We start from the raw sequence: 225,845 nt of genomic DNA, 5'->3' as shown, positions 1-225,845 counted from the left end.
CGCCCCTTCACGATCATCGACCTGCCGCAGAGCAACCTCGTCGAGGTCGACGGCAAGGAGACCGAGGTCGGCTACCTGAACTTCTACATCGCCAACGGCGGAGTCGTCGTCCCGGTCGCCGGCACCTCCGAGGACGAGGGCGCGCTCGCCGTCATCGCGGCCGCCCTGCCCGGCCGCAAGGTCGTCGGAGTCCGCTCGCGCGTGATCGCGTACGGCGGTGGCGGCGTGCACTGCATCACCCAGCAGATCCCCGCGGCCGACCGCACCGCCTGACCGGCTCGCCCCCTTCGCCGTGCCCGGGCCGGCGGCCCGTTCCCGAGCCCCGAGCCTCCCTCCTCGCCCCGCTCGCCGCCTGCCCGTACCTCCCCGCCCCGCATGGAAGAGAGAGCACCGATGCCCAGATCCCTTCCCTGGTCCAGAGCCGCCAGGTCCTCCGGTCACGCCCCGGACGGCGACGGCTCCACCGGTCGCCCGTCCGCCGTCCGCCCCGCCGCCGTCCGCCCCGCCGCCGCCCGCCGGTACGCACTGCCCGTCGCCGCACTGGCCGCCATCGGCCTGGTCGCCGCCTGTTCCGGCCCGCCCAAGGGGGACGGGAGCCAGAAGGGCGCGTCCTTCAAGCTGTCCGCCGGCACCCCCGCCGCCGCGGGTGAGCTCGACTCGTTCACCTGGGCCGTGTACGCGGAACCGCCGACGCTGGACTACATCTCGGCCTTCGACTACCCGGCGAACACGATCCTGTCGAACGTCTGCGAAAGCCTGATGCGGTGGACCCCGCAGCTCACGACGGCTCCGGGGCTTGCCGAGAAGGCCACCAACCCCAATGACCTGACCTGGGTCTACGACCTGCGCGCGGGCGTGCGCTTCCACGACGGCGGCACGATGACCGCCGACGACGTGGTCCACAGCCTGGGCCGTCAGATGGACCCGCAGAACGGGGCCGCCTGGAACAGCAACTTCTCCAACGTCGAGGCGATCACCAAGACCGGCCCGCTCCAGGTGACGGTCAAGCTGAAGCAGCCCGACTCGCAGTTCCCCCAGTACATGGCGACCGCGGCCGGCGCCGTGTCCTCCAAGGCCGGGGTGGAGAAGGCGGGCGAGGACTACGGCACCACCGGCAGCCTGGACTGCACCGGCCCCTTCAAGCTCGGCACCTGGAACAAGGGCCAGTCGATCGAGCTCCAGCGCTTCGACGGCTACTGGGGCGCCAAGGCCAAGTCCGCGAAGGCCGTCTTCACCTTCCTCACCGACCCCAACGCCCGGACGAACGCCCTGCTGAGCGGCGAGGCCGACGGCGGCTACCTGATCCCCACCGAGAGCTACGACCGGCTGCGCGCGAGCGGCGCCGGCACGCTCTACTTCGGCGAGGGCCTCAGCACCGTCAACGTCAACGTCACGAGCATGAAGGGCGCGCTCGGCGACGTCCGCGTCCGCCGGGCCCTGTCCCTGGCCTTGGACCGCCGCGGCTTCGTCAAGGCGGGCCTGGGCGGCGCGGGCACGGTCACCAGCTCGCTCACGACCAAGGCGGTCTGGGCCGGCGCCCCCGCCGCGGTCCGCGCGTCCGCCTTCGACAACCTGCCCTCCCCCGAGCAGAACATCGAGGCGGCCAAGCGGATGGTCGAGGAGGCCGGCGCCACCGGCAAGACGCTGACCATGGCCACCAGCTCGATCGGCCAGGACGTCTCGGTGCTGGCCACCGCGGTCCAGGACGCCGGCACCAGGATCGGCCTGAAGATCGAGCTGAAGACCATCGCCCCGAACGCGTTCACCGCGCTGTTCACCGACCCCGCGGCGCGCGAGGGCATCGACATGTTCCCGGAGACGTACTACGACTCCATCACCGACCCGATGGACCTGCTGAGCAACTTCCAGACCGGGGCCTACCAGAACTACGCCGGCTACAGCGACGAGTCCTACGACGCGCTGACCGACAAGGCCCGCTCCGCGTACGACCCGGCCAAGCGCTTCTCGGCGGCCGCCGAACTCCAGAGGAAGGCCTCCGACCAGGTCCTGTGGATCCCGGTCGCCGAGTGGCCGACCGCGGTCTTCCTGAACAAGCGGATCACCGGCGCCCCGACCACCATCTCCTACCTCTACTCCCCGTGGGCCGCCGGCGTCGGGGCGGCCGCGCGATGACTTTCCTGCGCTTCGCCGTACGGCGGCTGGCCGAGATGGCCGCCACCCTGCTCGGCGCCTCTTTCGTGATCTTCGGCGCTCTGTACCTGGCTCCGGGCAACCCGGCGAGCTTCCTCCTGGGCGGCCGCTCGGCCTCCCCGGAGGCACTGCAGGCGATCAACGAGCACTACCACCTGGACGACCCCTTCGCGGTGCGCTACCTGAACTGGCTCGGCCAGGTGCTGCAAGGGGACTTCGGCCGCTCGATCACGTACCGCACCGACGTGTCGCGGCTCCTCGCGGACCGGCTGCCCAACACCCTGATGCTGATCTCGATGGCGCTCGTACTGGTCCTCGTGTTCGGGCTGCTCCTGGGCTGGATCGGCGCCGTCCGCGGCGGGGCCGCCGACTCCGCGATCCTGGTGACGACCACCGTCGCCATCGGCACCCCCTCGTTCGTCGCGGCGGTCCTGCTACAGGGCCTGTTCGCGGTCAAGCTGGGCTGGTTCCCCACCGGCGGGGCCGGCGACGGGTTCGGGCAGATGCTGTGGCACCTGACCCTGCCCGCCATCGCCCTGGCGCTCTACCTGATCGGCATGCTCGCCCGGGTCACCCGGGCCGCGATGCTCGAAGTCCTCGGCCAGGAGCACGTCACGGTCGCCCGCAGCCGGGGCGTGTCCGCGAGCCAGGTCATCCGGCGGCACGTCTTCCGCAACGCACTGGGCACCGTGCTCACCACCGGCGGGCTCATCGTCTCCACACTGCTGGTCTGCACCATCCTGGTGGAGTCGGCGTTCAGTGTGGGCGGCATCGGCCAGCTCCTCGAACTGTCCACCACCACCAAGGACTTCCCCACCGTGCAGGCCATCTCCCTCATCATGGTCGCGCTGTTCATGACGGTGAACCTCGTCGTCGACCTGCTGCATCCGCTGGTCGATCCCCGGGTCACCCTCAGCCCCGCGAAGAAGGCCTCGTGAGCTCCGTCCTGGTGCGCCGGCCGGGCCTCGCCCGGCTCCGGACCTCCCGCGCCCCCCTCTCCCTGTTCTGTACGGGCTTCGTCGCCCTCGTCGTCCTCGTCGCGGTGTTCGCCCCCTGGATCGCGCCCTACGATCCCAACGCCGTCGACCTGGGGAACGCCCTCGCGGGCCCTTCGGCCGATCACCTCCTGGGCGTCGACGCCTCCGGGCGCGACACTTTCTCCCGGCTGGTCCTGGGCGCCCGCACCTCGCTCCTCGGCCCGCTCGGCGTGGTCACCTTCTCCACCGTGGCCGGCGTGGCGATCGGCACCGCCGCCGCCTGGCGGGGCGGCTGGCTGGACTCGGTGCTCTCCCGCAGCACCGAGCTGGTCTTCACCTTCCCCGGCATGCTGCTGGCGATCCTGATCGTGTCGGTCTACGGCGAGGGCCTGCTCGCCCCCGTCATCGCCCTGGCGATCGCCTACCTGCCCTACGTCAGCCGGCTGACCCGTTCCCTCGTCCTGGCCGAGCGCGCCCGCCCCTACGTGGAGGCGTACCGGGTGCAAGGACACTCGGGGACGCAGATCTGCCTGCGCCACGTGGTCCCCGCCGTCATGCCCGTCGTCCTCGCGCAGTCCGCGATCAACTTCGGCTACGCCCTGATCGACCTGGCCGGCCTCGCCTTCCTCGGGCTGGGCGTACCGGCCCTGACCCCCGACTGGGGCCGCATGGTCTTCGACGGCAACGCCGCCATCCAGGCCGGCTACCCGCTCGCGTCGATCGTGCCGTGTGCGGCCATCGTGCTGACTGTGGTCGCCTTCAACGTCGTCGGCGAGGCCTGGGCCGACAAGGTCGCAAGGAGAGCCCGATGACCGCGCTGAACACCCTTGAGATCGAGGGCCTGCGGCTGCACCTGCCGGGCACCGTACGGCCCGTCCTCGACGGCGTCGGGCTCACCGTCGGCCCCCGGGAGACCGTGGCCCTGGTCGGCGAGTCCGGTTCGGGCAAGAGCCTGACCTCGCGCAGCGTGCTGCGGCTGCTCCCCGAGGGGGCCCGGACGGAGGGCGAGGTCCGGGTGGCCGGAGACGACGTACTCACCATGTCTCCGGGACGGTTGAAGGTGCTGCGCACCAGCACGGCGGCCATGATCTTCCAGGACCCCCGGGCGGCGGTCAATCCGATGCGCCGCGTCGGAGACTTCCTCACCGAGAGCCTGCGGCTGAACGCCGGGGCGACCAAGGCGGTCGCCGAGGACCGGGCCGTGGCGATGCTGGAGGCCGTCGGCCTCACGGCGGGCGCCCTGCGCAAGTACCCCGGGCAGATGTCCGGGGGCATGCTGCAACGGGTCGTGATCGCCGCGGCGCTGATGGGCGATCCGGCCCTGATCCTCGCCGACGAACCCACCACGGCACTGGACGTCACCACGCAGGCCGAGGTGATCGGTCTCCTCGGCGATCTGCGCGAACGCTTCGGAACGGGGCTGCTGTTCGTCACGCACGACCTCGGCCTCGCCGCCGCGATCAGCGACCGGGTGTACGTGATGTACGCGGGCCGGATCGTGGAAACGGGCCCGGCCGCCGAGCTGTTCGACCGGCCCCGCCACCCGTACACGGCGGCCCTGCTGAACTCCACCCCGCGCCTGGACGCGCCCCGCGGGCGGCTCGCCGCGATCGAGGGCCGGCCGCCGAGCCTGCGGGAGGAACTGAGCGGATGCCCCTTCGCCGCGCGCTGCGCGCTCGCGACCGACGTGTGCACGCGTGAGGCGCCGGCCTTGCTCCCGGTCGCCGGGCAGCCGCACCGGCTCGCCTCCTGCCACCACGGCGAGCTGATCGCCGAGCAGGAGCAGGAGCGGGACCGGGAGCCGGAACGGGCGGGGACGGAACGGAAGGAACTCCACCCATGAGAAACCCCACTGGCACGAGCGCCGACACCGCAGCGGGCACGACCGGCACGACCGGCACGAGGAAGACCGTCCTGGAGGCCCTGGGCCTGCACCGGACCTACGGGAGCGTCCGGGCCGTGGACGACGTGTCGTTCCGGCTGGCCGAGGGCGGCTCCCTGGGCATCGTCGGCGAGTCCGGTTCGGGCAAGACGACCACGGCCCGCATCGTCGTGGGCCTGGAATACGCGGACGAGGGCCGGGTGCTGATCCACGGCCGCGACCGGGGCGAGCACGCGCGCGGCAAGGCGCGCCGCCTCGCACGGGCCCGTGAGGTCCAGATGGTCTTCCAGGACCCCTTCCTGTCCCTGGACCCGCGCACCACCGTGGGCGCGGCCCTGCGGGAGACCCTCGCCCTGCACTTTCCCGGCACCGACCACACGCGCCGGATCACCGAACTGCTCGACCAGGTCGGCCTCGGCTCCCGCGAGGCGGACGCGCTGCCCCGGCAGCTGTCGGGAGGACAGCGCCAGCGCGTCGCGATCGCCCGCGCGCTGGCGGTCGAGCCGGCCGTCCTCGTCCTCGACGAGGCGGTGGCCGCCCTGGACGTCTCGGTGCAGGCGCAGATCCTGAACCTGCTCTTCGACATCCGCGAACAGACCGGCATCGGCTACCTCTTCATCACCCATGACCTCGGAGTCGTGCGCTGCGTGACCGATGACGTGATCGTCATGCGGAGCGGCCGGATCGTCGAGTCGGGCCCGACGGCGCGGGTACTCGCCGACCCCCAACACCCCTACACGCGCCTGCTCCTGGAATCCGTACCCCGTCCGGGGTGGGACCCGAGGAGCATCGCCGCCGCGCGTCGCGCCCTGTGAGGGGGCCGTGGGCGCGGCGGCGCCCACGGCCCATCGGTTCACCACTGCACGCATTCGCGCATGACTGATCGGAGATCAGAGATGAACGAGCACGTCGTACGGCCGCTGGACAGACGGGGTTTCCTGGCGGCGGCGGGCCTCACCGCCGCCGGAGCCGCCCTGGCATCGGTCGGCGGGCAGGCCTTCGCGGCCGTCCGCCCGGCGGCCGCGGCCGCCGGGGGCTTCGTCGTACCGTGTGAGACCGTCCGGCACACCCGGACCTGGATGGCGTGGCCGGACAGCTCCGCCATCTGGGGCAACAAGCTCTCGGGTGTCCAGGCGAACATAGGGCTCATCGCGAAGACCATCGCGAAGTACGAGCCGGTCGTGATGTGCGCCAACCCCGCGAGCGTCTCGAAGGCCAAGAGCGCCTGCGGGTCGGCGGTGACCGTCATCAGCACAATCCCCGTCGACGACTGCTGGTTCCGTGACAGCGGCCCGGTGTTCCGTACCAACGGGGCGGGCGGCCTGGACGCGATCGGCACCAACTTCAACGGCTGGGGCAACAAGCAGACCCACGCCAGGGACACCCTGGTGGCCGGCCGCGTCGCGGCCTATGCCGGGGTCGCGTTCAGCACCACCGGGTTCGTCGGCGAGGGCGGCTCGGTGGAGACGGACGGCGCCGGCACGCTCATGGCGACGCGCAGTTCCCTCATCAACTCCAACCGCAACCCCAACATGAGCCAGGCGCAGCTGGAAGCGGCCATGTGCGCCGCCTACGGCGCGTCCAAGGTCATCTGGTTCAAGGGCATCTCCGGCCAGGACATCACCGACGACCACGTCGACGCCACGTCCCGGTTCCTCGAGGACGGCAAGGCCCTGGTGCAGATGCCGCTCGCGAGCGACAACGACATCTGGGCGAAGGACGCGCGCGAGCAGTACCAGATCCTGTCCACCGCCACCGACGCCCAGGGCCGCCCCATCGCGGTCACCAAGCTCCAGGGCCCCGACTACGACAAGATCCGGTCCACGAACCCCGACTTCGTGGGCTCCTACGCCAACTACTACGTGTGCAACGGCGCGGTCATCTCCGCGCAGTTCGGCGACACCAGGGCCGACACCGCGGCCAAGGCCACCCTCCAGCGGCTGTTCCCCGGCCGGGTCGTCGTGCAGCTCAACATCGACAGCCTCGGCGCGGGCGGTGGCGGCATCCACTGCGTGACCCAGCAGCAGCCGGTCGCGTAACCGCTCGCCCACCCGTCCGGTCCCCCGCTGCCCGCGGGGGACCGGATCGGTCTGCGGGGCCGCGGCCCTGCTGCCCTGCTGCCCTATTGCCCCCCACTGGCCTACGGGGCGACGTCGTCCCAGGCCATCGCGCTCATCCGCCAGCCCTCGGGCGTCCGGACGTACTGGGTGGTCTTGTGGCCCGTGCCCTCGAACCACGTTCCGTCGAGGTACCCGGACTTGCGGTACTCGCTGAACCGGTGCGCGACCGAGCCGAAGACCTCGGTCCGCTCGGCGACCTCCCATTCGCGGAACTCCGTCAGCGTCCCGTCGGTGAGGATCTTCTCCCGCGGCTCGATGAAGCCGTCGAGGTCGTAGATCACGGGCTCGGCGCCGACGTTCTTGATGATCATCCCCTGCGGGATGAACACCTCACGGACGGCGCCCAGATCCGGCCGCCCGCCCCCGGCGTTGGTGAACGCCCCGAGGAAGATGCTCATCAACCGGTCCAGCTCGGCCTTGACTTCGGACACGCGTACCCTCCCAAGAGCGAAGATTCCCGGCCGATCTTCGCCTACCCCCGGCACCAGGGCAATGGTCCGGGCGGTCGAGCCCAGGGGCCGTCGCCACCCGGTGGACTCGCGGCCCATGCGGCCGGCCGCGTCCGGCGCGGACCGCCCGGAGGGAGACGCCGCCGGCCTGGACGTCTGCGTGACCGTCACCCACCTGGACGGGCTGGTCCTGGGCCGGTCCGCCTTCCGGCACTCCGTGAACCACCGCTCCGTCGTGGCCCACGGCGTCGCGCACCGGATCGGAGATCCCGAGGAGAAGGGCCGGGCGCTGAGGGCGATCGTGGAGCACGTGGTCCCCGGGCGGTCCTCGGACACCCGCCCGCCGAGCGCGGAGGAACTCGACGACGTCGCCGTCCTGCGCCTCGACCTGAACGAGGTCTCCGCGAAGTCCCGCGTCGGCGGCCCCAACGACGAACCCCGGGACGACGGCCTCCCCCACTGGTCGGGTCAGCTCCCGCTGCTGCGCACCTACGGCACGCCCGTCCCCGCCGAGGACATCACCCCCGGAGTGGAGCTTCCCGGGTACCTGAGGCTCCTGGTCCACCCCGCCGGCCCCGCCACCGACTGAGCGGTCCGGGTACGACGAAAGAGCCGGCCAAAGCGACGTGTTGTCACTTTGACCGGCTCTGTCTGGTCGATCGACCTCTGTGTCCGAGGGGGGACTTGAACCCCCACGCCCGATAAAGGGCACTAGCACCTCAAGCTAGCGCGTCTGCCATTCCGCCACCCGGACTAGGTGGTCGGCCCCGGTTTCCCGCGGCGACATGGACAACAATAGCAAAGGTTCGGCGGGGTTCCGACCAGATATTTCGCCCGGCCCGAGTCCGACGCGCCGCGCTGACCTGCGGGCATGCCCGGGGAGTGGGCCCGCCGGTTGGGCGAGACGCGATGTCTCGCCGCCCTAGGACTCCCGGTTCTCGCGCTCTCCCGCCACCAGGTCTTCCCGGTGCTGCCAGGCGTAGAGGGTGTCCCCGTCCATGGAGCCGAAGTACGTGGCGCAGTGCAGGCCCACCTTGCCCCGGGCGTCCTTCGGGAACCAGTCCGCCTGGAGCTGGATCTCCTTGGCCTCGGACGCGGGGGCCGGGGTGCATCGGGCCGGGGGCTTGGCGCCCGGGAGGGTCGCCTTCAGCAGGCGCTCCCCGCCCGTGGTCTTCATCGAGTACCGGACCGACCGGGCGTCGTCCGGCAGCCAGCGCGGGACGGAAGGACGCTTCGACTTCGCCTCGGCGCCGGTCGCGTACGAGCTCGTCTCCTGGTGCCGGTTCTCGAGCCAGCCGTTCGCCGCCGGCACGGCGATCGCGGTGGCGACCCCGAGGGTGGCGACGACTCCGGCGGTGATCAGGACGACCTTTTTGCGGCTCATGCTGCGTTTTCTCCCGTGGTTCTCCGTTTGCGTCGTTCCATCCTCCGGCGCTCCGGCCGCGGATCCATCAGCCCACCGGGCGGGATCGGCCTACCCCTCAGGTCGCGCGGCAGGGCGCCGGGGGGCTCCCGGATGCTGATACCGGCTGGACACGGGCGGCGGGGTCGCCTTCGTGCTCGGCTACCTGGTCGGCGTGATCACCCACAGCTCGCTGTACAGCCAGGCCCACGGGCGCGGGGTGTTGTGGTTCGCGCTGCCGAACGCGCTGTCCGCACTGTCGGTGACGGCCGCCGGGCTGTTCGACGGGGCGGCGGCCCTCGGGCTGTGGGGGCTGGCGCTGCTGTTCCAGTTCGTCACGCCCGCCATCTCGCGGCGGGCAGCGGCCTCCGGGCCCGACGCGGCCGCGGGGGCGACGGTGGAGGACCAGCTCGGCGGGATCGGCGCCGCGCACTTCGTGGAACGGCACGGGCTGCTGCTGATCATCGTGTTCGGTGAGTCGGTCATCGCGGTCGGCATCGGCGTGGGCTCGCTGCCGCTGACCTTCGGGATCATCGTCGGCGCGTTCCTGACACTGGCCGTCGGGGCCGCGCTGTGGTGGATGTACTTCGTACGCGACGAGGGGCGCGCCGAGCACGTCTTCGCCGACTGTCCCCCGGACCGGCGTTTCAAGCTGGCGCTGCGCGCGTACTACTACTGCTTCATCCCGATGCTGCTGGGCATCGCGGCCTTCTCGGCGGGCGTGAAGAAGAGCATCGGGCACCTGGGCGAGCAGCTGCCGGCCGGGCCCGCCCTCGCGCTCGCGGGCGGGGTCGCCTGCTATCTGGCCGGGGACGTCGCCTTCCGGCTGGTGCTGGGGATCCGGCCGGTACGGTTCCGCGCGCTCGCGGTGGTGCCCGTACTGGCCACGGCCGCGGCGGGCACGCGGATCGGCGCGGCCTGGCAGCTGACCGCGCTGGTCCTGGTGCTCGTGGGCGCGCTGGCGGCGGAATCCCGCGCCACCGGCCCGGACACGGGCCCGACCGGGGCCGGGCCCACGGACGAACCCGCGGGCGAACCCGGGGCCGAACCTGCGACGGGGACCGCCGCGGGCTCCGGCCCGGGCGTCACGGGCAGCTGATGACCTGGCCCGCGTAGGAGAGGTTTCCGCCGAAGCCGAAGAGGAGGACGGGCGCCCCGGAGGGGATCTCGCCGCGCTCGACCAGCTTGGACAGGGCCATCGGGATGGAGGCGGCCGAGGTGTTGCCGGAGTCGACCACATCGCGGGCGACGACGGCGTTGACGGCGCCGATCTTCGCGGCGAGCGGCTCGATGATCCGCAGGTTCGCCTGGTGGAGGACGACCGCGGCCAGGTCCTCGGGGGTGATACCGGCCTTCTCGCAGACCTTGCGGGCGAGCGGCGGGAGCTGGCTGGTGGTCCAGCGGTAGACGGACTGGCCCTCCTGGGCGAAGACCGGCGGCGAGCCCTCGATGCGGACCGCGTTGCCCATCGAGGGGACGGAGCCCCACAGGACCGGGCCGATGCCGGGCTCCTCGCAGGCCTCGACCACGGCCGCGCCGGCGCCGTCGCCGGTCAGGACGCAGGTGGTGCGGTCGGTCCAGTCGGTGATCTCGGTCATCTTGTCGGCTCCGATGACCAGTGCCCGGGTGGCGGCGCCGGCCCGGATCGCGTGGTCGGCGGTGGCCAGGGCGTGGGTGAAGCCCGAGCAGACGACGTTGATGTCCATCACGGCGGGGCTGGAGCCCATGCCGAGCTTGGCCGCGACGCGGGCGGCCATGTTCGGGGAACGGTCGATCGCGGTGGAGGTGGCGACGAGGACGAGGTCGATGTCGTCCGGGGTCAGACCGGCGCTCGCGAGTGCCTTGCCTGCGGCCTGGTAGGCCAGCTCGTCGACCGGCTCGTCGGGTCCGGCCATGTGCCGGGTCTTGATCCCGACGCGGGACCGGATCCACTCGTCGTTGGTGTCCACCATGGCGGCGAGGTCCTCGTTGGTGATCACCTTCGAGGGTTGGTAGTGCCCTAGCGCCACCACGCGTGAACCGGTCATGGGCGGGGTCCCCCCTTGTAAGGCAGTCAGGATTTACCAGCTTTGCCTGCTACTGATGGGTACAAGGGCGCGTGACCCGACAGGATTCAGTGCCCGGAATTTGGAGCTTCCCGAGGGTCCTCCAGCCGGGGAAGGTGCCCGGCGCGGATCCTGGAGAATGGATGCTCCCGGCATGGGAAAAGCCGGTCGACGACAGAACGGGTGGACTGATCACATGGGACGGGTCACCGAACGCCGTCGCGTCGTCCGGATCCGGGGCGGCGTGGCAGGGGCCCGGGCGGACACGCTGGTGGCCGAAGAGCCGCTGGAGATACGGCTGAACGGCAAACCGCTGGCCATCACGATGCGCACGCCGGGTGACGATTTCGCGCTGGCCGTGGGTTTCCTGGCCAGCGAGGGAGTGCTCGCCTCGGCCTCGGACGTCCGGGCCGTGACCTACTGCGAGGGCGCCGCCGAGGACGGAACGAACACCTACAACGTGGTGAACGTACAGCTCGCCGCCGGAGTTCCGGTGCCGGACATCACGCTGGAGCGGAACGTCTACACCACCTCCTCGTGCGGCCTGTGCGGGAAGGCCAGCCTGGACGCGGTGCGCACCGCGACCCGGTTCCCGGGGCTCGCGGACGATCCCGTACGGGTGGGCGCGCGGCTCCTCGGGGAGCTGCCGGACCGGCTGCGCGCGGAGCAGAAGGTCTTCGAGCGCACGGGCGCCCTGCACGGCGCCGGGCTGTTCTCGGCGGGGGGCGAGCTGATCGACGTACGGGAGGACGTGGGCCGGCACAACGCGGTGGACAAGATCGTCGGGCGGGCTCTGCAAGCCGGCCGGCTGCCGCTGGCGGGTTCGGTGCTGCTGGTGTCGGGGCGGGCTTCCTTCGAGCTGGCGCAGAAGGCGGTGATGGCGGGCATCCCCGTGCTGGCGGCCGTTTCCGCTCCGTCCTCGCTCGCGGTGGACCTGGCGCTGGAGTCGGGGCTGACGCTGGTCGGGTTCCTGCGGGACGGGGACATGAACATCTACGCGGGCGAGGAACGGATCGACCTGACGGCGTGAGCGGCGGGGGCGGCGCGGCTGCTTCCGCCACCGCCCCCGCCCCCGCACGGGTCACTTGTCCGCCATGACCCCCGCGCCGGTGTGCTCGGTGCCCGCCGGGGCCTCGATGGTCTGGCTGTACGGGTTGTCCTTCGACGCGGGGCGGACCTTCTGGGCGGCCTTGTGCGGGGTGCCCGCCGGGGCTTCGATCGTGTGGCTGTAGGAGGATCCGCCGCCCCCCTTGGCAGCGCCACCGCCGTTGTCCGCGGCGTGGGCGGCCCCGCCGAGGGCCAGCGTGCCGAGCAGGGCGGCGGCGGAGACGGCGGCGATGCGCTTGCTGAGCTTCATGAGGGGCTCCCTGGTGGTTCGCGGGTTTCTTGCTGACACCCAGAACGTAGAAGAAGCGGACATTTCCTCGCCCTAACGCTTTCCGCCCCCGGACCCCCTCCGCCCTTACGGCGCCCCGATCAGCGCTTGCGGCGGCCGCGGCGGGAGGCGGGCTCGGCCGGCTTCGGATCCGGTGGATCGATGCGGTGGAGGTCGAGGGTCGCCGGGAGCGGGGTGACTCCGGGGCCGCCCGCTTCGGCCCAGGCGATGACCTCGTCGGTGGCGGTGTCGTCCAGGGCCCAGCCGAACCAGACCGCGCGGGCGCCCCGGCGGCGGGCCTCCGTGGTGGGCTGGACCACGATCACGTTGGCCTGCGCGCATGGGCCGAGGCAGTCGCTCGTACGGACGGCCAGGCGCCCGCCGGAGGCCACCGCGGCCTCGTTCAGCCGGGCCAGTTGTCCCGCGTGGTCGGTGCCGGGGTTCTTGCGGGGGTCGCCGCAGCAGCAGCCCCGGCAGACCACCAGGGTGCAGGGGCGCGGGGCGTGGGCGGAGAGCGGGCGTATCCAGGTCACCGCCGCACGTTACCGGGCCTGCAGGACCGGGTGTTGGGGGGTGTGCGAGACCTCCGCCACATGCCCGGCGGCGCGTTCGTGCTGTTCCGGGGCCTGCGGGGCTTCCGCGGCCTGCGGGTCCTGGGGGGGCTGCGGGTCGTGAGGGGTCTGCGGGTCGTGGGGAGCCTGCGGGTCCCGCGCGCGGCGGCGGGCCAGTACCGCGCAGACCATCAGCTGCATCTGGTGGAAGAGCATGAGCGGGAGCACGGCGAGGCTCGCCTGGGCGCCGAACAGGACGCTGGCCATGGGGAGTCCGGCGGCCAGGCTCTTCTTCGACCCCGCGAACTGGATGGCGATCCGGTCCTCGCGGGTGAAGCCGAGGCGCTTGGCCCCGTACCAGGTGACCGTCAGCATCACGGCGAGGATGACCGCCTCCACCGCCATCAGCCCGCCGAGGCGCGGGAAGCTGACCTGGCGCCAGATCCCGGCGACCATGCCCGCGCTGAAGGCGGTGTAGACGACGAGCAGGATCGAGCCGCGGTCGACGTAGCCGAGGACCTTCTTGTTGCGGACGAGGAAGCCGCCCACCCAGGAGCGCAGGGCCTGGCCGAGGAGGAAGGGCAGGAGCAGCTGGAGGACGATCTTCACCAGCGAGTCGAGGGAGAAGCCGCCCGCGCTGTTGCCGAGCAGGCCCGCGGCGAGGAGGGGGGTCAGGAAGATGCCGATGAGGCTGGAGAAGGAGCCCGCGCAGATCGCGGCGGGGACGTTGCCGCGGGCGATCGAGGTGAAGGCGATGGAGGACTGGATGGTGGAGGGCACCAGGCAGAGGAAGAGCAGGCCGCTGTAGAGCGGCGGCGTGAGGACGCCGGGGACCAGGGCGTGCGCGGCGAGGCCCAGGAGGGGGAAGAGGAGGAAGGTGGAGGCGAGCACGGTGAGGTGGAGCCGCCAGTGGCGCATTCCGTCGAGGGCCTCGCGGGTGGAGAGCCGGGCGCCGTAGAGGAAGAAGAGCAGGGCCACCGCCGCGGTGGAGGCGGCCTCGGCCACGGAGGCGGCCGCGCCGCGGGCGGGCAGCAGGGCGGCGAGGCCGACGGTGGCGAGCAGACCCATGATGAACGGGTCCACGGGGAGCCGGGCGGGAAGGTGCGGGCGGCGCATGCGGATGCTCACTTGCTGGGGTCGGCGGGAGGGCGGGACGGGGCGGGGCAGGGAAGGGCGGTACGGGACTCGACGGCACTCGACGAGTTCCCCTTCATTTTCATTCTCGGGGGCGACTGGTGATCGGGAAACCCGTACACCGCTCTCACTGTGATCACGGAACGCGATGAGCGGGAGTAGGGTGAGCGGTGTGTACGACCCCGTTCAGCTGCGCACCTTCCTCACCGTCGCCCAGACCCTGAGCTTCACGCAGGCCGCCGCCCGGCTCGGCGTGCGCCAGTCCACGGTCAGCCAGCACGTGCGCCGGCTGGAGGAGGCCACGGGCCGGCCCCTCTTCCTGCGCGACACGCACAGCGTGGAGCTCACCGAGGACGGCGAGGCGCTGCTCGGTTTCGCCCGCTCGATCCTGGAGGCCAACGAGCGCGCGGCGGCCTTCTTCGCGGGGACGCGGATCCGGGGCCGGCTGCGCTTCGGCGCCTCGGAGGACTTCGTGCTGACCCGGCTGCCGGAGATCCTGGAGGCCTTCCGGCACGAGCACCCGGAGGTGGAGCTGGAGCTGTCCGTGGAGCTGTCGGGAACCCTGCACGAGCGGCTGGACGCTGGCCGGCTGGACCTCGTACTCGCCAAGCGGCGCGGGGACGGCGACGAGCGGGGACGGCTGGTGTGGCGGGACCGGATGGTGTGGATCGGGGCGGAGGGGCTGCGGGTGGACCCGGACCGGCCGGTCCCGCTGATCGTCTTCCCGCCGCCGGGGATCACGCGGGCCCGGGCGCTGGACGTGTTGCAGGCCGACGGGCGGCCGTGGCGGATCGCCTGTACGAGCGGCAGCCTGAGCGGCCTGATCGCGGCGGCGCGTGCGGGGCTCGGCGTGATGGCGCATACGCGCGGGCTGATCCCGCCGGGCCTGGTCCGGGTCAACGGCCTGCCGGACCTCGGCACGGTGGAGTTCGCACTCCTGCGCGGCCCCCGCGGCTCGGCCGCCGCGGAAGCCCTGGCCGCAGCCATCCTGTCGGGCGCGGACCGCCTGACCCGAACCGCGTAGGGGGCTCGCGCAGCCTGGGGGCATGGCTTCGCAGCCAGGGCCGCGCGCAAGACGCGGGGAGCCGCACAGGCGGGGCAGGACCACGCCGCCGGAGGCGGGGGCACCCAGCCAAGATCCGGGGCCACGAGCCGGGGCCGGGCAAGGTGCCGAGGCCGGAGGCCGGGGCCGAGGGCCGGGGGCCGGGGGCCGGGGGCCGGGGGCCGGGGGCCGGGGGCCGGGGGCCGGGGGCCGGAGGCCGGGGGCCGGAGGCCGGAGGCCGGGGGCCGGAGGCCGGAGGCCGGAGGCCGGGGGCCGGAGGCCGGGGCCGAGGGCCGGGGCCCCGGGCGGTGTCGCCGGGGGATTTCCAGCCGTCCGGCGATTGAGGACCGGGTCCGGGCGGAGCCCGGGGAACGGTGGAAGGGCGGGTAGGGGACCGGCCCCGCAGGGTACGCGCCCACGCGGGAGCCCCTCGGCCGTGGCGGGCCGGCCCTCGGCGGTCCCTCCGCGGCGCCGCGCCCACCGGGGTGAGCGTCGTCGACGGCCCGGGGCGGGGCGGGGCGCCCGCACGCTGTGGCCGAGCAGCTCGGGGCGATCGGGAACATCGCGGCCGAGGCCGCCCCGCCGCCCCGCCGCCCCGCGGCCCCCTGACCTGGGAATCAGGACGCCCCGGCGGGCCGAATGCGCTGCCGTTCGCGGCGCCGTGCGTTTATGGTCTGCGTACGCCAACCGGTCGCGCTCCGGCGGGAATTCGTACGGCACGACCAGAACGAGCAGGGGGACGCGCATGAAGATCGCGGTACTGGGGACCGGTGAGGTCGGGCAGCGGCTGGCGGGGAAGCTGCTCTCGGTCGGACACCAGGTCACGATGGGGTCCCGCACGGCGGACAACGCCGATGCCGTGCGGTGGGCCGCCGGGACGGGTGGCGCCCACGGAACCTTCGCCGAGGCCGCCACCTCCGCCGAGCTCGTCGTCAACGCCACCGGCGGACTGGTCTCGCTCGCCGTACTGGAGGCCGCCGGGGCCGGCAACCTCCGGGGGAAGACCGTCGTCGACGTCTCCAACGCGCTGGACTTCTCCGAGGGGTTCCCGCCGAAGGTGGTCACCCCGGACGGCCGCAGCGTCGCCGAGCAGCTCCAGAAGGCCTTCCCCGAGGCGCGGATCGTCAAGACGCTCAACACCATGAACAACGCCGTCATGGTCGAGCCCGGCCGGGTGCCCGGCCACCACACCGTGTTCGTGAGCGGCGACGACGCCGGTGCCAAGGCCGAGACCACGGCGCTCCTGCGCTCCTTCGGCTGGGCGCCCGGGCAGATCACCGATCTCGGCGACCTGTCGAGCGCCCGGGCCACCGAAGCTCTGATGGCGCTCTGGCTGCGCCTCTACGGGGTGCTCGGCCCGGTGGACTTCAACCTCTCCGTGGTCACGGCCCAGGGCACGTCCTGAATCGCACCGCCTGAACGCACCGCTGGGGAGGTCTTGTGGAGGTCTCCCTTCCGTGATCACCGGCGGTTGGGCGTGGGATAGCGTCGCCGCGCCGTACGGAGAGGAGCGGGCCTTGCACGAGATCACCGTCCCGCCGGTCGTCACGGGCTCGCCCGTCGGCGGCCTGGCCGACGCCGTCTTCCTGCACGCACGCGAGGACCCCGGCCGGGTCGTGCTCGGCCGCAAGTCGGGCGGGGTCTGGGGGGACGTGACCTCGGGCGAGCTGGCCTCCGAGGTGCTCGGGCTCGCCAAGGGGCTGCTGGCGCAGGGCATCCGCTTCGGGGACCGGGTCGCGATCATGTCCCGTACCCGGTACGAGTGGACGCTCTTCGACTTCGCCCTGTGGGCGATCGGCGCCCAGCCGGTCCCCGTCTACCCCTCGTCCTCCGCCGAGCAGGTGCACTGGATCCTCTACGACTCCGCGTGCACGGCCTGTGTGGTGGAGGACGAGGACCAGGCCATGACCGTCGGGTCGGTGATCGAGCGGCTGCCGATGCTGCGCCGGCTGTGGCAGCTGGACGCGGGCGCCGTGGACGGGCTCGTCCAGGACGGACTGCAGGTCGCCGAGGACGTCGTGCACCGCCACCGGAGCGCCGTGACGCCCGACGCGACGGCCACCGTCATCTACACCTCGGGGACCACCGGACGCCCCAAGGGCTGCGTGCTGACCCACGGCGCCTTCATGTTCGAGGCCGACACGATGGTGACCCGCTGGGAGTCCGTCTTCCAGGCCGGGCCCGGCGAGCAGCCGTCCACCCTGCTGTTCCTGCCGCTCGCCCACGTCTTCGGGCGGATGGTGGAGGTGGCGGCCGTCCGCGCCCGGGTGAAGCTCGGGCACCAGCCGGTGCTGGCGGCGGCCGAACTGCTGCCGGACCTCGCCGCGTTCCGGCCGACGTTCGTGCTCGGGGTGCCGTACGTCTTCGAGAAGGTCTTCGCCGCCGCCCGCCGCAAGGCCGAGACCGAGGGCCGGACGGGGCCCTTCGACCGGGCGGTGGAAACGGCCGTACGGTACGCGGAGGCCCGCGAGCAGAAGGCGTTCGGCGTGGGACCCGGGCCCTCGGCGAAACTGCGCATGGAGCACCAGCTCTTCGAGAAGCTGGTGTACGGGAAGGTCCGCGAGGCGCTGGGCGGCCGGGTGCGGTACGCCATGTCGGGCGGCTCCGCGATGTCGCGCCGGCTGGGGCTGTTCTTCGACGGCGCCGGGGTGACGGTCTTCGAGGGTTACGGGCTCACCGAGTCCTGCGCGGCGGCCACCGCGAACCCGCCCGGGGCCGTCAAGTACGGCACCGTCGGGCAGCCGATCCCCGGCGGTACGGTGCACATCGCCGAGGACGGGGAGATCTGGCTGTACGGCGCCCACGTCTTCTCCGGGTACCTGAACGACCCGCACGCCACGGAGGCCGTCCTGCGGGACGGCTGGCTGGCGACGGGGGACCTGGGGCGTCTCGACGCGGACGGGTACCTCACGATCACGGGGCGCAAGAAGGAGATCCTGGTGACCTCCAACGGCAAGAGCGTGGCCCCGGCCGCCCTGGAGGAGCGGGTCCGCTCGCACCCACTGGTCTCCCAGTGCGTCCTGGTGGGCAACGACCGGCCGTACATCGCGGCCCTGCTCACCCTGGACATGGAGGGGGTCGCGCACTGGCTGGCGATGCGCGGCCGCCCCCGGCTGACGGCGGCGGAGCTGGTGCTCGACCCCGATCTGACGGCGGAGGTGCGCCGGTCGGTGGTGGCGGCCAACACCCTGGTCTCCCAGGCCGAGTCGATCCGCACGTTCCGCGTCCTGGCCGAGCAGTTCACCGAGGAACGGGGGCTGCTCACGCCCTCGCTGAAGCTGAAGCGGCGGGCCATAGAGAAGGCCTACGCCAAGGAGGTGGCGGCCCTCTACCAGTCCTGACGAGCGCACGGCGTGATCACGCCGACGGTCCGAACCGTTACCTGACGGGTCGTCACTTTACTTGTCGTTGATATTGACGATGCGTCAGGTCGCGCACAGAATGCGGGGATTCCGACCGGAGGGGATCCACACATGTTGCGACCGATCCGCACCCTGGCCGCCGCGGCGGCAGCGCTCGCGCTCGTCTCCGCCTGCAACTCCGCCTCCAACGGCGCCTCCACCGACAAGCCGGGAGTAGCCGGCGGCAACTCCCGCGGGGTGACCGCCGATTCGATCAAGGTCGGCGGCATCGTGTCGATGACCAGCGCCAGTGGCTACAGCAAGAAGGCAACCGACCTCGGGGCGAAGGCACGCTACATGAGAGCCAACGCCGAGGGCGGGATCAACGGCCTCAAGATCGACTACATCGGGGCCGAGGACGACGGGCAGGACCCCGCCAAGAACCTGGCCGCGGCCCGCAAACTCGTCCAGCAGGACAAGGTCTTCGCGATCTCCCCCATGAGCTCGGTCACCTTCACCGGCGCCGACTTCCTGGAGCAGGAGAAGGTGCCCACCTTCGGCTGGGGCACCCTGCCCTCCTTCTGCGGGCCCAAGTACATCTACGGGTTCAACGGCTGCCTCGTCCCCACCCCCGGCGGCACCATCAACCAGACCTGGCCCGAGGGCATCGGCCAGATCCTCGGCGGCGCCGCGGGCAAGTCGGTCGCGATCATCGCCAACGACAGCGACGCCGGGAAGTTCGGTGTGCGCACCTTCCAGCAGGGCTTCGCCAGCGCCGGGTTCAAGGTCTCCTACGCCAAGGCCTCGGTGCCCGGCACCGCCGTACCGAGCGACTGGTCGGCGTACGTCAAGGAGATCCTCGAGAGCAACGACGGCAAGGCCCCGGACGCGGTCGTCTCCGTCATGCAGACCCCCAACAACATCGGGCTGTTCACCTCGCTCAAGCGCAGCGGATACAAGGGACTGCTCTCCGACCCGACCGACTACGACCCGGGTCTGCTCGCCAAGGACGCCACAAAGCAGGCCCTCGACGGCGTGCACGTCCTGCTGCAGTTCGAGCCGTTCGAGTCGACGAACCCGAAGATGGCCCAGTTCAAGGCCGACATCAAGGCCGCGTCGGGCGGGCTGGACGTGCCGCTCAACATGCACATGATGACCGGGTACATGTCGGCCGACCTGTTCGTGTCCATCGCGCAGAAGGCGGGCAAGGGCCTGACCGTCGAGTCCTTCCAGGCCGCCGCGCAGGGCTTCTCCGACACCGACACCCTCGTCGGCAACCGCGCGGAACCCAAGGGCCAGAAGGACAGCTTCGGCTGCGGGGCGCTCGTACAGCTGAAGAACGGCGCGTACGAGGTCTCCGTACCGTTCAAGTGCTACGAGTCCATCCCCTTCAAGTAGGGGTGCGGGAAACGGAATGGGAGATCTGCTCGCCTTCGTACTGAGCGGTCTGGTGTCCGGCGCCCTGTACGCACTGCTGGCCACCGGGCTGGTGCTGTCGTACTCGGCGTCCGGGCTGTTCAACTTCGCGCACGGGGCCACCGCCTACCTGTGCGCGCTCACCTTCTACGAACTGCACTCCGGGCTCGGCTGGCCGGCCGTCCCGGCGGCGCTGCTGGTGGTCCTCGTACTGGCACCCGGCCTCGGGTGGGCGCTGGACCGGCTGATGTTCCGCCGGCTCGCCCAGGTCGGCGAGACGGCGCAGATCGTGGCCACCATCGGACTCCTGGTGGCCCTGCCGGCGGCCGGGCTGTGGACGGTGGAGCTCCTGACCGACGCGGGAGCTCCCCTCAAGCCGGCGGAGAACCAGTTCGGACTGCCGGGAGTGGGGCCGAGCCCCGCCACGTCCTGGCAGCTCACCGCCGACGTGGGAATCGACTCCGACCAGCTGATCACCTGGGTGGCCACGGCCCTGGTGGCGGTCGCCCTGTGGGTGCTGATGCGGCACACCCGGCTGGGGCTGCGGCTGCGGGCCGCCGTCGACAACCGCTCGCTGACCGAGCTGCGCGGGATCGACGCCGACCGGCTGTCCTCGGTGGCGTGGATGATCGCGTCGGGGCTGGCCGGGCTCGCGGGGGTACTGGCGACGCCGCTGCTCGGGCTGTCGGCGCACGACTTCACGCTGTTCCTGTTCGTATCGGCCACCGCGGCCGTCATCGGGCGCTTCGCCTCCGTCCCGCTCGCCTTCGCCGGCGGACTGGGGCTCGGGGTCCTGCAGAACCTGGTCGTCGGCTACGCGTCCTTCGCCGACTCCATCACCGGCTTCAGGACGGCCGTGCCCTTCCTGATCCTCTTCGGGGGGCTGCTGGTGCTCACCCGGCGGGCCCGGGCCGCCGGGACCGCCGCCGTGGACGTGGCCTCCCCGGACCATCTGGCCGGCGCCCCGTGGGGGCGGCGCTGGGGCGTGTGGGCCGCGGGCGCGGTACTGCTGGGCACGGCCTTCTACACCGTGACCACCCCCTTCTGGAGCGGGCTCCTCGCGCAAGGGCTCGCGCTGGCCCTGGTGTTCATGTCCTTCACCGTGGTCACCGGGCTCGGCGCGATGGTGTCGCTGGCCCAGGGGACCTTCGTGACCGGGGCCGCGCTGGTGGCCGGACTGCTGATGAGCCGCGGGTGGCCGTTCTTCGCGGCGCTGGCGGTCGGCACGTGCGCGGCCGCCGTCCTGGGAGCGCTGGTCGCACTGCCCGCGCTACGGCTCGGCGGGCGCTCCCTGGCACTGGCGACACTGGCCCTGGCCTTCCTGGCGGACCAGGTGCTCTTCCAGATGCGGTGGCTGCGCAACGGGGACTCCGGGTGGTCGATCCCGCGTCCCGTCATCGGGCCGGTGGACCTCACCGACGACCGGGCGCTGGGGGTGGCGCTGCTCCTCCTGGTCGCGGCGGTCGCCGCCGGGCTGAGCGCGCTGCGGGGCTCCCCTTCGGGCCGGGCGATGCTCGCCGTGCGGTCGGCCCCCGCGGCCGCGATGGCCTCCGGGGTGTCCGTACTGCGGACGAAGCTGCTGCTGTTCACGCTGTCGGCGGGGCTGGCCGGGTTCGGGGGCGTGATGTACGCCTCGTACAACACCCGCATCACCGCTACGGACTTCACGGCGATGACCGGACTGGTGTGGCTGGCGGTGGTCGTCGCGGCGGGCGTCCGCAGGCCGCAGTACGCGGTGGTGGCGGGGCTGGTCTTCGCCGTCGCTCCGCGGGTGATGGCGGACTACGTGACGGAGTCGGCGCACCTGCCGGTGATCCTGTTCGGGCTGGCGGGGTTGGCCCTGGCCAACGATCCCGATGGGTATTGCGCGGCGGTGCCGGTGCGGCTGGCGCGGCGGCGGGCCGTTGCCCTGGCCGGAGCCCACGTCTCGGCCGGGGCCGTGCCCAAGACCGGGGCCGTGCCCAAGACCGGGGCCGGTCCCGAGACCGAGGCCGTGCCCGCGGTCCGGGACGGTGGCGAGGCCGGGGCCGGCGCCGTTCCCGCGGCCCGGGTCGGTGGCGGAGTCGGGGTGGGCCCGGCGGGGCTTTCCCCCACCCCGCCCCTTCCCGAAACCGGGCTCCGCCCGAACCCTTCGGGGGCTCCGCCCCCGGACTCCCGCTCCTCAAACTCCGGAGGGGCTGATCTCGCCGGGGGCCGGGGCGGCGCCCCGGTTTCGGGAAGGGGCGGGGTGGGGGACCTGTCGCCCGCTCTGGAGCTGCGCGGCGTCACCGCCGGGTACGACGGGGGGCTCGTGTTGCACGGGGTGGACCTCGTCGTGCGGCGCGGCGAGATCCTCGCCGTGCTCGGGCCCAACGGGGCCGGGAAGAGCACCGCCTGCCGGGTGGCGGCCGGAGCGCTGGCCGTCGCCGGCGGGACCGTCCACGTGGGCGGGCGGGACGCCACTCGCGACGGCGCCGTGGGCCGCTCCCGGGCGGGGGTGCTGCTCGCACCCGAGGGGCGGGGGATCTTCCCCGCGCTCAGCATCGAGGAGAACCTCTCCCTCTACCTGAGGGACGCGGAGGAACGGGACGCCGTCTACGACCGGTTCCCCCGGCTGCGCGAGCGGCGCACGCTCTCCGCCGGGTCGTTGTCCGGCGGGGAACAGCAAATGCTGGCCCTCGCACCGCTGTTGCAGCGGCCGCCCGGGGTGCTGATCGCGGACGAGCCCTCGCTCGGGCTCGCCCCGCGCGTGGTGGACGAGGTGTACGGGCTGCTCATGGAGCTCCGCACCGCCGGGACCGCGCTGCTGCTGGTGGAGGAGAAGGCGGCCGAGATCCTCGGGATCGCCGACACCGTCGCCTACCTCTCGCAGGGCCGGGTCTCCTGGTGCGGCCCGCGCTCCGAGGTGGAGACGGACCGGCTGACCGAGGCCTACCTGGGGATGGCGACATGAGAGAGGACCCCTATGTACTGGAGGCCCGCGGCGTCAGCGTCCGGTTCGGCGGGGTCAGGGCGCTGACGGGCGTGGACCTCGGGATCCGGGCCGGCGAGGTGTGCGGGCTGATCGGGCCGAACGGGGCCGGGAAGACCACCCTGTTCGACGTGCTGTCCGGGATCCGGCGGCCCGACCAGGGGCGGATGCTGCTCGACGGGGTGGACGTCACCCGGCGCTCCCCCGTCTGGCGGGCCCGGCACGGGATGCGCCGGACCTTCCAGCGCCAGCAGCTGTTCGGGCAGCTCAGCGTGGCCGACAACGTCCTCGTCGCGCAGGAGTGGCGGGGCGGGGGCGGCGGTCTCGCCGCCGACCTGGTCGCCTCGCCCACCCGGCGCCGCCGGGAGCGGGAGCGGCGGGAGCGGGCCGCGCGGGTGCTGGCCGACTGCGGCATCGGCGCGCTCGGGGACTCGTACGCCGGTGGTCTGCCGGTGGGGCGGGCCCGGATGGTGGAGCTCGCCCGCGCGGTGGCCGATCCGCCCCGGGTGCTACTCCTGGACGAGCCCGCGTCGGGCATGTCCGCGCCCGAACGCGAGCAGCTCGCGGCGGTCGTGCGCCGGCTCGCCGAGGAGGAGGGCTGCGCGGTGCTGCTGGTCGAGCACAACGTCGCCTTCGTGATGGACCTCTGCACCCGGGTGGTCGTCCTGGACCTGGGGACCGTCCTCGCCGAGGGCACGGCCGCCGAGGTACGGGCCAACGCTCTGGTCCGGGAGGCGTACCTGGGCGCGTAGGGCGTGACGTGCCCGTTTCCCGCCGTACGGATTCACCCGTACGGCGGGAATAGGCCACGCCGGAGGCCGGTTGTCGCCGGTCGTACGGGCAGGCTCACCGGCGTCCGTACGGCAGTCAGCACCCGCACCAGCGACGACCAGAGGGAACGACCGACGTGAACCAGGTCCCCGGCATCAAGCTCAACAACGGCACGCTCATGCCCCAGCTCGGCTACGGCGTCTGGCAGGTTCCGGACGCCGAGGCGGAGCAGGCCGTCCGGACGGCACTGGAGGCGGGCTACCGCAGCATCGACACGGCCGCCATCTACGGCAACGAGGAGGGCACAGGCAAGGCCATCGCCTCCGCCGGGGTGCCGCGCGAGGAGCTCTTCGTCACCACCAAGCTGTGGAACGGGAAGTCCGAGACCTGGGGCCGGGACAACGTGCTGCGCGAGTTCGACGCCTCGCTCGCCAAGCTGGGCCTCGACGAGATCGACCTGTACCTGATCCACTGGCCGCGCCCGATGCGCGACGACTTCCTGGCCATCTGGAAGACCTTCGAGGAGATCGCGCGGAGCGGCCGCGCCAAGGCCGTCGGCGTGTCCAACTTCCGCCCCGCCGACCTGGAGCGGCTCGGCGGCGAGAGCGCCCTGGTCCCGGCCGTGAACCAGATCGAGCTGCACCCGCTGCTCCCCCAGACCGAGCTGCGCGCCCTGCACGCGCGCCTGGGCATCGCCACCGAGGCCTGGTCCCCGCTCGGTCAGGGCAAGGACCTGCTCACCCTGCCCGCCGTCACCGCGATCGCCGACAAGCACGGCCGCTCGGCCGCGCAGGTGGTGCTGCGCTGGCACCTCCAGCTGGGCAACGTCGTGATCCCGAAGTCCGTGACCCCGGCGCGGATCCGGGAGAACCTCGACGTCTTCGGCTTCGAGCTGGACGCCGGGGACATCGCCGCGCTGGACGCGCTCGGCGCGGGCTCGGCGGGGCGCCGGATCGGTCCCGACCCGGCCGAGTTCGACTACTGAGCCGCCGGTGACAGGGACGGCGCGGACGAACGCGCAGACGAAGGCGCCCGACGGCGTGTACCTGATCCGCAATGCCGGGAGCGGGCTGCTGCTCCAGGTCGAGAGCGGCAACCGGGTCTGTGTCGGGCCGGACGGCGAGCCCGCCGCGGCCCGGCGGTGGGAGATCACCCCGGTGCACAGCGGCGGCGGGATCTTCCACCTGGTCAGCGTCCACAACGGCAAGCGGCTCGATGTCGCGAACGCGTCGACCGAGAGCGGCACCCGGGTCCAGGTGTGGAAGGCGAACGCCTTCGGGGCGCAGGAGTGGGTCGTGGAGGAACACCTCGACGACCCCGGCGTGGTCTCGCTGATCGCGGCCATCAGCGGTCTGCCGCTGGAGGCGGACGCGGAGGGCCGGGCCCGGCAGTGCGAGGACACCGATTCCCCGGCGCAGTGGTGGCGCCTGGAGCCCGCCTGAGGCGGGGCGGAGCAGTGGCAGGAGGCGGGGGGCGGGGGCGGGCGCCGTGGCGGGGCAGTTGGCCCATCGCCCCTGCCCCCGCCCGTCAGGCCCCCGCCCCTCAGCCCCCGCCCCTCAAGGCCCGTACGAAGCCGTGCAGCCGGTACGTCGGCTCCGCGCGCGGGGTGTCCGGCCCGGGCAGGAGTTCCAGCCGGTCCGCGAGCTCGCGCGGGGTGATCCCGCGCGGGTGGACCCGGGAGGCGTACCGCCCGGCGAGCAGGGCTTCGGCCGCCCCGCGCGGGGTGCGGCCCTGGCCGTGGCCGGTGAAGAGGGCTTCGCCGGCGGGGTACAGGCCCACCGAGGCCGCGTGGCCGGTGACGGCCTGGGCGGAGTCGGCGGGGGTGGCGGTGAGGTGCTCGGCGAGCACCGCGTCGATATCGCTGCCCACGTCGTGGGCGGCGTCCTTGTCGACGGTGGTGACGAAGACCCCGCCGGGCCGCAGCACCCGCCCGGCCTCGGCGATCACGGCGGCCACCAGGCCCGGTGAGCGCAGCAGGTGCAGCAGCCAGACCGCGCTGACCGCGTCGAGCGAACCCGAACGGAACGGGAGCCGGGCCCCGGAGGCGAGGACCACCGTGACCTCGCGGGAGCGCGCCATGGCGGCCATCCCGTACGAGGCGTCCGCGCCGAGGACGCGCAGCTCCGGGCGGGCGTCTGCGATGCGGGTGGTGACGATGCCCGTGCCGCAGCCGAGGTCGAGCAGGGTGGCGGTGTCCGGCGGGAGCAGGCCGAGGACCGCCGCGGCTGCGGCCTCGGCGCGCGGGGCCCCGCCGCGGGTGGCGTCGTAGGCCTGGGCTTCGGCGTCGTAGTCGAGGAGCGGTCTCGGTGCGGGCACGGGCATCGGCGGAGCTCCCGGCATCAGGCGGCGCCGTGGGACGGGGCCAGGGATTCGACGCGCTCCGCGAGGGTGAAGTCGGCGTCGGTGACGCGATCGCCGGCGTCGTGCGTGTTCGCGGAGAGGCGGACGGTGTTGTAGCCGAGCGTGAGGTCGGAGTGGTGGTTCAACTCCTCCTGCACGGAGGCGATGTGGCCGACCAGCGCGCTCGCCGCGAAGTGGCTGCCCAGCCGGTAGGTGCGGATGATCCGGTCGTCCTCGAAGGCCCAGCCGGGGAGTTCCCTCAGCCGGTCCTCGATCTCCTTCTGCGAAAGCGGCTCTCTCGACATCCGCAGGCTCCTTCCCCGTACACGGTGTACACGACTGCCCGATTGACCTGACGTGGAGTCAAGGTTCCCACAGCTCAGGCTCCGGGGAAGGTTTCGCGCCATAGTGCGTGCGGGTACTTCCGTGCCTTCCGTGGCCACCGCGCCGCCCCTATGCTCCTGCGCCGGACGTGACTGTTACCGCCGGTAATACCGCCGGGTTCCGACGACATCGAGGGAGCATCACCGTGACGCGCACAGGAAACTCCAGGCGCACGTTCATCGCGGGGGCCGCGGCCACCGCGGGCGGGTTATCGGCTGCCGGGGGCCTCGCGGCCCCGGCCGGCGCCGCCACCGGATCCGCCGCGGCCACCCCACCCGCCGCGGCCGGGCAGGCGCGCCGGGTCGCCGTCCTCGGCGGCGGGGTCGCCGGCCTCACCGCCGCGCACGAACTGGCCGAACGCGGCTACGCCGTCACCGTGTACGAGCGGCGGGCGCTCGGCGGCAAGGCCCGCAGCATGGACGTCCCCGGCAGCGCCCGCGGCGGCCGCCGGCCGCTGCCCGCGGAGCACGGCTTCCGGTTCATCCCGGGGATCTACCACAATCTGCCGGACACGATGCGGCGCATCCCCTTCCCCGGCAACGCGAACGGCGTCTGGGACAACCTGGTCGCCCCGCGCGAGATGATGTTCGCCCGGGCGGCCGGTCGCGAGGACCTGCGCGCGCCCATCCCCTGGCCGGAGCACTCCCCCGCCGAGCTGACCCCCGACGAGCTGCGCCGGGCCCTCACCGGCATCCTCCAGTCGCTGGTCCGCCTCCCGCTCCACGAGACGGCGTACTTCGTCGACCGCGCCCTGGTCTTCCTCACCAGCTGCGACGAGCGGCGCGACGGGCAGTGGGAGCGCACCCCGTGGTGGGAGTTCACCCGGGCCGCGCGGATGTCGAGCGAATACCAGCGGATCCTCGCCATCGGCGTCACCCGCAACATCGTCGCCACCAAGGCCGAGGAGGCCTCGACCCGCACGGTCGGCACGCTCGGCGAGGCCTTCGTCTTCAACCTGCTGGGCCGCGGCGCCGACGGTCCGCCGGACCGGATCCTGAACCTGCCCACCAACGAGGCGTGGATCGACCCGTGGGAGGACCATCTGCGCTCGCTGGGCGTGGAGTTCAACATCGGGTGGACGGTACGCGAGGTCCGGCACGGGGACGGCCGCGTGAGCGGGGTCCTCATCGAGGACCCGGCCGGAGCCGTGCGGACCGTCACCGCCGACCACTACGTCAGCGCGCTGCCCGTCGAACACGCCCGCCGCACCTGGAGCCCGGCGCTGCGCGCGGCCGACCCGATGCTCGGGCGGTGCGACCTGCTGCGGACCGACTGGATGACCGGCATCCAGTTCTACCTCACCGAGCGCGCACCCCTCGTACACGGCCACCTCAACTGCATCGACTCGCCCTGGTCGTTGACGGCGATCCAGCAGGCCGAGCACTGGCCGGCGCGGAACTTCCCCGCCGACTACGGGGACGGAACGGCCGTGGACTGCCTGTCGGTGGACATCTCCGAGTGGGACAAGCCGGGGATCCTCTACGGGAAGACGGCCAAGGAGTGTACCCGCGAGGAGGTCGCCCGCGAGGTGTGGGCGCAGCTGAAGGCCTCCCTCAACGACACCGGGAAGACCCTGCTGTCGGACGGAAAGCTGCACTCGTGGTTCCTGGACCCGGGGGTGGACGGGATCGGCACCCCCCATCCGACCAACCAGGACGAGCTGCTGATCCACCCGGCCGGGACCTTCCACAACCGGCCGAGCGCGGGCACCCGGATCCCGAACTTCTTCCTCAGCGGGGACTACGTCTCCGTCGACATCGACCTGGCGACGATGGAGGGGGCCAACGCATCGGCCCGTGCGGCCGTCAACTCCCTCCTGGACCGGGATGGTTCGACGGCGGCGCGGTGCACGGTGCGGGGGCTCTACCGGGCCCCCGAGGTGGAGTCCGCCAAGCGGCACGACCTGTGGCGCTACCGTCTCGGTCTGCGGAACGTCTTCGACGTGGGGTGAACGCGCGGTCTCCCGGCTGGGCTAACGTCGCCGTATGACGACTGCTGCGCCCTTGACGGTAGGCGCCCTGCTGCGCACCTGGCGGGAGCGGCGCGGGCTCAGTCAGCTGGAGCTGGCGGGCCGCGCCGACTCCTCCTCCCGCCACATCAGCTTCGTGGAGACGGGCCGGTCCCGGCCGAGCGAGGAGATGGTGCTGCGGCTCGCGGACCACCTGGAAGTCCCGGTGCGGGACCGCAACGCCCTGCTGGTGGCCGCGGGTTACGCGCCCCGGTACGCCCACACCCCGCTGGGCGACCCCTCCATGGAGGTGCTGCGCGAGGGGCTGGAGCGGCTGCTGACCGGCTACGAGCCGTATCCGGCGCTGGTGGTGGACGCCACGTACGAGGTGGTGGCCGCCAACCGGGGCATCCTGATGCTGATGGAGGGTCTGCCGGAGCACCTGCTGGCCGGTCCCCTCAACGCGATGCGACTGACCCTGCACCCGGAGGGCCTCGCCCCGCGGATCCGCAACCTGCGCGAGTGGCGCGGGCACCTGCTGGCCCAGATGGAGCGGCAGATCGCCCTGGCCCGCTCGGCGCCGCTGCGCGCGCTGTACGAGGAGGTGGCCGCCTATCCGCTGCCCGCGACGGCGGAGGGGACGGACGGGGCGGACGGGGCGGACTGGCCGTACGGGGACGGGCCGGTCGAGGCCGTCGCGTACCTCGCGCTCCCCCTGCGGATCGAGCACGACGGGCACCTGCTCTCCTTCGTGTCCTCCATCTCCACCTTCAACACCCCCATGGACGTGACGGTCGCCGAGCTGGCCATCGAGACCCTCCTCCCGGCCGACCCGGCGACGGTGAAGTACCTGCGGTCACTGGCGCCCTGAGTCCGCGCGCAGCGCGAGCTGCTGGAAGAGGGCGAAGGAGGCGACGACGAGCGCCTGCGCCACGATCCACACCGCCCCGGCGGTGGTGGGCGCGAACCAGAGCACGAGGGCGACGAGGCTGAGCGCGGCCCAGGCGTAGTTGCCTTCGATGACGATCCTGACGGGGAAGACCGGGGGCTGCGGGCGCGAGGCCAGCAGGCCGACGGCCGCCCCGTAGAACAGCATGAACACCCCGAATCCCAGCAGCACCCCCTGCCCGACGCCGAGCAGCCGGCCGAGGGGCGCGGAGAGGGCGACGTAGGCGAGCCCGTTGCCGGTGCTGACGACGGCGTCGAGGGCGAGGAACCGGCGCAGCGCGGTCCGGGGGACGGTGGTGCGGGCTACGGCGGTGAACAGGGTTGCGGACATGGCGGATCAGCCTCCGTCGAGGGTCGAATGCGCTGATGGGGTACGGATGCCCGGGCCCCGGAGCCGAGTGCGCGGCCCCGGAACCCGATGGCTTCCACTGTGCCGCCGGAGCCCCGGCAGGGTCGATTACCTCCCGGGTAATGGCGTACGGGCGCACGGGGGCTCGGCTGGGCGCCGTCCCCACATTTTTTGAGCTGAGCGGAAAGAAAGGTGGGGGACGGCCCTTTTCCGCCACGGAACCGGGGGTTAGGCTTCACGCAGAGCAACCAGTTCAAGCCATCTCTCTACTGACGGAGAAACACTCGGTGCGAGCCACCGACCGACCCGGCCTCCACGAGGTCCGGGCCCGTGTCGCGGCACTGGCGGAGCGGTGCGGCCAGGACCCGGCGCACGTGCTCGCCGTGGAACGGCTCAGCCTGCTGTCCGGGGTCGAACCGGCTCGAGTGCCCCGGATACTGGACGGCACCGCCACCGAACTGCCGCTGTGCGAGCGGGTGCACCGGCGTTTCCTGCGGCTGCGCGCCACCCGCCGCGACAAGCACGGCCGGGAGTGGTCGCTCGCGGCCATAGCCGAGGACTTCGACGCCCCCGGCGCCTCCCTCGGCCCGCTCAACGCGGGCACCGGACTGCCCCGGCTCGGCCACGCGGCCGGCGTGCAGCGGTTCTTCGGGGTGTACGCCGGCTTCCTGCTCGCCGACAGCAAGAGCGCGGTGGAGCGCGCCCTGGCCACCACCGGCTCCGGGTCCGGACCCGGGCCCGGATCCGGCTCCGGCTCCGGCTCCGGACCGGAGGGTCGGGCGGAGGGCGCCGCGGACGACCTCGAACGCCTCTCGTACCTCACCGGCATCACCCCGCAGGACATCCGGCTCACCCTCGACGGCAACCCGCCCCGGCTCCCGCTGAAGGAGCAGGTGCGCCGCCGCTTCGAGCACCTGCGCCGCACCCGCCCCCGGGAGGACGGACAGGCGCACTCCCTCTCCGCCATCGCCGGCTCCTTCGACGCCTCGGGCCAGTCGCTGACCCGCCTCGCCCAGGGCGAGGGGCTCCCCAACCTCGCGGCGGCCGCCGGGATCCAACGCTTCTACGGGGTCGAGAGCGGCTTCCTGCTGGCCGACGACACCGAGGCGCTGACCGGGGCGCTCACCGGGATCGAGCGCGAACTGCGGTCCTCGCAACGGCACGCCGAGAACCCGATGCTCGCCGTGCTGCGGGCGCACGACGTGCGCAGCATCGTCACCCGGGCCGGCCGGCTCTCGCCGGGCGGCTGGAAGTCGCTGGCGGACTACCTGGACGACCTGCTCGCGCGGGAAGGGCAGTTGGGCCGCCCGCCGGCCCCCAGCCCGCCGGGCGGCGCCGATGGCATCGACCGCAGTGCCGAAGGGGAAGCGCCATGAGGACCACACGGGCCATGCGGAGGCTCGGCGACGATCTGCTGGCGGCGGCGCGCCTGACTCCGGGCACGGACGCCCCCGGCATCATCGGGAGCCTGTGCGCCGCCTACGGGAGCGGCCGCGACCGGCCGGTGCTGTTCCGGTTCGCCACCTTCCCGCCCGACACGGCCAGCGGGCTGTGGCTGGAGATGGAGGACCGCGACCTCCTCGTCATCGAGGAGCGCACCCGGCCCGAGCACCAGCTCGTCATCGCCTGCCACGAGCTGTGGCACCTGGACGAGGGAACCTGCGACCGGCACGGCCAGGGCATGGCGGTGGCGGCCCGGCTGACCGGCCGGGGCGGCCGCCTGACGGAGCTGCTGCACTCCGAGGACGGGCTGCACTCCGAGGACGGGCTGGGCGCCGTGCTGCGGCAGGCGGCCGCCCGGGCCGACCGCAGCGATCCCGCGGAGGTCCGGGCGGAGACCTTCGGCCTGTACCTCGGAAAGATCCTCAAGGCCTTCTTGCCACCGCCCCGGGAGGAGCAGGTACCCGAGGCGATCGAGCGCATCAAGACCTCGTTCGGCTGTGGACGTTGAGCGGGCCCCGGCCCAAGCCCCCGGCGGCTGACCACCGCCTTCCCGCCGACGCACCCATTCCGCCGATGCGCACGCGCACGGCCCTGACAGAGAGCACCACACGATGACCCAGTCCTCCCCACCCCGCCGCGCCGTCGTCATCGGGGGCAGCATGGCCGGCCTCCTGGCGGCCGCCGTCCTCGCCGAGCACGCGACGGTCACCATCATCGACGCCGACATCCTGCCCGAGCTCCCGGAGCCCCGGCGCGGACTGCCGCAGGCCCGCCACGTCCACGTCCTGTGGTCGGGTGGCGCCCGGGCCGTCGAGGACATCCTGCCGGGCATCATGGAGGACTGGACGGCAGCGGGGGCGATCCGCCGCAGCCTGCCCACCGACCTGGTCGCCAAGACCGCCCGGGGCTGGATCCCGCGGTACGGGGAGAAGCAGTTCGGCGTCTCCTGCAGCCGTGACCTCCTCGACTCCGTGGTCCGCGCCCGGGTCATGGCCCTGCACGGGGTCACCACCCTCCAGCGCGGCCGGGTCCGCTCCCTGGAGGGGACCGCGGCGCGGATCACCGGCGTCCGTGTCGACACCCCGAAGGGGGAGGGCCGGCTGATCACCGCCGACTTCGTGGTCGACGCGAGCGGTCGCGGCTCCCGGGCCCGTGCCTGGCTCCGGGCGCTCGGCGTGGACGGCGTCCGGCAGGCGGAGGTCGACTCCGGCCTGGTCTGCGCGACCAGGATCTTCGAGGCCCCCGCCGGAGCCCACGAGGTGGGCTTCCCCATCGTCAACGTCCAGTCCGACCCCCGGGTCCCGGTCCCCGGCCAAACCGCGACGATCGTCCCCATCGAGAACGGCCGGTGGCAGGCCACCCTCTCCGGGACCCGGGGCGGCCGGCCCACCGGCGACCCCGACGCGTTCATCCCGTTCGCCAAGGGCATCCGCGACCCGATCGTCGGCGAGCTCCTCGAGGGCAGGAAGCCGCTGACCGACGTCGCCGTCACCCAGGACACCGCCAATCGCCGGGTCTTCTTCGAGAAGGCCCGGCTCCCCGGCGGTTTCTTCGCCGTCGGCGACTCCGTCGCCGCCTTCAACCCGCTCTACGGCCAGGGCCTGACGGTCGCGGCCAAGGGGCTGCTGGCCGTCCGCGCCCTGCTGCGCGCCAAGAGCCTGGCCCACCCGGCCATCGGCATGGAGGCGCAGCGCGCCCTCGCCCCGCAGGTGGACGCCGCCTGGGAGTTCGCCACCTCGCAGGACATCCTGTACCCGGGCGCCACCGGTACGGAGCCGCGCGCCGGCGCCGGCCTGCTCCACTCCTACGTCTCCCGGCTCGCGACCGGGGCCACCACCCGGGAGGAGCTGACCGCCGCCTACCTGGAGGTCGTCACCATGAGCGGCCCGCCCGCCCACCGGGTCAAGCCGTCGGTGCTCTGGCAGGTCCTGCGCGCCTCGGACCGCGATGCGCTGGGGGCCCCGCCGCTGACCGCCGCCGAGCGGGCCGTCGCGGGACTCGACCAAGAGGCCGACCCCGTCACAGCACTAGGCCCCCGATGACGGACGGGCTCATCCTCTACGTTCCGGGGTTCGTGATCCTCCTGGCTCTGGCCGTCAAGGCTCCGACCCTGCGCCGTGGCCGGGACCAGCCGCTGATGCGTGCCGTGTGCACGCTGCTCGTCGTCGGTTCCCTCGCCATGTTCCTGTCCGCGCCCCCGACGATCGCCGCGGTCAACCGGCTCACCGGCATCGACAACTTCTCCGCCCCCCTGGTCTACAGCACGCTCACCGCGTTCTCCGCGTCGTGCATCGTGCTGGTCCTGCACTGGGGCGGCGGCCCGACGCCGGGGGTCCGCCGGGCCACCCGGATCACGGTGGTCGCGTACGGCGCCGTCGTCGTGACGATCGTCTTCCTGTTCGCTAGGGGGGACGCGCCGGTCGAGCGGCTGCGCGACCTGGACACGTACTACGCCAACACCCCGTGGATGCGCGAGATGATCGCCCTCTACCTGGCCGCGCACGCCGTCGGCAGCACGGCGCTGACCCTGCTGTGCTGGAAGTGGCTGCGGCGTGTGGACCCGGCGCTGCGGGCGCTGCGCACCGGGCTGGCGCTGCTCATGTCCGGCATGGTGCTGGACGTGGGCTATCTCGTCGCGAAGTGGGCGGCGGTCGGCGCCCGCTGGTCCGGCCGGGACTGGGACGGCCTGTCCACCGATCTGGCGCCGCCGCTCGCCTCCGCGGCGGCGTTGCTGGTCGGAACCGGGTTCATCGTGCCCCTGGTCGGCGGATCGGCGGCCTGGCAGGAGCTCAGCCAGTACCGCAGGCTGCGTCCGCTGTGGAAGGCCCTGCACGGGTTCGCCGCGTCCAGTGTGATGACGGTGCCGCTCGCCTGGTGGTCCCCCGTCGGGATCCGGCTGATCCACCGCGAATCGGTGATCGATGACGGGCTGCTGGCGCTCGCCTCCTGGTTCGACCCCGCCGTCCGGAGCGAGGCCTACGAGGCCGCGCTGGCCCAGGGCCGGTGCGAGCGGGGCGCCGCCCTGGTGGCGGACGCGGCCGTACTCGCGGCCGCCTGCCGGCGCCGTGCCGCCTCCGGCCGGGCGGAACCCGGCCCCGGATCCGGTCCCGCCGAGCCCTGCCGCCTCGGCGGCCGGCCGCTGACGGAGCTGGCCCGGGAGTTCCACACCTCGCCCATCGTGGCGGAGGCCCGCCGCCGGGCCACGGCCCCCGCCTGAGACCTGGCCGGTCAGGCCGCCACCGCCACCGTTTCCCGAGCGGCGGCCGCCTCGCCCGTCAGCACCTTGAGCCGCTTGGTGAAGAAGACCATCACCGCGCCCGCCGCGATCACCATGGCGCCCTGCCACAGGAAGTTCCAGCTCTGGCCGATGACCGCGTCGAGCCGGGGCAGCTGCGCGCCGATCGCGTCTCCGGTGGCGGCGGCGAGGAACCAGACGCCCATCATCTGATTGGTGAAGGCCCGCGGAGCGAGCTTCGTGGTGACCGAGAGGCCCACCGGGCTCAGGCACATCTCGCCCATCACCTGGATCACGTACACGCCCACCAGCCACATCAGCGAGACCTTGACCCCGCTGGAGGCGATTGCCGCGGCGCCCGACATGACCACGAAGGAGGCGCCGGTCAGCAGCAGGGCCAGGCCGAACTTGAACGGGGTGCTCATGTGCTTGCCCCGGCGCACCCAGAAGGCGGCGAAGACGGGGGCCAGGATGATCACGAACAGCGAGGGCAGCGACTGGGTCCAGCTCGCCGGGATGTGCCAGCCGAGCAGGGACAGGTCGGTCTTCTGGGCGGCGAACAGGTTCAGCTCGTTGCCCATCTGGTCGTAGACCAGCCAGAACAGCGTGGCGGCCAGGAAGAGCCAGACGTAGGCCCGCAGCCGGGTCTTCTCGACCCGGTCGATCTTCGGGCTGCGGTACATCGAGAGCAGCACGCCCGCCGGGACCACCACGGCGACGATCGTCAGCACGAAGGTGATGTTGTCGATGCTCAGCGCGTGCGAGGCGGCCAGCAGGGTGATCAGTACGGCGGTGAAGACCAGGCCGTACGAGGAGGACTTGCGCACCTTGGCCCGCTCGGCGGGGGTGAGCCGGACCACGGGCTCCGCCCGCAGCTGCTCCGACAGGCGGCGGCCGCCGAGGACGTACTGGACCAGGCCGAGGGCCATGCCGACGGCGGCGGCGCCGAAGCCGAGGTGCCAGTTGACCTCCTCGCCGAGGTAGCCGACGACGAGCGGGGCGATGACGGCGCCCAGGTTGATGCCCATGTAGAAGATCGAGTAGCCGGCGTCGCGCCGCTGGTCGTCGTCGGCGGCGTACAGCCGGCCGACCAGCGCGGAGATGTTCGGCTTGAGCAGGCCGGTGCCGATGACGATGAGGGCCAAACCGGGCCAGACGAAGACCGGGTTCGGGACCGCCATCAGGACGTGCCCCGCCATGATGACCACGCCGCCCCACAGGACCGCCCGCCGGGCGCCGAGGAAGCGGTCGGCGATCCAGCCGCCGGGCAGCGCCAGCAGCGAGATCATGGCCATGTAGACGCCTTCCACGGCCTCCGCGGTGCCCTCGTGGAGTCCCATGCCCCCGTGGCCGCGGGATGCGGCGAGGAAGTGCACGAGGATGGCGACCATGCCGTAGAGGCTGAAACGCTCCCACAGCTCCGCGAGGACGAGGGTGGCGAGCCCGCGCGGGTGGCGCTTCCCGCCCACCGCCGCCGCGTCCGGTGCTGCGTCCGACGCCGGGGGCTTCTGCATATCCATCGAAGGCTTCACATATTCATTGGAGCCCTGTCGCGCCGGACCGGGATCGGTCTTTCGGCCCGTTACCGGAGGAAACGGAACGCCCCGGACCGAAGGGCCCGGGGCGTTCGCCTGCGGCGGGGGGTGCGGACCGGGTCAGAGGTCCGCGAGGGCCAGGCCGGCCTGCGCGGCGGCGGCCTGGACGGTCTGCTCCAGCAGCACCGCGATGGTCATCGGGCCCACGCCGCCCGGTACCGGGGTGATCAGCGAGGCGCGTGCGGCGGCCGACTCGAAGTGGACGTCGCCGACGTTGCCCTCGTTGTAGCCGGCGTCCAGGACCACGGCGCCCGGCTTGATGTCCTCGCCGCGGATGAACTCGGCCTTGCCGACGGCGGCGACCAGCACGTCCGCCTGGCGGACGATGGACGGCAGGTCCACGGTGCGCGAGTGGCAGTAGGTGACCGTGGCGTTCTGCTCCAGCAGCAGCATCCCGGCGGGCTTGCCCAGGATCGCGCTGCGGCCGACGACCACGGCGTGCTTGCCGGTCAGGTCCACGTCGTAGGCCTCCAGCAGGCGCATGATGCCGCCGGGGGTGCAGGAGACGAAGCCCGGCAGTCCGAAGCCCATGGCGGCGAAGGAGTGCATGGTGACCCCGTCGACGTCCTTGCCCGGGGCGATGGCCTCGAAGGCGGCGCGCTCGTCGATGTGGTGCGGGACGGGGTGCTGGAGCAGGATGCCGCTGATCTCCGGGTCCTCGGAGAGCGCGGTCAGGGTGGCGACGAGCTCCTCGGTGGTCGTCGCGGCCGGCAGCTCCACGTGGCGGGAGGTGATCCCGGCCTTGGCGCAACGGTTCTGCTTCATGCGGACGTAGGTGACGGACGCGGGGTCCTCGCCGACGAGCACGGTCGCCAGACAGGGCGCGGTGCCGGTGCGCTCGGTGATCTTCGCGGCGTACTCGGCGGTCCGCTCCGAGATGCGGCGGGCGAGGGCGGTGCCGTCCATCAGCCGGGCGGTCTGTGCCTGCTGAACGGTCTGGGCAGTCGTCTGAGTTGTCATCGGGGCTCCTGAGCGTCGCTGCGGGATCGCGGTTCGCCCAGGCGCGCGGCAGTCGGCGTACGGGATGCGGGAGTACGCCGGGCCGCTCCCCGGTGGTGATCCACCCGAACGCCAGTCACGGCCCGCCGCCCAGTGTAGGCGACCCCCCGGGATGTCCGGCGTGCCCCCGCCATTGGCAATCCGGTGGATGACCGGCGCCGGACCTGGGACGATCGAGACATGACGCGCACTTTCGACCATCTCGTCGCGGAAGCGGAGTCCGTCTCCGTGGACGGCTGGGACTTCTCCTGGCTCGACGGCCGCGCCACCGAGCAGCGCCCCTCCTGGGGCTATCAGGGCCTCCTGGCACGACACCTGGCGCAGGTCGATTCCGCCCTGGACATCCAGACCGGAGGCGGGGAGGTGCTCGCCGGAGCCGGGCCCCTGCCCCGGCTGACGGTGGCCACCGAGTCGTGGCCGCCCAACGTCGACAAGGCGACAAGACTGCTGCACCCGCTCGGCGCGGTCGTGGTGGCGGACTCCGACGAGCCGCCGCTGCCGTTCGGCGACGGGGCCTTCGAGTTCGTCGCCAGCAGGCATCCGGTCACGATCTGGTGGGAGGAGATCACGCGGGTGCTGAAGCCCGGTGGCACGTACCTCTCCCAGCAGGTCGGCCCGGCGAGCGTTTTCGAGCTCGTGGAGTATTTCCTGGGACCGCAGCCGGAGGAGGTCCGGCGGGCCCGGCACCCCGACGACGCGGTCGCCGAGGCCGCGAAGGCGGGGCTGGAGGTGGTCGATCTGCGCTCCGAGCGGCTGCGGACGGAGTTCCACGACATCGGAGCCGTGATCTACTTTCTACGGAAGGTGATCTGGATGGTGCCGGGCTTCACGGTCGGGCAGCATCGGGACCGGTTGCGCGAGCTGCACGAACAGATCGAGCGCGAAGGCCCGTTCGTCGCACACACCGCCCGTTTTCTCATCGAGGCCCGCAAAACGGGCTGACAAAACGGGCGGACGCGACCACCCGCGACCGGCTCCCCGGTCGCAGCGTGGCGCAGGTCACTCAATTCAGCGCGTAACGAATCTACTCGGGCATGCGATGAACCGACAGGTGTCCTCGTGCGGCCCGGAATACAGACCCCCCTCGGGTCTGTTTCCCGAGTTCGCGCGATGATGTCCCGCCACCCCTTATCTGTTCGCAACGAGAGGCTCCTTGTGTCGCTCAGCCCGTCCCGTACGTTCCCCACGGAGATCGCCGAATCCGAGGCCCTGGTCGCGCTTGTCGAGCGTGGCCGCGAGCAGGGTCACATCAACGGTGATGACGTGCGCCAGGCCTTCGAGGCCGGCCGCATCCCGGTGGACCAGTGGAAGCGGGTCCTGCGCAGCCTGAACCAGGTCCTGGACGAGGAGGGCGTCGCGCTGCACGTCAGCGCCGCCCCCGCCACGAAGGCTCCCGCCAAGAAGGCGCGCAAGGCGGCCGCCCCGGCGCGCACCGTCGCCAAGAAGGCCGCCGCCCCGCCGCGCCTCATCGGTGCGCGCAAGACGGCCGCCACGACCCCCGCCGCGGCGATATCCGACCCGTCGGCCTCCGGGACCGAGGAGGAGGTGGCGGCAGATGCCGCCGCCGCGCCGAAGAAGCGCGCGGTCAAGAAGACCGCCGTGAAGAAGACCGCCGTGAAGAAGACGGCCGCCACGAAGAAGACCGCCAAGGACGGCGACGAGGGCGACGCCCCCGTGGCCGAGGGCGAGGACTGGGCGGCCGAGGACCTGGACGAGGGCGACGAGAAGGAGACGCCCAAGACGGGCGGCAGCGCCGGCTTCGTCCTGTCCGACGACGACGAGGACGACGCCCCGGCCCAGACCGTCATGGTCGCCGGCGCCACCGCCGACCCCGTCAAGGACTACCTCAAGCTCATCGGCAAGGTGCCACTGCTCAACGCCGAGCAGGAGGTGGAGCTCGCCAAGCGCATCGAGGCCGGTCTCTTCTCCGAGTACAAGCTCGAAGAGGAGGAGGACCACAAGCCCGCGTTCAAGCGCGAGCTGGAGATCCTCGTCGAGGACGGCCGCCGGGCCAAGAACCACCTGCTGGAGGCCAACCTCCGCCTCGTGGTCTCCCTCGCCAAGCGCTACACCGGCCGCGGCATGCTCTTCCTGGACCTGATCCAGGAGGGCAACGTCGGTCTGATCCGCGCCGTGGAGAAGTTCGACTACACCAAGGGCTTCAAGTTCTCCACGTACGCCACCTGGTGGATCCGGCAGGCGATCACGCGTGCCATGGCCGACCAGTCGCGCACCATCCGCATCCCCGTCCACATGGTCGAGATCATCAACAAGCTGGCCCGTGTCCAGCGCCAGATGCTCCAGGACCTCGGCCGGGAGCCCACTCCGGAGGAGCTGGGCAAGGAACTCGACATGACCCCCGAGAAGGTCATCGAGGTCCAGAAGTACGGCCGCGAGCCGATCTCCCTGCACACCCCGCTGGGTGAGGAGGGCGACAGCGAGTTCGGCGACCTCATCGAGGACTCCGAGGCGGTCGTACCGGCCGACGCGGTGTCCTTCACCTTCCTCCAGGAGCAGCTCCAGTCCATCCTGGGCACGCTCTCGGAGCGCGAGGCGGGCGTGGTCTCCATGCGCTACGGCCTCAACGACGGCCAGCCGAAGACCCTCGACGAGATCGGCCGCGTGTACGGGGTCACCCGTGAGCGCATCCGCCAGATCGAGTCGAAGACCATGTCGAAGCTCCGTCACCCGTCGCGCTCGCAGGTGCTGCGCGACTACCTCGACTAAACCGTCAGGTCAGTCGGAAGACCGGCCCTCGGGGCGTGAACGGCAGGGAGGCACCCTGCGGGATCAGATAGGCGTGCTCGCGCCGGATCCGCAGGGTGTCGCACTCGCCGTCCGTGATCACGAGGACCGGGGCACCGGGTGGGAAGTCCTCCGCCCGGTGCAGCAGGTCGATGCCCGGTTGCAGGACCGTGCCGCCCCGGCCGCGCACCCGGACCCGCCCGGCGATTTCGGTCGGTGGCAGATAGCCCGCGTCGTACGGCGCCGCGTCGCAGAACACGACGCGGGCGGCCGGTACGTCGCGGGCTTCCGCGTACGAGGCGATGGCGCCGAGCGCCTTGCCGAGCAGGGCGGCGTTCATCGATCCCGAGGTGTCGAGGACCACCCCGAACGTGCAGCGGGCGGTCTCCTCGAGCGGGAAGTACCGGCCCGCGCGCGGGATGTCGGGGGTGGAGGCCTGACGGCGGGCCGGGCGGGCGTAGGACCGTACGGCCACGGGCCGGGGCACGTACGCGTCGAACCAGCGGGCGAGCGCCGCGTCCCACGGCACCGGCGGGTGGGCCAGCGCCCGGATCTCCTGGATCAGCCCGGCGGGGAGCAGTCCGCGCTCTCCGTACCCGTGCAGGTCGAAGCCCTGGACCAGGCCGCGCCGGTAGAACTCGTCCAGGTCGGTGTACGGGCAGCTGCCCGGGTGGGGCAGCGGCTCGCCCAGGATGTCCCCGCGGCCCTTGCCGCGCAGGGTGGCGAGGCGGCGCATGCGGCGCAGGTCGGCGGTGATCCGGTCGTAGACCTCCTCGACGGAGAGGTCCCGCAGCTCCGCGTCGTACAGCAGCCCCTCGGGCATCTCGCCGACGTCCATCTCCACGAGCCAGCCGTTGACCACGTAGTCGGCGGCCACGTTGTGCAGGTACGGGTCGCGGGCGCCGCGGCGCTCCCCGTGGCGCAGGGCGGCGTGCAGCATCTCGTGGGCCAGGATGAACCGCCATTCCCCGTCGGTGAAGCTGCGCAGCGGATTGACGTAGATCTCCCCGGCGCTCGCGCTGACGGCGGCGATGTCGATGCCCTGGGCTCGGGCCAGCTCGGCGTCGGCGACGATCTTCAGCCCGGCGGCGAGCCCCCCGAGCAGCGGGTACGAGGAGACGAACCAGTTGAGGGCCCGGTCCCACGGGTGGAGGCGGGATCGCTCGCCGGTGACCCGGTCGCGGCGGCCGCCGGCCACGTCCATGGCGGCCGAGACGCTGCGGGTCAGGGCGTGCGCGAAGGCGGTCTCCCAGTCGGGGACGGTGGTGTTCCACGCCCGCCATGTCACGAGGACCTGGTCGGGGTGGTCTCCGGCGGTGCCGCAGTTCTCGTGGGCCGCGGGGATGCCGTCGCGGCGCCAGCGGGCGGCGAGCAGGTCCTCGTCGCCGCCGGGGTGCTCGGCGGGCAGGCGGTCCGGAGTCCAGCCGGGTGCGAAGCTCGCCAGGAAGCGGTTGACGACGGCGCAGCGGGCGGCCAGGTCGAAGCGGTCGGGCTGGGGGCGGTCCTCGTCCTTGGCGGCGGGGACGTGTCCGAAGCCGAGGTGGAGCAGCGTGTGGGAGAGCGTCCAGGCCCATTCCTCGGCTGTGGCGCGCCGGGTGGGGTGGACGTGGACGGTGCCGTTGGAGTCGACGGCCGCCAGCCCTCCGGCGGGGGTGGCCGGGCACTTCGCCTGGCGGCAGACGCTGGCGGAGACGGCGGCGAGGGCAGGGTTCCGCTTGACCAGGGCGAGGCCCTCGGCGAAGGCCTGGTCGGCGGGGTCGGGCTTGGGGTTGCCGGTCTTCTTGCGGATGCCGCGGGTCACCGGCGGGCCTCGACCAGGCGCGGCATGTCACGGGCCGCTTCGACGAGGAACCAGGCGGGCAGCACGGGCAGGCCGTCGGCGTCGTCGGCGATGACGGTCTGGGCGACCTCGACGGAGATCTCGGCGAGCTGCACGAGGAGGGACTTGGCCCGGCACGCGGTCTGCCGGACGGCGGGCGAGACGTGCTCGCGCCGTGCGGGCAGCTCCTTGACCAGCCGGCCCCGGAAGGCGTCGGCCAGGTAGTAGAGCAGGTCGCGGTCGGCGAGGCGGGTGGGCCAGTTCGCGTCGCCCTTCATGATCGCCTCGATGCCGAAGGAATGGCGGACGATCTTCGCGTAACCGCAGAAGGAGACGGCGTGCGCCGGGGTGAGGGTGCCGTGGGCGATCACCTTCAGGGTCGTTTCGTCCAGGTCCGGGCCGAAGGAGTGCAGGGCGTCGGAGAGCATGTGCCAGGAGCGCGGCGTGGAGAACGGCTCCTCCGTCTTGGGCGGCTGCGACCACAGGTGGTCGGGCCGGTCGGTGAGGTAGTCGGTGACCCACGGGTGGATGCCGTGCTCGCCGGCCCAGACCAGCCAGTCCCCGGCGGAGGCGTTCAGGTGGACGTGGGTGAGCCGGTTGACCAGCGCGGAGGCGATGGGCCGGGCCAGGGCGTTGTCGGTGGCCCGGTTGCCCGCGCCGATGACGATGGAGCCCGCGGGCAGCTCGTAGGAGCCGATCCGACGGTCGAGGATGAGGGAGTAGAAGGCCTTCTGTACGTCGGGGCCCGCGGCGTTGAGCTCGTCGAGGAACAGGCAGTACGGCTCCTCGCGGGCGATGGCCTCGGGCGGGCAGAACACGGAACGCCCGTCACGGATCTGCGGTACGCCGATCAGGTCCTCGGGTGCGAGCTGGGTGCCGAGCAGGCTCACGCACTCCAGCCCCAGCGAGTCGGCGAACTTCCGCACGAGCGAGGACTTGCCGATGCCGGGTGCTCCCCAGAGGAACACGGGCCGCACGGTGGCGAGGCCGAGGAGCAGTTCGGGGAGCTGGGCGGGGGTGACGGTGACGGCAGCCTGCACGGGCGGGGATGTCCTTAAGGGGTACGGGGTACGGGGTACGGGACCGGGTCCCGGTATGCGGTGCGCCCAGTGTGGGCGCACCGCATGTCCCGGAGCATCCGGTTTTTCCCGGGGCGTCCCCGCGGAGCTCAGGCCGCGGAGTGCTCCAGCAGGTGCTTGAGCTTCTCCTCGCTGCGGGGCATCTCCTTGCGGACCATGGGCTTGACCGCGAGCGGGACGAGCGCCCTGCCCAGGCCGTGGCCCTCGAAGTCGACGGCGATGGTCACCCGCGAGCGAGTGCCTCCGTCGAGGGGTTCGATGCGGCCCCGCACGTCCGGGCGGACCGGTCCGTCGACGCCGTGGAAGTGCCAGCTCCTCGGCGGATCCATTTCCACGACCTCCATGGTCGTGGGGATCGCACGGCGGCCTATCTGCCGCGTGACGAGGATCGTCGAACCGACGTGGACGGGAAGATCGCCCATCGGCACGGCCGACACCGCACTGTCCTGCCACTCCGGCAGGTGCGTGGGGTCCGTGATGTACGAGTAGACGTCCTCGGGACTGCGGTCTATGTCGATGCTGTTGCTGATCGCGGACATGGCGACCCCTTGGAGCCCCCCTGATGGACTCTGTTTCCAAAGTACGCCCGGGGTCGGCGGGCGCGCGATGCCTCCGGGCGGAGGCGGATCCGCACGGGGTGCTGACGCGGATCCGCGCGAGGCCCTAGGAGGCGGGCGCCGGGTCCGGGCCCGGGGCGACGGAGACCTCCGGGGGGAGCGGGACCTGGGGTCCGTCCGCCTCGGTGAGCCAGCGGCGCAGGACCTCGTGGACCGCCTCCGCGCCCACCAGCTCCCCGTCTGGGCGGAACACCGGCTCGGAGAGCTCCACCGGCCACATCAGGAACGGGTGGCCCTGCTCCCCGCCCAGGCCGCCGTGCGAGCCGATCTGCTCCTCGAAGGCGTGCACCGCGCCCGTCCGCGGGTCGTAGGCCGAGTTCACCATCACGTCGGCCACGTGCGGGAAGGTGTCGGTCCGCCGGACCGCCTGCGCCGCGCCCGGGCCGAAGGCCGCCAGCAGTTCCTCCGCCGCGCCCGGCTCGTCCAGCCGTGCCTCGGCCCCGCCGGCCGCCAGGACGGTCCCGTCGACGAGCAGGAACCCGACCCCGGGGTGGTTGGCCAGGGTGGCGAGCAGCGCCGGGTGCGCCCGCTCGATCCGCTCCCTCGACGCCCGGCCGGGCAGGTCCGGGAAGGAGATCAGCCCGAGGTTGCCCGAGGCCAGTACCACCGGGTCCGGACCCGCCGCGGGGTGCACCTCCTCGTCGGTCTCCTCCACCGGCCGGTGCAGGGCGGCCCGTACGGCGGCCCGTGCCTCGGCGCCGCTGTGGGTGCGGCCGGCCTTCCGGGACACGGGCAGCCCGCAGCCCGCGCGGACCAGGTCCTTCAGGGTGAGCCCGTAGCGGGCCAGGAAGGTCTCCCCCGGGCTCTGCCCGTGGTCCGAGAGCAGGACGATCCGGTACTCCCGGGGCGCGTGCTCGGCGACCCGGGCGATGAGCGCGAGGCTGCGGTCGAGCCGGGCGAGCACCTGCTCGGTGTCCCGGGAGCGCGGGCCCGAGTGGTGGGCGACCTCGTCGTAGGCGACCAGGTCGGCGTAGACCGCGGCGCGCCCGGCCAGCATGTCGCCGATCACCGCGGCGACCACGACGTCGCGCTCCACCACGGTCGCGAAGGCCCGGATCAGCGGGTACAGCCCGCCGCGCGCGACCCGTGGGCGGTCCCCGCGCAGGCGGCCGCGTACCGACTGGGTGATCTCGCGGGCCACCTCGGCGACGAAGGAGAGCGCCGTGCGGACCGCGTTGGCCGGGTCGGAGAAGTACGCGAAGTAGCCCGCGCGGGAGCGGTTGTGCGGGCTGCGCCGGGCGGAGACGGACAGGACGAGCGCCAGTTGGCCGGCGCCGCCGCTGAAGAGGTTGCCGCGGCTGGCCCCGTCGAGGGTGAGCAGGCCCCCGTCCCCGGTGCGTTCGACGGCCCGCCGCTGGAGCTCGGCGGCGCTGGTGGGCCGGTTGCAGACCACCACCTCGCCGGTGTCCTTCTCGTACCAGCGGAAGGCCGGGACGTCGAAGTTGGAGCCGTGCAGGATGCCGAGCTGGCTGGCGCCGGTCTGGCTGGACCAGTCGGTGCGCCAGGAGGTGACGCGGTGGCTGCGGTCGAGCCATTCGCCCACCGTCGGCATCAGGCCGCTGCCGGCCGCGCGGCGCAGCACCTCGTACCCGACCCCGTCGAGCTGCAGGAACACCACGGCGGGGGCGCGCTCGTCGGCCCCGGGCATGCCCGCGCGGTGCTGGCGGCGACGGCGGCGGTCGGCGAGTCGGTAGAGCCGGCGCCGGTAGGCCTCGTCGTCCCGGACGGCGAGCGCGGTGGAGGTCGCGGAGGCGACGGCGGACATCACGGCGGCGACCACCACCGCCGTCTCGGGGTCCGCCTCGCCGCGGCCGGCCGGGATCAGGCTGAGTGCGATCAGCAGCAGCGAGCCGTTGAGGAAGAAGACGAGCAGGCCGAGGACCAGGGCCGGCACGAGCAGCAGGGCGCGTACGAGGACCGGCCACACCAGCGCGCTGAGCAGACCGAAGGCGCCGGCGCCGAGGGCGGCCGTCAGGCCTATCTGCGTGATGCTGTCGCGGTCGCCGCCCGCGCCCGCCTGGAGCCTGAAGTCGGGGAGGATTCCGGCCAGGACGAGCATGGTGAGGGTGGACACCGCCCAGACGATGACCACCCGCACCAGGGCGCCGCCCGTACTCCGCCACCGGCCTCGCGACACGCCGAACCCGCCTCACCACCGTGGCCCGCACCGCGCCGACGGGCCCCCGTCACCACGGTGTCCAGGCTCGCACAGCGGCGCCCGCCCGGCCGGGTGACACGGGCGGCGGATGTGCGTACGGGGGGGCGCGGCGCAGGCGTCGCCGGAGGCTGCCGGTGGTGCCGGGGGCTGCCGGGGGCTGCCGGGGGGCTACGTGCCGTCGTATCCGGCGGTCGGCATCGAGAGCCGGCGGTGCACCTCGGCCTTCATCGCGGAGGTGTAGCGCGGCTCGTCGAGACCGGCGGTTTCCAGCCGTACGCCGCGCCGTACGCATTCGGCCGTGAACTCTCCCACGGAACGCAGCGCACGGGTCAGCACCCGGTGGTTGGCGGTGACGAACAGGTCGACGCGCCCGGCGTCGATGTCGCTCCACAGCCCGCAGTGGTCGGCGCGCAGCCCGTAGAGGAACAGTTGGCGGGTCACCACGTAGCCCTGATCGGCCGCCCAGCGGACGCACATGGCGTGCTGGCTCCGGGTGTCGACGGCGAAGGGATCCGTGTCCAGATCCTCCAGCGGGGCCAGGCTGGCGATCGCGGCCACGCGCAGCTCATCCATGCCGCCCGACCCTACTCCGATCCGCCGCCGGGGAGGAGGGGGCGTGGAGGCCCGGTTCTCCGGTTCCGGGCGGTTCGGGCGGGCAGCCTTTAGGCTCGGACGGGACCCGGTGGCAAGCGGGACCAGGGAGGGGAGCAGGGGCCGGTGGAGATCACTTGGTGGGGCCACGCGACGTGCACGGTCGAGGACTCCGGTGTCCGGCTGCTCACGGACCCGCTGTTCGCGCGCCGGCTGGCGCACCTGCGGCGCCGTCGCGGGGCGGTGCCCCCGCCGGAGGCCGCGGTCGCCGACGCGGTGCTCGTCTCGCACCTGCACGCCGACCATCTGCACCTGCCCTCGCTGGCGCGCCTCGCGCGCGGGACCCGGCTGCTGGTGCCGCGCGGGGCTCCGGGCGCGGTGCCGGGGCTGGCGCGGATAGCCGGGGTGCGGGGGCTGGAGGTCACGGAGCTGGTGCCCGGCGACAAGGTGACCGTGGGGGACGGCGTACGGGTCCGGGCGGTCGGCGCACGGCACGACGGGCGGCGGCTGCCGTTCGGCCCGCAGGTCGCTCCCGCGCTCGGGTACGTGATCGAGGGCTCCTCGCGGACCTACTTCGCCGGGGACACCGGTCTGTTCGACTCGATGGCCGAGGAGGTCGGACCGCTGGACGTGGCCCTGCTGCCCGTGGGCGGCTGGGGGCCCTACCTGGGTCCCGGGCACCTGGACGCGGCGGGTGCGGCGCGGGCGCTGGCCCTGCTGGCGCCGGCGGCGGCGGTTCCGGTGCACTGGGGTACGTACTGGCCGATCGGGATGGACATGGTGCGGCCGCACGAGTTCCACGCGCCGGGCGAGGAGTTCGTACGGTGCGCCCGGCGGGAGGCGCCGAAGGTGACGGTCCGGGTGCCCGCGCACGGCGAACGGGTGCGGCTGCCGTGAGGGCCCTGTCCCTGCTCGCGGAGGCGGCCGCGCAGGTACCGCCGGAATCCACCCAGCAGGCGATCGGCTACCCGACCCTCTTCGTGCTGGTGGCGCTGGGCGCGCTGGTGCCGGTGATTCCGACGGGCGCGCTGGTCAGTACGGCCGCGGTGGTCGCGTTCCACCAGGACTCCCTGCCCTTCGGGCTGCTGCTGGTGTTCGGGGTGTCCTCGCTGGCCGCCTTCGCCGGGGACCTGGCGCTGTACTGGCTGGGCCGGCGCGGGGTGCACTCGCGGAACGGATCGCGCTGGCTGGAAGCACTGCGCCGGCGGGCGACCCCGGAACGCCTCGCCCAGGCGCAGCGCAAGCTCGACGAGAACGGCGTACTCGTCCTGGTGGTCTCGCGGCTCCTCCCGGGCGGCCGCATCCCGGTGATGCTGGCCTGCCTCCTCGCGGAGCTCCCCCTGCGCCGGTTCGCCCGCGGCGACGGCCCCGCCTGCCTGGCCTGGGCGGCGACCTACGGCCTGATCGGCATCGTGGGCGGCTCCCTCTTCGCGGAACCCTGGAAGGGCGTGGCCGTGGCGGTCGCCCTCACCGTGCTCATCAGCGCGACCCCGGCCGTCTGGCGCCGCATCCGCGGCTGACCCGGCCGGCCCCGGAACCCGCCCCGGGTGCGGCACCGCTGGAGCGGCTGGATTTCGCCGGCGTCAGCCATATCCAGCCCCTCCGGCGTTTGGGGAGCGGGGTCTGGGGCGGAGCCCCAGGGGGTCCGGGGCCGGCCCCGGAGAACGGTGGAAGGGCGGGTAGGGGACAGCCCCGCGGGGGCGCCCGGCCAGCAGCCGCGGCTACAGGGCTCGGGACGCCCCGACCGGGAGGTCCCAGAGGTGCTCCCGGGGCAGCCCGGTACGGGCCCACGCGGCCCGCACCCGCTCCAGCGGCTCCATCACCGGCTCCGAGGACAGCACGAACGTCCCCCAGTGCATGGGAGCCATCCGCCGCGCCCCCACGTCCAGACAGGCCTGCACGGCCTCCTCCGGGTCCGCGTGGACGTCCCGCAGCCACCACCGCGGGGCGTACGCCCCGATCGGGAGCAGCGCGAGGTCGATGCCGGGGTGCCGCCGCCCGATCTCGCCGAACCAGTGCCCGTAGCCGGTGTCACCGGCGAAGTACACCTTGTTCACCGCCCCGGCCCGCCCGTCACCGCCACCGGCGGCACTGAGCATCCAGCCGCCCCACAACGTCCGGCACGCATCGATCAGCGACCGCTTCGACCAGTGGTGCGCCGGCACGAACTCGAACCGTACGCCGCCCAGTTCGGCCGCCTCCCACCAGTCGAGTTCGGTGACCCTGGTGAACCCCCGCCGCCGGCACCAGCGTGCGAGACCGGCCGGGACGAAGAGCGGCGTCGCGCGCGGGAGGCGTTTGAGGGTGGGTGCGTCGAGGTGGTCGTAGTGGTTGTGGCTGATCACCACGGCGTCGACCGGTGGCAGTTCCTCCCACCGCACGCCGACGGGGGTCATCCGGGCCGGGGTGCCGAGGATCCGCCGGGACCAGACGGGGTCGGTCAGGACGGTCAGTCCGCCGATCCGCAGGATCCAGCTGGCGTGTCCGGCCCAGGTGACGGACACCGTCCCGGCGGCCGCGGCGGGCAGCGGGGCGGGCGCGTACGGCAGGTCCGGGATGCCGCGCAGCCCCTCGGGCCCGGGCCGGAAGGCGCCTTCGCGGGCGAGCCGGGCGAGGGCACGCATCCCCGGCAGCGGGGTGGTCAGCCGGTCCGCGAACGAGCGCGGCCACAGCCGGCGTTCGCCCAGCGGCCGCGGCCGCGCGTGCCGGACGCCGGTGGCAGGAGCGGGAGCGGCGGCGGGAGCGGCGGCGCCTGCACCGGCGCCGGCCCGCGTGGCTGCCGGGGGGACGTCCGCGCCGGCCCCGACCTCGACCCCGGCCCCGACCCCGGCCCGGAAGGCCGAGGGGGCGTCCGTCTGATCCCTCATCGAGCAGTCTCCGTTCACCGGCGGCATTCGGGGGTTTCCGGGCGGGGGGGCCTCAGTCGGACAGCCCGGCCAGGACGGACCGCAGCCGGGCCAGGGAGTCCCGTACGTGGGGCAGTGCGAGGGGGTCGGCCGCGGTGAGCGCCGCGAGCTGCTCCTCCGGGGTGGCTCCGAGCAGCGGTCCGGTCGACAGTCGGACCCGCGGGGCGACGGGTTCGTCCGCGAACCGCTGCCCGCCGGGCGTCGGCGCGCCGAGCCGTCCGGCCAGCCAGTCCTCCAGTTCCATCGCGTCGCCGACCCCCTGCCGGGCGAGCCCCGAGCGCAGGGGCGTCAGATCGGCGTAGAGGTGGCGGCCGGCCTGCGGGGGCCGGGTCAGCGCTCCGGCGGCCAGCAGTTCCCGGTGGGCGGCCCGGGCGACGGCGCCGTGCAGGGCGGCGGCCGCGGCGGTGCGTCCCGCGACGGCGGCGGGCTCGTCGAGGGCGTGCGCGGCCGCCCCGGCGACGGGGCCCGCGACGAACCCGCCGGTGGCGGTGAGCACGTCCAGGGTCCGGGCCCGCAGCCAGGTGCCGTGCGGGGTGCCGGGGAAGCGGATGACGGCGGCGGGCCAGCCGGCGGGCAGCAGTGCGCCGGACAGGTCCAGGAGCACCGCGGTGTCGTCCGGAAGCATCTCGGCGGGGCTGAGCACGACGAGCCTGTCGTGGGAGCCCGGGCGTCCGTGGGCCGGCCTGTGGACGGTGTCGCGCCAGGTCTCGTCGCTGACGACGAACAGCCCGGCGGACTCGGCGGCCTCGCAAGCTTCCCGGAGCAGTTCGGGCGGCGGGACGGTCGCGGTCGGGTCGTCGGCCACGGACAGCAGCAGCACCCGCGGGTCGCCGCCCTCGGCGCGTACCCGGCGCACGGTCTCCAGCAGGGCGTACGGGTCGGGTACGCCGCCGCACTCGGCCGGGGTGGGGACGTGGTAGGCCCGCCGTCCCAGCAGTCGGACCTGTGGCGTCCACCAGGCGGGACACGGCCGGGGCAGCATGACGTCGCCGCCGTACGCGCCCAGCAGCGCCAGCAGGAGGGCGGGCGCGCCGGGTCCGGCGGCCACGTGGTCGGGGTCGGTGGGCAGTCCGCGCCGCCCCCAGTGCCGGGCGGCGGCGGCCCGTACGGGCACTCCCCCGCCGGCCGGCTCGGGGGCCGACCGCCAGGCGGCCGCCGCGAGGACGGCCGTGAGCTCGGGCAGGACGGGCAGGCCGGGCTGGGGCGGGGGCGGACCGTAGCGGACCGGGCCCCGGCCCTCGGCCATCGTGCGCTGGATCCCCGACACCGCGCGCCACCTCTCCCTGCCGTTCCGCGCTTCCGATCCATGCCTTTATACGGTTATTCGTCCGCGATCGCCCGTTGTGCGTCAGCCGCTCCTCCCCAGCAGCGCGAGCAGCCGGGTCTGGGCGTTCGCCCCGGCCGGGATCTCCAGCGCAGCCGCGTACATGCCGCTCGCGGCCAGTCCGTCGGCGTAGGGCATGACCTCCTTGATGGAGAACTCGACGAGGCCGTCCGGAAGCCGGTCGTCGGCGCCGATGCCCCGCGCGAGGTCCCAGGTGTGCACGACGCAGTCGGCGGTCAGCTCCGAGCAGTACGCCGACCCGAGCGCGGGCCCGTACGAGAGCCGGACGGTGCGCTCCAGCGCCCCGGGGATCTCGAAGGCGGTGTGCGCGGCGGCCGAGGCCTCGTCCCAGGCGGCGGCGGGATCCGTACCGAGGACATCGCCGTTGAAGGTGCTCCCGATGTCCTCGACGGTGCGGCCGTCGGTGACCAGGGGCGGTATCCAGAGCTGTTCGGCGGTGACGTGGTTGACCAGGTCGCGCACGCTCCATTCGCTACAGGGCGTCGGCGCGTCCCACTGCGCGTCCGAGACCGCGTGGACGTACCGACCGAAGAGCCGCAGCGCCTCGGCGTGCCGTTCGAGCAGGGGGTCCGGCGTGGATGGCATGCGTCTCACCGTCCTTCGTTCTCCCGGATTCACTGTCCTCGCCCGCACCAGGACCTGCCACCCGTTCACCCAAACTCCTTGGTGCGCAAGGGTGGTGTCCACATGTCAAAACGTATATCTCAGATGACGAACTGATCCCTTACGGTGAAACCAACGCCTCGACAGCACTTCGACGACGAAGGAGCCAGGTCCCATGAACGCCACGGAAGCCACTCGCACGGCAGCTGCCACGGAGCCCGCGCACGAGACCGCGGTCTACACCCACGGGCACCACGAGTCGGTGCTGCGCTCGCACCGCTGGCGCACCGCCGAGAACTCCGCCGCGTACCTGATCGGCGAGCTGCGCCCCGGGATGACCGTCCTGGACGTGGGCTGCGGGCCGGGGACGATCACGGCGGACCTGGCGGAGCTGGTGGGGCCGCAGGGCCGGGTCACGGCGGTGGACGCGGCGCGGGACGTGGTCGACCAGGCCGCCGCGTACGCGAAGGAACGCGGCCTGACCGGCATCGAGTTCGCCACCGCCGACGTCCACGCGCTGGACTTCCCCGACGACTCCTTCGACGTGGTCCACGCCCACCAGGTGCTGCAGCACGTGGGCGATCCGGTGCAGGCACTGCGCGAGATGCGCCGGGTGTGCCGGCCCGGCGGGATCGTCGCGGCGCGGGACGCGGACTACGCGGCGATGACCTGGTACCCCGCGACTCCGGGGCTGGAGGAATGGCTGGACCTGTACCGGCGGGTGGCGCGCGCCAACGGCGGCGAGCCGGACGCCGGACGCCGCCTGCGCGCGTGGGCGCGGGCGGCGGGCTTCACGGACGTGACCTGCACGGCGACCTCGTGGTGTTACGCGACCGAGGAGGAGGCCGCCTGGTGGTCCGCGCTGTGGGCGGACCGTACGACGGCCTCGGCCTACGCCGGGATCGCGACCGGCGGCGGACACGCGACGCGGGCCCAGCTGGCGGCCGTCGCGGACGCCTGGCACGCCTGGGGCGCGGAGCCGGACGCCTGGTTCTCGGTGCTGAACGGCGAGATCATCTGCCGCGCCTGACCCCGCGCGCCCGACCCCGCGCGCCCGATCCGCACGCCCGGCTGCCGAGCCGGCCGACGCCCGATCCCCCGGTCCGGCGCCCCGGGTCAGGCAGCCAGGCGTACGGGAAGCAGTTCGGGGCGCTTGGCCGTACGGCCGTCTCCGGAGGAGCGCCCGCGCAGCCGTCGCCCGATCCAGGGCCCGGCGAAGCCGACGGCCCACCGCAGCTCCCCCGCGACGCCCCGCAGCCCCGCCGGGGCGGCGGGCGGCGGGCCGGGCAGCGGGCGGGTCCAGGCGTCGTCGCTGCCGGGCAGTCCCAGGGCCTGCGCGACACCGGCGGCGATCATCGCGTGGCCGGACGGCGCGGCGTGCAGCCGGTCCGCGCTCCACATCCGGGGGTCGGTGGAGGCCTCGTGGCGGGCGAAGTCGGCGACGGCCACCCCGTGCCGCTCCGCCGCCCGCCGTATCCGCTCGTTGAGCGCGGTGACGCGCGGGGCCGCCCCCTTGGCGAGCGGGACGAGCTTCGCGATGTCGGGGAAGGTCACGGTGGCGACGCGGGCGCCCTGCGCGGTGAGCGCGGCGAACATCGCCTCCAGGTGCCCGGCGACCTCGTCGGCGTCGAAACGGGGCCGCAGCACGTCGTTGACCCCGGCGACCACGGTGGCCAGGTCGGGGCGGAGCGCGAGGGCCGGCGCGAGCTGCCCCTCGCGGACGCCCGCCGCGAGGCGGCCCCGTACGGCCAGGTTGGCGTAGAGCACGTCGGGCTCGTGCACCGCGATCAGCTCGGCGAGCCGGTCGGCGCACCCGCGCAGCCCGGTGCGGTCGTCCCCGTCGCCCACGCCCTCGCTCTGGCTGTCGCCGAGCGCCACGTACCGGGTGGGCCGTCGCTGCTCACTGCTCTCCACGGGATGCCCGCCTCTCGTTCAGAATGATCGTGGTGCGCTCGTACCAGGCGCGGTTGGCCCGCTCGAACTCCAAGCCGCGCAGGCAGGTGAGGTAGGGGCCGATCCGTGCGCCGTGGCGCAGGAACTCCTCCTCCGTACGCTCCCCGCGCATCGAGCGGAGCAGCTTCTCGAACAGCTCCGCCTTGGCCGTCGCGAAGGCGGTCCGCTCCGCGAGCTGCGCGATCAGCGCCCCCGTGTCGACGTATTCGGCCGCCTGCACCTTCACGAGCAGGTCGTCGCGGATGACGCAGGGCTTGGTCTCGGCGGCGGTGAAGCGCTCCAGCTCGGCCAGTCCGGCGTCGGTGACCTGGAACAGCCGCTTGTTCGGCCGGGTGTCCTGGACGACCTCGCGGCCCGCGATGAAGCCTTCCCTCTCCAGCCTGGCCAGCTCGGCGTAGAGCTGCTGGGGCAGGGCGTGCCAGAAGTTGGCCACGCCCGTGCCGAAGGCCTTGGCCAGCTGGTAGCCGCTCAACTCCTCGTCGAGCAGCGCCGCCAGTACGGCGTGGCGCAAAGCCATCGGGAGGTCTCCTCGGGTCCGTGTCCGTTCACGGCGCCCCCTTCCTCAGGACGCCCGGGCCATGATAGTCAAGAAACTGACTAATCACATCGGTGACTATCGAGGAGCCCTCTTGAGTACCGACACCAGCACGGCCGACCGCTTCCGCGCCGCCGTGGCAGGCCATGATCTCGCCGCACTGGACGCGCTGTTCACCGACGACGTCCGGCTCAACAGCCCGGTGAAGTCGAAGCCGTTCGAGGGCAAGCCGGCGGTGCTGGCCCTCTTCCGCGTGCTCCTGCGCACGTTCGAGGGCTTCCACTACGTCGGGCACTTCGACGGCAGCGTCCAGTCCGCCGGCGTCCCGTTCGGGGCGGAGGGAGCAGAGGGACCTGCGACCGTGCTGCCGTTCCGGACCAGCGTGGGCGACCGGCAGGTGCACGGCATCGACATGCTGCACCTCACGCCCGAGGGCCTGATCGACGAGATCACCGTGATGATCCGCCCCCAGACGGCGGTCGTGGCGGTCGGCGAGGCGGTCCTGGCCGGCCTGCTCACCGACGGCGTGGTGACCGGCTGACCGGCTGACCGGCTGGCCGGCTGGCCGGCTGACCGGCTGACCGGCTGACCGGCTGACCGGACCTCGGACGGCAGGCCAGTAGACTCGGTGCCCGTGGCGGATACCCAGTACGAAGACCTGTTGAAGCTGGTGCTCACCTCCGGGACGGCGAAGGCCGACCGGACGGGCACCGGCACCCGGAGTGTCTTCGGGCACCAACTGCGTTACGACCTGTCGCAGGGGTTTCCCCTGGTCACCACCAAGAAGGTGCACCTCAAGTCGATCGTGTACGAGCTGCTGTGGTTCCTGCGCGGCGAGTCGAACGTCGGCTGGCTGCGCGAGCACGGCGTCACGATCTGGGACGAGTGGGCCGACGAGAACGGCGACCTCGGCCCGGTCTACGGCGCCCAGTGGCGCTCCTGGCCCACCCCGGACGGCCTGCACATCGACCAGATCACCGAGGTCCTGGACACGCTGCGCCGTGACCCGGACTCCCGCCGGATGATCGTCTCCGCCTGGAACGTCTCCGAGCTGTCCAAGATGGCGCTGGCGCCGTGCCACGCCTTCTTCCAGTTCTACGTGGCCGACGGCAAGCTCTCCTGCCAGCTGTACCAGCGCAGCGCGGACCTGTTCCTCGGCGTGCCGTTCAACATCGCCAGCTACGCCCTGCTCACCCACATGGTGGCGCAGCAGGCAGGCCTGGAGCCGGGCGACTTCATCTGGACCGGCGGTGACTGCCACATCTACGACAACCACGTCGACCAGGTGACCGAGCAGATCTCGCGCACCCCCTTCGAGTTCCCCGAGCTGAAGCTGCACCGGGCCGACTCGCTCTTCGACTACGCCTACGGCGACGTGAAGGTGGCCGGCTACCAGCACCACCCGGCCATCAAGGCTCCGGTCGCGGTATGAACCTCGACACGAACGCCGGCGCCAACGCGGACACCGGCACCGACACGAGCGCCGGCATGAACGTCGGGCTGATCTGGGCGCAGAGCTCCGACGGTGTGATCGGCGCGGACAACGGCATTCCCTGGCGGCTGCCCGAGGACATGGCCCACTTCAAGGCCACCACCCTCGGCCATCCGGTGGTGATGGGCCGCAAGACCTGGGATTCGCTGCCGGCGCGGTTCCGTCCGCTGGCCGGCCGGCGCAACATCGTGGTGACGCGGGATCCGAAGTGGGCCGCCGAGGGCGCGGAGCGCGCCGGGTCCATCCCCGAGGCCCTGGAGATCGCGGCCGGGCAGGCCGGGCAGCCCCGGCCCGCCGACCCCGCCACCGCCTGCTGGGTGATCGGCGGCGGAGAGGTCTACCGTGCCGCGCTGGCCCATGCCGTGATGCTTTCGGTGACCGAGGTCGACACGTTGGTCGTCGGCGACACCCACGCCCCGGAGCTGGAACCGGCGTGGACCGTGGCCGAGGACGGAGGCTGGCAGTCCTCGGTGACCGGCCTGCGCTACCGCATCCGCACGTACGCCCGGTAGGGGCCGGCAGAGGCCCGCCGGGCCGGCAGGGGCCGGCAGAGGCCGGCAGAGGCCGGCCGTCTAGTCGGTGGCGACCGCGCGCAGGATGTCCAGACGCGCCGCGCGCCGCGCCGGGCGCCAGCCCGCGAGGACACCCGCCGCCACGCCCACCAGTGCCACCAGGGTGAGCTGCAGCGGTGGGACGGCGAACGTGAACGCGCTGTCGCTCGCCCCGTCGGAGGCCTTCACCAGGACCCATCCGAGGACGCCGCCCAGCGCCAGACCGCCGGCCGTGCCGAAGGCGGCGACCAGGACCGACTCCCAGCGGACCATGGCCCGCAGCTGTCCCCGGGTCTGGCCGACCGCCCGGAGCAGCCCCAGTTCGCGGGTGCGCTCGTGGACGGCGAGGGTCAGCGTGTTGGCGATGCCCAGCAGGGCGATCAGGACGGCGAGGGCGAGCAGCGCGTAGACGAGCGTGAGCATCATGTCGATGCCGCCCGCCGCCGACCGTGCGTACGCCTCGCGCGTCTGCACCTCGGGGCCGCCGTACAGCGCGGCCGTCTTCTCGACCGCCGCCGTACCGGCCGCGGTCGACACCCCGTCCTTGAAGGTGACGCTCACCAGCGAGTCCGTGTCCTGCGCCCGGTGCGGTGCCCACGCCGCTCGGGTGATGACGTAGTCGCCGGCCAGCTCGGCATGCTCGTACACCGCGCGGATCGTGAACGGCTGCTTCCGCCCGTCGGTGAAGGCCAGTTCGACCGTGCTGCCGGGCCGCCAGCCGCGCCGCGAAGCTTCCTTCTCGGACACCGCGATCCCGTCCGGCCCCAGCGCGTCGAACCCTCCCGACACCGCACCCAGGTCGAGGCCTGCCGCGAGGGCGGCGGGGTCGGTCACGGTCAGCGCCCGCCCCGAGCCGTCGACCTCCGCGACCCCCTTGCCCAGGCCCACCGCGCCCGCCACCTCGGGCAGCGCCGCGACGGCCGGTGCCAGCTTCGGGCTCAGGCCGCTGCCGCCCGCGCCGAAGGACGGGGCGCTGATGGCCACGTCACCGGCGAAGGAACGCGACACGGTCGCGTCCATCGTCGCCTTCAGTGACGCGCCGAAGACGGTGAACAGGGCGACGACGGCGACCCCGATCATCAGCGCGGTCGCCGTGGACGCCGTCCGCTTCGGACTGCGCCGTGCGTTGCGCGCCGCGAGGGCGCCGGTGACCCCGCGCAGCCGTTCCAGCGGACGGCCGAGCATCCGGACGGCGGACGAGGCCGCCACCGGACCCAGTACGACGAACGAGGCCGTGGCCAGCGCCGCACCCGCCCCGGACAGCCACAGCGACGGTACGGCGAGCACCCCGGTCAGGAGCAGGCCGATGGCGGCCGTGCCCAGCGCCGCGCCGGTGACCGTACGGGACCGGGAGGCCCCCGAGTGGTCCACCGCGCTGTCGAGCAGCGCGGCCAGCGGCGCCGTGCGTCCGGCGCGCAGGGCCGGCAGTACGGCCGAGCCGAGGCAGACGAGGACGCCCACGGCGAGGGGAAGCAGCAGCGACGGGCCGCTGACCACCAAGTCCCCTTCGGGGAAGGGGAATCCGATGGCCGGGAAGAGCGCCTGGAGCCCTGCGGCGATGCCGACGCCGCCGAGCAGCCCGGCTGCCGAGGCGGCGAACGCGACGACGGCGGCCTCGGCCAGCGTGCCGGCCACGACCTGGCGCCGGGAGGCGCCCAGGGCGCGGAGCAGGGCGTTCTCGCGGGTGCGCTGGGCGACGACGATCGCGAAGGTGTTGTGGATGCTGAAGGTGGCGACGAGCAGGGCGATGCCCGAGAAGACGAGCAGCATGGTGGTGAAGAGGGTCAGAAACCGCCCGGAGATCATGTCGGTGTTCTCCTGGGCCGACTCCTGCCCGGTGATCGCCTCCACGCCCTGCGGCAGGGCCGCGGTGAGCGCCTCCACCAGCTCGCTCTGGCCGGTTCCCGGGCCGGCGCGCACCTGGATGGACGCCGCCTGACCGGGCGCCGGGGTCAGGTACTTCTCCGCGTCCGCCTGGGTCATCCCCGTGTACGTGACCTGCCCCATGCCGTCCGCGCCGCCGAAGGTGGCCAGGCCGACGACCGTCACCGGGACCGGGTCGGGCGTGCGCAGCACGGTCGTGTCGCCGAGCTCCAGTCCGCCCTTGTCCGCGGTGGCCCGGTTGACGACGACCTCTCCGGTCCGCTCCGGTGCCCGGCCCTCGGCGAGCCGGTACGGGTTGAGGTCCGGGTCCTCGATCCAGTTCCCGGCGAGCGTGGGCGGCCCCTGGCCCCCGATCGGCTTGCCGTCGGAGCCGACGAGCTGCCCCGCGCCCTGGACCGCGGGGGCGGCGGCGGCCACGCCCGGGATGCGCCGGATCTCCTCCACGAGAGCGGTCGGTACGGGCTGCCGGGTGCCCTGGGCCTCGCCCGGGACGGTCACCACACGGGAATTGCGGACCACCGCGTCGGTACCGCTCGCCGCGCCGGCGAACATGCTGTCGAAGCTCGCGCGGAGGGTGTCGCCCATGAGGAGCGTCCCGGTGAGGAAGGCGACGCCGAGCAGCACGGCCGTGAAGGTCCCGGCGAACCGCCGCTTGTGCGCGCGCAGTGAGGCCGCGGCGAGCCGCAGCACGGGGCGGGCGCCGCTCGTACTCATGACTCCTCCCTCGGGGCAGCCGCCGTCAGGGGGCGGGTGTCGAAGGACTTGAGCCGGTCCAGGACGCGGTCCGCGGTGGGACCCGCCATCCGGTCGACCAGCCGCCCGTCGGCGAGGAAGACGACCTCGTCGGCGTGGGCGGCGGCCACCGGGTCATGGGTGACCATGACGACCGTACGGTTCATCGCGCGCACCGCCCTGCCCAGCAGGCCGAGCACCTCCTCACCCGAACGGGAGTCGAGGTTGCCCGTGGGCTCGTCGGCGAAGACGACATCGGGGCTGCCGGCGAGGGCGCGGGCCACGGCGACGCGCTGCTGCTGGCCGCCGGAGAGCTCGGCGGGCCGGTGGTGGAGCCGGTCGCGCAGTCCGACGACGTCGATGAGGCCGTCGAGCCAGGCTCGGTCCGGGCGGCTGCCCGCGAGGTCCTGCGGGAGCGTGATGTTCTCGGCGACGGTGAGGGTGGGAATCAGGTTGAAGGCCTGGAAGACGAAGCCGACGCGCTCGCGGCGCAGCAGGGTGAGCCGGCGGTCGTCGAGCGCGCTGAGATCCGTACCGCCGATGGAAGCGGATCCGGAGGTGAGGGTGTCGAGACCGGCGGCACAGTGCATCAGGGTCGACTTGCCGGAACCGGACGGTCCCATGATCGCGGTGAAGCGTCCGGCCGGGAAGTCGACGCTCACCCCGTCCAGGGCCCGTACCTCGGTGTCGCCCCGGCCGTAGACCTTCACGGCATCGACGACCCGGGCGGCGACGCCTCCGCCGCCGCCCGGCGCGGTGGCGGTCCTCATGCCGCACCGCCCTGGGAGAGGCGGCCGAACTGCTCGTCCAGGACGGACAGCCGCCGCCGGTACTCGTCCTCGTCGATCTCGCCGGAGGCGAAGCGCCGGCCGAGGACGGCGATCGGCGAGTGCTCGCCGTACGCGGCTCCGCCGGCCTGCCACGGGGCCCGGCGGCCGCGCCACACGGTGCGGCGCAGCACGGTGACGGCGCCGATGACCACGGCCGCCCAGATCAGCGGGAAGAACAGGATCCACGGGCCGGGCCCGTCGTACGCGAGGGTGGTGAGGGTGGCGATGTCGTTCATCTCGGTTCAGCTCCTCGGAAGTTCGCAAGTGCGGACGTCTGCGTCACATTCCGAGACTCGCTCCGGGAGGGGGTCCGGGTCGTCGTACGGCCGGCTGCACCGCGCGTACTTCCAGGGGAGTACGGGGGTCCGGCCGGCGGGGAGACGGGAGGGAATCAGCCGAGCCAGCCGGGCCTGACCAGCCCCGACTCGTAGGCCAGGACGACCAGTTGGGCACGGTCGCGGGCGCCGAGCTTCACCATCGTCCGGCTGACGTGGGTCTTCGCGGTGAGCGGGCTGACGACCAGGCGGCGGGCGATCTCCTCGTTGGACAGGCCGAGGCCCACGAGGGCCATCACCTCGCGCTCCCGCTCGGTGAGCCGGTCCAGGCCCAGGGCCGCGCCGTCGGCCGCGGGCTGCTTGGAGCGGGCCGCGAACTCCTCGATCAGGCGGCGCGTGACGCCCGGGGACAGCAGGGCGTCGCCGTCCACCACGGCCCGGACCGCCCGCAGCAGTTCCTCCGGTTCGGTGTCCTTGACCAGGAAGCCCGAGGCTCCGGACCGCAGGGCCTCGAAGACGTACTCGTCGAGTTCGAAGGTGGTGAGCATGACCACCCTGACGCCGGCCAGCGCCGCGTCCCCGGTGATCCGCCGCGTGGCGGCGAGCCCGTCGCACACCGGCATCCGGATGTCCATCAGGACCACGTCCGGGCGCAGCTCGCGCACCAGGCGGACGGCCTCGTCCCCGTCGGCGGCCTCTCCCGCCACCTCGATGTCCGGCTGCGCGTCGAGCAGGGCCCGGAACCCCGCCCGGACGAGGAGCTGGTCGTCGGCGAGCAGAACACGGATCACGGATCCTCCTGGGGCGGGGCGGGCTTCGGGACGGCCTCAGGGGCGGGGTCGGGGTCGGCCTCCGGTTCCGGCGGTGCCGCCTCGGCCTTCAAGGGGAGCCGGGCGACCACGCGGAAGCCGCCGTCGGGGCGTGGGCCGGCCTCGATGGTGCCGCCGAGGGCCGCGGCCCGCTCGCGCATGCCCACGAGGCCGTTGCCGCTGCCGCCCGCCGGGCCGCCCGTGGCCGGCCCGTCGTCGTCCACGCGCAGTTCCAGGACGCGGGGCCGCCAGGAGAGGCGGACGCGGGCGGTGCGCGAACCGGAATGCCGCACGACGTTGGTCAGCGCCTCCTGCACGATGCGGAAGGCGGCGAGGTCCGTCCCGGGCGCCGGCGCCCGCGCGTCCCCGACCGTCGCGATGTCGACGGTCAGCCCGGCCGCGGCGGCCTGCTCGACCAGCTCGGGAAGCCGGTCGAGACCGGGCGCGGGCGCGCGCGGTGCGTCGCCGTCGCCGGGAGCGCGCAGGGTGTCGAGGACCTGCCGGACCTCGCCCAGCGCTTCCTTGCTGGCCGCCTTGATGGTGGTCAGCGCCGAACGGGCCTGCTCGGGATCGGAGTCGAGCAGGGCCAGCCCCACGCCCGCCTGGACGTTGATCACCGAGATGCTGTGGGCGAGGACGTCGTGCAGTTCGCGGGCGATGCGCAGCCGCTCCTCGTTCGCCCGGCGCTTCTCGGCCGCCGACCGCTCGGCCCGGGCGAGGGCCCACTGCTCCCGGCGCATGCGGACGAGCTCGGAGACGGCGAGGATGGCGAGCACCCACGCGGTGACGACCATTTCCTGCGCCCAGGGCGCCGGGCCGTCCCCGGCGGGCGGCAGGTGGTGGTAGAGCAGGTGCCCGATGGCCAGGTGCCCGGCCCAGAGCAGCCCGACGGCCCCCCAGGCGGCTCGGCGGCGTCCGGCGACGACCGCGGCGAAGCAGGCCAGGGCCAGGCTGATGAACACCGGGCCGTACGGGAACCCGGCGCCGATGTACACCAGGGTGACGGCACTGACCCCGTACGCCACGGCCACCGGGTACCGGTGGCGCCACACGAGCAGCAGCGGCCCGAGGAGCAGCAGGAGCCGCCCGAAGCCGTCCAGCGCCACCCGCCCGCTCTGCTGCTGCGCGGCCCACCCCGAGCCCACCTGGGCGAAGACGGCCACGAGCAGCGCGGAGCGCCAGGCCGGGCCCCGCCCGGTCCGCTCCATCCATCGCTGCCACGGAGGAACCCCCGGGCGCTCGCGCTGCTCTGCCATACCGCCCACGCTAGGCCGTACCCGGCCCGGCCCGCGTCACTCCGGCGTAGCGTTTCCGACGTACTCCCCAGGTAGTACGCGGTACTACGCGGTACTACGCGGCGTCCGCACGGCCGCTGCACCCGGAATCGGTGGCTACTTCCCCGGCGGGCGCATCCGGAAGTTGTACGCGGCCGGCAGCGGGCGGTCCGTGAGGGGGGCCCAGACCTCCGAGAGGGTCTCCTCGCCCTCGCGGAGGTCGGGCAGTTCGAAGCCCTCCTCGAAGACCCGCCGGGCCGCGCCCACATGGCCCTCCGCCGCGAGTAGCCGGGCCGCCGACAGCCGGAAGCGGCCCTCCTCGCGCAGGGCGGGGCGCAGCCGGTCCCACACCGAGCGGGCCTCCGGCAGCAGCCCCGCCGCCAGCAGGGACGACAGGGCCTCCCGGCCCAGTGCCGATTCGGCGGCCAGCCAGCCCGTGCCGCCCCGGCTCTCCTGGGTCAGGTCCTCGAAGGCCTCGGCGTACCAGCGGGCCGCCCGGGCCGGGTCGCCGGCCAGGTCGTCGGCGACCGCCAGGCACCTCAGCAGCGGCCAGCGCGAGGGGGCCAGTGCCAGCCCGCGCTCCCAGCTCCGTACCGCCTGGGCGATGTCCCCGGCGTGCCATTGGGCGACCCCGAGGTGGTATTCGGTCAGCGGGTCCGCCGGGGCCGTCTCCAGCATGTCCCGCCAGTGCGGGGCGACCAGGCTCGGGCCGGGCGGGGCCACCCGGCGCGGGGCGGGGAAGACCCCGGTGCGCCACAGCTCGAGCCAGGGGGCCTGGTCCTCGTCGAGGGTGTCCTCCCCGAAGGGGGTGCCGGGCAGTTTGTGGCCCCCGCACAGCACCTCGAGCGCGCCCCATCCGGAGCCGGCCGCCAGCCGCTCCCCCGGTTCGGTGTCGGCGCACCCGCGCCACGCCTCGTACGCCGCGTCCACGGCCGGCCCGGGCAGCGCGGACTCCAGCGCCGTCCCGGCCGCGGCACGGGCCGTCGCCCAGTCGTCCCCGTGCACGGCCACCGGGTCCGCGGACAGGGCTCCGTAGGCCTCCAGCCAGCTGAACTCCGCGCCTGCCTCCAGCCGTACGTGTTCCAGCTGGGTGCGGGCGAGCCCGGCCTGGATCTCCGCGTACCCGCCCGTGCCGGGCTCGGTCAGCCACTCCTGCCAGCGCCGGCCGCCCTCGCCCGCACCCCAGACGAAGAGCTTGCGGCCGCGCAGCCGGGCGGTGGAGGTCTGGACGAGTCCGCGCCCGTCGGAGTCGAGGGAGGCGATCCAGGGCCGGGTCCCGGCCTCGATCTCGTAGAAGAAGTCGGCGGGGTACGTGCTGCGCAGCGGGTACGTACGGTCCGCGCCCTCCCATCCGGGTACGGGGACGCGCCGCAGGGAGCGCTCGTACCCGAAGTGCCAGGCCTCGTCGGCCGGGGCCAGGACGCGGGTGCCGGCTTCCTCGGGCACGGCGATGTTGGACCACCAGTAGACGGGCGCGGGCCGCTCGTGCGGATTGCGCACGCGGACGCCGACGTAGAGGAACTCCGAGTCCTCGGGCAGCCACAGGTCCACCTGGAACGGCAGGTCCCGCAGCCGCTCCCACTCCCAGAGCCGGACCATGACTCCCCCGTCGGGCGCCGGGACGAGTGCGGCGTGCAACGGGGCGCAGGAGAGGGTGGTGTGGCCGGTGGCGCCGAGGTTCCACTCGATGCCGCCGGAGAACCAGGCGCCGTTCAGCGCGAAGTTCGCGGGCTGGAACACCGGGTTGCGGTAAAGCAGTTCGCGTCCGGTGGGGAGGTGGACGAGCGAATGGATCCGGCCACCGAGGCCGGGCAGGACGGTGGCGCGCAGGTGCGCGTTCTCGATGACGATCGTCTCGACGTCCCGCTCGGTGCGCTGCCGTTGGTATCCGTCCCGGATCCGGACGGGCAGCAGCGAGCGCAGCGGCTCGTACCCGATCTGGCGCGCCATGTCGCGCGGCAGGCCCTCGCGCGAGCGCTCGTCGAGAGTGTGCACCCCGCCGGACTCGCGCAGGGCGGGCAGTGGGTTCTCGGGACCCAACGGGGCTGCGGGGAGGGTCAGTACGGAGCGGCGGACGGTGGTGGCCATGAGGGAAATGGAACACGCCACGGCCGCCGGTGCACAGGGATTCGGCGGATCACCACCGGTCAGGATTACGCAAAACCTTTCGCCGCGCGGGCCGGTGTCCGATCATGGAGGCCATGAGTGACGTGATCAGAAGAGGTCGGTTCTTCGACGGGGAGGAGTCCGCGAGCCGGTTCACGGGACCGACGACGGGCGACGAACGACGGATGCTCGTCGACATGCTGGGGGCCCAGCGCACGACGCTCAGGCTCAAGTGCGCCGACCTGGGGGCCGAGTTGGCAGAGCGGTCGGTGGAGCCGTCCACACTGTCGCTGCTGGGCCTGGTCCGCCACCTCTCGGACGTGGAGCGCCGCTGGTTCCGTCAGGTGCTGGACGGCCAGGAGGTCGCGCTGCGGTTCTGGTCCGCGGCCGCCCCCGACGGGGACTTCGACGGCGCGGTCTCCACGCCCGAGGTGGTCCGGGAAGCCTGGGAGGCGTGGCGGGCGGAGGTGGAGTTCGCGGAGACGTTCACGGAGCGTGCGCCGGACCTGGAGGTGTCCGGGAAGGACGCGTGGCGGGGCGAGGTCTCGCTGCGCTGGGTCCTGATCCACATGATCGAGGAGTACGCACGGCACAACGGCCACGCGGACCTGCTGCGCGAGCGCATCGACGGCGCGATCGGGATCTGAGTACGGCGGGCCGGCCCGACGGCAGGCCGAGCGGCTCGGCCCGACCCTCCTAGGGCCTGTCGTCAAACTCCTGTCGTCGCCCGAAGGGCGGCCTCGCGGCGTCTGGTGCGTGCTCTCGGTGTGCCGGGCGGAGGCCTGCGTACTGGACGTACTTGGCTTTCGCCCGGTGCGGCGAGAGCGCGTGCCAGGCGTCGCGAGGCAGACGGGAGTTTGACGACAGGCCCTAGGCGAACGCCCCCGCCACCAGGTCGGCGAGCAGCGCCCCCGCACGCCCGTCCGGGTCCAGGTCCGGGTCGTAGATGGTGACGTTGAGTCCGACACAGCGCGGAGAGCTGATCAACACGCCGAGCAGTTCGGCGAGTTCGTCGGGGATGAGGCCGCCGGGGTCCGGGCTGTCGACGGCCGGCATCACGGACGGGTCCAGTACGTCGGCGTCCAGGTGGACCCAGAACCCGGCCGTGGCCGGAGGCTGCAACCCCGTCAGGGCGGTACGGGCCACCGGCCCGGCGCCGCGGTCGCGGATCGCCCCGACCGTGGCGGCGAAGATCCCGGCGGCGCGCAGTTCCGGGAGGTCCGGGTCCCCGTCGCGCAGTCCGAAGAGCCGTACGTCCTCGTCGCGCACGTAGGGTCCGAGCCCCTCCAGGTCCGCGAGGTCCGCTTGGCCGCGCCCGGTGGCGAGCGCCAGCTCCTCGCCGCCGGCCGCTCCGACGGGCCCGTTGACGGCCTCGTTGCCGGGGTGGCGGAAGTCGGCGGAGCCGTCGATCGCGGCGATGCCGTACCGCCCGAGGCGCCGCATGGCCAGGGAGGCGCCGAGTTGGATGGAGCAGTCGCCGCCGAGGACGACGGGGAACTCCCCGGAGCGCAGGTGGTCCTCGATCCGGTCGGCGAGGGCGACGGTGTACGCGGCGAGGGCCCCGGCGTGGAACACCCCGTCGCCCTCCTTCCAGTCGCCCCGGTCGTAGCGGGGCGGGACGACCACGCCTCCCTCGCGCGCGCCGAGGCGGGCCAGCAGGCCCTGTTCGCGCAGGGCCCCGGCCAGTTTGTACACACCGGGAACGGCGCCCGGAGCCGGGGGGCGGAGCCCGAGGTTGGACGGTGCGTCGAGGAGTACGAGGGTTCGCATGTACTCATCCTGTGCGATGCGGCGCCCCGGGACATGGCATTTCGGACGTGAGCGCCCAGCGTTCGTGGTCCCGCCAGGCCCCGTCGACCTGGAGGAAGTCCGGCGACAGCCCCTCCAGCCGGAAGCCGAGCCCCCGGACGAGGGCGATCGAGGCGGTGTTTCCCGGCTGGATATTGGCCTCCAGCCGGTGCAGTGCGAGCCCGTCCGCGGCGAAGGCGTGCCCGACGGCGAGGCCGAGCGCCTCCCGCATGAGGCCGCGGCCCGCCGCGTGCGCGAAGCCCCCGTAGCCGAGCGCGCCGCACCGGAAGGCGCCGAGGACGATGTTGTTCACGTTCACGAAGCCGGCGATCGCGTCCGACTCCCGCTCACACACGAGGAATCCGGCCCTGCCCGCGGCGGCGGCCCCGGCCGGGCCCCCGGTGGCGCCGGCGATCAGCGGGGCGGCGTACGCCTCGTAGGCCTCCGCGGTCGCGGGCGGCGACAGCCACGGGTGGTGGAGCGCCCGGCTCTCGCGCACCCGGGCGGTGAACTCGGCCGCGTCGGTGGGCCGGTAGGGCCGCAGCCCGATCCGGCCTCCCTCCACGGCGTACGGAAAATACGGCATCGCCCCAGGCTAGGCGCTGTGGCAGGATCCCGATGTGATCATCACCCCGAACACCGAAGAACTGCTCCTCGCGGCCGCGTACAACAACGCCGCGTGGTGCGCCGCGGTCTGCCGCGACGGCGGCTTCACCGCCCAGGCCTGGAGCAGCCCGCGCCCGACCCCGCTCTACTACCCGGACGCCGTGACCCTCACCCGGGACACCGACACGGCCGCCCTGCTCGCCGGGATCGACACCGCCGCGCCGCACGCCTCGGTCAAGGACAGCTTCGCCGCGCTCGACCTGGCCCCGGCCGGCTTCGAGGTCCTCTTCGGCGCCGAGTGGATCCACCGCCCGGCGGGCGCTCCCGACGCCGCCCCGGCGCTGGCGTGGAGCCGGATCTCCGGCCCCGCGGAGCTGGAGGCGTGGGAAACGGCCTGGGACGGGGAGGAGAGCGCCGGGCTGTTCCACCCGGGGCTGCTCACGGGGACCCGTGACGAGACCGGACAGGAGGCCGTGGAGGGCAGGGACGGCGGGGACTCGGGGGACATCGCCTTCCTCGCGGGTCGGGACACCGAGGGCCGGATCCTCGCCGGGGCCGCCGCCAACCGCACCGGCGAGGTGGTCGGCATCTCCAACGTGTTCAGCGCCGAGGGGACCCCGGACGACGAGGCCTGGACCGGCGCGCTGACCCTGGCCGCCACCCTCTGGCCCGGCCTCGCGCTCGTCGGCTACGAGTCGGGGGACGACCTCGGCACGGCGCTGCGCCACGGCTTCACGGCCATCGGCCCGCTCCGGGTCTGGGTCCACTCGGGCTGACCGGGCGGGCCCGGCCCGGCTCCCGCTACTTGCGGCGCCGGGCGAAGTAGGCCCCGCACAGCCCGCCGAGCACGGCCGCGATCAGCAGGGCGACGTACAGCGGCATCGTCACCTGCGGGATCAGCAGCCGGATCTTGGTGGGGCGGGTGTTCTCGAAGATGAACACCAGGGTGAGCACCGCGAGCGCGGCGATGCCCGCGCGGCCCGGGGTGACCTGCCCGCGACCCTTGCCGCGGCTCTTGGACGTGTGGGAGCTCATGGTCCCATCGTCCGGCCGCGGCAGCCCGGGAGCTCAGTCGGACAGGACCAAACGGGGGACGTCCGCCCGCTCGAACCCGAACACCTGCGCGTACAGCGACAGCTCCGCCTCCAGCGCCCGGACCATCGTGTCCGCGCGCCGGAAGCCGTGCCCCTCGCCCTCGAAGGCGACGTACGCGTGCGGTACCGACCGCCCGCGCATCGCGGCCAGCAGCCGCTCCGCCTGCGCGGGCGGGCACACCGGGTCGTCCAGGCCCTGGAGCAGGACGAACGGCGCCGTGATCCGGTCGGCGCGGGCCACCGGGGAGCGCTCGCGGCTGAGCAGCGCCAGGGTCTGCGGGGGGCCGGCGAGGCCGTCGACGTAGCGGGACTCCAGGTCGTGGGTCTCCGCGGCGAAGCCGGCCAGGTCCAGTACCGGGTAGATGATCGCCGCGCACGCGTACAGGTCGGTGGACGCCAGCGAGGCCGCGGCCGTCCAGCCGCCCGCGCTGCCGCCCCGGATCGCGAGCCGGTGCGGGTCGGCGGTGCCCTCGGCGGCCAGGGCCCGCGCCACCGCGGCGCAGTCCTCCACGTCGACGACGCCCCACTGTTCGCGCAGCCGTTCCCGGTAGGCGCGCCCGTAGCCCGTGGAGCCGCCGTAGTTGACCTCGACGACGCCGATGCCGCGGGAGGTGAAGTAGGCGATGTGCAGGTCGAGTACGGGCGGCACGTGGTCGGTGGGGCCGCCGTGCGCCCACACCACGTACGGGGGCAGCTCGTCGGCCCGGGCGCGCAGCAGGGGGTGGTGCGGCGGGTAGACGTGGGCGTGGATCTCCCGGCCGCCCCGGCCGAAGAAGGTCCTGCTCTGCGGCTCCGGGTAGTACGCGGGGTCCGCCCGGTCGGCCGGCCCCGGCCCGGCGGCCCCGGCCGTCCCGCCCTTCCCGTCCTTCCCGCCCGTCCCGTCCGCCCCAGGGGAGCCGCGAACGCCCACCGCCCGGGCGTGCCCGGTGGCCGTGTCCAGCTCCACCACCTCGTACGCGCTGCGCGGGCTGGCCGCGACCCCGTAGACCCGGCTGCCGCTGACGGCGAGCGTGGGCTGCCAGGCCGTCCACGGCCCGGCCGCGTCGACCAGGTCCCCGCTCTCCGGGTCTAGCACGCCGAGCACCGAGGAGCCCCGGCCGTGCAGGACGGCGATCAGTCCGTCGGGGAGCGCGGCGATCCAGCGCAGGCCCGGCTTCCACAGCGGCCCGCCGAACTCCTCTTCGCGGGGGCACAGGTTGACGGCCACCGCTTCCCCGCCGGGCCCCCGGTCCAGCCGGTACGGGTTCCACCAGCCGCCCCGGTCGCTCACCGCGAGGAGGCTTCCGCCGGTGGTCCACTCGACCTGCGCGACGGCCTCCTCGGGTCCGCCGAGCACGGTACGGGGCTCCGCGAGCCGGCCGTCCGCAGTGACCTCGGCGAGCCGGAGCTCGGTGCCGTCCCACGGCATCCGGGGGTGGTCCCACACCAGCCAGGCCGCTTGCCGCCCGTCCGGGGAGAGCCGGGGCCCGGTGCTGAACCGGTATCGGTCGTCGGTCAACTCCCGCACCAGGGACCGGTCTTCCGCGGCCGACCCGTCCAGCGGTACGGCGGCCGGCACGCGGCGCACATCGGTCGGCCCGGCTCCGGTGAACTCCTCCATCACGCACCAGACTTCGCCGTCCCGCAGCACCGGGTCGGCCCAGCGCAGCCCGCCGCCGACCGTCGAGACGGGCGTCAGGGCCCGCGGCGCGGGGCTGCCGGGAGCGTCGGGCTCGTACGCGTACAGCCGCTGGTCGGCGAAGTGGACGAAGACCACCAGCGGTCCGCCCTCGGGTCGTTCGGCGCCCGCCCAGGGCTGCCCGCCGTACTCGGTGACCCGGCTGCGCACGTTCCACGGCGCGGGCAGCGCGCACACCGCGGGGCCGCCGTCCGCGGGCCGGCGGATCAGGGCGCGGCGACCGCCCTCGGCCGGCCGGGGCACCGTCCACCACACCTCGGCGCCGATCGCGCCGACGTACTCCGGCCTCCCGTCGAGGGAGGCGGCCAGCGCGGCGCCGATGGGCGAGGGCCAACTGCCGTAGGGGGCGGTGCCGTCGCCGCGCGGGGTTTTCACAGTGCGCGCAGGGCGCGGTCGAGGACGCGGACCCCGAAGTGCAGGGCGTCGACGGGCACCCGCTCGTCCACTCCGTGGAAGAGGGACCAGTAGTCGAAGCCGGGCGGCAGCTTGAGCGGGGAGAAGCCGTAGCCGGTGATGCCGAGTCGGGAGAACTGCTTGGCGTCGGTGCCGCCCGCCATGCAGAAGGGCACCACGTGGCCCTCGGGGTCGAAGGCCTCGACGGACTCGCGCAGGATCCCGTACGTCCGCCCGTCCACGGGGGCTTCGAGGGCCACCTCCCGGTGGTGGAACTCCCAGCGCACGTCCGGTCCGGTGAGCTCGTCGAGGGTGGCGGCGAACTCGACCTCGCCTCCGGGCAGCATCCGGCCGTCCACGTAGGCGGTGGCGGTGCCAGGGATGACGTTGAGCTTGTAACCGGCGCTGAGCATGGTCGGGTTGGCGCTGTTGCGGACGGTCGCCTCGACGAGGGCGCCGGCCGGTCCGAGCTTGTTGAGGATCTGGTCGAGCTGGAAGCCCGGAGCCCGAGGGTCCACCGACATCCCCTGCAGGGCGGCGAGTTCGGTGATGCAGGCGGTGACGGTGTCGGTGAGGCGGACCGGCCAGTCGTGTTCGCCGATGCGGGCGACGGCGGCGGCGAGCCGGCTGACCGCGTTGGCCCGGTTGGGCTTGGAGCCGTGTCCGGCGGTGCCGGTCGCGGTGAGCTTCAGCCAGGCGGTGCCGCGTTCACCGGCGGCGATCGGGTAGAGGGCCTGTCCGGGGGCGGCGTGCACGGTGAAGGCCCCGGATTCGCTGATGCCCTCGGTACAGCCTTCGAAGAGCTCGGGGTGGTGGTCGGCGAGGAAGCCGGAGCCGTCGATCGCGCTGTCCTCCTCGTCGGCGGTGTAGGCGATCACGATGTCGCGCCGCGGCTTCACTCCGGCCCGCGCCCACGCCCGTGCGACGGCCAGCACCATCGCGTCCATGTTCTTCATGTCGACGGCACCGCGGCCCCACACCACCCCGTCCCGCACCTCGCCCGAGAAGGGGTCCACGCTCCAGTCGGCGGCCTCGGCCGGGACCACGTCGAGGTGGCCGTGGACCAGGAGGGCGGGGGCGGTGGGGTCGGTGCCCGCGATCCGGGCCACCACGTTGGTGCGGCCCGGGGTGCGCTCCAGCAGCGCGGGCTCGAGGCCGATGTCCGCCAGCCGCTCGGCGACGTACTCGGCGGCCGGGCGCTCCCGGCAGTCGCCGCCGCCGCGGTTGGTGGTGTCGATGCGGATCAGGCCCGAGGTGAACTCGACGGCCTCGTCGAGCGCCGTCTGATCGACGGGAGTGCCGGGTGTGCCGGGTGTGCCGGGGGCGGCAGGGGCGGCCGGGCCGCTCCCGGGTCCATCCGGACCGGACATGTCAGCCATATTGCTCCTCCACCGCTGCCGAGACGATCGTGGTGACCGCCTTGAAGGTCCGGATCCCCTCGTACATCGTTTCGCTCGTGTACCCGACCCTACGCTCACCCGATCGCTCGACTCCGGGCACCACCGTGGCGGCCATCGCCAGGTGCTCGGCGTCGAACTCGACCTCCACCGCGAACGGCCCGCCCCGCACCGGTTCGTACCGGACGGCGAGGGCGGCGGCCTCCTTGGCGGCGGCCCTGATGTCGGCGGCCGTACGGGCCGGGGTGCGGCAGACGGCGGCGTAGCGCGAGACGTGGTCCTTGACCGCGACCGTCACCGCGTCCGGGGCGTAGGCGGCGGCGTCGGCGCAGGTCAGGTCGTCTCCGGTGACCAGGACGACCGGGACCCCGTACTCGGCGACCACGTGCGCGTTGAGCAGGCCCTCGCTGGCGCGGGTCCCGTTGATCCAGACCCCGGTGATGGAGTTGGCGAGGTAGGTGTGGGCGAGCACGCCCTCGGCGCCGGCGCCCGTGTGGTAGCCGACGAAGGCGATGCCGTCGACGTCTCCGTGCTGGACGCCCTCGACCATGGAGAGGGATTTGTGACGGCCGGTCAGCATCTCGACGCGCGCGTCGAGCCGCTCCAGCAGCAGGTTGCGCATGGTCCAGTGGGCCTCGTTGACGAGGACCTGGTCGGCGCCGGCGTCGTAGAACCCGAGGACGGCGGCGTTCACGTCGGAGGTGAACATGGTCCGGCAGCGTTCCCACTGCGGGGTCCCCGGCAGCACGTCGGCGGGCCAGGTGACGCCGGTGGCGCCTTCCATGTCGGCGGAGATGAGGATCTTCATCGGGCCCCCGGGCGGTCGGTAGCGCTCAGGGCCCCACCCTAGCTCTCCGGCCCCCGCCGGGCCTCGTGGCCACGCCCGGGCCGCGCCCGGGTCGCGGGCAGGCCCATTTCACCCGATCCGGTGAGGCCCGACCCCCGGCCTCACCGGCAACGGCCTTGCTCAGCCCTTGACTTCGGCGGCCAGGTTGGCGAGGAGGGTGTCGTAGATGCGGGCCAGGCCCTTGGGCGCGAAGGTGCGCTCGAAGAAGCCGCCGATGCCGCCGGCGCCGTCCCACACGGTGGTGACGACGGCCTTGGACTTGCCCTCGCCCGCCGGGGTGACGGTCCAGGTGGTGACCATGGAGGAGTTGCGGTCCTTCTCCACGAGCTGGCCGTCGGTGGGCTCGGTGACCTCCAGCAGGCAGTCGCGGACCCGCTTGCTCGTGGCCTGGAGCTTCCAGTGGACGAGGGTGCCCTCGCCGTCGCCGCCCTCGCGCACCTCGTACTCGCTGAAGTGCTCGGGCAGCACCTTGCCCCGGGTCCCGGTGTAGTCGGCCAGCGCGTCGAACACGGTCTCCGCGTCCGCCCCGATGATGCGTTCCGTGGTGGCCTCGACCTGCGCCATGGCGTTCCTCCAGCAGTTGTGTTCGCTCGTCACCGCGAAGCCAACCACCTCCGGGGCGGGCGCCCAAATCCGGGCTCCGGAGGCAGGCCGTCGGGGAGCCGCTCGGCTACTCGTCGTCATGCCAGGCGAACTCCATGCGCTTGTGGCCGTCGAACGCTTGCCCCCGGTAGTCCGCCTTCGTGACCCGGATGCGTCGGATGGCGAGGCGGAGCAGATCCCGCCTCAGCGCGTCGTCGGCGGATTCCCACACTTCACTCCGGCTACCGCTTTCGAGGAGGAAGCCGATGTCTGCGACCGTTTCGCCCCGAGCCGCCTCCAGACCTCTCTGCGCGGACACGACAGCGTCGTTTGCCTCTCGTAGCGCAGGAGCGAAGAAGCGTTCCGAGGGTCCGTCATACAGCCCACCTCGCCGGTCCCGCCAAAGCCGGGACAGCGCGCCCTCCGACTTCGCCAGCGCCGCCTCGGCGTCCGCCTCGGCCACGGCCGTCCGCGGGTCCTGGCGAGCTGTCCAGCGTTCGGCCACAACAGCAAGCAGTGCGTCCCCCGGTCGAGCTTCGGCGATTCGCAAGGACCAACACTCGAAAACGTGATTCTCCGCGCCATGTCTGGCCACATACGAGGGCGCCGGACACACGCCACCGGCCCCGGGACGCCAACAGGCGTACCCCTTGCCGCGCCAGGTCATGGACGATCCGCACCCGGCACATTCCAGGAGGTCCGTGAGGACGTGCCGCGCACGCCACGAGTTCTTGTCAGCGGGGGGACCGGTTCCCTGTGATGCCGCTTGGGCCTCATTCCACTCGTCCTCGCTGAGCATTGCCGGGCCGGCCATCACACCGACCTTCTCTCCTGCAGCGTTTCGATAGAGCAGGCGCCGGGACTTCCCGTCCTCCCTACCGGTCACCTGCCACCCGGCATACGCAGGATTTCCGATCATGTTGGCGACTGTGCTGAACGCCCAGGTCTTCCCCGTCGGCGAGGGGACGCCCCGCGCGTTCAGCCTTCGGGCAATCTCGCGCTTCGGTACGCCTGCGACCGGCAGCCGATGGACCACCTCGCGCGCGACATGGAATTTGGTCACGTCCGGTTCACCCGGGATGCCGGCCGAGGTCTCCAGGTCGCACCCAAGCTTCCGTTCTTCGACCACTTCGCCGTCGCCGTCCTCGACGCTCACTATCACGAGGCGAAGACCGTAGGGCGCCACACCGTTCAGCCACTCCCCGTTGTCGCGCTGGAAGGTCTTGGTGTTCCTCACTCGCTCGCTCAGCCCCTCGGATTCCTCGCGTGCGTCTTCAGCGCGTCGAATGAGCTCGGCTCGATCCCGGGGATTCGCACTGTCCAGAGCGATGCCGGGGCTGTCGGGGTCACCGTTGTCCACAAGCAAACGACGGGGGCGGCCGTCCCGGGGCTCGACGATCGACAGAATCGCCCCGGCGCCGCGCCGGGTCCAGCGGTCGAGCCGGAAAACCCACAGCGCGCCGGTCTCACCCCGCTCCAACGCCTGGAGCGCAAGGTCTTGCTGCGGCACCTTGCCGGACCTCCGGAACCGTGAGGCCGAACCGACTTCCCGCCAGACGTTCCGCACCGTCAGGCCCAGTTCTTCGGCAGTACGGCGGCCTCGCGCCTCCTGGGCCCGCACGCTGATCTCTCGTTGGCCGCTCTTCGACTTGACGGCCTGCGACTTCCGGCACACGAGGTCGATCAGCCTGGCCGGACTCTCCGCTGGAGTGCTCATCCGGCCAGGCTCCCACGACAGAGGAGAGGACTGCTGGTGTTCAACGAAAGAAGGCAGCTACCGGCTGATGCCCGGCGTTGCCACAGCAGCGCGTGCGCACGTCCGGGCCGTCGCCGAGTCGGGTGCGAGCTCCGTGACACCCCTGGTACTCCATCTGCGCCCCGGGGCGCGGGAGTGGTTCACGGCCTGGCTGGGCGAGCACCACCCCCACCTGGTCGAGCGGTACGAGCGGATGTACGCGGGCGGCTCGTACGCGCCCACCTGGTACCAGCGGATGATCACCCGCCAAGTCCACGAACTGGCAGCCGAATTCGGCATCGGCCCCGGAGGTCGCGGAGATCGCGGACCGGACCGGCGGATCGCCGTACCGGAGCGGCCGGGCGGGCCCGCGCCCGCGCCCGGGGCGACCCAGCTCAGCCTGCTCTGAGCACCCGTACGACCGTACGACCGACTGAAGGGTCATCACATCGGGCCAATCGGGGCCCCAATCCCCCCTTCCGCGCGCAGGTTCCGGGACGATTCCGCCCAGAACCCTCGGCTGGGAGGCCCCATGCTGCACCCGATGAAGAACAAGCGCGGTCCCGCTCTGAGGCGCGCCGCCGTCCTGCTGGCCGTGTCGACCCTCACCGCCGCCCTGGCGGGCCCGGTCACGGCCGCGGCCCCGGCAGCGGCAGCCCCGGCCGCCGAAGCCCTGAAGTGGTCCAACTGCGCGACCTCCCGCTACCCGACGCTCCAGTGCGCCTCCCTCAAGGTCCCCCTCGACCACGACAACCCGGCCGGCCGGCAGATCTCCCTCGCCCTGACCCGGGTCCCCCACACGGCCGCCCGCTCCCAGGGCCCGCTGCTGGTCAACCCCGGCGGGCCCGGCGGCAGCGGACGCACCCTGGCCGGGTTCATCGCCTCCGCGCTGCCCAAGGAGGTCGCGGGCCAGTACGACGTGATCGGCTTCGACCCCCGGGGCGTCGGCAAGAGCGAGCCCGCCCTGGACTGCGGCGCGGGCCACTTCACCCCCGTACGGCCCGACTCCGTACCGCTGGACGAGGAGACCGAGCGGGCCAACCTGGAGCGGGTGAAGTCCTTCGCCGAGTCCTGCCAGACCAAGCACGCCGACGTCCTCCCGTACATCGGCACGGTGTCGGCGGCCCGTGACCTCGAAGTGCTGCGCACCGCCCTGCGCGCCGACAAGCTGAGCTACTTCGGCTACTCCTACGGCACCTACCTGGGCGCGGTGTACGCCAAGCTCCACCCGGACCGGGTGCACCGCCTGGTCCTGGACTCCGTCGTCGACCCGGCCGGGGTCTGGTACGAGGACAACCTCGCGCAGGACCAGGCCTTCGACTCCCGCCACAAGGCCTTCCTGGCCTGGGTGGCCCGGTACGACTCCACGTACCACCTCGGCACCGACCCGGCCCGGGTCGAGTCCCGCTGGTACGAGATGCGGACCGCCCTGCGCACCGCCCCGGCGGGCGCCAAGGTTGGCCCGGCGGAGCTGGAGGACACCTTCATGCCGGGCGGCTACTTCAACGGCTACTGGCCGCACCTCGCGGCGGCCTTCGCCTCGTACTCCGTGGACGGCGACCCGAAGCCGCTGGTCTCCGCGTACGAGAAGTTCGGCGCGGTGGAGCCCTCGGCCGGCAACAGCTACAGCGTCTACACGGCCGTGCAGTGCCGGGACTCCGCGTGGCCCAGGAACTGGAACCAGTGGCGGGCCGACATGTGGCGCACGCACGCCAAGGCGCCCTTCATGACCTGGAACAACGCCTGGTACAACGCCCCGTGCGCGTTCTGGCCGACCGAGCCGCTCCAGGCCCCGGACGTCACCAACACGGCGCTCCCGCAGGCGCTCCTCTTCCAGGCGACCGAGGACGCGGCGACCCCGTACGAGGGCGCGGTGAGCATGCGGCGCAAGCTCGCGGGCTCGGCGCTGGTGGTCGAGGAGGGCGGCGGCAACCACGGCATCGCCCTCAGCGGCAACAAGTGCCTCGACGAGAAGCTGTCCTCGTACCTGCTGACGGGCAGGGCCGCGGACGCCGTCTGCCCCGCCCAGCCGGCCCCCACCCCGGTTCCGGCGACCCGCGCGGTCCCGCCGTCGGCGGGCGGCGCGGCGCTCCACGGCCTGCTCGGCTTCCGGGGCTGACTCGGGAGCGGGCAAGATCCTGGCCATGACCACTTCACAGGACAACCACCTCACCCGCATCGCCGCGCCCCAGGGCGTGGCCCCGGGCACCGGCTACAACCATGTCGTCTGGGGCACCGGGCGGTTCGTCGCCGTGTCCGGACAGTGCGCCTTCGACGAGAAGGGCGAGCTGGTCGGTGAGGGCGACGCCGCCGCCCAGGCCCGGCAGGTGTTCGAGAACCTGCGGCGGTGCCTGGCGGCGGCCGGGGCCACCTTCGAGGACGTGGTGAAGCTGACGTACTTCGTCACGGACGTCGCCCACCTCCCGGCGGTACGGGAGGCCCGTGACGAGGTGATCGCCCCGGACCGCCTCCCGGCCTCCTCGGCGGTCCAGGTGGCGGCGCTGTTCCGGCCCGAACTGCTGATGGAGATCGAGGCCTTCGCGGTCCTGCCGGAGCGGACCGGGACCGGGACCGGGACCGCTCCCGCCACCGACGAGTCCGAGTCCGGTTTCCGGACCGGCTCCCGGGCCGGCTTCGGGACCGGGTTCAAGACCGGCTTCGCCGGCTGAGGCTCTAGTGCTGTGGCCGGAAGGGTTTGCCGGGTCGCGGCGTTCGGTGCGGTGCATCGCAAGGCGGAGGACCGCGCCTCGTACTGGACGTACCGGCGTGGTCCGACAACGCGGCGAGGTGCCGTACCGGGCGTCGCGACCCGGTGAACCTTTCCGGTCACAGCACTAGGCCTCGCCCAGCCCCCGCAGGGCCGCGGTCGCCGCCACCGCCAGCCGGGGGTGCGACTGGGCCCGGGTCAGGACCTCACGGGCGCGCTGGTCCGCCAGCGCGCCCAGCCCCTCCACACAGGCCAGCGCCACCCGCCAGTACGGGTCGTGCGGCGCGAGGAGCCGCGACAGCGTGCTGATCAGCGCCGGGGCGGACTCCGGGGCGCGCAGCGCCGCCAGCAGCCGGACCGGATGCAGGGCGTAGGCCGTGCGCAGCTCGTTCGTGGCCAGCGCCGCCGCCGCGCGGGCGGTGCGCGGGTCGCCGAGGACGGCCAGCGCCTGCGCGGCCGCCTCGCAGCGCGGCGGGTCCCGGTGGTTGAGCAGCAGGACCAGGGATTCGAAGGCGCGCCGGTCTCCGGCCAGTCCCAGCCGGTACGCGGCCGTTTCGCGGGCCCACAGGGGCAGCCCGGCGGAGGTCAGGGAGGCCGCCAGGCCGTCCGCGTCCTGCGCGAGCAGGGCCTCGTACTGCGCCTCGCCCTCCGGGGCCCGCCCCGCTTCGGCCCGCAGACGTTCCAACACGTCGTTCACGCGGCCACCCTAGAGCAGCCCGTTGATCGATGATCGATGATCGGTACATTTGGGCGGTACAGGTCACATCTGCGCGCTCTGGCGGACCAGTTGGGGACGGGTTACTGTCCCTACAACACGTACGAGGGCGGCCTGGTGACGCAGCCACCTCGTGCCAGTCGGTTCTGCACGGCTTCCGCACCACCTCACGGCGTGACCCCGGGACAGGGCTCCGCCGCTTCCGCCCCACTGGCTCCTTGCTGCCGGGTTCCCTGGTTCTCCCGGGTTCCCCGGTTCCGCCGCGATCCCCGGTCATCCGGGAGCCCCGGGCTTTCCCGCACGCTTTCCGCACGGTTTTCCGCGTGCTCCCGCGCCTGCTCTTGCTCTTGCTCCTGCGTGCGCTCTTCCACTCGGATCCCCGCACGGATTCCCGTACGGCCTCCGCGCGCGCCGTGCTCCGCGCGCCCCCTCAGTCGTCACCCTCTTCCACTGGAGTCCCGCGATGGACCTTCCGTCCACGTCCAGTCAGTCCTCTTCCGCTTCCGCTTCCTCCCAGCCCGTCCGTCCGGCGCTGCAGACCATCGCCGTCGTCGGTCTCGGCACGATGGGCTCCGGCATCGCCGAGGTCCTCGCCCGGGCCAGCCGCGAGGTCATCGGCATCGACGTCAGCGAGGCCGCCGCCCGCCGGGCCACCGCGGCCCTCGCGGCGGCCACCGCCCGCTCCGTGGTCCGGGAGCAGCTCACCGAGCAGGAGCGCGAGGCGGTGCTCGCCCGCTTCCGCACCTTCTCCGAGCTGGGCGCCGCCGCCGATGCCGATCTCGTCATCGAGGTGGTTCCCGAGTCCTACGAGCTCAAGCAGCGGATCTTCCGCGAGCTCGACGCGATCGTCCGGCCCACCGCGATCCTGGCCACCGGCACGAACGCCCTGTCGGTGACGCGGATGGCCGCCGAGTCCCAGCGCCCGGAGCGCGTGGTCGGCCTGCACTTCTTCAACCCGGTCACGGCGATGAAGCTGGTCGAGGTCGTGTCCAGCGTGCTGACGGCCCCGCCGGCCGTCGAGGCGGTCACCACGCTGGCCCGCGAGCTCGGCAAGGAGCCCGTCGCGGTCGGCGACCGCCCGGGCTTCGTGGCCGACGGCCTGCTGTTCGGCTACCTCAACCAGGCCGCCGCCATGTACGAGGCCAAGTACGCCTCCCGCGAGGACATCGACGCGGCGATGAAGCTGGGCTGCGGCCTGCCGATGGGCCCGCTCGCGCTGCTCGACCTGATCGGCGTGGACACCGCACGCACCGTCCTGGAGGCCATGTACACCTCCTCGGGCGACCGGCTGCACGCCCCGGCCCCGATCCTCGGCCACCTCGCCGAGGCGGGCCTGACCGGGCAGAAGTCCGGGCGCGGGTTCTACACGTACGAGGCTCCGGGCAGCCAGGTCGTCGTCCGTGACCTGCAGACCCCGCCGGACGGTGAGCTGGTCCGGGCGAGCCGCCCGGTGAACTCGGTCGGCGTGGCCGGCTCGGGCACGATGGCGAGCGGGATCGCGCAGGTCTTCGCGCAGGCCGGCTTCCCCGTGGTGCTGGCGGCCCGCAGCCAGGAGAAGGCGGACGCGGCGAAGGCAGCGATCGGCAAGTCGCTGGCCCGTGCGGTGGACCGGGGCCGGCTGACGGCCGAGGCCGCCGCCGCCACCGTGGGCCGGATCACGGCGGCGGGCTCGCTGGACGCCTTCGCCGACGTGGACCTGGCCGTGGAGGCCGTCGCCGAGGAGCTGGAGGTGAAGCAGGAGCTGTTCCGGGCGCTGGACAAGGCCTGCAAGCCCGGTGCGGTGCTCGCCACCACGACCTCCTCGCTCCCGGTGATCGCGATCGCCCGCGCGACCTCGCGGCCCGAGGACGTGATCGGCATGCACTTCTTCAACCCGGCCCCGGCGATGAAGCTGGTCGAGGTGGTCCGGACCGTCCTGACCGCCGACGACGTGCACGCCACGGTCCGCGGGATCTGCGGGCAGGTGCGCAAGCACGCGGTGGACTGCGGGGACCGGGCCGGCTTCATCGTGAACGCGCTGCTGTTCCCGTACCTCAACAACGCGATCAAGATGGTCGAGCAGCACTACGCGGGCATCGACGACATCGACGCGGCGATGAAGCTGGGCGGCGGCTACCCGATGGGGCCCTTCGAGCTCCTCGACGTGGTCGGCCTGGACGTGTCGCTGGCCATCGAGCAGGTCCTGCACAAGGAGTTCCGCGACCCGGGCCTGGCCCCGTCCCCGCTGCTGGAGCACCTGGTCGCGGCGGGCTGCCTGGGCCGGAAGACCGGCCGCGGATTCCGTGAGTACGCCCCCCGCCGGTAATCCGCGGCAGGCGCAGGAGCCCCAAGAGCAGGATGCGTGGGGAGGGCTGCTCGGGTCTGCCGGACCCTCACGGCAGACGAACCCTCCCGAGGAGCACTGTGTGCCCAGTGCCGGCCCTCCCCCGCATCCATTCCCGTCCCACCCCCCTCGGGAGCGCTCTCCCGCGCGAATGAAGTACTTTCGCTCTATGTCCCAGCCCGCCAAGACCTCACCCCGCGCCTCCGCGGTCTCCGACGCCCCGGAGACCCCGGCCGGTACCAAGGCGGCCGCGCAGCGGCTCAAGATGCGCCGTGAGCTCGCGGCGGCCGCCATGGAGCTCTTCGCGAACAAGGGGTACGAGGCCACGACGGTCGACGAGATCGCCTCGGTGGCCGGAGTGGCGCGCCGGACCTTCTTCCGGCACTTCCGGTCCAAGGAAGAGGCGATCTTCCCGGACCACGACGACACCCTGACCCGCGCCGAGGCCGTCCTCGACGTGGCCCCGGCGCACGAGCACCCGCTCGACACGGTGTGCCGGGGGATCAAGGAAGTCATGAAGATGTACGCCGCCTCGCCGGCGGTGTCGGTGGAGCGCTACCGGCTCACCCGCGAGGTGCCGGCGCTGCGGGAGCGGGAGATCGCCTCGGTCGCCCGCTACGAGCGGCTGTTCACCCGCTACCTGCTGGCCCATTTCGACGAGACCGACCACCACGACGGCAACGACGACCCGCTGCTGGCGGAGGTCGCCGCCTCTGCGGTGGTCACGGCCCACAACCACGTGCTGCGGCGCTGGCTGCGGGCGGGCGGTCAGGGCGACGTGGAGGCGCAGCTCGACCACGCCTTCTCGATCGTGCGCAAGACCTTCGGTTCGGGGATCGGCGCGGGGCGGACGCTGAGCGCGGCGCCGCCGGCGCCCGCCACCGCGCCGCCCGCTTCGGTGCGTACGCAGGGCGAGGTACTGGTCGCGGTGGCCCGCACGGACGCCCCGCTGGACGAGGTCATGCGGACCATCGAAGAGGCGCTCAGAAACAAGTAGGCGACACGTTTGCGCGACACGCGTCACAGCGGCCGCTCCCGTTCCGGGGGCGGCCGCTTTCGTTTGTCCGAGTTGCCCCTACTCGCGGGTAACTCTGATCGATCATCGCTCATCGGTGCAGGTCAATCGGCAAATGAGAGAAAGTTTTGGCACCCGGTGCCTTGCTGAGTGACACGGGGTGCCATACGTTGAATCTCGTCCGGATGTCCCCGCGGCCCAGCCCACTCGGCACGGAACGCGCCCCGGATGCCTGCGTCACCAGGCCCCCCGCACCGCCCCACCACAGGCAACGCGCAGCTCCACCCCAGCCGAATCGACGGCGCCCCAACGCATCGCTCCACGCTCATCGCTCCACCCCCACCGCTTCGCCGCACAGCAGCTCAACGCACCCCGTTTCCCTCAGCGCACCCTCATCAGCGCACGGCCGGAGGCAACACCGTGAAGGACATCCTGGACGCGATCCAGTCGCAGGCCGCGACGGCCGCCGACTTCGCTGCCCTGCCGCTCCCCGACTCGTACCGCGCGATCACCGTGCACAAGGACGAGACGGAGATGTTCGCCGGGCTCACCACCCGTGAGAAGGACCCCCGCAAGTCCCTGCACCTCGACGAGGTCCCGCTCCCCGAGCTGGGCCCGGGCGAGGCCCTGGTGGCCGTGATGGCCTCCTCGGTCAACTACAACTCCGTGTGGACCTCGATCTTCGAGCCGGTGTCCACCTTCAGCTTCCTGGAGCGCTACGGGCGCCTCTCGGAGCTCACCAAGCGCCACGACCTGCCGTACCACGTCATCGGCTCGGACCTCGCGGGCGTCGTCCTGCGCACCGGCCCCGGCGTGAACGCCTGGAAGCCGGGCGACGAGGTCGTCGCGCACTGCCTGTCGGTCGAGCTGGAGTCCTCCGACGGCCACAACGACACGATGCTCGACCCCGAGCAGCGCATCTGGGGCTTCGAGACCAACTTCGGCGGCCTGGCGGAGATCGCACTGGTCAAGTCGAACCAGCTGATGCCCAAGCCCGACCACCTCAGCTGGGAGGAGGCCGCCTCCCCCGGCCTGGTCAACTCCACCGCCTACCGCCAGCTGGTCTCCCGCAACGGCGCCGGCATGAAGCAGGGCGACAACGTCCTGATCTGGGGCGCCAGCGGCGGGCTCGGCTCGTACGCCACCCAGTTCGCGCTCGCCGGCGGCGCCAACCCGATCTGCGTGGTCTCCTCGCCGGAGAAGGCCGACATCTGCCGGGCGATGGGCGCGACGGCGGTCATCGACCGCAACGCCGAGGGCTACAAGTTCTGGAAGGACGAGCACACCCAGGACCCGAAGGAGTGGAAGCGCTTCGGCAAGCGCATCCGCGAGCTCACCGGTGGCGAGGACATCGACATCGTCTTCGAGCACCCGGGCCGCGAGACCTTCGGCGCGAGCGTCTACGTCACCCGCAAGGGCGGCACCATCACCACCTGCGCCTCGACCTCGGGCTACATGCACGAGTACGACAACCGCTACCTGTGGATGTCCCTGAAGAAGATCATCGGCTCGCACTTCGCGAACTACCGCGAGGCCTGGGAGGCCAACCGCCTGATCTCGAAGGGCAAGATCCACCCCACCCTGTCGCGGGTCTACTCCCTCGAGGAGACCGGCCAGGCGGCCTACGACGTCCACCGCAACCTCCACCAGGGCAAGGTCGGCGTGCTCTGCCTGGCCCCCGAGGAGGGCCTCGGCGTCCGGGACCACGAGCTGCGCGCCACGCACCTCGACGCCATCAACCGCTTCCGCAACGTCTGAGACAGCCTCAAAGGCCAAAGGGACAGCCTGAGATGACAGAGCGCCAGAAGGACCGTCCGTGGCTCATGCGGACGTACGCCGGCCACTCCACGGCCGAGGCGTCCAACGAGCTGTACCGCCGCAACCTCGCCAAGGGCCAGACCGGCCTGTCGGTCGCGTTCGACCTTCCGACGCAGACCGGCTACGACCCCGACCACATCCTCGCCCGCGGCGAGGTCGGCCGGGTCGGGGTCCCGGTCTCCCATCTGGGCGACATGCGGCGGCTGTTCCAGGACATCCCCCTGGAGCAGATGAACACCTCGATGACGATCAACGCCACCGCCATGTGGCTGCTGGCGCTCTACCAGGTGGCCGCCGAGGAGCAGGGCGCGGACATCGCCCAGCTCCAGGGCACCACCCAGAACGACATCGTCAAGGAGTACCTCTCGCGCGGGACGCACGTCTTCCCGCCCGGGCCCTCGCTCCGCCTGACGACGGACATGATCGCGTACACGGTCAACCACATCCCGAAGTGGAACCCGATCAACATCTGCAGCTACCACCTGCAGGAGGCCGGGGCCACCCCCGTCCAGGAGATCTCGTACGCGATGTCCACGGCCATCGCGGTCCTGGACTCGGTGCGCGACTCGGGCCAGGTCCCGCCGGAGCGGTTCGGCGAGGTCGTCGCCCGGATCTCCTTCTTCGTGAACGCGGGCGTCCGCTTCATCGAGGAGATGTGCAAGATGCGCGCCTTCGGCCGCATCTGGGACAAGGTCACCCGCGAGCGCTACGGCATCGAGAACGAGAAGCAGCGCCGCTTCCGGTACGGGGTCCAGGTCAACTCCCTGGGCCTGACCGAGGCGCAGCCGGAGAACAACGTCCAGCGCATCGTGCTGGAGATGCTCGCGGTGACCCTCTCCAAGGACGCGCGCGCCCGCGCCGTGCAGCTGCCGGCCTGGAACGAGGCGCTGGGCCTGCCCCGGCCCTGGGACCAGCAGTGGTCGCTGCGCATCCAGCAGGTCCTGGCCCACGAGAGCGACCTGCTGGAGTACGAGGACATCTTCGCCGGCTCGCACGTGATCGAGGCCAAGGTCGAGTCCCTGGTGGCCGAGTGCCTGGCCGAGATCGACCGGATCCAGGAGATGGGCGGCGCGATGGCGGCCGTCGAGTCCGGATACCTCAAGGGCGAGCTGGTCTCCTCGCACGCCGCGCGGCGGGCCCGGATCGAGGACGGCCAGGACAAGATCGTCGGCGTCAACTGCTTCCAGCAGACCGAGGAGAACCCGCTCACCTCCGACCTGGACGGCGCCATCATGACGGTGGACGGGGCCCTGGAGGCGCAGACCGTCGAGCGCATCGGCCGCTGGAAGGGCGAGCGCCAGGAATCCTCTGACCGGCAGGGCGGCGGCGACCCGTTCGTCTTCCCCACGGTCATGCAGTCCCTGGACCGGCTGAAGGAAGCCGCCGCCGGGGACGAGAACCTGATGGAGGCCACCCTGGAGTGCGCCCGCGCCGGTGTCACCACCGGCGAGTGGGCGGGTGCGCTGCGCGAGGTGTTCGGCGAGTTCCGGGCTCCGACCGGGGTCTCCTCGGCGCCGGTGGCCGTGACCGCCGAGGAGGGGACCCCCATGGCCCTCGTCCGCGCGAAGGTCACCCGTACCGCCGACGAGCTGGGCTCCGGCCGGCTGCGCCTGCTGGTCGGCAAGCCCGGCCTGGACGGGCACTCCAACGGCGCCGAGCAGATCGCCGTACGGGCCCGCGACGCCGGCTTCGAGGTGGTCTACCAGGGCATCCGGCTGACCCCCGAGGAGATCTCCTCGGCGGCCCTGGCCGAGGACGTGCACTGCGTGGGACTGTCCATCCTGTCCGGCTCTCACAGCGCGCTCGTCCCGGACGTGCTGGAACGGCTGCGTGCGGCGGGGGCGGGTGACATCCCCGTCGTGCTCGGCGGCATCATTCCGAATGCCGACGCCGTGGCGCTCAAGGAGGCCGGGGTGGCGGCGGTCTTCACCCCGAAGGACTTCGGCATCACTGAGATCATCGGCAAAATCGTCGACGAGATCCGCAGGGCCAACAAGCTCCACCCGCTCGGCGACGCCGACGACACCGCTATCACAGACATCACCGCAAGCACGGAGGTCCCCGCATGACCACGCCCTCTTCCCCGGTCAACCGGCTGCGGCCGCGCCGCTCCTGCCTCGCGGTGCCGGGTTCCAACCCCCGGTTCCTGGAGAAGGCCCAGGGCCTGCCGGCCGACCAGGTCTTCCTGGACCTGGAGGACGCCTGCGCCCCGCTCGCCAAGGAGGGCGCCCGCCACACCATCGTGGAGGCGCTGAACCAGGGCGACTGGACCGGCAAGACCCGCGTGGTGCGCGTCAACGACTGGACCACGCACTGGACGTACCGCGACGTGATCACGGTCGTCGAGGGCGCCGGCCAGAACCTCGACTGCATCATGCTGCCGAAGGTCCAGGACGCCCAGCAGGTCGTGGCGCTCGACCTCCTCCTGACGCAGATCGAGAAGACGATGGGCTTCGAGGTCGGCAAGATCGGCATCGAGGCGCAGATCGAGAACGCCAAGGGCCTGGTGAACGTCGACGCGATCGCCGCCGCCTCGCCGCGGCTGGAGACCATCATCTTCGGGCCTGCCGACTTCATGGCCTCGATCAACATGAAGTCCCTGGTCGTGGGCATGCAGCCGCCCGGCTACGGCGCGGACGCCTACCACTACATCCTGATGCGGATCCTGATGGCGGCCCGCATGCACGACCTCCAGGCGATCGACGGTCCCTTCCTCCAGATCAAGAACGTCGACGGCTACCGGGAGGTCGCCGGTCGCGCGGCGGCCCTGGGCTTCGACGGCAAGTGGGTGCTGCACCCCGGCCAGGTCGACGCGGCCAACGAGGTCTTCTCTCCCTCCCAGGAGGACTACGACCACGCCGAGCTGATCCTCGACGCCTACGACTGGTGCACCTCCGAGGCGGGCGGCAAGAAGGGCTCCGCCATGCTCGGCGACGAGATGATCGACGAGGCCAGCCGCAAGATGGCGCTGGTCATCTCGGGCAAGGGCCGCGCCGCGGGCATGCAGCGCACCACCAAGTTCGAGATCCCGGAGGCCTGAGCCACATGCAGTTCGGACGCACCTACGAAGAGTTCGAGATCGGCGCGGTCTACAAGCACTGGCCCGGAAAGACGGTCACCGAGTACGACGACCACCTCTTCTGCCTGCTGACCATGAACCACCACCCGCTCCACATGGACAGCAACTACGCGGAGAACACGACCGACTTCGGCAAGAACGTGGTCGTGGGCAACTACATCTACTCCCTGCTGCTGGGCATGTCGGTGCCGGACGTCTCCGGCAAGGCCATCGCCAACCTGGAGATCGAGTCGCTGCGGCACGTGGCGCCGACCTTCCACGGGGACACGATCTACGGCGAGACCACGGTCCTCGACAAGACCCCGTCGAAGTCGAAGAACGACCGCGGCATCGTCTACGTGGAGACCAAGGGCTACAAGCAGGACGGCACCCTCGTCTGCGTCTTCCGGCGCAAGGTGATGGTCCCGACCGAGACGTACATCAAGGAGCGCGGCGGCGAGCAGCCCGGCCGCCCCACGCTGAAGGAACAGGGGAAGTAGAACCATGAGCCGACTTGCCCAGACCGCCGGCCTGACGGACGACCAGAGGGACATCCTCAAGACCGTCCGGGAGTTCGTCGACAAAGAGATCATCCCGGTCGCGACCGAGCTGGAGCACCGGGACGAGTACCCGCAAGCGATCGTCGACGGCCTCAAGGAACTCGGCCTCTTCGGCCTGATGATCCCGGAGGAGTACGGCGGCCTGGGTGAGTCGCTCCTCACCTACGCGCTGTGCGTGGAGGAGATCGCGCGCGGCTGGATGTCCGTCTCGGGCATCATCAACACCCACTTCATCGTGGCGTACATGCTCAAGCAGCACGGCACCCAGGAGCAGAAGGATTACTTCCTGCCCCGGATGGCTCTGGGTGAGGTGCGCGGCGCGTTCTCGATGTCCGAGCCGGGGCTCGGCTCCGATGTGTCGGCCATCACCTCCAAGGCGGTGAAGGACGGTGACGAGTACGTCCTGAACGGCCAGAAGATGTGGCTGACGAACGGCGGCACGTCCACGCTGGTGGCCGTTCTGGTCCGCAGTGACGAAGGACACCCGGAGGGCACCGCCCCCCACAAGTCGATGACGACCTTCTTGATCGAGAAGGAGGCCGGCTTCGGTGAGGTGCGTCCCGGCCTGACCATCCCGGGCAAGATCGACAAGATGGGCTACAAGGGGGTCGACACCACCGAGCTCATCATGGACGGACTGCGCATTCCGGCCAATCGGGTCCTGGGCGGGGAGACCGGCCGAGGGTTTTACCAAATGATGGACGGGGTCGAGGTCGGCCGCGTCAACGTGGCGGCCCGTGGTTGTGGCGTCGCACAGCGTGCGTTCGAGCTGGGTGTCTCGTATGCCCAGCAACGTCACACTTTCGGCAAGGCCATCGCCGAGCACCAGGCGATCCAGTTCAAGCTGGCCGAGATGGCTACCAAGGTCGAAGCCGCCCATGCGATGATGGTCAATGCAGCACGCAAAAAGGACTCCGGGGAACGAAACGACCTCGAAGCAGGGATGGCGAAGTACCTCGCCTCCGAGTACTGCAAGGAGGTGGTGGAGGACGCGTTCCGTATCCACGGTGGCTACGGCTTCTCGAAGGAGTACGAGATCGAGCGCCTCTACCGAGAGGCACCCATGCTGCTCATCGGTGAAGGTACCGCCGAGATCCAGAAAATGATCATCGGGCGACGCCTGCTCGAGGAGTACCGGCTCCAGGGCTGAAAGTCCCTTTTGCGGTAAATCATCCAGTGGTTTTCCGCAAAAGAGTCACTAGCAGTCACTGGCTCACGGCCATCGACTCGGCTTCTGGCTTGCCCAGTTGTTGCGTGCAACCGATAGCATTCCAGTAAAGCCGCCGTCCCGTCCCCCCGTTTGCGGCGCGGCATCACCCGCTACGAAGGTCATCCATGCCCCACAGCCAAACCTCTGCACCTCGCGTCGGCCTCCTCGGTGGACGCCTCGCGCGCGGAGCATCGCCGTGGCTTCTGCCGACCGTCGCCACCGCCGCCGTCAGCCTCGTCCGGGCCCGCAAGTCCGGACGCTGGGCGGCAGTGGCCGTGCCCACCACCGCGCTCGCGGCGGGCATGCTGTGGTTCTTCCGCGACCCCGAGCGTGAGATCACGCAGGGCCGGGTCATCTCCCCCGCCGACGGTGTGGTGCAGAGCATCATGCCGTGGAAGGACGGACGGACCCGCGTCGCGATCTTCATGAGCCCCCTGAACGTCCACGTCAACCGGGCGCCCCTCGCGGGCACGGTGACGTCCGTGGAGCACATCCCCGGCGGATTCGTTCCGGCGTTCAACAAGGAGAGCGAGAACAACGAGCGCGTCGTCTGGCACTTCGACACCGAGCTCGGCGACATCGAGATGGTGCAGATCGCCGGCGCCGTCGCCCGTCGCATCGTCCCGTACCTGCCGGCCGGCACCAAGGTGGAGCAGGGCGAACGCATCGGTCTGATCCGCTTCGGCTCCCGCGTCGACATCTACCTCCCCGAGGGCGTCGAGGTCGCGGTCGAGGTCGGACAGGCCACCACCGCGGGGGTGACCCGAATTGACCGTGACTGAACCTGAAACCCCGGCGAACCTGTCGACGCCGGCATCGGGATGGGTACCCGAGGCGTCCGAGGAGGACTCCACCGAGGACGACATGCCGCTGTCACTGCGGCTGTCGATAGCGGACACCCTGACCCTCGGCAACGCGACGTGCGGATTCATGGCGGTGTACTTCACCACCACCGGGATCCTCATCCCGCACCTCACCGGCAGCGGCGAGTCGGGCATGGCCCGCAGCAGCGCGGCCACGGCCGTGATACTGATGCTGCTCGCCGCGGTCTTCGACCTCTTCGACGGCATCGTGGCCCGCAAGCTGCGCAGCTCGCCTATGGGCGCGGAGCTGGACAACCTGTCCGACCTGATCAGCTTCGGCCTGGCTCCGGCGTACTTCGTGCTCGTCTACGGCATGGTCGCCGATGACGCCGTGCAGAAGATGTCGGCGCTGGCGGCGATCGTGGTCCTGCTGGCGGTCGTCCTTCGCCTCGCGAGATTCAGCTGCGTGGCGATGAAGGACGGCATGTTCCAGGGCATGCCGAGCCCCTTCGGCGCGCTGACGGTCGTCTCGATCGTGCTGCTCGAGCTGCCGTTCATCCCGACCCTGCTGGCGATCGTCGGCGTGGCCTGGCTGATGGTGAGCCGGGTCGAGTACCCCAAGCCGCGGGGTGTCCTCGCGGTGGCGATGCTCAGCTGGATCGTCGCGGCGATGGGTCTGCTGGCCGCGTGGGCGTTCGACGCGCCGGGCGGCGGGCTGCTGCTCCAGACCGGCTGCGCGCTGCAGATCGCTCTGGCGGCGACCATTCCGCTGTTCGCGACGACCCGTCGCGCGAACACGTTCCGCCACAACCGGCGCGAGGCCCGGGCCACCCAGGCCCCGTAGCCACGGCTGTACGCGTACGAGAGGGCCCCCGGCCGCCACCAGGCAGCCCCCCGGGGGCCCTTCCGCATGCGGGGGGCCGCCTGTGCCGTCCGTGCCGCTGCGCGGGGCTGGGGTCCCCTACCCGCCCTTCGCCCGTTCCCCGGGGGCCGGGCCCCGGACCCCCGCGCCTCAAACGCCGGAGGGGCTGGATCGATCCAGCCTCGCCGGCGTTTGAGGCGCGGGGTCTGGGGCGGGGCCCAGGGAACGGAGGAAGGGCGGGTAGGGGACTTCGCCCGCGGAGCGGTGTACCCGCGGGTGGGCGCACGGGCGGGGGTGTCCCCCGTAGCCTTGGTGTCGGAAAACCGCCAGCCCGGGAGGGCATCGGCCGGGAGGATGGAGCCATGCACACCGACACGGAGCGTTGCGTACGGGCCGTCCGGTCGAAGGACGCCCGCTTCGACGGCTGGTTCTTCACGGCCGTGAGGACCACCGGAATCTACTGCCGCCCCAGCTGCCCCGCCGTACCGCCCAAGGTCGAGAACATGACCTTCCTGCCCAGCGCCGCCGCCTGCCAGCAGAGCGGGTACCGGGCCTGCAAGCGGTGCCGGCCCGACACCTCCCCCGGCTCCCCCGAGTGGAACGCCCGCGCCGACGCCGTCGCCCGGGCCGTGCGCCTCATCCAGGACGGCGTGGTCGACCGCGAGGGCGTCCCCGGGCTGGCCACCCGGCTGGGTTACTCCTCCCGGCAGGTGGAGCGCCAGCTGAACGCCGAGCTCGGCGCCGGGCCGCTCGCCCTGGCCAGGGCACAGCGGGCGCAGACCGCCCGGCTGCTGATCGAGACCTCCGGGCTCCCGATGGGCGACATCGCCTTCGCCGCCGGTTTCTCCTCGATCCGGACCTTCAACGACACCGTCCGCGAGGTCTTCGCCTTGGCCCCGAGCGAGCTCCGGGCCAAGGCGGCCGGCCGGGGGGCCGTCCGGGGCGCCGGGTCCGCCGAGGTGCCCGGCACCATCAGCCTGCGGCTTCCCTTCCGCGCCCCGCTGACCCCCGACAACCTCTTCGGCCACCTCGCCGCGACCGCCGTCCCCGGGGTCGAGGAGTGGCGGGCGGGCGCCTACCGCCGCACGCTCCGCCTCCCGTACGGCACCGGTGTCGTCGCGCTCACCCCGCAGCCCGACCACATCGGCTGCCGGCTCGCCCTCACGGACCTGCGCGACCTGACCATCGCCATCAGCCGCTGCCGGCGGCTGCTGGACCTCGACGCGGACCCCGAGGCCGTCGACGAGCAGCTGAGCTCCGACCCGCTGCTCGCCCCGCTCGTGGCCAAGGCTCCCGGGCGCCGGGTGCCGCGCACCGTCGACGCGGAGGAGTTCGCCGTACGGGCCGTCCTCGGGCAGCAGGTGTCCACCGCGGCGGCCCGTACGCATGCGGCCCGGCTGGTCCGCGCGCTCGGCGAGCCGGTGACCGACCCCGAGGGCGGGCTGACGCACCTGTTCCCGACCCCGCAGGCCCTGGCCGGGCTGGACCCGGAGTCCCTGGCCATGCCGCGCAGCCGGCGCGCGACTTTCACCGCGCTCGTCTCGGCCCTGGCCGACGGCTCGCTCCCGCTCGGCATCGACAGCGACTGGGAGGCGGCCCGCGCACGGCTGGGGGCGCTGCCCGGCTTCGGGCCGTGGACCACCGAGATCATCGCGATGCGGGCCCTGGGCGACCCGGACGCCTTCGTCCCGGCCGACCTGGGCATCCGGCGGGCCGCGAAGGGGCTCGGGCTGCCCTCCACGCCCGCGGCGCTGACGGCCCGCGCGGCGCGGTGGCGGCCCTGGCGCGCGTACGCCGTGCAGTACCTGTGGGCCACCGAGGACCACGCGATCAACGTCCTGCCCGCCTGACCCCACCGACTTCCGAGGAGTACGAGCCATCATGAGCAGCAGCACCAAGCAGCACACCGTCGTGGACAGCCCCTACGGGCCGCTCACCCTCGTCGCCGCCGACGGGGTCCTCTGCGGCCTCTACATGACCGGGCAGCGCCACCGCCCGACCGAGGAGTCCTTCGGGGAACGCGTCGCGGCCGGCGAGGAACCCTTCCCGGAGGTGGTGCGGCAGCTGACCGCGTACTTCGCCGGGGAGCTCACCGCCTTCGACCTGCCGGTCCGGCTGGAGGGCACCGAGTTCCAGCGCAGCGTGTGGGAGCAGCTCGTACGGATCCCCTACGGGCAGACCTGGTCCTACGGGGAGCTGGCCGCCGAGCTCGGCAAGCCGAACGCCTCGCGCGCGGTCGGGCTGGCCAACGGGAAGAACCCGGTCGGCATCATCGTGCCGTGCCACCGCGTGATCGGGGCGTCCGGCTCCATGACCGGCTACGGCGGCGGCATCGACCGCAAGGTGCGCCTGCTGGCCTTCGAGTCCGGGGCCGAGCAGCTCTAGGGCCTCTTGCCGACCAGGGCTCAGCGGGCCTGCGGTGCGACCGCCTCGAGGTCGGCGACGGTGCCGGACATGACGGTACGGATGTGCCGGGTGAGGTGCTCCACGGGCCAGTTCCACCAAGCGAGCGCGAGCAGGCGGGCGATCTCCCCGTCGGTGTGGCGGGTGCGGATGAGGGTGGCGGGGTTGCCGCCGACGATCCCGTAGTCGGGGACGTCGTCCACGACCACGGCGCCCGCGGCGACGATCGCACCGTGCCCGATGCGCACCCCGGGCATGACCATGGCGCCGTAGCCGATCCAGACGTCGTTGCCGACGACGGTGTCGCCCCGGCCGGGCAGGCCGGCGAGCAGGTCGAAGTGGTCGGCCCAGGACGCGCCCATGATGGGGAAGGGGAAGGTGGACGGGCCGTCCATGCGGTGGTTGGCGCCGTTCATGAGGAAGCGGACCCCGGTGCCCAGCGCGCAGAACTTCCCGACGACCAGCTTCTCGGGCCCGTAGTGGTAGAGCACGTTGCGGGTCTCGAACGCGGTGGGATCGTCCGGGTCGTCGTAGTAGGAGTACTCCCCCACCTCGATCAGCGGCGAGGTCACCAGCGGCTTCAGCAGGACCACCCGCGGCTGGTCGGGAAACGGGTGGAGCACCGTCGGGTCGGCGGGGAGGGAACTCACGGCTAGATGACCACCAGCGGGACCAGCAGTGCGAAGGCGGCGCCGGCCTCGACCGCGTAGCCGTACAGGGACGGGTGATGGACGGGGGCCGCGAGCAGGACCACGCTCTGCTGGGCCGCGGCCGCCCCCACCCAGTCGGCGTCGGCGCCGAGGCCGCCCTGGTACCAGCCCTCGCAGGAGCCGGGGCCGGTGACGGCGAGGACGTCGTCCTCGCGGCGGTAGAAGGCCTGCCAGCCCTCGGCCGGCACGGACCAGGCCTCGAAGTCGGTGAACTGGGCCCAGCCGCCGTCACGGATCGCGGAGTCGAACATCCAGACCGGAACCCCGTCGGGAGTGACCTCGCCGCCCTCCTGCTGGTCGGTGGTGAAGTGGACCATGGGCAGGGCGTCGGGCCCGTCGGCGGTACTGGGCCAGGCGTACATCGTGATCATCTGCTGAATTCTGTCCTGCTCGGTGTAGGCACGGAATAACGAGCGGAAGGGGCTACGAGGCCTGCGGCCGGCGGCCGTTCTCCAGCTCCACGGCGCCCTCGCCGGTCTCCAGGACCCGGCACGCCTCCACGGTGCGCAGGCCCAGGGATCCGAGCAGATGGTCCGTCAGCTCGGCCTGCTCCACCAGCTTCCACGAGATCAGCTCCTCCTCCTGGAGCTTGATGGAGGCGAGCTGTCCGGCATCGAGCACGCCGCCGTCGTAGAGGTAGGCGACGAGCGGGGGCCGGCCCTCGCCGGTCGACCAGTCGACGGCGAGCAGCCGGCCGAGCGGCAGGTCGATGCCGATCTCCTCGGCGCTCTCCCGGCGGGCGGCCGTACGCGGGGACTCCCCCGTGTCCGACTCGATGGTGCCGCCCGGCAGGGCCCAGCCCTCCCGGTAGTTGGGCTCGACGAGGAGCACGCGCCCCCGGTCGTCCCGGAAGAGCGCGGCCGCGCCGGCCAGCACCCGGGGCAGGCTCGCGATGTAGGTGGCGAAGTCATCGATGGTGGTCACGCCGACACCCTACCCAGCCGCCCCGGGCCCGCGGTGATCACGCTTCCGGGGTGGACCCTCCGCCGGCGGCGCCGCCGGCCGCGCCGCCGGAGCCGTCCTCGCGGTCGCGGTTCCTGGACTCCGCGAGGCGGCGCAGGCGGGGGTGGCGGGCGGGGCCCTGTTCGGTGATGGCGTCGCCGACCATGGCCTTGACCGCGTCCCGCAGTCCGTGGAGGGCGTGGTGGCGGACGGGGCCCGCGCCCGGGTCCTCCCGCAGCTCCTTCACCAGGGCCCAGCACAGGAGCAGCATCACCACGACGAACGGCAGCGCCACCAGGATGGTGGCCGTCTGGAGGGACTTCAGGCCGCCCGCGACGAGGAGTACGGCGGCCACGGAGGCCATCAGCACGCCCCAGGTGACCACGAGCCAGGTCGGCGGGTTCAGGGAGCCGCGGCTGGTGAGGGAGCCCATGACGAGGGAGGCGGAGTCGGCGCTGGTGACGAAGTACGTCATCACCAGGAGCATCGCGATCCACGAGGTGAGCGTGCCGAGCGGGAGCGCGTCGAGCATCGCGAAGAGCGAGGCCTCGGTGCCCTCCTTGGCCTTGGCGGCCATGTCGGCGACGCCGGTGGAGTCGAGGCGGATCGCGGTGCCGCCCATGACGCAGAACCAGACGACGGTGGCACCGCTGGGCACCAGGAGGACGCCGATGAGGAACTCGCGGATGGTGCGGCCGCGCGAGATGCGGGCGATGAAGGTGCCGACGAAGGGCGCCCAGGAGAGCCACCACGCCCAGTAGAAGATCGTCCACGCACCGAGCCACTCGCTGTCGGTGAAGGCTCCGGTGCGGGTGGCCATCGGGAGCAGTTCGTGCAGGTAGCTGCCGACGCTCGCCGGGATCACGTCGAGGATGTAGACGGTCGGGCCGAGCACGAAGACGAAGAGCATCAGGGCCGCGGCGAGCACGATGTTGATCGTGCTGAGCCATTTGACGCCCTTGTGCAGGCCGGAGAAGGCGGAGAGCACGAAGGCGGCGGACAGGGATCCGATGATGATCAGCTCGACCGTGGTCGAGTCCTCGATCCCCGTCGTGATGTTGAGCCCCTTGGAGACCTGGAGGGCGCCGAGGCCGAGGCTGGTGGCGGTCCCGAAGACGGTGGCGAAGACGGCGAGCAGGTCGATGGCCTTGCCGGGCCACCCGTTGGCCCGCTCCTCGCCCATGAGGGGGACGAAGGCGGAGCTGAGGCGGTTGCCGCGGCCCTTGCGGAAGGTCGCGTAGGCGAGCGCGAGGCCGGCGATGCCGTAGATCGCCCAGGGGGTGAGGGTCCAGTGGAAGAAGGAGTAGTCGAGCGAGGCGCGGGCGGCGTCGCCGGTGCCGGGGGCCGCGCCGGAGGCCGGGGGCGGGTTCAGGTAGTGGGTGAGCGGCTCACCCACGCCGTAGAACATCAGTCCGATACCCATGCCCGCACTGAACATCATCGCGATCCACGCGAGGTTGGTGAACTCCGGCTCCGAGTCGTCCCTGCCGAGGCGGATCCGGCCGAAGCGGCTGATCGCGAGCACGACGCACATGACGAGGAACACATCGGCGGCGATCACGAAGAGCCACGCGAAGTTACTGAGCACCCAGGCCAGCGCGCTGCTCGACGCCGAGTCGAACGAGCTCTTCCCCAGGGCCGCCCAGGCGACCACGGCCAGGACGGAGATCACTCCGATGACGACGACGGTCCGGTCGGGAGTGCCGTCGGCGCCGGCGGCGGGGCCTTCGGACCCGCCGCCTGGGGAATCCGGACGTGGCTGTTCCAGTGAATCCGTGCTCATGCGGCCACACTATGCAGGCGTATATCCCTATTTAGGGGTATGCCGCGCCGGGTGTGGCCCAGGCCACGCATGGGCATAGGAGGATCCTCCGGATAGGCTCATGGGTGGCGCGACTGCACTGTTCGATAGCAAGGGATTAGCAAGGTGACGGACGGAGCAGTAACTGAGACCGCGCGCGTGCTCATCGCCGCGGACAAATTCAAGGGCTCGCTCACGGCCGTTCAGGTCGCGGAGCGGGTGACGGCCGGCCTTCGCAAGGCCGTACCGGGCGTGGAGATCGAGACCCTCCCCGTCGCGGACGGCGGCGACGGTACGGTCGCGGCCGCCGTGGCGGCCGGTTTCGAACGCCGGGAGGTACGGGTCACCGGACCGCTCGGCGACCAGGTCACGGCCGCTTTCGCGCTGCGCGAGGGCACCGCGGTGGTCGAGATGGCGGAGGCCTCCGGGCTCCAGCTGCTGCCGGCGGGTGTCTTCGCCCCGCTGACGGCGACCACCTACGGCTCCGGCGAACTGCTGAAGGCCGCACTCGACGCGGGAGCGCGCTCGATCGTCTTCGGTGTGGGCGGCAGCGCCACCACCGACGGCGGTGCGGGCATGCTGGCCGCACTGGGCGCGGTGTTCCTGGATGCGAACGGTGAACCGGTCGGTCCGGGCGGCGGCGCACTGGCAGGGCTGGCCTCGGCCGACCTGTCGGGCATCGACCCCCGGGTCAAGGAGATCGACTTCGTCCTGGCGAGCGACGTGGACAACCCTCTGACGGGTCCGAAGGGCGCTCCGGCGGTCTACGGCCCGCAGAAGGGGGCGTCGCCCGAGGACGTGGCGACGCTCGACGCGGCGCTCGCGCACTTCGCGGTGGTCCTGGAGAAGTCGATCGGCTCCCTGGCCGCCGAGGCTGCGGTTTCGCCCGGCGCGGGCGGAGCGGGCGGCATCGGCTACGGGGCGCTGCTGCTCGGCGCCTCGTTCCGTCCCGGCATCGAGCTGATGCTCGAGGTGCTCGGCTTCGCGCCGGCGCTGGAGCGGGCCACGCTGGTCATCACCGGCGAGGGTTCGCTGGACGAGCAGACCCTCCACGGCAAGGCTCCGGCCGGTGTCGCGGCGGCGGCTCGTGCGGCGGGCAAGCCCGTCGTCGCGGTCTGCGGCCGCCTGCTGCTGACGCAGGAGGCCCTCCAGGCCGCCGGCATCCAGCGGGCCTACCCGCTCACGGACCTCGAGCCGGACCCGGCGGTGAGCATCCCGAACGCGGGGCCGCTGCTGGAGCGGGTGGCGGAGAGCATCGCGGCCGACGTCCTCTGACGGCGTCCGCCCTCACCACCGACGGCCCGGATCCCCTGACGGGGGGTCCGGGCCGTCGGCGTGTGCGGGGGCCCGCGACGCGGTCGGGCCGAGGCGGCCGGGGACTGCCGGGGACGGCCTAGGGCTCCGGGGACTGCCGGGGGCTGCCGGGGACTGCCGGGCCAGGGCCTGGGGGGATGTCCCCTACCCGCCCTTCGCCCGTTCCCCGCGCGCTGCCCGGACCCGCCCTGGGGCTCCGCCCAGACCCCGGTCCTCAGACCCCGGTCCTCAGACGCCGGACGGGCTGGGGTTGCGGCGGGCCGCCGTGAGGAGCTGGGCGGTGGTGACGATCCGGGCGAAGCCGCCGCCCTGGAGGTTGACCGCGGTGGCGGTGGCGAGCTGGTCGGCCGTCAGCCGGGGTGCGTCCGGGCCGGGTTCCGCGGCCAGGTCGAAGGTGTGCGTGGCGTCGAGCGGCACGAGGACCTCGTAGCCCAGGTTCCCGGCCATCCGGGCCGTGGTCTCGACGCACATGTTCGTCTGGATGCCGGCGACGACGAGCTGTCCGACGCCCTGGGCCGTGAGCCAGTCGGCGAGGTCCGGGGTGCCGTAGAAGGAGGAGTTGACGGATTTCGTGACGTGCAGGGCCGCCCCGCCGGCCCGCTCGGCGACGAAGTCCTTGAAGGCGTACCCGGGCCGGTCCGGCGAGAGGACCGAGCCCGCGGTGCGGGAAGCGTGCTGCACGAGCACGACCGGGCGGCCGGTCTCCTGCCAGGCGTCCATCAGCGCGGCGATGTTCTCCTCGGCGGCCGGGTTGTTGCGCGGGCCCCAGAACTCGGGGTCGTCGAAGCCCTGTTGGACATCGATGACCAACAGGGCACTGTTCGCGGCGATCTCGATGCCGATCCCGGTCGCGGTCGTGGTCTCGGTCGTCATCGCGGTCGTGGCGGTGGTCTCGGTCGTGGTCGCGCTCTCGTTCGTCATGGCCTCATCCTGGGCGCTCCCTCCCCCTCGAACCAGTACCACCCGGCCCACGAACCGATGGGATCCTGCCAGCGTGGCAGTCCGGGTCCCGCGAGGTCAGAATTCGGGCTCCGCCCCAGGTCGGGGGCGTCTCGACGGCATCTTCCGGGGGCTCGACCCTCCCCTTCAGCCGGGCCTGCGTGGCAGACTCTCGGCCATGCACCGCGTCGCGATCGTCGCCCAGCCCGGCATCCGCGCTTTCGACCTGGCCGTCATCACCGAGGTCTGGGGACCCGACCGCGGCCATCTCGGGGTGCCGGGCTTCGAGCTGCGGCGGTGCGCCCTCGACGCGGGCCCGATCCCGCTTCCCGGCGGGCTGACCCTGACTCCCGACCGTGGGCTCGACTGGCTCACCCGTGCCGACCTCGTCGTGGTCCCCGCGCTGGAGCGGCCCGGCGACCGGACGCCCGAGGCGGTCCTGGCCGCCCTGCGGGACGTCCACGCCCGGGGCATCCCGGTGGCCGCCCTGTGCGCCGGCGCCTTCATCCTCGCCGAGGCAGGGCTGCTGGCGGGCCGCCGGGCCGTGACCCACTGGTCCCTGGCCCCGGCGCTGGCCGGCCGGTACCCCGCCGTGCGCGTCGAGGAGGCCCCGCTCTACGTCGGGGACGACGGGCTGTGGACCTCCGCCGGGGTCGCCTCCGGAATCGACCTCTGCCTGCACCTGGTCCGCGAGGCCCACGGCTCCGAGGCGGCCGCCGCCATCGCCCGCTCGATGGTGACCGGCCCCTTCCGCACCGGCGAGCACGCCCAGTACCTGGACCGCCCGACCCCGGTCGCCGACCGGACCGCCGAGGCCCTGGCACTCGTACGGGAGCGGGCGCTCGGGCGGCTGCACGAGGCGCTGGACGTGGCCACCCTGGCCCGGTGGGCCGGGATGTCGCCGCGTTCCTTCGCCCGGCACTTCGCCGCCGCCACCGGCACCACCCCGCACAAATGGCTCCTGGGCCACCGTCTGGACGAAGCCCGAAAACTGCTGGAGCGCACCGATCATCCGGTCACCGAGGTGGCCCGGCGGGCCGGATTCGCCAGCGAGGTCACCTTCCGCCAGCACTTCGTCTCGTACGTCGGCACGAGCCCCCGGGCGTACCGTGCGGCCGCTACCTCACCAGGGCCCCCAGGGCCTCCCCCAAACCCCGTCGACAGTGTTAGAAATGGCTCATGACCGGACGTTTTGGGCTAGCCAGGGGCTCCGAGGGAGCGCCCGAGGACAGGCCCCCGCCCGAGGACGGGTCCCCACCCGGAACCGGGACCGGACGCTCCCGGCTGTTCGCGCACCTCTCGCTCGGCGCCCGCAGCGTCGCCGGCCAGGTCTTCGCCCTCCAGGCCGTCCTCGTGCTGGTGCTGATCACGGCCGCCGCCACGGCCCTGTTCTTCCAGGCCCGGTACGACAGCCAGCGCGACGCCCGTAACCGCTCCCTCGCCGCCGCCGAGGCCTTCGCACACGCCCCCGGCCTCCCGGCGGCCCTGGAATCCCCCGACCCCACCGCCGTGCTCCAGCCGCTGGCCGAGGGCGCCCGCCGGGCCTCGGGCGTCGATTTCATCGCCGTCATGACCACCGACGGGATCCGGTACACCGACTCCCGCCCCGAGCTGATCGGACAGCGCGCCACCGGCGACCTTTCGCGCGCCGCGGCCGGTCAGGCCTTCACCGAGACGTTCGAGGGGAAGCCGAGCGACGTGGTCCGCGCCGTGGTCCCCGTACGGGACTCCGCGGGCGCGGTGGTCGGCCTCGTCGCCACCGGCATCGAGGTCGAGAACGTCGGCGACGGGGTCGAGGGCCAGCTGCCCCTGCTCCTCGGCGCGGCGACCGGCGCCCTGCTCCTCGGCACCGGCGGCGCGGCCCTCGTCAGCCGCCGGCTGCGGCGCCAGACCCGGGGCCTCGGCGAGGCCGAGATGACCCGGATGAACGAACACCACGAAGCGGTTCTGCACGCCGTCCGCGAGGGCGTCCTGATCATCGACGCCGAGGGCCGGCTGCTGCTCGCCAACGACGAGGCCCGCCGCCTCCTGGACCTGCCCGCCGACGCCGAGCAGCGGCACGTGGCCGAGCTCGGTCTCGATCCGCCCACGGCCGCCCTGCTCGCCTCGGGGCGGGCCGCCACCGACGAGGTGCACCGGGCGGGCGACCGGCTCCTCGCCGTGAACGTGCGCCCGACCAAGCCCCGCGGGGGCCGCCCGTCCGGCACCGTGACCACCCTGCGCGACTCCACCGAGCTCGCCGCGCTCTCCGGCCGGGCCGCTGTCGCCCGCGACCGCCTCCAGCTGCTCTACGACGCCGGCGTGCGCATCGGGACCACCCTGGACGTGGTGCGCACCGCCGAGGAGCTCTCCGAGGTCGCCGTCCCGCGGTTCGCGGACTTCGTCACCGTCGAGCTGCTGGAACCGGTGCTGCGCGGCGAGGAGCCCGGCGGCGGGGCGCACACCGAGATGCGCCGGGCCGCCATCAGCGGGATCCGCGCCGACTCCCCGCTCCAGCCGGTGGGCGACGTCATCCGCTTCGTGGTGGCGACCGCCCCGATGTCGGCGGCCCTGGACGCCGGGCGGGCGGTCCTCGCGGCCGATCTGCACATGGCCTTCGGCTGGCGGGCCCAGGACCACGACGGCACCCGGGTGGCCCTGGACTACGGGCTGCACTCGCTGATCTCCGTACCGCTCCAGGCCCGCGGGGTGGTCCTCGGCATGGCCAACTTCTGGCGGGCCGACACCCCCGAGCCCTTCGACGAGGAGGACCTGTCCTTCGCCGAGGAGCTGGCTGCGCGGGCCGCGGTCTCCATCGACAACGCCCGTCGCTTCACCCGCGAGCACGCGGTGGCGGTGACCCTCCAGCGCAGCCTGCTGCCGCGGGTGCTGCCCGATCTGAGCGCCGTGCACGTCGCCTTCCGGTACCTGCCCGCGAAGGCGGGGGTGGGCGGGGACTGGTTCGACGTGATCCCGCTCGCCGGGGCCCGGGTCGCGCTGGTCGTCGGCGACGTGGTGGGGCACGGGGTGCACGCCGCCGCCACCATGGGCCGACTGCGGACCGCCGTGCACAATTTCTCCACGCTCGACATGCCGCCGGACGAGCTGCTGGGCCACCTCGACGAGCTGATCGACCGGATCGACCAGGACGAGTCCTCGGCCGACGAGGGGTCCGGGGAGGGCGAGTCCTCCGGCGTCACCGGCGCCACCTGCCTCTACGCGGTGTACGACCCGGTGTCCGGACACTGCGCCATGGCCAGCGCCGGCCACCCCGGCCCGGCGCTCGTCGGGCCCGACGGGGAGGTGGAGTACCCCGAGCTGCCGATCGGGCTGCCGCTGGGCGTCGGCGGGATGCCCTTCGAGGCCGTGGAGCTGCAGCTGCCCGAGGCGAGCCGGCTCGTGCTGTTCACCGACGGGCTGCTGGAGGACCGCGACCGGGACTTCGACACCGGCCTCGACATGCTGACCCAGGCGCTGTCCCGGCCTGACCGCAGCCCCGATCAGGCCTGCTCCGACGTACTGGCCGCGCTGCTGTTCCCGTCGCCGAGCGATGACATCGCCCTGTTGATCGCCGACACCCGGCGGCTCCCGGCCGAGCGGATCGCGGAGTGGGAGGTGTTCCCGGACCCCTCGGACGTGTCCCGGGTGCGCCGCGCGGGCTCCGCGCAGCTCTCCGCGTGGGGTCTGGGGGACGTCACCTTCACCGCCGAGCTCATCCTCAGCGAGCTGATCACCAATGCCATCCGCTACGGGACCGCGCCGATCCGGGTCCGGCTGCTCCGCGACCGCACCCTGATCTGCGAGATCTCCGACGGCAGCAGCACCTCACCGCACCTGCGCTACGCGGCCACGACCGACGAGGGCGGGCGCGGCCTCTTCCTCGTCGCCCAGTACGCGGAGCGCTGGGGCACCCGCTACACGGACCGCGGCAAGGTGATCTGGGCGGAGCTCCCCCTGACGGGCGCCGCGGAGCCGGAGCCGCCGGCCGTGGTGGACCTGGAGGCCCTGGAGGACCTGGCCTGGTAGCGGACGGCGCCCGGGCCGTGGCCGCCGCCGGCTCAGAGCCGGGCGGCCAGCCGGGCCTTGGCCTCCGGCCATTCGGTGGCCAGCAGGGAGAAGTACACGCTGTCGCGCCAGGTGCCGTCCGGGCGCCGGCGGTGGCGGCGCAGGACGCCTTCGCGCTGGGCTCCGAGGCGGGCGATCGCGGCCTGGGAGCGGGTGTTGAGGTGGTCCGTCTTGAGCTGGACCCGGCCCATGCCGAGGTCTTCGAAGGCGTGGGTGAGCAGGAGCAGCTTGGACTCGGTGTTGACGGCACTGCGCCAGTAGGCGCGCCCGTACCAGGTCCAGCCGATCTCCAGGCGTTCGTCGGGCGCGCTGATGTCCAGGTACGTGGTCCAGCCGACGGCCCGGCCGCTTTCGAGGTGGATGACGGCGAAGGGGACGTACTCGCCGCGCTCCGCCGCCTCCAGCACGGCGTCGAGCTTGGCGCCCAGCTCCTCCTGCGTCCGCGGCGCGGGGCCGCCCTGCCAGCGCCACACCTCCTCGTCTCCGCCCCCGGCCGCGTACAGGTCGGGGAGGTGGCTCCGGGTGAGCGGCTCCAGGCGGACGTGGCGGCCGGTGAGCGTGGTGGGGGACGGCGACTTGGCCGACGTGGAAGGCGTGGAAGGCGTGGAAGGCGTGGAAGACATGGCAGAGACGTTAACCGCTCATTGCGCTAGATACAAAGCATTTTTGCGCTAGTGCGTTCACAGGGTCCGGGCCAGCAGTACCGCCACGTCGTCCTGCGGGGCCTCCGGGAGGAGGCGCGCCAGGATGGTGTCGCACAGGGCCTCGAGCGGCTCCCCCGCGCCCCTCAGGGCGCCGGCCAGACCTGCCATCCCCTCGTCCAGGTCCCGGTCCCGGGACTCGATGAGGCCGTCCGTGTAGAGCACGAGCAGGCTGCCCGGCTCGAGCCGGACCTCCTCCGTGCGGAACTCCCGGCCGCCCGTGCCGAGCGGGGTTCCCGGCGGGCCGTCCAGGAAGGTCACGGCCCCGGCGGCCGTGACCACGGCCGGCGGCGGATGGCCGGCGCGGGCGATGACGCACGCGCCGGTCGCCGGGTCGTGGACGGCGTAGACGCACGTGGCCATCTCGTCCTCGCCGAGGTCGGCCACCACCGCGTCCAGCGAGCGGAGCATCTCCTCCGGGGTCACCTGATGCCGCGCCAGGGTCCGTACGGCGGTGCGCAGTTGACCCATGACCGCGGCCGCGTGGATGCCGTGGCCCATCACGTCGCCGATCACCAGGCCGGTCCGGCCGTCCGGCAGCTCGATCACGTCGAACCAGTCGCCGCCGACGTCGTGGTCGCTGGCCGGCAGGTAGCGGCCGGTCAGCTCCAGGCCGGCGACCTCGGGCAGCGCGTTGTTGGTGAGGCTGCGCTGCAGGGTCAGGGCCGCCGCGCGCTGGGTGGTGTACATCCGGGCGTTGTCGATGTTCAGGGCCGCCCGGGCCACCACCTCGTCGATCAGCACGCAGTCCTCGTGGTCGAAGACCTCGCGCCCGCGCACCCGGGTCACCACGACCACCCCGAGCACCCGGCCGCGTGCCACCAGCGGGACCATGCGGGCGCAGCCGAGGGTGGCCAGGTACGCGCGCAGCGCTCCCGCGCGCGGATCCTTGATCAGGGCCGGGATGTCGGCGGTGAAGAGGTTCATCGCCACGCCCTCGGTGATGACCTGCTCGTAGGCGGTGCCCGCCGGGATCTGGAAGGTCTGCCCTGCGGTCAGTTTGGAGGTGGGCGCTCCCGGGTCCGGGAAGAGGGAGGCCAGGCGGCGCAGCACGCCCCGCGTGGAGGCCCCGGCCTCGTCGGGGTCCAGTACGGCCTCCAGGAGCTGTACGTCGGCCGAGTCCGCGAGCCGCGGTACCAGCACCTCCACGATCTCCTGGGCCGTCTGGCCGAGGTCCAACGTGGTGCCGATGCGGGTGCCGGCCTCGGCGAGCAGGGCGAAGCGGCTGCGCGCCCGATCCGCCTCCGCCTGGGCGCGCTGTCCGTCGGTGATGTCGATGAGGGAGGCGATCAGGCCGAGCCGCCGCCCGGATCCGTCCAGCAGCGGGGCGTAGGAGCAGGACCAGGTCCGGTCGTGGTCGGGGTCGGCGGGGGTGCGGCCGGTACGGCGGACGTCCACGACGGCGGAGCCGCATTCCAGCACCTTGCGCATGAGCCGTTCGAGCGCGGCGGCGTTCACCCCGGGCACGACCTCGGTGAGCCGTTTGCCGACGTGCTCGGCGGCGGACACCCCGTTCATCCGGGCGAGGGCGTCGTTGACGCGCAGGAAGCGCAGGTCGGTGCCGAGGGTGCCGAGTCCGATGGGCGACTGGGTGAACAGGCTCTGCAGGGCGGCGAGCGAATCGCGCATCCGCAGGACCTCGGTGGTCTCCACTGCGATGAGCATGGAACCGGTGCGCCCCCGCGGATCGGGGGAGGGCAGGATCCACATCTCCATCGCGACCTGGTGTCCGTCGCGGTGGCGCACGGGCAGGGTGCCGACGACGGTCTCCCCGGCCTGGACCCGTCGGGTCAGCTGGTCGGCCAGCTCGTGGTTGGCGTCGGGGACGAGCACGTCGGAGCCCGGCCGGCCGAGGATGTCCTCGGGGCGGTGCCCGAGCAGGTCCTGGGCGGCCAGCGACCACTCGACGACGAGCCCGTCGGCGTCCTCCCGCCACAGGGCGATCGGCAGCAGCTCGCTCAGTACGCCCGCGTACCCGACAGCAGCCACCGGCTGGTCCGGTACCTCGCTCGTCTCCTGGTACGTGTCCAATGCGCCGACCTCACCCCAGGGGGCCTGATTCCTACCGATTCACACTATCCGAGCCTTCGCTGACCGGCGCTGTGTCGCGCCGGATTCCGGCTTCGGGTGGAGCCAGGGCAGGATCAAGGTGACCCACAGCAGGACGGCGTACAGGATCAGGGCACCCCACCAGCCGCCCAGCGGGCCCCGCTGGAACTGGACCAGGCCGGCGAGGGCCCCCGCGAACAGGGCGGACCCGAGGGCCGGCCCCCACCGCTCGGAGCCGGTGAAGAGCAGCGCGGCGGCGGCCAGTGCGAACAGCGCGCCGACCAGCAGGGTGCGCTCCCAGCCGTCGGCGCCGGGCGGGCCGGGCAGGTGGGCGCGCGGCAGCCACAGGCCGACGACCGGCGGGACGGGCAGCAGGACCAGCATCAGGAGCACGCGCAGGGGCCTGCCCGGGACCCTGGAGCGGAGCAGGGCCGCCAGGGCGGCCATCGCGAAGAGGCAGAGCGGGACGTGCCCGGGCAGCGAGGACCAGTGCCCGGTGCCGAAGGCGACGCCCGTCCACATCAGGGCGGCCGCCACCAGGGCCGGTACGGGGGCGAACAGGGCGACCACGGGCAGCAGGCAGAGCAGCGGCTTCAGCGCGGACAGCACGGCGCGCGGCAGCCGGGCCGCGAACCGTCCGGAGGGCTGGAGCGCGGGCCAGGCGATGAGCCCGGTGCGCACGACCGCACGGCACGGGTCGGGGGCCGTCAGGAGCCGGTCGACCCGGCGGCGACCTCCCCGAGCGCGTCGAGCCCCTTCTTCAGGGCACCGGGGGCGTCGAGGTCGGGCTCCAGGAACGACTGCGCCCGCGGGATGTCGCGCGGGCGGTTCCCGGAGGTGGGGCCTTCCCGGTGCAGGGCGGTCAGCAGGGGCAGTTCCTCGTCGAGGATCTCGCGCTGGCGGACGGCGGTCAGTACGTAGCGCACCCGGCCCCAGGGGCACATCCGCGGCCTGAGCCGCAGGGAGTCGGCCCACAGCACGGCGAAGCGGGGGCAGGGGCCCAGCCGGGCGACCCGTTCCCTGAGGTCGGGGAGGCCGGTGAAGCCGCCGAAGGCGTGTTCGAGGCGTTCGTCGGTGGCGGCGACGGAGACGAGCGAGGCGGCCGTGTCGAGGCGGCCCCAGATCCAGTCGGAGAGGCGCCGGCGGACGCTGAGGAAGGCGGCGAAGTTCCCTAGATGGTTGCCGCTGAGCTTGCCGTGGACCGTGTCCTGCGGGGTGCGGAGCGGGCCCATGACCCGGTCGGCGGCCCAGCTGTCGTTGGCCGCGGAGACCGTGTGGAAGGAGATGTCGGTGGCCTCGGACTGCGGGTCCGGGCGCAGCGGGCCGAGGATCACCTCGGCGTCGGTGAGCGCGGCGCGCATCTCGTCGGCGCCGAGGAGCGCGGCCTCCCCGAGGGCCTGGAAGCCGGCCGGGGCCGGTACCAGGGCCGTCCCGATGGTGCGGCCGAGGCGGGAGATCCGGTCCAGGAGCTCCTGGTAGGGGCCGGGGTCCGCGCCCATCCCGGCTCCGGTCCCGGTGGCCGGCGCGGGCTGGGGTTCCTCGGTGACCCGGGCGGCCAGGTCCCGGGCCCAGCGGTACCAGACCTCCGCCGGCTCCCCGTCGGCCGGAACCTCCGGTATCGCGGTGCGCAGCCGGGCCGTGGCGAGGGCGTGGGGTCCGAGCGGACCCGGCGGGTCGCCGGGCACCCGGCCGCCTTCGAGGGCCTCGGCGTAGGCGGTGAGCAGGAGCCGGTCCCGGGCGGCGGTCAGGGTGGAGACGGCGAAGCGGTACGCGTAGAGGAGCTCCCGGCGCGCGGCGATGGCGGATCGGTGTTCGTCCCGCGTGTCGTCGTCCTCGTAGGCCACCACCCAGTCCATGAGCAGCCGGACCGCGCGGGCCAGGGCCAGCGGTGAGGAGTACGGGGTGGGCGCGAGGTCCGGGGCCGCCTCGCGGAGCCGGGCGAAGAGCGCCGGGGCCCGGCCGCCGGACCGGTCCAGCTGCGCCAGCGGGCCGGGTCCGCAGGGCACCGGGAGCGGATCGGGGCCGGTCACTCCGGCCGGGTCCGACAGCAGCCGGACGAGCCGCTCGGCCCCCCGGCCAGGCCGACGGCCGGGGGGCCGGGCGGCGCAGCAGGTCCTCGAGGTCGCCGAGGCGCAGCCAGACGTCGCGGACCCCGTGGTCGAAGGGCATGCCGTACACGAGGTGGCAGGCGAGCAGGACCCCGTTGAGGCCGCCCGCGCTGGTGCCCGAGAGGACGTCGATGTCGACGGTGCGGTAGCCGCCGGTGTCGAGCAGGGTCCGGTAGACGTCCGGGCCCCGGGCCCGGGTTCCGGGCGCGTTGGGGGCGGCTTCCCGTAGCTTCGCCACCTCGCAGCACGCGCCGCCCATCCAGACGGCGAGGCTGACCCCGCCCCGCATGGCGAGGGCCAGCCGCAGTTCCGTACCGCGGGGCCCCGGCCGGGTACCGGTCATACCTCCAGCTTGGCCCCGGACCGGGCGGCCCGCAGCCGGGCTGCTACTCCCAGTCGTCCCAGGGCGGGTCGATGTCCTCGTCCTCCGGACCGAAGAGCGACTCCTCCCCCCGCGGGGCCGGATTCGCCTGGGCGGGCACGGCGGCCGGGGCTGCGGGGGGCACCGTCCGAGCGGCCGCGGCCGGAGCGGCCGCGGCGGCCCGGGTGACCGCCGCCGGGATGACCGCCGCCGGGGCGGCTCCGCTCTCCGCCGCCGCGGCCCCCGCGCCCGGCTCGGGCTGCGCGCCGCCCAGGGTCTTCAGGATGCCCTCGGCGTACTTGGCGAGCTTCGCCTCGCCGACTCCGCTGATCGTGCCGAGCTCCGCGACCGTGGCGGGCAGCTGCGTCGCGATCTCCCGCAGCGTGGCGTCGTGGAAGACGACGTACGCCGGCACGCCCTGCTCCCGCGCGGTCTCGGCGCGCCACGCCCGGAGGGACTCGAACACCGGCACGGCGGCCGCCGGCAGGTCGACCGGTACCCGGCCGCCCTTCCCGGAGCGCGATCCGCCGGACTCCTTGCGGGACGAACCGGCCGCCGGCGCCTTCTCCTTGCGCATCGGAACGCTCCGGCGGCCGCCCAGCACCTCGCCGCTGGCCTCGGTCAGCACCAGCGTGCCGTAGTCGCCCTCCACCGCCAGCAGTCCCAGTGCCAGCAACTGCCGGACGACCCCGCGCCATTCGTTCGTGCCCAGGTCCGCGCCGATGCCGAACACCGAGAGCCCGTCGTGGTCGAACTGGATGACCTTGGCCGTCTTCTTGCCCTGCAGGATGTCGATGATCTGGCCGGCGCCGAACTTCTGGCGCCGTTCCTTGGCCAGCCGCCACACGGTGGACAGCAGTTTCTGCGCCGCGACCGTCCCGTCCCAGGACTCGGCCGGCGTCAGGCAGGTGTCGCAGTTCCCGCAGTCCGGCGCACCGGTCTGCCCGAAGTACGCCAGCAGCCGGACCCGGCGGCAGCCGACCGTCTCGCACAGCGCGAGCATCGCCTCCAGGTGTCCGGCCAGCGCACGGCGGTGCGCTTCGTCGCCCTCGGAGCCCTCGATCATCTTGCGCTGCTGCACCACGTCCTGGAGCCCGTACGCCAGCCAGGCCGTGGCGGGCTCCCCGTCGCGGCCGGCGCGGCCGGTCTCCTGGTAGTAGCCCTCGACCGATTTGGGCAGGTCCAGGTGGGCCACGAAGCGCACGTCCGGCTTGTCGATGCCCATGCCGAACGCGATCGTGGCCACCACCACGACCCCGTCCTCCCGCAGGAACTTCGACTGGTTCGCCGCGCGCGTCCGGGAGTCCATGCCCGCGTGGTAGGGCACGGCGTCGATGCCCTGCTCGACCAGGGCGGCCGCCGTCTTCTCCACCGAGGCCCGCGAGAGGCAGTAGACGACCCCGGCGTCGCCGGGGTGCTCGGTGCGGATCAGTTCCAGCAGCTGCTTGACCGGGTTGTTCTTCGCCACGATCCGGTACTGGATGTTCGGCCGGTCGAAGCCGGCCACGAAGTGGCGGGCCTCCTCCAGGCCGAGGCGCGCCGCGATCTCGGCGTGCGTGGCCTCGGTGGCCGTCGCGGTCAGCGCGATCCGCGGCACCTTGGGCCAGCGCTCGTGCAGCATGGACAGCGCGAGGTAGTCGGGGCGGAAGTCGTGGCCCCACTGGGCGACGCAGTGCGCCTCGTCGATGGCGAAGAGGGAGACCGTGCCCCGGTCGAGGAGCCGCTGCGTCCCCTCGGTGCGCAGCCGCTCGGGCGCCAGGTAGAGCAGGTCGAGCTCGCCCGCGAGGAAGGCCTGCTCGACGGCGCGGCGGTCGTCGGAGAGCTGCGTCGAATTGAGGAACCCGGCCCGTACCCCGAGCGCGTTGAGGGCGTCCACCTGGTCCTGCATGAGGGCGATCAGCGGTGAGATCACCACTCCGGTGCCCGCTCTGACCAGTGCCGGGATCTGGTAGCAGAGCGATTTGCCACCGCCGGTGGGCATGAGCACCAGCGCGTCGCCGCCACCGGCCACGTGCTCGATGATCTGCTGCTGCTCGCCGCGGAACGAGTCGTACCCGAAGACGCGGTGGAGCACCTGCTGGGCGTCGGGGATCTCGACGGCTGCTTCCGAAGGGGTCATCCCAGAAGCCTAGCGACCTCCTCGGACACATCCGCCCGGATCCCCTCGACCCTGTGGATATCCGGGAGGGACCTCACGGTCCGGCACGCGGCGGCGCGGCCGGGCGCCTCGGCGGCCCGACCGGTGACACAGTGGAAGATCTCCGGTTTCCCAGGCCTCCGAGAGGAACACGCGATGTGGCAGCCCGACGGGTGGGACGTGCGCGTCCGCCTCGGCGTCCTCACCCCGCACGCCGATGTCGGCCCCGAGTCCGAGCTGCGCGCCATGGCTCCGGCCGACGTGGGCCTGCACGCCGCCCGGGTGCCGTTCCGCGCGATGGGGCGCGGCGGCGCGATGGACCCCACCATTCCGCTCGCCCCCGTACGGGCCTTCGCCGAGTCCCCGCACGTGGACGAGGCCGCCGAGCTGCTGGCCGCCGCCCCGGTGTCGGTGATCGCCTACGCCTTCACCAGCTCCGCCTACGTCATCGGCCCGCGCGGGGAGGGGTACATGCTGGACCGGCTGCGCGGGCGCACCCACGGGCTGCCCGTGGTCGCCACCTGCGCCGCCACCGTCGAGGCGCTGCGGGCGCTGGGGGCAGGCCGGCTCGCCCTGGTGGATCCGCCGTGGTTCGACGAGACGCTGAGCGACCTGGGCCGCGGGTACTACGAGGACGCGGGCTTCGAGGTCCCGTACGCCGCCCCCTGCGGCCTCCCCAGCGGGCAGACCCTCATCGGGCCGCGGGCCCTGCACGACTGGGTGGCCTCGCACGTCCCCGACACCGCGGACGCGGTCGTGATCGGCGGCAACGGCTTTCGCGCCGTCGGGGCGATCGAGGCCCTGGAGGCCACCCTGGGCCGCCCGGTCCTCACCGCGAACCAGACGCTCCTCTGGGCGGCCCTGCGCGCGGCGGCCACCCCGACCACCCCCGTCACGGCCTACGGCCGGCTGTTCTCGACGGCCTGAAGGCCTCCGGCGCCTCCCCGGCCACCTGCGCGCCGGGCGCCGAGCCGAAATATGATGGGCCCGGGTCTTTCGCTCAGCGGAAGCAGAGGCACATGGACGTACTCCGGAGCGGTCCGTGACCCCGCGCCGGCCTCCCCGGCCCGCCAGCGCGGATCTGCTGAGCATGCTGGGCCGGCTCACCGCCCAGGCGCGGGAGGGCGCGGAGCTGCAGCAGGCCCGGGTGGAGCTGGCCGAGGCCCTGCAGCGCGAGTTGCTGCCCGCCTCCCTGCCCGTGCTGCCGGGGCTGAGGACCGCGGCCCGGTACGCGCCCGCCCGGCGCGGCCTGGACATCGGCGGTGACTGGTACGACGGCTTCCGGGTGGCGGGCGGGGCCCTCGCCTTCTCCATCGGCGACGTGCAGGGGCACGATGTGGCGGCCACCGCCTTCATGGGGCAGGTCCGGGTGTGCCTGCGCGCCGTGGGCGCCGTCGTCCTCGACCCCGGCGAGGTGCTGAGCCAGGCCAATGACGTGCTGCTCTCGATGGACAGCGAGCTGTTCGCGACCTGCAGTCTGCTCCGCTTCGATCCGCGTACGTGGGAGCTCCAGACGGCCCGGGCCGGCCACGTCCCCACCGTCTGGGCCACCGCCGACGGCCGGTACGGCATCGCCGAGGACGCCGGCGGTCCGCCGCTGGGCACGGTCTCCGGGGCCCGGTACCCGGTGACCCGCCGGAGGCTGACGGAGGCGGGCTCCATCGTCCTGGTCACCGACGGGGTGGTCGAGGGGCCGTCGTTCCCGATCGACGTGGGCCTGGAGCGGGTGGCGCGGATCGTGGGGGAGGCGGCGGGGGCCGATCCCGACGAGCTGGCCGCCGAGGTGATGAAGGTGGCCGATTTCACCGGCCACGCCGACGACGCCGCGGTGCTCGTCCTCAGCCACGACGCGTCCGGACCACGCTGACCCTCCCCCGGCAACCGGCCACCCGTCCACGCGTGTCACGCCCTGCCGAGGCGCCCGGGCCGTTGTCTGATGCAGAGGTGCGCACCGTGGAATGGCGACGTCCGGCCGAAGCCCTCCTTCGGATCCTCGGGGTCGCCGTCGCCTACTACGCGACCGGTCGGCTCGGCCTGCTGCTGCACGTGAGCGTCGGCGGGGCAGTCGTCACACCCCTCTGGCTGCCCACCGGGATCGCCCTCGCCTGTCTGCTGTGGTTCGGGCCCCGGATCTGGCCGGGGCTCGCGCTGGGGACCTATCTCGCCATCGAGCGGATCAGTACGTTCGACCTCGTCGATCTCGGCATCGTCGCGGGCAACACCCTCGCTCCGCTGGGCGCCTACGCGCTGCTGCGCCGGGTGGGCTTCCGCCCCGAACTGGACCGGCTGCGGGACGGGCTGGCGCTGGTCTTCCTCGGTGGCCTGGTGCCGATGCTGATCAGCTCCACCACCGGGACCTGGACGCTGGTGCTCACCGGTGACCTCCCGCTGCCGAGCTTCTGGCCGGTGTGGTCGGCCTGGTGGGCCGGCGACACGATGGGCGTCCTCCTGGTGACCCCGCTGCTGCTGGTCCTGCACCGGGCCCGGCTGCCCCGGGACCCGTACCGGGCGGCCGAGGCGGCGGCTCTGGCGGTCACGGTCGGCGCCGTCACCCTCACGGCCACGCGCAGCTCCCTGTCCCTGCTCTTCCTCGTCTTCCCCCTGCTCATCTGGGCCGCGGTGCGCTTCCGGCTCCCCGGCAGCGCACCGTGCGCCCTGCTCGTGTCCGTCATCGCGATCACGGCGGCGACCGACCGCGCCGGACCGTTCGCCGGTCACACCCTCTTCGAGGTCATGGTCAACCTCCAGGCGCTCAACGGAGCGGCCGCACTGACCGCGCTGCTGCTGGCGGCCCTCGTCACCGAGCAGGACAACGTCCGCCTGAAGATCGAGGAGGTCTGCGAGGACCTGGCCGACGTGGTGGCCCGCCTGGCCCCGCCGAAGGAGTGACCGGCAGCACCGGACGACGCGGGCCCGGCCTGATCGACCCCCTAGTGCTGTGACCGCACTAGGCCGGCAGGACCGACCGGCGTGCGTCCGCCGGGTCGAGGACCGCCGCGATGCCGCGGGCGAGGCAGGGGATCCGGTGCGCCGGGATTCCCGCGATGTTGATCCGCCCCGAGGTGGTGCCGTAGATGGCGTGCTGTCGACGCAGCCGGAGCATCTGGTGCGGCGTGAGCGGCAGCATGGAGAACATCCCCTTCTGCCGTGCGAGCGACCGCGCCTGTTCCGTACGGCCCAGCGCGCTCAAGTGGGCTGTCAGATCGGCCCGGTTGGCCATGATGCGGTCCCGCATGACGTCCAGTTCCGCCCGCCAGGCGGCCCGTAGGCCCTCGTCCTCCAGGATCGTGGTCACGACGGCCGCGCCGTGCTCGGGCGGCATCGAGTACAGGGTCCGGGCCGCGTTCTGCAAGGCCGTCTCGGCGTGCCGCACGGCCCGGCCCGTGGCGCCGAGCACGATCGCGCAGCCGACGCGGTCGCTGTAGAGGCCGAAGTTCTTGGAGCAGCTGACGGCGATCAGCATTTCCGGCACGCGCGCCGCCAGCATCCGCGTGGCCAGCAGGTCGGCCTCCAGGCCGTCGCCGAGCCCGTGATAGGCGAGGTCGACGAAGGGCACCCAGCCGCCGCGGACGGCCGACTCGGCCAGCGCCTCCCAGTCCTCGAGGAGGGGGTCCACGCCCGTGGGGTTGTGGCAGCAGCCCTGGAGCAGGACGACGTCGTCCCGGCGGGCCTCGCGCAGTTCCCGCAGCACACCGGCCGTGTCGAAGCCGCCCTCGGCGTCGCGCCAGCCGTACGGGCGGACCTTCAGCCCGGCGGCCTCCAGGATGGGCCGGTGGTTGACGTAGGCCGGATCGCTGACCCACACCGTGGTGCCCGGGCGGGTGCGCCAGATCAGATCGGCCAGCAGTCGCAGTGCGCCGGAGCCCGCGACGGTCTGCACGGCCGCGGCCCGGTCGCCCGGTCCGCCCGGGCCGGCGCCCAGGACCAGGTCGAGCAGGGAGCGGTTGAAGGCGGCGTTGCCGGAGAGCCCGCGGTACTCCTTGGACTCCGAGCGCTCTGCCAGGCGTATCTCGGCCTCGCGCACGGCGGCCATGACGGGCGTGGTTCCCGTCTGGTCCCGGTAGACGCCGAGGACGAGGTTCAGCCGTTCGGGCCGGTCGTCGGAGCCGAACTCGTAGGTCAGGTCCCACAGCGGGTCGGTGGGCGGCGGCGGGAGGAGCTCAAGCATCTGCGGGAACCTCGGGTCGTGGGCGGCGGTTGGCGAGGACGACGCCGGCGGTGATGAGGGGGACGCCGATGAGCACGGCGGGGGTCGGGGACTCACCGAGCAGGGGGACGGCGAGCAGGACGACGGCGACGGGGCTGAGGCTGCCGACGACGGAGCTGCGTTCGGCGCCCAGCCTGCGGATGGCGAAGGCGTACAGCAGGCCCGCGCACAGCCCGACTCCGAGTCCCTGCACGACGAGGAACAGCAGGATGTCGCTGCCCGCGGCGTGCGCGATGCCGGTCGGGAGCACCCCGGTCAGGACCAGGATTCCGATCACCGCGAAGGAGGGCAGGCACAGCAGTCCGATCGATCCGACGGGATCGAGGTCCACCTCGCGCAGTCCCACCGTGTAGAGGGCCCACAGCCCGCTGGCCACCAGGAGCGTGCCGGTCCCCGCGAGGACGTCCGTGTCCACCGGAACGACGTAGCGCCAGACGAGGGCGGCCACACCGGACGCGATCAGCGCGAGCCCGGCCGCCTGGGTTCCCCGGGGAACCCCGTGTCCGCGGCGGACCATGACGGCGGAGACGAACAGCGGGACCATCCCGGGGACGATCGAGCCGACGAAGGCCGCGGACGTGAGCGCGCCGCCGTGCATGGCCGCCAGGAAGAAGGGCACCCCCGCACCGCAGATGATCTTGAGTGCGACGCCCGGCCGCACCGCGGCGATGCGGCGACGGCGTCGCCACAGGGCGGGGAGCAGGACGAGGAGGGGGACGCCGAACCGCAGCAGGGCCGCGTCGGCGGGCAGGAGGGAGGAGGCGCTCAGCGCGCGGGCACTGAGCGCGAAGGCCGCCCAGATGGCCACGGTCAGCAGGAGTGCCAGCATGCCCTCGGCTTGCGGGGAGAGCCCGAACCTGCCGGGGTGTCCGGCCTTCGGGCCCGCCGCGTCGGGAGGCGCGGTCGCCGGGGTGGTGTTCGTCGCGACCAAGGAAATTGCTCCAGCCTCTGAGAGCGGACCGGTCCGGCCCGTTCCAGGGCAACGCTAGGGCTTGGGGCGGGGCAGTCGATTGCCAGTTCTGCCTCTCAGACATACGTTTGGGGCAGAATCTGCCAAGGAGTGGCCATGGACTCAGTCGATCTGCAGATCATCAGGGAATTGCAGGCCGACGGGCGCCTGTCCAACCAGGATCTAGCCGACCGCGTCCGGCTCTCCCCGTCGCCCTGTCTGCGCCGGGTTCGGCGCCTGGAGGAAGCGGGCCTCATCCGCGGCTACACCGCCATGGTCGACCAGGTCGCCTTCGGACTCCCGGTCACCGTGTTCGTCCGGATCCGCCTCGAACGCCACACGGCGGAGGCGGTGAGGCTGTTCGAAGAGCACGTCGCGGTCATCGAGCACATCCAGGACTGCTACCTGATGGCGGGGAGCAGCGACTACCTGCTGCGCGTCGTCATCGAAGACCTCGAAGCCTACGAAGCCCTGGTGCGCCACCGGATCCACGCCATTCCCGGCATCGCCTCGATCGAGTCGAGCTTCGCGTACGGCAGCGTCAAGCAGTCCAGGACCTACCCGCGGCCCACCCCGGGCGCCTCGAGGCGATCACCGTCCCCCTGAGCCGGCCACGGCGGCGAGGTGGAGGGCGACCTGTGAGGGGTGGGTGAGCTGGGGGTAGTGCCCGGCCCCCTCGATCTCGGCCACCGGGTGGCGGACGGCCTCGACCAGCGGATCGGCCGAACCCACGATGATCCGGACCGGGACGCTCACCCGGTCCAGCAGCGCCCGCGACCGCCCGCGTCCGGCGACGTCCGTACGCACGGCGGCGACCACGCGGCGGGCCACGCCGCGACGGCGCAGGTCCGCCGCGGCGCTCCGCACCTCCGCCCCCTCGGGGACGCCGAGCGTCCGGGCCAGCCGCGCGGCGGGCATGCGGCGCATGATCGGCGCGGCCAGGCCCGAGCGGGCGAGCCGGGCGGCGGGTGCCTGCAGGAACGCCGGGGAGATGAGCACGAGGCCGCTGATGCGGTCCGGATGATCGACGGCGAAACGCAGCGCGGGTCCGCAGGCCAGGGAGTGCGCGACCAGCACGGGCCGGGTCCGTACCGGGCTCAGCAGGTCGGCCAGCCACGCGTCCACCGGCCGGGTCGTGGCGGCCGAGCGGCCCAGGCCCGGCAGGTCGGGTGCCAGGACGGGGCCGGGGAGATGGCCGGCGAGGGGTGCCCAGAGGTCGGCGTTCATCGGGAGTCCGTGCAGCAGGACGTGGTCGGGGCGGCGCCGCTCCCCGCTCACCCAGGTACGACTGCCCGCCACGTCGGAGAAGCCGTACGGGCTCAGCCAGGGCTCCGCGGCACCGAAGCGGGAGGCCACCAGGTCGTCGGCCCACGTGCGCAGGACGTCTGCGACCGGGGGCATCTCCAGACCGGCGCTCGCGGCGAAGGCGCGGGCGGAGGCGGTCGGGTAGCGGTCGGGCGACAGGAACGCCAGCGTCTCGGGATCGGCGCCGGTCAGCTTGCGCGGCAGGCGCCGCAGCAGACCGGCGGGAACGGTCCGCCGAGGTGCCCGTACGCCGGTGTGGCCGGCGAGGGCGGCGATCAGTTCGGGCAGGAGCGGAGTGCTGTCGTCGAGCACCCAGTAGTGCTCCCCCGCGGGCGATGCGGGGACCTCCGCGAGGAACCGTACGAAGTAGTCGATCGTGGTGACCGGCAGGAAGGTGTCGGGGCCGCCGGGCAGGACGGGAAGCCGGCCGTTCCACAGGTCCTCGACGAGGGCGGCCAGACCGATGTACTGGCCCGGCCCGATGACCGTGCTGGGGTTCGCGATGGTCAGCGGGACCTCCAGCTCACCGGCCCGGGCGCGCACCGCGAGATCACCCTCGGCCTTCGACGCCTCGTACGCTCCCAGCCCGGCGTAGTCGGGTTGCCCCCCGGACCCGCTCACCCGGTACCCGCTGATGTGCACCAGCCGCCGCAGTCGGGGCAGTCCGGCGGCCCATTCGAGCACGTTGAGCGCCCCGGTGACGTTGGTCGCCCGCGCCTCCGGCACGCCGAGGCCGAAGGCGAAGCGGCCGGCTGCGTTGTAGACGTCGCGCACCTCGGGCAGCCCTGAGAGCGGTCGCGTGATGTCGGCGGTGACGATCTCCAGCCCGCCGGTGTCAACGCCCTGGGAGGTCAGCCAGGGGGTGAGGGTGTCGTTGCGTACGGCCGCCGCCACCCGCTGCCCCCGGGTGAGCAGCTCGGCGACGAGCGAGCGGCCGATGAAGCCGGTCGCACCGAAGACGATCGCGTCCATGAAAGCTCCTCGAATTCCTAGAATAGATCGGTCTACATATTTTTAGGCCGAAAAAGAAGCCCGCCGGTCACGGCGGGCCGCGTCAGCTCAGCAGTGCGCCGATCTGACGGGAGACGCCGTCCAGCGGTCCCCTGCTGCGGTGCGCCCTGGCCAGCAGGAGCGCCCCCTCCACCAGGGCCAGGACGGTGAGCGCGAGATCGTCCGCGTCGGGACGGCCCGCCAGCTGTGCGCGCAGGGCCGCCTGCCACGAGGCGTAGACCTCCGAGCACGCCTCCTGCAGCGGGTCACTGGTGGCGGCCATCTCCAGCGCCACGGTGGCCACCGGACACCCCTTGCGCCAGCCCGACTCCTCCAGCCGGTCGCCCAGGTGCCGCAGCACCGCGTCGACGAACGCCGCCACCGACGGACTGGAGTCGGCCAGGCCGCCCAGGGCATCACCGATCATCCCGCCGGCCCGCCGGACGGACTCGCCGACCAACTGGTCCTTGCCGCCGGGGAAGTGGAAGTAGAGCGAGCCGCGGGGCGCGCCGCTGGCGGCGATCACCTGGTTCAGCCCGGCACTGAAATATCCCCCGGTCTCGACCAACTCCTGCGTCGCGTCCAGCAGTCGGTCCCGCGTCTCGGCGCCCTTCTGTCCCATGACATGAGACTAGACCGATCTACATATTCTTTCAACCGCCTCCTGTGCGGCAGGGCGCCCCTCGGCTCCGGTCCGGTCCGGCGCGCTATCCGGTGACGGCCGCCCCGAAGGCCTCGTACGCCCGCTCGTCGAACAGCACGAAGCGCACCTCCTCCACCTCGGTGCGGGCCGCCCGTACGGTCTCCACCGCGATCCGGGCCCCGTCGTCCATGGGCCACCCGTAGATGCCGGTGGAGATCGCCGGGAAGGCGACGCTACGGGCACCCAGCTCGTCGGCGACCCGCAGCGACTCCCGGTAGCAGGAGGCCAGCAGCTCGGAGCGGTCCTCGTCCCGCGACCAGACCGGCCCGACGGTGTGGATCACGTGGTCGGCCGGGAGCCGGCCGGCCGTGGTGGCGACCGCGCGGCCCGTCGGGAGGCCCTTGCCGTAGTGGGAGCGGCGCAGGTCCTCGCAGGCGGCCAGGATCTCCGGGCCGCCGCGCCGGTGGATCGCTCCGTCGACCCCGCCGCCGCCGAGCAGCGAGGAGTTCGCGGCGTTGACCACGGCGTCGGCCTTCTCGGCGGTGATGTCGCCCTGGACGAGGGTGATACGAGGCATGAGCGTCCCTTCCGGTGCAAGTGGTGAGGCTATCGGGGCATCTCCGGGGCCGCCTGCGCATTGTTGGCCGCAGAGGCCGCCGGAGCGCTCCCGGCGATGGGCCGGCAGGGGGAAAACCGGACCTGTCGGACGGCTGCGAGCGGGCTGTGATCACAGCCGTCCCTAGGTTTGCGGCGCGGCCGGAGCATCCGGCCGACGGGTCCGGGGGCCCCGGATCCACGGTGCGCCTACCCCACGGGAGCGAACTCTCCATGGCAATCCCCCTGATCAGGACGGCCGCCCGCCTAGGGCTCTGCGTCGTCACGGCCATCGCCGTCTGTCCGCTGGTGCCGACGTCGGCAGCGGCCGACGGGTCACCGGACCTCGTGGTCCCCAGGGACTACCCGACGATCCAGGCAGCGGTCGACGCCGCCGACCCCGGTGACCGGATCACCGTCCGGCCGGGTGTCTACCGCGAGCAGGTGGTGATCGGCAAGAACCTGTCGATCACCGGGTCGGGCGACGGGAAGACGACGATCCAGGCTCCGCAGACGCTGACCCCCGGCGATGACGGCGGCAACTCGATCATCGAGATCCACAACGGCGCATCCGTCTCGCTGTCCAAGCTCGCCGTCAGCGGGCCGGGCTCCGGCACGTGCGACAACGGCGCGCTCGGCGCCGGCATCCGCGTGCTCGGCGGTGCGAGCCTCGACCTCGGCCACGCCGCCGTCACCCACATCACCGACACCCCGGCCGCGCCCTGCTTCCACAGCGCGAACGCCGTTCTCATCGGCGACCTGCCGACCGGTACGGGTTCGGCGACCATCCACGACACCAAGATCACGGGATACCAGGGCGCGGGGGTGGTCGTCCTCAACGAGGGGTCCACCGCCACCATCGAGCGCAGCACCGTCACCGGGCACCCGACCCTGTCGACCGACGGCATCGAGTTCGTGGAGGGCGCGGTCGGCCGTGTCGTCAAGAACACCGTCAGCGACAACGAGTGCCGGGAACCCGACGCGGGCTGCGGCCCCGACTTCTTCAACGAGTTCCAACACGCGGGCATCGTCGGCGACGCGCCCGGAACCGTCGTGGAGCACAACCGGATCGTCGGCAACCAGGTGGGCATCTACGTCGCCGGTACGGGTCTCACCATCGGCAACAATGACCTCCGGCGGAACTCGTACGTCGGAATGGCCCTCCAGGACGGTTCGTTCACGCTCAGGAAGGACCGGATCACCGGCGGGGTGCACGGTGTCGCGGTCATCGCGTCGGCGGTGAACACGGACGCGGTGCTCGACGGCGTGAAGATCACGCAGACCTCTGGCGCGCCGGTACAGACCTTCGAGTGCTGCGGCTTCACCGCCACGGCGACCGTGAAGCCGTAGCCATTTACTGACCACGTCACGTCCTGACCGCTCCTACCCGCCCCCGCCGTCCGCCTCCTCCAGGCGCGCGGCGAGGCGGGTGAGGGCCGGCAGGGCCGCGCGGAGCGCCGCGCGGTCGGCGTCGGGCAGGGCCGTCAGCGCGTGCCCCAGGCGGCGTTCGTGGGCGCGCGTCCAGGCGGCCAGCCGCAGTCGGCCGGTGTCGGTGGCGCTGACGGCGGCGGCGCGCCGGTCCTCGCTGTCCACCTCGCGCTTCACCAGCCCGTTCGTGGCCATCGTGGCGACGAGTCCGCTCACCGTGGACTGGGCGAGGCGCTGGCGGGCGGCGAGTTCGCTGACGCGGACCGGGGAGTGTTCGACGCAGACCTGGAGGAGTTCCACCTGGGCCATGGGGAGCTGCTCCCAGGGGTACTCCGTCCGGATCGAGGCGCGCAAGGCCCGGCGCAGGCGGGTGACGGCGGCGGTCAGCGCCCGGGCTTCGGGTGAGTCCGCGCCGGGCCGCGCGTCCGGGGCACCGGGCATGCCCGGCATGCGTGCCATGCCCACCACGCTACTCGCGCTCCGCCGCGGCCGGGGCGGCTCTCGCGCCCGTCCCGGACCCCGTGACGGCCATGACGGCGGCCGCGGCCAGCAGGATCAGCACCGCGAGGCGTCCGCCGTCGCCGCCCGTGTGCAGGGCCAGGGTGACGAGGGCGACGCCGATCGCGGTGCCGAGCCCGCGTGCCATGTTGATCAGGCCGCCGCCGGTGCCGGGAGCCTCCGTCGGCACCGCCCGCATCACGAGGGCGTTGTTGGCGGGGGCGAACAGGCCGAGCCCGAGGCCGAGTACGCCGAGCGCGCAGGCGAGCGGCGCGGGCGCGGGCGCCAGGAAGAGCAGGGCGGCCAGGGCGCAGCCGGTCAGTAGCGATCCGTACAGGCAGCGCGCCCGGTCGGTGACGGCGGCGGGCAGGGCCCGGTCACCGCCCACCGCGCCGAGCGCGAATCCGGCGGGCAGTGCGGTGAGGACCGCTCCGGCGACGAGCACGCCGTACCCGGACCCGAGGAGGAGTACGGGTACCAGCACGAGCGGGCCGAACAGGACGAGGTATCCGCACAGGGCCGCCGCGAGCCCGCCCCGGATCGCGGGTGCCTTCAGCAGCGCCGGGTCGAGCAGGGGTGCCGGGGCGCGCCGCTCCCGCCGGACGAGGGCGGCGGTGGCCCCGAGGGCGACCGCGCAGGCGGCCGGTCCGGTCCAGGCCGGCACGTGGAGCCCCGACAGGGAGCTGAGCGCGACCAGCAGGGCGGCGGTGGCGGTGGCGAGCCACAGGACCCCGGCCCGGTCGAAGCGCCGTACGGGGGCGCGGTCGCGGGTGCGCGGGAGCAGGTAGTGCCCGGCTGCCAGGGCGATCAGCCCGACGGGCACGTTGATCCAGTACGTCCAGCGCCAGCCGAGCCCGGCCACGAGCGCGGCCCCGACGGTGGGGCCGAGTGCCAGCCCGACGGCCTGGGCGGCGGCCTGGACGCCGAGCGCGGTCCGCAGCCGTGCGGCGGGCGTGCTGGTCTTCACCAGGGCCACGCTGTTGGCCTGGAGCATGGCCGCGCCCACCGCCTGCACCACCCGGAACCCGATGAGGGCGATGAGGGTCGGGGCGAGGCCGCAGGCCGCCGATGCCCCGGTGAAGAGCGCGAAGCCGTAGAGGTAGGAGAGTTTGCGGCCGTGGGCGTCGGAGAGCCGTCCCACGGGCACCAGCAGGGCGACGAGGGTGAGCAGATAGGCCAGCGAGACCCATTCGACGCCCGCGAGGGGAACCCCGAACTCGGCGCGGACCCCGGGGTAGGTCATCGTCACGATGCTGGCGTCGAGCTGCCCCATGAAGGCGCCGAAGCACACGGTGCCCACCGCCAGCCGCCAGGCGCCGGCGCGCGAGCGCACCCAGGCGGGCCGGGCCCGTTCCCGTACGAGCAGGGCGGGCAGGGCGGGGGTGGACGAGAAAGCCATGGGGGCTCCTCCCTTCGTGCCGGTCGTACCGGCCTCACCGGATCCCCCACACATCTTCAGATTACATCGGACACCGATCCATCAGTTTGGGAAGAAAAGGGAGAAAGGCCCGGACCGCGGAGGCCATAAGGCCGGAACACCGCTTCCGCCAGGGCCTTGCCGGGAATCCGGCGGGGATTTCTTTACGGATTTTCCCGACCCTTTCATCTCCCTATACTTAGCGCCACCTTATTCGCTTTCCGTTCACCGGGGAAGCCGAAGTGACCGGTTCGGCGCGCCTATGGTTCTGACGTCCACTCCATTCGCAGAGACCCGGAGAGATAGGCACTGATGGACTCCTCCACGACGGTCATCGCGATCACCATCGCCGTGGCCCTGCTCTTCGACTTCACCAACGGGTTCCACGACACGGCGAACGCGGTGGCCACGGCCATCGCCACCGGCGCATTGCGGCCCAAGGTCGCCGTGGCCATGTCCGCGGTGTGCAATCTCGCCGGCGCGTTCGTTTCGGTGGCGGTCGCCAAGACGATCTCCGGGGGCATCATCGACGAACACGCCGGAATACGCCCGCCGGTCATCCTCGCGGCCCTGGCGGGGGCGGTCCTGTGGAATCTGGCGACCTGGCTGCTCGGAATTCCCAGCAGTTCCTCGCACGCCCTCGTGGGCGGGCTGATCGGTGCCACCGTCGCCTCGGTGGGCCTCCAGGGTGTCAACGGGTCGGCCGTGGTCGGCAAGATCCTCGTCCCGGCCGCGCTGTCTCCGCTGATCGGCGGACTCGTGGCGTACGCGGCCACGCGGGCGGCGGGCCGGCTGCGCGGACCGGAAGGCGGCGGGGACGCGGCGGAGCGCGGGGCGGGGCGGGGGGCGGGGCACGGGGCGGAGCGCGGGGCCGGGCGCGGGGCGCGCGCCGGGCAGGTGCTCGCGGCCGCGCTCGTCTCCGTGGCGCACGGCACCGGCGACGGGCAGAAGACCATGGGCGTGATCACGCTGACGCTGGTCACGGCGGGCTCCCTGCCCGCCGGGTCCGCTCCCCCACTGTGGGTCATCGTGGCCGCGGGGCTCACGATGGCCCTGGGCACCTACACGGGCGGCTGGCGCATCATCCGCACGCTCGGCACGGGCCTGACCCGGCTCGGCCCGCGGCAGGGCTGCGTGGCCCAGACGAGCGCGGCGGCCGTGCTGCTGGCCACCTCGCACCTGGGCTTCGCGGTGTCCACCACGCACGCCGTCACCGGCAGCGTCGGCGGGGCGGGGCTGGCCACCCCCGGCGGGGTGCTGAGCCGCACGACCGTGCGGGCCATGCTCGTGTCGTGGGTGCTCACACTGCCCGCCGCGGGGATCGTCGCCGCCCTGGCCGTCCTGCTCACGGAGCAGGGCGCCTGGGGCCAGGACGCCACGGCGGCCCTGCTGTTGTGCGCGACCCTCGCCTTCTGGGCCCGGTCCCGCCGTACGGCCGTCACCGCGCGGAGCGTCGCGCCGGAGACGGCCACCGCCTGAGCCGACCACGCATGATGTGACCCAAGGCCCCGAAGACGTAAGGCCCCAAAAGGTCGCGAAAGGTCCCGAAGATGAAGGTACCCGGCACCACGGTGGCAGCAGCGGGCCTGCGGTCCCGGATGACCGCCGGCTTCGGCGACGGAAGCATGGTCCTGCGCGCCGCGGTCTCGTCGGGACTCGCCTGGTGGATCGCCTCCGTGCTGCTGCACTCCGAGTCGGCCTCGCTCGCCCCCGTCGGCGCCATCCTCGCCACGCAGACCACGCCCTTCGCCACGGCGCGCAAGAGCCTGCAGCGGGCGGCCGGCATCCTGTTCGGCTTCCTGCTCGGCGTGGCGGCCACCGCGTCGATGGGCACGAACACGGTGAGCGTCGTCCTCGTGGTCCTGGTCGGCATGTACGCGGGACGCGTGATGAACCTCGGCTCGCAGATGCACCAGATCGCGCTCACCGCCGTGCTCGTGATGGGCGCCGCCACCACCTTCGGGTACGGGGCCGCCCGGCTGGAGGACAACGTCGTCGGCGTGCTCGTGGGCACGTGCGTCGGCCTCGCCCTGCCCGCCCCCGGCTTCACCCGCCGCGCCGGCGAGGAACTGGCCCGCCTGAACCGGCAGATGGCCGCCCTGCTCGCCGAGATCGGCCGGGGCCTGGCCGAGGACGACTGGGCCGCGCGCACCGGGGACTGGGTCCGGCGGGCCCGCTCCCTGTCCAAGGAGCTCGACACGGTACGCCAGGCCGTCCGCGAGGCGGAGGACGCGATCCGCTGGCGGCCGCGCGGCCGGCTCGCACGGCCCCGCCTGGACCGGCTCGCCGAAGCCACCCAGTGCCTCGACCACGTCGGCCACCAGGTCCGGGGCATCACCCGCGGCCTGTACAACCTGACCTTCCGCGAAGGCCGCCCGCCGGCCCTGCACTGGGCGCAGCACGACGAGCACCTGCTGCCCCGGCAGGCGGACGCCCCGGCCGGGCTGGACGGCGTACTGGCCGCGCTCGCCGCGATGCTGGGCGACCTGGCCGGCGTACACGTGCGGGAGGAAGCCCCCTCGCCCGGGGTGCGGGCCCGGCTGTCGGAGCTGCTCGGCGAGGCCGAGACCTGCTTCCTGCGGACCGCGCTGGCGCAGTCCCCCGGCTACGCGGACTGGCGGGTCCTGTGCACCGCCGGGATCCTGGAGGACGCCCGGAAGATGCTCCACGAACTCGACCCCTCGGTCGGCCCCCACCAGGGCGCCTTCGGGTAGCCGCCGGGGCGGGTGCGGAGCGCGCCCTAGGCGCCCTTCCCGCGCAGGTGGCGCCAGACGGCCTTGGCCGCGTTGTGGCCCGACATGCCGTGCACGCCGGGGCCGGGCGGGGTGGCCGAGGAGCACAGGAACACGGCCGGGTGGGGCGTGTTGTACGGGGACAGCGTGAGCTTGGGGCGCAGCAGGAGCTGGAGCCCGGAGGCGGCACCGCAGGCGATGTCGCCGCCGACGTAGTTGGGGTTGCGGGCGGCGAGCTGCGGCGGGCCCGCCGTGGCGCGGGCGAGCACCAGGTCGCGGAACCCGGGGGCGAAGCGCTCCAGTTGGCGCTCGACGGCTTCGGTGAGGTCGCCGTCCCAGCCCGCCGGGACGTGCCCGTACACCCAGAAGGTGTGCTTGCCCTCGGGGGCCCGGCCCGGGTCGACCAGGCTGGGCTGGGCGGCGATGAGGAAGGGGGTGCGCGGGACCCGCCCGCCGGAGGCCAGTTGCAGGGCCGCGTCGATGTCGCGGGTGCGCGGACCGATCTGCACGGTGCCGGCCCGGCGCGGCTCCTCCGCCGTCCAGGGGACGGGGCCGTCCAGGGCGTAGTCCAGCTTGAACACGGAGGCGCCGTAGCGGTAGCCGTCGTAGACCCGGCCCAGGCGGGCGATGCGCGCCAGCGCGGTCGGGGAGGTGTCGAAGACGTACGCCCGGGCCGGCGGCAGGTCGTCGAGCCGCTTGACCTCGAAACCGGTGTGCACGGCCCCGCCGAGGTCGCGCAGGTATCCGGCGAGGGCGTCGGAGATCGACTGCGAGCCGCCGCGCGGCACGGGCCAGCCGTTCGCGTGCGCGGCGAGGGCGAAGACCAGGCCGACGGCGCTGGTCCCGATCCCGCCGAGCGGGGCGATGACGTGCGCGACGAGCCCCGCGAACAGAGCGCGGGCGCGGTCGTCGCGGAAGCGGCTCAGCAGCCAGGTGGAGGGCGGCAGCCCTGCCAGTCCGAAGCGGGCGAGGGTGAGCGGGTCACGGGGCAGTGCGGTGTTCGGCAGCGACATGAAGTCCCGGGCGAGGGTGTCCCACTTGCCGAGGAACGGCTCGACCAGCCGCCGGTACGTGCCCGCGTCGCGCGCCCCGAAGGACGCGGCCGTCTCCGCGACGGAGCGGGAGAGCACGGCCGCCGTGCCGTCGTCGAAGGGGTGCGCCATGGGCAGCGGGGCGTGCAGCCACTCCAGCCCGTACCGCTTCAGGGGCATGGTGGAGAAGACGGGGGAACCGGCGCCGAGCGGGTGTACCGCCGAGCAGGGGTCGTGCCGGAAGCCGGGGAGGGTGAGCTCCTCGGTCCGGGCCCCGCCGCCGACGGTGTCCGCGGCTTCGAAAACGGCCACCGAGTAGCCGCGCCGGGCCAGTTCAACGGCGGCCGTCAGCCCGTTGGGCCCGGCCCCCACCACGACCGCATCGAGGATCGACGGCACTTGCGACTCCTTCGTCCGGCGGCGCCACCGCCCCCAGGGTATTGCGCCTGTCCATAGCGGGCTCCGCGATCCGCGCCGACTCCGTTCGCCCTGGGCTCAGCGGCGGGGGCGGCCGTCGGCTCGCCGCGGCTGCGCCGCCGGGTCACGCGCCCCGCAGCAGCTCCCGGATCCGTACGGCCGTGGCCTCGTCGCGGCCGACCGCGAACGGCAGCGCGTTGTCCCGGTCCACTCGGAAGGGGACCCCGTCGACGGTGCTCTGGGATCCGCCCGCCTCGGCGACCAGGAGCAGCCCGGCCGCGTGGTCCCAGGCCGAGGGCCAGTTGAAGGCCAGGCCGTCCATCTCTCCCCGGGCCACCTTCAGGTACTCCAGGCCCGCCGACCCGCACGCGCGGGAGGCCACACCGGGGACGTCGAGGCGCGCCAGGATCCGGCGCTCCTCCTCGGTGGTGTAGAGCGGGTGAGCGGTCGCGACCCGCAGCTCGGCGCCGGGCTCGGGCGAACCGCTCAGGATCCGCTCGCCGTTGACGTACGCACCCTGTCCGCGCACGGCGGTGGCCATCTCCTCCAGCGCCGGGGCGAAGGTCCAGGAGGCGAGGAGCTCCCCGCGGTGCGCGAGCGCGACCAGCGTGCAGAACGCCGCGTCCCCGTGCACGAACTGCCGGGTCCCGTCGACGGGGTCCACGATCCACACCGGGGCGTCGGCGCGCAGCGCCCCGTACACCCCGGGGTCGGCGTGCACCGCTTCCTCGCCCACCACCGCCGAGCCCGGCAGCAGCCGGGTCAGGGCGGCCGTGAGGTATTCCTCGGCCTTGCGGTCGGCGTCGGTCACCAGGTCGTGCGGGCCGCTCTTCTGGTCCACCTCGTGGTCGGCGAGCTGGCGGAATCTCGGCATGATCTCGATCGCCGCCGCCTTGCGAACGGCTTCGTCGACGTCGGACAGGTTCCGGGCGAGGAATTCATCGATCATGCCTCCAGCAAAGCACGCCCGGCTGACAATCCCCACCGCCGGACCGGGCGGGCGGCCGGACCCCGGATGGACCGCGGGTGAACGCGCCGCCGGGCGGGCGGCGGCACGGGGAGGCACGGGGAGGCACGGGGAGGCACGGGGAGGCACGGCGGGTTACGGCGAGGCACCGGCCGGCAGCGGTCGGTGAGCACCGGAACCCGCCCGGCTGCGGGGTCTGCGGTCGCCTGCCTCAACGGCTGGGGGCCGCAGGCCCCGTGGCCCCGCCCGGGCTAGTTGGTGGCGAGGCCTCCGACGACGAGGGTCTGCGGGGAGAGGTGCTCGTACGCCCCGTCCGTCATGTGCTGCGGGTTCAGGTGCTCGAAGGCGCCGTCCTGGCCCTGCGGTGCGACGCTGATGTGGTTGTCCGCGAAGGCCGGGCCCGCGCCGAGCACGGCCAGGGCGAAGGCGGCGGTGGCGGTTATCGCGGCGGCTCTGGTGTTCATACTGGTCCCCCCGGGTCCGGCCGGCCCCTGGTCGGGCCGGCTCGGAAACAGGCTGTCAGGCCCGCCCGGAGTCCTGCAACAGCATCGGGACGATCCGCTCAGCCCGCTCCGGCGGAGAGCTCCTCCCGGAGCGAGCGCCCCGCCGCGCGGTGCCCGCCGGCCGCGGCCGGGTCCGTGTCGTCGAGCAGGGCCGCGATGCCCTCGTGGGCCAGCGCCTCCTCGTGCCGGTAGCCGAGCCCGGGTGCCAGCTCCAGCGTCTGCCGGTGCAGGCGCAGGGCCTCCTCGGGGAGTCCCGCGAGCCGGCAGGTCTCGGCGTAGCCGCCCAGGAACCGGACCTTCCAGTGTTCCTCGAACAGCTCGTCCAGCAGCGCGAACGCCTCCCGGTGGCTGGCCAGGGCCTCCTCGTACCGGCCCATCCGGCGCAGCGCGACGCCCAGGCAGTTGAGGGACCACGCCTCGTTGTTCACGTGCCCGTCCTCGCGGGCCAGTGCCAGCGCCCGGTGCAGATGTTCCGACGCCTCCTCGGGCGACTCCTCCGCGATGGCCACGCCCAGGGTGATGCGGGCCGTCAGGGTGGGCGGCCACGCGGGGTCCGGGTGGGAGAGGTCCAGGACCTCCCGGGCCCGCCGCGCCGCCTCCTCGCGCTCTCCCAGCTGGAGCAGCGCCCAGGCTTCCGAGGCCGCCGCGTGGGCCGCCCCCGCCGGGAGGCCGGCTTCCCCGTACAGCTTCCCGGCCAGCCGGAAGAGCTCGAGCGGCTCCCCGGCGCCGTCCCGGTCCCCCCGGTCCCAGATCAAGTAGCCGCGCCGCAGGGTCAGTTCGGCTTCCGAGCGGGCGTCCCCCGTCTGCGCCACCCGGAGCCCGGCCTCCTCGTACGCGGCTGCGGCCTCGGCCATCCGGCCCGCGTTGTAGCGCGCGAAGCCCAGGTCGCTGTAGGCCTCGGCCAGCCGCAGCGGATCGCCCAGGCGTTCGGCGGCGGCCAGCGAGCGCTCGAAGAGGTGATTGAGGTGGGTCGTACCGCAGCGCCGGGCGAAGTACGCGCGCAGGAAGCGCGGCAGCTCGCACACGTGCGCGTCCGCCCCGACGGCTACCGCCGTCTCGAAGACGGCGATCATCGTCTCGTACTCCGAGACGAGCCAGGAGCAGGCCGCGTTCTTGTCGGCGAACCGCGGCAGGGCGGCCGGGGGGCGGCCCGCGGTGGGCGGCCGTCCCGGCGAGAGCACCGGCATCGCGGCGTCGGCGGCGGCCGCCGCGTGCACGAAGTAGTCGAGGAAGCGGCCCATCGCGCGCTCCCGGTCGGCCTGGGAGTCCTGCTGCGCGCACGCGCCGCGCGCGTGCTGGTGCACCAGGTCGTGCAGCCGGTAGCGGCCCGCCGTCGGCTGCTGGACCAGGTGCGCGTCGACCAGGTCCTCCAGCATCTCCCGGGCGCCGTGCAGCGGTACGTCCGCCAGGGCCGCGGCCGCGTACGCGTCGAAGGAGCCGCCGGGCAGCAGCCCCAGCATCCGGAACAACCGGGCCTGGGCCCGGTCCAGTTGCCGTACGGACATGGCGAACGCGGTGTCGAACTCGCTCGCCCCCTCCGCCAGCCGCTCCACGAGGATGCCCACCGTCCAGCCGGGCCGGTGTCGCAGCCGGGCCGCGGCCAGCCGCAGGGCCAGCGGCAGGTGGCCGCAGAGCCGCAGCACCTCGGCGGCGGCATCCGGTTCACGGGCCAGCCGGTCTTCGGGGCCGCCGGAGTCTCCGCTGGCCCGGGTCAGCAGTTCCGCGCTCTCCCGCGGGCTGAGCACGTCCAGCGACACCGGGGGCACCTCGTCCAGGCCCAGCAGCCGGTTGCGGCTCGTGATCAGGACGACCGAGTCGCCGGCGCCGGGCAGCAGCGGCCGGACCTGGTCCGCGTCGGCCGCGTTGTCGACGACCACGACGGCCCGCCGGTCCGCCAGTTCCGCGCGCCAGCAGGCCGCCAGCTGTTCGAGGCCCTCCTGCGGGACCCTCTCGGACGGCACGCCGAGCGCCCCGAGCAGCATCCGCAGCGCCGAGTCGGGATCGAGGGGGTCGCGGCCCTCGGTGAATCCGTGCAGGTCCACGTAGAGCTGGGCGTCCGGGTAGTCGGCGGCGAGCCGGTGCGCGGCGTGCACCGCCAGGCAGGTCTTGCCGACGCCCGCCATGCCGTCGACGGCGACACCCCGGTGACTGTCCACCGCGGCGAGCACGGAGGCGAGTTCGTCCTCGCGTCCGGTGAAGTCGGGTACGTCGCGCGGCAGGTCGTTACGGGGCTTCGGCTGGACCTGGCGGCCCGCCTTCGGCGGCGCCGGCAGCGGGTTGGCGGACCCGAGTTCCCAGAGGGGCCGCAGCGGGCGCGGATCGCGTTTGGCCAGTCGGCAGAGGGCGACCACCGCGGTCCAGGGCGGCACGGTCTGGCCGCTGAGGTAGCGCGAGAGCGAGGAGGAGCTCAGTCCCGCATCCCTCGCGAGGGCCCGTACCCCGAGCCCTGACAGCTCCTGGAGCAGCCGCAGCCGAGCGGCCAGCTCGTCCTGCGGGTCGGCCTTCGCCGTCCGCCGTTCCGTGTCCACGGTTCCCCCGTACTCCCTGTCCCGCCGTGCCCGAATCATCCCGGGCCGCATATCGGCTGGTCAAGGATGTTCCGCCTGTCCCAGGGTGTCCCACCGGCATCGCCTCGGCGGGCCGCTGCGGCTGTTATGGAGTCACACCCCGAGGGGGGCACCGGAAACCCGGAAGACCGGGAGCCCGGAAACCAGAAGAGGAGCACACCGAGATGCAGTCCCGCATGCAGAACCCCGCCGTCGTCCTGTCCGGCGCGATGCAGCCCATCCAGGACATCTTCAAGTCCGTGCACTCCGGTGGCGTGGACCAGCAGATCCTGGAGCTGGTGCACCTGCGGGTGAGCCAGATCAACAGCTGCAGCTCCTGTGTGGACGGCGGCGCCAAGTCGGCCCGCAAGGCCGGCGTGAGCGAGGAGCGGCTGGCCACGCTCGCCGCCTGGCGCGAGACCCCGTACTTCACCGAGGAGCAGCGGGCCGCCCTGCTGCTCGCCGAGGCCGCGACCCGGCTCGCCGACCGTCCCGACGCGGTGAGCGACGAGGTCTGGGACACGGCCGCCACCTACTTCGACGAGAAGCAGCTGGCCGCGATCGTCCTGATGATCGGTGTCACCAACATGTTCAACCGGCTCAACGCCACGACCCGCCAGATCGCCGGCGCGTGGGGATGATGACGGGCGCCGACCGGGCGGCCGAGGCGGAAGCCGCGTCGGCCGCGCGCCTCATCCCGGAGCTCCGGAGCTCCGGGATGAGGCGAAGATCGCCAAGCTCGTGAGAAGCGCGGCACACTGGTGTCCAGCCCTGCCGACGGCCGGCGCCGGACCGAGGAGAACGATCGATCGTGCTCAAGCCCCATGTCCTCACGATCGGTTCGCAGACCCCGCCCGCGCCCGCCGCACGGCCGCCGTCGGCCGCGTCGCCGGACGTGTCTACGGCCATGTCCACGGCCGTGTGGCTGGTCGACACCGACGAGCAGCACGGCGCGGCGGCCCGGCTGGCCCCGGAGGTCCTGGACCCGGCCGAGCACCGGCGGGCGGCCGCCTTCGCCCGCGAGCAGGACCGGCGCCGCTACGTCGCCGCCCACGTGGCGCTGCGGGTGCTGCTCGGGTCCCGGCTGGACCTCGCCCCGGGCCGGGTACGGATCACCCGCGCACCCTGCTCCTCCTGCGGCGGCCCCCACGGACGGCCGGTGACCGAGGACGGGCCCGTCCACTTCTCCCTGTCGCACAGCGACCGGCTCGCGCTGATCGCGCTGGGCCCGGTGCCGGTGGGAGCCGACGTGGAGACGCTGCCCCCGGCGACGGCCGTGCACGAGCTCGCCGGGCAGCTGCACCCGCGGGAGGCCGCGGAGCTGGAAGCCCTGGACCCGGAGGAACGCCCTGCGGCCTTCTCCCGTGTCTGGGTGCGCAAGGAGGCGTACCTCAAGGGCCTGGGCATCGGACTCTCCCGGGGCCTCGCCCTCGACTACGTGGGCACCGCCGACACCCCGGCGAGCGGTCTGCCGGGCTGGTCCCTGAGGAACGTGGCCGTTCCCCCGGGCTTCAGCGCCGCCGTGGCCGTAACGGATACGCCCGAACCGGCGGCGGACGCCACGGTCCGGACCTCGTCCTGAAACCGGCCGGTCGTCGCGGTCAGGCCTCGGTGCGGTTGAGGGTGTTGCCGAGGCGCCGTGGCGCGGCGAGTGCGGCGTGGGCCGCGCCCAGGATGAGCGTCAGGGCGAGGAGGGCTGAGATGGCCGTCCAGTCCATGACGAGGGTCGGCGGGCCAGGTTCGTGCGGCGGTCAGGCCCCAGCCGACGGCGACGCCGAGAACTGCCGCGAGGGCGGCGTGAGTTCGGGACCGGTCTCGATGCGGACGTCCGCCATGACGAGGTCGACCGGTTCGAGGGCTTTGACGAGACGTTCCTCCAGGTCGGGCATGGCCTTGGAGGGAGAGGTGATGACCGAGTAGTCCACGGTCGTCGCGCCGAGGGCACGTGCGGTCGCGGTGGTGACGTAGGCGGAGGCGCGGGTGAGAGTGGCCACGTCGACAGGGTCGGAGAGGAGGGCGTCGCCGACTTCGCGGCGGGTGTCCGGCTTCGCCGGGTCGCTGCTGAGCAGCCGGTACCGGTCCTTCATCAAGGGGGAGGACCAGTCGGTGTCCACGTAGCGCACGGACACCGTGCGCTCCTTCACCCAGACGGGGAACTCGCTGTTGCCGTCGATCGCGAGCACGGAGATTCCCGGCGCGCGCTGCCGCAGCTCTTGCGCGAGGCTGCCCGCCGCCGCCGGGGCGGACTGCGAAACGAATCCGTCAGCCTGGCCCAGGACGGGAACGCCGAACTCGTGCGCTGGGTGGCCGAGATGTTCAGGGGGAAGACCCACCCCGCATCCTCACGGCTGTGCCTGTTGGCCTTCCCGTGAAACGATCATTTCATTGCGGATCTGACCGTTCCGTGATCTAGTGACGGCCGGGGGCCGGGGGCTCATCTCCACCACAGGTTCCCCTTCCAACCTGCCAGGAGGGTCCGTGAGCGAGGGGTACGAGCACCTCGCCAGGACCGTGAGAGAGGTCGAGGCGCTCCGGTCGGAGGCGGGACTCGACCGGGCGTCGGTTTTCAACCTGCGAGACCTCTCCTTCCACAGCTCCCTTCCCGAGGCCGACATCCGGCGACTGCTCGACGGCGAGCTCCTCGAGGCGCCGGGAAGCGCCGCGGCCGAGCTGGCCCGCCGCATCGTGTTCCTCAGGGAAACCCGGCTGACCGTGGACAAGCACACCGGTTGCCGACGTCAGTACACGACCGCCGAGATCGCTGCCGGCAGTGGGATGACCCCGCAGTGGCACGGCAAGTTGCTGAACCACAGCACGCCCAACATCTGGCACGGCGCCGGCCTCGCCAAGTTCTTCGACGTCCCCATGGAGTACTTCACCCAGACGCCACCGGAGGCCGTGAAACGGGTGCTGGACAGCAAGGTCATCCCGCACCTCTCGGCGTTCCTCAGGAATCCTTCCGAGGCTGTGAGGAATCGTCACGCCATGCAGGTCCAGCTCCGTCTCGGCGACAAGGAGCTGTCCCCGAGTCTGGAGATGGCTCTGATGGCCTTCATGGACGCGATCACACGGGAAGGCTCCGGACCCTAGGGTCGGTCCGGACGCAGCGACTGACCTGACCTTCAGTCACCGGCAGCAGCAGGGCGGGCCGCGGCTTCACCGCCCATCGGAGGGGAACTCACAGTGGGGGCATTCGGATGAACGAGGGGAAGATGGCGGGCTTTCGCAAGGGGGTGCTCGCGACTCTCGGCAGGCCGCCATCCCACGAGAGCCTGCTCACCGTGCCAAGAGCCCACCTGGCACGGCGATCCACCGCGCGGAAGGTCGCGAAGTTCTGCGACGCGGTGCTCGCGGGTCTCGACAGGCCGATTCCCTCGGATCCGGACAGCCTGTTCGCGGTACTGAGGGCCGACGTCGAGCGGCGCTTGAACGAGGACCGCGCGGCGCTCCCGTTCCGTCCGGTCCTCCTGTATTTCCGTGAGTTCCCCGAGGAGACGGCCAGTGGCCTCACGGCGACATTCGACGACCGGATCGTCATCGTCGTGGAAAGCCAGACGACCACGCTGCACCAGTTCGTGATCTTCGCACACGAGATGTGGCACGCCTTGATGGGACAGTGCCTGTCGCACGGGGCCCACAGCGACGTTGCCGCGGCAGCCGCCAGGTCACTCGGTGGTGAACTGGTGGGCGACGACCTCCTCGCCCTGGCCGCGAGGAGCCACGTCGACACCCAAGAGGAAAGCGACGCGGAGGAGTTCGGGCTACAGATGGGAGCCCGGCTGCGGGAGTGTCTGCAAGAGGCGGGCGCCGTACCGACAACCGGTTTGGCAGGCCGGATACAGTCCAGCATGGGTAGAGGCTACTGAGCATGACCGGATCGGACTATTTCATTCCCGCCGGCGTCCTGGCGATCGCTTTGGTGGTGAAGGCTCCCTCGTTCTGGCGCAGCTGGCACTCGCCGATGTCGAATTCGATTTTCGTGATCCTCGCGGCCTCGGCGGCAGGGTTCGTGTTCGGTGCCCCGCCGACCATCGAGCGGGTCAACCGGTTCACCGGCGTCCCGAACGTCTCGGCGCTCATCGTCTACTGCATCCTGTCGTGCCTGTCGTGCGGCTCGATCGTGCTCCTCATCCACTGGCGCGGGGGGCCCGAGGAGATCCTCCGGAAGCACACCAGGATATGGATCGCGGCGACCGCCGCACTGATCGCGACGTTCTGTGTCCTCTTCTCTCTCAGCAGCGTGCCCATCGAGCAGCAGCGCGACTTCGACACCTTCTACGCGAACACCCCGTACGTGCGGGAGATGATCGTGCTCTATCTGACCGCGCACATCGCCACGAGTCTCGTGGTGGCGACGAAATGCTGGCGGTGGGCCCGTGAGCTTCGAGATCTCCAGGCCGCGTGGACCCACTGGGGCCTGCTCATACTCGTGGCCGCCTTCGGCATCGGCTTGTCGTTCGCCCTGCTCAAATTCCTGGCTGTCGGCGCCCGGTGGGCCGGTACGGACGGATGGGACGCGCTCAGCACCGAAGTCGCCCCTCCCCTGGCAGGACTGGGCGCCGGCATGACGACGATCGGCTTCCTGGTGCCGGTCGTCGGGCCACGGCTGGGGTCGATGTGGGGGTCCTGGCGGGCCTACCGGGCGATGGAGCCCCTCTGGCGTGCGCTCGAGCCCTTCGCCGGACCCGGGAAGCCCACCTGGATCCGGCTTACTTCGTCACCGGAGATCCGGGCGATGGCCAGGTCCACCGACATTTCCGATCGCCTGCTGAATCTGTCGCCCCATCTGGACAGCAGCCACCGCGAGGCGGCCGAGCGGTACGCCTCCTCGCAGGGCTGCGAGCCGGAGGCGGCTCTCATCTTCGCCGAAGCGGCCACGATCCACGCGGCCTTGGCCGCCGCCGAGGCCGCGGAGGCCGCCGGGGGGCCGTCGTCCGGACTGCCGGCCATCGCTGCCGAGACGGGCGCCACCATCGACACGCGCGTGTCGGGAACGAATGGTCTCGCCCGACTGAGCATCCAGTTCTCCAAGATCCGCCGCTCCGACGTGCCCGTCGGCGGCGCGGCCCGCTCAGAGGGCAATTGATCATGCTTGCTCTCCCCCACCCGCCTCGAGGGAGTCGCCGGTGAACGCGGGAACGGCGTACCTGTCCGTGGCCGCCGGCTTCCTCGTCGCCACCGCCATCAAACTCTGGGCTCTGCGGAAGAACCCCCGGGACCCGCTCCTGAGGGCCGTCACCGCGACCCTCTTCGTTGCCGCGTTCCTGTTCGTCACGGCCGCTCCCCCGAATCTCGCGGTCATCAACGAGATGTTCGGCGTACCGAACATCGCCGCGCCCATCGTGTACTCGATCCTGACCGCCTTCGACGGCATCAGCATCGTGTTGCTGATCCACTGGCGGGGAAACGAGGATGCGCGCGTCACCCTGCGGCGGACACGGCTGTGCCTGACCACCTACGCCACGGTGATGGTTGCCATATGTGCCCTGTTCGCGCTGGGCGACGCACCGGTCGAGCGACTCCGGGACCTGGACACGTACTACTGCGGCACGCCCTGGATCCGCGAGATGATCCTTCTCTACCTGACGGCGCACAGCGTCGCGGCCGTCACCCTGGTGCTCCTGTGCCTGCGTTGGTCGAGGAAGGTCCCCGGCACCCTGAAGGCCGGGCTGCTCCTGATCACCGCCGGGGCGGTGTGCATGTTCGGCTACGACCTTTTGAAGTTCACGGCGATCTTTGCCCGCTGGCTCGGCCACGATTGGGACGCGCTGAGCACCGACGTCGCCTTCTCCCTGGCCGGTTTCAGCGCCTTCCTCTTTTCCGCCGGTTTCATGCTCCCGCCCATCGGCCAAGGCGTGGGCTCCCGGTGGCGGGCTCTTCGCCGCTTTCGCCGGCTGCAGCCCCTCTGGCTGGAGATCCGCCCGGAGATACCTCCCACGAGTCCGCCGCCGATGCCGTGGTGGCAGCCCGTGAAGCGTCGGCTCATGCAGCGCGAGACGGACATTTTCGACGCCGTACTGCGGCTGACGCCCTGGTTTGACCATTCGACCGGCGCGGAGATCTACGCGCTCGCCCTGGCCGAGTACTCCGAGGCCCGGCGTGCCCGCGGCGAAGCCGATGCCTGCGTCATAGCCCGCGCGGTGATCCGCAAGGGGTACGCCGTGCCCGCCCTCGCTCCGGAGCGTCGATGGACGGTCAGCTCCATCGAGGATTCCGAAGACCTCGTCGACATGTCCGCCGCCATGCTGCGCTCCCCGCGGGTCGAAGTGACACGGCAGTCCAGCGCACTGGCGGAACACAGTGCCTGACCGCGCCGAGCAGTCCGAAAAGCCCCTGCCCCTGCCCGCCCGCCGCACCGAGAGCCCTCACAGAGAGATGACCATGGTCACCACACACCCGAAGCACGTCGAGGCCCTCATCATCGGCGGGGGGTACGCCGGCCTGCTGGCCGCATCCGTGGTCGCCCTGGCCGGCTACGACGTACTCGTGCTCGCGGGCGGCCAACCCACCACCCGCCCACGGGAAGCGGGTTTCGAACCGGCTCAGCACGGCGAGGTGCTCCACGTCGGCGGGATGTGGGACGTGAACGATCTGGCGTACGGCTCGGGGGCGATGCTGCAGCGCCGCGGTGCTCGGACGTTCCCCTTCCCCGCCGGGGACCACCTGTCCCGGACGCGCCCGCGAGCCTGGGGGACCCGAGAACTGCTGACGTGCAGCCGCGAACTCCTGACCGGCGTGCTGCGCGAGGTCGTCGTCGCCAACCCCGCACGCGAGCGGGACACCACCATCCTGGACGGCGCCCATGCCGTCGGGCTGATCGGCGACGAATCCGCGGTGCTCGGCGTGCGCGTCCGGTTCGGTGACGGGACGGAGCAGGAGGTCACCGCGCAGCTCGTCGTCGACGCGAGCGGCGCCGAGGCGTGTACGGCGAACTGGCTGGAGGACCTCGGCGTTGCCGCCGTACCGGTCATCAGGCGCGGCGCGGCCGGGTTCTCCGCCAGCCGTCTCTACCGGGCGCCGGAGGGGCAGGCGGACCTCGCCCTCACCGCTGTCGCGGACGGTGCCCGCAGCGCCGTGATCGTTCCGATCGAGGCCGGATTGTGGGCCGTCACCCAGACCGCCCCGGATCGTGAACAGATCGCCGACGCGGACGCCTTCGCCCGGGCCGCGCTGGCCCTGTCGGACCCCGCCGTCGGCCGGCTCATCGCCGGGGCGAAGCCCGCGGGCGACGTGGCCGTAACCCCTGCTGCGGCCCTGCGCTGGCACCGGTACGAGCGCATCCGCGGGCCCCGCGGCCTCGTCGTCGTGGGGGACGCCCTGGCGACCTTCAGCCCCCTGGACGCGCGCGGACCGCTGGCGGCCGAGGCCGCCGCCAGAGCCCTGCGCGTGGCACTCGGGCGTGGCATCAGCCACCCGAGGGCGTCCCGCCGGGCCCAGCAGGCAATCGCCGAAGAGGTCGCGCACCTGTGGGCCGATCCGCGGACGGACCTGATGGGCGGGGGCCGGCCCAGGCCCGCCGGCGCGGGCCTCTCCACACGCCTCTCACGCGTACGGGCGGCAGCGGGCCGGGTTCTGAAGCCGCGAACCCGCTGAACCGGAAACCACGCCGCCCGGACCGGGGACCGAGCACGGACCAAGAACGGCACCGTACACGCGGGCCACAGCCGGACGTCACATCACGACATCCAGAGGGGAATCTTCTATGCATCTGTCCACACCTCTCGTACTGCAGAGCGGCGCCCGCATTGCCAACCGGATAGCCAAGGCCGCCATGGAGGAGAGCCTCGCCCGCCAGCCCGGCCAACTGCCCGGGCCGGAGATCGAGGAGCTCTACCGCAGTTGGGCCCGCGGCGGAAGCGGACTGATCATCACCGGGAACGTGATGATCGACCGACGGGCCCTCACGTCTCCGGGAACGATCGTGCTCGACGCCGAAACCGACCTGGCCCCCTTCCGCCGCTGGGCCGCGGCCGCCGGTTCGCAGGGCGGTCAGGTGTGGATGCAGATCAACCACCCCGGCCGGCAAGTCAGGTCGGACCTGCCCGGGGTCGCATGGGCGCCGTCCGACATCGGCGTCAGCCTCGGGAAGCACACGAGCACGTTCGCCCGCCCGACCGCGATGACCGGGGCGGACATCCAGGCCACGATCGACCGGTTCGCCACCACAGCACGGCTCGCGGAGGAGACCGGCTTCCACGGCGTCCAGATCCACGCGGCCCACGGTTACCTCCTCAGCCAGTTCCTCTCCCCCCTCGTCAACCGCCGCACCGACCAGTGGGGCGGCAGCCTGGAGAACAGGGCGCGGATGCTCGTGGAGGTGGTGCGAGCCGTTCGGGCGGCCGTGTCCCCGGGCTTCACCGTAAGCATCAAGATCAACACTGCCGACTTCCAGCGCGGCGGCTTCGACGTCGACGAGGTGGAACAGGTACTCGTGTCTCTCGGAGACCTCGGCGTGGACCTGGTGGAACTCTCCGGCGGAAGCATGGAGAGCGCGGCGACCATGGGCCGGACGGCCGATGACAGGAAGCTCGACCGGGAGGCCTACTTCCTGGCGATCGCCGAGCGGCTCGTCGCATCCGCGCCCATGCCGCTCATGCTGACCGGCGGCATAGGCCGGCGCTCCTCCGCGGAGAAGGTCCTGACCAGCGGATTCGCCATGGTCGGGCTGGCCACCGCCCTCGCTCTCCACCCCGACCTGCCCACGCGCTGGCAGGAAGGCGACGACATCGAGGTTGCCGCGCCGCGCCTCAACTGGCGGGACAAGGACATCGCCAGCGCGGGCGTACTGGCCCTCGTGCGGGCGCACATGAGCCGCATCTCCCGCGGCCTGCCGCCTCGCGCCCGGACCTCCGCGTACGTCGCCCTCATCCGCGACACCCTGCGGAACCGGGGAATGACCCGGACTTACGGACGGTGGCTTTCCCAGAACCCGGCGCCGGAGGCCACCATGCCGCTCACCGGCTGACGAACCAGGGGAGCGCCACGGCCTCCCCGCGCCCCCCGCTTCGGTCGATCGCCTTCCGGGGTTTCTCCGAAACCCCCGCCGCGATTCGGATCCTCCTCGGCCTAATCTTGGACGTGCGGCCGAGTCCGAGGTGAGCGCACGTCCACGCTGGACCCACAGGGGAATACGGATCGACGCCGACGGCACGGGGTGCGCGGGTGAGGAGTCAGGGATGAGAATCGTGAGGAACCGGCGGCTGGAGCAAGAGATGGTGCGGCTGTGCGATGAGCTGTACGCCGGCCTGGGTGAGCCCGCACCCCGCGACATCGCCGAGCTGATCGACCGAATAGCCGTGCAACTCACCGCCTACCGCGGCGATCCCGGACGGCCCGTGCGCATCGTGCGCCGGGACTTCCCGCAGGGCCTCGGAATCGTCTCGGGACTCTGGCTCGACGGGGAGACCGAGGACATCATCGTCGTCGCGAAGAGCACCAGCCCCTTCCATGCTCTGGTCATCCTGGGGCACGAGATCTGGCACATGATCAAAGGCCACTGCGGTACGTACGCCCTGGGTGCGCAGGTCGCCACTCGCCTGATCGGTGATGACGTCCTGACCTCGGAGGACCTGGACGAAGCCGTGCGTCTCGTCGCCGCGCGGACACACGCCGCGGGAGGTGACGAGGCCGAGGCCGAGCAGTACGGCCGCATGCTCGGCCGGCGCTTTCGCCACTTGCTCGAAGTCGACTCCACCCAGCGGGTCCTCGAAGGTCCGGCCGCCCGCATCCAGGCCTCTCTCGGCAACGGCTGATGGACGGCTCGGACTACTACATCCCGGCAGCCGCCCTCGGCATCGCGTTCCTCTCCAAGCTCCCCGGACTGATCCGGCAGTGGAGCAACCCCATGGTCCGGTCCGTCGCGGGACTGCTCTTCATGTCCAGCGCCGGATTCGCCTTCGCCGCGCCCCCCACGATCACCGTGGTCAACCGGTGGGTGGGGCTGCCGAACGTCTCCGCGCCGCTGGTCTACGCCATCCTCAGCGTGTTCAACACGTGCTGCATCGTGCTCCTCGCGTACTGGCGGGAGGGATTCGGCGTCGAGGTCCAGCGCCGCGTGCGGTGGTGGTTCGCGGTATGCGGCGCGGTGATCGCCCTGCTCAGCCTGTGCTTCGTCCTGGGCGACGCCCCGGTGGAACGGCTCCGGGACCTCGACACCCATTACGCGTCCACGCCCTGGATCCGCGAAATGATCGTCATCTACCTCGCCTGGCACATCGTGGTCGGCACGGTCGTACCGGTGATGTGCTGGCGGTGGTCGCGGGTGGTCGACGGGTGGCTCCGGGCGGGCTTGTTGACCCTGGTGGCCGGCTTCGTCTTCAGCACCGGTTTCGGCCTGGCCAAGGCCGCGGCCGTCGTCGCCCGCTGGACGGGCGGTGACTGGGACTTCCTGAGCACGGACGTCGCCCCGCCCCTGGCCAGTGTCGGAGCCGTACTGACCACCTCCGGCTTCCTGTTGCCCCAGGGCCGTCGCCTGGCCAGGGTCTGGGAAACATGGCAGACCTACCGGTGGATGGGGCCGCTGTGGCGCAGGCTCCGCATCCTCATGGGCCTGCCGGTGTCCACCAGTTGGTGGACACCGCTCGGATCCCGGCTCTTCGATCGCGAAACGGATATCCACGATGACCTACTGGCCTTGGCCCCGTACTGCGACCTCGAGATCATGACGGCACACCGCGAGAGGGCGCTCGACGACGGAGTCTGCCCCCACGAGGCACGTGCCGCGGCCGCGGCCATGATGATCGCGTTCGCCATCGATGCCAAGGAATCCTGCACGGGGAGCGTCGAGGACTGCCCGGAACAAGGCACTGCCGCGCTCAGCGCCGTACTCGGCGCCGGCACCAGGGGTATCGCCCGCATCTCTCGCCAGTACGGAGCCCTTCGCCGCCACACCGCGGCCGCCCCGCAGGGAAGGCGCTCCCTGTGAACGGCCCCCGTCCCTCCTTGCCGCGCTCAGCCCCGCCTTCCATGCTGTCGACCTTGTAATACTTTCCCAGCCTCTGCCGATACTCCCCGTCGTCCGAGCCACCCGCGAAGCGGCAGTCCTAGAGAGCAACACACGATGACCCAGCAGCCCAACGGCGCTACCGGCACCACCCGCGCCGTCATTCTCGGCGGCAGCCTTGCCGGTACTCTCGCGGCCGCCGCACTCGCACCCCACTTCGGGGAAATCCTCGTCCTCGAACGCGACAAGAAGCTGCCCGACACCGCCGCGCCCCGGCCCAGGCTCCCCCAGGCCGCCCACGCCCACATGCTGTGGTCGGGTGGCGCGGACGCGATCGAGGCCCTGCTTCCCGGCACGACCGACCGGTGGCTTTCGGCCGGGGCCCACCGCGTACCGATCCCCAACGGCATGGTCTCCTACTCGCCCGCGGGCTGGTTCCGGCGGTGGACCGAGACCCACTACCTCATCGGCGCCAGCCGTGACCTCATCGACTGGGGCATACGCGCCGCGGCCTTGGCGATCCCCAACGTCGGCGTGCGTACGGGCATGACCGTCACATCACTGGTGGGCAGTGCGGCGCAGGTGTGCGGTGTGCACGTGCGGAACGAGGACGGCGAGGAGAGCGCGGTCGACGCCGACCTCGTGATCGACGCCACCGGTCGTGGCTCCAAGGTCCTGGAGTGGCTCCGGCAGATCGGCGCCCCCACGGTGGGTGAGACCGTGGTGGACGCCGGGGTACGGTACGCCAGCCGCCGGTACCGCGCCCCTCTGGGCGCCGAATCCGACTGGCCCGTCATCCACATCCAGGCCGACCCGAGGCAAGGCAAGCCCGGCCAGGTGGTCTCGATCATCCCCATCGAAGACGGCCAGTGGCACGTCAGCCTCTCCGGCACCCGCGGCGCCGAGCCGAGCGCCGACGAGAACCTGTTCGAGGAGTTCGCCGGAGGAGTGCGCCACCCGCTGGCCGCCGAATTCCTCGCCCGTGCGGAGCCGATCAGCGACGTCGTCGTCTACGGCCGGACCGCCAACCGGCAGCGGCGCTTCGACAAAGCCTCGATGCCCGCCGGCTTCGTCGTGCTCGGCGACGCCGCCACCAGCCTCAACCCCGTCTACGGCCACGGAATGTCCTCCGCTGCCCTCGGCGCGCTCGCCCTGCGCGACACCGCGGCGAAGACGCCCGTGACCTCACCCAAGTTCGCCGCTCGGGCCCAGAAGGCGATGGCCCGCCCCGCCGCCGCGGCGTGGCTGCTCGCCGTCGGCCAGGACCGCTTCTATCCGGGTGCCGTCGGCAAGACGCCCAACCTGGCCGACAAGCTCGCGGCACGCTACGTCCACCGCCTCAGCCACACCGCCATCGGCAACTTCCTCGTCGTCAAGGCGCTCACGGACGTCATGACGATGCAGAAGCCCGCCTCCGTCCTCGGCACCCCCGACGTCCTGATCGCCGCGGCACGCGGCCTGCGCAAGCCCCTGCTCGACGGTCCCGCACTCACCACCAGGGAGCAGAGCATCCTGGACCGCGAGCCCCTTCGCCGAGCAGAAAAGATCAAGACCTCCGACTAGCTCCGGCCACCACCTTGTCGGCCACGCACCTGGGCGGGGCCACGGGAATTTGGCCGTGGGGTCCCCGGTTGGCACACATAGTTAAACTATCAACCAATCTGGGAGTGGGAAGAATGAGCGGGATGCAGTTCGGCATCTTCACCGTGGGCGACCTGACCGAGGACCCCACGACGGGCACGACGCAAACCGAGCACGACCGCATCAAGGCCATGGTCACCATCGCCCTCCACGCGGAGCAGGCCGGTCTCGACGTGTTCGCCACCGGTGAGCACCACAACCCGCCGTTCGTCCCCTCCTCACCGACCACGATGCTCGGGTGGATCGCCGCCCGGACCCAGAAGCTCCTGCTGTCGACGTCCACGACCCTGATCACCACCAACGACCCGGTGAAGATCGCCGAGGACTACGCGATGCTCCAGCACCTGGCCGACGGCCGCGTGGACCTGATGATGGGGCGCGGCAACACCGGGCCGGTGTACCCGTGGTTCGGCAAGGACATCCGCGACGGCATCGACCTGGCGCTGGAGAACTACGAGCTGCTGCACCAGCTGTGGCGCCGGGAGTCGGTGGACTGGGAGGGCAAGTTCCGCACGCCGCTCCAGTCGTTCACCTCGACGCCGCGCCCGCTGGACGGCGTACCGCCCTTCGTCTGGCACGGCTCGATCCGTTCCCCGGAGATCGCCGAACAGGCCGCGTTCTACGGAGACGGGTTCTTCCACAACAACATCTTCTGGCCCAAGGAGCACACCGAGAAGATGGTCCGGCTCTACCGCCGCCGCTACGCCCACTACGGCCACGGCACCGAGGAACAGGCGATCGTCGGCCTCGGCGGCCACGTGTTCATGCGCACCAACAGCCAGGACGCCGTCCGCGAGTTCCGCCCGTACTTCGACCGGGCCCCGGTCTACGGCCACGGCCCGTCCCTGGAGGACTTCTCGCGCGAAACACCGCTCACCGTCGGATCGCCCCAGCAGGCCATCGAGCGGACGCTGTCCTTCCGCGACTACGCGGGTGACTACCAGCGCCAGCTCTTCCTCGTGGACCACGCCGGGCTGCCGCTGAAGACCGTACTGGAGCAGATCGACATCCTCGGCGAACAGGTCGTACCGGTCCTGCGCAAGGAGTTCGCGATCGGCCGGCCCGCGGGAGTCCCCGATGCGCCCACGCACGCCGCCCGCGTCGCGACCCGCGACGCCAAGGCTCCCCTCACACGCTGATCACCCGGGCGACCGCGTCCAGGGCGTCACGCGAGGCTCTCGTCACCCCCTTCGAGGAGAGGCCGGCGGGCCTGTACGAGCGGTGACGTCCGCATGTGAGCCGCCGACCAGCCCGTGCGGGAGTCAGCCGAACGCCGGGATGATGTCCGAGCCGTACGCGTCGATGGTCGCTTCCCTCGCGTCGTGCATGTCGTAGACGGCGAACTGGTCGACGCCGAGGTCGCGCAGGGCCCTCAGCTTCTCGATGTGGGCCTCGGCCGGGCCCAGCAGGCAGAAGCGGTCGACGATCTCGTCCGGGACGAAGTCCGCCGACGGGTTCCCGGTGCGGCCGTGGTGGCTGTAGTCGTAGCCCTGCCGGGATTTGACGTACTCGGTGAGCTCATCCGGGACCATCCCGGAGTGTTCGCCGTAGCGCGAGACCAGGTCGGCCACGTGGTTGCCGACCATCCCGCCGAACCAGCGGCACTGGTCGCGGGCGTGGGCCAGGTCGTCGCCGACGTACGCCGGAGCCGCCACGCAGATGGTGATCGCGTCCGGGTCCCGGCCCGCGGCGACGGCGGCGTCCCGGACCGCCTTGATCATCCACTCGGTGAGGAAGGGGTCGGCGAGCTGGAGGATGAACCCGTCCGCCTTCTGTCCGGCCAGGGCCAGCGCCTTCGGCCCGTACGCCGCCATCCACACCGGCAGCTTCCCGTCCTTGATCCACGGGATCCGCAGCGCGTTGCCGTCGACCTCTGCCTCACGCCCCTCCGCCAGGTCACGGATCACGTCGATGGCCGCCCCGAGCCGGGCCAGGGTGTTCGGCGCCCGGCCCGCCACCCGCATGGCCGAGTCGCCGCGGCCGATCCCGCAGACGGTGCGGTTTCCGTACATGTCGTTGAGGGTGGCGAAGGTGGAGGCGGTCACCTCCCAGGTGCGGGTGCCCGGGTTGGTGACCATCGGGCCGACGTGCATCCGCTGGGTGTTGGCGAGGATCTGGCTGTAGATGACGAACGGCTCCTGCCAGAGGACCGCCGAGTCGAAGGTCCAGCCGTAGCGGAAGCCGTTGCGTTCGGCCCGCTTCATGAGGCTCACGACCTGGGAGGCGGGCGGGTCGGTCTGGAGGACGAGGCCGAAGTCCATGCGGGGACTCTCCTTACAGGTACTGACAGGTGGAGCGGTGGATGAAGGCCCCGTGGCCGGCGCGGCCCGTGAACTCGCGCCGGTCGATGACGAGTTCGCCCCGGGACAGGACCGTGTCGACGCGTCCGGTGATCCGCTTGCCCTCGTACGCCGAGTAGTCCACGTTCATGTGGTGCGTCTCGGCGGAGATGACCTGCTCGGCGTGCGGATCGTAGAGGACGATGTCGGCGTCGGAGCCCGGCGCGATCGTGCCCTTCTGCGGGTAGAGGCCGAACATCCGGGCCGGGGTCGCGCAGGCGATCTCGATCCAGCGGCGGCGGCTGATGTGCCCGTCCAGGACCGCCTGGTGGAGGAGGTCCATGCGGTTCTCCACCCCCGGGAGACCGTTGGGGATCTTCGAGAAGTCGCCGCGGCCCAGCTCCTTCTGGCCGCGGAAGCAGAACGGGCAGTGGTCGGTGGAGACCACCTGGAGGTCGTTGGTCCGCAGGCCCCGCCACAGTGCCGCCTGGTGCTCGCGCGGTCGCAGCGGGGTGGAGCAGACGTACTTGGCGCCCTGGAAGTCCGGCTCCTCCAGGTTGTCGGTGGACAGGAACAGGTACTGCGGACAGGTCTCGCCGAAGACCGGCAGCCCCTTGTCCCGGGCCGCCGCCAGCTCCGCGACCGCCTCCTCCGCCGAGACGTGCACGACGTAGAGGGGCGCGCCGGCGACCCGGGCGAGCTGGATGGCGCGGTGGGTGGCCTCGGCTTCGAGGAGGACCTTGCGGACCTCGCCGTGGTGGCGGGGGTCGGTCTCCCCGCGGGCCAGGGCCTGTTCGACGAGGACGTCGATCGCGATGCCGTTCTCGGCGTGCATCATGATCAGTCCGCCGTTGCCCGAGGCCCGCTGCATCGCGCGCAGGATCTGCCCGTCGTCGCTGTAGAAGACCCCGGGGTACGCCATGAACAGCTTGAAGGAGGTGACCCCCTCCCCCACCAGGTGGTCCATCTCCTTCAGGGTCCGCTCGTTGACGTCCGAGAGGATCATGTGGAAGGCGTAGTCGACGGCGCATTTGCCGTCGGCCTTGTCGTACCAGGTGTCCAGGCCCTCGCGCAGGGCGTGGCCCGGCGTCTGGACGGCGAAGTCCACGATGGTGGTGGTGCCGCCCCAGGCGGCGGCCCGGGTGCCGGTCTCGAAGGTGTCGGAGGCCGCCGTGCCGCCGAAGGGCAGCTCCATGTGGGTGTGGGCGTCGACCCCGCCGGGGATGACGTACTTCCCGCTCGCGTCGATCGTCCGGTCGGCCGTCCAGGTTTCGGCGGCCGCCGTGCCGTGTGCCGCGAGCGCGGCGACCCGGCCGTCCTCGATCAGCACGTCGGCGTGGAGCTCGTCGGATGCGGTGATGACGAGCCCGCCGCGGATGAGGGTGCGGATGCTCATGTACGTCTCCCCCGGTGTCAGTCGATGCTTCTGAGGGCCTCGGCGAGGATCTCGGCGCCCTCTTCCGCCTCGGCGACGGTGAGGGAGAGCGGCGGCGCGATGCGCAGCACGCTGGTGTTGTGGCCGCCGCCCTTGCCGAGCAGCAGGCCGCCGGCCCGGGCTGCCTCCAGTACGGCGGCGGCCGCGTCCGGGTCGGCCTGGTCGGTGCCGGGTTTCGTCAGCTCCAGGCCGGCCATCAGGCCCCGGCCGCGTACTTCCCGTACGGCGGGCACGGTCGCGGCGATGGCCCGCAGCCGCTCCAGGAGCAGGCCGCCGACGCGGCGGGCGTTGCCCTGGAGGTCGTGTTCGAGGAGGTAGGCGAGGTTGGCGACGCCGGCGGCCATGGTGACCGGTGAACCGCCGAAGGTGGAGATGGAGTTGGAGTCGAGGCAGTTCATCACCTCGGCGCGGGCCACGACTCCGCCGATGGACATGCCGTTGCCGATGCCCTTGGCGAAGGTGATGATGTCCGGCGGGCCGTTCTGGGCGTGGGCCTGCCAGCCCCAGAAGTGCTCGCCGGTACGCCCCCAGCCGGTCTGCACCTCGTCGCTGATCCAGAGGATGCCGTGCCGGTCGAGGACCTCGCGGAAGGACCCGTAGAGCCCGTCGGGCGGTGAGGTGAACCCGCCCACGCCCTGCACCGGTTCGGCGATGAGCGCGGCGACCCCGCCGCGCGCCTGGCCGAGTACGTCTTCCAGGTCGGCGACGGCCGCGGCGGTGAAGGCGGTGTCGTCGAGGTGGGCGAAGGGGCCGCGGGTGCGGACCGCGCCGTGGACGTAGTACGTCTGGAGCGGCGAGAGGCTGGTCGGGGACCAGCCGCGGTTGCCGGTGATCGAGACGGTGGAGAAGGACCGGCCGTGGTAGCTGTTGCGCATCGCCAGGATCTGGTTGGAGCGGCGGTACGTCGTCGCGAGCAGCAGGGCGGTGTCGTTGGCCTCGGTGCCGGAGGTGGTGAAGAAGACCCGGGCGTCGGGGATGCCGGACAACGCCGAGACGCGCTCGGCCAGTTCGATCATCGGGCGGTTGAGGTAGAGGGTGGAGGAGTGGATGATCCGCCCGGCCTGTTCGGAGACGGCCTTGGTGACCTCGGGCAGGGCGTGGGCGGTCATCGTGGTGAGGATGCCGCCGAAGAAGTCCAGGTAGCGGTTGCCGTCCGCGTCCCAGACGTGGCGGCCCTCGCCGTGGGTGAGTTCGATGGGGCGGTCGTAGTAGAGCGCGAGCCAGTCGGGCAGGGCGGAGCGGTGCCGGCTGTGCAGGGGGATCGGGTTGGTCACGGCTGTACGAGTCCTCCGTAGGCGTCGGGGCGGCGGTCGCGGTAGAAGGCCCACTGGTCGCGGACCTCCTTGATGAGGTCGAAGTCGAGGTCGCGGACGAGGAGTTCCTCTTCCTTGTCGCTGGCGACCTCCCCGACGAACTGCCCGCGCGGATCGACGAAGTAGCTGGTGCCGTAGAAGTCGTTGTCGCCGTACTCCTCCTGGCCGACGCGGTTGATGGCGGCGACGAAGTACTCGTTGGCCACGGCGGAGGCGGGCTGCTCCAGCTGCCACAGGTACCCGGACAGGCCGCGGGAGGTGGCGGAGGGGTTGTATACCAACTGGGCTCCGGCCAGCCCCAGTTCGCGCCAGCCCTCCGGGAAGTGCCGGTCGTAGCAGATGTAGACGCCGATCCGGCCGACGGCGGTGTCGAAGACGGGGAATCCGAGGTTTCCCGGGCGGAAGTAGTACTTCTCCCAGAAACCCCTGACCTGGGGAATGTGGTGCTTGCGGTACTTGCCGAGGTAGCTGCCGTCGGCGTCGATGACCGCGGCGGTGTTGTAGTAGAAGCCCTCGGACTCCAGCTCGAAGACCGGTACGACGATCACCATGCCGGTCTCGCGGGCGAGGTCCTGCATCCGCCGGACGGTGGGGCCGTCGGGGACGGCCTCGGCCCAGCGGTAGTGCTCGGGCTCCTGGACCTGGCAGAAGTAGGGGGCGTTGAAGACTTCCTGGAAGCCGATGATCTGCGCACCCTGGGCGGCGGCCCGGCGGGCGTGCTCCTCGTGTTTGGCGATCATCGACTCGGTGTCTCCGGTCCAGGTGGCCTGGACGAGTGCGGCGCGGACGACTTGGGCCATGAGCTGCTCCTCGCGACGGGTACGCCGGCTTCTACGCACGTAGAGGGTGTACGACGGCTGCGCGTAGGGAGTTGAAGGTAGGCCTCGGCCAGGCCCGGGGCAAGACCGCCTTGCGCGGTTGGAGTAGTCGATCAGCAAACGCAGGAGTTACGCCGCCTGCTGATCGTTTCCGGTCAGGCGACGGGCAGATTCGCGACTCGAAGGGCATGCAACAGGTCACGGTGGTGGGCCCCCGAGAGGGCTTCGGCAGCGCGGAGCAGCCGGGGCGCGAACCACTGGGGGTCCCGGCGGGCGAGCCGGGCCGATTCCTCGGCGGTGCGGACCCGGACGAAGGCGGCGAGCAGCGCGTCGGCCTCCCGGGCGTGACCCGCGGTCCCGAGCACGAGGGCGATCTCGGCGATCTCCGCGGCCGGGCGGGCCGCGCCCTGGCGCAGCAGCGCGTCGCGGTCGGCCGGCCCGAGCGCGGCGGCGGCAGCGGCGAACCGGGCGGGCGGCAGCGAGGCCGCCTCCCAGAGCAGGGTGGCCCAGTCCGCGGCCAGGCCGGCCCGCCGCAGCCCCTCCCCCAGCCGGACCAGCCCTTCGGCGGGCCCGGCGGCGGCCTCGCAGAGCAGCCCGTGCGCCTCCCCGCTCCGCCCCTGCCCCCGCAGGGCCACGAGCCCCTCCACGAAGCCACCGGGAGCCCCGGCCCACTGCGCGGGCGCGCCGTGCGGGGCCCCTCCGGGGGTGGAGCCCGGGGCGGAGCCGGGCCACTCGGTGGCGTCTGCGGGCCGGCCGTCGGCGCGGGTACGGTCCGGCCACGGGGTGGGCTCGCCCTGCGGGTGGGGCCTGGACCCCGGGTCGGGGGCGGGGGGCCCGCCGGGCGCGGACGCGTGTCCCCTGCTCCAGGCCGGGCTGCCGGGCGGGCCGCCGACCCGGCCGGTTGATCCGGACTCACCGCCCGGCCGGCCGGAAGCCGGGCTCCAGGCCGCCTCGGCCGACGCAGCCCCCGCCGGGCGGGCGGGCCGCCCGAAGCGGGCGCCGCGCAGGGGAGTGGCGGATGACGGCTGCCCGGGGGGCATGGTGACGGCCTCGGCTTCGGGCGCCGCCGCACCCGCGTACCGGGCCCCGCCGCTGCGCCGCGCACCGCGCAGCCACCGCCCCTCGGCCCGCCCGACCGGCTCCCCCGCCGCTTCCGGCACCGGGCCCGGCATCACGTCCGGGGTCCCGCCCGGCATCACGCCCGGGGTCGGACCCGGGGCATCCGCGGGCGCCCCGGCCCACGCCGCATCCCGGGACGCCGCCGGCGCCCCCTCCCGGTTCCCTTCCCGCGGCCCCGGCCACGCCGCGCCCGGCGATGTCGCGGCGCGCTGTGCGGGCACCCCGTTCAGGGGCTCCGGCCGCGCCGGCGAAGGGTGTTCGGGCCGGTGGGCCGGCGGGTGGCCGGTGCCCGGGGCCACCGCCTCCAGGCGGGCCGTCAGGTCCTCGTGGCGGGCGGTCGCACGGAAGTCGTCGTCCCGGGTCCAGGAGAGTTCCCGGGACAGGGCCTCGGCCTCCGCCGGGTCCGTCGTTTCCGCCAGCCGCGCCGACAGTGCGCGCAGGGCCGCCCGGGCCCGGGCCCGCTGCTCGGCGGCCGAGGCGAGCAGGGTGCGCAGTTCCTCGACCCCGCCCGGCAGCCGGTCCCAGACGCCGACGGCCGCGGCCCGCAGTCCGGCCGCGTACTGCGCCTCCCGTACGAGCGCCCCGGGGGCCGCCGATGCCGCCAAGTCTCCGAGCAGTGATTCCAGTACGTCCCACGGAGGCATCGCGGCTCCGTCCAGGCAGGCCCGCATCCCCTCCGGGTCGCGCCGCAGGAACTCCCCGTACCAGCCTGTCCCGGGATCCAGTCGCTGCGTCAATCCCCGCATGTATCCGGAGAGTTGACCGATCACCTGCGAAGTCGCGGTCTCCATCCCCGCATTGGACCCCACCCGTGTTACGGGCGGGCTACAGGAGTCTCAAAGCTTGACGGCGGGCGGGGCAAAGGTGACCGCGATCGCGGTGTGCGGGCGCTCGCGCCGGACCACGGCGGCCGGTACGTCCAGCATCCAGAACTGCCACGTGTACTTGCGCGTCATCAGCTTCCGGACCCGCTTCAGCCCCGCCGCGTCCAGCAGCCGCGCCTCACCCTCGGTCACGGCGGCCCCGTCGGCCACCCGTCCGCGTACGTCACAGGCCACGACGGTGACCCGCGCGTCGTTGCGGATCCGCTTCACCTTCCACGCGTCGTCGCGCGTCCACACGTACAGCTCGCCGGCATCGGCCACGGCCCACACCGGCGTGGCCACCGCCGTGCCGTCCTTGCGGAAGGTGGTGAGACTGACGTACCTCGCTCGGCCCAGTTCCTCGATCGTCATGCGCCCGACCCTACGCGGCCCGCCGGCGGAAACGACCCGTCAACAGGAGCGGGCCGTCAGCGGGAGGTGACGGCCCGCTCCAGCAGGCTCCGCAGCACGCTCTGCTCCTCCGGGGCGAGCCCGGACACCGGCGAGTCCACGGAGAGCAGATCGAGGAGCCGGGTGCGCAGGGCGGCGCCCTCGGGCGTGAGGACGAGCTGCTTGGCGCGGCGGTCGGTGGGGTGCGGGTGCCGCTCGATCAGGCTCTGCTTCTCCAGCTTGTCGACGACGAAGGTGGCGTTGGAGGGCTCACAGCTCATGCGCTCGGCGAGCTCCCGCATGGTCATCGGACCGCTCATCTCGCGCAGCGCGGTCGCCTGGGACGCGGTGAGGCCCAGGGTGGCGGCGCGCTCCCGTACGTGCTCGGCGATCCGGTGGGCCAGCCCGTCCACCAGCCCGCACAGCTGCCGCTCGGCGATGACCTGGTGCTGGGGAGGGATCGTCATGGCGCCAGTTTAGCAAGTCCATCAAGCCAGAATAATTACAACTTGAATGATTCAAGTTTGATGCTTATGGTTGGCCTCGCCGCCCCGGCAGGCCGGTCCGCGGCGATCTGACGACCATTCACAAGGGAGCCCTCATGCCCGACTTGACGACGGCGCGCGACGAACGACTGCACCGGCCCGCGGGGATCCGCTCGCTGTGGCTGGGCGATACGAAGGTCTCCTACGTGCCGGACGGCGACGTACGGCTCCGCCCGCTGTCACTGCTCCCGGACACCACCGACGAGGTGTGGGCCGCCCACCCGGAGTACCTGGACGCCACGGGCCACCTCGTGGCGAGCGTCGGCGGACTGCTGGTGGAGCGCGGCGACCGGGCACTGCTGATCGACGCCGGCTTCGGCCCGCAGACGCTCCGGGCGCCGGACGGACCCGTCGGCGTGATCCACGGAGGCGCGCTCCCCGACAGCCTGGCCGCACTCGGCCGCGCCCCCGGGGACATCGAAGCGGTGGCCTTCACCCACCTCCACTCCGACCACATCGGCTGGGCCGTCCACCCTTCCCCCGACGACGAGCCGCCCCTCTTCCCCCGCGCCGAGTACCTGATCGCCGAGCCCGAGTGGGACCGGCTCGACCTCCTGGCGGCCGAGGGCACCACCGAGCGGGTCGCCGCCCTCGCGCCGCGCGTGCGCACCCTCGCGGACGGGCAGGAGGTCTTCCCCGGGGTGCGCGTGCGCATCACCCCCGGTCACACCGTCGGGCACGCCGAGTACGTCATCACCGGGGGCGGCCGGCGCCTGATCGCCTTCGGCGACGCTGTGCACTCGCCGATCCAGATCGACCACCCCGACTGGTCCTCGGCCTTCGACCACGACCTCGCCCGGACCGCCGTCCACCGCCGCCGGCTGGTCGCCGAACTCGCGGAGCCGGACACCATCGGCTTCTGCGTCCACTTCGCCGACGTGGTGTTCGGGCACGTCAGGCAGGACGGGGACGGCCCGGCCTGGCACCCCGTGGACGCCTGACCCCGTGGGCGCCCGACCCCGTGGACGCCTCGCCCGTAACGCCCGGCCGGCCCCGCCGGGTCCTAGCCGACCGGAGCCGGGGCCGCCATCGGCGCCACCGCCTCCCCGTGGGTGAGGGTCTCCCACGCCACGAACAGGTCGTCCGTCCCGGCCGGCCGCGTCTTCCCGACCAGCTCGCGGGTGTACGGAAGTTTCGCGCCCGCCCGCACCGCATAGTGCTGGAGCGCCACTTCCAGGTCGGGGCCCATCGTGCGCTCCAGCTTGCCGCCGCAGAGCCACCCGGGGGCCTCTTCCCCCAGCTGGTACTTCGAGTGGAACTCCAGCGCCGCCCGGAGCCGCTCGCCCTGCTCCCCGTACAGGTCGACGCCCTGGTGCCAGGCCGTCTCCGCGATGTGCGCGGACGCCGCGAGCGCGTAGCCGACGTGCATCAGGTTGCGGCAGGTCTCCTGGGCGATGCCGTCGACGTAGGTCCCCTGGCCGAACCAGTACGACGCGACCTTGTCCGGCGAGTCGATGCCGGTGCGCGGCGGGGCCAGCGGGTGCGCGCCGTCCCGCTTGAGGTAGAAGTACGCCGGGACGCGCTCCCGGAACCGCTCCAGGGACTCCTTGAAGACGGCCCGGTCTTCCAGGAAGACGGAGATGCTCAGGGCGGCGTCGGTCATGGCCAGTTCCCAGTTGCCGTTGTACGCCGGCACCTGCGCGCGGACGGCCGGGAGGTAGGCGGTGCGCAGCATCTCCTTGAAGCGGGCGACCCGTCCGTCCCCCCAACTCGGGTAGTCGGCGTGGACGATTTCGGCGGCGCGCGCCCAAGTAGAGCCGGACCAGGCGGCCTGGAGGCCCGCGTTGTCCTCGGCGTGACGTTTCATCACGGCCGACCAGCCGTCCATGATCTGCACGGCCTTGCGGGCGTGGGAGGCCTTGCCGTTGACCGACCACAGCAGGGCGTGGGTGTACGCGGCGATCGCGTCCCGCCGTTCGTCGAGGCAGGACTGCGGGCCCGAGTCGAAGAGGCAGGGCACCACGTCGGCGGGGTGCGCCTCGTAGTCGAGGGAGGCGTAGCGGCTCTTGAGGAGCGCCTGGTACGCCGAGTTCCACGGCTCCTTGCCGGCCGCGACCATCTGCTGCGCGTGCTGGAGCCGGGTGTGGCTGACGACGACGCCCGGGTGGCGGAAGACCACGTCGCCCGGGTCCTTGGCGTGGGCTCGGCCTTCGGGGGCGGCGCACGCCGCGAGCAGCAGGCCGCCCGCGAGGAGGGCGCCCACGAGTCCGAGGCCGAGTCGCTTGGATGCGGATGCGTTCATGTCTGACACGCCTTCACGCTTGCCCCGCGCCCCGGTCCCCTCACCGCCGATTGGGCCGTTCGGCCGCCGGGCCCGCCCTAACGGCACGCCGGAGGGCGGGCCCGGCGGCCGAACGGCCGCGGCCCGCCCGCTGCCCCGGACCTCACACGGGCACGAGGGCGCAACTCCGCATCACTTCGTCCAGGGACAGCCCCAGGGCCCCGGCGAGGGCGGCGACGGTGAAGAAGGCCGGGGTCGGGGCCCGGCCGGTCTCGATCTTGCGGAGGGTCTCGGCGGAGAGCCCGGCGCTGGCCGCGACCTCGACCATGCTGCGGCCACCGCGGGCCGTGCGCAACAGGGCGCCCAGCCGCTCGCCGCGCTCGCGCTCTTCGGGGGTGAGGGGGGTACGGACCATGACGTCATCCTACCCCGGAAACCAATAAGTATCCCGTTACAGTTATACCGGTATAGTTATTGGCATGGTGGAACTGAAGACAGAACGATCGATCGACCAGATGCGCGCCGCCGGCCGCGTGGTCGCGCACGCCCTCGCCGCCGTCCGGGACCGGGCCGCCGTGGGGGTGTCCCTGCTGGAGCTCGACCTGGTCGCACGCGAAGTGCTCCGCGAGGCGGGTGCCGCCTCGCCCTTCCTCGGCTACCGGCCGCGGTTCGCGCCGGTCCCCTTCCCCGCCGTCATCTGCGCCTCCGTCAACGACGCGATCGTGCACGGCATCCCGAACGACTACCGGCTGCTCGACGGCGACCTGGTCAGCATCGACTGCGGCGCGAAACTGGCCGGCTGGGTCGGCGACGCGGCCGTCAGCTTCACCGTGGGCCGGGCCCGCCCCGCCGACCTGCGGCTCATCGCAACCTCCGAGGCGGCCCTCGCGGCGGGCATCGCCGCCGCCCGGCCCGGCAACCGCGTCGGCGACATCGCCCACGCCATCGGCAGCGTCTGCCGCGCCGCCGGGTACGGCATCCCCGACGGCTTCGGCGGCCACGGCGTCGGACGCTCCATGCACGAGGAGCCGGGCGTGCCCAACGAGGGCCCGGCCGGGCAGGGTACGAAGCTGCGCGCCGGCATGGTGATCGCGATCGAGCCGATGCTGATCGCGGGCGGCACGGACGACTACGCCTGCGACGCCGACGGCTGGACCCTGCGGACCGTCGACGGCACCCGCGCCGCGCACTCCGAGCACACGGTCGCGATCACCGCCGCCGGTCCGAGGATCCTCACCGCCCTGTAGGCCTCACCGTGGTGCCGCCGCGGGCCTCACCGAGGTGCCGCCCCGGTCTACCGCCCCCCGCTCGGGTGCACCACCATCGCCGAGCCGCCGCCCCGCCGGGTCGTCTCGGCCGCGGCCCGCCACCGCCCGTCGGGCAGTCGCTGGACCCCGGTGGCCGCGCCGATCTCCGGGTTCTGCCGGAAGCCCTGCCCGAGGGCCTCCAGCTCGGCGCGGACCGGGCTGTTCCACAGGCCCGGCTCCAGCTCGGTGGTGGTCTGGTTGCGCTGGCTGGCCCGCGGCGCGGCGATGGCCTCGACCAGCGGCAGCCCGCGGTCCAGGTGCCCCGTCAGGGTCTGGAGCACCGTGGTGATGATGGTCGCCCCTCCCGGGGAGCCCAGCGCCAGCACCGGGCGTCCGTGCTCCAGCACGATGGTCGGGGACATCGACGAGCGCGGCCGCTTGCCCGGGCCCGGCAGGTTGGGGTCGGGGACGCCGGATGCGGCCGGGGCGAAGGAGAAGTCCGTCAGCTCGTTGTTGAGCAGGAAGCCGCGCCCCGGGACGGTGATGGCGCTGCCGCCGGTGGACTCGATGGTCAGCGTGTAGGAGACCACGTTGCCCCAGCGGTCGGCGACGGTCAGGTGCGTGGTGTTCTCCCCCTCGAACGTGGTCGGGGCGGCCTGCCCGCCGCCGCCGCAGGCGACCGGGTTGCGGGGATCGCCCGGAGCCAGCGGGCTGGTCAGCGCCTCGGCCGGGTCGATGAGGCAGCCGCGCGTGTCCGCGTACTGCTGCGAGAGCAGTTCCTTCGTGGGCACGTCCTCGGCGGCCGGGTCGCCGACCCACCGGCCCCGGTCGGCGAAGGAGATCCGGGAGGACTCGATGAACCGGTGCAGGTACTGGGCTTCGGTGAGCGAGCCGAGGTCGGTGCGCTCCAGGATGTTCAGCGCCTCGCCGACGGTGGTGCCGCCGGAGGAGGACGGGGCCATGCTGTAGACGTCCAGGCCGCGGTAGCCGACCCGGGTCGGGTCCTGCCGCTTGGTCGCGTACGCGCGCAGGTCCCCGGTGGTCAGATCGCCGGAGCGGACCACGCGGGTGGCATCCGGGTCCACCGGGGGCGTGCGCACCGCCCGGACGATGTCCTCGGCCAGCGGACCCCGGTAGAGCGCGCCGGCGCCCTTGCGGCCGAGCTCGGCGTAAGTGGCGGCCAGATCGGGGTTCTTGAAGGTGGAGCCGACCACCGGGAGGGCCCCGCCGGGCAGGAAGAGCTTCCTCGTGTCGGGGAAGTCCCGGAACCGGGCCTCGTTGAGCGCGGTCTGGGCCCGGAAGGTGGAGTCCACGGCGAAGCCCTCGCGGGCCAGCTTCTCGGCGGGCTTGAGGAGGTGGCCGAGCGAACGGGTGCCCCAGGACTCCAGCGCGCTCTGCCAGGTCGCCGGGGTGCCGGGAACTCCGACGCCGCGGCCGCTGGTCTGGCCCTCGGCGAAGGGGATGGGCAGGCCGTTCTCCTGGAACAGCGCGGCGGTGGCCGTCGCCGGGGCGGTCTCGCGGCCGTCGATGGTGCGCACCCGGCCCGACCGGGCGTCGTAGTACACGAAGTAGCCGCCCCCGCCGATGCCGGCGGAGTACGGCTCGGTGACCCCCAGTGCGGCGGCCGTCGCCACGGCGGCGTCCACGGCGTTGCCTCCGGAGCGCAGGACGGCGATGCCGACGGCGCTGGCGTCGGCGTCGACGCTGGCGACGGCCCCGCCGTAGCCGGTGGCGACCGGGACCTTCGGCGGGGCGGCGCTCTGCGACGGCGGGGCGTCCGCCCCGGTCGAGACGAGCGCCCCGGCGAGCGCGATGAGCGCTAACTGACGTGCGGCGGGACCACGCATTCGGTTCCTCCAGTCGACTGCCTGTCAGACCTTCGAGCGGCAGCGTAACTTCCGCGCACCCACCGCGTCATGGCGGCGGCGAGAGACTACGATCCGCCGCATGAATGACGACGTCCGCAACATCGTGCTCGGGGTGATAGCCACTGCCTTCAGCGGCGGGTTCGGCTGGTCCACCCGGACCTACCTGTGGCGCCGCGCGCTGCGCCGCAAGCAGGCCTTCTTCGGCCTGCCGACCGGCTCCGACTGCCTGTTCGTGGTCAACCGGCATATGAGCGGCTCCGATGCTTCGGTGCACCGCAAGGACGCCTTCGCCCTGCTGGAGATCGCCGGGCTGATCAAGGACTGCGGGGCGAACCTCCAGATCGTCACCCATGACGGGGCGCGCCAGGGATTCGGCGAACGAGCCGAGTTCTGTGTCGGCGGGCCGGTCTCCAATGCCCGCACGGCGGCGCACCTGACCTCCATGCTGCCGGGAGTGCGGTTCGACGACAGCCGTGAGCGCAGCCCGGAGCGGGGTGCGCTCAGCCTCGGAGGGGAGACGTACCGCTGGCAGGAGGGCATGGTCGAACACGTCCTGCTGGCCCGGCTGACGGCCGGCGCGGGAACGCGACCGGTGTTCCTCATGGCGGGCCAGACCGCCAACAGCAATCACGCCGCCGCCCGTTACCTCGCCCGACACCACAAGTCGCTGGCCCGCACCTACGGCCAGGACTCCTTCTGCATCCTGCTGAAGGTGATCAACTCGAATGCCTACGGCCCGGACGTGACCGAGCTGATCGCCGATGTCACCCGGCCGGCCCGGACACCCGCAGCGGCAGCCGCGTGATCCCGTTGATGAAGTTCGACACCAACCGGCGCGGCGGGCCGGCCAGTTCCGGTACCGGCATGGCGGCGGCCCACTCCTCGTAGAGGACGCGGAGCTGGAGCCGGGCGAAGTGCGCGCCGAGGCACACGTGCGGGCCGTCGCCGAAGGAGACGTGCGGGTTGGGGGCGCGGCCCAGATCGAGGCGGCCGGGGTCGGTGAAGACGCGCTCGTCGTGGTTGGCGGATGCGTGGAAGACCACCACCTTGTCGCCGGCCCGGATCGGCTGCCCGGCGAGCTCGGTGTCGGCGGCGGCGGTGCGGCGAAAGCTCAGCACCGGCGGGTGGACGCGCAGGAGTTCCTCGACGGCCCGGTCCAACGGGGCCCGGCCGTCGGCGAGTCCGGCGTAGGCGTCCGGGTCGCGGGCCAGGGCGAGCAGGCCGCCGGGCGCGGCGCTGCGCACGGTGTCGTTGCCCGCGACGGTGAGCAGGAAGAAGTACATCTCCAGCTCCGCGTCCTCCAGTCCGGCGAGCGCGAGGGCGGTCATCACGTCGTCGCCGGGGTGGGCCCTTTTGTGGGCGGCCAGTTCGCGGGCGTACGCGAACATCTCCCCCAGCAGCGCCGGCGAGCGCGGGTTCAGCGGCTTCCCGTCCGGGCCGGGAAGCGGGGCCGGGGCATCCCCCGCACCCTCGGGATCCTGATATCCGATGATCCGTACGGTCCACTCCAGGAGCAGCCCCCGGTCCGCGGCCGGGACGCCCAGCAGGTCGGTGAGGTTCAGCAGCGCGTACTCGTCGGTGACGGTGCGCACCAGGTCGGCGGCCCCGTCCTCGGCGCCGTCGCGGGCGGCGCGCAGCAGCGTACGGGCCCGGCCGCGGACCCGGGCGGCGAAGGCGTCGACGCGGGCCGGGGTGAAGGCGCGGGCCACGGTCCGGCGCAGGGTGCCGTGCTCCGGGGGATCCTGGTTGAGCATGGTGCGCCGCAGGAAGGGCAGGTCGGCCGGGTCGGGGTCGCGGATCTGGGTGGCGCCCAGGTGCGAGGAGTACGTGCGGTGGTCGCGCAGCACCCGGACCACGTCGGCGTGCCGGGTGACGGCCCAGAAGCCGGGGCCGGCGGGCCAGCCGAGCACCTCCGGCTCGCTCTGCCAGGCCACCGGGCGGTGGTCGCGCAGCAGCCGGTAGCGCTCGTACGGGACGCCTTCGGCGTAGAGGCGCGGGTCGAAGACGTCGGGGGTGTCCGAGGCCCGTTCCCTGACATGGTCCATGGGGCACACGGTGGGGTCCCGACGGCCGCGCCGCAAGGGGGCGCAAGGGACCTCAGCGCAAGGGGCCCGCGAGAAGTGTGCTCCGCGAGGCGGCGCGCCCGGCGGGCGGGGCCGGGCGGCGGCCGGTCCGTCAGTCGGCCGAACCGACGCAGCGCATCGGGTCGAGCCTGCCGTCGGGGCCGCCCAGGGCCACCTCGGTCTCCGGGCCCGTCCGGACCGCCGAGACGGCGGTGCACACGAGCTGGAGCCGGGCCACCGCGGACAGCGACTTCACGGTGATCGGCAGTTCGACGCGCACCGACTGGCTGTCGGTGAAGAACATCCGCGGCTCCTCGGCCTTGGGCCACTCGCTCCGGGCGGGCAGCTCCGTACGCAGCCCGGCCGCCCGCGCGGCCTCGTCCGGGCCGCCGGCCAGCAGGTCGATCAGGGAGTTAGGCCCCACCCTCAGCGGATCGTAGGAGTCCGACCTGTCCGACCTGTCCACGAACACCACCGGCACGAGGCGGCCCTCGGGCGCCACGAAGTAGAGCAGGCTGCCGGTGTCCGGGGCGGCCACCTTCACGGTGCCGGGGGGCCCTGCCTCGATGACCCCGGTGGTGGCGATGCCGCAGCCGGTGGCCAGCAGCAGCGCGCCGATCGATGCCGCCGCCGCGACCGGACGGACCGGGCTCATGCCTGCGCCTCCAGGGGCATGTCTATGGTGAAGACGGCCCCGCCGGCGGGGCCGTTGGCCGCGGTCAGGGTGCCGCCGTGCAGCCGGACGTTCTCCAGGGTGATGGCGAGGCCGAGACCACTTCCGGCGGACCGGGTGCGGGCCGCGTCGGCCTTGAAGAACCGGTCGAAGATGCGCGGCAGGACCTCGGGGGCGATGCCGGGGCCGCTGTCGGCGACCTCGATCAGCAACCGCTCGCCGGCGGGCCGGCCCTCGGTCCGTACCGTGACGCGGACGGGCGCTTCGCCGTGTTTGAGGGCGTTGCCGACGAGGTTGGCGAGGACCACGTCGAAACGGCGCGGGTCGAGCCGGGCCCGGATGCCCGGCGGAAGGTCGGTGACGACCCGCTCGTCGCTCCAGTGGCGGCGCTCCAGGGATTTGGTGACGGACTCGGCGACGTCCACGTCGTCGGGGTTGAGTTCGGCGGCGCGCGCGTCGAACCGGGAGATCTCCATGAGGTCCTCGACGAGGACGGCGAGTTTGCCGGTCTCCGCACTGATCAGGCGCAGGGCCTTGGCGGTGTCGGGGTCGAACCCGTCGGCATCCTCGTCGAGGACCTCGGTGACGGCGAGCATCCCGGCGAGCGGGGTGCGGAGCTCGTGGGAGACGTCGGAGGCGAAGCGGCGGGCCCGGACCTCGGCCCCCCGGAGCTCGCTCACGGAATGTTCGAGGGCGCGGGCGGTCTCGTTGAAGGTGCGGGCGAGTCCGGCGAGCTCGTCGGCGCCCCGGACCTCGATCCGGGTGTCGAGGTGTCCCTGACCGAGCCGCTGGGCGGCCCGGCGCATGTCCCGTACGGGTCTCAGTACGCTGCGGGCGGCGAGCAGGGCCGGGATGACGGCGATGGCGAGGCCGGGGACGGCGCCCTGTCTCGCGGCGGCGACCATGGCGTCCACGGTGGTCTCCTCGCTACTCAGGGGCATCACGGCGTAGAGGACGGCCCCGGTGGGCACCTCGGCCTCCCCGTGCTTGAAGACGGCCGGCATCCCGATGACGAGGTACGGGTTGCCGGCCCGGTCCTCCGTGCGCTGGAAAGCTCCGTGCGGATGGTCGGACACTTGACGGCGGAGCTTTTCGGTGACGACGGTGGAGGTGGCCGAGGCCGGGTTGGTGGAGGCGCGCAGGCTCCCGTACTCCCCGAACATGATCCAGGGGTGCGGCTGGCCCCGCTTGCCCAGGTCGAGGACGATCCGCTGCAACTGCTGCTGGTACATCGGCAGCTGCACGGACTGGTTTTCCATCAGGTCCCGCAAGGTGCTGACGGCGGTGTCCTGGCTCTGCTTGAGGATCGCGTTGCGGGCCTGCTGGTAGGTCAGGGCGGCCGTGCTGACTGCGCTGATCGCCGCGACCAGCAGGAAGGCGGCGATCAGCCGGGTGCGCAGGCCCAGCGGTGCGAAACGGTTCATGGGCGCCGCTTACAGCGGACCGAAGCGGTAGCCGAAGCCGCGCACGGTCTGTATGTAGCGGGGGACGCCGTCGGGGTCCTCGATCTTGTGGCGCAGGCGGCGTACGCAGGCGTCCACCAGCCGGGCGTCGGCGTGGTAGCTGTGGTCCCACACGTATTCGAGGAGCTGCTGGCGGGAGAAGACCTGCTCGGGCGAGGCCGACAGGTGCAGCAGGAGCTTGATCTCGCTGGGGGCCAGGGGGAGGCGCTCGCCGTTCCTGGCGACGGTGAGCCCGGCGCGGTCCACGGCCAGCTCGCCGTGGAACTCCACGTCGGGGCGGCCGCCCGCGGGCTCGCTGAGGCGGCGCAGCACGGCCTTGATGCGGGCTTCGATGACCTCGGTGCGGGCGGGTTTGACGATGTAGTCGTCGGCGCCGGCCTCCAGGCCGACGACTATGTCGAAGTCGTCCCCGCGTGCGGTGAGCATGATGATCGGGACCTGGCTGTTCTCGCGGATCCGGCGGCAGACCTGGACGCCGTTGATGCCGGGCAGCATGAGGTCGAGCAGGACGAGCTCGGGGTGGAAGCTCGCCATGAGTTCGAGTCCGGCCTCGCCGGTCTCGGCGGCGCTCACGTCGTGGCCTCTGCGGCGCAGGCCGAGACCCACGCCCTCCCTGATGGAAGGGTCGTCCTCGATCAGCAGTACGCGTGGCATCGGGTCAGTATTCCAGGGTCGTCGATCGGTCCCCTCCCGCTTTCGGCCGATATGGGCGGCCGGGAGCGGGGTCCGGCTGGGTCTAGCGGCCGGTTCTGCGCCGAACGGAGGCCAGCAGGTCGGTGATCTCCGTGATCCGCAGGGGGCGGGCGAGGAGTACGACGACGAGGACGATCACCGCGGTTCCCGCCGCGGCCCCGGTGATGTTCCCGAGGATCCCGGGGAGGTCCGCGACGTGGTCGGCGGAGCGCGCGGCGGCGTACCCGGCGACGGCCGCCGGGGCGCAGGCGGCGAGGAGCCGCAGGTGGGTCCGTACGGCGGTGCTCCGGCGTTCCGTACGGGTGCCCGTGCGCGGGCCGAGCCTCCGGGACAGGACGTACGCGGTGACGGCCGCGCCCGCGGCGAAGGCGATCGAGCAGGCCGCGGCCATGCCCGTGACCGCCCAGCGCGGCGGCAGCAGGAGGTACGCGGCGGCCGAGAGCCCGGCGTTGAGGGCGGCGATGACGAGGTTGAGGAAGAAGGGGGTCCGGGTGTCGGACAGCGCGTAGAAGCCGCGGGAGAGGACGTACTGCGCGGAGTAGGCGATCAGGCCCGGTGCGAAGGCGGCGAGCATGCCGGCCATGACGGCGACGTCGGCGGAGCCGGTGCGGCCGTGCTCGAAGACGGCGCCGATCACCCAGGGCGCGAGGGCCGCGAAGAGCGCGGAGGCCGGGACGACGAGAGCGGCGGTGGAGCGCAGGGCGTAGGAGACGTCGGCGCGCACCCGTCCGAGGTCGCCGTCGGCGGCGGCGGCGCTCATCCGGGGCATGAGGGCGGTGACGAGGGAGACGGTGACGATGCCCTGCGGGACCATCCACAGCAGGTAGGCGTTGCTGTAGGCGAGGTAGCCGGCGCCGCCCGCGAGGCCCTCGGCGACGGCGTGCTCGCCGGTGGCGGTGGAGAGCCGGGTCACGACCCAGTACGCGATCTGGTTGGTCAGGACGAGCATGACCAGCCAGCCCGCGTTGCGCAGCGGGCGGGCCAGTCCGCTGCCGCGCCAGTCGAAGCGGGGGCGCCAGCGGAAGCGGGCGGCGCGCAGCGAGGGGATCAGCCCGAGGGCCTGGACGACGATGCCGGCGGTGGTGCCGATGCCCAGCAGCCGGGTGTCGGAGGTGCTCAGGGTCCCGGCGCCCCCTTGATTGCCCTGCGCGACTGCGAGGAACAGCGCGAAGACCGCGATGACGACGAGGTTGTTGAGGACCGGGGTCCACATCATGGCGCCGAACCGGCCGCGGGCGTTCAGCACCTGCCCGAGCAGGGTGAACAGCCCGTAGAACAGGATCTGCGGGAGGCAGTACCGGGCCAGGGCCACGGTCGTGGATTCCTGGCCGCCGCTGTAGCCGGTGTACGCCGAGACGATCAGCGGGGCGGCCAGTACGGCGGCGGCGGTGAGGACCACCAGCGCGGCCGTGCAGACGGTGAGCAGCCGGTCGGTGTAGGCGGCGCCACCGTCCGCGTGCTCCTTGGCGGCGCGGACCAGCTCGGGCACGAAGACGGCGTTGAGGGCGCCGCCGATGAGCAGGATGTACAGGATGTTCGGGACGGTGTTGGCGACCGCGTAGCCGTCGCCGAGCAGGGTGGTGCCGAGGGCGGCGCCGATCACGGCGGAGCGGATGAAGCCGGTGGCGCGGGAGACGATCGAGCCGGCGGCCATGAGCGCGCCGCTGCGCAGCACCGAGGTCTTCTTCGGTGCCGCGCGGCCGGTGCCGTTCTCGATCGCGGCCTCGGCGGCGACGGTTCCTGTCGCCGCTTCGGCGGCGGTGTCCTCCGCGGCCGGGGTGCCGGCCGCTCTGGGGTCTGCGAGGGTCACCGGCGGGCCATGTACGCCTGGAACGCCTTGTAGAGGGCCGTGTTGGCGTATCCGTCCATGGAGGTCTCCCACTCGCCGAGGGTTTCGACGACCTGTCCGCCGGTGCCGAGCTTCCAGCGCAGCAGCCCGAAAGAACGTTCGTCGGGGTCGAGGGTGGAGGGTACCCCGCGCATGTCGTATTCGTCCGCTCCGAGTGCATGCGCGTCACACATCATGCGCCACTGCAGGGCGTTGCTGGGGCGGACCTCGCGACGGTGGTCGGCGGAGGCGCCCGTCTGGTACCAGACCCGGCTGCCGGCCACGATCATGGTGTGCGCGGCGAGGATCTCGCCCTGGTGAACGCCCAGGTAGAGGCGCATGCGGCCGGGTTCCTCGGCGTTCAGGACCTCGTACTGCTGCTGGTAGTACGCCAGCGAGCGGCCGAGCCGGAAGCCGTCGCGCTCCTCGGTGATGCGCAACAGCCGGTAGAACTCGGGCAGCTCGGCGGCCGTGCCGACGACCGTCTCGACCCCCGCCTTGGTGGCCTTGCGCACATTGCGCCGCCACTCCTGGTTCAGGCCCGACCACAGTTCGTCGAGGGTGCGCCCGGCGAGTGGGACGCGGAAGACGTGGCGGGGCTGGGCGTCGCCGTCGTCCTCGCCTCCGCAGCGCTTCCAGCCGCGGGTGCGCAGCCGGTCGGCGAGCGCGGCTCCGACCGGGTCCACCTCGGTGGCGAGCACGTCGGAGATCTGCCGGCCCGGGCCGGTGCCCGCCTTGGCGGTGGCCGCGTCCCAGCGGCGGTAGGCGGGGGTGGGCCCGATGCGCACGGCGAAGGCGCCGGAGGCCTTCAGGTGGTTCTTGAGGGGGGTCAGCCAGCGGTCGATGTCGGGGTCCGCCCAGTCCGCGACGGGCCCCTCGGGGAGGTAGGCGAAGTATTTGCGGGTGCCGGGGAATTGACGGTAGAGAACGAGTCCGGCGCCTTCCATTTCACCCCCGGGGTAGTGCCATCCGACCCTTTCGGACCGCCAAAGGTCCTTTACGCCGCCCCAGGACGGGTACTGGAGAAAGCTGGCCCGGCCATGCTTGGAAAGGAATGCCTGGTATTCCGGTTCGGACAGGGAGCGCACGGCGAGCTCCCGGTCCCGACTCCGGGTCTGGTACTGCTGGGTGGGTGTCACGAGCAGTGCGCACATGGCTGACCGGCCTTCCCGTACGTCCGAATCGGTGGATGCACAGGACTCTCACAGGTGTCCATGACCGTGGTGCGCGGCGATTGTGACCGGACGATGACCGTATCGCTGCGGTCTATGTCACAAGGGAAATCCTGAACTTTTCCCGACCTCCCGCAACCTAGAGTCGTTCCGTTCGCATCTCCTTTTGCGGACGATCATTACTTCGGAGGGGTTTTCGTTGAGCCGCACACGCCGGGTCTTCTCTGTACGCAGCCGCACCGCCGTGGCGGCCGGCACCGCACTGCTGGCCGCCTCACTGGCGGCCTGCGGCGGCGGTGGTGCCGCGGCGGGCGGCGGAGCCAAGGCGGAGATGAAGGAGAAGCCGGCCATGGCGGTCTCGGTGAACCTCACCGGTGACCAGGTCAAGGCGGGTCAGCCGGTGACCGTCACGATCGCCGAGGGCAAGCTCGCGACCGTGAAGGTGACGGACGCCAAGGGCGGGGAGCTGGCCGGGCAGATATCCGCCGACGGCAAGACCTGGACCTCCCAGGGCAACGCCCTGCCCTCGGCCGAGTACAAGGTCGATGCGCAGAACACGGACAGCCAGAGCGCGACCACGACCTTCAAGACCTCGGCCCCCGACAAGGTGAACAAGGTCTCGATCAACATACCCAAGGGCAGCACCGTGGGTGTGGCCATGCCGGTCTCGATCGTCTTCGACAACCCGGTGAAGGACAAGGCCGCCGTCGAGAAGCAGCTGAAGGTCACCACCTCGAACAACACCGAGGGTTCCTGGGGCTGGATCACGGACTACTCGGGCAAGGACCGGGTGGACTGGCGCCCCCGGGAGTACTGGAAGTCCGGCACCGACGTGAAGGTCCAGATGAACCTGAACGGCGTCGACTCCGGCCCCGGCGGCGGGATGTTCGTCAAGGACTACAACACCGAGTTCAAGATCGGCAAGGAGCGCCTGATCAAGGTGAACCTCGACACGAGGAAGATGTCGGTCACCGAGGACGGCCAGGCGGCCGGCACCGTCCCGATCTCCGCCGGAACCCCCGGCGGCAAGAAGGCCTCCTGGGACGGCAAGATGGTGATGATGGCCAAGGAGGGCACCATCCGGATGGACTCCCAGACGGTGGGCCTGGGCGACTCCTACGACAAGATGGTCGACTACTCGATCCGGCTGACCTGGTCGGGCATGTACGTGCACGCCGCCCCGTGGAACACCGCCAACTTCGGCCGCGCCAACACCAGTTCCGGCTGTGTGGGCATGAGCGACGAGAACGCCAAGGCGTTCTTCGGATCGGCCCAGGTCGGTGACCCCTTCGAGGTCGTGGGCCAGGGATCCAAGGGCAACCCGGACATCGGCAACGGCTACGGCGAGTGGAACCTGACCTGGGAGCAGTGGCAGGCCAAGAGCGCCGCCGCCGGAGCCCCGCAGGTCGGCTGACCCGCGCCGGCTGACCATCGTTCAATCGTTACCGGCACGTAACTTACTCATGGGTTACTTCCGGTAAGCCCCTCCCGTTACCGTCGGGTCACTTTGACACCCCGGCACACGCGAGGAGCGATCGATGGTCCGTACCCTCCGCACCACCAGCACCGCGACTGCCATGGCAGCCGTACTGGCAGCAGCCGCCCTGGGCCTGGCCCCCCATCAGGCCCAGGCGGCTCCCGCCCGCACGACCGCCGCCGTCCCGGCAGCCCCGGAAGCCCGGTCGGGCGTCACCTTCCACGACATCCCCGGCTCCGGCGGCATCACCCTCAAGGGCAACGTCTTCACCCCGGCGGGCGCCGGGGCCGGCGCGAAGTACCCGCTGATCGTGCTGCCGACCAGCTGGGGCATGCCGCAGATCGAATACATCGCCCAGGCCAAGAAGCTCGCCGACTCCGGTTACGTGGTGGTCAGTTACACCTCCCGCGGCTTCTGGCTCTCCGGCGGCGAGATCGAGACCGCCGGACCGAAGGACATCGCCGACGTCTCCGCCGTCATCGACTGGGCCCTCGCCAACACCCCGGCCGACGCCGCTCACATCGGCACGGGCGGGGTCTCGTACGGCGCCGGCATCAGCCTGCTGGCCTCCGCGAGCGACCCGCGCATCAAGGCCGTGGTCGCGCTCAGCGGCTGGGCCGATCTCATCGAGTCCATCTACTCCGGCCGCACCCAGCACCTCCAGGCCGCCGCGCTGCTCGGCGGCGCCGGCTTCCTCACGGGGCGCCCCGGCCCCGAACTCCAGCAGATCCTCGGCGACTTCCTCGGCTCGAAGCTGGACAAGGAACCGCAGATGATCGAGTGGGGCAAGAAGCGCTCCGCCGCCGAGAAGGTGGACGCGATCAACGCCAACGGCGCCGCGATCATGCTCGGCAACGCGTGGGGCGACACCATCTTCCCGCCCAACCAGTACGCGAAGTTCTTCGAGAAGCTGACCGGCCCCAAGCGCCTGGAGTTCCGCCCCGGCGACCACGCCACCGCCGAACTGACAGGGCTCCTCGGACTGCCCAACGACACCTGGACCAACGCCCACCGCTGGTTCGACCGCTACCTCAAGGGCGCGGCCAACGGCGTCGACGCCGAGGCGCCGGTCCAGATCAAGCCCCGCAGCGACGGCGGGTACGAGGGCTACGCCGACTGGAAGTCGGTCGGTGACGGCGGCTCCGAGAAGCTGATGCTCTCCGACAGCGAGCACCTCTTCACCGGCATCGACTCCGGCGCCAACGGCGGGATCGTCATGCTCTCCAGCCTGCTCGACCAGATCGCCCAGGCGCCCCCCATCGCCTCCATCCCGCTGCTCCCCCGTGCCTTCGCCGCCGTCTGGCAGTCGCCGCGCTACCAGGAGGAGCGCCGCGTCCGGGGCACGGTCAGGCTGCACACCACCGTCACGCCCTCGAAGTCCGACGGCACCTTCGTCGCGTACCTCTACGACGTGGGCCCGCTCGGCATCGGGAAGCTGATCAGCAACGCCCCGTACACCTTCCACGGAAAGCCGGCCGGCCAGTCCTTCGGCGTGGACCTGGAGCTCTTCTCCACCGCCTACGACGTCCCGGCCGGGCACCGCCTCGCGGTCGTCGTCGACACCGTCGACCCGCTCTACATCGAGCACAACCCGACCGGCGGGCAGCTGACCTTCTCCTCGCCGCGCACCGATCCCTCGTACGTCTCGGTGCCGCTGCGCGAGCAGTGATCCGCGGCTGCTGCCGGGCCGGGTGTGGCTCTGGGGGGGGCCTTTCGCCCCGCGGGTCAGATCCGGCCCGGCAGCGCCGTTCCGGGGTCGGCCACGTCGATGTCGATGTCGACCGCCTTCGTCTTGGGGTTGCGGCGCTCGCGCCGGGCCACCCAGGTGGCGAACCAGGACAGGAGCATGCACATCCCGATGTAGATCGGCGAGATGATCATCACGACCGGGATGAAGGGCAGGTCGTAGTCGAGGTTGGAGGCGATCAGCTTGCCCGCGTGCAGGAACTCCTCGTAGGTGATCAGGTAGCCGAGCGAGGTGTCCTTCAGTGCGACCACGAGCTGGCTGATGATCGTGGGCAGCATCGCCCGGACCCCCTGCGGGGCCAGGATGTAGCTCATCACCTGGGTCTTGCGCATGCCCAGGGCGTACGCGGCCTCGCGCTGGCCCTTCTCCACCGAGTTGATGCCCGTCCGGAAGACCTCGGCCAGCACCGAGCCGTTGTACAGGGTCAGTCCGGCGACCAGCGCGGGCAGCGGCTGGACCTTGAGCGCGACGAAGATGAAGAAGATCATCACCAGCACCGGCATGGCCCGGAAGAACTCCACGCACAGCGTGGACAACCAGCGCACCGGCCGGTGCACCGAGAGCCGGCCCGTGGCGAGCACCGCGCCGAGCAGGAGCGAGAGCACCGAGGCGTAGGCGAAGGCCTTGAGGGTGTTCCACAGGCCCTTGAGCAGCAGCTCCTGGATGCCCTTGTAGGTGAAGGGGCTCCATTTGGCGGCGGTGAACTGGTTCGTGTCGAAGAGCAGGTAGAGCAGCCAGCCGAGCAGAGCGAGGATGACGGCCGTCGAGGCGATCCCGTAGAAGAAGTGGCGGCGCTGGGCGCGCGGGCCCGGCAGATCGTAGAGGGCGGTGGACTCCAGGTCACCGTGGAGCGCGTGCGCGGTCATCGGGCGACTCCGTAGCGCTTTTCGAGCACGTTGAACAGCGCGCTGATGGACAGGGTGATGATCAGGTAGCCCACCGCGATCCAGACGAAGGTCCAGATGATGCTGTAGCCCAGCTCGTTGAGGGTCTTGTACGTGCCCAGCAGCTCGGTGACGCTGAAGGCCCCGGCGATCGCCGAGTTCTTGGCGAGCGCGATCAGCGTGGAGCCGATGGGCGGGATGACGGACCGGAAGGCCTGCGGCAGCACGACGGTGCCCAGGGTCTGCCCGAAGGACATGCCGAGGCTGCGGGCCGCCTCGCCCTGGCCCTTGGGCACGGTGTTGATGCCGGAGCGCAGGGCCTCGCAGACGAAGGCCGAGGTGTAGCAGCCCAGGGCCAGCACCGCGAAGAGCTCGAAGGGCAGGACCAGGCCGAAGCGCGGCAGGCCGAGCAGGACGGCGAAGAAGAGCAGGGTGAGCGGGGTGTTGCGCAGGATGGTCACCCAGACGGTGCCGAAGACCCGGAAGGAGCCGACGGGGGCGACGCGGAAGGAGGCCATCAGGAAGCCGAGGACCAGGGCCAGGAGGGAGGCGTAGACCGTGAGTTCCACGGTGCCGAGGAAGCCCTTCCCGTAGAGCGAGAAGTTTTCGGTGAGTACGTCCATGGCGCTGCGCTCTCCCCTCAGCTCGCCGGGTAGCGGTCGATGGCGGGCGGTGTCGGGGCGGGTTGGCCGGAGAGTCCGAGCGTGGCCTCGTAGGCCTTCTTCCAGTTGCCGTTCTTCTCGTTCGCGGCGAGGGCGTCGTCGAGCGCGAAGCGCAGCGCGTTGTCGGAGCGCGGGACGCCGATGCCGTAGGGCTCCTCGGAGAAGGGCTTGCCGACCACCTTGAGCTCCTCGGGGACCTTGGCCGCGTAGCCGAGGAGGATGGAGTCGTCGGTGGAGACGGCGTCGACCTGGTAGGTCAGCAGGTTGTCCACGCAGACCGAGTACGTGTCGTAGGCGACGAGGACGGCCCGCGGGAACTCCTTCTGGAGCCGCTGGTAGGGGGTGGAGCCGGCGGCCGAGCAGACCTTCTTGCCGTCGAGGTCCTCGGGGCCCTTGATCTCGGTCTCCCCCTTGCGCACCAGCAGGGACTGGCCGGCCATGAAGTAGGGGCCGGCGAAGCCGACCTGCTTCTTGCGGTTGTCGTTGATCGTGTAGGTGCCGACGTAGTAGTCGATCTGGCCGTTCTGCAGGGCCGTCTCGCGGTTGGCGGAGGCGATGGTCTTGAACTCCACGGTCTTGGGGTCGAAGCCGAGCGAGGCGGACATCATCTTGGCGATCTCGATGTCGAAGCCGGAGTAGCGGCCGCTCGCGGGGTCCTTCTCCCCCATGTACGGCTGGTCCTCCTTGGCGCCGACCACGAGGTGGCCGCGCTTCTTGGCCTTCTCCCAGGTCGGGGAGTCCGGCAGCTGGAAGCCGGCCCTGACCTGGTAGACGGGCAGGTCCTCGGGCTGCGGTCCCTTGACCGGCGGGCTGCCGGACTTGCCGCAGCCGGCCAGGGCGCCCAGCAGGACGAGGGCGGCGGCGAGGGCGGGCAGGACCCGGGCCCGGGGGGCTCGCACCCGGGTGCGCGGGGCTTCCCGCCGCGTACGCGGGGCGTTCGTCGGAAGCTGTCTCATCGGGCCGCCCCTCAGTGCTTGAGGATCTTGGAGAGGAAGTCCTTGGCCCGGTCGCTCTCCGGGGCGGTGAAGAAGGCCTCCGGGGTCCGGTCCTCGACGATCTTCCCGTCGGCCATGAACACGACGCGGTTGGCGGCGGAGCGGGCGAAGCCCATCTCGTGGGTGACCACGACCATGGTCATGCCCTCCGCGGCGAGCTGCTGCATGACCTCCAGCACCTCGTTGATCATCTCCGGGTCGAGGGCCGAGGTCGGCTCGTCGAAGAGGAGGGCCTTGGGGTTCATGGCGAGCGCACGGGCGATGGCCACGCGCTGCTGCTGGCCGCCGGAGAGCTGGGCGGGGAACTTCTCCGCCTGGTTCGCGAGGCCCACCCGCTCCAGCAGCTCGCGGGAGCGCTTGTCCGCCTCTTCCTTCTTCCGCTTCCTGACCTTGATCTGGGCGAGGGAGACGTTGGCGAGGACCGTCTTGTGCGCGAAGAGGTTGAAGGACTGGAACACCATCCCCACGTCCGCGCGGAGCGCGGCGAGCTCCTTGCCCTCGGCCGGCAGCGGCTGGCCGTCGAGCGTGATCGTGCCCGACTCGATGGTTTCCAGTCTGTTGATCGCCCGGCACAGGGTCGATTTCCCGGAGCCGGAGGGGCCGATGACCACCACCACCTCCCCGCGGCCGACGGTGAGGTTGATGTCCTGGAGGACGTGCAGTTGTCCGAAGTGCTTGTTGACGTCCCGCAGCTCGATCAACGGATCGACGGCCATACGCTGCCCTGCCCACTTGTCGGTGTGTCGAGGTCAGCGCAAACTATCCAGCCGCGGAAGGGCACTTCACCGCGACACGCCTAAAAGCCGCATAAAGGCACGCGAGGTCAGCCTTACGTGGCCATCTCAGCCTTCCGAGGCTTCGGCGTAGGCCTGACTGAGCTCGGGAGATCCCGTCATCGCCCAGGAGACCCCCGACTCGACCACGTTCAGCTCGCGGCCCGAGGCCAGCCGGATCATGGGCTGGCCGTTGGGCCACACCTGCCAGGCGGCGCCCGGAACGGAACGGATGATCACGGTCCCGAGGTAGAAGCCCGCGTCGTTGCCCAGCCACGGGGTGATCTCCGGATCCCGGCGCCAGCGCGGCATCAGCTGGTCGATCTCCTCCAACGAGCGCGGGCTCTCGTCGAGTTCGAGCCCGGCCGAGCGCGCGTGGGCGCGCAGCATCTCGCATTCCGCGAACATCTCGTTGATGCCCTCGGGATCGTCCGCGAGGGCCGCGGCGAGTCCCGCACCCGGTTCCGTTTCGTGTCGATTGATCCAGTTGGCCAGGAAAGGGATGTTCATGAGCCCAGCCTGACACCAGGATCCGCGACGGGCGACAGGACGCGCGCGGACTGTGACAGATCGGGGGCCGCTAAAGGTCCAGGTCGACGACGACCGGCGCGTGGTCGGAGGCGCCCTTGCCCTTGCGCTCCTCGCGGTCCACGTAGGAGTCGGTGACGGCCTTGGCGAAGGCCTCGTTCCCGTAGACCAGGTCGATGCGCATGCCCCTGTTCTTCGGGAAGGCCAGCATCCGGTAGTCCCAGAAGGTGTACGGCCGGTCGTACTTGAGCGCGCGCGGGAAGACGTCCGAGAGCCCGGCCGCCCGCAGCTGCTCCAGGGCGGCCCGCTCGGCCGGGGTGACGTGCGTGAGGCCCTCGAAGACCGCCGGGTCGTAGACGTCCTCGTCGGTCGGGGCCACATTGAAGTCGCCGAGCACCGCGAACGGGCGCTCCCCCGCCGCGTCTTCCGCGATGGCGGCGGACAGGGACCGGAACCAGTCCAGCTTGTAGCCGTAGTGGTCGTGCTCGACCTCGCGCCCGTTGGGCACGTACACCGACCAGACGCGCACCCCGCCGCAGGTGGCGGAGATGGCGCGGGGCTCCTGGACCCCCTCGTAGTCGGGCCCGCCGGGCAGCCCCACGACCACGTCCTCCAGGCCCACCTTGGAAAGCAGGGCCACGCCGTTCCACCGCCCTGTGGCATTGACGGCCGACTCGTAGCCCAGCGCGCGCAGCTCCTCGTACGGGAACTGCTCCGCGGAGCACTTGGTCTCCTGGATGCACACGACATCCGTGCCGGAGGACTCCAGCCAGGCCAGCAGGCGCGGCAGCCGGGCGGTGATCGAGTTGACGTTGAACGTGGCGATACGCATGCCGTCCAACCTACCGCCCGGCACCGACAGTCAAAGGTCGGCCGTGTCCCCGGCGGTGAGTCGGGTGTGCGGGGAGCCGCCGAGGGCGTTCAGGGTGAAGTCGTAGATCGGGCGGGCGATGTCCGCCAGGTAGGCGTCGTGGATGTCGATGGCCACGCGCGGCTTGACCGCGCGGACGTAGTCGACGACCTCGCCGATCTTGTTCCACGGGGCGTGCACGGGGAGCATCAGCGTGTCCACGGGGGCGTCCGGCACGGTCAGCGCGTCCCCGGGGTGGAAGAGCGAGCCGTCGACCAGGTAGCCGACGTTGGTGACCCGCGGCATGTCCGGATGGATCACGGCGTGCAGCTCGCCGTGCACCTGGACCTCGAAGCCGGCCGCGGTGAAGGTGTCCCCGTGGCCCACGGTGTGGACGCGGCCCGGATAGGCGGGGGCGAGCTTCTCCGCGACGCTGCGCAGGGTCCACAGCCCCGCCGCCGGGTTGGCGTCGAGGGCGGCGCGCAGCCGGCCCTCCTCGAAGTGGTCGGGGTGCTCGTGGGTGACGAGCAGGGCGTCGGCGCCGAGGCCGGCGTCCGCTTCGCTGAAGGCGCCCGGGTCGATGACGAGCACGAGCCCGTCCTTCTCCAGCTGGACGCAGGAGTGCAGCCGCTTGGTGAGCTTCATGATCGAAGGCTAGCCCCGCGGTGGGCCCGACAGGGCGGGAAGGCGGAGCCGACCGGATTCGAACCGGCGTCCTCGCGATGTTGGAGACCGCGCGCGACGACCTCTGCGCTACGGCTCCGCCCCCGGCACCACCGTATCCGTGAGGGACGGCATCCGTGAGGGGCAGCATCCGTGAGGAGGCGGCGCGCGGTGCCGGCTACGGGACCGTCGTGGAGACCACGTACACCTTGGAGACGCGGGGGTCCGTGAGGTCGACGGTGATGTCCCGGGTGGGCCGCGGGTCGTCCGCTTCGAGGGTGGTCCCGAGCCACTTGATCTCGGGCGTCCAGCTCCAGCCGGCGACCTCGGTGTCGTGCGCGGAGATCGACGACCCGGGGGTCAGCCGGTCGCGGCTGGTGCCGACGGAGGACAGGAAGGCGTCCAGGTCGCCCGGGACGACCGCGAACTGCGTGTACAGCCGGCTGGTGCGCCAGTTGTTGGTCTCCAGGAACCCGACGCGCCAGGCGTTCGGCGGGATCGGCACCTCGTAGATGCTGCGCTGCACCTTGGACGGCCAGCCGGGGCGCACCTTGGCCGCGCCGACCTTGGAGGCCTTGTCGCGGCCGCTCTGGCGGCTCTGCTGGGCGGAGACCGCGAGGTAGCCCGCCGGGACGCCGACCAGCAGCAGGATGATGATCGCGGTGATCCAGCGGCGCCGCACCACGTGCTTGCGGTCCTCGGTGGGGGTCGGTGCGCCGGGCCGCTCGTCGGGGGACGGGGCCTGGCGGGGCAGGGTGGGCGGGGTCACCGGATCTCTTCCAGGATGCTCGGGGCTTCGGCCCGGGGAGGAATGGGTCCCTCCATCGTAGGCGCGGAGTGCCGGCGTTCTCTTCGCATCTGTCGTGACCTGCAGTTTCTGGCGTTGTCAGTGGGCTGTTCTAGGTTGATCGCATGGCGGCATCTCAGGAGACGGAAGGGACCGGGCATGCCCGGTTCACCTACCGGCTTCGTGTGTCGTCGACCGCGCTCGCCAAGCTGTTGGATGAGTGGGCGCGGTGCCGGTGGGTCTGGAATGAATGCACCGCTCGGTCGAAAAGGGCCCAGGCCGAGAAGGAGAAGTGCGGTCCGGCCCGGCTGGACAAGATGCTGACCGAAGCACGCAACCACAACACCTGGTTGGGTGAGGGCAGCAGCGTTCCGCAGCAGCAGTTGGTACGCGACTTCGGGAAGTCCCGCGCCAAAGCCTTGAAGGATGTCAAGGCCCGGTTGCCGATGTGGCAGCGGGCGGGAATGCCCAGGTTCAAGAAGAAGGCCAGGGCCGACCCGAGCCTGAACTACACGCGGCGCGGATTCCGTATCAAGGACGGCCGACTGCATCTCGCGGGCGGCATCATCCTGACCGTGGTCTGGTCCCGCGACCTTTCCGCGGTCCCGTCGTCGGTGCGGGTCTACCGTGACAGCCTCGGCCACTGGTACGCGTCCTTCGTCGTCCCCACCGAAACCCAGCATCTTCCGGAGACAGGCGCGGTGATCGGGATCGACTGGGGCGTGAAGGAGACCGCGACCACCACCAGCGACGGCCACGACCTCCCGCACGCCGAGCACGGCAGGAAGGCTGCGGCCGGGCTCGCCCACTATCAGCGGATGATGGCACGACGGAAGCGCCCGCAAACACGGGCGCATCGTGCACCTTGTCCACCCCGCGCACACCACCATGGACTGCGCGCAGTGCGGAGCGAGAACCAAGCACGCACTACCTCTCTCAGAACGCACATACACCTGCACCGCGTGCGGAGCCGTGTCCCCCAGGGACAAGAACTCCGCCCACGTGATGCTGGTCCGGGCTGGTCTCAACCCGGCTGGTGCCGATCGTGTAAGAGCCGACGGACCGCAGGTCCACAGCCAACGTGAGCCAGGAATCCCCGTCCCTTAGGGCGGGGAGGATTCAATGCTGTTCCTGGTCCTCGGGGCCGGTGGTGGTGTCGCGCCGGCCGAACTGCGCGTAGCGCTCGTACCGCTCGACGCGCCGGCGCGTGGCGCGGCGGAAGCGGCGGGCGACGAGCCGGGAGAGGTCGGCGGCGCCGACCATGCCGGCCTCGGGGCCGAGCTGGGCCTTGGCGATGCGGGCCTCGGGTCGGTAGCCGCGGCCGGTGAGGTGGCGGCGGAAGGCGTCGCGGGCGGGGCCGATCAGCAGGTCGTCGGCGGCGCTGACGCCGCCCCCGATGACGAAGCAGGAGGGGTCGAGGGCGGCCGCGAGGTTGGCGATGCCGACGCCGAGCCACTGTCCGATGTCCTGGAGCAGCTCGACGCACATGGCGTCGCCCTCGCGGGCCAGCTCGGTGATGAGCGGCCCGGTGATCTCGTGGACGTTGCCGCCGACCCGGGCGATGAGGTTGTACGCGACCGGGGAGTCGGCGGCGGCCAGCTCGCGGGCCTCGCGGACCAGGGCGTTGCCGGAGCTGTACTGCTCCCAGCAGCCGCGGTTGCCGCAGGGGCAGCGGTGGCCCCCGGGGACCACCTGCATGTGGCCGAACTCGCCGGCGACCCCGTAGCGGCCGCGCTTGACCTGGCCGCCCTCGAGGATGGCCCCGCCGATCCCGGTGCCCAGGGTGATCATGACGAGGTGGTCCTCGCCGCGGCCGGCGCCGAAGCGCCACTCGGCCCAGGCGGCGGTGTTGGCATCGTTGTCCACCATGACCGGGACCGCGAGCCGGGACTGGAGCGCGTCGCGCAGCGGTTCGTCGCGCCAGGCCAGGTGCGGGGCGAACAGGACCCGGGAGCGGTCGGCGTCGACCCAGCCGGCGGCGCCGATGCCCACGGCGTGCACGTCGTGCCGGTCGGAGAGGTCGAGGACCAGCTCGACGATGGTGTCCTCGACCACCTTGGGGCTCTTGGACTTGTCCGGGGTCTCGGTCCGGATCTTCTCCAGGATGATCCCGTCGGCGTCGACGACCCCGGCCATGACCTTGGTGCCGCCGATGTCGATGCCGACGGTCGGAACGCGCGGTGCGGTCAGGTGCGAGCGGCGCTCACGGGTCCCGATGGTCCGCAGGACGGTGCCCCGCGCCGCCCCCCGGTGGGCGAGCGTGAAGTCCCGGTACGTGCTCATCGAGTCGTGTCGCCCCTCATGGTGCGGCGGGGCCCGGGGTGGGGCCGGATGCCGGGTCGGATGCCTGGTTGGATGCCTGGTCGGACGGAGCGGTGGACGGGGTCGCGGATGCGCTGTCAGGTCCTGATTCTGCCACTCGCTCCAGTTCGTGGCTCAGTTCGTCGAGCTCGGATCCGCCGGCCATCTGCCGGGTGAGCTCGTCCAGGGTGATCGAGTCGCGGGTGTGGCTGCCCGCCATGGTGCCGCGTTTGAGCAGCACGAACCGGTCCCCGACCAGGTGGGCGTGGTGGGGGTTGTGCGTGATCAGGACCACGCCGAGGCCCGCGTCACGGGCCGCGGCCACGTACTTGAGGACCACCCCGGACTGTTTGACGCCGAGGGCGGCCGTGGGCTCGTCGAGTACGAGGACCTTCGCGCCGAAGTGGACGGCGCGGGCGATGGCCACGCACTGCCGCTCGCCACCGGACAGGGTGCCGATGGGCTGGTCGACGTCCCGCAGGTCGATGCCCATGCGCAGCAGCTCGGCGCGGGTGGTCCGGCGCATCAGCTCCACGTCGAGGCGGCGGAGGGGGCCGCGGCCCTTGGTGGGCTCGGAGCCGAGGAAGAAGTTGCGCCAGACGGGCATCAGCGGGACCACGGCGAGGTCCTGGTAGACGGTGGCGATGCCGCGGTCCAGGGCCGCGCGCGGGTTGGCGAGCACCGTCTCCTCGCCCTCGATCTCGAAGGTGCCGGCGTCGTGCCGGTGCAGCCCCGCGATGATCTTGATGAGGGTGGACTTGCCGGCACCGTTGTCGCCGAGGACGCAGGTGATCTCGCCGGCCGCGACCTCCAGGGAGACGTCCTGGAGGGCGCGGATGTTGCCGTAGTACTTGCTGACCCCGGTCAGCTTCACCAGGGCGGGCGCGCCGGCCGGGGATGATCCGGTCTTGGTCATCGTCACTTCGCCTCCGCCCGCTTGCGGACCCATGCGTTGAGCAGCGTGGCCAGCAGCAGCATCGCGCCGAGGAAGAACTTGAACCAGTCCGGGTTCCACTGGGCGTACACGATGCCGTTGCTGGTCATGCCGAAGATGAAGGCGCCCACGGCGGAGCCGATCGCCGAGCCGTAGCCGCCGGTCATCAGACAGCCGCCGATGACGGCCGCGATGATGTAGAGGAACTCGTTGCCGACGCCCTCGCCCGACTGGACCACGTCGAACGAGAAGAGGATGTGCTGCCCGGAGATCCAGGCGCACAGCGCGACGCCCATGTACAGGCCGATACGGGTCTTCACCACCGGCACGCCGGTCGCGCGGGCCGCGTCCGCGCCGCCGCCGACGGCGAAGATCCAGTTCCCGGCGCGGGTGCGCAGCAGGATCCAGGTGGCCACGGCGACCAGGAGCAGCCACCACAGGATGGTGACCTTGAGGGTGACCGAGCCGAAGGTCCACTGCGAGGCGAAGAGCGCGCGGGCGGAGGAGAAGCCCTCCATGTCGGCGATGGTCTTGGTGGAGACCGAGCCGCTGATCAGCTTGGTGAAGCCGAGGTTCAGGCCGGTCAGCATCAGGAAGGTGCCGAGCGTGATGATGAAGCTGGGCAGTTTCGTGCGGGTCAGCATGAACCCGTTGAAGAACCCGATCCCCAGGGTGACCAGCAGCGATACGAGGACGCCCACCCAGACGTTGGCGGTCATCTGGTAGCTGAACATCGAGCTGAGGAGCGCCGACGAGGTGACCATGACCCCGGCGGACAGGTCGAACTCGCCGCCGATCATGAGCAGGGCCACCGGGACGGCCATGATGCCGATGGTGGAGGCCGAGTACAGGATCGTGCTCAGGCTGGAGGCCCGCAGGAAGCTGTCGGCGGCGAAGGAGAAGAAGACGAAGACGGCGGCCGCGCCGACCACCGCGCCGAGCTCGGGCCGGCCGAGCAGCCGGCGCAGCAGTGAAGTGTGCGCGAGCCGCTCGTCGCGCGGGGCGGGAGCCGGGGCGGGTGCCTGGGTGCTGGTGCCGGTGGTCATCGGCTGCCCCGGTTGATGAACTTCTCCAGGGTGGCCGCCTCGGCCCCCGTGACGATCTGCGGTCCGGTGAGCACCGGCCGGCCGCCGCCGAGCACGTCCGCGTTGTAGCGGTAGAGCCAGAGCAGGTCGACGGCCTCGTAGCCCTGGAGGTAGGGCTGCTGGTCGACGGCGAATCCGAGGGCGCCGGACTTCAGGTCCCGGGCGACGGAGGCGTTCAGGTCGAAGGTGTCGACCTCGGCCTTGCTGCCCGCCGCGTCCTTGGCCTTGACGGCCGTGGGGGCGAAGGGCGCGCCGAGGGTGACGATCGCGTCCACCGAGGGGTCGGCCTGGAGCTTGGCCTGGAGGGCGGCCTGGACGGACGGCATGTTGGTGCCCTCCACGTACAGGTTCTCCATGGTCCCGCCGGACTCGCCGAGGGTCTTCTTCGCTCCGGCGCAGCGCTGCTCGTGGCCCACGTTGCCCTGCTCGTGCAGGACGCAGACGGCCTTCTTGCGGCCGCGCTTGCCGAGCTCGGTGCCGACCGCCTCGCCGGCGATCTCCTCGTCCTGGCCGATGTGGGTGAGCGCGCCGTACTCGGCGGACTGGGCGGATCCGGAGTTGACCGTGATCACCGGGATGCCGGCCTTGACGGCCTTGGCGAGGACGTCCTTGAGCGCCTCGGGCTTGGCGAGGGAGACGATCAGCCCGTCGACCTTCTGGTCGATGGCGTTCTGGACGAACTGGGCCTGCTGCTGCGCCTGGTCGTCGTGGGCGTAGACGAAGTTGATGTTGTCCTTCGCCGCGGCCTCCTTGGCACCCTTCTGCACGATGTCCCAGAAGGTGTCGCCGTCTCCCGCGTGGGTGACCATCGCGAAGGTCCAGCGCGGGGTGGAAACGGCGGGCCGGCCCGCCGCCTCGGCCTTCGCGCGGTCCTCGGCGCGCTTGCCGCCCGTACTGCTGCAGCCCACGAGGGAGGCACCCAGTACCGCCGCGAGCACCGCGCCCACGAGGCGTACCCCTGTCCGAATCCTGGCCACGTCTGCCCGTGCCTTTCGTTTGTCGCGCCGTCCCGCCGGCGCCGTCCCTGCGGCGCCGTCCCGCCGCGGTGTCCGCTCGCCGGAACGGTCATGTGTTGCGAGCCGCAGCCGCCCAGTATCCGTCACAGTGCACCATGCAAGGTCATCGGGGCCATTGCGGACCGTGCCGGACACAGCGGGACAGATTGACAGCTCCCCCGGACGGGGTCACGTTGAGTGCATGCGCATCGGGCTCATCGGAACGGGCCGGATCGGTTCCTTCCACGCGTCGGCACTGGCCCGGCAGGCGGACGCGGGCTCGCTGCTGCTCGCCGACGCCGACCCGGCGCGGGCGGCGCGCCTCGCCGACCGGCTCGGGGCCACCGCCGCGCCCACCGTCGAGCAGATCTTCACCTGGGGCGTGGACGCGCTGGTGGTGTCCTGCGCCACCGAGGGGCACGCGGACCTCGTCGTACGGGCCGTGCGCGGCGGGCTGCCGGTGTTCTGCGAGAAGCCGGTGGCCCCGGACCTGGACCGCACCCTGGCGGTGCTCCGCGAGGTGGCCTCGGCCGGCGGGGTGCTCCAGCTCGGTTTCATGCGCCGCTTCGACGCGGGCTACACGACGGCGCGCGAGCTGGTCCGCTCCGGAGCCCTGGGCCGGCTGCACACCGTACGGACCACGACCGCGGATCCCTCGCCGCCCGCCGCCGAGTACCTGCGGACCTCGGGCGGGCTGTACCGGGACTGCCTGGTGCACGACTTCGACATGGTCCGCTGGGTGACCGGGCACGAGGTGAGCGAGGTGTACGCGACGGGGTCCGACGCGGGGCCGCCGCTGTTCCGCGAGGCGGGCGACGTGGACACGGCCGCCGCCGTCCTCACTCTCGACGACGGGACGCTGGTCTCCAGTACCGGTACGCGGTGCAACGGCGCCGGATACGACGTACGGATGGAGCTGGCCGGGGAGCTGGATCAGATCTCCACCGGGCTGGACGACCGTACGCCGATCGCCTCGACCGAACCGCAGGGACCGCCCCCGGCGACCAAGCCCTGGCCCGGGTTCCTGGAACGCTTCGCTCCCGCCTACGAGGCCGAGCTGGCGGCCTTCGTCCGGCTGGTACGGAGCGAGGGCCCCAATCCGTGCGACGGCGTCGAGGCGCTCGCCGCGTTCCGGGTGGCGGAGGCCTGTGAGCTCTCGCGGCGGGAGCGGCGCCGGGTCGCGCTGGCGGAGCTCCCGGACCTCTGAGGAGCGCGAGTCCACGGCGGCTACCAGCACACCGGGTGCCGGGTCGTCCCGCGGACCATGGTCCCGGGCATCCATGCGAGGACGGCCGGCTCTTCCCTGAGGTCGGGGAAGCGCTCCACCAGGGACCGGATCGCGATCCGGCCCTCCAGCCGGCCGAGCGGGGCGGCGACGCAGTGGTGGATGCCGTGTCCGAAGGCGATGTGCCCGCCCCGGCCGGTGCGGCGGATGTCGAAGGTGTCGGGGCGGTCGAAGCGGGAGGGGTCCCGGTCCGCCGCGGCGAGGCAGACGAGTATGCCGGAGCCGGCCTCGATGAAGGTGTCGCCGATCTCCAGGTCCGTGGCGGCGAAACGGAACGTGGCGGTCTCCACCGGGCCGTCGTAGCGCAGGATCTCCTCGACGGCTCCCCCGATCAGTCCGTCCGGGTCGGCGCGCAGGGCGGCGAGCTGGTCGGGGTGGGCGAGGAGCGCCCGCATCCCGTTGGAGACCAGGTGCACGGTGGTCTCGTGGCCGCCGACCATCATCAGGGCGGCCATCGCGACCAGCTCCCGGCGGGAGAGCCGGTCTCCCCCGTCCCCCCGGCTGGTCACCCAGTCGCTGAGCAGGTCCTCGCCCGGATCGGCGATCTTGGCGTCGACCAGCCCGGCCGTGTAGGCGGTCATGGCGCGCACGGCCGCGTTCTCGGACTCCACCCCGGTGGGCGAGACCATCTCGGTGATCCAGCCGCGGAAGGCGCCGCGGTCGGCCTCCGCGACCCCGAGGAGCTCGCAGATCACGGTCATGGGCAGCGGCTGGGCGAAGGCCTCGATCAGGTCGGCGCGGCGCTCGGGGAGGGCCTCCATCCCGTCGAGCAGCCCGTCGACGATCTCCTGGACGCGCGGGCGCAGCGTCTCGATCCGGCCGGGGACGAAGGAGCCGGCGACCAGCCGGCGCAGCCGGGTGTGGTCCGGCGGGTCGGCGCGCATCATGTTGGCGCTGGCCTCGGTCCGCTCCCGGTCGGCGTAGAGCCCGGAGGTCAGCCAGTTCTTGGACACCGCGGGGTGGGTGAGCACCTGGCGGGCCTCCCGGTGACCGACGATCAGCCAGACCTCCTGGCCGTCGGCCGCCTTCACCCGGTGAACCGGTCCCTCCGCACGCAGGCGCGCGTAGTGGGGGTACGGGTTCTCGTTGAAGTCTTCGGCGATCGCACTGAGGTCCAGGACCGGCATGTGGCCACCCTAGACCGGGAGTTGATGTACTCCGGAGCTGGTTTCGGCCATTCGCTCAGCCAGCCGCGCGCCGCCCCCAGGCGGTGCCCGCGAGCACCAGCGCGACCCCCGCGAAGCCGGCCGCGCCGAGCCGCTCGCCGCCGATGGCGATGCCCGCCGCCGCGGCCCACAGGGGTTCGGTGCCGAGCAGCAGGCTGACGCGGGAGGGCGAGGTGCGGCGGACGGCCCACATCTGCACGAAGAAGGCGAACAGGGTGCAGAAGACGGAGAGGAAGGCGAGCCCGGCCCACTCGGCCGCGCCGAAGTCGGCGGCGGCCGCCCAGGGGCTCGCGCCGGTGCCGGGCAGCAGGGCCAGTACGGCGAACACGGCGACCGCGGTTCCGAGCTGGACGGTGGTCAGGGAGAGCGAATCCGCTTCCTGCACGGCCTTGATCCGGGCCATCAGCAGGACGTGCGCCGTCCGCGCGAGCGCGGCGCCGAGGATGAGGAGGTCGCCGGTGCTCGGGGTGGTGAAACCCGCCCCCTGGGTGAGCAGGACGACTCCGCTGACGGAGACGGCCGCGGCGCCGAGGAAGGCGGGCGAGGGGGCTACGCGGCGGACGGCGGACTCGGCGAGCGGGGTGAAGATCATGGTCAGGCTGATGATGAGCCCGGCGTTGGTGGCGGAGGTGTGGACGACCCCGTAGGTCTCCAGCAGGAAGATTCCGCCGAGTACCAGTCCCAGCACTCCGGCGCCGCGCAGTTGGGCGGGGGTGAGCGCGCGCAGCCGTCGCCGACCTGCGACGGCGAGGACGGGCAGGACCAGCGCGAAGCGCAGGACGAGCACCGCGATCACGGTGTGCGTGGTGGTGACGCCCTTGGCGGCGAGGTAGCTGCCGCCCCAGACGACGGCGACGAGCAGGACCGGCAGGTCGGCGAGCCAGGCCCTGCGGGGCGCGGCGAGGGGAGCGGGGGCGGCGATGGTGGACACCGGTTCTCCAACGGCAGAAGGCAGGTGGAGACTTCGGCGGCTCGCACGGGGGGAGAGCCCAAGCTACCCGAGCATGATCGGCCGGTCGAGCCATTTGCCCACGGGCCCCGGACCCCGGGGCGCAGGCCGGGGGCCGGGGGCCGGGGCCCCGCGTCAGCCGAAGGTGCCGAACGCGGCGCGCCCCTTCGGCCGGTAGGTGTGGATGGCCGTGCCGGCCGAGGTGGTGCGGGAGTCCGTCAGCTCGAAGGCCGTCGGCAGGCCGCCCGTCGGGAACAGTCGCCGGCCGCCGCCCAGGAAGACCGGGAAGACCAGCAGGTTCAGCTCGTCCACCAGGTCCCGCGCCAGCAGCCACTGCGCGAGCGCGCCGCTGCCGTGCACTTGGAGCTCCCCCTCGGTCGCGTCCTTGATCCGTACGACCTCGCTCTGCAGCTGCTCCCCGTCGATCACGGTGGCGGGGCCCCAGGCCGGCTCCTTGAGCGTGGTCGAGGCCACGTGCTTGGGCAGCTGGTTGAGCCTGCTCGCGACCGGGTCGGCGGGGTCGTCGTGCTGCGGCCAGTACGAGGCGAAGATCTCGTAGGTCCGGCGCCCGAACAGGAAGGCCCCGGCCCGGTCGAAGACCTCGGTGACGAACTCCCCCATGCCCTCGTCGGCGAAGGGCACGAGCCAGCCGCCGTACGTGAACCCGCCACTGGTGTCCTCGTCCGGGCCGCCGGGGGCCTGCATCACACCGTCGAGGGTCAGGAAGGTGGTGAGGGTCAGCTTTCCCATGGCTCTGCGCTCCTTGGCTCCGGTACGTCGGCTGTCACGGGTTCAGACTCCCGGGCCGCCCGGAACTCATCGCCGCGGCGCGCGCGAACGCGATGTCCGTTTCCTGCCAGCGCCGTTCACCCCCGGGCGATTTCATTGAACTCGCAACCAATCAAGACGCGGAGGAACACCATGAACGGCAACGCAGTGGCCCTGGTGACGGGCGGCAGCAGGGGGATCGGCGCCGCGACCGCGCTGCGGCTCGCGCAGGACGGTACCGACGTGGCCCTCACCTACGTCGACGACGCGGAAGCGGCGCGGGCGGTCGTCGGCAAGATCGAGGCGCTGGGCCGGCGCGGCCTGGCCCTGCGCGCCGACGCGGGGGGCGCGGAGCGGGCCGCCGGGGCGGTGGAGGAGACCGTACGGGGCCTCGGCCGGCTCGACGTCCTGGTGAACAACGCCGGCGTGGGCGTGCTCGGCCCGCTGGAGGGGCTCACCATCGCGGACGTGGACCGCGTCCTCGCGATCAACGTCCGGGGCGCCTTCCTGGCCTCCCGCGCCGCGGCCGGGCGGATGGGCCGGGGCGGGCGGATCATCACCATCGGCAGCTGCATGACCCAGCGGGTGCCGGGCCCGGGCGGCACCCTGTACGCGATGAGCAAGGCGGCGCTGACCGGCCTGACCAAGGCCCTCTCGCGGGAGCTCGGCGAGCGCGGGATCACCGCGAACCTGGTCCACCCGGGCCCGGTGGACACCGACATGAACCCCGCGGACGGCCCCTACGCCGCCGCGCAGGCGGCCATGACGGCCCTGGGCCGCTTCGCCACCCCGCAGGAGGTGGCCGCCATGGTGTCCTTCCTCGCGGGCCCGGACTCCGCTTACGTCACGGGGGCCGAGTTCTCGGTGGACGGCGGCCACGCGGCGTAGGCCGTCAGGGCGGCCGGCCGGGGTGCGGACACCGCAGGGGCGCACCGTCGAAACGGTGCGCCCCTGCGGGGTGTTCGAGCATGCCCCGGGGGTGTCGGCCCCCGGGGCGGTCACGAGGGTGGCGTCAGCCGCCCAGCTCCTGGTGACGGGCGGTGTGCGCGGCGGTGCCGGCCTCCGTCAGCGCGCCGAAGAGGCGCAGGCGGGAGAAGCCGCCGTCCGGGAAGATGTCGATGCGCACGTGCGTGCCCACCGCCGGGGCGTCGAGCACGAAGCGGTGGTTGGTGTCGGGCTGCAGGCGGGTGCGCGGCAGGAACTCGGTCCACTCGCCCTCCTCGCCCGTCTTGACGGACAGCGAGGCCCAGCCGGCCGAGTTGCCCTTGAGGTACGCGGTGTCGATCTCGACGGCGCGGATCTCGGACTCGGCGACGAGCTGGTAGCGGATCCAGTCGTTGCCGTTGTCACGGCGGCGGGCGGTCTCCCAGCCGTCGTCCATCTTGCGGGAGCGGCCCGGGTTGATGGTGTTGGTCGGCGGGGAGTAGAAGCGGTTGGAGGCGTCCTGGACGGAGCCGCCGTTCTCCAGCGCCACCACGTCGAAGGAGCCGAGCGCCGCGAGCCACTTGGGGTCGGGAACGACCTCGCCGTAGACGCGCAGGCGGGCGATGCCGCCGTCGGGGTGCTGGTTGACGCGCAGGTGCGTGAAGCGCTGCTCGACGTCGATCTCGAAGCCGTTGGCCGCGTGGCCGCCGACGGGGGTGCGGGCGACGATGGTCGTCCACTTGATGTCGTCGCCCTGGAGCTCCGCCGGGGTCGGCGCGAGGGCGCCTTCCCAGTTGGTGGCCTCGACGGAGACGGCCTGCGGCATGTTGCCGCGGAAGTGGGCGGTGTCGACGACGATGCCGCGGATGACGCCGGGGGCGCCCAGGCGGACGAGCGCCCAGTCGTGGTCCTCGGGGGTCGGCCACGGCTGGGTGGCGGAGATGCCGCGGCGGCGGCGGGTCTCCCAGCCGTCCATGACCTTGCCCTTGTGGCCGAAGTCCTCGGGGTCGAAGTGCGCGGCCTCGGAGATCAGCAGGTTCTCGCGCTGGGCGAAGAACTCGTCGTTGGCCTCGATGACACCGGCGCCGAGCTCACGGGCGGCGAGGTTCGCGTACTGGGTGAACGGGAAGTCCGCGCTGCGGTAGTCCGCGTACGGGTCGCCGCCTCCGTACGGGTTCGCGTTGCCGGTGAAGGATTCAATCGCCACTGTCAGTTCTGCCTTTCAAGGAGTCGGCCGGTGGGCTCGGACGGGGTGCCGTGGTCGGCGATCCGCGTGCCGCGCAGCCAGGTGGACTTCACGACGCCGTGCAGGGTCTTGCCCGCGTACGCCGTGACCTGGTTGCGGTGGTGCAGGTGGGCCGGGTCCACGGTGAAGGTCTCTTCGGGGGCCAGGACGGCGAAGTCGGCGTCGCGGCCGGCCTCGATCGCGCCCTTGCTCGCCAGACCGGCGAGGGCGGCCGGGGCGGCGGACATCCAGCGGACGACGTCCTCGAGGGTGCGGCCGCGCTTCTTCGCCTCGGTCCAGATGGCCGGCAGGCCCAGCTGGAGGGAGGAGATGCCGCCCCACGCGGTGGCGAAGTCGCCGGTCTTGAGGTCCGCGGTGGAGGGCGAGTGGTCGGAGACGATGCAGTCGATCGTGCCGTCGGCGAGCGCGTCCCACAGGACGTCCTGGTTGGCGGACTCGCGGATGGGCGGGCAGCACTTGAACTCGGTGGCGCCGTCCGGTACTTCCTCGGCCGTCAGGGTGAGGAAGTGCGGGCAGGACTCGACCGTGATCTGTACGCCCTCGGCCTTCGCGGCCGCGATCAGCGGCAGCGCGGAGGCGGAGGACAGGTGCAGGACGTGGACGCGCGCGTTCAGTCGCTTCGCCTGGTCGATCAGGTTCTGGATCGCGGTGTTCTCGGCGTCCTGGGGGCGGGAGGCCAGGAAGTCGGCGTACTTGGGGCCCGGGTTCTGCGGCGCGGAATCCAGGTGGTGCGGGTCCTCGGCGTGCACGATCAGCAGGCCGCCGAAGCCGGTGATCTCGGCGAGCGAGGCGGCGAGCTGCTCCTGGTCGAGGAGGGGGAACTCGTCGACGCCGGAGGGCGACAGGAAGCACTTGAAGCCGAAGACGCCGGCGTCGTGCAGCGGGCGCAGGTCCTTGACGTTGTCCGGCAGCGCGCCGCCCCAGAAGCCGACGTCCACGTGCGCCTTGGTCCGGGCCACGTCCTGCTTGACCACCAGGTTGGCGGTGGTCGTGGTCGGCGGCAGGGAGTTGAGCGGCATGTCGAGGATGGTGGTGATGCCACCGGCCGCGGCGGCTCGGGTGGCCGTCCAGAAGCCTTCCCACTCGGTACGACCGGGGTCGTTCACGTGGACGTGGGTGTCGACCAGGCCGGGGAGGAGCACGTCGTCGCCGAAGTCCTCCAGCCGGGCACCGGCCGGTACGTCGGCCTCGTACGGCAGCACGGCCGCGATCTTCCCGCCGGCGACGGCCACCGAAGCGGCACGCGTCCCCTCGGGGGTGATGACGCGCGTCGAGCGCAGTACCAGTTCCACAGCCAGGTCGGACACCGGAACCTCCCCATCTACTTCCACAGAGCGAAATTCAACGTTCTGTTGACGGAGTCTTCACGTCGATCCGGAACCAGTCAAGAGCGCCCGGACGGACCACTGACGGCGGCGTATCGCAATTGGAGGTTTCCACAGGATGGAATTAAGATTTCGCTATGCAGAATGTAGCTACCACCACCGGGAACCGGACGGGCAACTTCCCGAGGACGTCCGCCACCAGGACAAACCGCCTCTGACCGGCGGGGACGGCATTGCCCCGGCTCTAGGGCCGACGCAGACCGACCGGTAGGCTGCTTGCTTGCCTGCCAGCACCGAAAGGACCGCGCCCGTGCCGACGTCCAGCGCCAGCACCACCGACGCCTCCACCAAGCCCACCGCCGCCAGCGGTGGCGTCCAGTCCCTTGAGCGCGCCTTCGATCTGCTCGAACGCATGGCCGATGCCGGGGGCGAAGTCGGCCTCAGCGAGCTCTCCGCCGCCAGCGGTCTGCCGCTGCCCACCATCCATCGCCTCATGCGCACCCTCGTGGCGTGCGGCTATGTCCGGCAGCAGCCCAACCGACGGTACTCCCTCGGACCCCGGCTGATCCGCCTCGGCGAGTCCGCGTCGCGGCTGCTGGGCACCTGGGCCCGGCCCTACCTGGCGCGTCTGGTGGAGGAGACCGGCGAGACCGCGAACATGGCCCTGCTCGACGGGGACGAGATCGTCTACGTCGCCCAGGTGCCGTCCAAGCACTCCATGCGCATGTTCACCGAGGTCGGCCGCCGGGTGCTGCCGCACTCCACCGGCGTGGGCAAGGCGCTGCTCGCCTACACCCCCGCGGACGAGGTACGGGCCCTGCTCTCGCGCACCGGGATGCCGGCCGCGACCGAGAAGACCATCACCACGCCCGAGGGCTTCCTGGAGGCCCTGGAGGTCGTCCGCCGGGTGGGTTACGCGGTCGACGACAACGAGCAGGAAATAGGAGTCCGCTGCCTGGCGGTCTCCGTGCCGAACTCGCCGACCGCCGCCGCGATCTCCATCTCCGGCCCGGCCGGCCGGGTGACCGAGGCCGTCGCCGAGTCCTTCGTGCCGATCCTCCAGGGCGTCGCGGCCGAGCTGTCGGTGGCCCTGCAGAGCCAGAACCCCGCGTAGGCGACACCCCTACGGGAATGGCCCCGGCACCCCTTCGAGGGGGTGCCGGGGCCATTCCCGTAGGCCCTACGGGGCCGGGACGGACTCCGCGCCCTGCTCCAGACGGCCGTCGGTCATCGTCGCCGTGGCGTCCATCCGCCCCAGGTGCGCGTGGTCGTGGGTGACCAGCACGGTGGCGGTGGAGCGCTCCCGGGTGAGGGTGACCAGCAGGTCCAGGATCGCGGCCCCGCGCTCGTGGTCGAGGGCGCTGGTGGGCTCGTCGACCAGCAGCACGGCGGGGTCGTTCATCAGGGCGCGGGCGATGTTGATCCGCTGGCGCTGCCCCCCGGAGAGCTGGTGCGGCCGCTTGTCGGCCTTGTCGGCCAGTCCCACCGCGTCCAGCAGCTCCAGGGCCCGCCGGCGCAGGGCCCGCGCGGGACGGCCGGAGAGGTGGGCCATGACCTGGAGCTGTTCGGCGGCGGTGAGCGAGGCCAGCAGGTTCGGCTGCTGGAAGACGATGCCGATCTTCTCCCGGCGCAGCGCCGACTTCTCGCCCGCGCCGAGCTCCGAGGTGTCCTGCCCGGCCACGACCACCCGTCCCGCGTCGGGCGTGACGAGGGTGGCGGCGACCGCCAGCAGGCTGGACTTGCCGGAACCGGAGGGTCCGACCACCGCCGTCAGGGTGCCGGCCGGCACCTCCAGGCCGACCGCGTCCAGCGCGGTGAGGCGGCCGTCGCCGTCCGGGTAGGTGAGCGTGACGTCGTGCACGAGCAGGGTCATCGGGCGCTCCCGAGAGCGGTCAGGGGGTCTACGGCGGTGATCCGCCGGATGGACAGGGCGGCGCCCAGCGCGCCGAGCGCGATCATGACGGCGGCCGGGACCAGCACGGTGGCGGCGTCGAGCACGAAGGGCACGTCCCCGCCGCTGATCAGCGCTCCGAAGCCGGCCGCGAGCGCGGTGCCCGCACCGGTGCCGAGCGCCAGCATCACCACGGCCTGCCCGAGGGCGTCCTTGAGCAGGTACGGGGTGGAGGCACCCAGTGCCTTCAGCACGGCGATGTCCCCGCTGCGCTGGATGGTCCACACCGTGAAGAAGGCTCCTATGACCAGGGCCGAGATGGCGAAGAGGAACCCGCGCATCAGCTGGAGCGAGCCGTTCTCGGAGGTGTACGACCCGATCGCGCTCAGCGCCCCGTCGACGGTCTGCGCCTCGGTGCCGGTGGCCTTGTCCCCGGCCGCCCAGTCGACGCCCGAGCCGTCCAGGGCCACGACGGTGGCGAGGGTGTCGATGGAGGTGCCGGGGTTCCCGACGCGCTGCCAGTCGTTGAGGTCCATCCAGACGACCGGGGTGTGGCTGTAGGCGGCGGTGCCGGACACCGAGGCCACGGTCATCTCGACCTGGCCGATCCTGAGCTTGCCTCCGGCGGTCAGCCCGCCGAGCTCCTTGGCGGCCTTCTCCGTGAGGACCACCTGCCCCTGGGTGAGCCCGCTCCCCCGGGGCGCGAGGGAGCCCGCCGGATCCACTCCGAAGACGGACACGCCCGCCGTGCGCTCACCCGAGACGACGTTGGTGGTGCGGATGCCCAGCGGCTGCGCCGAGGTCACCCCCGGCTGCTCCCGCCAGGCCAGCCAGGCCTTCTCGGGCACCTGGGAGTTGGTGAAGGAGACCTTCTGGCCCCCGGCGGGCGCGGCGAACGCGAGGCGGGTGGTGGCGGGCAGGCCGGTGATGGCCGAGATGTTCTCCCGGGCCAGGCCGGCGGTGAGCCCGGACAACAGGCCGACCAGCAGGGTGATCAGCAGGACCACCGAGCCCATCAGGGCGAAGCGGCCCTTCGCGAACCGTAGATCTCTCCATGCGACGAACATGTTCCCCACCTTGGTCTTCCGCGTGGACACAAGGCATCGCGCCACAGTAGGGATCCTCGTATCGAAGGGCGCACGAAGACATCAATCCTTTGGTTGACCGGGGCCCCCCGACCCGGACCTACGCTGGTCAGGCCATGACTGCTCACCTGCCGCCCCCCGCGGCCGCCCTCCCCTCGCCCCCCGCGCCCGGTGGCGCCCGCACCCTCACCCCCGTCTCCCGCGTCCTGCGGCTGTGCCTGCACGCCCTGTTCTTCGGCCTGCTCGCCCTCGCCGCCGGGCGGGCCGTCGCCGACTCCGCGCCGCGCGCGGGCTGGGTGATCGCGGCCTGCGCGGTACTGGCCGCCGTGTACCTCGCGGGCGTACGGATCCCCGCGGTGCACACCTCGGCGCGCGCCGGGGCGGTGTGGCTGGCGGCCCTGGGCGCGGCCTGGGCCGCGCTGCTGGTGGTCTCCCCCGACGGGCTGTGGATCGCCTTCCCGCTGTACTTCCTGGAGCTGCACCTGCTGCGGCTGCGCTGGGGCGTGACGGCCGTCGCGGTGACCGCCTGCGCGGCGATCGGCGGCTTCGTCGCGCACAGCAGCGCGGTGACCCCGGGGGCCTTCCTCGGTCCGCTGCTGGGCGGGGCCGTGGCGGTGGCGACCGTACTGGGCTACCAGGCGCTGTACCGGGAGAGCGAGCGGCGCCGCGAGCTGATCGAGGAGCTCATCACCACCCGGGCCGAGCTGGCCGCGGCCGAGCGGAGCGCGGGGATCCTGGCCGAGCGGGAGCGGCTCGCCCGGGAGATCCACGACACCCTGGCGCAGGGCCTGTCCTCCATCCAGCTCCTCCTGCGGGCCGCCGAGCGCAGCCTGCCGGAGGGTTCGGCGGCCCTCGCGCACATCGGCCGGGCCCGGGAGGCCGCCCAGGAGAACCTCGCCGAGGCACGGCGCTTCGTACGGGCCCTCACGCCTCCGGACCTGGAGCACGGGTCCCTGCCGGCCGCGCTGGAACGGCTGTGCTCGGCGGCGCCGGGCCCCCGGGTCCGGTTCTCCCTGAGCGGCACCGCGCGCCCCCTCCCGACCCCCTACGAGGTGGCGCTGCTGCGGATCGCGCAGTCGGCGCTGGCCAATGTGGTGCGCCACGCGGGGGCCGGACGCGCCGAGATCACCCTGACCTTCATGGACTCCTCCGTGACCCTCGACATCGTCGACGACGGCAAGGGCTTCGATCCTTCCTCGGCCGCCGCCGCCCCCTCGGACGGCGGCGGCTTCGGCCTGCCGGCGATGCGCTCGCGGGCCGAAACCCTCAGCGGCCTGTTCACGGTCGAATCCGCCCCGGGCCAGGGCACCGCCGTGGCCGTCACCCTTCCCCTGCCCGCGGAGGCCCTGTCATGACGATCCGGCTGCTCCTCGCCGACGACCACCCGGTGGTCCGGGCCGGGCTGCGCGCGGTGCTGGACACGGAGCCGGACTTCGAGGTGGTGGCGGAGGCGGCGACGGCGGAACGCGCGGTCGAGCTGGCCGGCTCCACCGGGGTCGACGTGGTCCTGATGGACCTCCAGTTCGGCCCCGGCGGCGGCATGCACGGCTCGGCGGCCACGGCCCTGATCACGGCCCGGTCCCCGTCCCCCCGCGTGCTGGTACTGACCACGTACGACACGGACGCGGACATCCTGGCGGCGGTGGAGGCGGGCGCCTCGGGCTACCTCCTGAAAGACGCCCCGCCGGAGGAACTCGCGGCGGCGGTCCGCACCGCGGCGGCCGGCCAGTCCGCGCTGGCCCCGGCGGTGGCGCTGCGCCTGATGGACCGCATGCGGACGCCGGCGGAGGCCCTGACCAAGCGCGAACTGGAGGTCCTCCAGCTCGTCGCGGACGGCCTGTCGAACCAGCAGATCTCCAAGCAGCTCTTCCTGAGCCAGGCCACGGTCAAGTCCCACCTGGTCCACATCTACGCGAAACTGGGCGTCGACTCCCGCACCTCGGCCGTGGCCACGGCGGCAACCCGCCGCCTGATCCGCACGCCGTAGGCGCATCCAGCCGGGCCTTTCCAGCCGTCCGGCGTTTGAGGACCGGGGTCTGGGGCGGAGCCCCAGGGGGTCCGGGGCGCAGCCCCGGGGAACGGTGGAAGGGCGGTAGGGGACTCCGCCCCGCAGGGCCCCCTCACCCGCACCGGGGCCCGTGCGGCAGGCAGACCGAGGCCCATCGGTCGGGACCCAGCGGCCGGGGCCCGGGGGCCGGCCCCCGGCTAAGCCACCCAGTACGGCCGCTCCACCGCCGAAGGCAGCGGCACACCCCCGTGAAACGCCTCCGCCAGCCTCCGTACGCCCTCGTCCAGCCGATCCGCCGTCAGGGTGTACGGGATCCGCAGCCGGTGCTCGAAGGTTCCGGGATCCACCCCGAACCGCGCGCCCCGCCCGATGTTGACCCCGGCCGCCGCCGCCCGGTCCGCCAGCGCGGAGCTGACCGGCTCCCCCAGGTCCACCCAGAGCGAGAGCCCGCCCGGCGCCACCTGCCAGCTCCACTCCGGCGTGTGCCGCTCCAGCGAGGCGATCAGCGCCGCCCGCTGCCCTCGTAGCCGCTCGAGCCGCGCGGGCAGCGTCCGCTCGAGCCCCTCGAGCAGCGGCAGCGCCACCAGCTGGTCCAGGACCGAGCCGGTCATGTCGGCCGCCACCCGTACCGCCGTCAGCTCCGTGATCATCTTGGCGGTGGCCCGGATCCACCCCACCCGCAGCCCGCCCCAGTGCGTTTTGCTCAGCGAGCCGATGGTCACCACGTGATCGGCCCCGCCCTTCGGCGCGAGCGAGGCCAGCGGGGCGGGCGCCGGCACGTCGAGCGCGATGTCGGCGATGGTCTCGTCGACCACCAGCCAGGTCCCGGTCCGCCGGGTCGCCGCCAGCAGCCGCAGCCGCTGCTCCTCCGGCATCAGCGCGCCCGTCGGGTTGTGGAAGTCGGGGATCACGTACGCGAGCCTCGGCACGGTCTGGCGCAGCGCGGACTCGGCGATCTCCAGGTCCCAGCCGGCGTCGGAGACGGCGATCGACCCGGTGCGCAGCCGCGCGTGGCGCAGGGCGTCCAGGGCGTTGGCGTAGGTCGGGTTCTCGGTCATCACCCGGTCCCCGGGCCGGCACAGGAGGCTCACCACCAGCGCGAACGCCTGCTGCGCGCCCGCCGTGACCAGGATCTGCTCCGGGCGGGTCGCCAGTCCCCGCCGGGTGAACCGCTCGGCTATGGCGGTCCGCAGGTCGGGCAGCCCGAAGGGGTGGTAGCCGGGGCTGCGGGCGAAGGCGGGGAGTCTGGGCGCGGCCCAGGCCACCGCGTCGGTGAGGCTGTCCTGGGGCGCGCCCATGGCGGCGATGGCGAGGTCGATGCCGGGGTCTCCGTCGGCGCTGTAGCCGCCGGCGCCGACGATGGCGTGCGCGCCGACCGGGCGGTGGCCTTCGGGGAGCTCGGTCCAGGTCCCGGAACCGCGGCGGCTGCGGACGTAGCCGCTCTCGCGCAGGAGGTCGTAGGCGCCGGTGACGGTGGCCCGGCTGGCGCCGACCGCCTCGGCGAGTTCGCGTTCGGCGGGCAGGCGCACGTGCAGGGCGATCCGGCCGTCGAGGATCAGGGTGCGGACGGCGTCGGCCAGGGCCCGGTAGCCGGGGCGGGCCAGTACCTCCGCCGGAAGCAGGGCCGCGAGCTGGCGGCTGCCGATCATTCTGTCCGCCGTCTGGACCACTCGCCCGTTTGCCATGCCAACCTCCCCTGATTGGCTCTGCCTGCCAGGCCAATCCAGGTACAGACTCGCTGCATTGGCCGCCGATTGGCAAGGAGAACGCAATGTTGACGAGGCTGACCGACCGTGACGAACGGGCCCTGCTGGCCGCCGCCGAGAACCGGATCACCGAGCCCCTGCGCCTGGGGGCGGCGCTGGCCGCCGTAGGACGCCTCCTGCGGCGCGAGCGAGAATCGGTGACATGTCACCCCGCAGCAGCACACCAGACGAGCACCGGCACCAGCAGCAGCACCGGCAGCCCGCGGCGGCAGCCGACCGCTCCGCTCCCCCGGTGATCGCCGGCCTGCTCCTCGCCGCCGGCGGCGGCCGGCGCCTGGGTGGCCGGCCGAAGGCCCTGCTGACCTACCGGGGCCGCCCGCTGGTGGAGAACGCCGTACGGGTCCTGCGCGAGGCGGGCTGCGGCCCGCTGCACGTGGTGCTCGGCGCCTCCGCGGCCGAGGTGCGCGAGCGCGCCGACCTGAGCGGCTGCGTGGTGACCGACAACCCGGACTGGGCCGAGGGCATGGGCTCCTCCCTGCGGGTCGGCCTTGCCTCGCTGGCCGGTACGGGCGCCCGCGCGGCCCTGGTCTCCCTGGTGGACCAGCCGGGCATCGGCCCGGAGGCGGTGGCCCGGGTCCGGGCCGCCTACCGGTCCCCGGCGAGCCTGGTGGCGGCGGCCTACGAGGGCGAGCGCGGGCACCCGGTGCTCTTCGGGTCGGACCGCTGGCCGGACATCGTGGCGACGGCCACCGGGGACAGGGGCGCGCGGGTGCACCTGACGAACCATGCGGCGGAGCTCACCCTGGTCGAGTGCGGGGACGTGGCGGAGGCCTTCGACATCGACACCCCGCCCGACCTGGCACGACTCGCCTGAGCGGGCTGTGATCGCGGTGGCACTGAGGGCCACCGAGAAGCGGAATCTGTCGACTCAGAGAATCTCGACATCAACAAACCATTGAACTTCCACCATGAGGAAATTACTATCCACTGGTCAGAAGCGCCCTGAACCCCCAGACGGCGCCCGCGACCGTATCCCGGAACTCTCCACACCCGACGGCACTGCGTGCCGTCTCGCGCGAGCATTCCCCCGCGGCCGCCAGGCACCGCCGCTGAAGGAGTGACAGATATGTCCGCACCAGCGCCGTCATCGCTGGCCATCGTCGACGCCGAGCCCCTGCCCCGGCAGGACGAAGTCCTCACCGAAGCGGCTCTCGCCTTCGTGGCCGAGCTCCACCGGCGGTTCGCCCCCCGCCGCGCCGAGCTCCTCGCCCGCCGCTCCGTGCGCCGCGCCGAGATCGCCCGTACCTCCACGCTCGACTTCCTCCCGGACACCGCACAGGTCCGCGAGGGCGACTGGAAGGTGGCGCCGGCCCCGGCCGCGCTGAACGACCGCCGTGTGGAGATCACCGGTCCGACGGACCGCAAGATGACCATCAACGCCCTGAACTCGGGCGCCAAGGTCTGGCTCGCAGACTTCGAGGACGCCTCGGCTCCCACCTGGGAGAACGTGGTCCTCGGCCAGCTCAACCTGATCGACGCCTACGAGCGCCGCATCGACTTCACCGACGCCCGCACCGGCAAGGCGTACGCCCTGGGGCCCGCCGAGGAGCTCGCCACCGTCGTGATGCGCCCCCGCGGCTGGCACCTGGAGGAGCGCCACCTGCAGTTCGAGGGCGGCCCGGCCTCCGGCTCGCTCGTGGACTTCGGCCTGTACTTCTTCCACAACGCCAAGCGCCTCATCGCGCTCGGCAAGGGCCCGTACTTCTACCTGCCGAAGACCGAGTCCCACCTGGAGGCGCGCCTCTGGAACGAGATCTTCGTCTTCGCCCAGGACTACGTCGGCATCCCGCAGGGCACCGTCCGCGCGACCGTCCTGATCGAGACGATCACGGCCGCGTACGAGATGGACGAGATCCTCTTCGAGCTGCGCGACCACGCGGCGGGCCTGAACGCCGGCCGCTGGGACTACCTCTTCTCCATCGTCAAGAACTTCCGTGACGGCGGCGAGAAGTTCGTCCTGCCGGACCGCAACGCGGTGACGATGACCGCCCCCTTCATGCGGGCGTACACCGAACTCCTCGTCAAGACCTGCCACAAGCGCGGCGCGCACGCCATCGGCGGCATGGCGGCCTTCATCCCGTCCCGCAAGGACGCCGAGGTCAACAAGGTCGCCTTCGAGAAGGTCAAGGCCGACAAGGACCGCGAGGCCGGCGACGGCTTCGACGGCTCCTGGGTCGCCCACCCCGACCTGGTCCCGATCGCGATGGCCTCCTTCGACGCCGTCCTGGGCGAGAAGCCCCACCAGAAGGACCGCCTCCGCGAGGACGTCCACGTGGCCCCGGGCGAGCTCATCGCGATCGATTCCCTCGACGCGAAGCCCACGTACGACGGCCTGCGCAACGCCGTCCAGGTCGGCATCCGCTACATCGAGGCGTGGCTGCGCGGCCTCGGCGCCGTCGGCATCTTCGGCCTGATGGAGGACGCCGCCACCGCCGAGATCTCGCGCTCGCAGATCTGGCAGTGGATCAACGCCGGCGTGGTCTTCGAGAACGGCAAGCTCGCCACCGCCGACCTGGCCCGCGAGGTCGCGGCCGCCGAACTCGCCGCGATCCGCGCCGAGGTCGGCGAGGAGGCCTTCACCTCCGGCAAGTGGCAGCAGGCCCACGACCTGCTCCTCCAGGTCTCCCTCGACGCCGACTACGCGGACTTCCTCACCCTCCCCGCGTACGACCAGCTCATCGGCTGACACCCCGTCTTCGGCTGAATCGCACAGCAGCCGAACCCCCCGTCAGCACGGCAGTAACGACGACGCCCCCGAAGCCTTCCGGCTCCGGGGGCGTCGTCGTGCGTCCACGATTCGGCGCGTCCGACCGGTCGGCGCCGAACGACCGATCGGTTGTTACTTGTTCGTAACTTGCCTGTACCTAGCGGTAACAACGCGCGAGGTGGCACCTTTCCGATTGCCACCGGCCGGAGGTAACCCCCACTTACCCAGCCATGCGCCGGAGTTGTTCCTGGCTCCCGCATGGCCGACCGCAGGAGTTCCGCAGTGATCGGATTCCGCAACGACAGCATGGACCGGGCCCGTCGCGTGCGACGACTGGCCGGGATCGGGACGGCGGCGGCGCTCGGCGCCGGGGCCCTCGTCACCGGAGGGGCCGGGACGGCCGTGGCCGGGCCGGGGAACGGGCCCACCGCCGTGGTGTCCCTCGGCGACAGCTACATCTCCGGGGAGGCCGGACGCTGGAAGGGCAACAGCCTGACCAACAGCGGGAGCCGGACCGGGACCGACCGGGCCTGGGTGAGCGGCAGCAGCTACGACCCCGGCAAGGTCTACGGGGCCACCGCCGGCGGCTGCCACCGGTCGGACTCCGCCGAGGTGAAGAGCGCCGGGGCCATCGCCGATGTCGCGATCAACCTGGCCTGCTCCGGGGCGGTCTCGCAGAACGTGTTCCGCGCCTCCAACGGGGGCGTCGCCTTCAAGGGCGAGGCCCCGCAGGCCGATCAGCTCGCCGCCGTGGCCGCGAGCAACAACGTGAAGGTCATCGCGCTGTCCATCGGCGGCAACGACCTCGGCTTCGCCGACATCATCAAGGAGTGCGCGTACGACTTCGTGCTCTGGAACTCCTACTGCTACGACGACCAGCAGGAAGGTGTGAACGACAAGATCGACGGCGTCATGGCCGACGTCGGCAAGTCCGTGGACGAGGTGCGGGCCGTCATGCGCGGCGCCGGGTACGCCGACTCCTCGTACCGGATCGTGCTGCAGTCCTACCCGTCCCCGATCCCGCGCGGCGCGGAGAACCGGTACACCCAGAGCGACTGGAGCCGGCTCAACACCGGCGGGTGCCCCTTCTGGAACCGGGACTCCGACTGGGCCCGGGACTCGCTCGTGCCGCAGATCGCCGGGCGGCTCAAGGCGGTCGCCGCCGCCAAGGGCGCGCAGTTCCTGGACCTGAAGGACATGATGCAGGGGCGCGAGGTGTGCGCGAAGGCGAGCAAGCAGGTGACCACCGCGGCGCCGGCCTCGGCGAAGACCAGCGAGTGGGCCCGCTGGATCGACAGCAGCGAGACGCAGGGCCTGGTCCAGGAGTCCATGCACCCGAACCACTTCGGTCAGCTCGCGGCCGGGCGCTGTCTGGCGCTGGTCGCGGCGCAGCCGGCGGGCAGCGGGTTCGGCTGCAAGAACACCGCCGGGGCCGACCAGAGCGGGATGTACCTGACCCCGGCTCCGTAGCTCCGTTAGCTCCGTAGCTCCGTAGTACTGATCCGTCGCGGCCTGGTCCTTGCGGCCTCGCCGCGGCGGGTGCGGTCCTATCCGGACTCGTTGAGGACGGACAGGATGTTGCCCGCCGGGTCCTTGAACCAGGCGATGGACGGCATTCCGCGCTCGGTGGGGCGGACGATGCCCCGGTCGTCGGCGTCGAATCCTTCGTAGCGCTCGAGGCGGACGCCTCGCGCGGTGAGTTCGCCGACCGCCTTGTCGATGTCGTCCACGGTGAAATTGAGGATCGTGAAGGTCGCGGGCTCGTGGTTGTCCTTCGGATAGACCAGTACCTCCGTGCCGCCCGCGAGGTGCAGTCGCAGGATCGGCATGTCCTCTTCCTCGGTGACCCGGAGCCCGAGCGTGCCGCCGTAGAACTCCTTCGCCTTCCCGAGGTCGTCGACCGAGAAGCCGCTGTAGGCCTTGCTCTCCGCAAACATGACCACTCCCTCGATCCGTCGCGCGCCCCTGCTCCCATGTTCCCCCCGGGCCCGGCGGTCGTCGACCGGGAAATCGGGTGATCGCCCGCCCGCGCACTGGCATGCTCGCGCCCATGACAGTCCGCAGCGCGCGTCCCAGTCTCTACATCTCCGTCGACGTCGAGGCCGACGGGCCCATCCCCGGCCCGTATTCGATGATCAGCTTCGGGGCCGCCGTCGCAGGCCGGCAGGACGGGGCCTCGTATACGGCCGCCGATCCGGAACAGGACACCTTCTACCGCGAGTTGCGCCCGATCAGCGAGGCGTACGTACCGGAGGCGCTCGCGGTCAGCGGGCTCGACCGGGACCGGCTGCTCCGCGAAGGGGCCGAACCGGCCGTCGCCATGGCGGAGTTCCGCGCCTGGGTGCGGGAGGTATCGGCGGGGGCGCAGCCGGTGATGTGTGCCTACCCCGCCTCCTTCGACTGGACCTTCCTGTACTGGTACTTGATGAGCTTCGGCGGCGACAGCCCCTTCGGGCACTCCGGTTGCCTGGACATGAAGACCCTCTACGCGGTCAAAGCCCGGGTCCCCCTCCGCGCCGCCGTCAAGCGTCGGATGCCGAGCGAGCTGCTCTCCCGCCGGCCGCACACCCATCACGCGCTGGACGACGCGGTCGAGCAGGCCGAGCTGATGAGCAACCTGATGGCGTGGGAGCCGCCCGGTCAGACCGGTCAGCCCGTTGAGACCGCTCAGCCCGGTCAGCCCGCTCAGCCCGCCAGCTCCGGCAGCAGTTCGCGCAGGGGCGTCCGGGCGCCGGAGGTGTAGGCCGCGCGGAAGGCCTGCGGGGTGAGGCGGGTGCGGACCGCGTGCTGGACGCGGGGGGCCGCGGCCGCGCGCGGGCGGGTGCGGGAGACGGCTCCGAGGAGGCGGGCGGCTTCGGCGTAGCGGCCCTGGTCCGCCTCCAGTTCGGCGAGGAGTTCCGCCGAGAAGGCCTGCCCGAGCGTGTCGTCCAGCGCGAACTGGGTCCGCAGCGCGCTCAGCAGTTCGGTACGGGCCAGGGCCGGGCGGCCCTCGTGGCGCTGGACCAGGGCGTGGGCGTAGCTCACCCAGGAGCGGGCCCACGGATCGGACGGCCCGTCCGGCGGCCCGTCCGGCAGCCCGTCCTGCGGACCGTCCCCGACCGGGACCGGGACCGGGACCGGGACCGAGGCCGGGTCCGTGCGGGCGACCGCCAGGGTGTGCGCGGCCCGCAGGGCTTCGCGGCCGGGGCCGAACTCCGGATCGGCCGGCAGGAGTTCCAGGCCCTCCCGGTACTCCGCCGCGGCGTCCTCGTACCGGTGCTCCCACAGCGCGATCGTGCCGCGCAGATGCGCCAGGTACGCCAGGCAGGCGTCCTCACCCTCGTACACGGCCTCGGCCCACGCCTCCACCAGCAGGGGGTCGGCGCCGGCGGACTCCCCGAAGGCCGCGACCAGCCACGCCGCGAGCCACAGCGCCCGGGCGGGCCGGGGCGCGGGGTGCACGGCCAGGGCGCGCTCCACGTGCCTGCGCCCCTCCGCCGCCATCCCGCACGCGGACCACAGGAACCACAGGGACACCGCGATCTCCAGGGCGGCGCCCGGCCCTCCGGCGGCGAGCGGGTTCATCGCCGCGCGCAGCTCGGGGAGTTCCCGCAGGGCGAGGGCGCGCGCTTCCCGCTGCGCGCCGGCGCGCCACAGCTGCGCGGCTCGCTCCGCCAGCACCCGGCAGCGCTCGCGGTGGCGCCGGGCCGTCGTCGCGCCGTCCCCGGCGGGTCCGTGCGCGAGCCGCCGGGCCGCGTACGCCCGTACGGACAGGGGCAGCCGGTAGCGGCCGGGCCCGGCGTCCGCGAGCAGGCCCGGGGCCAGCCGGAGCAGTGCCTCGGCGGCGGTGTCCGGGGTGAGCGCCCCGAAGCCGCACACCTCGGCGACGGCCGCCTTGTCGAAGGAGCCCGCGAAGACGGAGAGCCGCTCCCAGAGCAGCCGTTCGGCGGGCGAGGCCAGCCGCAGCGAGCGTTCGGCGTCGACCCGGGTGCTGCGGCCGGCGCCGCCGGCGAGGAAGCCCAGCGGGTCGGAGCCGAGCCTGCGGAGCGCCTGCGCGGGCGCGTACTGGTGCGAGCGCCCCGCCGCGAGCTCCAGTGCGCCGGGGATCCCGTCGAGCGCCCGGCACAGCGCGGCGACGGCGCCCGCGTTGCGGTCGGTCAGCTCGAAGAAGGGGTCGGCGCCGCGCGCCCGCTCCTCGAAGAGCCGTACGGCCGCGTAACCGGCGACGTCGGCCACCGGGAACCGCCGGGTGGGGTCGGGCACGGCCTGCCCCGCCAGGACCGACGGCGCCGCGGGCAGCGGCTGCACGGAGGGCGCGGTCGGCACCGAAAGCGGCGGTACGGCGAGCACCGCTTCCCCGGAGAGCCGCAGCCTCCGCTGCGACGTGGCCAGAATGCGCAGCCCCGGCAGGCGCCGCAGCAGTTCGGCCACGAGCCCCGCTCCGGCCTCCCCCAGCTGTTCGCAGCCGTCGAGCACGAGCAGTGCCTCGCGTCCCGCGAGGCGGTCCGCGAGCTCCGCTCCGAGGCGGTCCCAGCTCTGCTTCGGCAGGGCTCCGAGCTCCGCCCAGACGGCGTCCAGTCCGTCGCGGTCGCCCAGGGTGCGGACGGTGCGCACCGCGAGCCGGGTCTTGCCGATTCCCGCAGGTCCGGTGAGTGTGACCAGGCGCTGCGTCGCGAGCAGGGAGGCAAGGGCGGTGAGCTCCCGCTCCCGCCCGATGAAGCTCGACAGTTCGGCGGGCACCGCCTGCCGCACGCCCGAGCCGGCCTCCCCCACACGTCCTCCTGCTGTGTCCGACACGTGCGCACCGTCATGTGGTCAACAGTTGAACGCACAAAGAGAGATGATCGGCTCATAATCCCGTTGTCCCGCCACCGACCGGGAGAACCACCAAGGGGAGGGTATGAACTCGGCCATTTCCGCCATCGACGACACGGACCGGGCGCTGGTCCACGCACTCCAGCTCGCACCCCGCGCGAGCTGGGAGTTGCTGGGTCCGGTCCTCGGCGCGCGCCCGGACACCCTGGCGCGCCGCTGGGAGCGGCTGACCGGGTCCGGCGAGGCGTGGCTGAGCGGACTCGGGTTGCGCACGGGCGTCACGAAGCCCTGCATGGCGTGGGTGGAGGTCATGTGCACCGCGGGCAGCTCGCCTTCGGTGGGGAACTCCCTCGTGGCCGATCCGCACGCCCTGGGGGTCGAGCACACCACCGGGGGCCGGGACCTGCTCGTCTTCGTGGCCGTGCCCGACCTCCCCACGCTGTACTCCTACTTGTCCTCCCGGGTGCAGCGGATCCCCGGCGTCATCGGCACCCGCACCTCGATGGTGACGGCGGTGCACTACGCCCCCGACCGCTGGCGCCTGGACCAGCTGACCCCGGCCCAGATCGGCCTGCTGACCAGACGGACCCGGCGGCCGGCCGTGGCCGCCGCCCCGGACCGGCCGGCGGTGGCGCCGCTCCAGGAGGACGACCGGCCGCTGGTACTGGCCCTGGCCTCGGACGCGCGGCGCAGCGTGGCCTCGCTGGCCCGGGAGTTCACGATGAGCGAGTCGACCGTACGGCGCCGGCTGGCGCGGCTGGAGGGCGGGCTGAGCCTGCGCTACAGCTGCGCGCTGGCCTCCGGGCTGTCGGGCTGGCCGGTGTCCGCGACGCTGTGGGCGGAGGCGTCCGAGTTCGAGCTCGCCGACTGCGCGGCGGTCGCCGCCGGGCTGCGCGAGACCCGTATCTGCATGTCCGTCAGCGGCCCCTGGAACTTCATGATCAGCGCCCGGCTGCGCACGGTGGAGGACCTCTCCCGCTACACGGCGGAGCTCACCCGGAGGCTGCCGGGCCTGCGCATCACGGATTCGGCGGTGGCGCTGCAGGTCCGCAAGTCGGAAGCCCAGGAACTGGACCGCCGCGGCCACCGGGTGCGTACGGTCACCCCGGACATCTGGTCGGACCCGGTTGAATCCAGCCTCGCCGGCGTTTGAGGCGCGGGGTCCGGGGCGGAGCTCCGGAAACCTCGGCCGGAGCCGGCCCGCACGCCACCGCACCACCCCGTCCCGCCAACGCGTACGGCGGTGCGGACGCCAACCCCGCAGTGGGTGACGTACGCACCGCCGTATCCCGCGCACGAGCCGGGCAGAGCCTGCTCGCCGCGCAGCCGGCCGGGACCAGCCCGGTCAGTGCACCGGTACCGGATCCGGGGCCGCCGAGGCCGATCCCTTCTTGGCACCGAGGTGGTTGAAGGCGAGGTTCAGCAGGATGGCCACGACGCAGCCGGTGCTGATGCCGGAGTCGAGGACGACGAGCAGGTCCTCGGGGAAGGCGTGGTAGAAGCCGGGGGCCGCGATCGGGATCAGGCCTATGCCGAGCGCGGCGGCGACGATCAGGGCGTTCTCGCCCTTCTCCATGGCCGCTCCGGCCAGGGTCTGGATGCCGCTGGCGGCCACCGAGCCGAAGAGGACGACGCCCGCGCCGCCGAGGACAGGCAGCGGTACGACTCCGATGACGGAGGCGGCGATGGGGCACAGGCCCAGCAGGATCAGGATGCCGCCGCCGGCCGCGACGACGAACCGGCTGCGGACCTTGGTCATGGCGACCAGCCCGATGTTCTGCGCGAAGGCACTGCACATGAACCCGTTGAACAGCGGGCTGAGCGCGCTGCCCAGGGTGTCGGCGCGCAGGCCGCCCTCGATGGTCTTCGCGTCCGCCGGACGGCCGACGATCTTGCCCAGGGCGAGGATGTCGGCGGTGGACTCGGTCATGCACACCAGCATCACGATGCACATGGAGATGATCGCGGCGACCTGGAACTGCGGCGACCCGAAGTGGAACGGCGTCGGGAAGCCGATGAGATCGGCGTTCCGGACGGCGTCGAAGTTCGTCATGCCCAGCGGCAGCGCGATGAGCGTGCCGGCGACCAGGCCGAGGAGGATGGAGATCTGCTGGAGGAAGCCGCGCAGGAACTTGCGCATCAGCAGGACGATCGCGAGGGTGGCCGCGGCCATGGCGATGTTCTTCACCGAGCCGTAATCGGTGGCGGTGCTGTTCCCGCCCTGCGACCAGTTGAAAGCCACGGGGAGCAGTGAGACGCCGATCAGGGTGATGACCGTACCGGTGACGACCGGTGGGAAGAACCGGACCAGTTTCCCGAAGTACGGGGCGGCGAAGAAGCCGAGGATTCCGGCGACGATGATCGCGCCGAAGATGATCGGGATGGCGTTGTCGCCCTCGCCCTTCCCGATGGCGATCATCGGGGTCACGCCGGCGAAGGAAACGCCGTTGACGAAGGGGAGTTTGGCGCCGATCTTCCAGAACCCGAGGGTCTGGAGGAGGGTGGCGAGCCCTGCGGTGAAGAGCGAGGCGCCCATCAGGAAGGCGGTCTCGGTGGCGGAGAGGCCTACGGCCGGGCCGACGATCATGGGCGGGGCGACTACACCCGCGTACATGGCGGCCACGTGCTGGAGACCGCTGGTGAACATCTTCAGCGGGGGCAGGGTCTCGTCGACCGGGTGTTTCCCCCCGTGGTCGTCCGCGACCTGCGGTACTGCGACTGCGTCTGCGTCTTTGCGAAACCTGGGCGCCTGGGCCACGGCTTCCTCCGAACTGTTTAACACGCCGGCAGGGACGTGATGTGTCTGGGAGGTGATGCGAAAGCTGTACGAGTCGAGCCGGTATGGAGTTGTGGGTGCTGCGAATGCTTGCCCCAAGGGGTGCAGAAACGATTCGCCCGAGTCGTTCCACGCACGGGCGGCCCGGGAGCCGCCGTAAGCAAGTCGAAAGTGAGCTGGAGGTGCCGTAGCAGCGGCGCGGTGCGGGAGCTGCGGGGCACACGTGGCACGAGCTGCGGGGCAGGCGTCACGAGCCGCGGAGCGATTGGCACGAGTCACCGCCCCCGGGGCGCCCCAGGAAAAAACCTCGGGCGCTACCCGGGAACAGCTGCCGCGGACCCCGCTCGGGTCCACGGCCGCCGGCCGGGGGCCGTCCCCCCCGGCCGGACTCCGTGGGATCAGGCCTGCGCGGAGATCCGCGCGAGGCGCTGGGCCTCTTCCCGGGTGGACACGGCGATGGCGTCCTCGTCGGCGAAGAGGAGACGGTTGTTCTCGACGATCTGCTTGCCGTTGACGAACGACGCGGTGACCGGGGCCGCCGCACCGAAGACCAGCGCGGTGACCGGGTCGGCGATCGAGGAGTGAAGGAGGGTGTTCAGGTTCCAGAGCACCAGGTCGGCGCACTTGCCGACCTCCAGCGAACCGATGTTGGAGGCGCGGCCGAGGACCTGGGCGCCACCGAACGTACCGAGGCGCAGGGCCTGACGGGCGTTCAGGGCACGCTCGCGGTGGACCGGGTTCAGACGGTTGATCAGCAGCGCGTTGCGCAGCTCGGTGTGCAGCTCACCGGACTCGTTCGAGGCGGTGCCGTCCACGCCGAGGCCGACCGGGACACCGGCGGCGAGCATGTCCGGGACGCGGGCGATGCCGGCGGCCAGACGGGCGTTGGAGGACGGGCAGTGCGCGACACCGGTCTTGGTACGGGCGAACGCGGCGATGTCGGAGTCGTTCATGTGGACGCTGTGCGCCATCCACACGTCCTCGCCGAGCCAGCCGGTCGACTCGAAGTAATCGGTCGGGCCCATGCCGAACAGTTCCTTGCAGAACTGCTCTTCCTCGACGGTCTCCGAGCCGTGCGTGTGCATGCGCACACCCAGGCGGCGGGCCATCTCGGCGCCCTGCTTCAGCAGCTCGGTGGAGACCGAGAAGGGGGAGCAGGGGGCGACGGCGACCTGGGTCATCGCGTCGAAGGAGGAGTCGTGGTACTTCTTCACGGTCGCCTCGGTGTCCGCGAGGGCACCTTCGAGGGTCTCGACCGCGTGGTCCGGCGGCAGGCCGCCGTCCTTCTCGCTGCGGTCCATCGAGCCGCGGGCGAGGGTGAAGCGGACGCCCATCTCGGACGCGGCGCGGATGATCGACCCGGAGAGGTCGCCCGAACCCTTGGGGAAGACGTAGTGGTGGTCCATCGCGGTGGTGACGCCACCCTTGGCCATCGCGGCGAGGGAGCCCTGCGCGGCCGTGTACGTCATCTGCTCGTCGATGCGCGCCCACGTCGGGTACAGCGCGACCAGCCAGTTGAAGAGGTTGTGGTCGGTGGCCAGACCACGCGTGATCCACTGGTAGAAGTGGTGGTGCGTGTTGACCAGACCGGGGGTCACGAGGTGCCCGGTGCCGTCGATGCGGCGGGCGACGTTCTCGAGGTTCTCGGGGGCCCTGCCCGCGCCGACGAACTCGATCTTGTTACCGGCGAGCACCACGTGACCCGAGGCGTACTCGGTGTCATTGGCGTCGACGGTCGCAATCGCACAGTTTTCGATGACGATGCGCTCTACGGCGCTGTCATTGGCTGCCGATGCTGCCATGGGACTTCCTCGTGCTTTCAGTGGCGGTGCGGGCACGGCAAAACCCAGGGGATTTGAGTGCCGGAGCCGGGGGCCTTGACAGCTGACAGTACTGCCGCCCCGTGTGGTGCGTCCGGGTGCCGATTCAGGAAGTTCAAACGTGTCGAAAAGTGCTGACGGGTGTCGCGCCGCCCCGGGGCCACTGCGGAGCCCCGGGACGCGCGTGCCACATCAGAGGTTGGTCATGTCCACGGGGATACGGGCGTCTACGCCGTCGCGGAGGACCGTCGCCTCGATCAGACCGTACGGGCGGTCCGCGGCGAAGTAGACCTCGTTGTCGTTCTTGAGACCGAAGGGCTCGAGGTCGACGAGGAAGTGGTGCTTGTTCGGGAGCGAGAAGCGAACCTCGTCGATCTCCGAACGGTGGTTGATGATGCGCGAACCCATCTGGTACAGGGTCTGCTGCAGCGACAGGGAGTAGGTCTCCGCGAAGGCCTGGAGCATGTGCTTCCGGGTCTCGGCGTAGGACTTCTCCCAGTTGGGCATCCGCTGCTCGTCATCCGACCAGGCGAAGCGCCAGCGAGCCGAAACCTGGGTCGCCAGGATGCGGTCGTAGGCCTCCTTCAGGGTCGTGTACTTGTCCTTCACGTAACCCCAGAACTCGGAGTTCGTGGAGTTCATGACGACCAGGTCCTTGAGGCCGGAGATGACCTCCCAGTTCTTGCCGTCGTACGTGATCTGGGTGACGCGGGTCTCCATGCCCTCGCGGACGAAGGAGTGGTTCACCTCGTCGGAGCCGATGAACTTGGAGTTCGCGTCAGAGGTCGCGATCCGGGACCAGGAGTACTCCTCGATCCGGATGCGGGCCTTCTGGATCGGCTCCTGGCTGTTGACGAACCAACGCGCCAGGTGGATGCCGAACTGCTCGGCGGACTCGATGCCGTACTCCTTGGCGAACGCGTACACCGTGTTCTTGGTGGTGTCCGTCGGCAGGACGTTGGCGTTCGAGCCGGAGTAGTGGACGTCGTCCATGTCGCCCGAGAGGGCGACCGAGACGTTGAGGTCCTTGATGTGGTGGGTGTCGCCGTCCCGCGTGATCTTGACTACGCGGTTCTCTGCTTTGCCGTACTGGTTCTGGCCCAGAATGGTGGCCATGCTAGCTCCCTCGGTAAACGGAGTAGCCGAACGGGTTGAGCAGCAGCGGTACGTGATAGTGCTCGCCCGGGTTCACCGCGAAGGTGATGGTGACCTCGGGGAAGAACGCACCGCTGTCCCTTACGCGGGGGGCGTCCTGCTGTGCCTCGGCGGCTTGCTTCTTGGAGAAGTACGTCTCGGTCTCGAAGTCGAGGCGTACGTGGGTGGTGCCCTCCGGCAGCGCCGGCAGGTCCTTGCAGCGCCCGTCCACATCGGTGGCGGATCCGCCCAGGGCCGCCCACTCGCCGCCCGGACCCGTACGGGCCGACAGGGAGATCGCGACGCCTTCGGCGGGCTTTCCGATGCTGGTGTCCAGGATGTGCGTGGACACCGACGCGGTGGTCTCAGTGCTCATGCTCGGTCTTACTCTCCTTCTACGGATTCCACGAGACGGGTCAGGCGGATCCGGTTGATCTTGACGAGCTCGCCACGAGCGATTTCCCGCTCCTGTTCCGGCGAGTTCTCGATCCGGACCTTGACCGCGTCCCGCATGAACTCACCGGTCGCACCGGTGGCGCAGATGAGGAAGACGTGGCCGAACTTGTCCTGGTAAGCCAGGTTCAGTTCGAGGAGCTCGGTCTTGAGCTCCTCCGAGGCACCGGCCATGCCACGCTGCTCGCGGGCGGAGGTCGGGTCTCCCGGCTTCGGCCGGCCGATCGGCGCGTGTCCGCCCATCGCCTCGCCCAGGTCCTCCGCGGTGAGCTCGGCCATGGCGGCCTCGTTCGCGGAGAACAGGGTGTCGACGCTGGTGAAGGGGCGCTGGGCGAGCAGCTTGCTGCCCCATGCCGAGCTGGCACACACCTCGTGCAGCTCGGCCGTGGCCGCACTGTCGTCCAAGGCGTTGAACCGGGTGAGACCCGGGGTCGGACTCGAAGTCACGGTAGGCCTCCGTGGCCTGTTGTTGCTTTGACGGGCTGCGCATAGCTAACGCCCTCGACAACACGGCGTCAACACTTTGTTGAAACTTCCCGTACACAAAAGCCGCCGCCCGGGTGAATTGGGCGGCGGCTCGTCACGGTGGGTCAATCAGGATTCACTCTTGGTTGGCCCCGGCGGCCCCTTTGGGGGTCTCGCCGGAGCCCTTGGGGGTGCTTGAGTCCCTGTTCAGGTAGTTGTAGACCGTGAAGCGGCTTACGCCCAGGGCCCCAGCGACCGTCTCCACGCCGTGCCGGACCGAGAAGGCGCCGCGCGCCTCCAGTATCCGTACGACGTCCTGCTTGGACTTCCGGTCGAGCTGGGACAACGGTACGCCGTGCCGGCGCTCCAGCGCCGCCAGGATGTGGTCCAGCGAGTCCGAGAGCTGCGGAAGCCGTACGGCGAGCAGGTCCTGGCCCTCCCAGGCGAGCACGACGTCGTCGGGCTGGGCCAGGGACGGATCCATCAGCTCGCCGCCCATCGCGTCCACCAGCGGCTTGACCGCCGCGACGAAGGGGTGGTCCCGGGGCTCGGTCATGGCGTCTCCTCCCCGATCACGTTGACCTGGAGCGAGACGCGCGTGGCTCCGGCCTCCAGAGAGTTGCGCAGCAGCGCGGTGACCGCGGTCAGCACCGCTTCGGACTCCCCTTCGGCCGTATTGCCGAACGGGCCGACGTCCACCGCGTCCAGCTGGGCCGTCTGGATGACCTCGCGAGCGGCTACGGCATGGGCAGGGGCCTCTTCGAGATCGAAGGGCTCGGTCGTGAACTCCACTCTCAATCGCACGCCGCTCAAGCTACCCGGACCAGAAGGAGTGGCGCGATAGCGCCCCCTTGAGGGGTGGCGGTCGGGCGACGGACGGGCCGGACTTTTCGGGAGGCGGTACTTGACAACCGGGCCGCCCTGCTTGCAGTCTTCCATCAGGCAGAAACTAACTTCCGCAATACGGAAGGAGCGCACACCCCTCATGGGATACACGGACCAGCGCTTCGATGTAAATCTTTCGATCCTCTTCACGGAACTCCCGCTCCTGGAGCGTCCCGCGGCTGCCGCCGCAGCGGGCTTCACGGCGGTCGAGCTGTGGTGGCCCTGGATCGAGACCCCCACCCCCGCTCAGGAGGAGCTCGACGCCCTCAAGACCGCTCTTGAGGACGCCGGCACCCAGCTGGTGGGCCTGAACTTCTACGCCGGCCGGCTGCCGGGTCCGGACCGCGGTGCGGTCTCGGTTCCCGGTGAGGAGTCGGAGCGCTTCAACGCCAACATCAACGTGGCTGCGGACTTCGCCGCCTCGGTCGGCTGCAAGGCGCTGAACGCCCTGTACGGCAACCGCGTCGAAGGCGTGGACCCGGCCGTTCAGGACGAGCTCGCGCTGAAGAACCTGGTCGTGGCGGCTCAGGCCGCGGACCGCGTCGGCGCGATCCTCCTGATCGAGACCCTGAACAAGCCCGAGTCGCCGCTCTACCCCCTGGTGAGCGCCCCGGCCGGCATCGAGGTAGTGGACAAGGTGAACGAGGCCACCGGCCTCGGGAACGCCAAGTTCCTGCTCGACCTGTACCACCTGGCGATGAACGATGAGGACCTCTCCGAGGTCATCGAAAAGTACGCCGCCAAGACCGGACACGTCCAGATTGCGGACAAGCCGGGACGAGGTGCCCCCGGCACCGGCGAGCTGCCCCTCGAAGAGCTGCTCGACCAGCTCCAGAAGGCCGGCTACCAGGGCTTTGTCGGTCTCGAGTACAAGGCCGCCGACGCCGCCGCCTCCTTCGCGTGGCTGCCCGCAGAGGCCCGCGCCGCGAAGTAGGCGGAAAAGTCCGGGCGAACAGCCAGGCACCAGACGAACTTTTCGTACGAAGAATTAAGAGAAGGACCCTCATCATGAGCAACCTCCCCAAGATCGCATGGGTCGGCCTTGGCATCATGGGCTCCCCCATGGCCGAGAACCTCCTGAAGGCCGGCTACTCGGTCACCGGCTTCACGCTGGAGCAGGACAAGCTGGACCGCCTGGCCACGGCCGGTGGCGGCGCCGCCGGTTCGATCGCCGAGGCCGTCAAGGACGCCGACGTCATCATCACGATGGTGCCCGCCTCCCCGCAGGTCGAGGCCATCTCCTACGGTGAGAACGGCATCCTCGAGAACGCGAAGTCCGGCGCGCTGATCATCGACATGTCGTCGATCACCCCGCAGACCTCGATCGACCTGGCGAAGAACGCCGCCGCCAAGGGCATCCGCGTCATCGACGCCCCGGTGTCCGGTGGCGAGGCCGGTGCCATCGAGGCCGTCCTGTCGATCATGGTGGGTGGCGAGCAGGCCGACTTCGACGAGGCGCTCCCGATCCTCGAGGCCCTCGGCAAGGTCATCGTCCTGTGCGGTCCGCACGGCTCCGGCCAGACGGTGAAGGCTGCCAACCAGCTCATCGTCGCGGTGAACATCCAGGCGTGCGCCGAGGCCGTCGTCTTCCTCGAGAAGTCGGGCGTGAACCTCGAAGCCGCTCTGGACGTGCTCAACGGCGGTCTGGCCGGCTCCACGGTCCTGACCCGCAAGAAGGCCAACTTCCTGAACCGCGACTTCAAGCCCGGTTTCCGGATCGACCTGCACCACAAGGACATGGGCATCGTCACCGACGCCGCCCGCAACGTCGGTGCGGCCCTCCCGGTCGGCGCGGTCGTCGCCCAGCTGGTCGCCTCGCTGCGCGCCCAGGGTGACGGTGGCCTGGACCACTCCGCGCTGCTCCGCGCGGTCGAGCGCCTCTCCGGCGCCCAGATCTGAGCTCCGCTCCGATAGGCGGCCCGCTCACAGGGCCGCCACCCGCCCCGCTCTCGGGGCCCTGAGTTTCCGGATGGTGCCGGTGCTGACACCTGTCCTGTCGCGCCCAAGTGCCGGCACCGTCCGGATTACCTCTCCTCCACTCTTTCTTTCAACAAACTGTTGACGTCGAGTTCATGCCGAAATTAGGCTGTTCCGCATGACGGAAGACGATTTCCGTCAGCAGTTCCCCGTACGGAAGGTCACCATGTCGAAGCGCACGCTGACGACCGAGTCTGGCGCCCCGGTCGCCGACAACCAGAACTCCGCTACCGCCGGCGTCGGTGGCCCGCTCCTGGTCCAGGACCAGCAGCTCCTTGAGAAGCTCGCCCGCTTCAACCGCGAGCGCATCCCGGAGCGCGTGGTGCACGCCCGCGGTTCGGCCGCGTACGGCCACTTCGAGGTGACCGACGACGTCACCGCGTACACCAGCGCCGCGTTCCTGAACACGGTCGGCAAGAAGACCGAGACCTTCCTGCGGTTCTCCACCGTGGCCGACTCGCTGGGTGGCGCGGACGCGGTCCGCGACCCGCGCGGCTTCGCGCTGAAGTTCTACACCGAAGAGGGCAACTACGACCTCGTCGGCAACAACACCCCGGTGTTCTTCATCAAGGACCCGATCAAGTTCCCCGACTTCATCCACTCCCAGAAGCGCGACCCCTTCACGGGCAAGCAGGAAGCGGACAACGTCTGGGACTTCTGGGCGCACGCCCCCGAGGCGACGCACCAGATCACCTGGCTGATGGGTGACCGCGGTATCCCGGCGTCGTACCGTCACATGAACGGCTACGGCTCCCACACGTACCAGTGGACCAACGCCCAGGGCGAGGCCTTCTTCGTCAAGTACCACTTCAAGACGAACCAGGGCATCCGCTGCCTGTCGGGCGAGCAGGCCGCCGAGCTCGTCGGCTCCGACGCCAACTCGCACCAGACCGACCTGCTGCAGGCCATCGAGCGCGGTGTTAACCCGAGCTGGACCCTCTACGTCCAGGTCATGCCCGCCTCCGAGGCCGCGGACTACCGCTTCAACCCGTTCGACCTCACCAAGGTGTGGCCGCACAGCGACTACCCGCTGCAGCGCGTGGGCCGTCTGGTCCTCGACCGCAACCCGGACAACGTCTTCGCCGAGGTCGAGCAGGCCGCGTTCTCCCCGAACAACTTCGTCCCGGGCATCACCGCCTCGCCGGACAAGATGCTCCAGGGCCGCCTCTTCGCGTACGCCGACGCCCAGCGCTACCGCCTCGGTGTGAACCACACCCTGATCCCGGTCAACGCTCCGAAGGCGACGAAGGCCGACAACTACGGCCGCGACGGTGTCATGGCGCTGCGCAACGGCTCGCGCTACGACAAGAACTACGAGCCCAACTCGCACCAGGGTCCGGCCGAGACCGGTCTGGCGCTGGGCGCCCCGAAGGCCGTCTCCGGCTACACGGGCACCCACGAGGCTCCGGCCCACACCAAGGACGACGACTTCTTCCAGGCCGGTGAGCTCTACCGCCTGATGTCGGAGGCCGAGAAGCAGCGTCTGGTGGCGACCATCGCCGGCGGCCTGTCTCAGGTCACCCTCGAGGACGTCATCGAGAAGAACCTGGCTCACTTCCACGCCGCGGACGCCGACTACGGCAAGCGCGTCGAGGAGGCCGTCCGCGCCCTGCGCGACGCCTGAGCCCACAAGCTGCGCCGGGACCCTGACGGGAGGTCAGGATCCGGGTGCTGAGCCCACACCGCGGACCCGGATGAGGGGTGGTACGCGGTGAGGGCAGGACGAGGACCGTGGCGAGCGTGCGAGCCAGTGCGGTGGTAATGGGTTCCGAGGCCCGTCTCTTGACCTGAGGGAGACGAAGCCGGAGTTCTCGTCGCCGTTCGCCACGGTCCCAGCCAAAATCACTCCTCTATATACAGGGGCCACGCACAGAGCCCCCTGTATACGGATGGAGAACCTCCCCCACCCTCTCCGCCCGGCGGTGCGAACGTCCTGTCGCGCCAGCCTCGTACCGTCGGGCGGTAACAAGCAACACACACCCAAAGAGCCGAGTCACGGACGGTCCCGTGACTCGGCTCTTTGTCATGCCCGGCCGAGCACACGCGGAGCGGCCCGGGGTACGGGGACCTGCCTGTGAGGCGGGTCCCCGTACCCTTACCCGGCCCTGTGCCTCCGCCCGCACCTGCGCCTGTGGCTGTACCTGTGGCTGTGGCTGTACCCGGACGTGGGCCTCTATACGTGGACCGGCGTCTGCGTCCACACGCACCCATACGCCCAAGACGCCGACCTGTGGGCCTCACCACGGGCACAGGGAGTCTGTTCGGCAGCTTGTACGACCGTCGGCCGACACCGGGAACGCCCGTACGCGGCCCTTGCGGGCTCCTTGGGCACGCAGGCAGGGCCACCGGCCGGACGCAAGGGGCAGGGGCCGGCCGTCACCCTGCACGGCGGGCTACTGGACGGGGCGCCTGGTGCGGGCCCGCGCCCTGTTCCCCGTACGGGATGCCGGGAGGCCCGGCCAGTGCCTAGGGGGCCGTCGGGGCCGGTGCACGTGCCGCCTGGTGGAACGTGGGCGGGACCTGCGGCCCGTAGGGAACGCGGAACGGCCCCCGTTCCTCCTGGAGGAGGGACGGGGGCCGTTCGGTGGTGCTAGACCAGCCTGATGGGACTAGGCGGGCAGCGTGTTGCGGAGCGCGGTCGGGGCGTGGCCCAGCTCGGTCGCGACTTCTTCGAACTCGGTGACGTCGCTCATGTCGACCGTCTTGCTCATCGAGATGTTGGTGATGCGCTCGAGGATGGCCTCGACGACGACCGGAACCTGGTGCTCCTGGGCCCACTTCTTGGCCGTCTCGAAGGCCTCGCCCAGCTTGTCCGGGTCGGTGACGCGGATCGCCTTGACGCCCAGGCCCTCGGCGACCTTGACGTGGTCGACACCGTAGACACCCAGCTCGGGGGTGTTGATGTTCTCGAACTCGAGGTTGACCTCGAAGTTGATGCCCAGGCCGCCCTGCGCCTGGCGGATCAGACCCAGGTAGGCGTTGTTCACGAGGACGTGAACGTAGGGGACCTTGTGCTGGGCGGCGACCGCCAGCTCCTCGATCATGAACTGGAAGTCGTAGTCGCCGGACAGGGCGACGATCGGGGTCTCCGGGTCCGCGGTGGCGGCACCGATCGCGGCCGGGATGGTCCAGCCGAGGGGGCCGGCCTGGCCACAGTTGATCCAGTTGCGCGGCTTGTAGACGTGCAGCATCTGCGCACCGGCGATCTGGGACAGACCGATGGTGGTGACGTAGCGGGTCTCGGGGCCGAACGCCTTGTTCATCTCCTCGTAGACGCGCTGCGGCTTCATGGGGATGTTGTCGAAGTGCGTGCGGCGCAGCAGCGTCGCCTTGCGCTCCTGGGCGGAAGCGGCCCAGGCGCTGAAGTCGGGCAGCTTGCCCTCGGCCTTGAGCTCCTTGGCGATCTCGACGAAGAGCTCCAGGGCCGCCTTGGCGTCCGAGGCGATGCCGAAGTCCGGGGCGAAGATCTTGCCGATCTGGGTCGGCTCGATGTCGACGTGGACGAACTTGCGGCCCTTGGTGTAGGCGTCGAGGTTGTAACCGGTGTGACGGTTGGCCCAGCGGTTGCCGATGCCGAAGACGAAGTCCGACTCGAGGAACGTCGCGTTGCCGTAGCGGTGCGAGGTCTGGACACCGACCATGCCGGCGGCCAGCTCGTGGTCGTCCGGGATGACGCCCCAGCCCATGAGGGTGGAGATGACCGGGACGTTCGTCAGCTCGGCGAACTCGACCAGCAGGTCGGAGGCGTCGGCGTTGATGATGCCGCCACCGGCGACGATCAGCGGGCGCTCGGAGTCGAGCAGGAACTGCAGGGCCTTGCGGGCCTGGGCGCGGGTGGCGCTCGGCTTGTAGACCGGCAGCGGCGAGTAGGTCTCGGGGTCGAACTCGATCTCGGTCAGCTGGACGTCGATCGGGAGGTCGATCAGGACCGGGCCCGGACGGCCGGAGCGCATCAGGTGGAAGGCCTCCTGGAACACGCCCGGAACCTGGGCGGCCTCCAGGACGGTCGTCGCCTTCTTGGTGACCGGCTTGGCGATCGAGGCGATGTCGACGGCCTGGAAGTCCTCCTTGTGGAGCTTCGAGACCGGAGCCTGACCGGTGATGCACAGGATCGGGATGGAGTCCGCGATCGCGGAGTACAGGCCGGTGATCATGTCGGTGCCGGCCGGGCCCGAAGTGCCGATGCAGACGCCGATGTTGCCGGCCTTGGCGCGGGTGTAACCCTCGGCCATGTGCGAGGCGCCCTCGACGTGGCGGGCCAGGGTGTGCGCGATTCCGCCCACGTTCTTGAGCTCGCGGTAGAACGGGTTGATCGCAGCACCGGGGACGCCGAACGCTTGTTCGACACCCTCGAGCTTGAGGATCTCCACTGCAGCGGCGGCGGCTGTCATACGAGGCATCGAGTTCTCCTGCGGGTCTGGCGGTCAGGCTTTTCCGTAATCCGGAAGTTTTGTTCTGCTATACGGAACAAGCTAAGCGGCGACTCCCCACAACGTCAAGGCGGTACGGCACCCCGGAACCCACCAAAAGCCGCCGATGGGGCAGTGAGTTGTACGAAAATCCAGGGCCCGACCGAAAATCGAGGGTCTGCCCACCCCTCCGGTGGCAGGTGGTGGACCATGGGCCTACGCACAGCGACGAAGGCGAAGAGCGACGAAGGCGAAGGGGGTCCGGCACTCATGGCGGATGCGGTACCGGTGCGCTGCCCGGCGTGCCTGCGCGAGAACGGCTACGCCGCCCCGGTCTTCCCCTGCGCCTGCGGGAACCCGGTCACCCCTCCCCTGGACCTGGCGTCACCGCCCCGGGAGCTGACCCACCGCACCTGGACGCAGAGCTGGGTCGCGGTGCGGTGCGAGTCCTGCGGCCGGGAGAGCGAGTGGCCGCATCCGGAGGTGGGGTGCACCTCCTGCGGGACGGTGGTGCTGGTTCCGGTCCATCCGCTGGAGCCTGCGGGCGGGGTTCCCTCCGGTGGGGAGGTACGGACTCCCCCGCGTGCGGCGGAGCCGCCGGCGGCTTTCCCGGCTCCTTCTACTCCTTCTGCTCCCTCTACTCCGTCTACGCCGCCCGCTCCCCCCGCCCCCTCGGCTCCTCGTGCTTCCCCGGCAGCCCCGGACCCCGCGGTGCCCCGCCCCGCCTTCCGGCCCGTGACGATCCGTACCGCCCGGGACGCGGTGGTCACCGCCGCGCTGTACCTGCGCTGGCTCGGCTTCCAGGACGTGCGCCAGCCCGACGGGCGGCCGATCCCGTCGACGGCGGTGGACCTGCGGGCCCCCGGCCTGGTCGCCCAGGTGGACCCGACGACGGCTCCGGCCGGGCTGCGGGCGGTGGAGTGCGTCTGGCTGAATGGGCTCACGGCCTGCGCGACCAGCGTCTACTTCTCGCTCGCCGGATACACGGAAGACGCGCGCGCCCGCGCGGACGACCTCGGCATACCCCTCTTCGTCATGGACCTCACGGGCATGCCCCAGCCGGTCAACGACCCGGCGGAAGACCTCCTCGGCATGGGGGCCTAGGCTCGGGGGGTATTACGTGCGTTTGCCTGCCGAGGAGAGCTTGATGAGCCTGTACGACATCCCGCTGACCACCCTGTCCGACGAGCCCACCAGCCTCGCCGCGCACAAGGGCAAGGCGATCCTTCTCGTGAACACCGCCTCGCAGTGCGGTCTCACCCCGCAGTACTCGGGCCTGGCCCGTCTGCAGTTCAAGTACGAGGAGAAGGGCTTCACCGTCATCGGTGTGCCGTGCAACCAGTTCGGCGGGCAGGAGCCGGGCAACGCCGACGACATCCAGACGTTCTGCGCGGCCGGCTTCGGCGTCACCTTCCCGATGCTGGAGAAGTCCGACGTCAACGGCGATAACCGCCACCCGCTCTACGAGGAGCTGGTGAAGGTCCCGGACGCCGAGGGCGAGGCCGGTGACATCACCTGGAACTTCGAGAAGTTCCTGATCTCCCCCGCCGGCGAGGTCGTGGCCCGCTTCCGCCCGCGCACCGAGCCCGAGGCCGCCGAGGTCATCGCGGCGATCGAGGCGCAGCTGCCGGCCTGACACCACCTGAGGGTCCGATAGCCGAGGGCCGACGGCCGGTACGGGGCTGCGCGCGCAGCCCCGTACCGCCGGGGTCAGTTCACCTGCCGCTCCCGGCCCGACCAGTACGGCTCGCGGAGCTTGAACTTCTGGATCTTGCCGGTGGCCGTACGCGGGATGGTGGCACGGAATTCGACCGTCGTCGGGGCCTTGTACCCGGCCAGTCGTTCCTTGCAGTGGGCGATGATCTCCGCCTCCTGCACGGCCTCTCCCTCGGCGAGGACCACGAGGGCCTTGATCGTCTCGCCCCATTTCTCGTGCGGCACACCGATGACGGCGACCTCCGCGACCGCCGGATGGCTGAAGATCGCGTCCTCCACCTCGATCGAGGACACGTTCTCGCCGCCGGTGATGATCACGTCCTTCTTCCGGTCGGAGATCGTCAGATGGCCGTCGGCCTCGTCGACCGCGCCACCGTCGCCCGTGTGGAACCAGCCGTCCCGCAATGCGGCCTCGGTCTCCTCCGGCTTGTCCCAGTACCCCTCCAGCACGACGTTCGACCGGGCCAGCACCTCGCCGTCCTCGGACACTCGCAGTGTGACGCCCAGTGCGGGAAGCCCCGCACGCGAGAGCCTGCGCGCCCGTTCCTCGGCCGGCAGCTCCGCGTCGGCCGGCCGGGTCCGGTTGAAGGTGAGCAGCGGCGAGGTCTCGGTCAGGCCGTAGATCTGCGTGAACTCCCAGCCCAGCTCCTCGCCCATGCGCTGGATCGTCCGGCTCGGCGGTGGGGCGCCCGCGCAGACGACGCGTACCCGGTCGCGGCCCGGGATCTCGCCCTCCCAGCTCGCCGCCGCGTCCAGCACCGTGTTCCACACGGCGGGCGCACCGCACATCAGCGTGACGCCGTGTTCCTCGACCCGTCGCAGGATCTCGGCGCCGTCGACCTTGCGCAGCACGACCTGCTTGACGCCGAGCCCTGCCATCACGAAGGGCATGCCCCAGCCGTTGCAGTGGAACATCGGCAGCGTGTGCATGTAGACGTCACGCTCCCAGACCCGGGTGTGCAGGCCGAAGGTGAGCCCGTTCACCCAGATGTTGCGGTGGGTGAGCTGCACCCCTTTGGGGCGGGCCGTGGTCCCCGAGGTGTAGTTGATCGTCGCCGTCGCGTCCTCGTCCGGGTGCGACCAGGGGCGCGGCTCCACCCCGAAGCGCATCAGCATCGCGTCCGTCTCCGCCCCGAGGACGAAGCGGTGGCGCGCCTTGACGCCCGACAGCGCCTCGTCCAGCTCCGGGTCGACGAGCAGGACCGAGGCACCGCTCTGCCGGACCACGTAGTCGACCTCCTCCGGCTTCAGCCGGAAGTTGACCGGTACGCAGACGCGCCCGCTCATCGGCAGCGCGAACAGCAGCTCCAGCAGCCGGGCGGAGTTGTGGCTGACCACCGCCACGCGCTCGCCCTCGCCGACCCCCAGCGCGTCGAATCCCGCCTGCCAGGCCCGTACGCGCTCGCCGAGCCTCCCGTACGTCGAATCGGGGACCGGTGGACCGGGCTGATCCGGCTCGTCCACCACGCCCGGACTGGACGAGAACCCCAGCTCCGCCCGGTCGAGGAAGTCCGTGACGGTCATGGGAATCCGCATTGCTCTCTCCTAGGTCCCGAATAACGATCGCGGTCGATCGCGGTGGATCGCGGTGGATCGCGGTGGATCTCGGTCGTGCCAGGCATCGTGCCGTGTCCGGCGTACGGGCCACCAGAGCGCGGCGGGTCCTGGCCGCCCGGCTCGACCACCCGTCCGGCTCAGCCGCGGATGGACCCGAACCGTACGGAGCCGCCCGCGGAACCCTCACCCGCGCTGTCGCCCATGGCGGCGAGAAGGGCCTCCCCCTCGGCCACGATCTCTGCCCTACCGGCCTTGGAGACGGCGGAGAACAGCTCGACGGTGAGCGTCCCACCGCCCGTCCCACCGTCCAGCTTCCAGAGCCCGGCGAGGAAGCCGTCGACGAGCAGCGTGCAGTGGGCCTGGTTCCCGGACCAGGTGCTCCCCTTCAGCTCGGGCGCGATCACCCGGGAACGGTCGGCATGGGAGAGGAGCAGGTTGTCGAACTCGGGAAGGAAGCGGGGCGGCGCGGGCTGCTCGGCGTCGGGGCGCGGCCCGTCGGGCAGATCGAAGAGCTCGACGCCGTTCTCGTCCTGGAACACCTCCAGGCCGGGCCTGAGCCGCTCGAAGGCCTCGCGCAGCCGGGTGAGCCCGGCCCACGTCTGCATGTCCTTGACGGAGGCGGGCCCAAACGCCCCGAGATACCGAAGGACAACGTCATCAATCCCCGAGCCCTCCCCGCCGGCCTCTCCTCCCACTCCTCCTCCCACTCCTCCTCCCACTCCCACCCACTCACTCAAGGTGGTGAGGCGGACTTGGCCGCTCTTCCCCCAGACCCCGCGCGGTGTCACCTGGACGAGCGGCAGCCGGCAGCGCGCGGCGACGGACAGCGACTGCGGGTCGGCTCCGGGCCACTCCTTGAGCAGTTCCTCCCGTATCTCCGCCATGGTCCGCGGCTCGGCCTCCACGAACGCCCGCGCCCGCTCGGCCAGCTTGTCCAGGTCCACTCCGACCAGGCCCTTGCGGAAGTAGTTGATCTCCCGGTCGCGGGCGGGCTGGACGAGCGGGCGCAGGGTGAGCGCGTCGTGGACGGTGTGGGTGTGGATGGTGGACCTCATGGTGACCATCCGGACCACCTGACGGGACTCCATCAGCCCGGCGAGCTCGGCCGGCCCGAATCCGGCGAGTCGGGCGTGGAGCTGGAAGTAGGGCGGCTTCACGTTCTGCGCCTGGAGCCCCATCAGGTGCTGGGTGGCGTCCTGCGCGGACATCTCGGCGCGGGTCAGGAGCAGCTGACGGGCGAGCGTGGCACGGTTCAGCGCAAGGGTGTCGAGTACGGGACGCATCGTCTTGGAGGCCATGACAGCAACGTAGCGGCCCATGCGGACACCTTCTGTCCGCAACTCCGAACCGGTCGCACCCGCGCGCACGGACCCGCATGAACCCCGGGGTCCCTCCACCCGGATATCCTGCCCTTTGCCCGTAAACACCCGTTCGACCGGGAGCTGACCTGCGATGTCGGAGCGACCAGACCGCCGCCCCTCGCCTCCGTCCGCCTCCGTGCCCGCGAAGCGTGCGGGATGGCGACGCCCGGCCGCCCCTCCCTCCGCTCCCCCGGCCACACCCCCACGGGCCCCGAAGCCGCCCCCGCCGGCCCCCACCCCCGCGGACCACCGCAGCGTGATCGACTCCGCGGTCTACCGCGACGGCGTCCGGGTCGCCTCCCCCACCACCCTCGCCGAGACCTTCCGCCGGCTGCGCGAACAGCCCGACGGCATGGCCTGGATCGGGCTGCACCGCCCCACGGAACCCGAACTCCACTCCCTGGCCGATGAGTTCAACCTCCACCCGCTCTCCATCGAAGACGCCCTGGAAGCCCACCAACGCCCCAAGCTGGAGCGCTACGGAGACACCCTCTTCGTCGTCCTGCGGGCCGCGCGCTACCTGGATGCCTTGGAGGAGGTCGACTTCGGCGAGCTCCACATCTTCGTCGGCCCCGACTTCCTGATCACGGTCCGCCACGGCGCGGCCCCGGACCTCTCGGCGGTCCGCCGCCGCATGGAGGGATCCCCCGAACTCCTCTCCCTCGGCCCGGAAGCCGCCCTGTACGCCATCCTCGACGCGGTGGTCGACGGCTACGCCCCGGTCGTCGAGGGCGTCCAGATCGACATGGACGAGATCGAGACCGAGGTCTTCAGCGGCGACCCGGAAGTCTCCCGCCGCATCTACGAACTCTCCCGGGAAATGGTCGAGTTCCAACGCGCAACCCGCCCCCTGGTCGGCATGCTCCACAGCCTGATGGCCGGCTTCGCGAAGTACGGCACGGACGAGGAACTCCAGCGCTACCTCCGCGACGTAGCCGACCACGTCACCCACACCAGCGAACGCGTGGACGGCTTCCGCCAGGCCCTGACCGAAATCCTGACGGTCAACGCCACCCTGGTCTCCCAACAACAGAACGCCGAAATGCGCGCCTTGGCCGAGGCCGGCTTCGAACAGAACGAGGAGATCAAGAAGATCTCCTCATGGGCTGCCATTTTGTTTGCTCCCACACTCGTGGGAACCATCTACGGCATGAACTTCGAGGACATGCCCGAACTCAAGTGGGCGGGAGGCTACCCCTTCGCAATCCTGCTGATGGCAGTGGTCTGCGTGAGCCTGTACGTCATCTTCAAGAAGCGCGACTGGCTGTAGCCGACGAGCGAGATTCGCCGGGTGAGTTCACTTGAGCAAACACTCCCCAGGGCCCATTTCAGGGCCCTGGGGAGAATCTGGGGAGAATTGGCGGTGCCGGGGAGCGAGCTGGGCCTCCCCCACCTGCTGCTCCACACTTTCCGAGCGCCTCGGCTCCACGCGGACGGCCCCCGCTGACCGTCACAGAGAGTGCCGGGCGAAGGTCGGCTTGGCAGGGACGAACACCACGGCTGGCCTTCATATATGGCCTACCACGTTGACCGATGAACCCATGCCCCTGTCCCGATCCCGAGAGCTGTCCGCCGCCCGCCCGGGGCGCCGATGGCGGCATGGCCGGCCCCCTCCAAAGACGCACCTCGCACCGCAGTAGGGAAGGAAGCCCCCGCGGGTGACGGCCACAACGGCGAAAGCCGTCTCCCGCTCATGCTCGCGGCAGTACGTTGGGGCCTCACTTTGGATCCCATTGGAGTCAACAGCCGTGAGTCTGACCGATGTTGTTGGAGAGATTGCCGCAGGGTCGGCCGTCGCGCTGGCCAGTGGGGCTGTGACAGGCGGGGCGGCGTGGGTCGGCCATAAGGTCCGGGCACTCGTACGCCGTGGATCGACCGCCGAGCAGGACGCCGTGATCGCTGTTTTCGATGACCAGGACGCCACGTCGGATGAACTTGTGGGTCGACTGACACCGCTGATTCGAGTGCACCTCGACGCGCATCCGGAGGCCATCCCCGAGTTCAAGGCTCTGACCATGGCAGGAACCACCGTGTACAACCAGCAGAACACGGGGAGCGGACTGTTCATCGGCGGTGACAACCACGGCGGCCTGACGATCAACCATGGTGGGCTCGCGCGTGACTGACCGACCGCCGGAGGACGAGAAGAAGGTCGTGAACCAGACGAACCACGGTTCGGGCACGTTCGTGGCCGGCAACGTCCTCGGCAGCATCGTCAACCTCTTCATGCCCGCGCAACGACGGGCCCGCCCTGCGCCACCGAGCGGGCCAGAAGCGGCAGAGGACGACTACGACGACATCAGTGGGTCGCTGTTCGGATCCGTCTTCCTGGCAGCCATCTCCGGACAGGTAGTCTCCTACTGCGTCCTCGGGTTGCCCATCTTCGGCACCGGCCCGACCCCCGGTCTGCCCACGAGGTTCTTGGCGGGGTTCGCCTTCGCCTACGCCTTCTTCGCCTGCGTCGCGGTGTTCCTCGCACGGGCCGCGCAAGGTCTCGAAGTGTGGGCGGGACGGTGCGCCGATATCGCCGTCCAAACGAGAGTGCGGCCTCTCGCGCAACTGCCGGCCAGCGTGGCCCGGATCTTGGCGACTGCATCCTCGGGAACAGCGACTACGGCCGCCCTCGTAGCCACCTTCTACGCATGGGGTGACTTCGGCGGCAGTGTGCAGGAGAGGGCCTACCTCGCGCGCGATGGCGCCGCCATGAATGCTACGCGGGCACGCGCAGCAGTGCAGAGAGGCTGATCAGAGAGGCGCGAAGAAGGCCAGACTCTTCGCAGGCTCTGCAGGCGAATCACAGGCTTCGTGAAGCCTGCACAACGAAAACGGGTGCCACGGCGCATGCTGTGACACCCGTTCTCTCACATACGGGCAAGGTTGTCCGGGACGTACTCGGGCACGGTGCCGAGCAGTGCGTCGATGGCCGCGCGGCCCTTGCCGCCGGCCTCCGGCATGAAGTGGGCGTAGTGGTCGAGGGTGATGGTCGGACTTGAGTGACCGAGCCACCGGGCGAGCGTCACGATGGACTCGCCCGCTTCGAGGAGGACCGAGGCGTAAGTGTGCCGGAGCACGTGGAAGCCGTCCTTGCGTGAAGCCTTCCACCGTGCACCCTTCTCCCGCACGGGAATGACCCCGGCCGCTGCGAGGGCCGGCTTCCAGGCCTCGTCGTTGAAGATGTTGGCCCGGATGGCGTTGCCGTACGTCGTCGTGAGGACGAGCGGGAAGCTCTGCTTCTCCCGGTCGGGCTCCGGTCCGCCCCAGGGGAGCTCGACGTCGACCGCCGGATGGTCGAGGAAGTACGCGGCCAGTTCGGTGGCCACCGACCGGGGCATGTCGACGATCCGCGTCCTGCCACCCTTGGGTAGGGCGAAGTAGAGGCGCCCGGAGAGAAGTTGCACCTGCCTGCGCACCCGGATGACACCGCGTTCGAAGTCGATGTCCTTCGGCGACAGCCCGAACACCTCTCCCTGGCGCAGTCCACACCCCAGCGCGACGACGACCGCGATCCGGTAGCGGGGATTGATCACGTCCCGCACCCGCTGCGCCGTTGCCAGCGGCCACGCGTCACGATCCTCGTCGGGAGCCTTCGGCCAACGCACCGTCTTGGCCCGCATCGGGTTGCGGACGAGGCGCTTGTCGTCGATCGCGGTCTCGAAGATGTTCGACAGCGAGGTGAGGATCTGCCGGGCGTACCTCGGAGAGCACTCGCCTTCGAGCGTGGCTATGTAGCCACGCAGGACGGTCGCCGACACATCTCGCAGCGCCACCGCACCGAGGTGCGGAAGGATGTGGAGTCGTACACGCTCGTCAACTCGCTTGACCGTGCCGGGCGCGCCGCGAACGCCGGCACGCCAGTGGCGCGTGACGAAGTCCGTCAAGGTGATGGAGCCGTTGCGCGGGTCGACGAACTCGCCTCGTTCACTGTCGGTGCCGGACCGCCGGAGCCACCCTTTGGCGTCCTCCAGCACGTCGAACGACATGTCCCGGACGCCCGGGATTCCAGCGACCCGATATCGGGACCCCTTGCCGTAGCGGGTCGTACGCTCGCGCTTCCCGGTGACGGGATCCTTCTTCTTTTTGATCCAACGGTCTTCGATATAGCCAGCCAAAGAATTCCTCGGGGTAGGGTCGGGCGCAGGCAGGTAAGACCGGGTAGATCGGTCAGGCTGTGGCCGGATACCCGGCGCGACGCTGCGGGACGGCATTCACCGGGCTTAGGGAGGTATTGCTGCGGGAGTCCGCCTGCTCCTGTTCCCGGATCCACTCGTCAAGCGTTTCGATCCGGTACATCACGCGTCCGCTCTGCCCCATCCGAAAACTCGGCGGACCTTGGCGACGGTGCCGCCACACGTAAAGGGTGGCGGGCGACAGCCCCAGGTATTCGGCGGCTTCACCCACGTTCAGAAAACCCCTCCCCAGCGGCGACATGCGGGGAGACGTGCGGACATTCGCCAGCAATTCACTGTCACAAGCAACACTTCGCACGTATCGAACCTTCGGGGTCTTCCGTCGGCAACCTGCGGCGACGGACATCGGGCATGACAAGCCCGCCCCCACTTGCTGTCAGGCAGGTGGAGCGGACTACTTCAATGGTCTGGAGAATCCCCGGTTTGGCTGACCGGGGATCGTCGGGTATAAGCCGGGGCGGCGTCACAGCGCACCCACCCCGGACCCCTACGTCGCGGGCTGGAGCAAGGCGAGTGGGGAGACACCGAGGGCGGCCGCAATGGCGACGAGGTCATCCACGTCGCAGCGCCGGCGGGTGCGTTCGATGCGGGACAGCATGGTGTTGGTCATGGGGTGGCCGAGCTCGGTGACACGGGCAGCGAGCTCGCGCTGGGCGAACCCGCGCGAGGTGCGCAGGCGCTCGATGGCACCGGCGGTCCGTTCTCCGGCAGGACCGATTTCCGTAGCTCTTCGGGGCATGCGTCTGTTGTAGCTCGGGTTCCCGGGTTCACGTAATCGCGGAGGCCTGGACACGGGACTTTGGGGACCGTTTCGCGGAGAACGAACTGCCGATTCCCGCATAGGCGGCCATTGCGGAACTACGACCCATCTCGGACCACAGGGGCGCGTACACCATCAGTGGCTCCGGGCGGCGGAAACATAGATCGCCTTGCCTACCCCGGTCAATGACTTTTGGGGTGCGATCTTCGTCGCTCTCTCTGCGCCGTCGACTTTTTGGTCAACCGGGGATTCGCCTTTACTGTGAAGACGTTCGCGATCAGCGATGCGATCTGACACTTTTCGAGTGCGGATTCGCTGGACTTGCGCGGGCTGGGTGTGGCTGTCTTGGCTAAGCACCCCCCGGAAAAGGAATCGGCTCCCGGCGTTGCAGCGCCGAGAGCCGATGGGAGTCCCTTGTCCAAACCGCCCACTCCTGAACGGATCTGAGGAACGTCTATGCCCAACAGTACGGCCGAAGCAGCCGTCCGCACACCCGCGCCCACCCCGGCGTCGCCGTCCCAGCAGCAGACGAAGGCGGGGCGATAGGCATGGCACGCATCCGCACCATCAAACCGGAAGCCTTCAGCTCCGAATCGCTGGCCGCCGTCAGCATCACCGCCGAGCGGACGTTCTTCGGCCTGCTCACCCAGGCCGACGACCACGGCCGGTTCCGTGACCAGTCCGCCGTCATCGCAGGCCTCTTGTGGTCCCTGCGCCCCGAACACGGCCCGATCGAGGTGGAAGACGACCTCACCCAGCTCGCCGGCAATGAACTCATCTGCCGGTACGAGGGCGAGGAGGACGGCAAGCGGTACCTGCACATCGTGACCTTCTCCAAGCACCAGAAGGTCAACCGCCCCAGCGGTGTCCGGCACCCGAACTGCCCCTACCACGACGGCGGCCGGGTACCCCTGACTTCACCGCTGGCGCAGGGAGGGCTCCGTGAGCCGTCCGTGCACCATCAGGCGCCCGTCCCGGAGCTCGCACCCGCACCCCCTGCCACTTCACTGATCCCCGTATCCGCAGGTCAGGGCGGATTCAGTGAGCCCTCCGTGCAGCTTCAGGGAGAGGTGCGGGAGCCTGCGCCGAGCCCTCACCGTCCGGATCTAGGATCTAGGATCAGGGATCTAGGATCTCCCTTGGGGGGCGCTGGAGCCCCCACCCCACCCCAGATCATCACGACCCAGCAGCTGGTCGGCGAGTACGCCGCCGCATGCGGGAAGCGTCCCCCCGAGAGCGTTCTGGGTCATGTCGGCCGGGAGATCGGCAAGCTGTTGCGCGAAGGCATCGACCCAGAGCACGTCCGAGCAGGGGTCGAGCGCATGCGCATCAAGAGCCTCCACCCAAGCGTGCTGCCCAGCCTGGTCAACGAGGCCATGAACCCGCCCCAGGCCACTGCTGGCGCCCGCCGGACCCCTCAGCCGTACACCAACCCCGTTGACGCCGAAGCCGCTTACGGAGGCCAGCTGTGACCACCGCGACCCGTGAACCCCAGCGTGCCGGCACCCTGGCAGCCCGTCTCCAGGCCATTCTCGCTGCCAAGGGCATCGACCCCGACACCGCACCCGCCGGGCCCACGATGGAGCCGGTGACCGCCCTGGAACTCGCCGACCGCCGCATCCCGCCCCGCTACCGCGAGGCACTCGCCACCCAACCCGAAGTCCTTGGCTGGGTGGAGGCGGTCACCCGCGCCGGGCGAAACGGGCCGGCCGGTACCCGGGGCATCGCCTACGGCCCCTCACTGCTGATCGCCGGAACCACCGGCATCGGCAAGACACATCAGGCTTACGGAGCTGTCCGCTCGCTGCTGGCCGCCGGAGTACGCCTGCGCTGGCAGGCGGTCACCTCCGCCGACCTCTACGCCCAGCTCCGGCCCCGGCCCAACCACGACCCCGAGCGGGAGATCCAAGAGCTCGGCCGGTGCCCGCTGCTGATCCTGGACGACCTCGGCGCGGCCAAGCAGTCCGAGTGGACCGAGGAGCTGACGTACCGGCTGATCAACCGCCGCTACACCGAGATGCTCCCGACCCTGATCACCACCAACCTGCCGATCGCGGAACTCCGCAACGCAGTCGGGGACCGCGTCGCCTCCCGCCTGGCAGAGATGACCACCCGCGTCATCCTCACCGGCCCGGACCGCCGACGCGCCCAGCCGTCGGGCTCCTGACCACCACGGTCCCCACCCGCGTCGGTCCCCGTCATCGTGGGGACCGAACCACTGACCCGAGCCGTTCGGGGACCGTCCCCATCACGGTCCCCAACACGGTCCCGGTCCCCAAACTGACCCCGGTCCCGTCTGACAGCGCCCTCCCCCAGGAGGGGACCGACAGCAGTCGATCGGGGACCGTCCCCTGATTGCGCTGCGCGCGCCGGCCACCACGGGGACCGGTCCCCAACTCTGTTTCCGCAGGTCACCCCCGCCTGACGTCCCCCGACTCAGTGGGGACCGTCCCCACGGTCCCCACCATCCGGGGACCACCCTGCAGCGGTTCGGGGACCGTCAGGTCACCACGTCGGGGACCGTCCCCACCCACGACTACGGGGACCGAGACGGGACCGATCCCCCACGCCCCTGCCGCCGGGGACCGAGCACCTCCCCGAAAGGGGGACCGTCCCCGCCTGGTCCCCGGACAGCACCGGCAGCGTCTCGCGTCACGAGCGAGCGGTCCCCAACCGGTCGACCCCGCCCAACAGCCCCTTCACACGACCAGCCCCTACCGCTTCAAGGACACGCATGCACAACCCACCGCACGACCGTCCCACCCACGACGAGCACATGCCCTCGCTTCCAGCCTCAGGAGGAGCAAGTTGTACCCAGAGCATTGCTCCCGTCGGGAGCAATGCTCTGGGCTCCCCCGCCCCAGGGGTGGCGGGAGCGGACCGGCACCAGGGGGTGCCAGCCCTTCGGGATGCTGCCGAGGCCGGACCGCACCACGAGACGGAGGGACAACACACCTGCCACACCCCCCGCTGCACGCACACCGCCCCAACGACATCGCACGTGCGCCAGCGTGAACGCCTGCCCGCCGAGAAGAAACGCATGCACCAGCCCAGCTGCCGCATGAACGACGATGAATTCCAGCTCCTCACCCAGGCCGC

The 225,845-nt window shown here is 72.0% G+C and carries 204 protein-coding genes, 2 tRNA genes, 3 pseudogenes and 1 riboswitch (2 of these 210 running past the window's edge); of the genes and pseudogenes, 98 read left to right on the top strand and 111 right to left on the bottom strand.

Annotated elements, in window-relative coordinates:
• The 7 genes from OG247_RS35590 to OG247_RS35560 all read left to right on the top strand — a co-directional run.
• Positions 1-273 carry the final stretch of an agmatine deiminase family protein gene (locus OG247_RS35590; RefSeq protein WP_327256078.1) on the top strand. The gene continues 741 nt to the left of window position 1, outside the view, so 273 of the gene's 1,014 nt are visible here — the last part of the coding sequence; its start codon lies off the left edge, out of view; it ends in the stop codon at positions 271-273.
• Between the two features lie 120 nt (positions 274-393).
• Positions 394-2,133 carry an ABC transporter substrate-binding protein gene (locus tag OG247_RS35585; protein WP_327256077.1) on the top strand — a complete coding sequence of 580 codons (1,740 nt, stop codon included), beginning with the start codon at positions 394-396 and terminating at the stop codon, positions 2,131-2,133.
• Positions 2,130-3,089 (top strand): ABC transporter permease, encoded by a 960-nt coding sequence (locus tag OG247_RS35580; protein WP_327256076.1) that lies wholly within the window; start codon positions 2,130-2,132, stop codon positions 3,087-3,089. Before OG247_RS35585 ends, OG247_RS35580 begins: the two co-directional genes overlap by 4 nt.
• Entirely contained in the window at positions 3,086-3,940 is an 855-nt protein-coding gene (locus OG247_RS35575) for an ABC transporter permease (protein ID WP_327256075.1), read from the top strand. Before OG247_RS35580 ends, OG247_RS35575 begins: the two co-directional genes overlap by 4 nt.
• Positions 3,937-4,971: an ABC transporter ATP-binding protein gene (locus OG247_RS35570; RefSeq protein ID WP_327256074.1), complete on the top strand. Its 1,035-nt coding sequence runs from the start codon at positions 3,937-3,939 to the stop codon at positions 4,969-4,971. Before OG247_RS35575 ends, OG247_RS35570 begins: the two co-directional genes overlap by 4 nt.
• Positions 4,968-5,825: an ABC transporter ATP-binding protein gene (locus OG247_RS35565; RefSeq protein ID WP_327256073.1), complete on the top strand. Its 858-nt coding sequence runs from the start codon at positions 4,968-4,970 to the stop codon at positions 5,823-5,825. Before OG247_RS35570 ends, OG247_RS35565 begins: the two co-directional genes overlap by 4 nt.
• 81 nt (positions 5,826-5,906) lie before the next feature.
• Positions 5,907-7,049 carry an agmatine deiminase family protein gene (locus tag OG247_RS35560; RefSeq protein WP_327256072.1) on the top strand — a complete coding sequence of 381 codons (1,143 nt, stop codon included), beginning with the start codon at positions 5,907-5,909 and terminating at the stop codon, positions 7,047-7,049.
• Positions 7,050-7,150: 101 nt separating this feature from the next.
• On the opposite strand, the gene OG247_RS35555 is transcribed toward OG247_RS35560, so the two are convergent.
• Positions 7,151-7,528, bottom strand: coding sequence for a DUF4440 domain-containing protein (locus OG247_RS35555; RefSeq protein ID WP_327257749.1), 378 nt, complete (start codon positions 7,526-7,528; stop codon positions 7,151-7,153).
• Between the two features lie 139 nt (positions 7,529-7,667).
• Here OG247_RS35555 and OG247_RS35550 point away from each other — a divergent pair.
• Positions 7,668-8,168: pseudogene (locus OG247_RS35550) on the top strand (pyridoxamine 5'-phosphate oxidase family protein); the annotation flags it as partial.
• An 80-nt stretch (positions 8,169-8,248) separates the two neighbouring features.
• On the opposite strand, the gene OG247_RS35545 reads toward OG247_RS35550, so the two are convergent.
• Positions 8,249-8,333, bottom strand: a tRNA-Leu gene (locus tag OG247_RS35545).
• A gap of 168 nt (positions 8,334-8,501) precedes the next feature.
• Positions 8,502-8,963, bottom strand: a complete 462-nt coding sequence (locus OG247_RS35540; RefSeq protein ID WP_327256071.1) for a hypothetical protein — start codon at positions 8,961-8,963, stop codon at positions 8,502-8,504.
• A 145-nt stretch (positions 8,964-9,108) separates the two neighbouring features.
• On the opposite strand from OG247_RS35540, the gene OG247_RS35535 reads away from it, so the two are divergent.
• Complete coding sequence (locus OG247_RS35535; protein WP_327257748.1) at positions 9,109-10,080, top strand: low temperature requirement protein A; 972 nt, start codon at positions 9,109-9,111, stop codon at positions 10,078-10,080.
• On the opposite strand, the gene OG247_RS35530 is transcribed toward OG247_RS35535, so the two are convergent.
• Positions 10,067-11,008 carry a beta-ketoacyl-ACP synthase III gene (locus OG247_RS35530; RefSeq protein WP_327256070.1) on the bottom strand — a complete coding sequence of 314 codons (942 nt, stop codon included), beginning with the start codon at positions 11,006-11,008 and terminating at the stop codon, positions 10,067-10,069. The genes OG247_RS35535 and OG247_RS35530 overlap by 14 nt on opposite strands.
• Positions 11,009-11,222: 214 nt before the next feature.
• Between OG247_RS35530 and fdhD the strand changes: the two genes are divergently transcribed.
• Positions 11,223-12,056 carry a formate dehydrogenase accessory sulfurtransferase FdhD gene (gene fdhD / locus OG247_RS35525; protein ID WP_327256069.1) on the top strand — a complete coding sequence of 278 codons (834 nt, stop codon included), beginning with the start codon at positions 11,223-11,225 and terminating at the stop codon, positions 12,054-12,056.
• Positions 12,057-12,107: 51 nt separating this feature from the next.
• Here the strand turns inward: fdhD and OG247_RS35520 are convergent, their stop codons facing one another.
• The 3 genes from OG247_RS35520 to OG247_RS35510 form a co-directional block, all read right to left on the bottom strand.
• Positions 12,108-12,383: a hypothetical protein gene (locus OG247_RS35520; protein WP_327256068.1), complete on the bottom strand. Its 276-nt coding sequence runs from the start codon at positions 12,381-12,383 to the stop codon at positions 12,108-12,110.
• 119 nt (positions 12,384-12,502) lie between these two features.
• On the bottom strand, positions 12,503-12,934 hold the full coding sequence (locus tag OG247_RS35515; protein WP_327256067.1) for a (2Fe-2S) ferredoxin domain-containing protein: 432 nt from the start codon (positions 12,932-12,934) through the stop codon (positions 12,503-12,505).
• A 9-nt stretch (positions 12,935-12,943) separates the two neighbouring features.
• The gene (locus OG247_RS35510) at positions 12,944-14,068 is read right to left on the bottom strand and encodes a bile acid:sodium symporter family protein (protein WP_327256066.1); all 1,125 of its coding nucleotides are present in this window, start codon (positions 14,066-14,068) and stop codon (positions 12,944-12,946) included.
• 190 nt (positions 14,069-14,258) lie between these two features.
• Here OG247_RS35510 and OG247_RS35505 point away from each other — a divergent pair, with 190 nt between their 5' ends.
• The 8 genes from OG247_RS35505 to OG247_RS35470 all read left to right on the top strand — a co-directional run bounded on the left by OG247_RS35505 (position 14,259) and on the right by OG247_RS35470 (position 25,048).
• A complete protein-coding gene (locus tag OG247_RS35505; protein ID WP_327256065.1) occupies positions 14,259-15,110 on the top strand; it encodes a LysR substrate-binding domain-containing protein in 852 nt (283 codons plus the stop codon).
• A gap of 763 nt (positions 15,111-15,873) precedes the next feature.
• A complete protein-coding gene (locus tag OG247_RS35500; RefSeq protein ID WP_327256064.1) occupies positions 15,874-16,533 on the top strand; it encodes an NADPH-dependent F420 reductase in 660 nt (219 codons plus the stop codon).
• A gap of 112 nt (positions 16,534-16,645) precedes the next feature.
• Positions 16,646-18,469 carry an AMP-dependent synthetase/ligase gene (locus tag OG247_RS35495; RefSeq protein WP_327256063.1) on the top strand — a complete coding sequence of 608 codons (1,824 nt, stop codon included), beginning with the start codon at positions 16,646-16,648 and terminating at the stop codon, positions 18,467-18,469.
• Between the two features lie 132 nt (positions 18,470-18,601).
• Positions 18,602-19,867, top strand: coding sequence for an ABC transporter substrate-binding protein (locus OG247_RS35490; RefSeq protein WP_327256062.1), 1,266 nt, complete (start codon positions 18,602-18,604; stop codon positions 19,865-19,867).
• 16 nt (positions 19,868-19,883) lie between these two features.
• Positions 19,884-22,817, top strand: coding sequence for an ABC transporter permease subunit (locus tag OG247_RS35485; protein ID WP_327256061.1), 2,934 nt, complete (start codon positions 19,884-19,886; stop codon positions 22,815-22,817).
• Positions 22,814-23,587 carry an ABC transporter ATP-binding protein gene (locus OG247_RS35480; protein ID WP_327256060.1) on the top strand — a complete coding sequence of 258 codons (774 nt, stop codon included), beginning with the start codon at positions 22,814-22,816 and terminating at the stop codon, positions 23,585-23,587. Before OG247_RS35485 ends, OG247_RS35480 begins: the two co-directional genes overlap by 4 nt.
• A 155-nt stretch (positions 23,588-23,742) precedes the next feature.
• Positions 23,743-24,591 (top strand): aldo/keto reductase, encoded by an 849-nt coding sequence (locus OG247_RS35475; protein ID WP_327256059.1) that lies wholly within the window; start codon positions 23,743-23,745, stop codon positions 24,589-24,591.
• Positions 24,592-24,598: 7 nt separating this feature from the next.
• On the top strand, positions 24,599-25,048 hold the full coding sequence (locus OG247_RS35470) for an RICIN domain-containing protein (RefSeq protein ID WP_327256058.1): 450 nt from the start codon (positions 24,599-24,601) through the stop codon (positions 25,046-25,048).
• A 100-nt stretch (positions 25,049-25,148) separates the two neighbouring features.
• Here the strand turns inward: OG247_RS35470 and OG247_RS35465 are convergent, their stop codons facing one another.
• A complete protein-coding gene (locus tag OG247_RS35465) occupies positions 25,149-25,928 on the bottom strand; it encodes a class I SAM-dependent methyltransferase (RefSeq protein WP_327256057.1) in 780 nt (259 codons plus the stop codon).
• Positions 25,929-25,945: 17 nt separating this feature from the next.
• Entirely contained in the window at positions 25,946-26,251 is a 306-nt protein-coding gene (locus OG247_RS35460; RefSeq protein ID WP_327256056.1) for a 4a-hydroxytetrahydrobiopterin dehydratase, read from the bottom strand.
• A gap of 224 nt (positions 26,252-26,475) precedes the next feature.
• On the opposite strand from OG247_RS35460, the gene OG247_RS35455 reads away from it, so the two are divergent.
• A complete protein-coding gene (locus OG247_RS35455; protein WP_327256055.1) occupies positions 26,476-28,281 on the top strand; it encodes a hydroxysqualene dehydroxylase in 1,806 nt (601 codons plus the stop codon).
• A gap of 34 nt (positions 28,282-28,315) precedes the next feature.
• Entirely contained in the window at positions 28,316-29,149 is an 834-nt protein-coding gene (locus OG247_RS35450) for a helix-turn-helix domain-containing protein (protein WP_327256054.1), read from the top strand.
• On the opposite strand, the gene OG247_RS35445 is transcribed toward OG247_RS35450, so the two are convergent.
• The gene (locus tag OG247_RS35445) at positions 29,135-29,557 is read right to left on the bottom strand and encodes a hypothetical protein (RefSeq protein ID WP_327256053.1); all 423 of its coding nucleotides are present in this window, start codon (positions 29,555-29,557) and stop codon (positions 29,135-29,137) included. The two genes, OG247_RS35450 and OG247_RS35445, sit on opposite strands and share 15 nt — an antisense overlap.
• 305 nt (positions 29,558-29,862) lie before the next feature.
• On the opposite strand from OG247_RS35445, the gene OG247_RS35440 reads away from it, so the two are divergent.
• The 4 genes from OG247_RS35440 (at position 29,863) to OG247_RS35425 (ending at position 34,235) form a co-directional block, all read left to right on the top strand.
• The gene (locus OG247_RS35440) at positions 29,863-30,951 is read left to right on the top strand and encodes a hypothetical protein (protein WP_327256052.1); all 1,089 of its coding nucleotides are present in this window, start codon (positions 29,863-29,865) and stop codon (positions 30,949-30,951) included.
• Positions 30,948-31,526: a toxin-antitoxin system, toxin component gene (locus tag OG247_RS35435; RefSeq protein ID WP_327256051.1), complete on the top strand. Its 579-nt coding sequence runs from the start codon at positions 30,948-30,950 to the stop codon at positions 31,524-31,526. The genes OG247_RS35440 and OG247_RS35435 overlap by 4 nt, the downstream gene beginning before the upstream one ends.
• Positions 31,527-31,629: 103 nt before the next feature.
• A complete protein-coding gene (locus OG247_RS35430) occupies positions 31,630-33,060 on the top strand; it encodes an NAD(P)/FAD-dependent oxidoreductase (protein ID WP_327256050.1) in 1,431 nt (476 codons plus the stop codon).
• Complete coding sequence (locus tag OG247_RS35425) at positions 33,057-34,235, top strand: MAB_1171c family putative transporter (protein ID WP_327256049.1); 1,179 nt, start codon at positions 33,057-33,059, stop codon at positions 34,233-34,235. The genes OG247_RS35430 and OG247_RS35425 overlap by 4 nt, the downstream gene beginning before the upstream one ends.
• A gap of 11 nt (positions 34,236-34,246) precedes the next feature.
• On the opposite strand, the gene OG247_RS35420 is transcribed toward OG247_RS35425, so the two are convergent.
• Together OG247_RS35420 and OG247_RS35415 are read right to left on the bottom strand one after the other, a co-directional pair.
• Positions 34,247-35,773 (bottom strand): peptide MFS transporter, encoded by a 1,527-nt coding sequence (locus OG247_RS35420; RefSeq protein WP_327256048.1) that lies wholly within the window; start codon positions 35,771-35,773, stop codon positions 34,247-34,249.
• A gap of 135 nt (positions 35,774-35,908) precedes the next feature.
• Positions 35,909-36,808: a bifunctional 5,10-methylenetetrahydrofolate dehydrogenase/5,10-methenyltetrahydrofolate cyclohydrolase gene (locus OG247_RS35415; protein WP_327256047.1), complete on the bottom strand. Its 900-nt coding sequence runs from the start codon at positions 36,806-36,808 to the stop codon at positions 35,909-35,911.
• 28 nt (positions 36,809-36,836) lie between these two features.
• Positions 36,837-36,937: riboswitch (ZMP/ZTP riboswitch) on the bottom strand.
• A 90-nt stretch (positions 36,938-37,027) separates the two neighbouring features.
• Here OG247_RS35415 and OG247_RS35410 point away from each other — a divergent pair.
• Together OG247_RS35410 and OG247_RS35405 are read left to right on the top strand one after the other, a co-directional pair.
• Positions 37,028-37,789 (top strand): methyltransferase domain-containing protein, encoded by a 762-nt coding sequence (locus tag OG247_RS35410; protein WP_327256046.1) that lies wholly within the window; start codon positions 37,028-37,030, stop codon positions 37,787-37,789.
• Positions 37,790-38,002: 213 nt separating this feature from the next.
• Positions 38,003-39,574, top strand: a complete 1,572-nt coding sequence (locus OG247_RS35405) for an RNA polymerase sigma factor (protein WP_327256045.1) — start codon at positions 38,003-38,005, stop codon at positions 39,572-39,574.
• A gap of 4 nt (positions 39,575-39,578) precedes the next feature.
• Here the strand turns inward: OG247_RS35405 and OG247_RS35400 are convergent, their stop codons facing one another.
• From OG247_RS35400 to OG247_RS35380, 5 genes are all read right to left on the bottom strand, one after another.
• A complete protein-coding gene (locus OG247_RS35400; protein ID WP_327256044.1) occupies positions 39,579-41,393 on the bottom strand; it encodes a vWA domain-containing protein in 1,815 nt (604 codons plus the stop codon).
• Positions 41,390-42,451: an ATP-binding protein gene (locus tag OG247_RS35395; RefSeq protein WP_327256043.1), complete on the bottom strand. Its 1,062-nt coding sequence runs from the start codon at positions 42,449-42,451 to the stop codon at positions 41,390-41,392. Before OG247_RS35395 ends, OG247_RS35400 begins: the two co-directional genes overlap by 4 nt.
• Before the next feature lie 128 nt (positions 42,452-42,579).
• Entirely contained in the window at positions 42,580-43,029 is a 450-nt protein-coding gene (locus tag OG247_RS35390; RefSeq protein ID WP_327256042.1) for an SRPBCC family protein, read from the bottom strand.
• A gap of 124 nt (positions 43,030-43,153) precedes the next feature.
• Positions 43,154-45,244, bottom strand: a complete 2,091-nt coding sequence (locus OG247_RS35385) for a phage holin family protein (protein ID WP_327256041.1) — start codon at positions 45,242-45,244, stop codon at positions 43,154-43,156.
• Positions 45,245-45,433: 189 nt separating this feature from the next.
• Complete coding sequence (locus OG247_RS35380; protein ID WP_327256040.1) at positions 45,434-45,838, bottom strand: hypothetical protein; 405 nt, start codon at positions 45,836-45,838, stop codon at positions 45,434-45,436.
• 144 nt (positions 45,839-45,982) lie between these two features.
• On the opposite strand from OG247_RS35380, the gene OG247_RS35375 reads away from it, so the two are divergent.
• Together OG247_RS35375 and OG247_RS35370 are read left to right on the top strand one after the other, a co-directional pair.
• Positions 45,983-46,753: an MBL fold metallo-hydrolase gene (locus tag OG247_RS35375; RefSeq protein WP_327256039.1), complete on the top strand. Its 771-nt coding sequence runs from the start codon at positions 45,983-45,985 to the stop codon at positions 46,751-46,753.
• Positions 46,750-47,376, top strand: coding sequence for a DedA family protein (locus OG247_RS35370; protein WP_442813495.1), 627 nt, complete (start codon positions 46,750-46,752; stop codon positions 47,374-47,376). The genes OG247_RS35375 and OG247_RS35370 overlap by 4 nt, the downstream gene beginning before the upstream one ends.
• 201 nt (positions 47,377-47,577) lie before the next feature.
• Here OG247_RS35370 and OG247_RS35365 read toward each other — a convergent pair whose 3' ends face one another.
• The 3 genes from OG247_RS35365 to OG247_RS35355 all read right to left on the bottom strand — a co-directional run bounded on the left by OG247_RS35365 (position 47,578) and on the right by OG247_RS35355 (position 50,692).
• On the bottom strand, positions 47,578-48,723 hold the full coding sequence (locus OG247_RS35365) for an MBL fold metallo-hydrolase (protein ID WP_327256038.1): 1,146 nt from the start codon (positions 48,721-48,723) through the stop codon (positions 47,578-47,580).
• A gap of 52 nt (positions 48,724-48,775) precedes the next feature.
• Entirely contained in the window at positions 48,776-50,008 is a 1,233-nt protein-coding gene (locus OG247_RS35360) for an aminotransferase class I/II-fold pyridoxal phosphate-dependent enzyme (protein ID WP_327257746.1), read from the bottom strand.
• A gap of 102 nt (positions 50,009-50,110) precedes the next feature.
• The gene (locus OG247_RS35355) at positions 50,111-50,692 is read right to left on the bottom strand and encodes a TIGR03086 family metal-binding protein (protein ID WP_327256037.1); all 582 of its coding nucleotides are present in this window, start codon (positions 50,690-50,692) and stop codon (positions 50,111-50,113) included.
• A gap of 193 nt (positions 50,693-50,885) precedes the next feature.
• On the opposite strand from OG247_RS35355, the gene OG247_RS35350 reads away from it, so the two are divergent.
• Entirely contained in the window at positions 50,886-51,740 is an 855-nt protein-coding gene (locus OG247_RS35350) for a class I SAM-dependent methyltransferase (RefSeq protein ID WP_327256036.1), read from the top strand.
• A gap of 86 nt (positions 51,741-51,826) precedes the next feature.
• Here OG247_RS35350 and OG247_RS35345 read toward each other — a convergent pair whose 3' ends face one another.
• Entirely contained in the window at positions 51,827-52,624 is a 798-nt protein-coding gene (locus OG247_RS35345) for an SGNH/GDSL hydrolase family protein (protein ID WP_327256035.1), read from the bottom strand.
• Positions 52,611-53,180 (bottom strand): PadR family transcriptional regulator, encoded by a 570-nt coding sequence (locus OG247_RS35340; protein WP_327256034.1) that lies wholly within the window; start codon positions 53,178-53,180, stop codon positions 52,611-52,613. Before OG247_RS35340 ends, OG247_RS35345 begins: the two co-directional genes overlap by 14 nt.
• 112 nt (positions 53,181-53,292) lie before the next feature.
• Here OG247_RS35340 and OG247_RS35335 point away from each other — a divergent pair, with 112 nt between their 5' ends.
• From OG247_RS35335 to OG247_RS35325, 3 genes are all read left to right on the top strand, one after another.
• Positions 53,293-53,739 (top strand): nuclear transport factor 2 family protein, encoded by a 447-nt coding sequence (locus OG247_RS35335; RefSeq protein ID WP_327256033.1) that lies wholly within the window; start codon positions 53,293-53,295, stop codon positions 53,737-53,739.
• A 93-nt stretch (positions 53,740-53,832) separates the two neighbouring features.
• Positions 53,833-54,630: a thymidylate synthase gene (locus OG247_RS35330; protein ID WP_327256032.1), complete on the top strand. Its 798-nt coding sequence runs from the start codon at positions 53,833-53,835 to the stop codon at positions 54,628-54,630.
• A 56-nt stretch (positions 54,631-54,686) separates the two neighbouring features.
• Positions 54,687-55,202 (top strand): dihydrofolate reductase, encoded by a 516-nt coding sequence (locus OG247_RS35325; protein ID WP_327257745.1) that lies wholly within the window; start codon positions 54,687-54,689, stop codon positions 55,200-55,202.
• 60 nt (positions 55,203-55,262) lie between these two features.
• On the opposite strand, the gene OG247_RS35320 is transcribed toward OG247_RS35325, so the two are convergent.
• From OG247_RS35320 to OG247_RS35295, 6 genes are all read right to left on the bottom strand, one after another.
• Positions 55,263-57,839 carry an ABC transporter permease gene (locus OG247_RS35320; protein ID WP_327256031.1) on the bottom strand — a complete coding sequence of 859 codons (2,577 nt, stop codon included), beginning with the start codon at positions 57,837-57,839 and terminating at the stop codon, positions 55,263-55,265.
• On the bottom strand, positions 57,836-58,627 hold the full coding sequence (locus tag OG247_RS35315; protein WP_327256030.1) for an ABC transporter ATP-binding protein: 792 nt from the start codon (positions 58,625-58,627) through the stop codon (positions 57,836-57,838). The genes OG247_RS35320 and OG247_RS35315 overlap by 4 nt, the downstream gene beginning before the upstream one ends.
• Entirely contained in the window at positions 58,624-58,923 is a 300-nt protein-coding gene (locus OG247_RS35310) for an SHOCT domain-containing protein (RefSeq protein ID WP_327256029.1), read from the bottom strand. Before OG247_RS35310 ends, OG247_RS35315 begins: the two co-directional genes overlap by 4 nt.
• A gap of 155 nt (positions 58,924-59,078) precedes the next feature.
• Positions 59,079-59,753 (bottom strand): response regulator transcription factor, encoded by a 675-nt coding sequence (locus OG247_RS35305; RefSeq protein ID WP_327256028.1) that lies wholly within the window; start codon positions 59,751-59,753, stop codon positions 59,079-59,081.
• On the bottom strand, positions 59,750-61,027 hold the full coding sequence (locus OG247_RS35300) for a sensor histidine kinase (protein WP_327256027.1): 1,278 nt from the start codon (positions 61,025-61,027) through the stop codon (positions 59,750-59,752). Before OG247_RS35300 ends, OG247_RS35305 begins: the two co-directional genes overlap by 4 nt.
• A gap of 135 nt (positions 61,028-61,162) precedes the next feature.
• A complete protein-coding gene (locus OG247_RS35295) occupies positions 61,163-63,133 on the bottom strand; it encodes a DUF5107 domain-containing protein (protein ID WP_327256026.1) in 1,971 nt (656 codons plus the stop codon).
• 113 nt (positions 63,134-63,246) lie between these two features.
• Between OG247_RS35295 and OG247_RS35290 the strand changes: the two genes are divergently transcribed.
• Positions 63,247-63,798 (top strand): DinB family protein, encoded by a 552-nt coding sequence (locus tag OG247_RS35290; RefSeq protein WP_327256025.1) that lies wholly within the window; start codon positions 63,247-63,249, stop codon positions 63,796-63,798.
• 223 nt (positions 63,799-64,021) lie between these two features.
• Here OG247_RS35290 and OG247_RS35285 read toward each other — a convergent pair whose 3' ends face one another.
• Complete coding sequence (locus tag OG247_RS35285) at positions 64,022-64,921, bottom strand: arginase family protein (protein ID WP_327256024.1); 900 nt, start codon at positions 64,919-64,921, stop codon at positions 64,022-64,024.
• Positions 64,922-64,925: 4 nt separating this feature from the next.
• On the bottom strand, positions 64,926-65,525 hold the full coding sequence (locus tag OG247_RS35280; RefSeq protein WP_327256023.1) for a GNAT family N-acetyltransferase: 600 nt from the start codon (positions 65,523-65,525) through the stop codon (positions 64,926-64,928).
• Between the two features lie 34 nt (positions 65,526-65,559).
• Between OG247_RS35280 and OG247_RS35275 the strand changes: the two genes are divergently transcribed.
• Positions 65,560-66,321 carry a hypothetical protein gene (locus OG247_RS35275; protein ID WP_327256022.1) on the top strand — a complete coding sequence of 254 codons (762 nt, stop codon included), beginning with the start codon at positions 65,560-65,562 and terminating at the stop codon, positions 66,319-66,321.
• Positions 66,322-66,346: 25 nt separating this feature from the next.
• Here the strand turns inward: OG247_RS35275 and OG247_RS35270 are convergent, their stop codons facing one another.
• From OG247_RS35270 to OG247_RS35245, 6 genes are all read right to left on the bottom strand, one after another.
• Positions 66,347-66,580, bottom strand: coding sequence for a LapA family protein (locus OG247_RS35270; protein ID WP_327256021.1), 234 nt, complete (start codon positions 66,578-66,580; stop codon positions 66,347-66,349).
• A 33-nt stretch (positions 66,581-66,613) separates the two neighbouring features.
• Positions 66,614-68,692: a prolyl oligopeptidase family serine peptidase gene (locus tag OG247_RS35265; protein ID WP_327256020.1), complete on the bottom strand. Its 2,079-nt coding sequence runs from the start codon at positions 68,690-68,692 to the stop codon at positions 66,614-66,616.
• On the bottom strand, positions 68,689-70,080 hold the full coding sequence (locus OG247_RS35260; protein ID WP_442813681.1) for a M20/M25/M40 family metallo-hydrolase: 1,392 nt from the start codon (positions 70,078-70,080) through the stop codon (positions 68,689-68,691). Before OG247_RS35260 ends, OG247_RS35265 begins: the two co-directional genes overlap by 4 nt.
• 1 nt (position 70,081) lies before the next feature.
• Positions 70,082-70,915: a M55 family metallopeptidase gene (locus tag OG247_RS35255; protein WP_327256018.1), complete on the bottom strand. Its 834-nt coding sequence runs from the start codon at positions 70,913-70,915 to the stop codon at positions 70,082-70,084.
• 159 nt (positions 70,916-71,074) lie between these two features.
• Positions 71,075-71,518 carry an SRPBCC family protein gene (locus OG247_RS35250; RefSeq protein WP_327257744.1) on the bottom strand — a complete coding sequence of 148 codons (444 nt, stop codon included), beginning with the start codon at positions 71,516-71,518 and terminating at the stop codon, positions 71,075-71,077.
• A gap of 106 nt (positions 71,519-71,624) precedes the next feature.
• Positions 71,625-73,253 (bottom strand): recombinase family protein, encoded by a 1,629-nt coding sequence (locus tag OG247_RS35245; protein ID WP_327256017.1) that lies wholly within the window; start codon positions 73,251-73,253, stop codon positions 71,625-71,627.
• 91 nt (positions 73,254-73,344) lie between these two features.
• On the opposite strand from OG247_RS35245, the pseudogene OG247_RS35240 reads away from it, so the two are divergent.
• The 3 genes and pseudogenes from OG247_RS35240 to OG247_RS35230 all read left to right on the top strand — a co-directional run.
• A pseudogene (locus OG247_RS35240) lies at positions 73,345-73,680 on the top strand (Rv2578c family radical SAM protein); the annotation flags it as partial.
• Positions 73,681-73,815: 135 nt separating this feature from the next.
• Positions 73,816-75,390, top strand: a complete 1,575-nt coding sequence (locus OG247_RS35235) for an alpha/beta hydrolase (protein ID WP_327256016.1) — start codon at positions 73,816-73,818, stop codon at positions 75,388-75,390.
• A gap of 25 nt (positions 75,391-75,415) precedes the next feature.
• Positions 75,416-75,940, top strand: coding sequence for a RidA family protein (locus tag OG247_RS35230; RefSeq protein WP_327256015.1), 525 nt, complete (start codon positions 75,416-75,418; stop codon positions 75,938-75,940).
• Between the two features lie 165 nt (positions 75,941-76,105).
• Here the strand turns inward: OG247_RS35230 and OG247_RS35225 are convergent, their stop codons facing one another.
• Positions 76,106-76,675, bottom strand: a complete 570-nt coding sequence (locus OG247_RS35225) for a HEAT repeat domain-containing protein (RefSeq protein ID WP_327256014.1) — start codon at positions 76,673-76,675, stop codon at positions 76,106-76,108.
• 481 nt (positions 76,676-77,156) lie between these two features.
• Between OG247_RS35225 and OG247_RS35220 the strand changes: the two genes are divergently transcribed.
• The 11 genes from OG247_RS35220 to OG247_RS35170 all read left to right on the top strand — a co-directional run bounded on the left by OG247_RS35220 (position 77,157) and on the right by OG247_RS35170 (position 90,727).
• The gene (locus OG247_RS35220; RefSeq protein ID WP_327256013.1) at positions 77,157-78,998 is read left to right on the top strand and encodes a 3-hydroxyacyl-CoA dehydrogenase family protein; all 1,842 of its coding nucleotides are present in this window, start codon (positions 77,157-77,159) and stop codon (positions 78,996-78,998) included.
• 187 nt (positions 78,999-79,185) lie between these two features.
• Complete coding sequence (locus tag OG247_RS35215; protein WP_327256012.1) at positions 79,186-80,013, top strand: TetR family transcriptional regulator; 828 nt, start codon at positions 79,186-79,188, stop codon at positions 80,011-80,013.
• Positions 80,014-80,451: 438 nt separating this feature from the next.
• Positions 80,452-81,789 carry a crotonyl-CoA carboxylase/reductase gene (gene ccrA / locus OG247_RS35210; protein ID WP_327256011.1) on the top strand — a complete coding sequence of 446 codons (1,338 nt, stop codon included), beginning with the start codon at positions 80,452-80,454 and terminating at the stop codon, positions 81,787-81,789.
• Between the two features lie 32 nt (positions 81,790-81,821).
• Entirely contained in the window at positions 81,822-83,918 is a 2,097-nt protein-coding gene (locus tag OG247_RS35205; protein ID WP_327256010.1) for a protein meaA, read from the top strand.
• The gene (locus OG247_RS35200) at positions 83,915-84,889 is read left to right on the top strand and encodes an HpcH/HpaI aldolase/citrate lyase family protein (protein ID WP_327256009.1); all 975 of its coding nucleotides are present in this window, start codon (positions 83,915-83,917) and stop codon (positions 84,887-84,889) included. The genes OG247_RS35205 and OG247_RS35200 overlap by 4 nt, the downstream gene beginning before the upstream one ends.
• Positions 84,890-84,894: 5 nt before the next feature.
• Complete coding sequence (locus OG247_RS35195) at positions 84,895-85,407, top strand: MaoC family dehydratase (protein WP_053681718.1); 513 nt, start codon at positions 84,895-84,897, stop codon at positions 85,405-85,407.
• A gap of 4 nt (positions 85,408-85,411) precedes the next feature.
• Complete coding sequence (locus OG247_RS35190) at positions 85,412-86,617, top strand: acyl-CoA dehydrogenase family protein (RefSeq protein WP_327256008.1); 1,206 nt, start codon at positions 85,412-85,414, stop codon at positions 86,615-86,617.
• A gap of 185 nt (positions 86,618-86,802) precedes the next feature.
• Positions 86,803-87,459 (top strand): phosphatidylserine decarboxylase, encoded by a 657-nt coding sequence (locus tag OG247_RS35185; protein ID WP_254381045.1) that lies wholly within the window; start codon positions 86,803-86,805, stop codon positions 87,457-87,459.
• Between the two features lie 82 nt (positions 87,460-87,541).
• Positions 87,542-88,324, top strand: a complete 783-nt coding sequence (gene pssA / locus OG247_RS35180) for a CDP-diacylglycerol--serine O-phosphatidyltransferase (protein ID WP_266912559.1) — start codon at positions 87,542-87,544, stop codon at positions 88,322-88,324.
• Positions 88,325-88,704: 380 nt separating this feature from the next.
• Complete coding sequence (locus tag OG247_RS35175) at positions 88,705-90,192, top strand: AlkA N-terminal domain-containing protein (RefSeq protein WP_327256007.1); 1,488 nt, start codon at positions 88,705-88,707, stop codon at positions 90,190-90,192.
• A 31-nt stretch (positions 90,193-90,223) separates the two neighbouring features.
• A complete protein-coding gene (locus OG247_RS35170) occupies positions 90,224-90,727 on the top strand; it encodes a methylated-DNA--[protein]-cysteine S-methyltransferase (RefSeq protein WP_327256006.1) in 504 nt (167 codons plus the stop codon).
• 20 nt (positions 90,728-90,747) lie between these two features.
• On the opposite strand, the gene OG247_RS35165 is transcribed toward OG247_RS35170, so the two are convergent.
• The 4 genes from OG247_RS35165 to OG247_RS35150 are packed head-to-tail and all read right to left on the bottom strand — an operon-like array spanning position 90,748 to position 94,180.
• Positions 90,748-91,395 (bottom strand): CatB-related O-acetyltransferase, encoded by a 648-nt coding sequence (locus OG247_RS35165; protein WP_327256005.1) that lies wholly within the window; start codon positions 91,393-91,395, stop codon positions 90,748-90,750.
• A gap of 2 nt (positions 91,396-91,397) precedes the next feature.
• Positions 91,398-91,826 (bottom strand): hypothetical protein, encoded by a 429-nt coding sequence (locus OG247_RS35160; protein ID WP_327256004.1) that lies wholly within the window; start codon positions 91,824-91,826, stop codon positions 91,398-91,400.
• A gap of 52 nt (positions 91,827-91,878) precedes the next feature.
• Entirely contained in the window at positions 91,879-92,379 is a 501-nt protein-coding gene (locus tag OG247_RS35155) for an NUDIX hydrolase (RefSeq protein WP_327256003.1), read from the bottom strand.
• Positions 92,380-92,416: 37 nt separating this feature from the next.
• Positions 92,417-94,180, bottom strand: coding sequence for a BCCT family transporter (locus OG247_RS35150; protein ID WP_327256002.1), 1,764 nt, complete (start codon positions 94,178-94,180; stop codon positions 92,417-92,419).
• A 144-nt stretch (positions 94,181-94,324) separates the two neighbouring features.
• On the opposite strand from OG247_RS35150, the gene OG247_RS35145 reads away from it, so the two are divergent.
• Positions 94,325-95,473 (top strand): glycerate kinase, encoded by a 1,149-nt coding sequence (locus OG247_RS35145; RefSeq protein ID WP_327256001.1) that lies wholly within the window; start codon positions 94,325-94,327, stop codon positions 95,471-95,473.
• A 267-nt stretch (positions 95,474-95,740) separates the two neighbouring features.
• Here the strand turns inward: OG247_RS35145 and OG247_RS35140 are convergent, their stop codons facing one another.
• The gene (locus tag OG247_RS35140) at positions 95,741-96,385 is read right to left on the bottom strand and encodes a cysteine hydrolase family protein (RefSeq protein ID WP_327257743.1); all 645 of its coding nucleotides are present in this window, start codon (positions 96,383-96,385) and stop codon (positions 95,741-95,743) included.
• Between the two features lie 244 nt (positions 96,386-96,629).
• Here OG247_RS35140 and OG247_RS35135 point away from each other — a divergent pair, with 244 nt between their 5' ends.
• Both OG247_RS35135 and OG247_RS35130 read left to right on the top strand, forming a co-directional pair.
• Complete coding sequence (locus OG247_RS35135; RefSeq protein WP_327256000.1) at positions 96,630-97,634, top strand: GlxA family transcriptional regulator; 1,005 nt, start codon at positions 96,630-96,632, stop codon at positions 97,632-97,634.
• Positions 97,631-100,456: a SpoIIE family protein phosphatase gene (locus OG247_RS35130; protein WP_327255999.1), complete on the top strand. Its 2,826-nt coding sequence runs from the start codon at positions 97,631-97,633 to the stop codon at positions 100,454-100,456. Before OG247_RS35135 ends, OG247_RS35130 begins: the two co-directional genes overlap by 4 nt.
• A 32-nt stretch (positions 100,457-100,488) precedes the next feature.
• Here the strand turns inward: OG247_RS35130 and OG247_RS35125 are convergent, their stop codons facing one another.
• The 5 genes from OG247_RS35125 to recQ all read right to left on the bottom strand — a co-directional run bounded on the left by OG247_RS35125 (position 100,489) and on the right by recQ (position 107,833).
• Positions 100,489-101,118, bottom strand: a complete 630-nt coding sequence (locus tag OG247_RS35125) for a GNAT family N-acetyltransferase (RefSeq protein WP_327255998.1) — start codon at positions 101,116-101,118, stop codon at positions 100,489-100,491.
• 57 nt (positions 101,119-101,175) lie between these two features.
• Positions 101,176-103,227: a SpoIIE family protein phosphatase gene (locus tag OG247_RS35120; protein WP_327255997.1), complete on the bottom strand. Its 2,052-nt coding sequence runs from the start codon at positions 103,225-103,227 to the stop codon at positions 101,176-101,178.
• A gap of 39 nt (positions 103,228-103,266) precedes the next feature.
• Positions 103,267-103,926 carry a hypothetical protein gene (locus OG247_RS35115; RefSeq protein ID WP_327255996.1) on the bottom strand — a complete coding sequence of 220 codons (660 nt, stop codon included), beginning with the start codon at positions 103,924-103,926 and terminating at the stop codon, positions 103,267-103,269.
• A gap of 26 nt (positions 103,927-103,952) precedes the next feature.
• Entirely contained in the window at positions 103,953-105,275 is a 1,323-nt protein-coding gene (locus OG247_RS35110) for a DUF3376 domain-containing protein (protein WP_327255995.1), read from the bottom strand.
• Between the two features lie 464 nt (positions 105,276-105,739).
• A complete protein-coding gene (gene recQ / locus OG247_RS35105; protein ID WP_327255994.1) occupies positions 105,740-107,833 on the bottom strand; it encodes a DNA helicase RecQ in 2,094 nt (697 codons plus the stop codon).
• Positions 107,834-108,007: 174 nt separating this feature from the next.
• Here recQ and OG247_RS35100 point away from each other — a divergent pair, with 174 nt between their 5' ends.
• The 3 genes from OG247_RS35100 (at position 108,008) to OG247_RS35090 (ending at position 110,740) form a co-directional block, all read left to right on the top strand.
• Complete coding sequence (locus OG247_RS35100; RefSeq protein WP_327255993.1) at positions 108,008-108,778, top strand: maleate cis-trans isomerase family protein; 771 nt, start codon at positions 108,008-108,010, stop codon at positions 108,776-108,778.
• Between the two features lie 115 nt (positions 108,779-108,893).
• Positions 108,894-109,718: a PP2C family protein-serine/threonine phosphatase gene (locus tag OG247_RS35095; protein ID WP_327255992.1), complete on the top strand. Its 825-nt coding sequence runs from the start codon at positions 108,894-108,896 to the stop codon at positions 109,716-109,718.
• A 77-nt stretch (positions 109,719-109,795) separates the two neighbouring features.
• On the top strand, positions 109,796-110,740 hold the full coding sequence (locus OG247_RS35090; RefSeq protein ID WP_327257742.1) for an MASE1 domain-containing protein: 945 nt from the start codon (positions 109,796-109,798) through the stop codon (positions 110,738-110,740).
• A 58-nt stretch (positions 110,741-110,798) separates the two neighbouring features.
• On the opposite strand, the gene OG247_RS35085 is transcribed toward OG247_RS35090, so the two are convergent.
• Both OG247_RS35085 and OG247_RS35080 read right to left on the bottom strand, forming a co-directional pair.
• Positions 110,799-112,019, bottom strand: coding sequence for an amino acid aminotransferase (locus OG247_RS35085; RefSeq protein WP_327255991.1), 1,221 nt, complete (start codon positions 112,017-112,019; stop codon positions 110,799-110,801).
• Positions 112,012-112,989: a DMT family transporter gene (locus tag OG247_RS35080; RefSeq protein WP_327255990.1), complete on the bottom strand. Its 978-nt coding sequence runs from the start codon at positions 112,987-112,989 to the stop codon at positions 112,012-112,014. The genes OG247_RS35085 and OG247_RS35080 overlap by 8 nt, the downstream gene beginning before the upstream one ends.
• A 135-nt stretch (positions 112,990-113,124) precedes the next feature.
• Between OG247_RS35080 and OG247_RS35075 the strand changes: the two genes are divergently transcribed.
• A complete protein-coding gene (locus OG247_RS35075; protein WP_327255989.1) occupies positions 113,125-113,613 on the top strand; it encodes an Lrp/AsnC family transcriptional regulator in 489 nt (162 codons plus the stop codon).
• Here the strand turns inward: OG247_RS35075 and OG247_RS35070 are convergent.
• The 3 genes from OG247_RS35070 to OG247_RS35060 form a co-directional block, all read right to left on the bottom strand.
• A complete protein-coding gene (locus tag OG247_RS35070; protein WP_327255988.1) occupies positions 113,599-115,284 on the bottom strand; it encodes an alpha/beta fold hydrolase in 1,686 nt (561 codons plus the stop codon). The genes OG247_RS35075 and OG247_RS35070 overlap by 15 nt on opposite strands.
• 82 nt (positions 115,285-115,366) lie before the next feature.
• Positions 115,367-115,924 carry a TetR/AcrR family transcriptional regulator gene (locus tag OG247_RS35065; protein ID WP_327255987.1) on the bottom strand — a complete coding sequence of 186 codons (558 nt, stop codon included), beginning with the start codon at positions 115,922-115,924 and terminating at the stop codon, positions 115,367-115,369.
• 85 nt (positions 115,925-116,009) lie between these two features.
• A complete protein-coding gene (locus OG247_RS35060; RefSeq protein WP_327255986.1) occupies positions 116,010-116,522 on the bottom strand; it encodes an O-acetyl-ADP-ribose deacetylase in 513 nt (170 codons plus the stop codon).
• A gap of 251 nt (positions 116,523-116,773) precedes the next feature.
• Between OG247_RS35060 and OG247_RS35055 the strand changes: the two genes are divergently transcribed.
• Positions 116,774-117,889, top strand: a complete 1,116-nt coding sequence (locus tag OG247_RS35055; RefSeq protein ID WP_327255985.1) for a right-handed parallel beta-helix repeat-containing protein — start codon at positions 116,774-116,776, stop codon at positions 117,887-117,889.
• A gap of 33 nt (positions 117,890-117,922) precedes the next feature.
• Here the strand turns inward: OG247_RS35055 and OG247_RS35050 are convergent, their stop codons facing one another.
• Complete coding sequence (locus tag OG247_RS35050; protein WP_327255984.1) at positions 117,923-118,426, bottom strand: MarR family winged helix-turn-helix transcriptional regulator; 504 nt, start codon at positions 118,424-118,426, stop codon at positions 117,923-117,925.
• A 10-nt stretch (positions 118,427-118,436) separates the two neighbouring features.
• Positions 118,437-119,864 carry an MFS transporter gene (locus OG247_RS35045; RefSeq protein ID WP_327255983.1) on the bottom strand — a complete coding sequence of 476 codons (1,428 nt, stop codon included), beginning with the start codon at positions 119,862-119,864 and terminating at the stop codon, positions 118,437-118,439.
• A gap of 330 nt (positions 119,865-120,194) precedes the next feature.
• Here OG247_RS35045 and OG247_RS35040 point away from each other — a divergent pair, with 330 nt between their 5' ends.
• Both OG247_RS35040 and OG247_RS35035 read left to right on the top strand, forming a co-directional pair.
• Positions 120,195-121,361: an inorganic phosphate transporter gene (locus OG247_RS35040; protein WP_327255982.1), complete on the top strand. Its 1,167-nt coding sequence runs from the start codon at positions 120,195-120,197 to the stop codon at positions 121,359-121,361.
• Between the two features lie 71 nt (positions 121,362-121,432).
• Entirely contained in the window at positions 121,433-122,596 is a 1,164-nt protein-coding gene (locus tag OG247_RS35035; protein ID WP_327255981.1) for an FUSC family protein, read from the top strand.
• A gap of 26 nt (positions 122,597-122,622) precedes the next feature.
• Here the strand turns inward: OG247_RS35035 and OG247_RS35030 are convergent, their stop codons facing one another.
• The 4 genes from OG247_RS35030 to OG247_RS35015 form a co-directional block, all read right to left on the bottom strand.
• Positions 122,623-124,044 carry a phytoene desaturase family protein gene (locus tag OG247_RS35030; RefSeq protein ID WP_327255980.1) on the bottom strand — a complete coding sequence of 474 codons (1,422 nt, stop codon included), beginning with the start codon at positions 124,042-124,044 and terminating at the stop codon, positions 122,623-122,625.
• Positions 124,045-124,186: 142 nt separating this feature from the next.
• Positions 124,187-125,011 (bottom strand): inositol monophosphatase family protein, encoded by an 825-nt coding sequence (locus tag OG247_RS35025; RefSeq protein ID WP_327255979.1) that lies wholly within the window; start codon positions 125,009-125,011, stop codon positions 124,187-124,189.
• A gap of 269 nt (positions 125,012-125,280) precedes the next feature.
• Positions 125,281-125,493 (bottom strand): hypothetical protein, encoded by a 213-nt coding sequence (locus tag OG247_RS35020; protein WP_327255978.1) that lies wholly within the window; start codon positions 125,491-125,493, stop codon positions 125,281-125,283.
• Positions 125,494-125,591: 98 nt separating this feature from the next.
• A complete protein-coding gene (locus OG247_RS35015) occupies positions 125,592-128,060 on the bottom strand; it encodes a tetratricopeptide repeat protein (protein ID WP_327255977.1) in 2,469 nt (822 codons plus the stop codon).
• A 203-nt stretch (positions 128,061-128,263) separates the two neighbouring features.
• Here OG247_RS35015 and OG247_RS35010 point away from each other — a divergent pair, with 203 nt between their 5' ends.
• Positions 128,264-128,719, top strand: a complete 456-nt coding sequence (locus OG247_RS35010; protein WP_327255976.1) for a carboxymuconolactone decarboxylase family protein — start codon at positions 128,264-128,266, stop codon at positions 128,717-128,719.
• A 170-nt stretch (positions 128,720-128,889) separates the two neighbouring features.
• Positions 128,890-129,660, top strand: coding sequence for a 4'-phosphopantetheinyl transferase family protein (locus tag OG247_RS35005; protein WP_327255975.1), 771 nt, complete (start codon positions 128,890-128,892; stop codon positions 129,658-129,660).
• 169 nt (positions 129,661-129,829) lie between these two features.
• Here OG247_RS35005 and OG247_RS35000 read toward each other — a convergent pair whose 3' ends face one another.
• A complete protein-coding gene (locus OG247_RS35000) occupies positions 129,830-130,411 on the bottom strand; it encodes a hypothetical protein (protein WP_327255974.1) in 582 nt (193 codons plus the stop codon).
• 145 nt (positions 130,412-130,556) lie between these two features.
• On the opposite strand from OG247_RS35000, the gene OG247_RS34995 reads away from it, so the two are divergent.
• From OG247_RS34995 to OG247_RS34950, 10 genes are all read left to right on the top strand, one after another.
• Positions 130,557-131,168: a hypothetical protein gene (locus OG247_RS34995; RefSeq protein ID WP_327255973.1), complete on the top strand. Its 612-nt coding sequence runs from the start codon at positions 130,557-130,559 to the stop codon at positions 131,166-131,168.
• Between the two features lie 107 nt (positions 131,169-131,275).
• Complete coding sequence (locus OG247_RS34990; protein WP_327255972.1) at positions 131,276-131,944, top strand: toxin-antitoxin system, toxin component; 669 nt, start codon at positions 131,276-131,278, stop codon at positions 131,942-131,944.
• A 2-nt stretch (positions 131,945-131,946) separates the two neighbouring features.
• Entirely contained in the window at positions 131,947-133,164 is a 1,218-nt protein-coding gene (locus OG247_RS34985) for an MAB_1171c family putative transporter (RefSeq protein ID WP_327255971.1), read from the top strand.
• A 40-nt stretch (positions 133,165-133,204) separates the two neighbouring features.
• The gene (locus tag OG247_RS34980; RefSeq protein WP_327255970.1) at positions 133,205-134,386 is read left to right on the top strand and encodes an MAB_1171c family putative transporter; all 1,182 of its coding nucleotides are present in this window, start codon (positions 133,205-133,207) and stop codon (positions 134,384-134,386) included.
• A 73-nt stretch (positions 134,387-134,459) separates the two neighbouring features.
• Complete coding sequence (locus OG247_RS34975) at positions 134,460-135,671, top strand: FAD-dependent oxidoreductase (RefSeq protein ID WP_327255969.1); 1,212 nt, start codon at positions 134,460-134,462, stop codon at positions 135,669-135,671.
• 109 nt (positions 135,672-135,780) lie between these two features.
• On the top strand, positions 135,781-137,043 hold the full coding sequence (locus OG247_RS34970) for an NADH:flavin oxidoreductase/NADH oxidase family protein (RefSeq protein ID WP_327255968.1): 1,263 nt from the start codon (positions 135,781-135,783) through the stop codon (positions 137,041-137,043).
• A gap of 211 nt (positions 137,044-137,254) precedes the next feature.
• Positions 137,255-137,830, top strand: a complete 576-nt coding sequence (locus OG247_RS34965; RefSeq protein WP_327255967.1) for a toxin-antitoxin system, toxin component — start codon at positions 137,255-137,257, stop codon at positions 137,828-137,830.
• Positions 137,830-139,002: an MAB_1171c family putative transporter gene (locus OG247_RS34960; protein WP_327255966.1), complete on the top strand. Its 1,173-nt coding sequence runs from the start codon at positions 137,830-137,832 to the stop codon at positions 139,000-139,002. The genes OG247_RS34965 and OG247_RS34960 overlap by 1 nt, the downstream gene beginning before the upstream one ends.
• A gap of 135 nt (positions 139,003-139,137) precedes the next feature.
• Complete coding sequence (locus OG247_RS34955; RefSeq protein WP_327255965.1) at positions 139,138-140,583, top strand: NAD(P)/FAD-dependent oxidoreductase; 1,446 nt, start codon at positions 139,138-139,140, stop codon at positions 140,581-140,583.
• A 122-nt stretch (positions 140,584-140,705) separates the two neighbouring features.
• Positions 140,706-141,800 carry an LLM class flavin-dependent oxidoreductase gene (locus tag OG247_RS34950; protein ID WP_327257741.1) on the top strand — a complete coding sequence of 365 codons (1,095 nt, stop codon included), beginning with the start codon at positions 140,706-140,708 and terminating at the stop codon, positions 141,798-141,800.
• Between the two features lie 123 nt (positions 141,801-141,923).
• Here the strand turns inward: OG247_RS34950 and OG247_RS34945 are convergent, their stop codons facing one another.
• The 7 genes from OG247_RS34945 to OG247_RS34915 form a co-directional block, all read right to left on the bottom strand.
• A complete protein-coding gene (locus OG247_RS34945; RefSeq protein ID WP_327255964.1) occupies positions 141,924-142,922 on the bottom strand; it encodes a TIGR03842 family LLM class F420-dependent oxidoreductase in 999 nt (332 codons plus the stop codon).
• Positions 142,923-142,935: 13 nt separating this feature from the next.
• The gene (gene hydA / locus OG247_RS34940) at positions 142,936-144,336 is read right to left on the bottom strand and encodes a dihydropyrimidinase (RefSeq protein WP_327255963.1); all 1,401 of its coding nucleotides are present in this window, start codon (positions 144,334-144,336) and stop codon (positions 142,936-142,938) included.
• 17 nt (positions 144,337-144,353) lie between these two features.
• Positions 144,354-145,649, bottom strand: a complete 1,296-nt coding sequence (locus OG247_RS34935) for an aspartate aminotransferase family protein (protein ID WP_327255962.1) — start codon at positions 145,647-145,649, stop codon at positions 144,354-144,356.
• Positions 145,646-146,488 carry a nitrilase-related carbon-nitrogen hydrolase gene (locus tag OG247_RS34930; protein WP_327255961.1) on the bottom strand — a complete coding sequence of 281 codons (843 nt, stop codon included), beginning with the start codon at positions 146,486-146,488 and terminating at the stop codon, positions 145,646-145,648. Before OG247_RS34930 ends, OG247_RS34935 begins: the two co-directional genes overlap by 4 nt.
• Positions 146,489-146,661: 173 nt before the next feature.
• The gene (locus OG247_RS34925) at positions 146,662-148,416 is read right to left on the bottom strand and encodes a hypothetical protein (RefSeq protein ID WP_327255960.1); all 1,755 of its coding nucleotides are present in this window, start codon (positions 148,414-148,416) and stop codon (positions 146,662-146,664) included.
• Positions 148,417-148,461: 45 nt separating this feature from the next.
• Positions 148,462-148,860, bottom strand: coding sequence for a PPOX class F420-dependent oxidoreductase (locus OG247_RS34920; RefSeq protein WP_327255959.1), 399 nt, complete (start codon positions 148,858-148,860; stop codon positions 148,462-148,464).
• 56 nt (positions 148,861-148,916) lie between these two features.
• Positions 148,917-149,345: a MarR family winged helix-turn-helix transcriptional regulator gene (locus OG247_RS34915; RefSeq protein ID WP_327255958.1), complete on the bottom strand. Its 429-nt coding sequence runs from the start codon at positions 149,343-149,345 to the stop codon at positions 148,917-148,919.
• A gap of 134 nt (positions 149,346-149,479) precedes the next feature.
• Here OG247_RS34915 and OG247_RS34910 point away from each other — a divergent pair, with 134 nt between their 5' ends.
• Entirely contained in the window at positions 149,480-150,364 is an 885-nt protein-coding gene (locus OG247_RS34910; protein WP_327255957.1) for an MBL fold metallo-hydrolase, read from the top strand.
• Positions 150,365-150,426: 62 nt separating this feature from the next.
• On the opposite strand, the gene OG247_RS34905 is transcribed toward OG247_RS34910, so the two are convergent.
• Together OG247_RS34905 and OG247_RS34900 are read right to left on the bottom strand one after the other, a co-directional pair.
• Positions 150,427-151,665: an alginate lyase family protein gene (locus OG247_RS34905; protein ID WP_327255956.1), complete on the bottom strand. Its 1,239-nt coding sequence runs from the start codon at positions 151,663-151,665 to the stop codon at positions 150,427-150,429.
• A 142-nt stretch (positions 151,666-151,807) separates the two neighbouring features.
• A complete protein-coding gene (locus OG247_RS34900) occupies positions 151,808-152,059 on the bottom strand; it encodes a helix-turn-helix domain-containing protein (protein ID WP_327255955.1) in 252 nt (83 codons plus the stop codon).
• Positions 152,060-152,123: 64 nt separating this feature from the next.
• Here OG247_RS34900 and map point away from each other — a divergent pair, with 64 nt between their 5' ends.
• Positions 152,124-152,891, top strand: a complete 768-nt coding sequence (map, locus tag OG247_RS34895) for a type I methionyl aminopeptidase (protein ID WP_327255954.1) — start codon at positions 152,124-152,126, stop codon at positions 152,889-152,891.
• 47 nt (positions 152,892-152,938) lie between these two features.
• Here the strand turns inward: map and ggt are convergent, their stop codons facing one another.
• Positions 152,939-154,738: a gamma-glutamyltransferase gene (gene ggt, locus OG247_RS34890; protein WP_327255953.1), complete on the bottom strand. Its 1,800-nt coding sequence runs from the start codon at positions 154,736-154,738 to the stop codon at positions 152,939-152,941.
• A gap of 100 nt (positions 154,739-154,838) precedes the next feature.
• On the opposite strand from ggt, the gene OG247_RS34885 reads away from it, so the two are divergent.
• Positions 154,839-155,564 carry a hypothetical protein gene (locus OG247_RS34885; RefSeq protein ID WP_327255952.1) on the top strand — a complete coding sequence of 242 codons (726 nt, stop codon included), beginning with the start codon at positions 154,839-154,841 and terminating at the stop codon, positions 155,562-155,564.
• On the opposite strand, the gene OG247_RS34880 is transcribed toward OG247_RS34885, so the two are convergent.
• From OG247_RS34880 to OG247_RS34855, 6 genes are all read right to left on the bottom strand, one after another.
• Positions 155,524-156,804: a cytochrome P450 gene (locus tag OG247_RS34880; RefSeq protein ID WP_327255951.1), complete on the bottom strand. Its 1,281-nt coding sequence runs from the start codon at positions 156,802-156,804 to the stop codon at positions 155,524-155,526. The genes OG247_RS34885 and OG247_RS34880 overlap by 41 nt on opposite strands.
• 130 nt (positions 156,805-156,934) lie before the next feature.
• Positions 156,935-157,477, bottom strand: coding sequence for a hypothetical protein (locus OG247_RS34875; protein WP_327255950.1), 543 nt, complete (start codon positions 157,475-157,477; stop codon positions 156,935-156,937).
• The gene (locus OG247_RS34870) at positions 157,474-158,919 is read right to left on the bottom strand and encodes a HAMP domain-containing sensor histidine kinase (RefSeq protein WP_327255949.1); all 1,446 of its coding nucleotides are present in this window, start codon (positions 158,917-158,919) and stop codon (positions 157,474-157,476) included. Before OG247_RS34870 ends, OG247_RS34875 begins: the two co-directional genes overlap by 4 nt.
• A gap of 9 nt (positions 158,920-158,928) precedes the next feature.
• A complete protein-coding gene (locus OG247_RS34865) occupies positions 158,929-159,612 on the bottom strand; it encodes a response regulator transcription factor (RefSeq protein WP_327255948.1) in 684 nt (227 codons plus the stop codon).
• An 82-nt stretch (positions 159,613-159,694) separates the two neighbouring features.
• On the bottom strand, positions 159,695-161,368 hold the full coding sequence (gene murJ / locus OG247_RS34860; protein ID WP_327257740.1) for a murein biosynthesis integral membrane protein MurJ: 1,674 nt from the start codon (positions 161,366-161,368) through the stop codon (positions 159,695-159,697).
• Between the two features lie 89 nt (positions 161,369-161,457).
• Entirely contained in the window at positions 161,458-162,633 is a 1,176-nt protein-coding gene (locus OG247_RS34855) for a lipid II:glycine glycyltransferase FemX (RefSeq protein WP_327255947.1), read from the bottom strand.
• Positions 162,634-162,850: 217 nt separating this feature from the next.
• Here OG247_RS34855 and OG247_RS34850 point away from each other — a divergent pair, with 217 nt between their 5' ends.
• Both OG247_RS34850 and OG247_RS34845 read left to right on the top strand, forming a co-directional pair.
• Positions 162,851-164,065 (top strand): L,D-transpeptidase, encoded by a 1,215-nt coding sequence (locus OG247_RS34850; protein ID WP_327255946.1) that lies wholly within the window; start codon positions 162,851-162,853, stop codon positions 164,063-164,065.
• A gap of 124 nt (positions 164,066-164,189) precedes the next feature.
• A complete protein-coding gene (locus OG247_RS34845; protein ID WP_327255945.1) occupies positions 164,190-165,797 on the top strand; it encodes a CocE/NonD family hydrolase in 1,608 nt (535 codons plus the stop codon).
• A 56-nt stretch (positions 165,798-165,853) separates the two neighbouring features.
• On the opposite strand, the gene OG247_RS34840 is transcribed toward OG247_RS34845, so the two are convergent.
• The 9 genes from OG247_RS34840 to OG247_RS34800 form a co-directional block, all read right to left on the bottom strand.
• Positions 165,854-166,741 (bottom strand): amino acid ABC transporter permease, encoded by an 888-nt coding sequence (locus OG247_RS34840; RefSeq protein WP_327255944.1) that lies wholly within the window; start codon positions 166,739-166,741, stop codon positions 165,854-165,856.
• Complete coding sequence (locus OG247_RS34835; RefSeq protein ID WP_327255943.1) at positions 166,738-167,382, bottom strand: amino acid ABC transporter permease; 645 nt, start codon at positions 167,380-167,382, stop codon at positions 166,738-166,740. The genes OG247_RS34840 and OG247_RS34835 overlap by 4 nt, the downstream gene beginning before the upstream one ends.
• 17 nt (positions 167,383-167,399) lie before the next feature.
• Complete coding sequence (locus tag OG247_RS34830; RefSeq protein ID WP_327255942.1) at positions 167,400-168,377, bottom strand: glutamate ABC transporter substrate-binding protein; 978 nt, start codon at positions 168,375-168,377, stop codon at positions 167,400-167,402.
• 11 nt (positions 168,378-168,388) lie between these two features.
• Positions 168,389-169,132 (bottom strand): amino acid ABC transporter ATP-binding protein, encoded by a 744-nt coding sequence (locus OG247_RS34825; RefSeq protein WP_327255941.1) that lies wholly within the window; start codon positions 169,130-169,132, stop codon positions 168,389-168,391.
• Positions 169,133-169,258: 126 nt separating this feature from the next.
• Positions 169,259-169,699, bottom strand: a complete 441-nt coding sequence (locus OG247_RS34820) for a DUF6278 family protein (RefSeq protein WP_327255940.1) — start codon at positions 169,697-169,699, stop codon at positions 169,259-169,261.
• Positions 169,700-169,769: 70 nt separating this feature from the next.
• Positions 169,770-170,549: an exodeoxyribonuclease III gene (locus OG247_RS34815; RefSeq protein WP_327255939.1), complete on the bottom strand. Its 780-nt coding sequence runs from the start codon at positions 170,547-170,549 to the stop codon at positions 169,770-169,772.
• A 30-nt stretch (positions 170,550-170,579) separates the two neighbouring features.
• Entirely contained in the window at positions 170,580-171,212 is a 633-nt protein-coding gene (locus tag OG247_RS34810) for an MBL fold metallo-hydrolase (protein WP_327255938.1), read from the bottom strand.
• A 43-nt stretch (positions 171,213-171,255) separates the two neighbouring features.
• Positions 171,256-171,330: transfer RNA gene (locus tag OG247_RS34805), tRNA-Trp, on the bottom strand.
• 78 nt (positions 171,331-171,408) lie between these two features.
• Positions 171,409-171,999 carry a hypothetical protein gene (locus OG247_RS34800; RefSeq protein WP_327255937.1) on the bottom strand — a complete coding sequence of 197 codons (591 nt, stop codon included), beginning with the start codon at positions 171,997-171,999 and terminating at the stop codon, positions 171,409-171,411.
• A 143-nt stretch (positions 172,000-172,142) separates the two neighbouring features.
• Between OG247_RS34800 and OG247_RS34795 the strand changes: the two are divergent.
• A pseudogene (locus tag OG247_RS34795) lies at positions 172,143-173,124 on the top strand (RNA-guided endonuclease InsQ/TnpB family protein).
• Positions 173,125-173,136: 12 nt separating this feature from the next.
• Here OG247_RS34795 and OG247_RS34790 read toward each other — a convergent pair.
• Genes OG247_RS34790 through OG247_RS34775 form a run of 4 tightly spaced genes read right to left on the bottom strand, consistent with a single transcriptional unit; the run spans position 173,137 to position 177,314 of the window.
• Positions 173,137-174,300, bottom strand: coding sequence for an ROK family glucokinase (locus tag OG247_RS34790; protein ID WP_327255936.1), 1,164 nt, complete (start codon positions 174,298-174,300; stop codon positions 173,137-173,139).
• A gap of 16 nt (positions 174,301-174,316) precedes the next feature.
• Positions 174,317-175,234, bottom strand: coding sequence for an ATP-binding cassette domain-containing protein (locus OG247_RS34785; protein ID WP_327255935.1), 918 nt, complete (start codon positions 175,232-175,234; stop codon positions 174,317-174,319).
• A 2-nt stretch (positions 175,235-175,236) separates the two neighbouring features.
• Complete coding sequence (locus OG247_RS34780; protein ID WP_327255934.1) at positions 175,237-176,298, bottom strand: ABC transporter permease; 1,062 nt, start codon at positions 176,296-176,298, stop codon at positions 175,237-175,239.
• Positions 176,295-177,314, bottom strand: coding sequence for a sugar ABC transporter substrate-binding protein (locus OG247_RS34775; RefSeq protein ID WP_327255933.1), 1,020 nt, complete (start codon positions 177,312-177,314; stop codon positions 176,295-176,297). Before OG247_RS34775 ends, OG247_RS34780 begins: the two co-directional genes overlap by 4 nt.
• A gap of 220 nt (positions 177,315-177,534) precedes the next feature.
• On the opposite strand from OG247_RS34775, the gene OG247_RS34770 reads away from it, so the two are divergent.
• The gene (locus OG247_RS34770) at positions 177,535-178,539 is read left to right on the top strand and encodes a Gfo/Idh/MocA family protein (RefSeq protein WP_327255932.1); all 1,005 of its coding nucleotides are present in this window, start codon (positions 177,535-177,537) and stop codon (positions 178,537-178,539) included.
• Positions 178,540-178,559: 20 nt separating this feature from the next.
• Here the strand turns inward: OG247_RS34770 and OG247_RS34765 are convergent, their stop codons facing one another.
• The 3 genes from OG247_RS34765 to OG247_RS34755 all read right to left on the bottom strand — a co-directional run bounded on the left by OG247_RS34765 (position 178,560) and on the right by OG247_RS34755 (position 181,482).
• Entirely contained in the window at positions 178,560-179,744 is a 1,185-nt protein-coding gene (locus tag OG247_RS34765; RefSeq protein ID WP_327255931.1) for a cytochrome P450 family protein, read from the bottom strand.
• Between the two features lie 55 nt (positions 179,745-179,799).
• Entirely contained in the window at positions 179,800-180,714 is a 915-nt protein-coding gene (locus OG247_RS34760; protein WP_327255930.1) for a DMT family transporter, read from the bottom strand.
• Between the two features lie 153 nt (positions 180,715-180,867).
• Positions 180,868-181,482, bottom strand: coding sequence for a dihydrofolate reductase family protein (locus tag OG247_RS34755; protein ID WP_327255929.1), 615 nt, complete (start codon positions 181,480-181,482; stop codon positions 180,868-180,870).
• Positions 181,483-181,653: 171 nt separating this feature from the next.
• On the opposite strand from OG247_RS34755, the gene OG247_RS34750 reads away from it, so the two are divergent.
• The gene (locus tag OG247_RS34750) at positions 181,654-182,388 is read left to right on the top strand and encodes an SDR family oxidoreductase (protein WP_327255928.1); all 735 of its coding nucleotides are present in this window, start codon (positions 181,654-181,656) and stop codon (positions 182,386-182,388) included.
• 124 nt (positions 182,389-182,512) lie between these two features.
• Here the strand turns inward: OG247_RS34750 and alc are convergent, their stop codons facing one another.
• Together alc and allB are read right to left on the bottom strand one after the other, a co-directional pair.
• A complete protein-coding gene (gene alc / locus OG247_RS34745; RefSeq protein WP_243339150.1) occupies positions 182,513-183,631 on the bottom strand; it encodes an allantoicase in 1,119 nt (372 codons plus the stop codon).
• Positions 183,632-183,633: 2 nt separating this feature from the next.
• Complete coding sequence (gene allB, locus OG247_RS34740; protein ID WP_442813680.1) at positions 183,634-184,968, bottom strand: allantoinase AllB; 1,335 nt, start codon at positions 184,966-184,968, stop codon at positions 183,634-183,636.
• A gap of 337 nt (positions 184,969-185,305) precedes the next feature.
• Between allB and OG247_RS34735 the strand changes: the two genes are divergently transcribed.
• Positions 185,306-186,109 carry an IclR family transcriptional regulator gene (locus OG247_RS34735; protein WP_274550203.1) on the top strand — a complete coding sequence of 268 codons (804 nt, stop codon included), beginning with the start codon at positions 185,306-185,308 and terminating at the stop codon, positions 186,107-186,109.
• Positions 186,110-186,175: 66 nt separating this feature from the next.
• Here OG247_RS34735 and OG247_RS34730 read toward each other — a convergent pair whose 3' ends face one another.
• Positions 186,176-186,868, bottom strand: coding sequence for an ABC transporter ATP-binding protein (locus OG247_RS34730; RefSeq protein WP_327255926.1), 693 nt, complete (start codon positions 186,866-186,868; stop codon positions 186,176-186,178).
• On the bottom strand, positions 186,865-187,953 hold the full coding sequence (locus tag OG247_RS34725) for an ABC transporter permease (protein ID WP_327255925.1): 1,089 nt from the start codon (positions 187,951-187,953) through the stop codon (positions 186,865-186,867). Before OG247_RS34725 ends, OG247_RS34730 begins: the two co-directional genes overlap by 4 nt.
• A gap of 134 nt (positions 187,954-188,087) precedes the next feature.
• Between OG247_RS34725 and OG247_RS34720 the strand changes: the two genes are divergently transcribed.
• Together OG247_RS34720 and OG247_RS34715 are read left to right on the top strand one after the other, a co-directional pair.
• On the top strand, positions 188,088-189,326 hold the full coding sequence (locus tag OG247_RS34720; RefSeq protein WP_327255924.1) for a sensor histidine kinase: 1,239 nt from the start codon (positions 188,088-188,090) through the stop codon (positions 189,324-189,326).
• Positions 189,323-189,958 (top strand): response regulator transcription factor, encoded by a 636-nt coding sequence (locus OG247_RS34715; RefSeq protein WP_327255923.1) that lies wholly within the window; start codon positions 189,323-189,325, stop codon positions 189,956-189,958. Before OG247_RS34720 ends, OG247_RS34715 begins: the two co-directional genes overlap by 4 nt.
• Before the next feature lie 218 nt (positions 189,959-190,176).
• Here the strand turns inward: OG247_RS34715 and yczR are convergent, their stop codons facing one another.
• A complete protein-coding gene (yczR, locus tag OG247_RS34710; protein WP_327255922.1) occupies positions 190,177-191,664 on the bottom strand; it encodes a MocR-like transcription factor YczR in 1,488 nt (495 codons plus the stop codon).
• A gap of 86 nt (positions 191,665-191,750) precedes the next feature.
• On the opposite strand from yczR, the gene OG247_RS34705 reads away from it, so the two are divergent.
• From OG247_RS34705 to OG247_RS34690, 4 genes are all read left to right on the top strand, one after another.
• Positions 191,751-191,981, top strand: a complete 231-nt coding sequence (locus OG247_RS34705) for a hypothetical protein (protein WP_327255921.1) — start codon at positions 191,751-191,753, stop codon at positions 191,979-191,981.
• Positions 191,888-192,559 carry a nucleotidyltransferase family protein gene (locus OG247_RS34700; RefSeq protein ID WP_327255920.1) on the top strand — a complete coding sequence of 224 codons (672 nt, stop codon included), beginning with the start codon at positions 191,888-191,890 and terminating at the stop codon, positions 192,557-192,559. The genes OG247_RS34705 and OG247_RS34700 overlap by 94 nt, the downstream gene beginning before the upstream one ends.
• 252 nt (positions 192,560-192,811) lie before the next feature.
• On the top strand, positions 192,812-194,431 hold the full coding sequence (gene aceB, locus OG247_RS34695) for a malate synthase A (protein WP_327255919.1): 1,620 nt from the start codon (positions 192,812-192,814) through the stop codon (positions 194,429-194,431).
• 303 nt (positions 194,432-194,734) lie between these two features.
• On the top strand, positions 194,735-195,922 hold the full coding sequence (locus OG247_RS34690) for a GDSL-type esterase/lipase family protein (RefSeq protein ID WP_442813493.1): 1,188 nt from the start codon (positions 194,735-194,737) through the stop codon (positions 195,920-195,922).
• A gap of 77 nt (positions 195,923-195,999) precedes the next feature.
• Here the strand turns inward: OG247_RS34690 and OG247_RS34685 are convergent, their stop codons facing one another.
• Positions 196,000-196,389, bottom strand: coding sequence for a VOC family protein (locus tag OG247_RS34685; protein WP_327255917.1), 390 nt, complete (start codon positions 196,387-196,389; stop codon positions 196,000-196,002).
• A gap of 113 nt (positions 196,390-196,502) precedes the next feature.
• On the opposite strand from OG247_RS34685, the gene OG247_RS34680 reads away from it, so the two are divergent.
• Complete coding sequence (locus OG247_RS34680; RefSeq protein ID WP_327255916.1) at positions 196,503-197,195, top strand: 3'-5' exonuclease; 693 nt, start codon at positions 196,503-196,505, stop codon at positions 197,193-197,195.
• Here the strand turns inward: OG247_RS34680 and OG247_RS34675 are convergent.
• On the bottom strand, positions 197,138-199,204 hold the full coding sequence (locus OG247_RS34675; RefSeq protein ID WP_327255915.1) for an ATP-binding protein: 2,067 nt from the start codon (positions 199,202-199,204) through the stop codon (positions 197,138-197,140). The two genes, OG247_RS34680 and OG247_RS34675, sit on opposite strands and share 58 nt — an antisense overlap.
• 127 nt (positions 199,205-199,331) lie before the next feature.
• Here OG247_RS34675 and OG247_RS34670 point away from each other — a divergent pair, with 127 nt between their 5' ends.
• Positions 199,332-200,399: an Lrp/AsnC family transcriptional regulator gene (locus OG247_RS34670; RefSeq protein ID WP_327255914.1), complete on the top strand. Its 1,068-nt coding sequence runs from the start codon at positions 199,332-199,334 to the stop codon at positions 200,397-200,399.
• Between the two features lie 192 nt (positions 200,400-200,591).
• On the opposite strand, the gene OG247_RS34665 is transcribed toward OG247_RS34670, so the two are convergent.
• The 7 genes from OG247_RS34665 to OG247_RS34635 form a co-directional block, all read right to left on the bottom strand.
• Entirely contained in the window at positions 200,592-202,004 is a 1,413-nt protein-coding gene (locus OG247_RS34665) for a nucleobase:cation symporter-2 family protein (protein WP_327257739.1), read from the bottom strand.
• Between the two features lie 416 nt (positions 202,005-202,420).
• Positions 202,421-203,824, bottom strand: a complete 1,404-nt coding sequence (locus OG247_RS34660) for an 8-oxoguanine deaminase (RefSeq protein ID WP_327255913.1) — start codon at positions 203,822-203,824, stop codon at positions 202,421-202,423.
• A 210-nt stretch (positions 203,825-204,034) separates the two neighbouring features.
• Complete coding sequence (gene pucL, locus OG247_RS34655) at positions 204,035-204,958, bottom strand: factor-independent urate hydroxylase (protein WP_327255912.1); 924 nt, start codon at positions 204,956-204,958, stop codon at positions 204,035-204,037.
• A 1-nt stretch (position 204,959) separates the two neighbouring features.
• Positions 204,960-205,352, bottom strand: coding sequence for a hydroxyisourate hydrolase (gene uraH / locus OG247_RS34650; RefSeq protein WP_327255911.1), 393 nt, complete (start codon positions 205,350-205,352; stop codon positions 204,960-204,962).
• Positions 205,353-205,360: 8 nt separating this feature from the next.
• Positions 205,361-205,876: a 2-oxo-4-hydroxy-4-carboxy-5-ureidoimidazoline decarboxylase gene (gene uraD / locus OG247_RS34645; protein ID WP_327255910.1), complete on the bottom strand. Its 516-nt coding sequence runs from the start codon at positions 205,874-205,876 to the stop codon at positions 205,361-205,363.
• 154 nt (positions 205,877-206,030) lie between these two features.
• Positions 206,031-206,450: a helix-turn-helix domain-containing protein gene (locus OG247_RS34640; protein ID WP_327255909.1), complete on the bottom strand. Its 420-nt coding sequence runs from the start codon at positions 206,448-206,450 to the stop codon at positions 206,031-206,033.
• The gene (locus OG247_RS34635) at positions 206,447-206,698 is read right to left on the bottom strand and encodes a hypothetical protein (protein WP_327255908.1); all 252 of its coding nucleotides are present in this window, start codon (positions 206,696-206,698) and stop codon (positions 206,447-206,449) included. The genes OG247_RS34640 and OG247_RS34635 overlap by 4 nt, the downstream gene beginning before the upstream one ends.
• 181 nt (positions 206,699-206,879) lie before the next feature.
• On the opposite strand from OG247_RS34635, the gene OG247_RS34630 reads away from it, so the two are divergent.
• The 3 genes from OG247_RS34630 (at position 206,880) to OG247_RS34620 (ending at position 210,380) form a co-directional block, all read left to right on the top strand.
• The gene (locus tag OG247_RS34630) at positions 206,880-207,713 is read left to right on the top strand and encodes a TIM barrel protein (RefSeq protein ID WP_327255907.1); all 834 of its coding nucleotides are present in this window, start codon (positions 206,880-206,882) and stop codon (positions 207,711-207,713) included.
• Positions 207,714-207,787: 74 nt separating this feature from the next.
• Entirely contained in the window at positions 207,788-208,678 is an 891-nt protein-coding gene (locus OG247_RS34625) for a 2-hydroxy-3-oxopropionate reductase (protein ID WP_327255906.1), read from the top strand.
• A 244-nt stretch (positions 208,679-208,922) separates the two neighbouring features.
• Positions 208,923-210,380, top strand: coding sequence for a catalase (locus tag OG247_RS34620; protein ID WP_327257738.1), 1,458 nt, complete (start codon positions 208,923-208,925; stop codon positions 210,378-210,380).
• Between the two features lie 985 nt (positions 210,381-211,365).
• Here the strand turns inward: OG247_RS34620 and gcl are convergent.
• Positions 211,366-213,147: a glyoxylate carboligase gene (gene gcl / locus OG247_RS34615; protein WP_266912577.1), complete on the bottom strand. Its 1,782-nt coding sequence runs from the start codon at positions 213,145-213,147 to the stop codon at positions 211,366-211,368.
• A 288-nt stretch (positions 213,148-213,435) separates the two neighbouring features.
• On the opposite strand from gcl, the gene OG247_RS34610 reads away from it, so the two are divergent.
• Positions 213,436-214,269 carry a hypothetical protein gene (locus OG247_RS34610; protein ID WP_327257737.1) on the top strand — a complete coding sequence of 278 codons (834 nt, stop codon included), beginning with the start codon at positions 213,436-213,438 and terminating at the stop codon, positions 214,267-214,269.
• A gap of 43 nt (positions 214,270-214,312) precedes the next feature.
• Positions 214,313-214,801, top strand: coding sequence for a glutathione peroxidase (locus OG247_RS34605; RefSeq protein WP_327255905.1), 489 nt, complete (start codon positions 214,313-214,315; stop codon positions 214,799-214,801).
• A gap of 74 nt (positions 214,802-214,875) precedes the next feature.
• On the opposite strand, the gene OG247_RS34600 is transcribed toward OG247_RS34605, so the two are convergent.
• Entirely contained in the window at positions 214,876-216,417 is a 1,542-nt protein-coding gene (locus OG247_RS34600) for an AMP-binding protein (RefSeq protein ID WP_327255904.1), read from the bottom strand.
• 158 nt (positions 216,418-216,575) lie between these two features.
• A complete protein-coding gene (locus OG247_RS34595; RefSeq protein WP_327255903.1) occupies positions 216,576-217,736 on the bottom strand; it encodes a winged helix DNA-binding domain-containing protein in 1,161 nt (386 codons plus the stop codon).
• Positions 217,737-217,890: 154 nt separating this feature from the next.
• Here OG247_RS34595 and OG247_RS34590 point away from each other — a divergent pair, with 154 nt between their 5' ends.
• The 3 genes from OG247_RS34590 to OG247_RS34580 all read left to right on the top strand — a co-directional run bounded on the left by OG247_RS34590 (position 217,891) and on the right by OG247_RS34580 (position 220,544).
• On the top strand, positions 217,891-219,069 hold the full coding sequence (locus tag OG247_RS34590; protein WP_327255902.1) for a magnesium and cobalt transport protein CorA: 1,179 nt from the start codon (positions 217,891-217,893) through the stop codon (positions 219,067-219,069).
• A 478-nt stretch (positions 219,070-219,547) separates the two neighbouring features.
• The gene (locus OG247_RS34585; RefSeq protein ID WP_327255901.1) at positions 219,548-219,925 is read left to right on the top strand and encodes a hypothetical protein; all 378 of its coding nucleotides are present in this window, start codon (positions 219,548-219,550) and stop codon (positions 219,923-219,925) included.
• Positions 219,926-219,953: 28 nt separating this feature from the next.
• Positions 219,954-220,544: a hypothetical protein gene (locus OG247_RS34580; RefSeq protein ID WP_327255900.1), complete on the top strand. Its 591-nt coding sequence runs from the start codon at positions 219,954-219,956 to the stop codon at positions 220,542-220,544.
• A 116-nt stretch (positions 220,545-220,660) separates the two neighbouring features.
• On the opposite strand, the gene OG247_RS34575 is transcribed toward OG247_RS34580, so the two are convergent.
• The 3 genes from OG247_RS34575 to OG247_RS34565 all read right to left on the bottom strand — a co-directional run bounded on the left by OG247_RS34575 (position 220,661) and on the right by OG247_RS34565 (position 222,725).
• Entirely contained in the window at positions 220,661-221,779 is a 1,119-nt protein-coding gene (locus tag OG247_RS34575; protein ID WP_327255899.1) for a tyrosine-type recombinase/integrase, read from the bottom strand.
• A 181-nt stretch (positions 221,780-221,960) separates the two neighbouring features.
• Positions 221,961-222,284, bottom strand: coding sequence for a helix-turn-helix transcriptional regulator (locus OG247_RS34570; protein ID WP_327255898.1), 324 nt, complete (start codon positions 222,282-222,284; stop codon positions 221,961-221,963).
• A gap of 189 nt (positions 222,285-222,473) precedes the next feature.
• On the bottom strand, positions 222,474-222,725 hold the full coding sequence (locus OG247_RS34565; protein WP_267040274.1) for a helix-turn-helix domain-containing protein: 252 nt from the start codon (positions 222,723-222,725) through the stop codon (positions 222,474-222,476).
• A gap of 569 nt (positions 222,726-223,294) precedes the next feature.
• Between OG247_RS34565 and OG247_RS34560 the strand changes: the two genes are divergently transcribed.
• The 3 genes from OG247_RS34560 to OG247_RS34550 all read left to right on the top strand — a co-directional run.
• Positions 223,295-224,218 (top strand): hypothetical protein, encoded by a 924-nt coding sequence (locus OG247_RS34560; protein ID WP_327255897.1) that lies wholly within the window; start codon positions 223,295-223,297, stop codon positions 224,216-224,218.
• A complete protein-coding gene (locus tag OG247_RS34555) occupies positions 224,215-224,913 on the top strand; it encodes an ATP-binding protein (protein WP_327255896.1) in 699 nt (232 codons plus the stop codon). Before OG247_RS34560 ends, OG247_RS34555 begins: the two co-directional genes overlap by 4 nt.
• An 873-nt stretch (positions 224,914-225,786) precedes the next feature.
• A protein-coding gene (locus tag OG247_RS34550) for a plasmid mobilization protein (protein ID WP_327255895.1) crosses the window boundary here: on the top strand, positions 225,787-225,845 show its 5' portion. 298 nt of this gene lie beyond the right edge of the window; only the first 59 of its 357 coding nucleotides appear in the window; it begins with the start codon at positions 225,787-225,789; its stop codon lies beyond the right edge, outside the window.

Source organism: Streptomyces sp. NBC_01244, from assembly GCF_035987325.1.
In the GTDB taxonomy this organism is placed as follows: domain Bacteria; phylum Actinomycetota; class Actinomycetes; order Streptomycetales; family Streptomycetaceae; genus Streptomyces.
The sequence above is the reverse complement of the archived record's forward strand: the minus strand, read 5'-3'. Positions and strand labels throughout refer to the sequence as shown.

Excerpts from the sequence above, each read along its gene's own strand:
- OG247_RS35190 (WP_327256008.1), top strand. The coding sequence starts at position 85,412 with ATGAGCCGACTTGCCCAGACCGCCGGCCTGACGGACGACCAGAGGGAC.
- OG247_RS35410 (WP_327256046.1), top strand. The coding sequence starts at position 37,028 with ATGACGCGCACTTTCGACCATCTCGTCGCGGAAGCGGAGTCCGTCTCC.
- OG247_RS35570 (WP_327256074.1), top strand. The coding sequence starts at position 3,937 with ATGACCGCGCTGAACACCCTTGAGATCGAGGGCCTGCGGCTGCACCTG.
- OG247_RS35295 (WP_327256026.1), bottom strand. The coding sequence starts at position 63,133 with ATGGCCACCACCGTCCGCCGCTCCGTACTGACCCTCCCCGCAGCCCCG.
- OG247_RS35020 (WP_327255978.1), bottom strand. The coding sequence starts at position 125,493 with ATGAACACCAGAGCCGCCGCGATAACCGCCACCGCCGCCTTCGCCCTG.
- OG247_RS35355 (WP_327256037.1), bottom strand. The coding sequence starts at position 50,692 with ATGCCATCCACGCCGGACCCCCTGCTCGAACGGCACGCCGAGGCGCTG.
- aceB (WP_327255919.1), top strand. The coding sequence starts at position 192,812 with ATGTCCGCACCAGCGCCGTCATCGCTGGCCATCGTCGACGCCGAGCCC.
- OG247_RS34620 (WP_327257738.1), top strand. The coding sequence starts at position 208,923 with ATGTCGAAGCGCACGCTGACGACCGAGTCTGGCGCCCCGGTCGCCGAC.
- OG247_RS35425 (WP_327256049.1), top strand. The coding sequence starts at position 33,057 with ATGACGGACGGGCTCATCCTCTACGTTCCGGGGTTCGTGATCCTCCTG.
- OG247_RS35315 (WP_327256030.1), bottom strand. The coding sequence starts at position 58,627 with ATGAGGACCGCCACCGCGCCGGGCGGCGGCGGAGGCGTCGCCGCCCGG.
- OG247_RS34990 (WP_327255972.1), top strand. The coding sequence starts at position 131,276 with ATGAACGAGGGGAAGATGGCGGGCTTTCGCAAGGGGGTGCTCGCGACT.
- OG247_RS35380 (WP_327256040.1), bottom strand. The coding sequence starts at position 45,838 with ATGGATGAGCTGCGCGTGGCCGCGATCGCCAGCCTGGCCCCGCTGGAG.
- OG247_RS34965 (WP_327255967.1), top strand. The coding sequence starts at position 137,255 with ATGAGAATCGTGAGGAACCGGCGGCTGGAGCAAGAGATGGTGCGGCTG.
- OG247_RS34840 (WP_327255944.1), bottom strand. The coding sequence starts at position 166,741 with ATGACCGCGCACGCGCTCCACGGTGACCTGGAGTCCACCGCCCTCTAC.
- OG247_RS35450 (WP_327256054.1), top strand. The coding sequence starts at position 28,316 with ATGACGACTGCTGCGCCCTTGACGGTAGGCGCCCTGCTGCGCACCTGG.
- OG247_RS34680 (WP_327255916.1), top strand. The coding sequence starts at position 196,503 with ATGACAGTCCGCAGCGCGCGTCCCAGTCTCTACATCTCCGTCGACGTC.
- OG247_RS35260 (WP_442813681.1), bottom strand. The coding sequence starts at position 70,080 with ATGTCCGGTCCGGATGGACCCGGGAGCGGCCCGGCCGCCCCTGCCGCC.
- map (WP_327255954.1), top strand. The coding sequence starts at position 152,124 with ATGGTGGAACTGAAGACAGAACGATCGATCGACCAGATGCGCGCCGCC.
- OG247_RS35485 (WP_327256061.1), top strand. The coding sequence starts at position 19,884 with ATGGGAGATCTGCTCGCCTTCGTACTGAGCGGTCTGGTGTCCGGCGCC.
- OG247_RS35270 (WP_327256021.1), bottom strand. The coding sequence starts at position 66,580 with ATGAGCTCCCACACGTCCAAGAGCCGCGGCAAGGGTCGCGGGCAGGTC.
- OG247_RS35530 (WP_327256070.1), bottom strand. The coding sequence starts at position 11,008 with ATGACCGGTTCACGCGTGGTGGCGCTAGGGCACTACCAACCCTCGAAG.
- OG247_RS34810 (WP_327255938.1), bottom strand. The coding sequence starts at position 171,212 with ATGAAGCTCACCAAGCGGCTGCACTCCTGCGTCCAGCTGGAGAAGGAC.
- OG247_RS34600 (WP_327255904.1), bottom strand. The coding sequence starts at position 216,417 with ATGCGGATTCCCATGACCGTCACGGACTTCCTCGACCGGGCGGAGCTG.
- OG247_RS34640 (WP_327255909.1), bottom strand. The coding sequence starts at position 206,450 with ATGACCGAGCCCCGGGACCACCCCTTCGTCGCGGCGGTCAAGCCGCTG.
- OG247_RS34870 (WP_327255949.1), bottom strand. The coding sequence starts at position 158,919 with ATGAACCGTTTCGCACCGCTGGGCCTGCGCACCCGGCTGATCGCCGCC.
- OG247_RS35540 (WP_327256071.1), bottom strand. The coding sequence starts at position 8,963 with ATGAGCCGCAAAAAGGTCGTCCTGATCACCGCCGGAGTCGTCGCCACC.
- OG247_RS34885 (WP_327255952.1), top strand. The coding sequence starts at position 154,839 with ATGAATGACGACGTCCGCAACATCGTGCTCGGGGTGATAGCCACTGCC.
- recQ (WP_327255994.1), bottom strand. The coding sequence starts at position 107,833 with ATGACCCCTTCGGAAGCAGCCGTCGAGATCCCCGACGCCCAGCAGGTG.
- OG247_RS34660 (WP_327255913.1), bottom strand. The coding sequence starts at position 203,824 with ATGGCAGCATCGGCAGCCAATGACAGCGCCGTAGAGCGCATCGTCATC.
- OG247_RS35430 (WP_327256050.1), top strand. The coding sequence starts at position 31,630 with ATGACCCAGTCCTCCCCACCCCGCCGCGCCGTCGTCATCGGGGGCAGC.
- OG247_RS34960 (WP_327255966.1), top strand. The coding sequence starts at position 137,830 with ATGGACGGCTCGGACTACTACATCCCGGCAGCCGCCCTCGGCATCGCG.
- OG247_RS35255 (WP_327256018.1), bottom strand. The coding sequence starts at position 70,915 with ATGAAGATCCTCATCTCCGCCGACATGGAAGGCGCCACCGGCGTCACC.
- OG247_RS34565 (WP_267040274.1), bottom strand. The coding sequence starts at position 222,725 with ATGCCCCGAAGAGCTACGGAAATCGGTCCTGCCGGAGAACGGACCGCC.
- OG247_RS35365 (WP_327256038.1), bottom strand. The coding sequence starts at position 48,723 with ATGAGGGATCAGACGGACGCCCCCTCGGCCTTCCGGGCCGGGGTCGGG.
- OG247_RS35235 (WP_327256016.1), top strand. The coding sequence starts at position 73,816 with ATGAAGAACAAGCGCGGTCCCGCTCTGAGGCGCGCCGCCGTCCTGCTG.
- OG247_RS34815 (WP_327255939.1), bottom strand. The coding sequence starts at position 170,549 with ATGCGTATCGCCACGTTCAACGTCAACTCGATCACCGCCCGGCTGCCG.
- OG247_RS34780 (WP_327255934.1), bottom strand. The coding sequence starts at position 176,298 with ATGACCACCGGCACCAGCACCCAGGCACCCGCCCCGGCTCCCGCCCCG.
- OG247_RS34930 (WP_327255961.1), bottom strand. The coding sequence starts at position 146,488 with ATGGCCCAAGTCGTCCGCGCCGCACTCGTCCAGGCCACCTGGACCGGA.
- OG247_RS35460 (WP_327256056.1), bottom strand. The coding sequence starts at position 26,251 with ATGTCGAGAGAGCCGCTTTCGCAGAAGGAGATCGAGGACCGGCTGAGG.
- OG247_RS34590 (WP_327255902.1), top strand. The coding sequence starts at position 217,891 with ATGTCGGAGCGACCAGACCGCCGCCCCTCGCCTCCGTCCGCCTCCGTG.
- OG247_RS35360 (WP_327257746.1), bottom strand. The coding sequence starts at position 50,008 with ATGGCCGAGGGCCGGGGCCCGGTCCGCTACGGTCCGCCCCCGCCCCAG.
- OG247_RS35230 (WP_327256015.1), top strand. The coding sequence starts at position 75,416 with ATGACCACTTCACAGGACAACCACCTCACCCGCATCGCCGCGCCCCAG.
- OG247_RS34830 (WP_327255942.1), bottom strand. The coding sequence starts at position 168,377 with ATGAGACAGCTTCCGACGAACGCCCCGCGTACGCGGCGGGAAGCCCCG.
- OG247_RS35285 (WP_327256024.1), bottom strand. The coding sequence starts at position 64,921 with ATGCGAACCCTCGTACTCCTCGACGCACCGTCCAACCTCGGGCTCCGC.
- OG247_RS35220 (WP_327256013.1), top strand. The coding sequence starts at position 77,157 with ATGGACCTTCCGTCCACGTCCAGTCAGTCCTCTTCCGCTTCCGCTTCC.
- OG247_RS34730 (WP_327255926.1), bottom strand. The coding sequence starts at position 186,868 with ATGACCCTGCTCGTGCACGACGTCACGCTCACCTACCCGGACGGCGAC.
- OG247_RS35125 (WP_327255998.1), bottom strand. The coding sequence starts at position 101,118 with ATGTCTTCCACGCCTTCCACGCCTTCCACGCCTTCCACGTCGGCCAAG.
- OG247_RS35580 (WP_327256076.1), top strand. The coding sequence starts at position 2,130 with ATGACTTTCCTGCGCTTCGCCGTACGGCGGCTGGCCGAGATGGCCGCC.
- OG247_RS34865 (WP_327255948.1), bottom strand. The coding sequence starts at position 159,612 with ATGCCACGCGTACTGCTGATCGAGGACGACCCTTCCATCAGGGAGGGC.
- OG247_RS35135 (WP_327256000.1), top strand. The coding sequence starts at position 96,630 with ATGCACCGCGTCGCGATCGTCGCCCAGCCCGGCATCCGCGCTTTCGAC.
- yczR (WP_327255922.1), bottom strand. The coding sequence starts at position 191,664 with ATGGCAAACGGGCGAGTGGTCCAGACGGCGGACAGAATGATCGGCAGC.
- OG247_RS34715 (WP_327255923.1), top strand. The coding sequence starts at position 189,323 with ATGACGATCCGGCTGCTCCTCGCCGACGACCACCCGGTGGTCCGGGCC.
- OG247_RS34720 (WP_327255924.1), top strand. The coding sequence starts at position 188,088 with ATGACTGCTCACCTGCCGCCCCCCGCGGCCGCCCTCCCCTCGCCCCCC.
- OG247_RS34575 (WP_327255899.1), bottom strand. The coding sequence starts at position 221,779 with ATGTCGTTCGACGTGCTGGAGGACGCCAAAGGGTGGCTCCGGCGGTCC.
- OG247_RS34605 (WP_327255905.1), top strand. The coding sequence starts at position 214,313 with ATGAGCCTGTACGACATCCCGCTGACCACCCTGTCCGACGAGCCCACC.
- OG247_RS35040 (WP_327255982.1), top strand. The coding sequence starts at position 120,195 with ATGGACTCCTCCACGACGGTCATCGCGATCACCATCGCCGTGGCCCTG.
- OG247_RS35510 (WP_327256066.1), bottom strand. The coding sequence starts at position 14,068 with ATGCGCCGCCCGCACCTTCCCGCCCGGCTCCCCGTGGACCCGTTCATC.
- OG247_RS34880 (WP_327255951.1), bottom strand. The coding sequence starts at position 156,804 with ATGGACCATGTCAGGGAACGGGCCTCGGACACCCCCGACGTCTTCGAC.
- OG247_RS35100 (WP_327255993.1), top strand. The coding sequence starts at position 108,008 with ATGTGGCAGCCCGACGGGTGGGACGTGCGCGTCCGCCTCGGCGTCCTC.
- OG247_RS34985 (WP_327255971.1), top strand. The coding sequence starts at position 131,947 with ATGACCGGATCGGACTATTTCATTCCCGCCGGCGTCCTGGCGATCGCT.
- OG247_RS35075 (WP_327255989.1), top strand. The coding sequence starts at position 113,125 with ATGGACTCAGTCGATCTGCAGATCATCAGGGAATTGCAGGCCGACGGG.
- OG247_RS35290 (WP_327256025.1), top strand. The coding sequence starts at position 63,247 with ATGAGTGACGTGATCAGAAGAGGTCGGTTCTTCGACGGGGAGGAGTCC.
- OG247_RS35420 (WP_327256048.1), bottom strand. The coding sequence starts at position 35,773 with ATGGATATGCAGAAGCCCCCGGCGTCGGACGCAGCACCGGACGCGGCG.
- OG247_RS35280 (WP_327256023.1), bottom strand. The coding sequence starts at position 65,525 with ATGCCGTATTTTCCGTACGCCGTGGAGGGAGGCCGGATCGGGCTGCGG.
- OG247_RS35010 (WP_327255976.1), top strand. The coding sequence starts at position 128,264 with ATGCAGTCCCGCATGCAGAACCCCGCCGTCGTCCTGTCCGGCGCGATG.
- OG247_RS34750 (WP_327255928.1), top strand. The coding sequence starts at position 181,654 with ATGAACGGCAACGCAGTGGCCCTGGTGACGGGCGGCAGCAGGGGGATC.
- OG247_RS34610 (WP_327257737.1), top strand. The coding sequence starts at position 213,436 with ATGGCGGATGCGGTACCGGTGCGCTGCCCGGCGTGCCTGCGCGAGAAC.
- OG247_RS35520 (WP_327256068.1), bottom strand. The coding sequence starts at position 12,383 with ATGAAGCTCAGCAAGCGCATCGCCGCCGTCTCCGCCGCCGCCCTGCTC.
- OG247_RS35250 (WP_327257744.1), bottom strand. The coding sequence starts at position 71,518 with ATGGCGCAGGTCGAGGCCACCACGGAACGCATCATCGGGGCGGACGCG.
- OG247_RS35585 (WP_327256077.1), top strand. The coding sequence starts at position 394 with ATGCCCAGATCCCTTCCCTGGTCCAGAGCCGCCAGGTCCTCCGGTCAC.
- OG247_RS35215 (WP_327256012.1), top strand. The coding sequence starts at position 79,186 with ATGTCCCAGCCCGCCAAGACCTCACCCCGCGCCTCCGCGGTCTCCGAC.
- OG247_RS35205 (WP_327256010.1), top strand. The coding sequence starts at position 81,822 with ATGACAGAGCGCCAGAAGGACCGTCCGTGGCTCATGCGGACGTACGCC.
- OG247_RS34725 (WP_327255925.1), bottom strand. The coding sequence starts at position 187,953 with ATGTTCGTCGCATGGAGAGATCTACGGTTCGCGAAGGGCCGCTTCGCC.
- OG247_RS35150 (WP_327256002.1), bottom strand. The coding sequence starts at position 94,180 with ATGAGCACGGATTCACTGGAACAGCCACGTCCGGATTCCCCAGGCGGC.
- OG247_RS35490 (WP_327256062.1), top strand. The coding sequence starts at position 18,602 with ATGTTGCGACCGATCCGCACCCTGGCCGCCGCGGCGGCAGCGCTCGCG.
- OG247_RS35245 (WP_327256017.1), bottom strand. The coding sequence starts at position 73,253 with ATGAGCACTCCAGCGGAGAGTCCGGCCAGGCTGATCGACCTCGTGTGC.
- OG247_RS34835 (WP_327255943.1), bottom strand. The coding sequence starts at position 167,382 with ATGGACGTACTCACCGAAAACTTCTCGCTCTACGGGAAGGGCTTCCTC.
- pucL (WP_327255912.1), bottom strand. The coding sequence starts at position 204,958 with ATGGCCACCATTCTGGGCCAGAACCAGTACGGCAAAGCAGAGAACCGC.
- OG247_RS34975 (WP_327255969.1), top strand. The coding sequence starts at position 134,460 with ATGGTCACCACACACCCGAAGCACGTCGAGGCCCTCATCATCGGCGGG.
- OG247_RS34900 (WP_327255955.1), bottom strand. The coding sequence starts at position 152,059 with ATGGTCCGTACCCCCCTCACCCCCGAAGAGCGCGAGCGCGGCGAGCGG.
- OG247_RS35300 (WP_327256027.1), bottom strand. The coding sequence starts at position 61,027 with ATGGCAGAGCAGCGCGAGCGCCCGGGGGTTCCTCCGTGGCAGCGATGG.
- OG247_RS35045 (WP_327255983.1), bottom strand. The coding sequence starts at position 119,864 with ATGGCTTTCTCGTCCACCCCCGCCCTGCCCGCCCTGCTCGTACGGGAA.
- OG247_RS35025 (WP_327255979.1), bottom strand. The coding sequence starts at position 125,011 with ATGATCGATGAATTCCTCGCCCGGAACCTGTCCGACGTCGACGAAGCC.
- hydA (WP_327255963.1), bottom strand. The coding sequence starts at position 144,336 with ATGAGCATCCGCACCCTCATCCGCGGCGGGCTCGTCATCACCGCATCC.
- OG247_RS34945 (WP_327255964.1), bottom strand. The coding sequence starts at position 142,922 with ATGGACTTCGGCCTCGTCCTCCAGACCGACCCGCCCGCCTCCCAGGTC.
- OG247_RS34855 (WP_327255947.1), bottom strand. The coding sequence starts at position 162,633 with ATGTGCGCACTGCTCGTGACACCCACCCAGCAGTACCAGACCCGGAGT.
- OG247_RS35465 (WP_327256057.1), bottom strand. The coding sequence starts at position 25,928 with ATGCCCGTGCCCGCACCGAGACCGCTCCTCGACTACGACGCCGAAGCC.
- OG247_RS35560 (WP_327256072.1), top strand. The coding sequence starts at position 5,907 with ATGAACGAGCACGTCGTACGGCCGCTGGACAGACGGGGTTTCCTGGCG.
- OG247_RS35035 (WP_327255981.1), top strand. The coding sequence starts at position 121,433 with ATGAAGGTACCCGGCACCACGGTGGCAGCAGCGGGCCTGCGGTCCCGG.
- OG247_RS35200 (WP_327256009.1), top strand. The coding sequence starts at position 83,915 with ATGACCACGCCCTCTTCCCCGGTCAACCGGCTGCGGCCGCGCCGCTCC.
- OG247_RS35130 (WP_327255999.1), top strand. The coding sequence starts at position 97,631 with ATGACCGGACGTTTTGGGCTAGCCAGGGGCTCCGAGGGAGCGCCCGAG.
- OG247_RS34925 (WP_327255960.1), bottom strand. The coding sequence starts at position 148,416 with ATGGAGACCGCGACTTCGCAGGTGATCGGTCAACTCTCCGGATACATG.
- OG247_RS34595 (WP_327255903.1), bottom strand. The coding sequence starts at position 217,736 with ATGGCCTCCAAGACGATGCGTCCCGTACTCGACACCCTTGCGCTGAAC.
- OG247_RS35415 (WP_327256047.1), bottom strand. The coding sequence starts at position 36,808 with ATGACAACTCAGACGACTGCCCAGACCGTTCAGCAGGCACAGACCGCC.
- OG247_RS35350 (WP_327256036.1), top strand. The coding sequence starts at position 50,886 with ATGAACGCCACGGAAGCCACTCGCACGGCAGCTGCCACGGAGCCCGCG.
- OG247_RS34955 (WP_327255965.1), top strand. The coding sequence starts at position 139,138 with ATGACCCAGCAGCCCAACGGCGCTACCGGCACCACCCGCGCCGTCATT.
- OG247_RS34770 (WP_327255932.1), top strand. The coding sequence starts at position 177,535 with ATGCGCATCGGGCTCATCGGAACGGGCCGGATCGGTTCCTTCCACGCG.
- OG247_RS35565 (WP_327256073.1), top strand. The coding sequence starts at position 4,968 with ATGAGAAACCCCACTGGCACGAGCGCCGACACCGCAGCGGGCACGACC.
- OG247_RS35500 (WP_327256064.1), top strand. The coding sequence starts at position 15,874 with ATGAAGATCGCGGTACTGGGGACCGGTGAGGTCGGGCAGCGGCTGGCG.
- OG247_RS34700 (WP_327255920.1), top strand. The coding sequence starts at position 191,888 with ATGTCACCCCGCAGCAGCACACCAGACGAGCACCGGCACCAGCAGCAG.
- OG247_RS35340 (WP_327256034.1), bottom strand. The coding sequence starts at position 53,180 with ATGGCTTTGCGCCACGCCGTACTGGCGGCGCTGCTCGACGAGGAGTTG.
- OG247_RS34670 (WP_327255914.1), top strand. The coding sequence starts at position 199,332 with ATGAACTCGGCCATTTCCGCCATCGACGACACGGACCGGGCGCTGGTC.
- OG247_RS35055 (WP_327255985.1), top strand. The coding sequence starts at position 116,774 with ATGGCAATCCCCCTGATCAGGACGGCCGCCCGCCTAGGGCTCTGCGTC.
- OG247_RS35070 (WP_327255988.1), bottom strand. The coding sequence starts at position 115,284 with ATGGACGCGATCGTCTTCGGTGCGACCGGCTTCATCGGCCGCTCGCTC.
- OG247_RS34875 (WP_327255950.1), bottom strand. The coding sequence starts at position 157,477 with ATGAGCCCGGTCCGTCCGGTCGCGGCGGCGGCATCGATCGGCGCGCTG.
- OG247_RS34765 (WP_327255931.1), bottom strand. The coding sequence starts at position 179,744 with ATGCCGGTCCTGGACCTCAGTGCGATCGCCGAAGACTTCAACGAGAAC.
- OG247_RS35435 (WP_327256051.1), top strand. The coding sequence starts at position 30,948 with ATGAGGACCACACGGGCCATGCGGAGGCTCGGCGACGATCTGCTGGCG.
- OG247_RS34845 (WP_327255945.1), top strand. The coding sequence starts at position 164,190 with ATGGTCCGTACCCTCCGCACCACCAGCACCGCGACTGCCATGGCAGCC.
- OG247_RS34950 (WP_327257741.1), top strand. The coding sequence starts at position 140,706 with ATGCAGTTCGGCATCTTCACCGTGGGCGACCTGACCGAGGACCCCACG.
- OG247_RS34790 (WP_327255936.1), bottom strand. The coding sequence starts at position 174,300 with ATGAGCACGTACCGGGACTTCACGCTCGCCCACCGGGGGGCGGCGCGG.
- OG247_RS34905 (WP_327255956.1), bottom strand. The coding sequence starts at position 151,665 with ATGAACGCATCCGCATCCAAGCGACTCGGCCTCGGACTCGTGGGCGCC.
- pssA (WP_266912559.1), top strand. The coding sequence starts at position 87,542 with ATGCCGCTGTCACTGCGGCTGTCGATAGCGGACACCCTGACCCTCGGC.
- OG247_RS34915 (WP_327255958.1), bottom strand. The coding sequence starts at position 149,345 with ATGACGATCCCTCCCCAGCACCAGGTCATCGCCGAGCGGCAGCTGTGC.
- OG247_RS35445 (WP_327256053.1), bottom strand. The coding sequence starts at position 29,557 with ATGTCCGCAACCCTGTTCACCGCCGTAGCCCGCACCACCGTCCCCCGG.
- OG247_RS35555 (WP_327257749.1), bottom strand. The coding sequence starts at position 7,528 with ATGAGCATCTTCCTCGGGGCGTTCACCAACGCCGGGGGCGGGCGGCCG.
- OG247_RS35320 (WP_327256031.1), bottom strand. The coding sequence starts at position 57,839 with ATGAGTACGAGCGGCGCCCGCCCCGTGCTGCGGCTCGCCGCGGCCTCA.
- OG247_RS35390 (WP_327256042.1), bottom strand. The coding sequence starts at position 43,029 with ATGTCCGCGATCAGCAACAGCATCGACATAGACCGCAGTCCCGAGGAC.
- OG247_RS34685 (WP_327255917.1), bottom strand. The coding sequence starts at position 196,389 with ATGTTTGCGGAGAGCAAGGCCTACAGCGGCTTCTCGGTCGACGACCTC.
- OG247_RS35065 (WP_327255987.1), bottom strand. The coding sequence starts at position 115,924 with ATGGGACAGAAGGGCGCCGAGACGCGGGACCGACTGCTGGACGCGACG.
- OG247_RS35175 (WP_327256007.1), top strand. The coding sequence starts at position 88,705 with ATGCACACCGACACGGAGCGTTGCGTACGGGCCGTCCGGTCGAAGGAC.
- fdhD (WP_327256069.1), top strand. The coding sequence starts at position 11,223 with ATGGGACGGGTCACCGAACGCCGTCGCGTCGTCCGGATCCGGGGCGGC.
- OG247_RS34825 (WP_327255941.1), bottom strand. The coding sequence starts at position 169,132 with ATGGCCGTCGATCCGTTGATCGAGCTGCGGGACGTCAACAAGCACTTC.
- uraH (WP_327255911.1), bottom strand. The coding sequence starts at position 205,352 with ATGAGCACTGAGACCACCGCGTCGGTGTCCACGCACATCCTGGACACC.
- OG247_RS34755 (WP_327255929.1), bottom strand. The coding sequence starts at position 181,482 with ATGGGAAAGCTGACCCTCACCACCTTCCTGACCCTCGACGGTGTGATG.
- ggt (WP_327255953.1), bottom strand. The coding sequence starts at position 154,738 with ATGCGTGGTCCCGCCGCACGTCAGTTAGCGCTCATCGCGCTCGCCGGG.
- OG247_RS35160 (WP_327256004.1), bottom strand. The coding sequence starts at position 91,826 with ATGATCACGATGTACGCCTGGCCCAGTACCGCCGACGGGCCCGACGCC.
- OG247_RS35325 (WP_327257745.1), top strand. The coding sequence starts at position 54,687 with ATGAACGTCGGGCTGATCTGGGCGCAGAGCTCCGACGGTGTGATCGGC.
- OG247_RS35140 (WP_327257743.1), bottom strand. The coding sequence starts at position 96,385 with ATGACGACCGAGACCACGACCGCGACCGGGATCGGCATCGAGATCGCC.
- OG247_RS34785 (WP_327255935.1), bottom strand. The coding sequence starts at position 175,234 with ATGACCAAGACCGGATCATCCCCGGCCGGCGCGCCCGCCCTGGTGAAG.
- OG247_RS34910 (WP_327255957.1), top strand. The coding sequence starts at position 149,480 with ATGCCCGACTTGACGACGGCGCGCGACGAACGACTGCACCGGCCCGCG.
- OG247_RS35480 (WP_327256060.1), top strand. The coding sequence starts at position 22,814 with ATGAGAGAGGACCCCTATGTACTGGAGGCCCGCGGCGTCAGCGTCCGG.
- OG247_RS34920 (WP_327255959.1), bottom strand. The coding sequence starts at position 148,860 with ATGACGATCGAGGAACTGGGCCGAGCGAGGTACGTCAGTCTCACCACC.
- OG247_RS34820 (WP_327255940.1), bottom strand. The coding sequence starts at position 169,699 with ATGAACATCCCTTTCCTGGCCAACTGGATCAATCGACACGAAACGGAA.
- OG247_RS34625 (WP_327255906.1), top strand. The coding sequence starts at position 207,788 with ATGAGCAACCTCCCCAAGATCGCATGGGTCGGCCTTGGCATCATGGGC.
- OG247_RS34970 (WP_327255968.1), top strand. The coding sequence starts at position 135,781 with ATGCATCTGTCCACACCTCTCGTACTGCAGAGCGGCGCCCGCATTGCC.
- OG247_RS34560 (WP_327255897.1), top strand. The coding sequence starts at position 223,295 with ATGGCACGCATCCGCACCATCAAACCGGAAGCCTTCAGCTCCGAATCG.
- OG247_RS35085 (WP_327255991.1), bottom strand. The coding sequence starts at position 112,019 with ATGCTTGAGCTCCTCCCGCCGCCGCCCACCGACCCGCTGTGGGACCTG.
- OG247_RS35185 (WP_254381045.1), top strand. The coding sequence starts at position 86,803 with ATGCCCCACAGCCAAACCTCTGCACCTCGCGTCGGCCTCCTCGGTGGA.
- OG247_RS34705 (WP_327255921.1), top strand. The coding sequence starts at position 191,751 with ATGTTGACGAGGCTGACCGACCGTGACGAACGGGCCCTGCTGGCCGCC.
- gcl (WP_266912577.1), bottom strand. The coding sequence starts at position 213,147 with ATGACAGCCGCCGCCGCTGCAGTGGAGATCCTCAAGCTCGAGGGTGTC.
- OG247_RS35060 (WP_327255986.1), bottom strand. The coding sequence starts at position 116,522 with ATGCCTCGTATCACCCTCGTCCAGGGCGACATCACCGCCGAGAAGGCC.
- OG247_RS34630 (WP_327255907.1), top strand. The coding sequence starts at position 206,880 with ATGGGATACACGGACCAGCGCTTCGATGTAAATCTTTCGATCCTCTTC.
- OG247_RS35310 (WP_327256029.1), bottom strand. The coding sequence starts at position 58,923 with ATGAACGACATCGCCACCCTCACCACCCTCGCGTACGACGGGCCCGGC.
- OG247_RS35050 (WP_327255984.1), bottom strand. The coding sequence starts at position 118,426 with ATGGCACGCATGCCGGGCATGCCCGGTGCCCCGGACGCGCGGCCCGGC.
- OG247_RS35195 (WP_053681718.1), top strand. The coding sequence starts at position 84,895 with ATGCAGTTCGGACGCACCTACGAAGAGTTCGAGATCGGCGCGGTCTAC.
- OG247_RS35170 (WP_327256006.1), top strand. The coding sequence starts at position 90,224 with ATGAGCAGCAGCACCAAGCAGCACACCGTCGTGGACAGCCCCTACGGG.